This is a genomic window from Bacillus sp. AFS029533 (genome assembly GCF_002585125.1).
Taxonomy (GTDB): Bacteria; Bacillota; Bacilli; order Bacillales; family Bacillaceae_G; genus Gottfriedia; species Gottfriedia luciferensis_B.
In genome coordinates this window covers 1-178,717 of the sequence record NZ_NUQC01000006.1, presented here as the reverse complement: position 1 = coordinate 178,717, position 178,717 = coordinate 1, and the positions used below count along the sequence as shown (strand labels likewise).

Annotated in this window: 167 protein-coding genes, 1 tRNA gene, 1 other RNA gene, 1 pseudogene, 1 riboswitch and 2 other annotated features; of the genes and pseudogenes, 26 read left to right on the top strand and 144 right to left on the bottom strand. The window is 33.7% G+C overall.

Features of this window, described 5'->3' with window-relative positions; all coding sequences use genetic code 11:
* From COE53_RS03895 to COE53_RS23825, 3 genes are all read right to left on the bottom strand, one after another.
* Window positions 1-209, bottom strand: a 209-nt coding sequence (locus tag COE53_RS03895; protein ID WP_180242386.1) for a hypothetical protein, incomplete at its 3' end; no start/stop codon positions are given.
* A gap of 146 nt (window positions 210-355) precedes the next feature.
* Window positions 356-2,239, bottom strand: a complete 1,884-nt coding sequence (gene abc-f, locus COE53_RS03890) for a ribosomal protection-like ABC-F family protein (protein ID WP_098947484.1) — start codon at window positions 2,237-2,239, stop codon at window positions 356-358.
* Between the two features lie 117 nt (window positions 2,240-2,356).
* Window positions 2,357-2,518 (bottom strand): RAxF-45 family protein, encoded by a 162-nt coding sequence (locus COE53_RS23825; RefSeq protein WP_180242385.1) that lies wholly within the window; start codon window positions 2,516-2,518, stop codon window positions 2,357-2,359.
* A gap of 151 nt (window positions 2,519-2,669) precedes the next feature.
* Between COE53_RS23825 and COE53_RS03885 the strand changes: the two genes are divergently transcribed.
* Window positions 2,670-3,068: a VOC family protein gene (locus tag COE53_RS03885; protein WP_069034871.1), complete on the top strand. Its 399-nt coding sequence runs from the start codon at window positions 2,670-2,672 to the stop codon at window positions 3,066-3,068.
* A 50-nt stretch (window positions 3,069-3,118) separates the two neighbouring features.
* Here the strand turns inward: COE53_RS03885 and map are convergent, their stop codons facing one another.
* From map to COE53_RS03870, 3 genes are all read right to left on the bottom strand, one after another.
* Entirely contained in the window at window positions 3,119-3,865 is a 747-nt protein-coding gene (map, locus tag COE53_RS03880; RefSeq protein WP_025671231.1) for a type I methionyl aminopeptidase, read from the bottom strand.
* A gap of 160 nt (window positions 3,866-4,025) precedes the next feature.
* Complete coding sequence (locus tag COE53_RS03875; protein ID WP_098947483.1) at window positions 4,026-4,436, bottom strand: NUDIX hydrolase; 411 nt, start codon at window positions 4,434-4,436, stop codon at window positions 4,026-4,028.
* Between the two features lie 248 nt (window positions 4,437-4,684).
* A complete protein-coding gene (locus tag COE53_RS03870; protein WP_098947482.1) occupies window positions 4,685-5,698 on the bottom strand; it encodes a S66 family peptidase in 1,014 nt (337 codons plus the stop codon).
* Window positions 5,699-5,858: 160 nt separating this feature from the next.
* Between COE53_RS03870 and COE53_RS03865 the strand changes: the two genes are divergently transcribed.
* On the top strand, window positions 5,859-6,680 hold the full coding sequence (locus COE53_RS03865; RefSeq protein ID WP_069034874.1) for a COG4705 family protein: 822 nt from the start codon (window positions 5,859-5,861) through the stop codon (window positions 6,678-6,680).
* A gap of 63 nt (window positions 6,681-6,743) precedes the next feature.
* Here the strand turns inward: COE53_RS03865 and ytaF are convergent, their stop codons facing one another.
* The 12 genes from ytaF to COE53_RS03805 form a co-directional block, all read right to left on the bottom strand.
* Window positions 6,744-7,385, bottom strand: a complete 642-nt coding sequence (gene ytaF / locus COE53_RS03860) for a sporulation membrane protein YtaF (RefSeq protein ID WP_098947481.1) — start codon at window positions 7,383-7,385, stop codon at window positions 6,744-6,746.
* A 188-nt stretch (window positions 7,386-7,573) separates the two neighbouring features.
* Complete coding sequence (gene tatC, locus COE53_RS03855; protein ID WP_254664620.1) at window positions 7,574-8,284, bottom strand: twin-arginine translocase subunit TatC; 711 nt, start codon at window positions 8,282-8,284, stop codon at window positions 7,574-7,576.
* A gap of 262 nt (window positions 8,285-8,546) precedes the next feature.
* Window positions 8,547-9,374 (bottom strand): ABC transporter ATP-binding protein, encoded by an 828-nt coding sequence (locus COE53_RS03850; protein WP_098947480.1) that lies wholly within the window; start codon window positions 9,372-9,374, stop codon window positions 8,547-8,549.
* Window positions 9,375-9,467: 93 nt separating this feature from the next.
* Window positions 9,468-10,514 (bottom strand): FecCD family ABC transporter permease, encoded by a 1,047-nt coding sequence (locus COE53_RS03845; RefSeq protein ID WP_098947479.1) that lies wholly within the window; start codon window positions 10,512-10,514, stop codon window positions 9,468-9,470.
* 50 nt (window positions 10,515-10,564) lie between these two features.
* Window positions 10,565-11,626, bottom strand: a complete 1,062-nt coding sequence (locus COE53_RS03840) for a FecCD family ABC transporter permease (RefSeq protein ID WP_286162535.1) — start codon at window positions 11,624-11,626, stop codon at window positions 10,565-10,567.
* 13 nt (window positions 11,627-11,639) lie between these two features.
* On the bottom strand, window positions 11,640-12,635 hold the full coding sequence (locus tag COE53_RS03835) for an iron-siderophore ABC transporter substrate-binding protein (protein ID WP_069034880.1): 996 nt from the start codon (window positions 12,633-12,635) through the stop codon (window positions 11,640-11,642).
* A gap of 414 nt (window positions 12,636-13,049) precedes the next feature.
* Window positions 13,050-14,135, bottom strand: coding sequence for a toxic anion resistance protein (locus tag COE53_RS03830; protein ID WP_069034881.1), 1,086 nt, complete (start codon window positions 14,133-14,135; stop codon window positions 13,050-13,052).
* 14 nt (window positions 14,136-14,149) lie between these two features.
* Complete coding sequence (locus COE53_RS03825; RefSeq protein WP_098947477.1) at window positions 14,150-15,769, bottom strand: YceG family protein; 1,620 nt, start codon at window positions 15,767-15,769, stop codon at window positions 14,150-14,152.
* Window positions 15,770-15,792: 23 nt separating this feature from the next.
* The gene (locus COE53_RS03820) at window positions 15,793-15,999 is read right to left on the bottom strand and encodes a helix-turn-helix domain-containing protein (protein ID WP_254664621.1); all 207 of its coding nucleotides are present in this window, start codon (window positions 15,997-15,999) and stop codon (window positions 15,793-15,795) included.
* Between the two features lie 193 nt (window positions 16,000-16,192).
* Window positions 16,193-16,771 (bottom strand): TerD family protein, encoded by a 579-nt coding sequence (locus COE53_RS03815; protein WP_069034884.1) that lies wholly within the window; start codon window positions 16,769-16,771, stop codon window positions 16,193-16,195.
* 34 nt (window positions 16,772-16,805) lie between these two features.
* On the bottom strand, window positions 16,806-17,399 hold the full coding sequence (locus COE53_RS03810) for a TerD family protein (protein WP_069034885.1): 594 nt from the start codon (window positions 17,397-17,399) through the stop codon (window positions 16,806-16,808).
* Window positions 17,400-17,999: 600 nt separating this feature from the next.
* On the bottom strand, window positions 18,000-25,835 hold the full coding sequence (locus COE53_RS03805; RefSeq protein WP_098947476.1) for an Ig-like domain-containing protein: 7,836 nt from the start codon (window positions 25,833-25,835) through the stop codon (window positions 18,000-18,002).
* Between the two features lie 330 nt (window positions 25,836-26,165).
* Here COE53_RS03805 and COE53_RS03800 point away from each other — a divergent pair, with 330 nt between their 5' ends.
* The 6 genes from COE53_RS03800 to COE53_RS03775 all read left to right on the top strand — a co-directional run bounded on the left by COE53_RS03800 (window position 26,166) and on the right by COE53_RS03775 (window position 32,775).
* A complete protein-coding gene (locus tag COE53_RS03800; RefSeq protein WP_069034887.1) occupies window positions 26,166-27,386 on the top strand; it encodes a HupE/UreJ family protein in 1,221 nt (406 codons plus the stop codon).
* Window positions 27,387-27,404: 18 nt separating this feature from the next.
* Window positions 27,405-28,436, top strand: a complete 1,032-nt coding sequence (locus COE53_RS03795; RefSeq protein ID WP_254664622.1) for a permease — start codon at window positions 27,405-27,407, stop codon at window positions 28,434-28,436.
* A gap of 16 nt (window positions 28,437-28,452) precedes the next feature.
* A complete protein-coding gene (locus COE53_RS03790; RefSeq protein WP_069034888.1) occupies window positions 28,453-29,385 on the top strand; it encodes a TIGR03943 family putative permease subunit in 933 nt (310 codons plus the stop codon).
* Window positions 29,386-29,412: 27 nt separating this feature from the next.
* Window positions 29,413-30,264, top strand: a complete 852-nt coding sequence (locus COE53_RS03785) for a hypothetical protein (RefSeq protein WP_069034889.1) — start codon at window positions 29,413-29,415, stop codon at window positions 30,262-30,264.
* Window positions 30,265-30,471: 207 nt separating this feature from the next.
* Complete coding sequence (locus tag COE53_RS03780) at window positions 30,472-32,112, top strand: copper resistance CopC/CopD family protein (protein WP_069034890.1); 1,641 nt, start codon at window positions 30,472-30,474, stop codon at window positions 32,110-32,112.
* Window positions 32,113-32,142: 30 nt separating this feature from the next.
* A complete protein-coding gene (locus COE53_RS03775) occupies window positions 32,143-32,775 on the top strand; it encodes a YcnI family copper-binding membrane protein (RefSeq protein WP_069034891.1) in 633 nt (210 codons plus the stop codon).
* Window positions 32,776-33,358: 583 nt separating this feature from the next.
* Here the strand turns inward: COE53_RS03775 and COE53_RS03770 are convergent.
* The 20 genes from COE53_RS03770 to COE53_RS03675 form a co-directional block, all read right to left on the bottom strand.
* The gene (locus COE53_RS03770; RefSeq protein WP_025569244.1) at window positions 33,359-33,928 is read right to left on the bottom strand and encodes a manganese catalase family protein; all 570 of its coding nucleotides are present in this window, start codon (window positions 33,926-33,928) and stop codon (window positions 33,359-33,361) included.
* 15 nt (window positions 33,929-33,943) lie between these two features.
* Window positions 33,944-34,207 carry a spore coat protein CotJB gene (locus tag COE53_RS03765; protein WP_025569246.1) on the bottom strand — a complete coding sequence of 88 codons (264 nt, stop codon included), beginning with the start codon at window positions 34,205-34,207 and terminating at the stop codon, window positions 33,944-33,946.
* A gap of 2 nt (window positions 34,208-34,209) precedes the next feature.
* Entirely contained in the window at window positions 34,210-34,416 is a 207-nt protein-coding gene (locus COE53_RS03760) for a spore coat associated protein CotJA (RefSeq protein WP_098947485.1), read from the bottom strand.
* A gap of 109 nt (window positions 34,417-34,525) precedes the next feature.
* Complete coding sequence (locus tag COE53_RS03755; RefSeq protein WP_098947475.1) at window positions 34,526-36,007, bottom strand: flavin monoamine oxidase family protein; 1,482 nt, start codon at window positions 36,005-36,007, stop codon at window positions 34,526-34,528.
* Between the two features lie 170 nt (window positions 36,008-36,177).
* Complete coding sequence (locus tag COE53_RS03750) at window positions 36,178-37,155, bottom strand: ring-cleaving dioxygenase (protein ID WP_069034893.1); 978 nt, start codon at window positions 37,153-37,155, stop codon at window positions 36,178-36,180.
* Window positions 37,156-37,363: 208 nt separating this feature from the next.
* Window positions 37,364-39,097 (bottom strand): thiol reductant ABC exporter subunit CydC, encoded by a 1,734-nt coding sequence (gene cydC, locus COE53_RS03745; RefSeq protein WP_254664628.1) that lies wholly within the window; start codon window positions 39,095-39,097, stop codon window positions 37,364-37,366.
* Between the two features lie 14 nt (window positions 39,098-39,111).
* Window positions 39,112-40,815, bottom strand: coding sequence for a thiol reductant ABC exporter subunit CydD (gene cydD / locus COE53_RS03740; protein WP_098947474.1), 1,704 nt, complete (start codon window positions 40,813-40,815; stop codon window positions 39,112-39,114).
* Window positions 40,815-41,828 (bottom strand): cytochrome d ubiquinol oxidase subunit II, encoded by a 1,014-nt coding sequence (gene cydB / locus COE53_RS03735; protein WP_069034896.1) that lies wholly within the window; start codon window positions 41,826-41,828, stop codon window positions 40,815-40,817. Before cydB ends, cydD begins: the two co-directional genes overlap by 1 nt.
* Window positions 41,825-43,222 (bottom strand): cytochrome ubiquinol oxidase subunit I, encoded by a 1,398-nt coding sequence (locus tag COE53_RS03730; RefSeq protein ID WP_098947473.1) that lies wholly within the window; start codon window positions 43,220-43,222, stop codon window positions 41,825-41,827. Before COE53_RS03730 ends, cydB begins: the two co-directional genes overlap by 4 nt.
* A 374-nt stretch (window positions 43,223-43,596) precedes the next feature.
* Window positions 43,597-44,127: a chromate transporter gene (locus COE53_RS03725; protein ID WP_069034898.1), complete on the bottom strand. Its 531-nt coding sequence runs from the start codon at window positions 44,125-44,127 to the stop codon at window positions 43,597-43,599.
* A complete protein-coding gene (locus COE53_RS03720; protein WP_069034998.1) occupies window positions 44,124-44,687 on the bottom strand; it encodes a chromate transporter in 564 nt (187 codons plus the stop codon). The genes COE53_RS03725 and COE53_RS03720 overlap by 4 nt, the downstream gene beginning before the upstream one ends.
* A gap of 15 nt (window positions 44,688-44,702) precedes the next feature.
* The gene (gene ggt / locus COE53_RS03715; RefSeq protein ID WP_069034899.1) at window positions 44,703-46,313 is read right to left on the bottom strand and encodes a gamma-glutamyltransferase; all 1,611 of its coding nucleotides are present in this window, start codon (window positions 46,311-46,313) and stop codon (window positions 44,703-44,705) included.
* 14 nt (window positions 46,314-46,327) lie between these two features.
* Window positions 46,328-47,311 carry an ABC transporter ATP-binding protein gene (locus COE53_RS03710; protein WP_069034900.1) on the bottom strand — a complete coding sequence of 328 codons (984 nt, stop codon included), beginning with the start codon at window positions 47,309-47,311 and terminating at the stop codon, window positions 46,328-46,330.
* Window positions 47,308-48,285 (bottom strand): ABC transporter ATP-binding protein, encoded by a 978-nt coding sequence (locus COE53_RS03705; RefSeq protein ID WP_069034901.1) that lies wholly within the window; start codon window positions 48,283-48,285, stop codon window positions 47,308-47,310. The genes COE53_RS03710 and COE53_RS03705 overlap by 4 nt, the downstream gene beginning before the upstream one ends.
* Before the next feature lie 8 nt (window positions 48,286-48,293).
* On the bottom strand, window positions 48,294-49,814 hold the full coding sequence (locus tag COE53_RS03700) for a glutathione ABC transporter substrate-binding protein (protein WP_069034902.1): 1,521 nt from the start codon (window positions 49,812-49,814) through the stop codon (window positions 48,294-48,296).
* Between the two features lie 12 nt (window positions 49,815-49,826).
* Complete coding sequence (locus COE53_RS03695) at window positions 49,827-50,732, bottom strand: ABC transporter permease (RefSeq protein ID WP_254664623.1); 906 nt, start codon at window positions 50,730-50,732, stop codon at window positions 49,827-49,829.
* A 23-nt stretch (window positions 50,733-50,755) separates the two neighbouring features.
* Window positions 50,756-51,697, bottom strand: a complete 942-nt coding sequence (nikB, locus tag COE53_RS03690; protein WP_069034903.1) for a nickel ABC transporter permease — start codon at window positions 51,695-51,697, stop codon at window positions 50,756-50,758.
* A gap of 198 nt (window positions 51,698-51,895) precedes the next feature.
* On the bottom strand, window positions 51,896-52,345 hold the full coding sequence (locus COE53_RS03685) for an Lrp/AsnC family transcriptional regulator (RefSeq protein ID WP_069034904.1): 450 nt from the start codon (window positions 52,343-52,345) through the stop codon (window positions 51,896-51,898).
* A gap of 301 nt (window positions 52,346-52,646) precedes the next feature.
* Window positions 52,647-54,827, bottom strand: a complete 2,181-nt coding sequence (locus COE53_RS03680) for a YhgE/Pip domain-containing protein (RefSeq protein ID WP_084006985.1) — start codon at window positions 54,825-54,827, stop codon at window positions 52,647-52,649.
* 138 nt (window positions 54,828-54,965) lie between these two features.
* Window positions 54,966-55,556: a TetR/AcrR family transcriptional regulator gene (locus COE53_RS03675; protein ID WP_069034905.1), complete on the bottom strand. Its 591-nt coding sequence runs from the start codon at window positions 55,554-55,556 to the stop codon at window positions 54,966-54,968.
* Window positions 55,557-55,844: 288 nt separating this feature from the next.
* Between COE53_RS03675 and COE53_RS03670 the strand changes: the two genes are divergently transcribed.
* Window positions 55,845-57,281, top strand: a complete 1,437-nt coding sequence (locus COE53_RS03670; protein WP_069034906.1) for an alanine/glycine:cation symporter family protein — start codon at window positions 55,845-55,847, stop codon at window positions 57,279-57,281.
* A 130-nt stretch (window positions 57,282-57,411) separates the two neighbouring features.
* Here the strand turns inward: COE53_RS03670 and COE53_RS03665 are convergent, their stop codons facing one another.
* The 4 genes from COE53_RS03665 to COE53_RS03650 form a co-directional block, all read right to left on the bottom strand.
* Window positions 57,412-57,876 (bottom strand): VanZ family protein, encoded by a 465-nt coding sequence (locus tag COE53_RS03665; RefSeq protein WP_175403523.1) that lies wholly within the window; start codon window positions 57,874-57,876, stop codon window positions 57,412-57,414.
* A gap of 189 nt (window positions 57,877-58,065) precedes the next feature.
* Window positions 58,066-58,446, bottom strand: a complete 381-nt coding sequence (locus COE53_RS03660) for a hypothetical protein (protein ID WP_069034908.1) — start codon at window positions 58,444-58,446, stop codon at window positions 58,066-58,068.
* Between the two features lie 298 nt (window positions 58,447-58,744).
* The gene (locus COE53_RS03655; RefSeq protein WP_069034909.1) at window positions 58,745-59,503 is read right to left on the bottom strand and encodes an SDR family oxidoreductase; all 759 of its coding nucleotides are present in this window, start codon (window positions 59,501-59,503) and stop codon (window positions 58,745-58,747) included.
* A 30-nt stretch (window positions 59,504-59,533) separates the two neighbouring features.
* Window positions 59,534-60,976, bottom strand: a complete 1,443-nt coding sequence (locus COE53_RS03650; RefSeq protein WP_439097796.1) for a DHA2 family efflux MFS transporter permease subunit — start codon at window positions 60,974-60,976, stop codon at window positions 59,534-59,536.
* Window positions 60,977-61,248: 272 nt separating this feature from the next.
* Between COE53_RS03650 and COE53_RS03645 the strand changes: the two genes are divergently transcribed.
* The gene (locus COE53_RS03645) at window positions 61,249-61,830 is read left to right on the top strand and encodes a TetR/AcrR family transcriptional regulator (RefSeq protein ID WP_069034911.1); all 582 of its coding nucleotides are present in this window, start codon (window positions 61,249-61,251) and stop codon (window positions 61,828-61,830) included.
* 359 nt (window positions 61,831-62,189) lie between these two features.
* Entirely contained in the window at window positions 62,190-63,410 is a 1,221-nt protein-coding gene (locus COE53_RS03640) for a helix-turn-helix domain-containing protein (protein WP_069034912.1), read from the top strand.
* A 582-nt stretch (window positions 63,411-63,992) separates the two neighbouring features.
* Here COE53_RS03640 and ssrA read toward each other — a convergent pair.
* The 4 genes from ssrA to COE53_RS03620 form a co-directional block, all read right to left on the bottom strand.
* Window positions 63,993-64,350: a transfer-messenger RNA gene (gene ssrA, locus COE53_RS03635) on the bottom strand.
* Between the two features lie 213 nt (window positions 64,351-64,563).
* Window positions 64,564-65,031 carry an SsrA-binding protein SmpB gene (gene smpB / locus COE53_RS03630; protein ID WP_025569157.1) on the bottom strand — a complete coding sequence of 156 codons (468 nt, stop codon included), beginning with the start codon at window positions 65,029-65,031 and terminating at the stop codon, window positions 64,564-64,566.
* 91 nt (window positions 65,032-65,122) lie between these two features.
* Complete coding sequence (rnr, locus tag COE53_RS03625) at window positions 65,123-67,564, bottom strand: ribonuclease R (RefSeq protein WP_069034913.1); 2,442 nt, start codon at window positions 67,562-67,564, stop codon at window positions 65,123-65,125.
* A gap of 66 nt (window positions 67,565-67,630) precedes the next feature.
* Complete coding sequence (locus COE53_RS03620; RefSeq protein WP_056469924.1) at window positions 67,631-68,371, bottom strand: alpha/beta hydrolase; 741 nt, start codon at window positions 68,369-68,371, stop codon at window positions 67,631-67,633.
* A 275-nt stretch (window positions 68,372-68,646) separates the two neighbouring features.
* Between COE53_RS03620 and COE53_RS03615 the strand changes: the two genes are divergently transcribed.
* Window positions 68,647-69,138 (top strand): DinB family protein, encoded by a 492-nt coding sequence (locus tag COE53_RS03615; RefSeq protein WP_069034914.1) that lies wholly within the window; start codon window positions 68,647-68,649, stop codon window positions 69,136-69,138.
* A gap of 145 nt (window positions 69,139-69,283) precedes the next feature.
* On the opposite strand, the gene secG is transcribed toward COE53_RS03615, so the two are convergent.
* From secG to COE53_RS03600, 3 genes are all read right to left on the bottom strand, one after another.
* Entirely contained in the window at window positions 69,284-69,517 is a 234-nt protein-coding gene (gene secG, locus COE53_RS03610) for a preprotein translocase subunit SecG (RefSeq protein ID WP_025569105.1), read from the bottom strand.
* 85 nt (window positions 69,518-69,602) lie between these two features.
* On the bottom strand, window positions 69,603-70,532 hold the full coding sequence (locus COE53_RS03605) for an alpha/beta fold hydrolase (protein ID WP_069034915.1): 930 nt from the start codon (window positions 70,530-70,532) through the stop codon (window positions 69,603-69,605).
* A complete protein-coding gene (locus tag COE53_RS03600) occupies window positions 70,525-70,746 on the bottom strand; it encodes a hypothetical protein (protein WP_025569102.1) in 222 nt (73 codons plus the stop codon). The genes COE53_RS03605 and COE53_RS03600 overlap by 8 nt, the downstream gene beginning before the upstream one ends.
* Before the next feature lie 207 nt (window positions 70,747-70,953).
* On the opposite strand from COE53_RS03600, the gene COE53_RS03595 reads away from it, so the two are divergent.
* On the top strand, window positions 70,954-71,523 hold the full coding sequence (locus COE53_RS03595) for a DUF2238 domain-containing protein (RefSeq protein WP_025569101.1): 570 nt from the start codon (window positions 70,954-70,956) through the stop codon (window positions 71,521-71,523).
* A gap of 45 nt (window positions 71,524-71,568) precedes the next feature.
* Here the strand turns inward: COE53_RS03595 and COE53_RS03590 are convergent, their stop codons facing one another.
* The 11 genes from COE53_RS03590 to rpoN all read right to left on the bottom strand — a co-directional run bounded on the left by COE53_RS03590 (window position 71,569) and on the right by rpoN (window position 86,381).
* The gene (locus COE53_RS03590; RefSeq protein WP_069034916.1) at window positions 71,569-73,686 is read right to left on the bottom strand and encodes an RNA degradosome polyphosphate kinase; all 2,118 of its coding nucleotides are present in this window, start codon (window positions 73,684-73,686) and stop codon (window positions 71,569-71,571) included.
* Between the two features lie 184 nt (window positions 73,687-73,870).
* On the bottom strand, window positions 73,871-75,403 hold the full coding sequence (locus COE53_RS03585; protein WP_069034917.1) for a Ppx/GppA family phosphatase: 1,533 nt from the start codon (window positions 75,401-75,403) through the stop codon (window positions 73,871-73,873).
* 236 nt (window positions 75,404-75,639) lie between these two features.
* On the bottom strand, window positions 75,640-76,887 hold the full coding sequence (locus COE53_RS03580; RefSeq protein WP_069034918.1) for an MFS transporter: 1,248 nt from the start codon (window positions 76,885-76,887) through the stop codon (window positions 75,640-75,642).
* Window positions 76,888-77,405: 518 nt separating this feature from the next.
* Entirely contained in the window at window positions 77,406-78,701 is a 1,296-nt protein-coding gene (eno, locus tag COE53_RS03575) for a phosphopyruvate hydratase (RefSeq protein ID WP_069034919.1), read from the bottom strand.
* A 64-nt stretch (window positions 78,702-78,765) separates the two neighbouring features.
* Complete coding sequence (gpmI, locus tag COE53_RS03570) at window positions 78,766-80,298, bottom strand: 2,3-bisphosphoglycerate-independent phosphoglycerate mutase (RefSeq protein WP_069034920.1); 1,533 nt, start codon at window positions 80,296-80,298, stop codon at window positions 78,766-78,768.
* Window positions 80,298-81,053, bottom strand: coding sequence for a triose-phosphate isomerase (tpiA, locus tag COE53_RS03565; RefSeq protein ID WP_069034921.1), 756 nt, complete (start codon window positions 81,051-81,053; stop codon window positions 80,298-80,300). Before tpiA ends, gpmI begins: the two co-directional genes overlap by 1 nt.
* A 79-nt stretch (window positions 81,054-81,132) precedes the next feature.
* Window positions 81,133-82,314: a phosphoglycerate kinase gene (locus COE53_RS03560; protein WP_025569249.1), complete on the bottom strand. Its 1,182-nt coding sequence runs from the start codon at window positions 82,312-82,314 to the stop codon at window positions 81,133-81,135.
* A 241-nt stretch (window positions 82,315-82,555) separates the two neighbouring features.
* Entirely contained in the window at window positions 82,556-83,563 is a 1,008-nt protein-coding gene (gap, locus tag COE53_RS03555) for a type I glyceraldehyde-3-phosphate dehydrogenase (RefSeq protein WP_069034922.1), read from the bottom strand.
* 42 nt (window positions 83,564-83,605) lie between these two features.
* Entirely contained in the window at window positions 83,606-84,634 is a 1,029-nt protein-coding gene (locus tag COE53_RS03550; RefSeq protein WP_069034923.1) for a sugar-binding transcriptional regulator, read from the bottom strand.
* Between the two features lie 192 nt (window positions 84,635-84,826).
* The gene (locus COE53_RS03545) at window positions 84,827-85,066 is read right to left on the bottom strand and encodes a glutaredoxin family protein (protein WP_029715405.1); all 240 of its coding nucleotides are present in this window, start codon (window positions 85,064-85,066) and stop codon (window positions 84,827-84,829) included.
* 13 nt (window positions 85,067-85,079) lie between these two features.
* Window positions 85,080-86,381 (bottom strand): RNA polymerase factor sigma-54, encoded by a 1,302-nt coding sequence (gene rpoN, locus COE53_RS03540; protein ID WP_069034924.1) that lies wholly within the window; start codon window positions 86,379-86,381, stop codon window positions 85,080-85,082.
* A 148-nt stretch (window positions 86,382-86,529) separates the two neighbouring features.
* Between rpoN and COE53_RS03535 the strand changes: the two genes are divergently transcribed.
* Window positions 86,530-89,250, top strand: a complete 2,721-nt coding sequence (locus COE53_RS03535) for a sigma-54-dependent transcriptional regulator (protein WP_069034925.1) — start codon at window positions 86,530-86,532, stop codon at window positions 89,248-89,250.
* 539 nt (window positions 89,251-89,789) lie between these two features.
* On the opposite strand, the gene chbG is transcribed toward COE53_RS03535, so the two are convergent.
* The 11 genes from chbG to COE53_RS03485 all read right to left on the bottom strand — a co-directional run bounded on the left by chbG (window position 89,790) and on the right by COE53_RS03485 (window position 97,907).
* Window positions 89,790-90,506 (bottom strand): chitin disaccharide deacetylase, encoded by a 717-nt coding sequence (gene chbG, locus COE53_RS03530; protein WP_069034926.1) that lies wholly within the window; start codon window positions 90,504-90,506, stop codon window positions 89,790-89,792.
* A gap of 78 nt (window positions 90,507-90,584) precedes the next feature.
* Window positions 90,585-91,922, bottom strand: coding sequence for a 6-phospho-beta-glucosidase (locus COE53_RS03525; RefSeq protein ID WP_091023412.1), 1,338 nt, complete (start codon window positions 91,920-91,922; stop codon window positions 90,585-90,587).
* Window positions 91,923-91,994: 72 nt separating this feature from the next.
* A complete protein-coding gene (locus COE53_RS03520) occupies window positions 91,995-92,315 on the bottom strand; it encodes a PTS lactose/cellobiose transporter subunit IIA (RefSeq protein ID WP_029715362.1) in 321 nt (106 codons plus the stop codon).
* A gap of 22 nt (window positions 92,316-92,337) precedes the next feature.
* Window positions 92,338-93,693: a PTS sugar transporter subunit IIC gene (locus COE53_RS03515; protein WP_069034928.1), complete on the bottom strand. Its 1,356-nt coding sequence runs from the start codon at window positions 93,691-93,693 to the stop codon at window positions 92,338-92,340.
* Window positions 93,694-93,737: 44 nt separating this feature from the next.
* The gene (locus tag COE53_RS03510; RefSeq protein ID WP_025569051.1) at window positions 93,738-94,040 is read right to left on the bottom strand and encodes a PTS sugar transporter subunit IIB; all 303 of its coding nucleotides are present in this window, start codon (window positions 94,038-94,040) and stop codon (window positions 93,738-93,740) included.
* 442 nt (window positions 94,041-94,482) lie between these two features.
* The gene (locus tag COE53_RS03505; protein ID WP_069034929.1) at window positions 94,483-94,803 is read right to left on the bottom strand and encodes a PTS lactose/cellobiose transporter subunit IIA; all 321 of its coding nucleotides are present in this window, start codon (window positions 94,801-94,803) and stop codon (window positions 94,483-94,485) included.
* 24 nt (window positions 94,804-94,827) lie between these two features.
* Window positions 94,828-96,186, bottom strand: coding sequence for a PTS sugar transporter subunit IIC (locus tag COE53_RS03500; protein WP_025569049.1), 1,359 nt, complete (start codon window positions 96,184-96,186; stop codon window positions 94,828-94,830).
* 43 nt (window positions 96,187-96,229) lie between these two features.
* On the bottom strand, window positions 96,230-96,532 hold the full coding sequence (locus COE53_RS03495) for a PTS sugar transporter subunit IIB (protein WP_098947472.1): 303 nt from the start codon (window positions 96,530-96,532) through the stop codon (window positions 96,230-96,232).
* 333 nt (window positions 96,533-96,865) lie between these two features.
* A complete protein-coding gene (locus COE53_RS03490) occupies window positions 96,866-97,159 on the bottom strand; it encodes a DUF6509 family protein (protein WP_025569047.1) in 294 nt (97 codons plus the stop codon).
* A 313-nt stretch (window positions 97,160-97,472) separates the two neighbouring features.
* Window positions 97,473-97,628: a hypothetical protein gene (locus tag COE53_RS23820; RefSeq protein WP_175403524.1), complete on the bottom strand. Its 156-nt coding sequence runs from the start codon at window positions 97,626-97,628 to the stop codon at window positions 97,473-97,475.
* 206 nt (window positions 97,629-97,834) lie between these two features.
* Window positions 97,835-97,907 (bottom strand) — tRNA-Arg (locus tag COE53_RS03485).
* Window positions 97,908-99,015: 1,108 nt separating this feature from the next.
* On the opposite strand from COE53_RS03485, the gene clpP reads away from it, so the two are divergent.
* A complete protein-coding gene (gene clpP / locus COE53_RS03480; protein WP_025568718.1) occupies window positions 99,016-99,609 on the top strand; it encodes an ATP-dependent Clp endopeptidase proteolytic subunit ClpP in 594 nt (197 codons plus the stop codon).
* A gap of 81 nt (window positions 99,610-99,690) precedes the next feature.
* Here the strand turns inward: clpP and COE53_RS03475 are convergent, their stop codons facing one another.
* The 26 genes from COE53_RS03475 to COE53_RS03345 all read right to left on the bottom strand — a co-directional run bounded on the left by COE53_RS03475 (window position 99,691) and on the right by COE53_RS03345 (window position 124,103).
* On the bottom strand, window positions 99,691-99,948 hold the full coding sequence (locus COE53_RS03475) for an HPr family phosphocarrier protein (RefSeq protein ID WP_025568719.1): 258 nt from the start codon (window positions 99,946-99,948) through the stop codon (window positions 99,691-99,693).
* Between the two features lie 21 nt (window positions 99,949-99,969).
* Complete coding sequence (gene whiA, locus COE53_RS03470) at window positions 99,970-100,920, bottom strand: DNA-binding protein WhiA (protein WP_025568720.1); 951 nt, start codon at window positions 100,918-100,920, stop codon at window positions 99,970-99,972.
* 39 nt (window positions 100,921-100,959) lie between these two features.
* Window positions 100,960-101,928: a gluconeogenesis factor YvcK family protein gene (locus COE53_RS03465; protein ID WP_025568721.1), complete on the bottom strand. Its 969-nt coding sequence runs from the start codon at window positions 101,926-101,928 to the stop codon at window positions 100,960-100,962.
* Window positions 101,928-102,812, bottom strand: coding sequence for an RNase adapter RapZ (rapZ, locus tag COE53_RS03460; protein WP_025568722.1), 885 nt, complete (start codon window positions 102,810-102,812; stop codon window positions 101,928-101,930). The genes COE53_RS03465 and rapZ overlap by 1 nt, the downstream gene beginning before the upstream one ends.
* 27 nt (window positions 102,813-102,839) lie before the next feature.
* Window positions 102,840-103,298: an NUDIX hydrolase gene (locus COE53_RS03455; RefSeq protein WP_025568723.1), complete on the bottom strand. Its 459-nt coding sequence runs from the start codon at window positions 103,296-103,298 to the stop codon at window positions 102,840-102,842.
* 499 nt (window positions 103,299-103,797) lie between these two features.
* The gene (trxB, locus tag COE53_RS03450) at window positions 103,798-104,745 is read right to left on the bottom strand and encodes a thioredoxin-disulfide reductase (protein WP_025568724.1); all 948 of its coding nucleotides are present in this window, start codon (window positions 104,743-104,745) and stop codon (window positions 103,798-103,800) included.
* 214 nt (window positions 104,746-104,959) lie between these two features.
* Window positions 104,960-106,459: a tetratricopeptide repeat protein gene (locus tag COE53_RS03445; protein WP_098947471.1), complete on the bottom strand. Its 1,500-nt coding sequence runs from the start codon at window positions 106,457-106,459 to the stop codon at window positions 104,960-104,962.
* Between the two features lie 175 nt (window positions 106,460-106,634).
* Window positions 106,635-107,135: an acyltransferase gene (locus COE53_RS03440; protein WP_069034930.1), complete on the bottom strand. Its 501-nt coding sequence runs from the start codon at window positions 107,133-107,135 to the stop codon at window positions 106,635-106,637.
* Window positions 107,132-107,779 carry a pyrophosphatase PpaX gene (gene ppaX / locus COE53_RS03435; RefSeq protein WP_025568728.1) on the bottom strand — a complete coding sequence of 216 codons (648 nt, stop codon included), beginning with the start codon at window positions 107,777-107,779 and terminating at the stop codon, window positions 107,132-107,134. Before ppaX ends, COE53_RS03440 begins: the two co-directional genes overlap by 4 nt.
* Before the next feature lie 12 nt (window positions 107,780-107,791).
* The gene (locus COE53_RS03430; RefSeq protein WP_025568730.1) at window positions 107,792-108,733 is read right to left on the bottom strand and encodes a nucleoside recognition domain-containing protein; all 942 of its coding nucleotides are present in this window, start codon (window positions 108,731-108,733) and stop codon (window positions 107,792-107,794) included.
* 28 nt (window positions 108,734-108,761) lie between these two features.
* On the bottom strand, window positions 108,762-109,574 hold the full coding sequence (lgt, locus tag COE53_RS03425) for a prolipoprotein diacylglyceryl transferase (protein ID WP_025568731.1): 813 nt from the start codon (window positions 109,572-109,574) through the stop codon (window positions 108,762-108,764).
* A gap of 21 nt (window positions 109,575-109,595) precedes the next feature.
* On the bottom strand, window positions 109,596-110,537 hold the full coding sequence (gene hprK / locus COE53_RS03420) for an HPr(Ser) kinase/phosphatase (protein WP_069034931.1): 942 nt from the start codon (window positions 110,535-110,537) through the stop codon (window positions 109,596-109,598).
* Window positions 110,538-110,821: 284 nt separating this feature from the next.
* Window positions 110,822-111,196 (bottom strand): phage holin family protein, encoded by a 375-nt coding sequence (locus tag COE53_RS03415; protein ID WP_025568733.1) that lies wholly within the window; start codon window positions 111,194-111,196, stop codon window positions 110,822-110,824.
* Complete coding sequence (locus COE53_RS03410) at window positions 111,197-111,391, bottom strand: PspC domain-containing protein (RefSeq protein ID WP_025568734.1); 195 nt, start codon at window positions 111,389-111,391, stop codon at window positions 111,197-111,199.
* Between the two features lie 331 nt (window positions 111,392-111,722).
* Window positions 111,723-114,581, bottom strand: coding sequence for an excinuclease ABC subunit UvrA (uvrA, locus tag COE53_RS03405; RefSeq protein ID WP_029715322.1), 2,859 nt, complete (start codon window positions 114,579-114,581; stop codon window positions 111,723-111,725).
* A 14-nt stretch (window positions 114,582-114,595) separates the two neighbouring features.
* Entirely contained in the window at window positions 114,596-116,581 is a 1,986-nt protein-coding gene (gene uvrB, locus COE53_RS03400; RefSeq protein ID WP_025568737.1) for an excinuclease ABC subunit UvrB, read from the bottom strand.
* Between the two features lie 293 nt (window positions 116,582-116,874).
* A complete protein-coding gene (locus tag COE53_RS03395) occupies window positions 116,875-118,140 on the bottom strand; it encodes a hypothetical protein (protein ID WP_098947470.1) in 1,266 nt (421 codons plus the stop codon).
* Window positions 118,141-118,153: 13 nt separating this feature from the next.
* Window positions 118,154-118,996, bottom strand: coding sequence for a hypothetical protein (locus COE53_RS03390; protein WP_098947469.1), 843 nt, complete (start codon window positions 118,994-118,996; stop codon window positions 118,154-118,156).
* The gene (locus COE53_RS03385) at window positions 118,993-119,682 is read right to left on the bottom strand and encodes an ABC transporter ATP-binding protein (RefSeq protein ID WP_025568296.1); all 690 of its coding nucleotides are present in this window, start codon (window positions 119,680-119,682) and stop codon (window positions 118,993-118,995) included. The genes COE53_RS03390 and COE53_RS03385 overlap by 4 nt, the downstream gene beginning before the upstream one ends.
* On the bottom strand, window positions 119,683-120,075 hold the full coding sequence (locus tag COE53_RS03380; RefSeq protein ID WP_025568295.1) for a GntR family transcriptional regulator: 393 nt from the start codon (window positions 120,073-120,075) through the stop codon (window positions 119,683-119,685). It abuts the gene before it with no gap.
* A gap of 414 nt (window positions 120,076-120,489) precedes the next feature.
* Window positions 120,490-120,786 (bottom strand): DUF5345 family protein, encoded by a 297-nt coding sequence (locus COE53_RS03370; RefSeq protein WP_025568293.1) that lies wholly within the window; start codon window positions 120,784-120,786, stop codon window positions 120,490-120,492.
* Window positions 120,779-121,318, bottom strand: coding sequence for an RNA polymerase sigma factor SigY (gene sigY / locus COE53_RS03365; protein ID WP_025568292.1), 540 nt, complete (start codon window positions 121,316-121,318; stop codon window positions 120,779-120,781). The genes COE53_RS03370 and sigY overlap by 8 nt, the downstream gene beginning before the upstream one ends.
* Window positions 121,319-121,467: 149 nt before the next feature.
* Entirely contained in the window at window positions 121,468-122,073 is a 606-nt protein-coding gene (locus tag COE53_RS03360; RefSeq protein WP_025568291.1) for a flavin reductase family protein, read from the bottom strand.
* Between the two features lie 16 nt (window positions 122,074-122,089).
* Window positions 122,090-122,695 carry an alpha/beta hydrolase gene (locus COE53_RS03355; protein WP_025568290.1) on the bottom strand — a complete coding sequence of 202 codons (606 nt, stop codon included), beginning with the start codon at window positions 122,693-122,695 and terminating at the stop codon, window positions 122,090-122,092.
* A gap of 2 nt (window positions 122,696-122,697) precedes the next feature.
* Entirely contained in the window at window positions 122,698-123,639 is a 942-nt protein-coding gene (locus COE53_RS03350; RefSeq protein ID WP_025568289.1) for a ring-cleaving dioxygenase, read from the bottom strand.
* A gap of 20 nt (window positions 123,640-123,659) precedes the next feature.
* A complete protein-coding gene (locus COE53_RS03345; RefSeq protein ID WP_069034936.1) occupies window positions 123,660-124,103 on the bottom strand; it encodes a MarR family winged helix-turn-helix transcriptional regulator in 444 nt (147 codons plus the stop codon).
* Between the two features lie 258 nt (window positions 124,104-124,361).
* Between COE53_RS03345 and COE53_RS03340 the strand changes: the two genes are divergently transcribed.
* Window positions 124,362-125,072 (top strand): polysaccharide deacetylase family protein, encoded by a 711-nt coding sequence (locus COE53_RS03340; protein WP_091023406.1) that lies wholly within the window; start codon window positions 124,362-124,364, stop codon window positions 125,070-125,072.
* Between the two features lie 2 nt (window positions 125,073-125,074).
* Here the strand turns inward: COE53_RS03340 and COE53_RS03335 are convergent, their stop codons facing one another.
* Entirely contained in the window at window positions 125,075-125,656 is a 582-nt protein-coding gene (locus tag COE53_RS03335) for a VanZ family protein (protein ID WP_175495622.1), read from the bottom strand.
* Between the two features lie 268 nt (window positions 125,657-125,924).
* On the opposite strand from COE53_RS03335, the gene COE53_RS03330 reads away from it, so the two are divergent.
* A complete protein-coding gene (locus COE53_RS03330) occupies window positions 125,925-126,581 on the top strand; it encodes a glycosyltransferase (protein ID WP_069034939.1) in 657 nt (218 codons plus the stop codon).
* Window positions 126,582-126,647: 66 nt separating this feature from the next.
* Here the strand turns inward: COE53_RS03330 and COE53_RS03325 are convergent.
* The 3 genes and pseudogenes from COE53_RS03325 to COE53_RS03315 form a co-directional block, all read right to left on the bottom strand.
* Window positions 126,648-127,435, bottom strand: a pseudogene (locus tag COE53_RS03325) (EcsC family protein).
* 833 nt (window positions 127,436-128,268) lie between these two features.
* Window positions 128,269-129,153, bottom strand: a complete 885-nt coding sequence (sigJ, locus tag COE53_RS03320; protein WP_025568283.1) for an RNA polymerase sigma factor SigJ — start codon at window positions 129,151-129,153, stop codon at window positions 128,269-128,271.
* Between the two features lie 20 nt (window positions 129,154-129,173).
* The gene (locus COE53_RS03315; RefSeq protein ID WP_025568282.1) at window positions 129,174-130,478 is read right to left on the bottom strand and encodes an FAD-dependent oxidoreductase; all 1,305 of its coding nucleotides are present in this window, start codon (window positions 130,476-130,478) and stop codon (window positions 129,174-129,176) included.
* A gap of 238 nt (window positions 130,479-130,716) precedes the next feature.
* On the opposite strand from COE53_RS03315, the gene COE53_RS03310 reads away from it, so the two are divergent.
* The 3 genes from COE53_RS03310 to COE53_RS03300 are packed head-to-tail and all read left to right on the top strand — an operon-like array spanning window position 130,717 to window position 132,091.
* Window positions 130,717-131,043, top strand: coding sequence for a PadR family transcriptional regulator (locus COE53_RS03310; protein ID WP_025568281.1), 327 nt, complete (start codon window positions 130,717-130,719; stop codon window positions 131,041-131,043).
* Window positions 131,043-131,447: a permease prefix domain 1-containing protein gene (locus COE53_RS03305; RefSeq protein WP_025568280.1), complete on the top strand. Its 405-nt coding sequence runs from the start codon at window positions 131,043-131,045 to the stop codon at window positions 131,445-131,447. Before COE53_RS03310 ends, COE53_RS03305 begins: the two co-directional genes overlap by 1 nt.
* Window positions 131,448-131,458: 11 nt before the next feature.
* Entirely contained in the window at window positions 131,459-132,091 is a 633-nt protein-coding gene (locus tag COE53_RS03300) for a hypothetical protein (RefSeq protein WP_025568279.1), read from the top strand.
* Between the two features lie 84 nt (window positions 132,092-132,175).
* Here COE53_RS03300 and COE53_RS03295 read toward each other — a convergent pair whose 3' ends face one another.
* Together COE53_RS03295 and COE53_RS03290 are read right to left on the bottom strand one after the other, a co-directional pair.
* On the bottom strand, window positions 132,176-132,817 hold the full coding sequence (locus COE53_RS03295; RefSeq protein WP_025568278.1) for an NAD(P)-dependent oxidoreductase: 642 nt from the start codon (window positions 132,815-132,817) through the stop codon (window positions 132,176-132,178).
* Between the two features lie 140 nt (window positions 132,818-132,957).
* A complete protein-coding gene (locus COE53_RS03290) occupies window positions 132,958-133,386 on the bottom strand; it encodes an Rrf2 family transcriptional regulator (RefSeq protein ID WP_025568277.1) in 429 nt (142 codons plus the stop codon).
* 273 nt (window positions 133,387-133,659) lie between these two features.
* Here COE53_RS03290 and COE53_RS03285 point away from each other — a divergent pair, with 273 nt between their 5' ends.
* Window positions 133,660-133,908, top strand: a complete 249-nt coding sequence (locus tag COE53_RS03285) for a hypothetical protein (RefSeq protein WP_025568276.1) — start codon at window positions 133,660-133,662, stop codon at window positions 133,906-133,908.
* A gap of 69 nt (window positions 133,909-133,977) precedes the next feature.
* Here the strand turns inward: COE53_RS03285 and COE53_RS03280 are convergent, their stop codons facing one another.
* From COE53_RS03280 to COE53_RS03270, 3 genes are read right to left on the bottom strand one after another with little or no spacing between them, the layout of a single operon-like run.
* A complete protein-coding gene (locus COE53_RS03280) occupies window positions 133,978-134,574 on the bottom strand; it encodes a LysE family translocator (RefSeq protein WP_098947467.1) in 597 nt (198 codons plus the stop codon).
* Window positions 134,575-134,597: 23 nt separating this feature from the next.
* The gene (locus tag COE53_RS03275) at window positions 134,598-135,212 is read right to left on the bottom strand and encodes a LysE family translocator (RefSeq protein WP_025568983.1); all 615 of its coding nucleotides are present in this window, start codon (window positions 135,210-135,212) and stop codon (window positions 134,598-134,600) included.
* Between the two features lie 10 nt (window positions 135,213-135,222).
* Window positions 135,223-135,693 carry an Lrp/AsnC family transcriptional regulator gene (locus COE53_RS03270; RefSeq protein ID WP_025568984.1) on the bottom strand — a complete coding sequence of 157 codons (471 nt, stop codon included), beginning with the start codon at window positions 135,691-135,693 and terminating at the stop codon, window positions 135,223-135,225.
* Window positions 135,694-135,867: 174 nt separating this feature from the next.
* Between COE53_RS03270 and COE53_RS03265 the strand changes: the two genes are divergently transcribed.
* Window positions 135,868-136,305, top strand: coding sequence for a YmaF family protein (locus COE53_RS03265; protein ID WP_025568985.1), 438 nt, complete (start codon window positions 135,868-135,870; stop codon window positions 136,303-136,305).
* 155 nt (window positions 136,306-136,460) lie between these two features.
* On the opposite strand, the gene COE53_RS03260 is transcribed toward COE53_RS03265, so the two are convergent.
* The 10 genes from COE53_RS03260 to COE53_RS03215 form a co-directional block, all read right to left on the bottom strand.
* Window positions 136,461-136,862: a VOC family protein gene (locus COE53_RS03260; protein ID WP_025568986.1), complete on the bottom strand. Its 402-nt coding sequence runs from the start codon at window positions 136,860-136,862 to the stop codon at window positions 136,461-136,463.
* A gap of 17 nt (window positions 136,863-136,879) precedes the next feature.
* The gene (locus tag COE53_RS03255; protein WP_069034941.1) at window positions 136,880-137,428 is read right to left on the bottom strand and encodes an NADPH-dependent FMN reductase; all 549 of its coding nucleotides are present in this window, start codon (window positions 137,426-137,428) and stop codon (window positions 136,880-136,882) included.
* Between the two features lie 134 nt (window positions 137,429-137,562).
* Window positions 137,563-138,516, bottom strand: coding sequence for a ketopantoate reductase family protein (locus tag COE53_RS03250; RefSeq protein WP_098947465.1), 954 nt, complete (start codon window positions 138,514-138,516; stop codon window positions 137,563-137,565).
* A 49-nt stretch (window positions 138,517-138,565) separates the two neighbouring features.
* Complete coding sequence (locus COE53_RS03245) at window positions 138,566-139,213, bottom strand: response regulator (RefSeq protein ID WP_098947464.1); 648 nt, start codon at window positions 139,211-139,213, stop codon at window positions 138,566-138,568.
* 13 nt (window positions 139,214-139,226) lie between these two features.
* The gene (locus COE53_RS03240) at window positions 139,227-140,345 is read right to left on the bottom strand and encodes a GAF domain-containing sensor histidine kinase (RefSeq protein WP_025568990.1); all 1,119 of its coding nucleotides are present in this window, start codon (window positions 140,343-140,345) and stop codon (window positions 139,227-139,229) included.
* A gap of 2 nt (window positions 140,346-140,347) precedes the next feature.
* On the bottom strand, window positions 140,348-140,791 hold the full coding sequence (locus COE53_RS03235; RefSeq protein ID WP_091023392.1) for an SRPBCC family protein: 444 nt from the start codon (window positions 140,789-140,791) through the stop codon (window positions 140,348-140,350).
* A 25-nt stretch (window positions 140,792-140,816) separates the two neighbouring features.
* The gene (locus COE53_RS03230) at window positions 140,817-141,359 is read right to left on the bottom strand and encodes a GNAT family N-acetyltransferase (RefSeq protein ID WP_025568992.1); all 543 of its coding nucleotides are present in this window, start codon (window positions 141,357-141,359) and stop codon (window positions 140,817-140,819) included.
* Between the two features lie 42 nt (window positions 141,360-141,401).
* Window positions 141,402-142,388: a GNAT family N-acetyltransferase gene (locus tag COE53_RS03225; protein WP_098947462.1), complete on the bottom strand. Its 987-nt coding sequence runs from the start codon at window positions 142,386-142,388 to the stop codon at window positions 141,402-141,404.
* 277 nt (window positions 142,389-142,665) lie between these two features.
* Window positions 142,666-143,034, bottom strand: coding sequence for a VOC family protein (locus COE53_RS03220; protein ID WP_025568995.1), 369 nt, complete (start codon window positions 143,032-143,034; stop codon window positions 142,666-142,668).
* 112 nt (window positions 143,035-143,146) lie between these two features.
* Window positions 143,147-144,883, bottom strand: a complete 1,737-nt coding sequence (locus COE53_RS03215; RefSeq protein WP_025568996.1) for an aromatic amino acid hydroxylase — start codon at window positions 144,881-144,883, stop codon at window positions 143,147-143,149.
* Between the two features lie 474 nt (window positions 144,884-145,357).
* Window positions 145,358-145,589: a binding site (T-box leader), on the bottom strand.
* A 48-nt stretch (window positions 145,590-145,637) separates the two neighbouring features.
* Window positions 145,638-145,866, bottom strand: a binding site (T-box leader).
* 966 nt (window positions 145,867-146,832) lie between these two features.
* On the opposite strand from COE53_RS03215, the gene COE53_RS03210 reads away from it, so the two are divergent.
* On the top strand, window positions 146,833-147,399 hold the full coding sequence (locus tag COE53_RS03210) for a biotin transporter BioY (protein ID WP_069034947.1): 567 nt from the start codon (window positions 146,833-146,835) through the stop codon (window positions 147,397-147,399).
* A 56-nt stretch (window positions 147,400-147,455) separates the two neighbouring features.
* Here the strand turns inward: COE53_RS03210 and COE53_RS03205 are convergent, their stop codons facing one another.
* The 8 genes from COE53_RS03205 to COE53_RS03170 all read right to left on the bottom strand — a co-directional run bounded on the left by COE53_RS03205 (window position 147,456) and on the right by COE53_RS03170 (window position 155,440).
* The gene (locus COE53_RS03205; RefSeq protein WP_069034948.1) at window positions 147,456-147,959 is read right to left on the bottom strand and encodes a GDYXXLXY domain-containing protein; all 504 of its coding nucleotides are present in this window, start codon (window positions 147,957-147,959) and stop codon (window positions 147,456-147,458) included.
* On the bottom strand, window positions 147,949-149,211 hold the full coding sequence (locus tag COE53_RS03200) for a DUF2157 domain-containing protein (RefSeq protein ID WP_025568299.1): 1,263 nt from the start codon (window positions 149,209-149,211) through the stop codon (window positions 147,949-147,951). The genes COE53_RS03205 and COE53_RS03200 overlap by 11 nt, the downstream gene beginning before the upstream one ends.
* A gap of 263 nt (window positions 149,212-149,474) precedes the next feature.
* The gene (locus COE53_RS03195; protein WP_069034949.1) at window positions 149,475-151,004 is read right to left on the bottom strand and encodes an acyl-CoA carboxylase subunit beta; all 1,530 of its coding nucleotides are present in this window, start codon (window positions 151,002-151,004) and stop codon (window positions 149,475-149,477) included.
* A 4-nt stretch (window positions 151,005-151,008) separates the two neighbouring features.
* Complete coding sequence (locus COE53_RS03190) at window positions 151,009-151,785, bottom strand: enoyl-CoA hydratase-related protein (protein ID WP_025671249.1); 777 nt, start codon at window positions 151,783-151,785, stop codon at window positions 151,009-151,011.
* Window positions 151,786-152,697: a hydroxymethylglutaryl-CoA lyase gene (locus tag COE53_RS03185; RefSeq protein WP_025568302.1), complete on the bottom strand. Its 912-nt coding sequence runs from the start codon at window positions 152,695-152,697 to the stop codon at window positions 151,786-151,788.
* Between the two features lie 12 nt (window positions 152,698-152,709).
* Window positions 152,710-152,931: an acetyl-CoA carboxylase biotin carboxyl carrier protein subunit gene (locus tag COE53_RS03180; protein ID WP_025568303.1), complete on the bottom strand. Its 222-nt coding sequence runs from the start codon at window positions 152,929-152,931 to the stop codon at window positions 152,710-152,712.
* A gap of 11 nt (window positions 152,932-152,942) precedes the next feature.
* The gene (locus tag COE53_RS03175) at window positions 152,943-154,283 is read right to left on the bottom strand and encodes an acetyl-CoA carboxylase biotin carboxylase subunit (RefSeq protein ID WP_025568304.1); all 1,341 of its coding nucleotides are present in this window, start codon (window positions 154,281-154,283) and stop codon (window positions 152,943-152,945) included.
* Between the two features lie 11 nt (window positions 154,284-154,294).
* On the bottom strand, window positions 154,295-155,440 hold the full coding sequence (locus COE53_RS03170) for an acyl-CoA dehydrogenase family protein (protein ID WP_091023384.1): 1,146 nt from the start codon (window positions 155,438-155,440) through the stop codon (window positions 154,295-154,297).
* A gap of 255 nt (window positions 155,441-155,695) precedes the next feature.
* Between COE53_RS03170 and COE53_RS03165 the strand changes: the two genes are divergently transcribed.
* From COE53_RS03165 to COE53_RS03155, 3 genes are all read left to right on the top strand, one after another.
* Window positions 155,696-155,968, top strand: coding sequence for a hypothetical protein (locus COE53_RS03165; RefSeq protein WP_091023383.1), 273 nt, complete (start codon window positions 155,696-155,698; stop codon window positions 155,966-155,968).
* A 274-nt stretch (window positions 155,969-156,242) separates the two neighbouring features.
* Window positions 156,243-156,983 (top strand): YiiX/YebB-like N1pC/P60 family cysteine hydrolase, encoded by a 741-nt coding sequence (locus tag COE53_RS03160; protein ID WP_025568306.1) that lies wholly within the window; start codon window positions 156,243-156,245, stop codon window positions 156,981-156,983.
* Between the two features lie 97 nt (window positions 156,984-157,080).
* Window positions 157,081-158,277, top strand: coding sequence for a hypothetical protein (locus tag COE53_RS03155; RefSeq protein WP_098947461.1), 1,197 nt, complete (start codon window positions 157,081-157,083; stop codon window positions 158,275-158,277).
* 82 nt (window positions 158,278-158,359) lie between these two features.
* On the opposite strand, the gene COE53_RS03150 is transcribed toward COE53_RS03155, so the two are convergent.
* The 20 genes from COE53_RS03150 to COE53_RS03055 all read right to left on the bottom strand — a co-directional run bounded on the left by COE53_RS03150 (window position 158,360) and on the right by COE53_RS03055 (window position 178,183).
* Window positions 158,360-158,950: a TetR/AcrR family transcriptional regulator gene (locus tag COE53_RS03150; RefSeq protein ID WP_180242384.1), complete on the bottom strand. Its 591-nt coding sequence runs from the start codon at window positions 158,948-158,950 to the stop codon at window positions 158,360-158,362.
* A gap of 26 nt (window positions 158,951-158,976) precedes the next feature.
* Window positions 158,977-159,483, bottom strand: a complete 507-nt coding sequence (locus COE53_RS03145) for a GNAT family N-acetyltransferase (protein WP_098947458.1) — start codon at window positions 159,481-159,483, stop codon at window positions 158,977-158,979.
* 23 nt (window positions 159,484-159,506) lie between these two features.
* Complete coding sequence (locus COE53_RS03140) at window positions 159,507-160,121, bottom strand: VC0807 family protein (RefSeq protein ID WP_098947456.1); 615 nt, start codon at window positions 160,119-160,121, stop codon at window positions 159,507-159,509.
* Between the two features lie 321 nt (window positions 160,122-160,442).
* On the bottom strand, window positions 160,443-161,078 hold the full coding sequence (gene thiE, locus COE53_RS03135) for a thiamine phosphate synthase (RefSeq protein WP_098947455.1): 636 nt from the start codon (window positions 161,076-161,078) through the stop codon (window positions 160,443-160,445).
* The gene (gene thiM, locus COE53_RS03130; protein WP_098947453.1) at window positions 161,069-161,881 is read right to left on the bottom strand and encodes a hydroxyethylthiazole kinase; all 813 of its coding nucleotides are present in this window, start codon (window positions 161,879-161,881) and stop codon (window positions 161,069-161,071) included. Before thiM ends, thiE begins: the two co-directional genes overlap by 10 nt.
* Window positions 161,865-163,103: a putative hydroxymethylpyrimidine transporter CytX gene (gene cytX, locus COE53_RS03125; protein ID WP_098947451.1), complete on the bottom strand. Its 1,239-nt coding sequence runs from the start codon at window positions 163,101-163,103 to the stop codon at window positions 161,865-161,867. The genes thiM and cytX overlap by 17 nt, the downstream gene beginning before the upstream one ends.
* Window positions 163,096-163,902: a bifunctional hydroxymethylpyrimidine kinase/phosphomethylpyrimidine kinase gene (thiD, locus tag COE53_RS03120; RefSeq protein ID WP_025568314.1), complete on the bottom strand. Its 807-nt coding sequence runs from the start codon at window positions 163,900-163,902 to the stop codon at window positions 163,096-163,098. Before thiD ends, cytX begins: the two co-directional genes overlap by 8 nt.
* Window positions 163,903-164,037: 135 nt before the next feature.
* Window positions 164,038-164,148: riboswitch (TPP riboswitch) on the bottom strand.
* A gap of 105 nt (window positions 164,149-164,253) precedes the next feature.
* Window positions 164,254-164,406, bottom strand: coding sequence for a FeoB-associated Cys-rich membrane protein (locus tag COE53_RS03115; protein WP_025568315.1), 153 nt, complete (start codon window positions 164,404-164,406; stop codon window positions 164,254-164,256).
* Between the two features lie 18 nt (window positions 164,407-164,424).
* Window positions 164,425-166,425: a ferrous iron transport protein B gene (gene feoB / locus COE53_RS03110; protein ID WP_098947450.1), complete on the bottom strand. Its 2,001-nt coding sequence runs from the start codon at window positions 166,423-166,425 to the stop codon at window positions 164,425-164,427.
* Complete coding sequence (locus COE53_RS03105; protein ID WP_069034958.1) at window positions 166,419-166,649, bottom strand: FeoA family protein; 231 nt, start codon at window positions 166,647-166,649, stop codon at window positions 166,419-166,421. The genes feoB and COE53_RS03105 overlap by 7 nt, the downstream gene beginning before the upstream one ends.
* Before the next feature lie 223 nt (window positions 166,650-166,872).
* Entirely contained in the window at window positions 166,873-167,247 is a 375-nt protein-coding gene (locus tag COE53_RS03100; protein WP_098947448.1) for a hypothetical protein, read from the bottom strand.
* Entirely contained in the window at window positions 167,237-168,733 is a 1,497-nt protein-coding gene (locus tag COE53_RS03095; protein WP_091023371.1) for an FTR1 family iron permease, read from the bottom strand. The genes COE53_RS03100 and COE53_RS03095 overlap by 11 nt, the downstream gene beginning before the upstream one ends.
* Window positions 168,734-168,906: 173 nt before the next feature.
* Complete coding sequence (locus tag COE53_RS03090; protein WP_098947446.1) at window positions 168,907-170,151, bottom strand: type III PLP-dependent enzyme; 1,245 nt, start codon at window positions 170,149-170,151, stop codon at window positions 168,907-168,909.
* A gap of 27 nt (window positions 170,152-170,178) precedes the next feature.
* A complete protein-coding gene (locus COE53_RS03085; protein ID WP_091023367.1) occupies window positions 170,179-171,408 on the bottom strand; it encodes an MFS transporter in 1,230 nt (409 codons plus the stop codon).
* A gap of 17 nt (window positions 171,409-171,425) precedes the next feature.
* Window positions 171,426-173,519: an IucA/IucC family protein gene (locus COE53_RS03080; RefSeq protein ID WP_098947445.1), complete on the bottom strand. Its 2,094-nt coding sequence runs from the start codon at window positions 173,517-173,519 to the stop codon at window positions 171,426-171,428.
* Window positions 173,516-175,513 (bottom strand): IucA/IucC family protein, encoded by a 1,998-nt coding sequence (locus tag COE53_RS03075; protein WP_180242383.1) that lies wholly within the window; start codon window positions 175,511-175,513, stop codon window positions 173,516-173,518. Before COE53_RS03075 ends, COE53_RS03080 begins: the two co-directional genes overlap by 4 nt.
* 244 nt (window positions 175,514-175,757) lie before the next feature.
* Entirely contained in the window at window positions 175,758-176,477 is a 720-nt protein-coding gene (locus tag COE53_RS03070; protein WP_091023358.1) for a YjjG family noncanonical pyrimidine nucleotidase, read from the bottom strand.
* A 28-nt stretch (window positions 176,478-176,505) separates the two neighbouring features.
* Complete coding sequence (locus COE53_RS03065; RefSeq protein ID WP_069034964.1) at window positions 176,506-176,988, bottom strand: DMT family transporter; 483 nt, start codon at window positions 176,986-176,988, stop codon at window positions 176,506-176,508.
* A gap of 42 nt (window positions 176,989-177,030) precedes the next feature.
* Window positions 177,031-177,729, bottom strand: a complete 699-nt coding sequence (locus COE53_RS03060) for a Crp/Fnr family transcriptional regulator (RefSeq protein ID WP_091023356.1) — start codon at window positions 177,727-177,729, stop codon at window positions 177,031-177,033.
* Window positions 177,730-177,757: 28 nt separating this feature from the next.
* Window positions 177,758-178,183 carry a DMT family transporter gene (locus COE53_RS03055; RefSeq protein WP_069034966.1) on the bottom strand — a complete coding sequence of 142 codons (426 nt, stop codon included), beginning with the start codon at window positions 178,181-178,183 and terminating at the stop codon, window positions 177,758-177,760.
* Window positions 178,184-178,717: the final 534 nt, after the last annotated feature.

The following is a 178,717-nucleotide window of genomic DNA, read 5'->3' as shown; positions in this document are numbered from 1 at the left end:
GGTCCATGTCCTGGCACTTGACCGTGTCCTGGCACTTGACCGTGTCCTGGCATTTGACCGTGTCCCGGCATTTGGCCGTGTCCTGGCATTTGACCGTGTCCTGGCATTTGACCGTGCCCTTGACCTGGGCCATGTCCCTGTCCTTGGCCTTGGCCTGGTTGAGCATAACCCGGTCCAGGATATCGGCTATAAAGTTCATCAAATATCATGCACTCACCACCTAAATAGAATCATATCCCTATAGCTTATTAATTCTAATAATGGCATGAGCCAGTACTAAGACATTTAACTAATTTATTTTTTAAATTGATGGTTTTGCCTATAAGTTTAACCTATACTAAATACTTACCATAATTTAAGATTCAATATATTCCTCAAGCTCTTTATATAAAGCGGTACTTTTCAATTCTAATTCTTCAAGTTCTCGATGATAATTCTGTAAAATGTTTAAATCATTTTCAAGCAACATTTGTTTATTGATTTGACTGACTGCTTCTTCTAAAGAATAGATTTCATTTTCAATGTCTTCGATCGTTCGCATTTTTGTTTTTATTTTTATTGGTTTAGAATACGAATTTGTTTTAATCACTTTTTCTTTTTCTCTATTATTTCGATAGATCGTCATTTTTTCTTTTGCAATTTGGTAATCATCAATAAATTCGAAAATCCCACCATTGTCTAGCCAATAAATTTTTGAAAATAGCTTATTAATGAAATAACGGTCATGTGAGACAGAAAGAATCGTTCCGTTGAATTTCTCTAGAGCGTCTTCTAATACTTCTCTAGATTCAATATCTAAATGGTTAGTAGGCTCATCTACGATTAATAAATTAATGTCTTGATACATAAGTTGAGCCAATCTTAATCTCATTCTCTCTCCACCACTAAGTTGACTTACTTTTCGATAGACCATATAGCCATAAAATAAAAAGCCAGCTAATATATTACGTGCTTCACCTTCTGTAACATGTACTTCTTCTCTGAATTCCTGAAGTACGGTGTGATCCGAATGGACTGGTTCGTAATGTTGTGATAAATAACCGATTTTTACGTTACTACCAAGTTTAATTTTTCCTTCCTCGATTGATGATTGACCTAAAATCATCTTCAACAAAGTCGATTTACCCGTCCCGTTATCTCCTACAATAACTGCCCTTTCGCCATAGTATAAAGAAAAGTTAAGTTGATTAAATAAAACTTTGTCTACAAAGGATTTTGAAAGATTTTCTGCAACAATTACATCCTTGCCACTTCGACCAGATTCCTCTAATTGAAATGCCATTTTCTTTTTTTGTAATACCGGGCGTTTTAATCTCTCTATTCGTTCTAACGCTTTTTCCATACTTCTAGCTCTTCTGTGCAAACCAGCATTCGGTGGATTTGCTTGATTAGCCCATTCTCTTAAGCGTTTAATCGTTTCTTTCATTTTTTGTATTTTCTTTTGCTGCTCTTCATAAGCCTGGAATTCTTTTAGTAATTTATCTTCTTTTTGAATAACATATTGTGAATAGTTCGTATGGTAGACGTTAATTTCTCCATCTTCTAATTCTAAAATATGATTGACTACCTCATCTAAAAAATAACGATCATGCGAGATGACAATAATCGTTCCTTCATACTCCTTTAAGTATGAACCTAACCACTCAATAGCAGATAAATCTAAGTGATTCGTTGGTTCATCAAGTAATAGTAAATCAGGTTGTTGTAAAAGGACGATCCCTAATCCAATTTTTGTTTTTTCTCCACCACTTAAAGAAGCAAATTGCTTAGTAAGTAAGTCGGTGATTCCTAATCCATTAGCAATTTTCGCAAGTGAAGCTTCCATCTCATAACCACCGTTATTGCTAAACTTCTCTTGTAATGATCCATAACTGACTAGCAATTGTTCTAAATTACGTTCATCTACTGTATTAGACATTTTCATTTCTAATTGCTTCATCTCATTTTCTATTTTTCGTAATTCTTCAAAAACAGTTAATAGTACATCCCTACTAGTCATCTCATCTAGAAAAACAGGAATCTGAGCTAAGTATCCTGTTTTTAATCCTTTTTTAAAATGAATTGAACCAGTATCAGGTGATTCTATACCCGTTAAAAGTTTAAAAATACTAGTTTTACCACTTCCATTTGCTCCAACTAAACCTACACGGCTACCTTGATGTATTTGAAATGATAATTCCGTAAAAAGTGAATTTCCACCAAACATTTTTGAAATTTTTTCTATACTACATGCAATCATGTTTAATTCTCCTTCTATTTTCCGTACCAATCCATAGAAAAAAGCCATAGATTAATGAACCCATCCATGGCTTAAATAATGATTTAAATAGAAGTGTGTAATCACACAATTATTTTATCAATTGAAGTCGTAGGAAAGAGTACGTTTTCGTTTTATTTGAGTTGTTAAATTGTTAAAATTGGACAGACGTATCCCGTTAACAGCTAAAAACGCAAATTTTGCACGACAATAATATAAAAACTCAATCATTTGTGCGCAAACCATTTGAAAACGTAACATCTTTTCTACACCTCCTTTTCGAACTTAAATTTATTTAAATTATAAAATATTTTAACTTTTAGCACAATACCTATTCTATTTGGCTATACTTAAAACTGTGACTTATTGTTCGCAATTCATATTTAATTATTCAAAAGAAAGAGGAGAAAAAATGAAAAATATTTTACCTCATATTTACGTTGAAAACTGTAAAGAAGAACTAGAGTACTACAAACAAATCTTTGGTGGTGAAATAAAAAACACACAAACCGGCGATGGTATGGAAATGTTCAAAGGGCACGAAGGAAAATACATACACGCAGAATTACATATCAATGAAAACTGTGTAATTTATTTTGCAGATGCTTTTAGACCATTAATAAAAGGTGACAATGTTTGGACAACGCTAGACATGAGTTCTGAAGATGAAATTAATTCAATCTATGAAAAGTTATCAAAAGACGGAGAAATACATATGGAGCTTCAAGACACATTTTGGAATTCTAGATTTGCTGTTGTAAAAGATAAAAATGGATTTACTTGGGAGTTAAATTATTCTAAGCAAGTGTAACCGAAAAAAATAAAAGCGAAGAACTTAAATTCTTCGCTTTTTCTATCCTATTACAATTGGGTTAAAATGATTGGCTCGCCTTTTGTTACAACAATTGTATGTTCACATTGTGCAACTAAGCTCTTATCTGGCGTCACAAATGTCCAGCCATCTCCTGACTCGATAATGTGGTCTGCATTTGCAGAGATAAATGGCTCTACTGCTAATACAAGACCGTCCTTTAATAACGCTTTATCCATTGGATCGAAATAGCTTAATATATGTTGCGGGCTTTCGTGAAGGCTTTTTCCAATTCCGTGGCCAGTTAGGTTTTCAATTACATTTAAACCATTTTTCATTGCTTCATTATATACTGCTCTTCCAATTTGGTTTTGCTTTGAACCTGCTTTTGTTTTTTTCATTGCAGCCCAAAATGCATCTTCTGCAACTTTACAAAGTTTCTCTTTTAGTAAGTCACCTTTCCCAACTACAAAAGAGATTCCAGTGTCTGCATAGTATCCATCTAATGCTGCTGACACATCGACATTAACTAAATCGCCATCTTGAAGTACTCTGTCTCCCGGAATTCCATGAGCAACTTCTTCATTAACACTAATACATGTTGTACCAGGAAAATCATACTCTTTTTGTGGGGCTGAAGTTGCACCATGCTCCTCTAAAACTTGTCTTCCGATTTCATCTAATTCTTTTGTTGTCATTCCAACGACAGCTCTTGCCTTCATTTCTTCTCTCGCTAATGCTACGATACGACCGATCTTTCTTAAAGCTTCTAATTCTTGTTCATTATTGATAATCATTTTACTGCTCCTGATTCTTTTAATAATTTGACTTTCTTATATTATGCCATAATATTACTATGTTATAGTCTTTTAAGCACTTATACAAGACAAAAAAGGCAGGATTAATGGAAGAGGTTTAGGGGACGAGATCGATTTTAAGTGACTAAGGCACCTTTATTTAACCTTGAAACGTATAAGGAACCGATGACTCTAATAATTTTTCAATTCCCTCCTTATGATAGGGCATTAATTGATTTGCCGTTTGGAGATCCATCCATTTAATTTGTAAGATTTCCTCTTCACGTGAAATGACTAGATCTCCACCGATTATTTTTGCACTAAATGTAATCAAGATTGCATGATGTCCTCTTTCAGGAAAAAAGGCTTCATTAATCGCTACAATATTGCCTACTTCCACTTCTAATCCAGTTTCCTCAAACGCCTCTCGTACTGCTGCCTGTTTTAACGTTTCATTTTCTTCAACAGCACCACCAGGTAATGTCCATACTTCATTTTCATTTTGAACCATTAAAACACTATTAGTTACTTCATCATAGATAAGCGTATAGACCACGTTGACCTTTTTCATTTTGTCACCTCTACTAGAACCTTAATATGCTTCGCACGGAATGCCATTATAACATCAATATTCAAACTTTTCAGTAAATCAAAGTAGCAAGTATTAAGAAACCGAACTTTCTGATGGATATGTTCTTTACACAAAAGTGGTAATTGGTATTGCCACAGTGGCTGTTACGATAATGGCGCTTGTTTTCTTTTTTTAAATTTTAATAAAAAAAAGCGTTCTTCGATAAAAAACGCTTTGTGTATTTTGAATTATATAAAAGTCTGTACAATCTTACCCTTTCCACCACTTACGTCTACTTCTGCAAATGCGCCATTAATTAATGTAATTTGAGGCGGCACATGCCCACAATCAATATCGTAAATTATTGGAATTTCTAATTCTTCCTTTAACTCATTATAAACATCTTCTATTGTATAGTTATCTACAGCTTGATTTGCAGCGCTCCGTCCAAATAATATCCCAGCGCAATTTTCAAACCATCCTGCAAGTTTCATTTGTACTAAGGATCTTCTAATATCAGTTGTATTCATTTCACAATTCTCGAAATACCAAATGATTGGTTCCTCTTCAATGTATTTACTTCTAAATGAACGTACATCTCCATAAGGAGTTCCGACAAGATGTCTAATCACATCAATACATCCACCTAGCAATCTTCCTTTGATATTCTCATCTTTATTCGATGTAGTTTTCCACTTTGTTTTTTCGGACAAATGAAATACATATGGTGTTGGATTTTCATGTTGCCATTTTGCTTGGAATAATTCTGATGAAGTTTGAGTGATCGAGTCACCGGATTTAGTTGCTAATACCTTCTGCCACATAGCCGTTGTTTCATCTGAATATTCTCCTCTTAAATCGATTAAATTCGTTCCGTGTGCAGTAGCTACCCCTGTTGTTAAAGTTAATGCTAATAAAATAATACTCGTATCAGAATATCCTAAAATCCATTTTTCTTTGAAGCTTTCGAATGCCAATTGATCAAGAATTTCGATTGCAAGCTCTCCACCCCATGGAGGAAAAATGAAATCTATTTTCTCATCATTCATCATTACATTTAATTCATTTGCACGTTTGTTAGCGTTCGCTGATTTTGCTTTGTCCTGCGTCCAAACAACTTCTCCACATTCCACTTTATATCCACCTTTTTCCATGCGGTTAATGGACTGCTTCATCAATTCATGGAACTGTTCTTTTAAGCCTGATGATGGTGCGGTCACCCCTATCGTTGCACCACTTTTTAAAACTGGATACTTGATCATCTTACCACCCATTTTCTTTTAATTGATTCTAATAGAATACGAAGGGATATACAACCAAAATTTCTAAATTCTGGATTATTCATAATTCCTACCCGATTTTCATTTTACTTTCATAAAACTTGTTTACATTATATTTAAATCCAGTAAGGAGGATTATGTAATGGAATCAATTGAACAAAAGCAAACAAATAAGACAACAAGTGCACCAATACAAAATATATTTAAAAAAGTTCCAGAGGTAACAATCTTTTTCTGGCTTACTAAATTGGTAACGACTGGTATGGGCGAAGTTTTTTCCGATTATATTGTAAAAACTTTAACACCAGTAATAGGTGTTGCAGTAGCTTTAATCGTCCTAATTCTATCTTTATACTTACAATTTAAAGTCCGTAAATATGTACCTAGTATTTATTGGTTAGTTGTCGTAATGATTAGTGTATTTGGTACAGTAGCCGCAGACGTTGTACACGTTGGTCTTGGGGTTCCGTACGTGATATCAACCGTATTTTTTGCAGTCTCGTTGGCAATTATTTTTATGATTTGGTATAAGATGGAGAAAACTCTTTCTATCCACAGTATATACACACGACGCCGTGAGATTTTATATTGGTCGGTCGTTATGGGAACTTTCGCATTAGGAACTGCAGCTGGCGATATGACTGCCTCAACAATGCATTTAGGTTATTTTACATCAGGTTTATTGTTTGCAGCTTTATTGGCAATACCCGTTATTGGTAGAAAATTCTTCAAGCTAAATGAAATTTTCTCATTCTGGTTTGCTTACATTATGACTAGACCTGTTGGTGCGTCGTTTTCTGACTGGAGTTCTGTATCTCAAAAGCACGGTGGACTTGGATTTGGTGGTGGGCCAGTAAGTCTAGTATTATCAATTATCATCATTATCCTAGTTGGATATCTTTCTTTTTCAAAGAAGGATGTACAAAATGAAGATGATGTTGTCGCCCAATCTACAATCGCTTAATAATATATTAAAGAAAAGAGCTGATGTTGAAATATTGTCATCAGCTCTTTTCTAATTTTATTATTATATTAGATTGTGTATCGCAATCAACACTAATATTACTCCACTAATAATGGAACTAAATTGCCCAAGCGACCATCCACCAATTTTCACATTGGCGACTTTTTTTCCTAACAGGACTCCTAACCAAATTGCCAAAAAGCTAAAAATACTGGCCGCTATCGATATTGCAAATGGTGAAAGTCCAATTAATCCAACACCTAATCCGTTCGTAAGTGCATTCATTGAAACAGCAGTCCCTAATATGATTGCTTCAAAACTACTTATATCTCCTGAATGGTCAACATCGGCTTTCTCCGGTGAACTTAAATAATTTGTAACGATATTTGATACTGATTCGTCATCATTATTTATTATGGTCTGTTTATCTTTTCTTGGAAAAGTAAGTAGAACAATTCTAAGTCCAATTACCAGTAAAAAAAATGCACCGATTACATTCGAAAGTGTTCCTGGAAACACTTTTGAAATATATTGACCTGAAACAATACCTGCTTCACTGAAAATAAACGCTATGATGGAAATAATTAAATTCGCTAATAAACCAACCTTTATACCTCGAATTCCATAAGTTATTCCTACTCCAAAATTATCAATACTAGATGAAAAGGCAAGAAATAAAACAGTGATCCAAATTGAATAATGCATAGTATATGCTCCTTACTTCATCCTTTTTCCGACAAAAGTTATTTGCCTAGCTTTTTATAACCTATGAAGAATTTATGATTAGTCAACTTGTTCAAAGTTTAAAAATTTACTAATAAAAAGATTATGAGAGTATAGACTTTTTAATAAACCTTATAAAAATGCTGAAACAAAAAGAGGTAAATGAGCTTTTACTCATTTACCTCTTTTTTTCTATATACCGATTTAGATGTTAATATACTTAGTTCATATAATAAAATTAACGGAATCGAGACAGAAATATGTGAAATAAAGTCTGGTGGTGAAATACAACACGCGACGATTACTAAGATAAAATATGCATATTTTCTCACTTTCTGTAAATAACTAGGCTTCACAATGCCGATTTTTGTTAAGAACATGATCACGACTGGCATATCAAAAAATGCAGCAAATGGAACGACTAGATTAAAAAGAAAAGAGAAATACTTATCAACAGTGTAGTTTTGTTCAAGCATACCTTGTCCCATTATCGTTAGGAATCTAAGGATATTAGGAAAAACAAAATAATAGCCAATAACTAATCCAAAAACAAACAGAAAAAATAGCGCGGGGATATAAAATCCTATCCCTTTTTGTTCAGAAGGATGTAAACCCGGTTTAACAAATAACCAAGTTTGCCAAGTTGCAACCGGTATCGTAAAAACGGCCGCAAAAACGGCAGATATCGAAAAATAGACCCATAATATATCCCCAGGACTTAGCACGACTAGTTTATATGTTAAATCCTTTGTTAAGAATTTATAAATGGGTTCTACATAAACGAGCCCAATTATAAATAGAACAATAAAAGTAACTGCTGTAATGATAATTCTTTTACGCAGTTCCTCAAGATGATCGACTACTTCCATTTCTTTATTCATATGAATTCTCCGCTTTGTCATTTACTAGAACAATTGTATTAAATACTTTTTTATCCCACTATGATTATTTCAAACAAATACAATTAGTTCAAATTAAAATTTCTTAATAAAAAACATGATATAAAAACAGATACTAATGATAGTAAATTGATTTTTAAATATGAGTAAGTTAGATAGGAAAATTAACTCAACAAAAAATCACTAATAAAAAAATAAGNNCTTATTTTTTTATTAGTGATATTAAACTAAAATCACAAGTTAATTATCCCTTACCTAATGGAACGACTAGTGGTGTATTGGCAACTGGATCATCAATTATTATGCACTTTAAACCGAAGACTTCTTCGACTAGTTTTGCAGTGATAATCTCCCGTGGATCTCCTTGTGCAATCACTTGGCCATCCTTCATAGCGATAATATTATCTGCATATCTCGCAGCATGATTCAAATCATGTAAAACAGCAACTAATGTATTTCCTTGTTGATTTAGATCTTTAAATAACTCTAACAACTCAATTTGATGAGCAATATCAAGGTAAGTCGTTGGCTCATCAAGTAGCAGCATTGGTGTTTGTTGGGCAAGTACCATCGCGACCCAAACTCTTTGTCTTTGTCCTCCGGATAGTTCGTCTACGTATCGATGTGACAAATCGCTCGTATTTGTAAGCTCCATCGCAGATATTACTGCTGCTTCATCTTCATCAGTCCATTGTCTTATAAGACTCTGATATGGATATCGACCATGTGCGATCAAATTCGCCACCGTTATTCCGTCTGGAGCTGTTGAAGATTGAGGTAATAGACCTAGTTTACGAGCTACTTCCTTTGACTTATAAGATGTTATAACTTTTCCATCTAGTAAAATTTGCCCTTCAGATGGTTTTAACAAATTTGAAAGTGTTCGAAGTAAAGTTGATTTCCCACATCCATTAGGACCAACAATTACTGTAAATGATCCGTCTGGAATTTGTACTGAAAGGTTTCTGGATATTACCCGATTATCGTATTTGATTGTAATGTTTTCTGTCCAAAGTCTAGACTCTGTTTGTATTGTCTTTTGGCTTTGAATTTCTGCCGCTGTTAACTTCATAATTCATTTTCAACTTCTTTCAATCAGAATATCGTAATACTTGAAACCCCTTGTGAGAAAGGTCCTACTAAACCTTGTTCATTTTTATTTCGTTTAAGTTGCTGATCGAGCTTGACGAAATAATAGCCACACTAAATATATTCCACCTAATGATAAAGTTACCACACCTACCGGAAAAATTGTTCCTGGAATTACTCTTTGCGCGAGAACATCCGCTCCAAGCAAAAGAAACGCTCCCATCATTGCTGCTGGTAAAATACTCTCCTCTGATTTGGTGATACGTTTAGCGATTTGTGGTGCAACAAGCGCTACAAAACTAACTGGCCCAATAACCGCTGTCGGAGCAGCCGTCAATGCAACTGCAATAAGAATCAGTAATAGTTGGGATCGTTCAATTCGAACACCATGAGATTTCGCAGCATCCATGCCAAACTCCATTTCACGCAATGGTCTGTTCATGATCCCAGCACAAATAATGAGAATAATGACAGCAATGGCTGGAGTAACTACTTGCTTCCAATCAATCCCATTTAATGATCCAACTCCCCAAGCCGCTGCAGTTAACGCAACCTCTGCATCACTTTTAATAAGGAGCATCGAATTGATACTTCCTAAGATCGCCGAAACTGCTATTCCGACGATAATAAGGCGAAAGTTCTGCGTTCCTTTTCGAAAAGCAAGCAAATAGATAAGGAGAGCCGTTGCGAATCCACCAATCAAAGCCCCACCAGCTACACTAATGTTAGAAGTCGACTTAGAAACAAGAAGCACAATAAGTGCTCCAGTATAAGAGCCTGAGGTAAAACCAATGATATCAGGAGACCCTAATGGATTCCGAGTAATTGATTGAAAGATCATGCCACTTATTGCTAAACCTGCACCAAAAATAATCGCAGCCACCACCCGTGGTAACCGCCATTCGACCACAACTGTTCTCGTCATCCCTGTCGCTTGGCCAATTAAAGCAGAAAAAACTTCATGAACACTCAATTTCAGTGTGCCTACCATTAATGCAAACATTGCAATTGCAATCGTGGCTATAAGAAGGATTGTCGTAACAATCATGCTCCTCACATCAATTCGCGCCTTTACAGGCCATTTCAGTTGTAGATAGTGCCTGCCATAATTAATGGGGCGCATAATATTCACTCCTTCTTACATTCAAACCTTTGCCACAAATCATTTTCATTTTATAATCCACTCGCTTTTCGTCTACGAACAAGAATCAGTAGAATCGGTGCACCAACTAGTCCCGTGATGATTCCTACTGGAACTTCTGAAGGTAACAATACAACTCTACCAATAATATCTGAAAGGATGAGTATGATAGGTGCTGCTACTATTGAGTATAGAAAAATCCAGAATTGGTCTGGACCGACGAACCATCGCACACAATGTGGCACCATTAAACCTATAAAACCAATTGGTCCCGCTATCGCAGTTGCCCCGCCAGCTAATAGTGTAATTGCAATCAAACCTACTGCACGAGTCACACCAACATTTACTCCTAAAGAGGATGCACGATCATCTCCGAAGGCAATCGCGTTTAATGCAGGAGTAATGACAAAAGCTAATAATGCACCAACGATTAAAATGGGTAGAACAAGCCAAAGGTCATCAAGACTTCTCCTAGCTAATGTCCCAACACTCCAGTTCAACATTCGTGCAAATGCCTTACTATTTATTAATGTCAATGATGTAGTAATCCCACTTAAGGTGGCCCCAAGTGCTACTCCAGCAAGTGTAATTTGTACAGGTGTGGGAGCTTTTTTCCCAGCTCCTCCACTTATAACATACACAGCAATTGTCGCAATTAATGCACCAGTTAGTGCAAACCACATATAGGCAGACATCGATGTAACAGAAAATACACCAACTCCGATTGCAACTGCAAAGGCTGCCCCAGCATTTACACCGAGAATACCGGGGTCCGCTAGTGGATTTCTAGTCAGTACCTGAATTAATGCTCCAGCAAGTCCAAATGCAGGTCCAACGATTAGTGCAATAAGTGTTCGTGGTATCCTCGTATTATGAATGATTGTGTGGTCATAGCTATTGTTTGGTGAAAACAACGCATCCCATACTACTCCAAAAGGTATGGATTTAGCACCAATCATTAAACTTAAGAACACTACAGCTACCAAAAGTAATAGTGCTACGATGAAGCCCAAAAATCGTTGCAACCGCATTGAAGTAATTGTCTTTTTATTTTCCTCAACTACTTGAGTCGTTTTGTTTTTTGGTTGCTTCATCGCTGTCACTGTTTTACTCCCCGCCTTCTAATGCTTTTTTAAACTGTTGTGGTAAATTATCGATTGCCCATAATAATGCAGGAACCGTTCCTGTTGAAAATGCGTTTGATGAATTTGTATCAAGAATTATTGATCTTCCATCAGCTACAGAAGGAATCTTCTGATAAAGTTTATTATTTGTTATCTCTTTTGGATCAACAAAAATAGGTAAAACAATCGTAAGATCAGCATTTAATAAGTCTAACTTTTCGTCAGCAACTTTAATAAAGAAATTACCTTTAGCTAATTTTTCAATCTCTTCCTTGTTTTTGAATCCAAGTCGCGTTACAAAATCAACACGAGAATCGCCTTTTACGTATGCACCAAAACCTGAAGAATCGTAAGCACCAACAGCAACCGTTTTACCTGCAAATTCAGGATTTGCCTTAGCTGCTTTATCAAATGCCACATCTACATCCTTAAGTAGTTCTTCACCTTTATCTACTTTACCAAGGGCTTGTGCAATCATTCGCACCTGGTCTGTAGTAGTCGTTAAATAATTATCTCCACCCTTAGGAACCCCTACCGTTGGAGCGATCTCTGAAAGGCGTTTGTATCGTTCTTCATCACCTGAAGATTTTACATCAAGAATTAAATCTGGTTTAAGAGAAGCAATTTTCTCATAATCAAGTTCCATTGTTCCAAGAATCGTTGGTGATTTTTTATATGCACCTTTTAACCAAGGTCCTACACCGTCACCACCAAAAGCAAGCCAGTCACTTGCACCAATTGGTTCAACTCCAAGACTTAGTGCCGTCTCTGCATCTCCCCAACCTAGAGCAACAACACGTTTCGGCTGCCCTTTGATCTCCACTTTACCGAATTTAGTATCAACTGTGACAGCCGATTCATTTGAAGACTTTTTATCAGACTTTTTACTTGAATCTGACGAACAGCCAACTAGACCAATCAATAAAAATAAAGACATAAAAATCCCAAGCAATTTGGGCATTTTGATATTACTAATCATTTCGTTCTCTCCTTAATTAACATTGAAGTTGATAATCATTTTCAATCATTAATTATACTAAAGCGACTTTTAATGTCAATATATTCCCATCATTGTTACAGAACTTTCAGAATTATCCACTTATCAGCTTTAATTATTTAATTAAGTGCCACTATTCTTATCTTCCATTTATTTACAACACTATGTACTTTAGCATTAACTTTTTATTTCATCTCATTATATTATAATAACATTTTTTTAACATAAAAGAATCAAAATTTGCTAAAATGGACCTCCCCATTATAAATAAGAAGCATTAATTAATTAGTATTAAGTAAATAGTTAAGAGCCTTTCAGTTAAAACACAATAAAAACAAAAGTCAGTAGCTGAACGGCCACTGACTTTTAAAAACTATCGAAAAACCCTTAATATCTTTACTTTCCTTGCTTAAGCTTAATGTAGTTTTCTTGTAGCTGCTCTAAACGCAACTTACCTTGTTCACGTTGAATTTTATTTTCTTCTTCAATCGCTTTCGTTTCTTGCATACCTTTCATAATGATATTCCAAGTTTCTTCCATCGTCTCGATCTTAATGCTAGGAGCTCCTGATAATTTAGCAATATCTACACTTTGCTGTGAAATTGTATTGGCATTACGTAATAATAGTTCGTTTGTTCTCTTATCTAACTCATTCATTGATTGAGCTACTAAATTTTGTCTCTTAGCTGCTATTGCATTAATTAATGCAGTTTTAAATATTGGAATTGTTGTTACAAAGGCTGAGTTAATTTTACCAATCAGTTTCGTATTACCACGTTGTAATAAACGAATTTGCGGAGCTGATTGATAAGCAACTTGTTTTGCCATTTCTAAATCGTAAGTACGTTGTTCAAGTAACTCAATCGCATTTTTTAATGAATCCAACTCCATCATAGCAAGTTGATTACCTGATCCAGCTCGTTCAGTTAAAGCAGGAAGCTGTGTTTTTAACTCTTCTGCTTTCATTTCTGCAGCTACAATATATTTTTCTAAGTCTATATAATATGCTACGTTTTGCTCGTAAAGTTGTTCTAATGTATTTGTAGATGTTTTCATTTCGTGTTCATACTTTGTAATTTCTACATAGACTTTATCAATTTCAGTACCCATTGATTGATATTTATCAAATAATTTATCAATTAACTTTTGACCACGATTAAAAATTTTTGAAAGAAACCCTTTTTCTTCTGCAAAATCTTTCGCATCGAAGCGGTCCATAATTTTCCCTAATTGTTTTAATAGAACGCTAGATTCTTCCATACTTGAAGCCTTAATTGTATTTAATATTTTACCTGAGAAGGTTGAAATTTCAGTTGCTGGTTCTTTCCCGTACTCCAATAAAGCTATTTGGTTTTTATGATCTATTGAACTAGCTAAACGGTGTACCTCAGGTTCATTTCTTAATTGCAATTTCATATCATTTGCATTCGCTTGTAAAATTTCATCTTGCTTTTCTAAACTAGTAAGTGTATTTATCGACATTTTAAGTTCCCCTTTTATTTAACTATTTTTCTAAATAGATTTTTAATTAGTGACTGTCCTGATGCTCGCAACACTTGAAATTCAGTATCAAAAGTAACTTCATCTAGCCAATGGGAATCGAATAATTTGTCATCTACAAATAATTCGATATCATTCTGACCCGTAGGATTAAGTAATACTAGATCCACTCCAAACTCATTTAATAATAGCAGTAGTGCTGCGTCGTTTCTATTTAGTTCACCATCTCTTTCTGTATTATAAATAATTAATTTTGGAACTTGTTGGGTGTAATCAAACTGTTGTAGTAATCTTAATATTTCATTTGGTATATTCATAGATTGGCTAAACAAAAATAGTTGTGTCTGAGCCTTTGTTTCATTTGGTAATAACTTAATATTTGCTCGGTCAACATATCTAGATATAGCAGAAGCTAGACCAAACTGTAATCCGCTTGGAAGTTCTTTATATCTCCACCAGTTACTAGCCAACATCTTAAGGGGGTCAAGCAGCCCATCACGCCCTAAAGCATTTTGATAATGATATTGTTGGTTGCCTTTAACTAATTGGGTAAATGGAAATTTATCTATTTTAAGGGTTAAACTGCTTTCAGTTAGTTGGCCAACCTTTTCCCAATATTCACGGTGGTTTTTCGTCACACCTAAAATCTTCATAAAGAAAACCGGTATTTCAACACTATTGTCTTTTACTTGAAAATTAGGACGTAACATTGCTCTTTCTTTATGTAAAATGAAAAGTTCATCAAAGGTTGTTTTTAACGTAATTGATCTTGGAGCATAATTTCTAAATTGCCATGGTTTAAATAATAGTGAATCCTCAGTATGCAATAATTTCTCAATTTCCTTTGTTGCTCTATGAGCAACTGTACTCTTCCTAACTGGCTTTTCTAGTGGAAAAGGTACTAAAGATGTCGTTGAAGGTAGTATTTTAATTCCGTCGCTATTAGTGCCTAATAAATGCGCTAATAAATCTTTACCTTCAGGGTGAAATATAGCTACATCAAACCCTAAAAGGATTAGTAAGTAAAGGAAATAGCTTTCACTTAACGTTGTGTCACCATACCATAAGATCAGTGGAGAACGATTAGGAAAACCCTCAATCCATTCATTTACATGGTTATGCAACCATTTCACTAAATCAACTATGATCCTTCTAAAATTGCTATCAAGGAATCCATTTTTTTGTGAATCTTTAAAGGTAGATAATACAGATTTAATTTGCTCTCGAATATGTATATGTATGTTCTGATTTTCGTGCTTCGGAATTAATCGCTCACCTTCAAGGAATGCAATTAGTCTGTTCACTGACAATCCATTTTCAGCAGTATTTATTGTGACTATTCTTTGAACTGCTTGCAACATATCATTCGAAATTGTCTTGTTTAAATCATCGCTTAATAGAATGACATTTAAAGATTCGTCATGTGCTAGTTCATATAAGTTTTCAAAATACTCGTCTTCATCAATGTTTGTTCCTAAAATTCGCCATGCAATTTGATTAAACTGTATGGTTTCACCTTCTACTTGATAAGATTGTCTTAATTTCAAAGGTTGTTTCAAGATACTCAACCACTCATGTTGATTAATATCTATTGCTTTTGGGTTGATCGCAGACATATAGATACTCCTTTCCGATGTTATTATTTCATTTTTGGTTGTCCGAAAACTGCTAACATACCTTCACGAGTTACTACCCAAGAGGAACCAAATTTACGTATCGTACCTTCTGGAAAATCATTTATTCGTTTCCGTAATGTTGAGTCATTGATCCCCCATTCTTGACACGCTTGACGCGAACTAAGTAAACTTGGATCATTTAAATTTATCGTATTACTTTGTTTATTCAAAATCCCACCCCGAACTTCCAAATAATGCAACATTACATTAGAAAAACTTTTTAAACTTAAATTACAATCTAGTACATCTTTAGAAACTTTTTTTCTAACATCGCATTTTCTAAAGATGTACTAAACGATAATAAAGGGGAAATATAAACACTTTCCCCTTTTAACTATTAACCTACTTTTTTGTTAAGTAAAATTAAGCGTCTAAGCCGTAATCTCTAACTAGTGAAATTAAACCGCCTTGGTAGCCGCTACCAATCGCATTGAATTTCCATTCGCCGTTATGACGATATAATTCACCAACTACTACTGAAGTTTCTATTGAGAAATCTTCACCTAGGTCATAACGAATTAATTCTTCACCATTCGTTTCATTTAAAATACGAACATAAGAGTTGCTGACTTGTCCAAAATTTTGGTTACGTGCATCAGCTTCATGAATCGTAATAGCAAATGCGATTCTTTCTACTGAGGCAGGAACGCTTGTTAGATTAACTGTAACTTGCTCATCGTCACCATCGCCAGCACCAGTTCTGTTATCGCCGTGGTGTTCAACTGATCCATTTCCACCTACTGTATTGTTGTAAAATACGAAATCTTTTTCAGTAGCACATTTACTAGCTCCATTTAATAAAAATACTGATGAGTCTAAGTCAAAGTCATTGCCGCCACTGTATTTATTAGTGTCCCAACCTAATCCAACAACAATATTTGTTAAACCAGGATTTGTTTTCGTTAAATCTACCTTTTGTCCTTTTAATAAATTTACTGTCATTTTAAATGCACTCCTTTTCAATTATGTTTTTTATTTATTGAAAACGTTGAACAATTTTATCTAATGCTATATCTTTTGTTCCCTCACCAACTGCAGAGAACTTCCACTCCCCATTATGGCGATAAATCTCACCAGGGTATAAGGCAGTTAATCCTGAATAATTTTCAGTGATATTGTAGTTTACTAACTCTGTGTTTGCAGACTTGTCTACTACTCGAATAAATGCGTTTTTAATCATACCGAAATCTTGCTTACGTTGAACACAAGCATAGATATTTACAACAAATACAAGTTTATGTACATAAGATGGAACCTTATTTAAATTAACAAATACTTGCTCATCGTCACCGTTGCCATCACCTGTTAAATTATCTCCAGAATGAATTACGCTACCGCATAAACTTTTTTTGTTTCCAAAATAGATTACATCACTTGCACTTCTTAACTTGTCATTTTCATCTAACATTAAAACAGAAGCGTCACAGTCAATGTTTTCTTGTTTACCAAATCCGAAGAAACCACCACTTTTTTTCACCGGATCCCAACCTAAACCTACAATTAAAGAGGAAAGTCCCGCTCTTCCTTTTGTAAGGTCGACTTTTTGACCTTTTTGTAAAGAAATTGCCATATGCTATTAACACTCCTTATCATGTATTAATCACGCTTGCGTGATTTATAGTTTCATATTATCATATAAACTTTGGAAATACTATCAATAGCTTGGTGTTTTATGGAATATGTTACAATTTCTTGTCATGATGGTGAGCTTGTCTTGAGTAGTCTCGTAGATCTTCTATCCCTTAATAGAATACAAGTTCAATTGAGGTTGAGTGGCCCTACAAATAAGGAGCCTATATGTGCTTATAAACTGTGGACTGCAATTAAATTCTGAAAATCGCAATTAAAATTAAATATTACCCATACCAGTTAAGGTATTACTAGATAAATGGTAGCTACTTTTCAATGGAAACCTTGCAAATATATTCCAACTCTTACTAAATTCGAATAAAAGTCTGTTAATTTCCTATAAAAAGAGCAATCACCTCAACTACAATTGAAAATCTCAGCTAGGATACCCCCCACTAACGAAGCGCCCATATTATTTTTCGAATTAAAAAGGGGGCTGCCCCTTATGTCAGTTAACCCGACTTATGAGACAGCCCCATTCATTTACCCTATTAAAGTACAGCTGTAAAATCCACTTAAAAAGGTCTTTTTTGGGATTTACTTAACCCTTCTTTACTTTAATCGTAGTTGCATGACTTACGTTTCCACTCTTATCTATAGCAGTAATTGATAAAGTCGTACCTGTCTTTAAATAAGATTTAAGTTTAATCGTAAATTTACCACTACTACTAGCAGTTGCTTCCCCTATTTTAGTAGATCCCTTCTTAACAACAACTTTAGCACCTGGTTCAGCTTTTCCTGTAATATATTTCGTATTATTCGATACTTTATTAACAGTTGGAGCCTTTGGAGCTGTTTTGTCGATTACTTTTACTTGAACAGTTGCACTACTATTTCCTGCTTTATCAATTGATACAACTGATAATATTGTTCCGGCTTTTTGCTTTGATTTTAATAGAATGCTAAATTTCCCTTGTTTATCTACAGCACCTTGCCCAACAATTGTTTTTCCTACTGAAACCTTAATCGTTGATCCAACTTCACCTTTTCCAGTTACTCTCGTATCTGAATCTTTTACTGTATTGACAACTGGTTTCATTGGAGGTGTTTTATCGATTACGGTTACTTGAGCTGTTGCACTAGTGTTTCCTGCTTTATCAATCGATACAACCGTTAATACTGTTCCTGCCTTTTGCTTTGAACTTAATTGAATGCTGAATTTTCCTTGTTTGTCCACAACACCTTGGCCAACAATTGTTTTTCCTACTGAAACCTTAATCGTTGATCCTGCTTCAGCTGTTCCAGTAACTCTCGTATCTGAATCTTTTACTGCATTGACAACTGGTTTCATTGGAGGTGTTTTATCAATTACTGTTACTTGAGCTGTTGCACTTCTATTTCCTGCCGAATCAGTAGAAACAATTGTTAATACTGTTCCAGCCGATTGTTTTGCAATTACAACGTCAAAACTTCCAGTACTATTTGTCTTTACTGAACCAAGAGTTTTACTTCCTACAGAAACGATAATGGTCGAACCTGCTTCAGCTGTTCCAGTTACATGTGTATCAGAATCTTTTACTACATTAACAACTGGTTTGATAGGAGCTGTTTTATCTACTACAATTACGTCAGTCAATGAACTCTTATTACCTGCGTTGTCTGTTGAAACAACAGATAGTTTTGTTCCTGCACTTTGTTTTGAAGATAATAAAACAGTAAAGTCGCCATCTTGATTTGTAACTGCTTGACCTAGAATGACAATCCCTTTTGAAACTGTGATTGTTGTTCCAGGCTCTGCTTTTCCTGTTACATAAGTACTATTATCTTGTACCACATTTACAACAGGCGCGTTCGGTGCTGTTTTATCTACTACAATTACGTCAGTCAATGAACTTTTATTACCTGCTTCGTCTGTTGAAACAACAGATAATTTTGTTCCTGCGCTTTGTTTTGAAGATAGTAAAACGGCGAAGCTACCATCTTGATTTGTTACTGCTTGACCTAGAATGACAATCCCTTTTGAAACTGTGATTGTTGATCCTGGCTCTGCTTTTCCTATTACATAGGTACTATTATCTTGTACCTCATTTACAACAGGTGCGTTTGGCGCAGTTTTATCACTTACGATTACTTCTACTCCGTCGCTTTCATTGTTTGTTGAGTCAAGTGCTGTTACTACAATTTTCGTACCAGCTACTTGTTTTGTAATCTTTATTTCAAAGTTTCCAGTATTATCCGCTATTGCATTAGCAATTTCATTACCATTTACTTTTGCAATTACTTTTGCTCCCGCTTCAGTTGTACCGGTAATTTTCTCATCTTGATCAGAAATAGCATTCACTACTGGAGCTTTTGGAGCAGCAGTATGAGTTCCAACTAATTCTTTCGTATCCCTTACTCGTATACGATTTCCTTCTGAGAATTTACCTGCTAGACCAGTTGCTTCTAACGTATCCCCAATATTCAAGTTTGGTACAGGTCCGCTTTGGTTTACAACGTATCCATCTGTGAATACCAATGTTGGTCCTGAACCATCATCAATCACATAGGAATTATCGTCATACTTAGAAACGACTTTACCAGTTACTTTAACTAATTGACCTTGATTTTCTTCATTATTTGAATCTTTTGTACTGACAACCTTTGCTTCGACTGGGGTTCCTTTTCCTAGCTTTACAACGCTCTCTGTAAAACTACCAAACTCTAATTCGAAGTTATTTTCAAATATTTTTATATGACCATAAATGCGTATCTTATCGCCAACTTGTATACTTCCTGCTGGCACATCATTAAAGGCCATAATTCCACCAGTATCATCTTGAATATAAGCAGCGTCAAAGAATGAAATTGCTGTAACAGTTCCTTCAACAACTGCGTTCGTACCTTCTGTAAGCTTACGAGCATCACCAATTGACTTTACTTTGGTATCAAGATGCGCTAACCAGTTTACAACGTTTACTGCAAACGGGTCATTTCCTTTTGGATTATAAGTTTGATCCATTTGTTTATCATTAAAGATATTCATACCTGAAACGAATACTCGACCATTACCAACTTGTTCAGAAGCAATAATCGGAATACTAGATCCACCAGTAACTTGATCTAATGCTGGACCATTTTTCCCATTAGATGTCTGAACATTATATTTTACAGTATCTGATTTGATAGTAGATATATCTTGGAATGTAGACTCATTCCCTTGAGCTAGAACTGTAACAGTATCACTGTCAGTTAATGGCACTTTATTGCCCGAACCATCATTTTTAGCTAGACTTGATCCACTATAATACTCAATCGTTGGAACAAAATCTGTTAATGTTGTTTTTTGATTTGGTGTTGGGTGTAATCTAACTGCATAATTAGCAGTCAGTGGTGTTCCCCAGAAGTTACCATCATGTGTTTCATCAAAAATTCCATCATTGTTCACTAGAATACTTGATCCTACACCAGATAAAATGCTATTTATGTTTTGATTTGTAGCACCAAAGTTACTCTTTTCTGTCGTCAATAAAGAACCGCCATTTTTCACGAAATTATTAATATCAGAAATTTCACTAGCAGAATATGCTGTAGCTGGATGTGTAATTACTAATACGCTAACATTCTTTAATACTTGCTCTGTAAGCGGTGAAGAATTTTCTGCTACAGTATAGCCTTGTTGCTTCATTAACGTTGTAAATAATTTAAAGTTATCTTTATATGTGCCTGTGTCTTGTTTCGAGTTCTCATTATTGTGAGATCCATCAATCATAACAACTTTGTTTAATGGAGCTTTAATTGTAAATGATTGCTCGTATTTGTTATTACCAAGATCATGTCCATCAGCTGCTGATAAAACAACAATGATCTTATGTGTACCTGGAACTGGATCCGTCCATGTAACACTAGCACTTGCTGATGAATTTGATGGAAGCGAATCGATTGAAGCATCTGCAATAAAATGATTAGCATCTATACTATCATAATAGAAATGAGCAGTTACTTGTTTAACATCTAATGATCCTTGGTTACTTATTCCCGCTGTTAAATTAGCTGCAAGTCCACCAATAATCGCGCCATCTTTTGTCGTAACATCACTAACTTTTACTGCTAAGTCTTTTTGTTGTGACCAAATTGGTGAAGAGTAAATTTGGTCGCCATCCTTTTGTGTAACTTTAACAACGAACCATTGTTGTCCGCCAACTACAGTAAAGCTTGGCTTCCAATTAAATGAAGTTGAATCGTTTGTTGGAACATATTTGTCTACTACTGTTCCATGATTTGTAATTAATTCTACTTTAGCGATTGCATCGTTAGAAGCAGTTTTAATATAACTATAATCAGGATCACTAGCCTGTTCTAAAACTGGGTCTTTACCTGAAATATTAAAATCTAACGTATCAGTATCCACTGTTGATCCCATATAAAAGCCACTTGCAGATACATCTAATGAAAAGTTTGGATCCTCTGACATATAAACACGTCTGTTTTTCATTGCATCAAGTAGAGCATCTTGACTTAAATCTTTTGCTACGATTACAGTACGTTTTTTGGTTTGACCCCATGTTGCATCATGGTTATCTTCACCATAAGTTGGTGCAACATGCCAGCCGATATCAAGCGCACCATAGTAGCTATCTTCTGCGTTCGCATAAGAGTATTTTCCTGATCCATTCCCTACTTCAAGCATTGTAAATAGCTTGTCTAAATTTTTGTTATAAGGGATGAAGTTATCAAAGGCATTTGCAGACATTTTTGGATGGTTAAATTGAGCAACGATATTGTCATATGTTAATACCCATCCATAATACTTTTGTAAATTTTGATAAGCGCCACCATCTACAACACGATCAATGAAATTTTCAGTTCCGAATACATTTGAGTGACCCCATGTAGTTGATGTCATTTCAAAAGCTGGGAATACAACAAATTTACCATCTTTTGTATACTGTTTTGCTAAATCCTTTGTTAACTGCCAATCAGTGCCACCTGTTCTCTCTTTAAAACCTTTATGATCAACAGTATCTTTATTAACAAGATTTGCATCGATATCGTGAGAGTGATCCGAGAATGCAAAGAAATCATAATGATACTTTTCAGCAGCTTTTAATGCTTCTTCAGGAGTACCTGCTGCATCATGTGAAATATTCGTATGGTTATGTGTCGTTCCACGGTAATGATTCCCACCAGTAAATCTTTCTGTAACTGTGAATTTCCATGTAAAGGTAGAAGGATTATTTAATTTATCCTTTGCAGACACTGTTATTGTATGCTCACCTTCAGTTAATTCATTAGCAGTTGTAAGATTTAATTTAATTTCTGTATCAGTAATTGTTGCATTTGAAGTTTTATCTTGACCATCGATTGAAATAGTTGCTGACGAAAGATTGATTCCACTTGGATCATCCATTTTCACAACGATTTCAGGATGTCTTGAATCAGTTTTATCACCATTTGCAGGTAACTCATTAAAAAACTTAGGACCATCCTGATCATCTACTACATTCACTTCAAATGGTTTTGAAGAACTACCTACAGCTTGTTTGCCTTCTGCATTTTCCGCCTCAATATAATAGTAGAAATTTCCTTTTGGAACATCTGCTTCTAAAATTTTTCCATTGTAATTAATATGGTCTGCAGTGTCCATGATTACTGAATGATAAGAAGTCTCGTTTTCTCCTTTATAATAAAGCGTAACTGAATCTGCGTTCTTTGCAGTCGCATTAAACGAAGCGTCCATTCCTATATAAGCTTTTGTAATCGGAGTATGAGTTAACACTAATTGACCTTTTACATCATTTGCGTTTCTAGGTATAAGTAGATATCCACTAGTAAAAGGTGCAGCTTTTTTATACTGATTAACAATACCTGTAAAAGTGTAAGTCTGACCTTGTTCAATATTCCCTAGAGATCCTTTAATACGTACGATCGCTAAATTATCGCCTGATTCATCGCTTACTGTAATATCATAATTTGGACCATCTGATGGAATATTTGTTACTTTTCCAGTGAATGATACTAATTTGCCTTCAGTTTCTTCATTTAACCCACCGATTGTAATATTTGTAGTTGCCGGTAAATGATCATTTCCAACAAAATGAATAGCTGTTGGAATAAATTGTGTCATCCCCGCCGTAAATACTACTCGTCCTTCAATGCTATATTTATTTCCTGCTTGAATCGTAGTAGAAGGATTCAAATGATTAATAACATTGATTGCGCCTGCTGAATCTTGAATAAAGAAATTTGTATTCACATCGCCATTAGGGAGATTATCTGTAGTCGCTACTCCCTCAATTGTAGTTGAGTAACCATTGTTGATTGGAAATCCTTTTTCATCATTTTTTCTTAAATCACCAATTGAAGTAACTGTTGTTGACTTACCAGCCACATCTACTCTCGTGTAACCGCTTTCCTTTGGAGTAGGTTGTGCAGAATCCGTTTCCGTTAAGAAGATAGATGTCTGATCACTAGAGTCTTCAAAACTTAATGTAAAAGAGCCATCTGCAGCTGCTGTTACTTGTTGCCCGTTTGTTAATTTGCCTTCATTCTCAAAATAAGCTTTTACAGTAGATGAAGCAGGTACTGATTCAGCTTGACCTGTTACAGTTGCTGTACCATTAGATTTTGTAAAAGTTATTTTAGATCCATCTGGAGAAGACATAAATTTTGAGTTATGAACAGCCATTTCATCAGCATAGTTGGCACTTGATGGTTTATTCAGTACGAAATCTTTTGAAGGGTCTTTTGTAAACCAACCGTTTCCAATTCCGTATGCCGAACGTGGGTCTGTCCCAATATTTGTTTTACGTTGAATCGTTCCTCCACCAATTGTAGAGTCCGAAATTGGACTTCCCCAATATAAAGGATTTTTATAAACTGCTGTACCATTCGTAAATGCTAATAAATCAATTGCATCTTGATCATCAACACCTGTTACAGCTGTCGTTTTCTTTGCAAGTACTAAAGCGCCCCCAGTTGAACCACTTGGATTTAACGTAGTTGTTACATCTGGAGTCACAGGAAGCGCTTGTCCTGTCGTACCTGTACTACCTGCTACTAAGAAGTAACTATGTGCTTTAATTACACCGGATAGTGGTTGCCCTGCACCAAAGCTCATTGTTGATGCCGAAGTATAAGCAATTGACCAGCCTGTTAAATTAATATTTTTATCTGTATTATTATAAAGTTCAAAAAACTTTGTTTTGTAGAATGCTCCCCCATTACCACCATTTACATAGATTTGACTAAATACTACGTCACCTGGTGAAATACCTTTTGGGTTTTCAGTTGGACCAGAGTAGTTTACTGCAGTTCGATCACTAGGAGCTTTTTCAGCTTCCTGAGCAACTAGATTAATGACTGACTTCGATCCAGGATTTGCAAATGTTACGTTAAATGAACCATCTGCTGCAGCTGTTGTAGTTGCTACTACAGTATTGTCATCAAAATAAACATTTACAACCGCATTGCTAGCCACTGCTCCAGCAGTACCTGATACAGATGTATACGAATTATAAGAAATTTTTGTAGTAATCGGAGCAGCTGTTTTCTGAACGACAGAACCCGAGAAATTTACTGAAACTTTATCACTTTCAGCTTTTCCAGTTTCTTGTGCAGTAACATATACAACCGATTGTGAGTTTGTAATTGTAGCAGTAAATGAACCATCTGCTGCAGCTGTAGTAGTACCAGCAAGTTTATTATTATCACTATAAACCTTTACAACGGCATTACTTGTAACTGCTCCAGCATTTCCAGTTACTGTTGAGTTTGTAGAATAATTGATTTTTGTTGCGTCAGGTGTAGCGGTTTTTTCTAACGGTGTTGATCCTGTTGCGTCACCGTTAATAACGATATCAGCAATACGACTTGTACCTGTTGTCGTACTAAAATTAGTACCGTCATTTTTTGCAGCTAATGTTGAATTGACGATCCATCTTAAATAAACTAAGTTCTTATCGTTTACCTCACTTGGCAACGCTACATTATTTAGCTGTCCCCCACTTGCCCATGTAGCATTTCCAATTGAAACAGAACCATTAGTTACATCAGCCCATGTAGTTTCATCCAAACTATATTGAAGCTTGAAATCTTTTGGCCCCGTTGAAGAACTATATTGTTTAGATGAAAGAGTTATATTTTCGTAGTTTTTTGTTGATAATGAAACTTCCCAATATGAATTATTATTTGACCACGTATTTGCGTTAATAACTGTATTTCCAGATGGACCGGCATTATAACCAGTAACTTTGGAACCAGTGGTCGTTATATTACTATTCATATTTTCAGGTATTCCAGCTGATGGTGTAGTTACTTGTCCATTGCTAAAATCCCATTTCGCTAAAGTAGTTGTAGTGGCTGCTTTAGCCATTTGTGGACTAATTGTTGATAATAGCAATAGTATCGTTGCAAAAAGACCAAAATACCTTTTGTACTTATGCATTATTTTGTGCATGAAAATTTCCCCACTTTAATTTATTATTTCTAATTAACCAAAACCTTCTTTCAAAAACACAAGACTATTTTACCATCGAGTTATTTCTAAATAACCAAAACCTTTTCTCGCAAACACAGGACTATTTTACTACTGGGAAATAATTACAGAATTCTCTCCTCTCCTCACTTGAATTTTAGTTAACGCCAGTTAACTATATAATGTATATCATAGAAAATTCTACAATACTAGTCTAAATATACGAACTCTTTACAATTTAAATACAATTCTGTAACATTTACTTTGTACGATAACTATGTCTTTCTTACTTTTATTTCCCGGAGGAAACAAATGAATAATAGTATTTTTTACTTACCAAAAAATAGATTCAGTCGTGCTTTTCCCCTAGTTTTCTGCTTTCTCATTTTTTTTAGTACATCTTTTCGAACTGCAGAAGCTCATTCATTAAGCGCTAGTTACACTACACTAAATCTCTTAAAATCAAAAACTACAATGAACTTTGCATTAGATGAAGTCTCTGTCATGGAATTAACAGGCGGGGATGTTAATAAGAACGGAATGTTAGATCCAGATGAATTTGAGGCAATAAAGAATAAAATAGAATCTACGCTCCAGAGCAATCTAATTCTGAAAATGAATGGCGAAAAACAAAACTGGACAAAGGTAAATAAATTGGAGCTTAATCGTAAAGGTGATGCTACTCAGCTCATCCTTGAAGTTGATTATCCTGCAATCCAACCTTCACAATCTATTAGTCTTGCTGATCATTTGTATGAAAATGATAAAAATACTAGTACGACCTATGTTGATTTGTTGAAAGTGAACTACGGCAAAGAAAATAGTACTGCCGCTCTTTCAGATCAAAGCCGTGCTTGGTCTATGATTCTTAGTGACAGTGCTTATGAGGGATTAAGCAATCATCCAAATAATATTCAACCTGCACAACAACAGCAACAGGCCGTAATAAAAAAAGAATCCAATTCGGATTCTTCTACAAATACTTCATCTAAAGGATGGGTTACATTTTTAAAGCTTGGTATGAACCATATACTTACCGGTTATGATCATTTGCTATTTTTACTATCACTACTAATTGCAAGACAAAGCTTTAAGCAGTTTGCTAAAGTAATTACTGCATTTACAGTCGCACATAGTTTAACTTTAACACTCACTGTTTTAGGGATCATTTCAATTCCTTCTTATATTGTCGAACCTGCAATAGCACTTAGTATTTGTTACGTAGCAATTGAAAATATATTCCGTAAAAACATTGGTCATCGTTGGGTATTAACTTTTATTTTTGGATTAATTCATGGAATGGGTTTTGCAGATTTATTAACAGCTATGCATCTTTCAAAAAGCGAATTAGCAGCTGATTTAGTTAGCTTTAACCTTGGCATTGAAGTGGTCCAGCTTTCGATTGTACTATTATTATTACCACTATTAACTCAATTACATCGCTCAAAGTATTCGAGGAATGCAATTATTTCCACATCTACGATTGCTTTTATATTAGGTGGAATTTGGTTATTTGAACGCGTCATATCTTAAACAGAAAGAGTGAATCCTTTGCGAAGCATTGCTACTGAGAAACAATCGCCAGTCAATTCAAATCGACATTTTCTAATCATTATTTGCTTACTATTTGTATGCCTATTATATATTTCATCTACAACAGGATTAAGTTCAGTTTTTTCAACTACAAAACTACAAGTCTTTAAGATGATCTTTATTAGCATTATTATTGAAGCTCTGCCTTTTATTTTAATTGGTGTATTCGTTTCAGCGATCCTTCAGGTTTTCGTTACAGATCAAATGGTCCAACGATTTATACCAAAAAATCCTTTATTAGGTATAATCGCAGCAAGCGTGTTAGGCATCATCTTTCCAATATGTGAGTGTGGAATGGTACCTGCTATTCGTAAACTAATAAAAAAAGGAATGCCATTGTATGTTGCGGTCACTTTTATATTAGTAGGACCGATTTTAAATCCAATTGTATTTCTATCAACATTAACAGCTTTTCGTAATCAACCAACCGTTGCATATTATCGTATGGGACTTGCTTTTGTAGTTGCACTAATCGTAGGACTGATCGTTTTTCAATTTGTTAAGTCAAATCAGTTACGGGAACAGGTCGATCAAACGAAGCAAGATCACCACCATCATGACCATAAACACAATACTGCTTCAAATAATAAATTCATTGCAATCGTAGGCCATGCAGTAAATGAGTTTTTTGATATGGGAAAATACTTAGTTTTCGGTTCGATCATTGTTGCTCTACTTCAAATTATCATTTCTCAAAGCAGTTTAATTGAATTGGGAAAAAGTGGTCCATCAGCAAACTTCCTGATGATGGGATTAGGCTTTATTTTATCTCTTTGTTCTACATCAGACGCCTTTGTAGCTCAATCACTTCAAACAATTTTTACAAAGAGCTCTTTAGTTGGATTCATGGTTTTTGGGCCAATGATCAATATTAAAGGGATCCTGATGATGCTAGCTGTTTTCCGATCTCGATTTGTTTTATTACTTAGTACACTAGTTTTCATTTTTGTTTTTATTGGAACGCTTGTTTTACAGTCTATTAATTTATAAAAGGCAGTGATCTATTTTGAAAAATAAAATCAATTCGACTTCGATTCATCATTTTACAAAAGCTGTTATACTCTTAGGACTTGCTGTCTATATTTTTCAATTAACACTTACAGACGAGATCCTGCAATTTATCGTACCGGAGCTTGTCATTTATGTAAAAATTGCAACCGTTATTCTTTTGGGTGTCTCAATCGTTCAAATCTATATAGCTGTTCTCTCATTAAAAAGACATGTCATTATTTGTGATTGTGGTCATGATCACAGTCACGACCAAGTTTTTAGTCATGAGCATCATCATTTTTTAAAAAAGTCAGTCGTAAAAGACGTTTTTATTTACAGCCTATTTTTATTCCCTCTATTACTCGGATATATTTTGCCAAACCATGCGAGTTCTAGTTCGCTTGCTAATAACAAAGAAATGAATTTTAAAGGACTAGCTGTTCAGGCTTCTTCGAATGGTCAGGCTGTTGAAGTGAAAGGTCATGAAGACCCTGCTTTAAAAAAAATGTTCAAAACAAATGTGTATGATCAAGATTACGCTAAACTTGGAATGTTACTGTACAAACAGAGTACAATCGAGATGAAGGACAAGTGGTTTATTGAAAAACTACAATCAATGAATACATTTGTCGACAATTTCCAAAATAAACAAATTAAAATTAAAGGTTTTATCTATAGAGACCCTAAGTTAGCAGGTAATCAATTTATTATTGCAAGAATGGGTATGACTCATTGTATAGCCGATATTTCACCATTTGGTATTATTGCAGAATCAACCGATTCACAGCAATTTATGAATGATTCTTGGGTAACAATTACTGGAACAATCGGCAAAACAAACTTTAATGGTCAAACAGTTATTAAAATAAACGTTCAACAATCAGAGCCAGCTAAATCTCCAAGTGTTCAATACGTGTATCCAGATTGGAACTTTGGATCAAAGCTGTAGCTTTAAAATTAATTTAGAGGTGTTTATATGGTATTAAAGTATGGAAGTCTTTTCTTAGTACTCCTTCTTACGTATTATAGCTTTAATCATTTTTATCGAAATAAAGGGAAATTTCCTACTACTTTAAAATCAGTTATCTCTTTATTAGTCGGTGTATCTTCAGCTACAATTAGTTTCTTAATCATGTTAAATACAAATTATAATGTACTACTATCGATCATTCTCAATCTATTACTAGTTTTATTATTTTTGTTTTTATCGAAAAAACTATTTAATAATGGCATTACTGAAATGTTAGCGTCCTTGCTCGGTGCATTTGTAGGGACTATCATCGGATATATGACATTTAGTTCAAGCATAAGCGTCGTTATTGTGGATATTCTGTTTATAGTTTTCATTTATCTATTATTATTTTTCGTTGATCGAAAGCTAGTTTCAAATTTAAATCAAAAAAATAAGATTAAGAGAGATCATGCAAAATCATCAAACAGTACTGTAGTATTAACTTCAATCCTACTTATTTTGGTCATCATATTTACTGTTAATATGAATAAAGTAAAAGTTGGTGTAATTGGGCAACCACAAAAGCAAGCTGCAAAACAAGATGATCAAAATGACCTACAATACGCAACAATTCACGTAACGCCATCAGGTTTTAGTCCGAAAAATACAATCTTTAAACCTGCGACAATGACTAAAATTATTGTTGAAGTTGATCAAGATGCCGGTGCCAATGCAAGATTAGCCTCTACTGACTTAGGTATAAACATTCCGTTGAAAACTGGAAAAAATATTCTCTTATTAAATAATCCATTAAAAGGAGAATATAGCATCTCTTTGGAGCCTTCTAACTCTGTTGGTAAGTTGGTTGTTAAATAAATAATTAATTAAGAAAAATCCACAAGTAATTGGTTTTACTTGTGGATTATTTTTTTGTATAAAGCCTAATACACCGTTGAATAATCTTACTATCTAATCCAAATAAAATTTTAAAATTTATCACATTTCTATCACAATTTTACTTTAGAATTTAGAAGTTGTTTTATTTTCTAATTCACTCTAATAGATATGAGGTGACATAAAAAAATGAAAATCCGAGTTATAGGGTTTTCTTTCTTACTATTATTGATTGCTGCTACTTTATTTCCATCCTTAGCATCAGCACATGCTTATATCATCAAATCTACGCCTTCAGAGAACCAAGTTTTTATGAATTCTCCTCAACGTATTCAAATACAGTTTGATGAATCAGTACAGTCTGCATTTCATTCTTTACAAGTTTTAGATGAATTAGGTAATCGAGTTGATTTGCAAAATGGAAAAATAAATAAGGAAAATCATTCAATTTTAGAGGGGAACTTAAAACCTAATTTACCAGATGGAAATTATCATATTGCATGGAAAGTGATATCCAGTGACGGACATTCAGTAAACGGTGTAATTCCATTCAGAGTTGGAAAGGTTGATGGTTCATCAACGATTTCCAATAAAGCAAGCCAATCCTTACCAAACACAGACGTAATGGGAACCTACTGGATTGAATATATGAGTTTACTTTTATTTGTTGGACTCTTATTTTTTTGTTTATTCGTTTTCAAAAGCGATCAGAAAAATAGAATGATTGCCTTTAAAAATTCTAAAGCTTTATTGTTAATCTTCTATTTTGGAATTTTATTTAGTATTCTGTTCAGCCTTTTGGTTGAAACAAAAAACTATGCAAATGGTTCATGGCAAAGTATTTTCCACAAAGATTTGTTATTGGAAACAGTAAAGAGTACGAAATTCGGAAATGTATGGGTAATCCAACTTCTTCTGCTTATTGTTTTAGCTAATTCGTTATATATGGCATGGAAAAGTGAGCAAAAATCTTCATTTTATTGGTGGTTAAGTGCTTTATTGGTTAGCTTTTTCTTACTAATCTCAAAACCTTTCATCGGTCACGCATCAATGCAAAATGATTTTTTACCAATTTTGCTTGATTGCATTCATTTACTCGCGGTTTCGATTTGGCTAGGAGGATTAATTGGAATCAGTTATTTACTTCCTAAAATTCAAAAGAAACATGAGGGAAATGAGAATTATTGGAAAACCATTCAAAGATATTCTATTTGGGCGACTATATCTGTAACTTTACTTATAGGAACAGGAATTTATGCAAGCTTAAAGTATGTACCTAACTTTTATGCTTTATTACATACAACCTATGGCAAAGTTTTATGTGGAAAAGTTATCTTATTTGTTATCATGCTAATTTTAGGGTTTATTCATTTTATCAAAGGAAAACGTAGCAAAAATAAACTAGGAAAGTCAGTATGGCTTGAAATAAGTATAGGAATCATCGTTCTAATCCTAACGTCCTTATTAACAAACCTACCTACAGCAATGGAATCCCCTGGTCCTTTTAATGATACAAAGCAAAATAAAGGATATTCAATTTCATTGCATGCCACTCCGAACATAGTAGGTAAAAACACATTTAAAATAAATATACGTGACAAAAACAATAAACCTGTGTCTTCTATCCAACAAGTCACGCTTACCTTTAAAAACACGGACATGAATATGGGAACTAACACAACTCAAGTTAAAGAAACTTCGTCAGGTGTTTATGAAACGCAAGGATTTTTTACAGATATGGCAGGTCATTGGAATGTAAAAGTCCATATTTTAACGAATTCCCTCGATTCAGTAGATGCAGATTTTAAATATATAGTAGGAAGTAAATAGTTAATCACATTCAAAGGAGACTAACAAAAAATGAAAAAATTCATTTCAAAAACGGCTAAAATTATCGCTTCAGCGTTCGCAATGACAATGTTCTTTACTGGAATTGCGAGTGCGCATGTTGTAGTAAATCCTAAAATTTCAACCCCTGGTGCTTGGGAAACATACACAATGAAAGTACCATCTGAAAAAGAAATAGCTACAACAAAAGTTACACTTAAAATCCCTTCAAAATTTGAATTTGTTTCATATCAACCAATCCCAGGATGGAAGTTTAGCGAAACAAAAGATGCAAACGGTGTTGTTACGTCCGTTACTTGGAGTGCACAAAATGAAGGTATTTTAGCGGGGCAATTTCAACAATTCGTATTTATGGCAAAAAATCCAGACGCTGAAGTAAATGGAGCTTGGGACGCATACCAATATTATAAAGATGGCAGTATCGTTGAATGGACTGGTGACGAAAAATCAGAAGCACCACACTCGATTACGAATATTGTAAAAGATACAACTGTTAAAGGTGAAACTGTTAAAACAACGAAAGATGAAACGGTTGAGGAAAAAACTGAGAAATCAAATTCTAGTAATACTTCTTTGGTAATGTCAATTGGGGCAGCCGTCCTTTCATTAATTGCTTTATTGGTTGCGATTCTTAAGAAGAAATAAGATAAAATGAGGGTGTCCCAGAGACCCCTCATTTTTTTAATGCTTATGATGTAGCGAGCTGAGGCTCAGCTACAATTAAGTTTGTTAGAATAGCAAATAAATGAAGATATGCTGCAAATAAACAGTGGACTGCAAATAAAATCTGAAAATCACAATTAAAATTGACAAAAGTGCAATTAAATTTTGATAATCGCAAATAAATTTGGCAGAACTGCAATTAAGCTCAGATGAATCGCAAATAAACTCTACAATTACCCACACTAGTAGAGGTATTATGACCTTGAATACACTAAAAAAGAAGTTCATTTCAAATGGAAAACTAGCAAATATGCTCTGTAGAATAAAAACTTGATAAAAATCGGCTAATTATCTTTAAAAAAGAACAATATTATCAACATAAAATAATAAGCACTAGTGAAATACCTTGCACTTTAGCTATATTACTATAAAAAGATCGCTTATGTGGTAGTAAACTGACTTATGAGACCTCCCTTTTTATCAACCTTTCCAAAATTCTTATAAAAAATTAAAACCTGTTCCCGATAAGGATCAGGAACAGGTTTTGTATTATATATTAACCAATTTAAAAAATCTTCCGCTGTTGTCGATCATCTTTCAAAATTTCCACAGCTTCTCTAAATCTCTGTGAATGAACAATTTCACGTTCTCTTAAAAATCTTAAACTATCATTTAAATCCGGGTCATCAGAAAGATCAATGATCCATTGATACGTAGCCCTAGCCTTTTCTTCAGCTGCAATATCTTCATACAAATCCGCAATTGGATCACCTTTTGCTTGAATATAAGCAGTAGTAAACGGAACACCATCTGAATTATGGTAGAACAATGCACTATCATGAGATGCATAATGGGTATCTAATCCGGCAGCTTTCATTTGGTCTGGAGTTGCGTCTTTTGTTAGCTTATAGATCATCGTAGCAATCATTTCTAAATGTGCAAATTCCTCTGTTCCGATATCTGTTAAAAGTCCAATAACTTTATCTGGAATTGAATATCTCTGATTTAAGTACCTTAAGGCAGCTGCTAACTCACCATCTGCTCCACCGTATTGTTCAACTAAAAACTTGGCAAGCATAGGGTTACAGGTACTTACTTTAACTGGATATTGTAATTTTTTTTGATAAACCCACATAAATATTCCCTCCTTCTATACCTGCCATGGCCATGGGCCTTTATGCCAGTTCCAGTTTTGATCTGAATAACTGCCACCAAATTGATATAATGGTCCATATTTTGATTCGAAATTAGCTTCGATTTGTTTTTTATATTGGACGTATTGATTAAATTGGTTAATTGCATTTTGATCACCTGGATGAGTATCTAAATATAAGGTTAGTTCTACAAGTACAAAATCAACAGCTTGCAGTTCCTCTAAATCCTGATAATACTCTGGAGGAAGTTGCTCAGTCATTTTTAATCCCTCCTAGGTTTATATGGATTTTCATAAAAGTCATAAAACACTTTCCATAAAGTACCTTTTTCCAATGCCTCTTTGTATGAAAATTGCTCTAGTCCTGGTGGCTGAAATCCTAAATATAAGTGTGGAGGTGTAGAGTAATATTTTGTACCAATTGGTGGACACGGGTCATTTGGTCCATGAAAAACATTCCATGATTTCACAGGGGTAAATTGTAGTCCTTGATTACTTTCGTTCAAACTGATCACTCCCTCAAATAAAAAGACATCCACTATTTTCACTATATTCAACAGAATTATAAAAAATGAATTTTTATCGTTCAACGAAAGATCGGCTATTTACTTCAAAAGCGGACCGAATGCCTGATTCGATTGCCCCTTCTATCCATGCAGGCGCAGAAGATGTATGTTCACCAGCAAAATGAACTCTCCCCTCAGGAGTGGAAATATAAGGCGTTAGCTCTCTATTTTGTTCTGGCTTGAACATAGAAAACGCTCCCCCAGAGTATGGATAAAGAGCCCAACTATGCGTGTAACCTGTAATAAATTCTGTATAAACTTGATTACCATGGATCGTGGCCAAATTACTTAAAGCATTCATTATCCGATCATTTTCTGACATACTATCCCATATCAGTGCATCATCTTCCCATGTATAACTAGCTAATACGATTCCCGATCCATTTTTACCATTATGATTACTTGGATAATATGCAAATCGGATAGGTAAATCTGTGGTTAATTTTCCACCTAATGTCCCATTTTTTTCCCAGAATCTACTTTTAAACTGAAGTCCAATTTTAGTAGACGGAACATAGTGCAATTCTCGTATTGCTTTCCATTTATCATAAGAAAATGAATTTCTTGGAACCACTTCTATGAAGTTTAATAACGAAAAGGGGATAGTAATAATGGCATAGTCAGCAGTAGTTTGATAAGGCAGATGGCTTGTATAATGATCTGAGTGAATCGTTACTTGATTATTTTCTTGCACGATCTTATTCATTTTTTGTCCAAAGAATAGATTATCCTTCAATTGTGTTAAAAACTTTTTAGGTAGTTGATCATTTCCACCTGTAATCTCATAAAACTTAATTTCCTTTGAAAATAATACAATGAACTCTCTTAAAATAGCCGTAAAGGCAAGCTCAGGAAAACCTTCCATACCTTGAAGTACCTTTACTTTCTCTACAGCACCAAGCGACAAGGGTGTTCCGATTGGATTATATCTTAAAAATGAATCCATCGAATGCTGATCATAATTTTCAATAATAGTTTTCCAATTTTCATCTGGGTTTTGTTTAATAAAGTCCATTGCAGACTTTAGCGATCTTTCAATTAACTGGTCAACATTTACCCCTTTTTCATTGGCTGCTACACGATAACCTAAAATATCAGGATATTGTTCATATTGCTTCTGAGTTGTTTTTATCCCGTTAACGAAGATAATATCCTCTGACTTCCCATTTACAAATTCATTTACGTTTAAGTTGAATTTTTTTATATATTCAAGTACAAGCTTGTGATTAGAAGCAATACGCATTGCACCCAATTCTAAGTATTGATCATTAATAAAAGGTGCTCTCTTCGTATAAATCCGACCACCTACTCGACCATTTGCTTCTAAAATCGTTACTTCATGTCCTGCTTCCTTTAATAAAGAACCTGCTACTAATCCTGAAATTCCCGCTCCTACTATAACAATCTTTTTCGGATTATTTGTCCGCTCTAGTCCATTTGGTATTAAAGTAACCATTTCATCCTTCGATAAACGCCTACCTGATGTACTATTCATGTTCCCTCTCCTAAAAAAATTATTTTAGTTCATAAGATTTTTATTCGTTGAAATATTTCATTAGAATAACAAATCGTTTTATGCATGAATTTTTTAGGAAAATTTTTACAGTTAAGATTAGGAAATTTTACTAAAAAAACACTCACTTCAAAAGTGAGTGTTTTCTGACATTATTCTTTCACAAATTCCTTCGTACTTCTTACAGTATCAATCTGACGTACCATTCCTTCAATTTCATCACGTTTTGGTTCTAAGAATGGAGGTAATGATAACTTTTCTCCAAGTGTTTCGTAAGGCTCGTCACCCATAAATCCTGGTCCATCTGTTGCAAATTCGAATAAGATTTGTGGAGCAACCCTTGCGTATAATGACTCGAAGAAGTGACGATCTACATAGCCAGAGTTTGGTAAACGGAATGAGTCAAGACGTTTAATCCACTCTTTTAATACGGATGTATCTTCTACGCGGAAAGCTACATGGTGAACAGTACCGAAGCCTTGGAAAGCTTGTGGTAATATTTCATTATGCTCTGCGATAATTTGTGCCCCGTTTCCACCTTCACCGACTTCGAATAAATGGAATGAACCTTCTTTATTAATCTCTTTGAATAAAAGTACTTTTTCAACTACTTCTTTAAAGAATGCGAAATTAGCTACACGAATAAAAATTGGACCAAGTCCTGTGATTGCATATTCTAATGGGATTGGCCCTTTTTGCCATGGTGTACCTGAAGCAATCCCTTTATTGTGTTCATCTGAAATTAATTGATATTGCTGGTCGTCGAAATCAACAAATGATAATGTTTTCTTACCAAATTGTGTTTTTATTCCTGAGTGCTTTACTTCTAATCTGTCAAAACGCTTTACCCAATAATCTAATGCTGCATCAGTTGGAACTCGGAAAGATGTTTTTGAAATCTCATTAGTTCCATGTACTCCTTTTTGAATTCCAGGGAAATCGAAAAATGTCATGTCCGTTCCGGCACTTCCCTTATCGTCTGCAAAGAATAAATGGTAAGTTTGAATATCATCTTGGTTGACCGTTTTCTTTACTAAACGCATCCCTAGAACATATGTGAAAAATTCATAGTTTTTTTCTGCACTACTAGTTATAGCAGTTACATGATGGATCCCTTTTAAGCCGTTCATACTTATTCCTCCAGATAATTTATTTATATAAGCTTTTTTATTTTGTGAATCTATTGATGAAGAATACTGAAAAAATTTATTAAAATTTATTTTGAATTCAATATATCTCGAATTCGAGATAAATATATCATGTAAATCATTTACCGTCAAATTGTTTTTAATATGTAAAAAAACTCTGGCAATTTTGCCAGAGTCTCCAGATTAACATCTATTCAATTACTCTAAATGGTCGATCTAGCTCAAAAAGGTTGCGATATCGTTTCTCAGTTTTGAAAAGTTCTCCATGTGAGCCTTTCATAGCGATGTTGCCTTTGTCTAAGAAGAGAATTTGATCAGCCATTTCTGCACCGATTAAATGGTGTGTGATCCATAATACTGTCTTTCCTTCTAATACTTTAAAGATCGTATGAAGTAGTTTTCGTTCTGTTATTGAATCTAAACCGACAGTTGGTTCATCCAAAATAACAATTGGTGTATTTTGAAGAAGTATTCTGGCCAAGGCAATTCTTTGACGTTCTCCACCTGAGAATCTTACACCGGTTTCATGCATAGGTGTATCATAGCCTTCTGGAAGTGATGCTATATAATCATGCAGTTCAACCATCTTCGTAACTTCTATTACCTCTTCATCACTTGCTGTCAGATTTCCTAAACGAATATTATTAATAACTGAAGTATCAAATAAATAAGGCTTTTGATTAAGTACTGATACAACTTTCGAAATATTATCTCCAAAAGCAATACTTTCAATCTCATTTATTTTAACACTTCCATCTGTAGGAGTTTCAACTCCTTCAATTAGCTTTAGAATAGTCGATTTTCCTGAACCACTCGGACCTAATAAAGCTGTTTTTTTGTTTTCCTCAATTGTAAAAGAAACATTATTTAAGATCGTTTCGTTTTCCGAGTAATGAAAAGATACATCCTTAAAATCGATTTTTCGATAATCATCGATATTACCTTCTATACTAGTTAAATTCTGATCACGATTCGCTTCTTTAATCTCTTCTAAACGACTAATAGAATCAGCATATAAAGGAACACTTCCAAGAGAATTTGATAGTGGAATAAAAGCTTCTGTTAAAGGAAATAAAACTAAAACAAATGCGGCTATAAAAGTTCTTGGAATTTCTCCAGCTAAACTTTCATTCCCCGCCCAATAAAGCATCATTAAAACTAAAATTGCTACAATACATTGAGCTATTAAATCGCGTCGTCTTCTAAATCCTTTTTCCTTGTTTTGGATGTTTCTTAACGATGCATCCATTTCTCTATAATTATTAATAAAGCTACTTTGTTTACCACTAAAAAGCCAATCACTAATACCCATAACTGCATCAGTTAAATTTTCATATAAATGACTCTTTTCCTTTTTTATTTGGTAAGTTCGTGCTTTTTCAACTAATAATGAAAAATACGGTAGGACACCTACTAAAACAAAGGCAATGACTGCTGCTAATATTGCAAATGGAATAGAGAAGAATCCAAGTGCTACTACGGATATAAAATAGATAAACAATGAAGCAATTCCAGGGAAAATAGTTTTTAAATAAATATCCTGTAAATATTCAATGTCATTTGCTAAAAGACCTAAAATATCTCCTGTTTTAAACTTCGAATTGATTGTAAGTGCATATGGTTCCAGATTACTAAATAATCTTGTTCTCATTCTAGATAAGATTTTCAAAATTGTATTGTGTCCGACTAATCTTTCAACATACTTAGAAGCCGACCTTAAAATACCAAAAGTACGTACAGCAACGATTGGTACATATATCATTAAAATATTTTCAGGTCTAGTTGCTGCTTTAGAGATTAAATAGCCGGAAGTGTACATAAGAGATGCCGCTGCAAATATAGTCAGTGCACTTAAGAAAATCACACCTATAAATAAACGACGATTTTCTTTTATATATGGTAAAATCCATCCATTTTTATTCAACATATATTAACCTTCTAACTATGAATTAATCGATAATAATGACCCTTTTTCATTAATAGTTCTTCATGGGTACCTACTTCAATGATGCTACCTTCATTCATCACAATAATTTGATCCATTTCTTTCATCCAATGTAAGCGATGTGTAGCCAAAAACACTAATTTACCAGAGAATAACTGCAGCATTGTTTGTTTTAATTCAAACTCAGTTTCAATATCAAGATGACTAGTAGGTTCGTCTAACAAAAGGATCGGACGATTTTCTAGATAAGCTCTAGCGAGCGCGACGCGTTGACTTTGCCCCCCGCTTAACGCTCTTCCACCTTCACCTATTTTTTCTTCTAATCCTTTTGGTAATTCTTCTATTAAAGATGTTAATCCAGCTTGAACAGCTGCATTTTCAATTTCTTCTGTAGTAGCATTAGGTTTATAGAAGCTTATATTATCATTTAATGATTTTGAGAAAATATAAGGACTTTGTGGAATATAGATTAACTGTTTATGCCAATCTTGTATTTGCAGATGTGAAACCTCTTCACCAGAAATATGGATAGTCCCGTTTGCTGGCTCTAAAAATCCACCTATTAAATCAATAAGCGTCGACTTACCAGAACCACTTTCTCCAACAATCCCGATTTTATGAAACCCTTTAATACTCATATCTATTTTCTTTAAGATCGTTTGACCATCTTTTTCGGGTTTTACTGATATATCATTAAACTTAATTTCGCTAGCATGATTCCAATCTGAGATCGGGGCAATTTCTTGAACCTTAAATTCTTGCTCATCTAAAATATCCTGCATTGCTTTACCAGCTTCTTGACCATTTAATGTAGCATGATAATCTGCTCCAACCTCTCGAACAGGTAAGAAATATTCAGGAGCTAAAATTAAAATTGTTAGAGCTGGGCCTAATAAAATTACTCCGTCAATCAAACGAAGTCCTAAAAAAACTGCAACTGTAGCGATTGATAGCATTGTGAATAAATCTAGTGCAAAGGATGATAAAAAAGCTACTTTTAATGTGCCCATCGTTGCTTCTCTGTATCTTTCACTTACACTTTCTATCTTTTTAATATGTTTTCTACTTAATCCTAAAAATTTTAATGTTTCCAGACCACGTAATGAATCAGTAAAATGGTTCGATAATATACGGTAAGCCTTCCATTGTTTATTTGATTTCTTTTTAGCTGCCAAACCGAGTAAAATCATAAAAATAATAATGATTGGAAATGTTACGATTAGTATTAGTGCAGAAACCTTATCAACAAAGAAAATATAGATTACGATTACTGGTGAGACAATTGCTAAGTTAATCATTTTCATTGGAACAATTTCTAGGTAATTTCTTAGTTGTGTAGTTCCTTCCATAATAAGCGTTACAATATTACCTGTACCTGATTTCCTTGCAAATCTAGGTCCAAGTTTAAAAAGCTTTTCTAAAACTTTCATTTTCATTTCGGATGAAGCAATATCTGCAAAATGCTCTGAACATTTCTGCTTTATAGTCGAAATAATATAACGACAGATAAATGCAAGGATGAAGAAAATAGTAGCGTATAAAATATCGCTACTATTTTTTCCATTGAACAATCTGACAATAGCTTGTGAAAGCATATATGCCTGAATAATAATTGCCGTTACTTGTATAATTGTTAAAAAAGATAGGATCATTAATAAACGATTTATCCCTTTATATTTAATAAGATCTTTTCCCATTAATAAGTCAAATCCTTCTCATCCACTCTTTTTCTAAACACATAATAACTCCAAATTTGGTAACCTAATACGAATGGTAATAATGTACATGCAACTATTGTCATTACTTTTAACGAATAAGGACCAGATGAAGCATTATAAACAGTTAAATCATACGTACTTTTGATAGAACTAATCATGACTCTTGGGAACAGAGATGTAAACATTGTCCCGACTGTTAGTACAATCCCAAGTCCTGTCATCGTAAATGACCAGCCATCTCTTTTCTTAAAAATGAATATTGTAGCAAGAATATAACTTACTACGATTAATAAAATTAGCGGAACTGTTATTTGTGCTTTTACTTTAAACATATCCGTTTCAAAAAATGCCATGCCAGTAAATGCAACTAAGAAAAGGAATACTGGTATGATCACCATACGTGCTAGAGAACGTGCACGGTTTCTTAATTCTCCAACCGTTTTTAAAGTTAAAAACATTAATCCGTGTAACAGGCATAGTAATGTTACCGTTACACCGCCTACTACTGTGAATAAATTTACATAATCTGTAAAACCAGCAGAGATATTCATATTTTTATCGATTGGCATTCCTCTAAGGATACTTGAGAATAAGACTCCGAATAAAAATGGTGGTAATAAACTACCGAAGAAAATTACCCAATCCCAAGCTTTTGCCCATTTGGAACTTTCAACTTTTCCTCTAAATTCAAATGCAACACCACGTCCGATTAATGCCATTAGTACAAATACAAACGGAATATAGTATCCACTAAACATCGTTGCATACCAATTTGGGAATGCTGCAAATATTGCTCCACCTGCCGTTAATAACCATACTTCATTTGCGTCCCAAAACGGTCCAATTGTATTTATTAAAATTCTTCTTTCAGTATCATTTTTGGCTAGTAGCTTTGTAGATATACCTACACCAAAATCGAAGCCTTCTAAGAAGAAAAACCCAATAAATAAAACTGCTACAAGTAAAAACCATAATTCATTTAACTCAATCATACAATGGTAGCCTCCCTTTCAAACGGATCGACCGTAGGAACTTTTTCAGTTTCAACATCATGGTGTGTTCCTTTTTTAATTTCTTTCACAAACAAGTAAACTAAAACAGCTGCTAAAATTGCATACATTGTTGTAAAAGTTGTGATTGAAAAAATTAGTGATCCTTTTGAAACATTTGGTGATACAGATGCAGCAGTAGTCATTAAACCAAATACAGTCCATGGTTGGCGTCCTATTTCCGTCATAACCCATCCAGCTGTATTTGCAATGAACGGTAAAGAAATTAATAAAATTGATGCCTTTAAAAATAGATTTTTTGATTCTAATTTTTTACGATAGCTAAAATATAAACCTAGCATCGACATTAAAATCATAACCATTCCTGCTCCTGCCATAATTCTAAAGCTCCAGAAGGTTGTATTAACTGGTGGAATATAATTTCCAGGACCATATAATTTCTCGTATTGCTTTTGTAACGTATTCATACCAGGTACTTTACCTTCAAACTTCTCATAAGCTAGATAACTTAATAAATATGGTACTTCTACCTCGTATTTATTTTCTTTCTTTTTTGAATCAATTAGACCAAAGACCATCCAACTTGCAGGGTCACCGCTGTCTTTCCATAGACCTTCACTTGCAGCCATTTTCATCGGCTGTGTTTTCATTAAATGCTTCGCTTGAGAATGTCCACTAAATGCAACACCAATTCCTGCAATTAGTGCGAACACCATTGCAAGATTAAACGCTTTTTTAAATAATTCCGTTTCCTGTTTTTTTAAGATTTTATACGCACTTACACCAGCAACAAATAATGCTCCAGTTGCTAATGCCCCAGCAATTGTGTGAGGAAACTCAACTTTAAGCTGTGGATTTGTTATGATTGCTAAGAAGTCGGTCATTTCTGCACGACCATTTTTAATCGCAAAGCCTACTGGCTCCTGCATGAAAGAATTGGCTGCTAAAATCCAAAACGCAGACATTACAGTTCCGAAAGCAACTAACCAAATGCACATTAAATGAATTTTTTTATTAAGTTTTTCCCAACCAAATATCCAAATTCCTAAAAATGTAGACTCCATAAAAAATGCTAAAAGTGCTTCAATTGCAAGTGGTGCTCCAAATACATCCCCTACAAAACGGGAATATTCAGACCAGTTCATACCGAACTGAAACTCCTGGATAATACCTGTCACAACACCAACCGCAAAATTAATTAAAAATAAGTGCCCAAAGAATTTTGTTAACTTTTTATAAGCCTCGTTATTTCGAAAAACATACAATGTTTCCATAATTGCAACCATAAATACTAAACCTATTGAAAGTGGCACAAATAAAAAATGGAAAATTGTAGTCGAACCAAATTGTATTCTTGCAAGCTCTAATCCACTCACAGTACATCCCCCTTAGGATAAAAATCATTTCAAAAAAATTTTCATTAAGTCCGAGCAAAACTTTGAACATTTTTTCACAAATAATTCATTAAGTAAATTTTAGAGAACCACTCAATGGTACTCCTGTTACTTATAGTTTACTTTTCCAAAGGGGTTTTTGACTTAATCTTATTTGTCTAAATCGTGTCTATAAATTGTCTATTTTGTGACATGATTCACAATTACTGTTTAAGTTAATTTTTTATGATAAAATAATCGTCACTTTTTTATTCCTTAGCTTTGAGGTGATTAAACGAAAAAAACATTATTGAAAACAACACCATATTGGCATTTTTTCAATAATGTTCTGGTTAAACAAAAAGGCAGTTCATTAATTAAGATAAAAATACTGCACCATAAACAAGTGCCCCTCCAATTACATATGCAGGGTGAATTTTCCAACGTTCTAAAAATAACAGGGAAAGTACGCTAATAATAATTGTTTGTGTTACACCTACCCCATTATATGAATCGTTAAAAAAGTCAAAGGCCATAATGCCAAGTAAAACGGCGATTAAAGGCCTAACTAGTGAAGTCATCTTTTTGACTTTTGGTGAATTTTTATGCTTCATTAATATACTTAATAAAGCAATCATCAAGATTAGAGAGGGTGCGATTGATGCGAATAATCCGACAAAGGAGCCAAATACGCCTCCCTCAACATATCCGATATATCCAGCCATCTTTGTAGCAATCGGTCCTGGGAGGGCATTGCCCAGTGCAAGTACGTTACTAAATTCAACTGAAGTTAACCATCCATACTTATCAACAACTTCATTTTCAATAAGAGGGATCGAAGCTGGTCCTCCTCCGTATCCGAATATACCTGGTAAGAAAAATGCTAAAAATATTTTCCAATAAATCATGATGCCTTCACCTTCTTCTTCTTTTCATTTTTGCTTTTAGAGAAAAAGGCATATCCAACTAAACATCCAATTAAGATAGCAGGATGTACATTTAAAAAGTATAAAAGGATAAAACTAGCAACCACGATCAAACTAGTGATTTTCCAGCCAAGAGATTCTTTCGATTTCTCAATAAATTCCCATGTTAAAGTTGCTAACATTACTCCCACTACTGGAACAACTGCATTCGACATGCCTTGTACCCAGGCAACACCTTTAAAGTGATTTAGTGTTGATAATAGTAGCATAAGTAGGAAAACAGTCGGTAGAGTTGTTGCGATGATGGCATTTAACATACCTACTACGCCACCTGTTCTCCAACCTACATATCCTGCAAGCTTTGTTGCGATTGGTCCTGGAAGAGCATTTGCGATTGCTAGTACATCTGAAAAGTCATCTTTATTTAGCCATTTATACTTGTCGACAACCTCAGTGTGGATTAGTGGTATAGAAGAAGGACCTCCTCCGTAACCTAGCATTCCTACTCTAAAAAAAGCTAAAAAAAGTTTCCATTGATTTATCATTGAATCATTCCTTTACCAAACTGCAATTGCGCCATCTGTTCTAGATTCTGTTCCCCCCATTAGCACCCCAGTCTTAGGATTGCGCCAAATAATTTGACCCCTTCCGAAACTACTACAATCTGTAGCCACTTGAATTTGATGGCCTTTTCTTGCGAGTGCCTGGGCAAGGTGATTTGGAAAATGCGGTTCTACGACCACTTTTTTTCCTTCCATCCACTGCCATCTAGGTGCATCTAATGTACTTTGAGGATTTAAGTGGAAATCCACAGTATTCATCACAACCTGTGCATGACCTTGTGGCTGCATATATCCTCCCATTACGCCAAATGGTCCTACCGCTTCACCATCTTTTGTTAAAAATCCTGGAATTATTGTGTGATATGTTCTTTTACCAGGCTTAAGTGCATTAGAATGCTCCGGATTTAAAGTAAAATCATGACCTCTATTTTGAAGAGCAATTCCTGTATCAGGAATTACGATCCCTGAACCAAATCCCATATAGTTACTTTGAATAAAGGAAACCATATTCCCCTCGCCATCAGCAGTCGCTAAATAAACTGTGCCACCTTTTGGAGGAGTATAGTTTTCTGGCTCTATTGCTTTTTCACAAATTAATTCTCGTCGTGACCCTGCATATTCTTCTGATAATAGCTCATCTATATTAATGTCCATATGCTCAGAATCTGTAATAAACGATTTTCCATCAGTAAAAGCTAGTTTCATAGCCTCTATTTGCTTATGATATGTATCGACATCATCTTTTGTAGAAAAGTTAAAACCTTTTGCAATGTTTAATGTCATTAAAGCTACCAAACCTTGCCCATTCGGCGGAATTTCCCAAACATCGTATCCACGATAATTTGTCGAGATTGGGTTCACCCATTCTACTTTATATTCACTTAAGTCCTCTGAACTAAGGTATCCGTTATGTTCTTTCATAAAGGAAACGATTTTTTCTGCCAAGTTACCGCGATAAAAACTCTCAGCATTGGTTGCACCGATTTCACGTAATGTTTCTGCATGTGCTTTTGATGACCACAGTTCGCCAATCTCTGGTGCACGATCATTTGGAGCGAATGTTTTGAACCACTCATCAAATTCAGGTGAAGTAAATTGCTTTTTAAACTTTTCGTATGCTATATTCCAAAACTTCCCTAAAATCGGCGAAAGTGGGAAGCCTTCTTCTGCAAGCGTAATAGCCGGTTGTAAAACCTCTTCTAATGGTAATTTACCAAAACGTTTTGATAATGCAGCCCATGCAGCAGGTACTCCAGGCACTGTAACTGGAATAACCCCATGAGTTGGCATCTTTTCAAGTCCTTGTTCTTTTAGCTTTTCAATCGAAATTGATTTTGGAGCAGGACCACTACCGTTTAACCCATGTAGTTCCCCATTTACCCAAACTAGTGCAAAGGCGTCTCCACCAATACCATTTGAAGTTGGTTCAACTACCGTTAAAGCAGCAGCTGTGGCGATTGCAGCATCGATTGCGTTACCACCTTTTTTTAAAATATCTAACCCCGCTTGCGCCGCTAAAGGTTGTGAAGTAGCTACCATTCCATTTTTTCCAAATGTCGTATGGCGTTGTGCTGAATATGGGTTATTTAAATGATCAAACTGCATCTGTATCTTCTCCTTTAAGCATCTACATGGTGACATGCAACAAAATGATTTTCTTCAATTTCCTTCCACTCTGGTTTTACTTGCCCACAAAGCTCTGTTGCTAGTGGACAACGAGTACGGAATGTACAACCTGAAGGTGGGTTTGCTGGATTTGGAATTTCTCCTGTCAAACGAATTTTCTCAGATCTTTTTCCTACCTTTGGACGTGGAATCGCAGATAGTAACGCCTTTGTATAAGGATGTAGTGGGTTATTATATAGCTTGTCAGCAGGAGCAAGCTCAACTGTATTTCCTAAGTACATTACTAAAACTCGATCACAGAAATATCGTACAACTCCTAAATCATGCGAGATAAATAAATAAGTTAGATTATATTTTGCTTGTAATGATTTTAATAGTTTTAATACTTGTGCTTGTACAGACACATCAAGTGCTGAAACTGCCTCGTCACAAATAATTAACGATGGGTTAAGCGCAATCGCTCGTGCAATTCCTATTCGTTGACGCTGTCCACCACTAAATTCATGAGGATATCGATCATAATGATCTTCATTTAAACCTACCTCACGAAGTAAACCGATTACTTTCTCTTTTCGTTCTTGTTTTGATAGATTCGTATGGATGACAAATACCTCTTCCAAGGCATCTCCAATTCTCTGTCTTGGATTTAATGAAGCATATGGATCCTGGAAAATCATTTGCATTTCTTTCTTAAAATCATTTCGACTCTTATTGGATAAATGTTGGATTTCTGTATCTTTAAAAAATACTTTTCCGTCAGTAATTTCTTCAAGTCCTAAAATCGTTTTTCCCAATGTAGATTTACCGCAACCTGATTCACCTACAACACCTAAACTTTCACCTTCTAATAATGTTAAACTTACTTCTTCAACTGCTTTGACGTGACCTTGAACTTTTTTTAATAAGCCTCCACGAATCGGATAATATTTTTTAACATTTCGTAGCTCTAATAAAGATTTACTTTTTGTTAGAGTCATATCGCATCCTCCTCACTAAGCCAACATTTAACTGTGTGTCCATCCTTTATTTTAAATTCTTTAGGGACTTCAACTTTGCAACGTGCTAATGCATGTTCACAACGTGGATGAAAACGGCAGCCAGTTATTTGTTCATTTAGGCTCGGTGTCGAACCTGGGATTGCTTCTAATTCAAAATCGGGATCATCTACATTTGGTACAGAGCTTAATAATCCCCTAGTATATGGATGACTTGGATGATTAAAAATCTCTTCAACTGGACCTTCTTCTATCTTTTCTCCTGCATACATAACCATCACTTTATCAGCAATTTCAGCTACGACTCCCATATCATGTGTAACCATGATGACACCCATTCCGAGTTGTTCTTGTAGCTCATGGATTAAATCTAATATTTGAGATTGAATCGTAACATCAAGTGCAGTCGTTGGCTCATCTGCAATTAAGAGTCCAGGTGTACAAGCTAATGAAATAGCAATCATAACCCTTTGCCTCATCCCACCACTTAACTCATGGGGATATTGAGTCATTCTTTTTTCAGGATATGGAATCCCGACTTGCTTTAAGAGTTCAATTCCCTTTTGATTTGCTTCTTGTTTAGAAAGCTTTTGGTGGATCATAAGTGGCTCGCGTAGCTGATAACCAATTGTGATTACCGGGTTTAATGCAGTCATCGGCTCTTGAAAAATCATCGATATTTTATTGCCTCTTATTTTTCTTAATTCATCAGTTGTTAACTTAGTTAAATCAGTTCCTTCTAATTGAATTGAACCGCTTTTTATTGATCCATTACTTGGCAATAATCCCATAATAGATAATGAAGTAATACTTTTTCCGCAACCTGATTCGCCAACTATACATAAGGTTTCACTTTTATTAACTGAAAAGGATATGTTTCGAACAGCCGGGATTTCTCCATCAGCTGTTCGAAACGTTGTTACTAAATTATTTACAGATAGAAGCTCTGTTGACATACTATTACCTACTCTCTGTGTACGTTGTATAATGACCATTGGCCAGTAGGATCAATTTCAATACCTTTCACCGATTGATCAACGGCAGATGTTACTACACCTTGATTCATAACGATTACAGGAGCATCTTTTACTAATAATTCATTTGCTTCTTTTAATTTTTCTTTTCGTGCATTTTGGTCAATCGTTTGACGAGATTCATTAACTAACTGATCAAATTGCTTATTACTATATGAAATTCGGTTTGATGATCCAACGTTGTCTGAGTGGAAGTTTGGATATAATAATTCACTACCATCCGCTGTACTATTTGCCCATCCTAAGAACGTTACATCGTATTGACCTTTCGTTGCTGCATCTAAGAAAGTTCCCCATTCCATCGTTTCAAGCTTAACTTTCAGACCAATTTCCGTCATTTGAGATTGAGCAATTTCAGCCATTTTCATATACATATCTCGATTTGGTACTAGCATCTTTACTTCTTTTCCTTCAAATCCATTATCTTTAATCAGCTTTTTAGCTTTTTCTAAATCATAAGAATAGCCCACTTTTTCTTCAGATTGATCATATCCGAAAACTTTTGGTCCAATTACACTATTACCTTCTACACCTAATCCATTTAGCTGATTAATATATGCTTTACGATCTAATCCATAAGCTACTGCTTGACGGAATGCTAAATTATTCATTGGTGCTTTTTTCATGTTAAATCCTAAATAATAAACAGGTGTTCCTTCTGCTTTTGTCACTTTTACATTTTTAATTGATTCTAGACGCTTAATTTGTTCAGATGGAAGAGCATCAATAAATTGTACTTTTCCTGTTTGTAGCATTGAAATTGCTGTGGAAACTTCAGGTACTACTTTAAAAGTAACCTTTTTCAATTTAGGTGCACCATTCCAATAATCTTTGTTTGCCTCAAGAACGATTTGGTCACCAGGTGTCCAGCTAACAAACTTAAATGGCCCAGTTCCTACAGGTGTTTTCATTAAATCACTATTTTTATCTGCCTCAGGGCTTACGATTGAAGCAGCAGTATGAGCAAGTGCAGCTAATAGTGGTCCATATGGATATTTCGTTTTAATTTCTACTTTATAATCATCAATTACATTAACTGATTGAATTGGTTCTAATAATGAAGCACGAGGAGCAGCAGTTTTTGGATCACGGAATTTATCAAATGTGTATTTTACTGCTTCTGCGTTAAAATCTGTTCCGTCTTGAAACTTAACCCCTTTTTTTAATGTAATTTCCCAAGTTTTATCATCTGGATTCGTATAAGATTCTGCTAATAAAGGTTCGATTTCCATTGTTTTTGGATTTCTTTTAAATAAAGTTTCATAAACTTGCATGATGACATTAGCTGATACAGAATCATTTGTTAAGATTGGTGACAAACCTACTACATCTGATGTTGAAGCATATGTAAGTTCTTGCGAAACATTAGCGCTATTTGATCCAGTTGTTTTACTAGAACATCCAGCAAGAAGTAGAATTGCACTAATTATGATAACCATCCATTTTTTCATTTACCCATCTCCTCAGTCATTAATATTCATATTTGGATCTAAAGCATCTCTTAATCCATCACCTACGACATTAAAAGAGAAAACGATCAGCATAATTGCGATCCCTGGTACGATTGTCATATGTGGGGAAGAAAACATATAATCTTGCCCCCCGGAGATCATTGATCCCCATTCGGCTGTTGGTGGTTGTGCACCAAGACCTAAATAACTTAATGATGCCGTTGATAAAATAGCAGTAGCCATTCTCATTGTGGCAAAAACTATGATTGGTGCCATACAGTTTGGTAAAATATGCTTCACCATAATTCTTAAATTACTTGCACCTAAAGTCTTCATTGCTTGTATGTATTCTTGCTTCTTAATAGATAAAACCGAACCACGAACAATTCTTGCACATGAAGGAATGGACCAAATACTAATCGCAACTGCTACATTTACTAGACTTGTCCCAAGAATTGCGATAATTAGCATGGCTAGTAAAATTCCAGGAAAAGCAAATAATAAATCTACTATTCTCATAAGCAAGCCATCTAGTTTTGAAAAATAGCCAGCTAGCATGCCTATTGTAATACCACCAATTAAACCAAGAATCACTGCACTGAATCCAACAACGAGTGATACTCTTGATCCGAATACAATTCGGCTCCACATATCTCGACCATAATTATCTGTACCTAACCAATGTCCACTTGAGAATAATGGCAGTTCTGTTGATGCTAAATTTTGTTTAATCGGATCGTGGATCGTAATTAGTGGTGCAAATAATGCCATTAAAATTTGTAAAATAATAATGATTAATCCAAAAACAGCTAATCTATTTTTGATTAAACGTTTAAACGTTTGGATAATAAATTTTTCTTTCTTTTTTGTACTAGCTTGCTTTGCACTTATATTATTAATGACAACTTCTGTAGACAAAATCCTTCCTCCCTTCTAGCCGATTAATCGTAGCTAATTCTCGGATCGATAAATACATATAAAATATCAACAAGTAAATTCACGATTACAAACAAAGATGCTACAAGTAATACTGCCCCTTGAACCATTGGAAAATCTCTAGCTGCAATTGCATCGATCATAAGTCTGCCGACACCGTTAATCGCAAATACTTGTTCTGTAATGATTGTTCCTCCAAGAAGAAATCCGAAGTTTAAACCAATAACAGTTATGACTGGAATCATCGAGTTTTTTAAAGCATGAATCCAAACAATTGATTTTTCTTTTACACCTTTCGCTCTTGCAGTTCGTATGTAATCAGCTCGAATTACCTCTAACATAGATGAACGACTCATTCTTGCAATCATTGCAGCCGAGGCAGTTCCAAGTGCAATGGAAGGTAAAATGATTTGCTTAAATCCTTCTACCGTCCAAATTGGTGAATCGAGTCCTCCAACGGGAAGAATTTGTAGATTAACTCCGAAAATAAGAATAAGGATGGCACCTAGCCAAAAATTAGGTACTGAAATACCTGCAAGGGCTATTATTGTACTTGATACATCCATCCACGAGTTTTGCTTAAGTGCAGAGACAATTCCAGTTATTACCCCGATTATTACTGCTACTACCATGCTCGCGATTGCTAAACTTAAAGTATTAGGAAAACGGATTGAAATTGCCTCTGCAACCGACTGTTTCGTTTGAAAGGAATATCCTAAATCCCCATGTAATACGCCTGATAAATAATGCCAATATTGGACAAAAAACGAGTCGTTCAGTCCCAAACTTTCTCGGATGGCATTTAAATCAGCTTTTGTTGCTGTAGGTCCGCCAATGATTGCAGCTGGGTCACCAGGTGCTAAATGCATAGAAGCAAAGACTAAAAAGGAGATACCTAGCAATAATAAAAACAATTGAAACAACCTTCTTAATATGAGTGACGCCATCTTTCCACCTACTCCACTTGTAAGTATATTAACTAAAATTACATACGTTTGTTAACCTTAATCACCGTATAACCTAACAATGTAAATTTTAATTATTTCCGATTATACCCCCGGTAGACAGAATATTCTATAATTTTATGAATTTTTACAAAAAATAGTAAAAAAAGACGAGGGATTACCAATCCCTCGCCATGACAACTATAATTTTAAGCCATTTCTACTCTTAAATCTTCGTAATAAAATATGACTTTCTACCCTTGTTATTCCTTCTAAAGCATATAATTCATTATTTATAAATTGTTCTAAGCTGACAAAGTCATCAACTAATACATGCATATGTAAAGTGCTTGGACCTGTCATTTGATAACAACTCGCTACAACAGGATTATCTGCAAGTGCTTCGGCTACGACTACTAAATAAGCTGGTTCACAATCTACTTCAAAGAATGCAGATACACCTTTACCTATTTTTTCTGAATTAATAACTACTGAGAATCTCTCAATAACCCCGTTTTTTATTAATTGGTTCACACGTTCACGGATCGAAACTCTTGATAAATTAAGTTCTTTTCCAATATCGGCGTATGACATTCGACCATTTTTTGTGAGCATCTCTAGAATTTTTTTATCGATGTCAGTTAGTTTCATTTATTCACCACTTTTCTATTAAATGAAAACGCTTCCTTATTTTTTTATATTTTATAGTAAAATAGAAAGTATTAAGCGCTCATGATGTACGAATATCAGATTAACCACGTTAAAATTTTAACGATAATTCCCTTACAATGTAAAGGGATTCTATACATTTCCCTTCATTATTCCCATATTCCATTACTAATTTTACAATAAAAGATTGACCTAAAGATACTGGATTTTTATTTCACTAATAGTAAAAAAGGATTGAAATCTTTTTTTATTAGACTTCAATCCTTTTTATTATTTTATCGCTTTAAACCTCAATTTCACTTAATTGTTTTTTCTTTGATAATTTAACACGAACTGCAAAAGTTACATTTGTTAGGATAATGAATAACGCTGCAAATCCACATAAATAGTAGACTTGATCCCATACAAACCCTTTGCTAACAGAACTAGAGATTAATTCTCTGAATCCTTTTATCGCATAAGTCATAGGTAAATATGGATGAATCGTTTGGAAAAATGTTGGTGTTAATGAAATTGGGAAAGTACCTGAAGTTCCACCAATTTGTAATAACATCATAACAAATACTAAATATTGCCCTATATTTCCTAATGTAACAGTTAAGAATTGTATTAATGAATAGAAAGTCAAGCTAGTGATAATTGTAAACACTACGAATAACCACACGTTTTTCACGTCAAGCCCCATACCGTAAATTAAAACCAGATCTGCTACGATTGATTGCATGATTCCCACGAAGATTAAAACACTATATTTACTAAAGAACCAAGCTAAACCAGTAGTCGGAGCAATAGAATTCTTTCTCATTGGATAAACTGAAGTGAACATTAACCCACCAGCAAATAGTCCAATAGATAATATATAAGGTGTTAATCCTACACCATATTCTTTTACATTATTCAATTTATGAGAAACTAGCTCTGTTGGTTCTGCAAAGAATTTATCAGTTTCATCACTTGTTTTAACTTTATTTACTTCATCTCCACCATCTTTCAGGGATTTATGAAGTTCAGTTGTTCCTTTTGTTAAATCTGTTGCTCCTTTTAATAAGTCTCCAGAACCATCATATAACTTATTCGTTCCATCAGATAGTTGTTTAGAACCATCATTTAATTGATTGATCCCTTGGACTAATTGGTCCCCACCTGTATTTAATTTACCTAGGCCAAATGAAAGTAACGAACTTCCTTCACTTAATTCCTTTGTACCATTGTATAAATCATTACTTCCTTGAGCTAATTGATTTGCTCCATTAGATGCTTCTTGCAATTTACTATTAAATAAACTTAAATTTGTATTTAATTCTTTTTGTCCAGCAACTAGATTATTCGAACCTTCATATAATTGACCTTGTGCTGCTGCAATTTGATCAACACCAGTTTTAATTTGATTACTTCCTTTTGAAAGTTGATCTAAGCTATTTGAGATTGCTTTTAATTTCTGTAAATCTTCTTTACTTAAAGAACCATCCTGCAATCCATTAACAATTGATTTAAGAGCATCATTAGTAGCGCCAAGATTCTCATTAAATCCTGCTTCATTTTTTTGCAATTTGGTTGCACCAGCATAAGATTGTTTTAGTCCAGCATTTAATTGGTTACTTCCAGCTTCTAGCTTAGAAGACCCAGCTTCGATTTTATTACCACCTTCAGCTAGTTGCGAAAGTCCATTATTTAAATCACTTGAACCAGCTTTTAATGTACCAGTTCCTTCTAGAAGAGCATTTAAACCAGTATTTAATTTATTAGCACCATCTTTGGATTGTTTAATACCATCTGATAATTGTGTCGCTCCACTTTTCAGTTTTGTACTTCCATTCTCAAATGTGATCATGCTGTCATTTAATTTTTTTAAATTTTTATTTAAAACATCAGTTCCATCTGTTATTTTTGCTGCACCATCATTGATTTTACCAGCACCATCAGATGCTTTTGTCATGCCATCTCCAATATCTTTGAAATTATCAAAAACTGTTTTAGCATATTGTTCTGTAATTTCCTTTGAGATAGAAGCATTTACTTCTTTCATTGCATTTGTACCAATTTGCGCGCCTACATAGTTTTTACCCGCATTCGTGTAATAATTTAATTTCATTTTCTTCGGTTTTTCGTCTAATAACGTAGCGGCATTTTTAGAGAAATCAGAAGGCAATTCGATGACTAAATAATATTTTTCATCATTTAATCCTTCCATTGCTTGTTTTTTACTAGTAACTTTCCATTTGAATGAGTTATTATCTTTCAAACCATCTACAAAATCTTTCCCTACATTAAGCTTTTTATCATTAAACTCAGTACCCTTGTCATTGTTAACAACTGCCACCGATAGCTTTTCTGTTTTATTATAAGGATTCCAATAAGCTGATAAGAAAATTAATGAATACAGCATTGGTACAAGACCAATTGCAATGATTGTTGCAATTGTCATTGGCTTCTTTAAAATATTTTTCCATTCTTGTTTAAACACATTCTCACTCCCCTTTTAGACCAATTGACCAAATATGTATTTTGGTCAATTTATTACATTTAAATAGTTTAATACTCCCTTTTATAAAAAAATAAAAGGTCATACTAAACCATCCTCCCATTAAACTCATTTTCATGTTTATTCGGGATTTTTATTTCCTATTAATCCAAATAAAATTAATTGCACCATTTTATTTATAGCGTCATCTGTAATATGCATTGGATCTTTATCTAGAACACTTTTTTGTAGATTTAGAATCGCTATAATTGTCGTAATCATACTTAAACTTAGTATCGGAATTTCTAAATGAAAATTCGTTTCTTTTGCAAGCATTCTTGACTCTATTTCTTCTTCAATTGGTGTTTTACGATAAATCTGTTGAAAGAAAATTTCTGATAACTCCGGATGTCGTAAAGTTTCACTGATCAAGATCTCAATTTGATTTCGATTCATTTCCACCCATTTAATCCTTTTCTCAACATATAATCTAAGCAATTCTTCAATCGAGAGTTTACTAAAATCTTCTTCCATCCATACGTCTTGTATATCAGGCTTCACACAAGTAATCAATACATCCAGTTTGCTTTTAAAATACTTATAAATCGTCGCTTCGGAAATTTTACTTTCCTTTGCAATTTGATTAATTGTCGTACCATCATAACCATTTTTCGCAAAAAGTTGGATAGACTTCTCTAAGATATGATGTTTTGTTCTTTCTCCCTTATTCACTACTTACCTCCTTAAAAACCGTTTTTAAAAAGGAAACCAATTACTTCGTTTTAGCATAATACAAAAAAGTAAGTGTTTATTTACTTTTCTAGTATATTAACCGAAATGGATTTCGTCAACAAAAAGTAAGTGAACACTTACTTTTTTAATCTTTTTTTAATATTAACTTTTTTTAATCAACAAAAACTAAAAAATTGTTGCCTTTGTTAACAGAATAATTTATCATTACACTTTGTAGTCGAAATTATCGAATAATTTCGCGAATATTCTTACAAAGGAGTTGGATTCATGACGGAATTGGTTTCAGTACTCAACGACTATCTATGGGCTAAATTAATTGTTATTTTATTAGTAGCAATCGGCCTATTTTTAACGGTTTATTTAGGATTTATTCAGTTTAAATTCTTTCCTGAAATGATTCGATTATTATTTGTTGATGGTCGAAACAGAGACAAAAGCAAAAAAACTGTTTCATCATTACAAGCATTTATGATCGGAATGGCTGCTCGTATAGGTACGGGGAATATTGCCGGTGTTGCAACAGCAGTAGCATTAGGTGGACCTGGTGCAGTTTTTTGGATGTGGTTAATGGCTTTAATTGGTTCAGCTTCAGCATTTGTAGAAAGTACATTAGCTCAGCTATATAAAGTGAGAGATGGTTCTTCATGGCGTGGCGGACCTGCTTATTATATGGAAAAAGCTTTAGGTAATCGAAAGCTTGGAGTTATTTTTAGTATTTTAATAACTTTATCTTTTGGTCTTATTTTTAACGCAGTACAAGCAAACACGATTGCTGCTTCTATCAATAATGAATTTGGTGTAAATACAAAAACAACTGCGATTGTACTAGCTGTTATTACAGCACTAATTATTTTTGGTGGCGTACATCGAGTTGCAAAATTCTCAACTGTTTTAGTACCAATTAAAGCTGGGGTTTATATTATTTTAGCTTTATGGGTTATGATTTCAAATTTCGATATTTTACCAAATGTTTTTGGTGCAATTTTCTCTGATGGTATTTTTACGTTTAAACAAATGTTTGGCGGTGTAATGGGTGCTGCAGTACTTCACGGAATTCGTCGTGGATTATTCTCTAACGAAGCTGGTATGGGTTCTGCTCCAAACGCGGCTGCAACGGCTGACGTAACTCACCCAGTAAAACAAGGTTTTATTCAAGCATTAGGTGTAATTGTTGATACATTTATCATCTGTTCGTCTACAGCAATGATCGTATTAGTTTCAGGCGTTTATAAAACATCTAAGCTATCTGGTATTCCTTTAACACAGGAATCTTTACGTGTAAGTATTGGAGACTTCGCTGCAACATTCGTTGCAATCTCAGTATTCTTATTTGCATTAAGTACAATTATGGGTAACTATTACTACGGTGAATCAAATATTAGCTTCATGAAGCATTCGAAAACATCAATTTATGTATACCGTTTTTCAGTGATTGGAATGGTTTTATTCGGTGCATTATATAGCGCTGAATTAATTTGGTCTTTAGCAGATATCTTCATGGGATTAATGGTACTAGTTAATCTTTACGCTATTACGCGTTTAGCAAAAATTGTAAAGGCTTTATTAAAAGATTATGTTTCACAAAAGAAACAAGGTTTGGATCCAGTTTTCTCTGCTGATAAAATCGATAACTTACCGGGTCGTGATCAGTTAGAGGCTTGGGTTGATGAGAAGGACGTTAAGAAAGACGTTGACGTTGGATAATATATTTTGACCGAATACCCTTCATCTTTTAAAGATGAGGGGTTATTTTTATAATTTTTTTATTTAAGTTCAAAAAAAAGCCACCAACAAAGTGGAGTTAATTCATAAACAATAACTTTTATTAAGCTTTCTACCATTTTTCAAAATAATTTTTAGATTTTTTGTCCCCTGCTCCTACTAAAATTTTTATCCCTAAATAAACCCCAAGTGAATTTAATAGTATATCATCAATATCAAAACTTCCTACAATATACTTTTTTTGTAGGTATTCTATAAGTATTACAAATAAAATTAAAATAAAAATACAAATAGAAACTTTTATCTTTCTATAAAAATAATAATAAACTATACATCCTAGAGGGATAAAAATTATAATATTCCCCACGATATTCGAGAAGATGTAAATAAAGTCAGCTTTGCCGAATATATATCCAAATATCGTTTTAAAAGGTACATAATTGCTTGTATAATTATTCCCTAATGAGTTTCTTGAAAAAAGAACTGAAACTAACAAAACTATATAAGAAAGTGAAAATACTCCAAAACCAAATTTACTAATATAGATTTTTTTGTTTTTCGCATAATATAAAATCATATTTACCATCGTATTAAAAATTAATACTAGACACACAAATAAGCTATATCCAAATATTACGTTTGCATATGGAATAAGTCTTGAAATAAATTCTCCTAGAAATGCTCTCATTACATATAATACGAATAATGTGGATAGTAATAGTGTAGATAGATTATATAGAATTTTTTTCATAAAAGCTAAGTTCCTTTACCAAAATTCACCTCTAACACCTACATACGATTTATCCGCTCCTTTAATAACTTCAAATGAAAGTTTATACTGACCATTACTAACTACTTTTTGATTTGTTAATGAAGTATCTCCTTTAATTGTTTGTGAAGCACTAAATACAGGTGAGTATATTCCTATTATATTTTTCTTTAATGGTGTTATTTTTATTGATTTCCCCTTTGCGCTATATTGATTGTGTTTTACATGTAACCACCCTTTTGAAGTACTGAATGCATTTTTGGATTCTAAATAACCTGTTAGTTTCCCATCATACTTCTGAGTCGCTGATGCTGATTCTACAGATTTTGCGAAAATTGGAAGAGCCAAACAGATTAAACAAATAATTTTCTTTTTCATACACAACACTCCTTGTTCATATTTTTTGTTATATTAATTTAGTATTAGTTTCAATTTAAAATCGAAATTAATAAAATATTAATATATTTTTAATGTAACATCTAAAGTAGGACATTAACTCAAAATAATCCGAAAAATTTATGTACATTCCATATTTTTCATAATTCAGTCACAATAAAGAAGTAATCCCCTCCACTATCAAATATCTCCCTAATAAAACCCTATAAATTATTTCAAAAAATCAAAAGACCGTCCAAAATATCAGACGGTCTTTCCTATTTTTATAAAATTCTTAATCTTAATAAGCAGTCCAACCAGCATCACCCGTAATCACAGTACCATTAACAAAGCTAGATTCATCTGAAGCAAGGAATAAAGCTATATCTGCAATCTCTTCAGGTTTACCTACACGTGGATTAACTCCTAAACCTGCTTGAATACGTCCCATACCAAAATGATTGATATTTGTCATGGAAGAACCAATATTTGTTTCGACTCCACCTGGGGCAATCGCGTTGCAACGGATTCCATTCGTTGCGTACATGAATCCAGTATTCTTAGTAAAACCAACAACGGCATGTTTAGAAGCTGTGTAAGCAGCTCCTGCTCTAGCTCCTTGTAGGCCACCTGCTGAAGCCACATTGATAATCACTCCATGTTGTTTCTCTAAAAAGATTGGTAAGACTTTGCGAGTTGAGCGCATCACACTTGTTGTGTTTACCGCAAAAACTCTTTCCCACTTATCATCTTCAATATCACCAGCAGGTTCAAAATTATCCATAATTCCTGCATTATTAACTAGAATATCTACTGTGTCAAAAGTATCTACGGCAGTATCGATTAAGTTTTGAATATCATTTTCGTGCGCAACATTTGCCATAACAGCTATAGCTTCCCCGCCGTTTGATTTTATTTCTTCAACGGTACTATTTGCAGCATCTACATTAATATCAGATACAACCACTTTTGCACCTTCCTTAGCATAAAGTGCAGCAATGGCTTTCCACATTCCCGAACCAGCTCCAGTTACTACTGCTACTTTGTTTTGAAGTCTCATGAAAATATTCCTCCAATAAATTATGATGTATTAAGCTTTAACTGTTACTTTTTTTAAGTTAACTGTTGCCTCTTCTGAAGCCCCTTGTTTAACCTTTTTAATAAAGAAAGAAAGTAGTAAGCCAAGAATCCCTATTCCGACAATCACAAGATAGGCGTCGTTAATTCCATTTATTGAAGCTTCTTTTATAAGTTGAGCTTGAGTTAAACCTTTAGAAGCTGCAGTAGGAATTAATTCTTGTATATGTGTTTTTGTACGATCTGTCATAACTGTAACTAGAAGTGATGTACCAACTGCTCCAGCAACTTGGCGAATTGTATTCGTAATTGCTGTACCGTGTGCATTTAATTGCTTTGGTAGTTGATTTAAACCAGCAGTCTGTATTGGCATCATCATTAATGCCATACCGATTCGGCGTCCTGTGGACATTAGAACTAGAAAAGTGTAACTCGTCGAGTCCGTTAGGTTTGTAAAGCCAAGCGTTGTTGCGATTGTAATAATCATTCCTACTATTGCTAGCCATTTAGCACCGACACGGTCGAATAATCTACCTGTAACTGGCATAAGGAATCCCATTACTAATGCACCTGGTAATAGTAGAAGACCAGACTCAACTGGTGTGTACCCTCGAGCATTTTGTAAATATAGAGGAAGTAACATCATATCTGCATACATTACCATCGTAACTGCAACATTAATAACTGTTGTTAATGAGAACATACTAAACTTGAATGCACGCAAATCAAGTAAAGGATTTTGCGAAACCAATTGTCTCCATGCGAAGAGTACTAGTGACAATACGCCAATAACAATCGTACTAATCACTTCTGAATTTGACCAACCTAAACCTCCAGCACGGCTGAATCCATAAAGCATTGCACCGAAACCAATTGTAGATAGTGTAACGCTAAGAAGATCAAATTTTGTTTTGATACGATCAGATACATTTCGTAAATAAATGAAACCCAGTACGATAACAATAATCGCAAATGGAATCATCCCGTAAAACATCGTCTCCCATTTGTAATTCTCCATAATATAGCCTGCAAGCGTAGGACCGATCGCCGGTGCGAAAATAATCGCTAAACCTACCATCCCCATTGCTCCTCCACGTTTTTCTGGTGGAAATAGTGTCAAAATAACGTTTGTTAGCAATGGCATAATAATACCCGCACCTGCTGCCTGTATTAAGCGTCCCGTTAACAATACTGGAAAATCAGTCGCTAGTGCAGAAACAATGGTCCCTGCTAAAAAAATAATCATAGATGCTTGAAATAGTTCACGTGTAGTAAATCTTAGCATCAAATAAGCAGTTATCGGGATTAACACACCATTTACTAGCATGTATCCCGTTGTTAACCATTGCGCTGTTGCTGCCTTTATATGAAAATCAACCATTAACTCAGGAATTGCAACACTCATAAGCGTTTGGTTTAAGGTTGCAATGAAGGCACCTAAAATCAAAATGAACATAATAGGACCTTTTTTTATCGAATTTGTGTCTGAAACAGAATTTTTACTCAATCCCCCATCAATCCTTTCTCTCTTTATCATGGACATAATTTACAAAGTGTTTAATAATTAACATGATATAAATTACATTATAATTCGTTAGTTCATTCTTACAACCGACAATAATTGAAGAAATGTATTGTAGTTATCACACTTATTAGTTCTGTAGTTAAAACCAAACATAATAAACACATTTAAAAAAATTGTAAATTTCATGGAAAAGGTGATTTGATTTGAAGGATAAAACAAAAGTAGATCCTAGGATCATTCGTACGCGCCAATTAATTAAAGACGCTTTTATCGAACTACTTCAAGAGATGGATCTAAACAAAATTACAGTTAATCGAATAGCCGATCGTGCAACAGTTAATCGAGTAACATTTTATCTTCATTATCGTGACATACAGGATATGATGGAGAATATGGCTTTGGAAATGGGTGAGAGGCTTGGACTTATTATGAGGGGTTCAACGACCCTTAAGTCTATAGATGAAACTGACTCAGTGCGACTTCTAAATCTACTTGAACATATAGCGGAGAATGCAAAGTTTTATAAAGTAGTTCTTGCTTCTACTAAAACGCCAATCTTCACAGAGCAATTATTAAAAATCATTACTGAAACAATCACAAAAAGAAGAGAAATTGATTCTTTACACATTAAGACGGATATTCAAAAGGATATTATTATTTGGTACGGGTCATCAGCACTGATTGGTACAATTGTATCTTGGTTAAGAAATGACATGCCTTATACTCCTCAATATTTAGCTAAGCAGTTATCTTTGCTTTTTAGAATTGGTAATAAGATCGAATAAAAAACTGTAAGCCAATTTGCTTACAGTTTTTTGTATGGACCATCCTCCTCCTACCTTTAACTCGAAAATCGACAAATTTCCTACTATTATAGAAACCTTTTGAAATAATACAATTTTGCACACATGGTCTTCCTAATAAATGTAATTAATTGAAGAATAGATAAATATTGTGTAATCAGCCCTATTTCACTCTTCATTTTCTCTTAAATTTATCGTAATTTTATTTTTCCTTAACATATCTTTAAGTATTACTTCACATACTATACGGCTTTTCTAAATATACTATTTTTGTTGTTAAATGTAGAATTTTAGTATTAGGCACTATTTTTAACATCCTGGAATGGGAGGAGGACTTAGTTATGTATGAAGGAAAAATCATTAAATTTTATCGAGAAAAGTACAAACTAACACAAGAACAATTAGGAAAAAACATTTGCTCCGTTACCCATATTAGTAAAATAGAATGTGCACAGACAAAGTACGCACCTGAAATTATAAATTTATTATCCAAAAGACTTGGAATTGATATGGAATTAGAAGTAGCTAATTTTATGAATATAAAACAACGATTACTTCACTGGCATGATGTAATTATTATGCAATTATTTGAAGAGATGGATCAAATTTACTATGAATTTGAAATGGAAGAATTAATTCAAATCTCGGAATATAATGATATGTATCAGTTACTAAGAGCGAAATATTTTCTTGCACATAGTAAATGCAATGAAGCATTTAAAATCATAAAAAAGCTACAAAAAAAAGAAGACAAATTAGCTCCTTATGAAAGAAACTTATTGAAGCATATTTTAGGAATCTATTCATTGGCGAAGCAAGAATATGGTAAAGTAATCCAAATTTTAAAGTCCATCGATAATACAGTATATAAAAACCCTGAATTTTATTACCATTTAGCATCCGCTTACCATACATTAAACGCTCCTGTGTTAGCCTATTATTATGCTGAAAAATCTCATCAATTTTTTAAACAGATCAATAACTATCTTAGAGTTATTGATGCTGAAATGTTAATGATTATTCAAATTCAAGGTGACACTTTAGATGAAGAGATTATCAGTCGTTTTAAAAATTTGATTAGAAGCTGCGAACTATGTAATGCACCTGATCGAAAAGCAAAAGTCTTGCATAATTTAGCCTATGAATTTTACAGAGGTAAAAATTATAAGGAAGCAAGAAAGTATTATAAAGACTCTATGTTACTGAAAAATTCAGAATCTTTATCCTATTTATTATCATTAGAGGGTTATATCCGAAGCTCTTTTGAAGACGGTTATTCTAACCTAGACGAATTAATAAATGATGCTGAAACTGGATTGTTCATAGCGAAAAAGAATAATTATATTTTATATATCCATTTATTCAAACTTTTACTTTATCTATTAAAATCTAAAGAAAAAGAGTACTATAATTATTTAAATAATAAAGCGTTACCAATGTTTATTAAAAATGGTTTTACTTTTTTAGTGGAGCGTTCTAAGAAGGAATTATTTAATTATTATAAAAAGATGAATTTAAATGAACAGGCAATGGAAATTGCGCAGTTAATCGTAAATGCATAAGAACTTATATATATAATTTTAATAGGCTACTATTTACAGATAAATGCTGGTCCTCACACTGAGGACCAGCTTATGATTTTTTCCAGGAGTTGCGAAAATGAACTTTAAATGAAAAAAAAGACAAGAATACTTATTTTGTATGCTTGTCTTTTTTTATTTTTAAGGGAAAGATTGAAATTTGAAAAAATTAGTCATTTTTTAAGTAGGGAGTATTTAGAAATTCTTACCAGCAAAATACTTTTAACATTATATTTATACGGATAAACAATGAAAAAGAAACCTTTTATGTCTAACTCCCAAAAATTCTATTCATTTCTCTAGCTTGACTTATCCGAAACAATCTTATAAATTCACGATTGATAAATCGCCATAGCTTACTATCTAATTGTTCTAATTAAAATTTAAAATAGGTTATTTTTATCTATAAATGAACGTACTAAAAATGAACCATATTTAATAAAACTATATTTAACTGCAGTTACTCCTAAATAGAAAAACCTCTTAAAACACTGATATATCAACGTTTTAAGAGGTTTAGAATTTATAATTTTAAGCATAAAAAAACCACCAAACAGTATGTATTGGTGGAGACGGTGGGAGTCGAACCCACGTCCAAGAATATCGGCACTTAAGCTTCTACGAGCGTAGTCACTGTATTAGAATTTCGCATACCATTTGGCCCAATGACAGGCTTCCTGATAGCTAGTCTGATTAATCTCTTCCATTCCCCTCAGACGGCGAGGTCCGGCGTAGCCCACTAATGAGTGAACCCCTCTAAGCTATGCACATGGGCGATACATAGGAGGAGCCTTTAGTGCAATTAAGCAGCTAAAGAGAAATTGTTGTTTTTGCCAGTTATTGGCTTTTGCGTTTTAACGAGGCCGACCCCTCGACTCGCAACTTAAGCTCGAACTACCCCTGTCGAATCCGTAACGTCCCCATATAAAATGCTCCCAGAACTTATTCAGATCTGTTCGCTATGAGTGACTTACGAAGCATAAAGCAAAGGCTTCATAATTTATAAAAACTGAACATCGTTCAATTTGTGTTGCTGATTAACTTACAAACTTATTATAGCATATCCTACTCAAGTTGCAATTAACAATTGTTTCTAAAAGAAATACAGAATTCCAATGCTTCAACATTTATCCAATTAGATTCGCTGACGATCTCTGAATGCACGCTCTACTTCACGTTTTGCTTCTTTTTTCTTTAAATCATCACGCTTATCATATTGTTTCTTACCTTTACCTAATCCAAGTAATAGCTTAGCATAGCCATTTTTTAAATAGATTTTTAAAGGTACTAATGTATAACCTGTTTCCTTTGTATAACCGATTAACTTCACGATTTCTTTATTATGTAGTAGTAATTTTCTAGTACGTAATGGCTCGTGATTGTAACGGTTTCCTTGTTCATATGGACTAATATGCATATTATGAAGCCATACTTCTCCGCCTTGAACACGTGCAAAGGAATCCTTTAAATTAGCTTTTCCAGCACGTAATGATTTTATTTCAGTACCTTGCAAAACGATACCTGTTTCATACGTTTCTTCGATAAAGTAATCATGATACGCTTTTTTATTTTGAGCAATTACTTTCCCTTCACCTTTTGGCATAAATAACACCTCTCTATCTTTACTTATTTTACCATAAATTATGTTTGTATACATAAAGCAGTGGACAATTTTGTCCACTGCTTTTTACTTACTATCGTTTTTTATTACCTTTTGCTACTTTTTCGTAGAAAGGTTTGTTCTTTTTACTCTTGCTTTTGCTTTTCGTAGGATTAAAACGATCATCGCGTTTATTTCTCGATGATTTTCCGCCACGTCCGCTTTCTTTCTCTTCATTTCGAGGTGAAGAACTATCTCCACCTCTTCCACGAGAACGGCCACTGCGAGAGCTATCTCCATTTCGATCAGAAGAACCTCTGCCGCGTCCACCTCGTCCTCTACCGCCACCAGAGCCGCCGCCAAGATTAACTGGGCCTTTACCGCCGCTTCTACGAGGTTTGTTCGATTTCATGCCAACAATTTCAAAATCGATTGCTCGTTCTTCTTTATTAACGTTAACTACTCGAACAGATACTTCATCACCAATTCTGAAGATTTTCCCTGTTCTTTCACCAATCATAGCGTACGTACGCTCGTCATAGTTATAGTAGTCATCTGATAAATCAGCAACTCGAACTAATCCTTCAATTGTATTTGGTAGTTCAATAAACATACCGAAATTTGTTACAGAGCTAATAATACCTTCATACTCTTCACCAATTTTATCAAGCATGTACTCTGCTTTTTTCAAATCATCGGTTTCTCTTTCTGCTTCAACTGAGCGACGCTCCATATTGGATGCATGCTCTGCGATTGCAGGTAATTTATCATCCCACTCACGCTTTGTCTCATTATCCATTTTTCCTTCGATTAAATATTTACGAATTAATCGATGAACAATTAAATCCGGATATCGACGGATCGGCGATGTGAAATGAGTATAATACTCCGCTGCTAATCCAAAATGGCCAAGATTATCCGCCTCATATTTCGCTTGTTTCATTGAACGAAGCATAACTGTTGAAATGACTGTCTCCTCTGGTTGCCCATGAACCATATCTAGAACTTGTTGCAACGCTCTCGGGTGAATATCATTTCCAGCACCTTTTACTGTATATCCAAAAGATGCAATAAATTCAAAGAATCGTTGTAATTTTTCTTCTTTTGGATCCTCATGAACACGATACATGAACGGTACATTTAGCCAATGGAAATGCTCAGCAACTGTTTCATTAGCTACTAGCATAAATTCTTCAATTAGTTTTTCAGCAGTTGAACGCTCGCGAATGACGACATCAGTTGGATGACCATCTTCATCGACTAATACTTTTGATTCTTTAAAATCAAAATCGATTGCTCCACGAGTCATTCGTCTATTACGTAAGATTTTCGCTAACTTGGCCATTTCCTCAAACATTGGGATTAACGGTTCGTAACGTTCATGTAATTCAGCATCTTGCTCATCTAATATTTTATTTACATCGCTATATGTCATTCGTTCAGTTGTTTTAATGATACTTTCAAAAATTTCATGCTTAACAACTTCACCTTTTTGGTCAATTTCCATTTCACATGAAAGTGTAAATCGATTAACTTTTGGATTTAATGAACAAATTCCATTAGACAAACGATGTGGGATCATTGGTATAACTCGGTCAACCAAGTAAATACTTGTTCCACGATCATGAGCTTCTTGATCAATCGGTGAGTTATCAGTCACATAGTATGAAACGTCTGCAATATGTACCCCTAACTTGTAATGACCATTTTCAAGCGTTGTTACTGTAACAGCATCATCTAAGTCCTTTGCATCCGCTCCATCTATCGTTACAATCTGTTCATCTCGAAGATCGCGGCGAGTACCTATCGCTGATTCATCAATCTCATCAGGTACAGCATTTGCTTGATCCATTACTTCCTTAGGGAATTCTTGCGGTAAATCAAACTTATGAATAACCGATAGAATATCAACACCAGGATCATTTTTATGTCCTAGAACTTGAACTACAATACCCTCTGCATTTTTCCCATTCTCAGGAAACTGAGTAAGCTCTACAACAACTTTGTGACCTTCCACTGCGCCTTGAGAATTACTCTTTGTTATAAAAATATCGCTTCCGAATCGCTTATCATCAGGAATAACGAAACCGAAACTTTTCTGAGCCTGGTATGTACCTACCATTTTCGTTTGACCACGTTCAACAATTTTTACAATTGTCCCTTCTCTACGTGCATCACTTTTTTCTTTTGTAATACGAGCTAAAACGATGTCTCCATGTAAAGCACCATTTAAATCTGATGGTGAAATAAATACATCCTCTGCCCCTACTTCTTCTGGAATGACAAACGCAAAGCCTTTCGCATGGCCAGTTAATTTACCTCTAACTAAATTAGATTGATCAGGTAAACTGTATTTATTATTTCGAGAACGTACAATATACCCCTCATCTTCTAACATAACGAGCGTTTTTACTACTTCTCGGAAATCACTTGCATCAGTTAACTCCATAGCCTCTTCAATTCCTTGAATATTTAAAGGCTTATAATCTTCACTTTTCATCAATTCCAATAATTTTTCTTTCCATTGTTGATTCATTCTTTTCCCTCCTTTTTCTTACTGTTAAAGGGTATTTAATTTAAGTTTGTCCAGAAAGATTTCATTCTACCATTCCAATTCATTAAGAAATGCTAGTACATCTTCATGTAACATGTCCTTTTCCTGTCCAAGCGTAATAACATGTGTTGAATTTTCGTACCACTTTAATTTTTTCTGATCAGATTGCACTTCATTATAAATAATATTTGCGCTGTCCGTATTAATCATCTCGTCTACAGTAGATTGAACGACAAACGTTGGTGCATATACAGTATCAACATTTTCACGCACTTCTTTTATTAATCCTTGAAGAGCTTTTAATGTATTCATCGGAGTTTTTTTAAACTCTTCCATTTCTACTTCAATTTGTTCAGGAGATTTCCCTTCACGTTTTTTAAACTCTCTTGTGTAAGCTAAGACACCTTCATACATAATTTCTTCACTTTTTATGTACATTGGCGAACACATTGTGACAATTCCATTCAAAGGAACAGTATAACCTAGCTTTAGTGCAAATACTCCTCCTAAAGATAGACCTACCGCTGCAATTTTTTGATGTCCTTTATCTTTTAAAAATTGATACGCTTCCATTACATCCTTCCACCAGTCCTCTGGTCCAGTATGAACAAGCTCATCTGGTGGTACACCATGTCCTTTATAGTGCGGTGCATGACAAGTATATCCTTGTTTTTCTAAAAAACGACCAAGCATACGAACATCAGCAGAATGCCCTGTAAACCCATGTAATAATAAAACTGCTCGATCTCCACCTTCAAACGTAAATGGCTTCGGCATTGTTACTCTCATATATACTCACTCCAAAACTTTTCTATCCATTTTTCTTTCGTTACTTTTATATTATCTATAAATGATTTTGTTTATTTAAATTAATAATCGACATCTTCAATATAAATAATGAATAATAATTTTTAACTAATTTTACGTAAAGAAATTGTTCTTTTATTTTACCTTTCAATTCAATAATTTACCAATAAACAGTTTTTTTAATTAACTAGTTATGATTTAATGAAAGGTGTGGTAATAATAATGTTGGTCATTAACCAACAAAGGGAGGATACGTTATGTTTAATAATGTTGAAGAATTTATTACTGAATGGAAAATGGAAGAAGCAAACACCATCAAATTACTAAATGCTATGACAGATGAATCACTAGATCAATCAATAGGTGAAGCTTTTAGTTCATTAGGAGAATTAGCTTGGCATATAACAACAGCAATTAAAGCGATTATTTCACAATCAGGATTACAATTCGAAGCATCTATGAGCAAAGAAGAAATGCCTGCAACTGCAAAAGAAATTACTGAAAAATACGCAGAAGCTAGTAAAGCTATGGTTGAAGCTGCACAAAAAGAATGGAAAGAAAAAGATTTAAATCAAATCATTAACGCTTTTGGATTCCTTGAAATGCCTATCCATGCATTACTACGCATGGCAATTTCGCATCAAACACATCATCGTGGCCAAATGACTGTATTAATGCGACAAGCTGGGCTAGCTATTCCTGGAATGTACGGTCCAAGTAAAGAAGAATGGGCTGCAATGAAAGGTTAATATTCAAAGGCAACCTAAAATACTTAGTCTACATACTCAGACGACCTAAATTTAGGTTGTCTTTTTTATTTTCTCACAAACTTAATACAGCATTTTTTTATAATTTTAACAAAATAAAAAGCCACCCTTTTAGGCAGCTTGTTTATTACAGTTTAAAATATGTTACAGCAATCGTTAGAATGAAGAATAAAACTGCTACAACAACTGTTATTCTTTGTAAAACTAGTTCAAAACCACGAGCTTTTTGCTTGCCAAACAGTTGCTCAGCACCACCAGATATCGCACCTGATAGGCCGTTACTTTTACTAGATTGAAGTAGAACTAAAACAATCATAAGTACTGAAACAATAATTAAAAGTACAGATAAAAACGTATGCATTTCTTCACCTCCACAGTAAAAAGACTGTTACTTCCTATTCTACTATGAAGAATACTATACTTCAATATGAGAGTACAACACTTATTTAATGATTTAGTATAGTTTCTTCTATCCAAGTTTTTACATCTTGATGAACTTCATCTTTATTGGTTTCATGAAGCATCTCATGGCGACCTTCTTCATATAATTTCAACTTTACATTTGTACATCCAATCTCTTTATATAACTCATAAACTTTCTTTACACCGTCACCATTTTGACCAACTGGATCTTTATCTCCAGAAAAAATAAAAATTGGCAATGAAGTTGGTGTCTTCTGTATTTCCTCTTTACGATGTATAATTCCAATCCCTTTCAACAGTTCGCGATAATAACTTGCAGAACAAATATAACCACAAAATGGATCTTTTATATAACGATCAATCTCTGCTTCGTCTCTTGTTAACCAATCATATTTTGTTTTAGGAAACTTAAAATGATTATTGAAGTTTCCAAAAGTTAAAAAGTCTAAAATTTTACTTCTCTTATTGGCACCAATTAAAAATGCCTCTGCGCTTGAAATAAAGACCCCTAATTTTCTTAGTATTCCTGGATCGTATCCAGTTCCAGAAATAATTAGTCCATCGTATAGTCCTCCATTTAATTGAACTACTCGTCTGCTCAAATAAGATCCCATACTATGTCCAAATAGTATTAAAGGGATATCCTTTACTTCTTTTCTAATCATCTTACTTATAAAAATGATATCTTTAGCAACTTCATCCCAACCGATTTCTTCACCAAAAAATCCTAGATCATCTTCAATCGCCGCCGTTTTCCCATGACCTCTTTGATCATGAATAAAGACTGCAAACTGATTATGAACTAAATATTCAATAAATTTATCATAAGCTCCACCATGCTCTGCCATTCCATGTACAATTTGAATCACAGCAATTGGTTCAGCAGGAATATATTTTCGCAAATAGATTTTTGTTCGATCTTTCGCCGAAATTAATCCTTCCCAATTAATCATTTTTATGCCCCTTCATCTCATATGTTGTAAAAGAAACTAATAAGAAAAAACAAATGAAATAGATTATTTCTAATCGTATGTATTTAAATGTAAATTCATCACCTAATAATCTCCAAAAAACAATTACTATTGAAACAATTACAATAATAAATGGAAGTAAATATGTTTTTATAGTATACCAAATAAAATCTTTTAAGTATGCGAAAAAGTTCATAATTCTCCTCCCAACTAATTGCCATTCATATCCTTAATTCAATACTAATCCAAATTTCCTAATTCTATAGGTTAATTTTTAACATTTTTTCATCTATTTGATGAACTTTTTATGTCAAAGTTAAGCTCATTTTTGGGATTTTTAACTAATCAAGTTTTTTATTGATGTTTGATTTGAGATAAAAACAGGATGAATGGGGGATTCGAAATGAAAAGAGGCATACAAACAATTTTAAGTCTTGTCCTTGCAATTGTGATGCTTGTCTTATTTGTCATTTTTTTTATAAGAGACGATTCTTATCGATATCCAATCGCACTAGGTGGCTTCATTTGTGCACTAATGCCACTAATTTTAGATAAGTTTTTTAAAATTCGATTTGCATTTCCGTTTATACTCTCTTATTTTGCTTTTTTAATAGGGTCCCTATGTCTTGGTTCAATGCTTAGATTTTATAGTTTAGGCTGGTGGGATACGTTTTTACATTTTCTAAGTGGCACGCTAGTCGCGTTTTTAGCAATTGATTTAATGGGAAAATTAACAACCAAACAGTCTCGGAGTGAGATGTCAGCTGGCTTCGTATTTTTATTTGTTTTTGCATTTGGAGTATTCTGTGGAGCATTATGGGAAATTTGGGAATTCAATAGCGACCAATTTTTTGGAACTAATACTCAAGGCGGAGGTAACTTTGATACAATGACAGATATAATCGCAGACTCAATTGGAGCACTCATTATTGCATTTTGGTTTGCTAGAAGGTCGAAAAAAAATAAAAATTAGCATGAAATATAAAAAAGAGAAGGACAAAACCTTCTCTTTTCTTTATTATTCTTCACCATCCCACACATTATATGCCAAATTAAACAATTCACTCTGACTATTATATTTCTCTTTCCCAATGCTTTTCACATAATGATAAATACCATTTTCATCTTGCTCACGTGCCTTTGCTGTATCAAAGAGCATCATAAGTAGAATATTCATAATTCGCTTTTTTAAATGATCAGCGAAGATTGGAAAAAAGATTTCAACTCGTTTTTCCATATTACGTGTCATTAAATCCGCAGAAGATAAAAAGATTTTCTGTTCTCCGTTATGATAAAAATAATAGATTCGACTATGCTCTAGAAATCGACCAACGATACTAATGACACGAATATTTTCGCTGACACCTTTTATTTGAGGACGCAAACAACAAGTTCCGCGAACAATTAAGTCAATCTTTACCCCAGCTTTAGATGCTTCATATATCTTCATAATAATTTGCTTATCAGTTAAAGAATTCATTTTAGCAATTATTCGTCCATTTCCATACTGTTTATGAAATGCAATTTCCTCATCGATCATTCGAATAAAATCATGACGAATACTATACGGAGCGACCGATAAATGCCTAAAGTCAGGCTTCTCCATAAATCCACTTAAGAAGTTAAAAAAATTTGTAGCATCTATTCCGATTTGTCGATTAGCAGTCATTAGTCCCATATCTGTATAAATTTTTGCAGTTGCATCGTTATAGTTACCAGTACCCAAATGGACAAACCGCTCGATTCTTCCATTCTTTTTACGAACAACAAGTGTGATTTTACTATGCGTTTTTAAATGAGTCATTCCATAAATAACATGACAGCCCGCTTTTTCTAATTCCTTTGCCCAATGTACATTGTTTTCTTCGTCAAAACGAGCTTTCAACTCTACAAGAACAGTTACTTGTTTACCATTTTCCGCTGCACGTTTTAATCCTTCGATAATTGGAGAATCGCCACTTACTCGATACAAAGTTTGTTTAATCGCTAAGACGTCTGGATCATTCGCTGCATCTAATACAAAATCCAATACTGGTTCAAATGATTCGTATGGATGATGAAGCAATATATCTTGTTCCATTATTTTGCTAAATATATCCCCATCGGATTCAAAATCATGTGGAGGCTGTGGGATTAATGTTTCATACACTAGATCCTCTCTATACTTTTCTAGTTCCTTATAAAAACTAAATAAAAATGTTAAATCTAAAGGACCATCAAGCTCATATATATCTTTTCCATGTACGTCGAGCTTTTCTAATAAGTAATTTAGAATATATTCGCTTGCGCCTGGTGGTCCAATTTCAAGTCGAATCGCGGAACCCCATTTACGTTTTTTCAACTCTTTTTCTATTTCAAGAAGTAAGTCTCTAGCCCCTTCTTCATGAATTGTCAAATCAGCATTTCTAGTAATTCGAAACTGCGCTACTTCTCGTACTTTAAAACCAAGAAACAAAAGATGTATGTATGCAGTAATCGCATCTTCCAATAAAATATAACAATGCTTTCCATCAAGTGTAGGTATTGATATAAATCTTTTTAATAAAGAAGGTACTTGTACAATCGCAAATTTATTACGCTTTTCTTCTTCCTCTGCCAGATCTTCTAAATAAACAGCTAAATTTAAACTTTTATTTAATAACATTGGAAAAGGTCTATAAGCATCGATTGCCATTGGTGTTAGAACAGGAAGTACTTGCTCTTCAAAATATTTTTCTAAATAATTTTTTTGTCGATCACTAAGTTCATGATATTTTACAAGATGAACATTCTCTTGTTTTAACTTTGGTATTAATGTTTCTCGGAAAGTTTTATATTGCAAATTTACTAGTTCATGACCAGCTGTTGATATTTGTGAAAGCTGCTGTTTTGGTGTTAAACCAGCCTTATTTTCTGGCTTATTAAAACCAGCTTTTACTTGATCCTTTAACCCCGCAACGCGTACCATAAAAAACTCATCTAAATTCGAGCTAAATATAGCCAAAAATTTCAAGCGTTCAAGCAGGGGATTAGTTTCGTCCAATGCCTCTTCTAAAACACGTTCATTAAACGCTAGCCAACTTAATTCTCGATTATTATAATATTGTGGATCTGCTAACTCTATATTTCTACCACTATACTCTTTTGTCGCTATCATCATTTACACCCTTTTTGAACATATTCTAGAAATACGATCTCTTTATTTTTTAATTAATATCTACACAATAATCCTACAATAATAAAATTTACCTATTATTAACGCTATGTTAATAAATTGTAAAGATATGAAAAAAATGTTAATTACTGGCAATTTTTAATTAAAATAAAAAAGCACAATCTGATTACTCAGATTTGTGCTTTTCAAAATAGATATATGCCGATTTATTAAATAATTTTTCTAATTGTTTCTTATGCTTCTCAGATTCAATTTCTTCAACTGTTGCATCCTCAATACAGTTAAGCTTTATAATCAGATCACCATCGTTCATTTTAAACTCAATATTCTTCACTACTTCTCTTTTTGATGCGTTTAGACTATTAGCGTATTTTAAAAGAATCCCTAAAAAGCGTAGTTTTTTTAGTTCATCCGCTGTAAACCATTCAAGAAACGGTTTAACATATTGCTTAAAACTATTTTTATTTTTATATGAAGCTATTAAGGCAATTTTTATGCGATCTTTATGGCTCAATCCTTCAATTGTACGATTAGATAATATATAGAATGTATGCTGACTACTTGATTCTTCGTCTATGTATTGTCCAATATTATATACCCGTGCTGCTAGATTTAGATCTAATATATTTCCAGACTTTATTTGATTTAAATTGTATAAATTAATTTGCTCGACTAATTGGTTTACTAAAAACTTTATATGATTTACGTGATCTATATTTACTTCATAGTCTTTCTCTAAATCAGTAAAACTTTTTTCTACTACACTAGGAAGTAACTTTTCTCCGTTTAAGATAAACTCTTCCATAAAGATTCCATCTCTCAAACCTTTATTACTTAATACAAAGCTCTTCGCATTAACAATTGAATAAAGCTCTTTAAAGACCTCAATTGCAGGGAGAATGATATCAGCGCGATCTTTTGATAGACCTTCAGTTCTTAAAATATGATCAAATTCTAATGAAGAGAGATATTTTTTTATAAAGTTTATTTCTTCAAAATTCATCTCATATTGATGAATACCTGTAATAGGGTAATTAACCAAACTTTGATGCATTTGCACTACATTCCGGGCACTTCCTCCTATTGCGACAATCGGAACTTGCTTTTCTCTGAGCCAATCTAAAGAAGCAAATTGCTTTTGTATAAATTGAGTAAGTTGTTTCATTTCTTCAGTTGTTGGAATATTACTTGATACAAAGTCGTGTTTTAAAGATAATGCTCCAAAGGGGAAACTATGAAAATGGATCATTTCACGGTTTCTAAAATATGTTACCTCTGTACTACCTCCACCAATATCAATTGTAATTCCCTCTTGTATTGGAGTAGAATTTACAACAGCAAGAAATCCATAGTATGCCTCTTCATATCCAGATAAAACGCGTATTGTAAAATCAGTATTTTCAGTAACTAGTTGAATTATTTCATCTTGATTAACAGCTTGCCTAATTGTCGCAGTTGCTACACATTTTATTTCACTAATTTTATGATAACGAGTGATTTCCTGAAACATTAAAAGGGTATTAAGTAGTACTTCCTTCCCCTCAGTATCCAAGAATTCTTCATCAGTTAAATACTTCCGTAACCGGGCGACAGTTTTAATATTCTCAACTTCTTTTATTCGACCACTTTTACTTTGTTCATATATAACAAGTCTTATTGTATTTGAACCAATGTCAATGATGCCGTATTTCTCCTTCATGTTTCTCACCCTTTATCTCAATAATTAGTAGACTATTTGGTTCTTCCATTATATCAATATATAGGTAAGTAATAACCTTCTCTTTATGAAAAGGTACTTTTGGCACATTTAACAAATGAAATTTTTACACAAAGAGGCCTTCTTCAGATTTCCGCTCTAAGATGCTTTTTACATTAAACAAAAAACCTGACTATCTTTAACAGAGTAATCAGGTTTTATTTTAAAATGACTTAGTTTTATGATTTTGCTTCAACTGCTACATTTTTCATCTTAAACATCGGAACCATAATCAATATTCCAATGATGAATAGTACCGCTGAAAGTTGATAAATAGTAAATAAAGAGAATTGTTCTTTTAAAACGCCTGATAAGCTCATTGTAATGACCATAGAGCCCATAAATAATGGAGTTAATATACCGTTCACTCTACCTACAAACTTTTCATCCGTATTTTTTAAGATAATTGTATTAATTCCAATATGAAGTGCAGGCATAAATAGCCCTATAAAGAACTCGGCTAATAGCGTAAGCCAGAATAATTGAGACCAACCTATTACAAAAATTCCGATAGCATTGACAGCCATACCGATTAATAATAAAACATGCGGTGCCAGTTTATTAGAAATTACCATAATCAGGCCACCCCCAATAATCATAGCCGCACCATTTGCTGCGAACAACCATTGTAAATAATCTTTATCTAGTCCTAATCGTTCAGTAACTAGAAAAATTGCTAATGGATGAATAAAACCGATACCTAGTCCTGCTGCTGCAAAAACCCCGCCTAAAAGGACTAAAATTTTTCTTGTCCAAACATATTGAAATCCTAGTTTCATCTCTTCCCATAAAGATGAAGCATGATCAACTTTTTCCTCTTCCTGATCTTTAGGTAACTTTGTTAATACTAGAGCTGATAAAAGAAAAGCAATACCTACTATACCCATCGATACAAACATTCCAGCTTGTTGAAATACAAATGTTCCTAATACAGGACCTAATATCATAAAGATCGCCATCATTGTTTGAAATAAGGACATACCAGCTTGCATTTGCTCCATTGGTACATGAACCTTAAATAACTTCATATTAGATGGCTGTGAAAACTGTGACAAAATTGCAGAAACCAATGTTGCAAAAAATACGAACTTCCAAGTCCCATACGTTAGCGCTAGAAGTATAACAAAAATTGAAGCCGCACTTAAAAGATCGCACCAAATCATTGTACGCTTTGGTTTCCAACGATCTGCAAAAGTACCACCGATAAATGAAAAGATAAAAATAGGTGCAAACTCAGCAACTGAAATAAGTGACACAGCTGTAGCATCGCCATTCGTCTTTTCAACAACAAATAATAAAATTGCAAAATTACGAATCCAAATTCCGACTTGGATAAACAAACCTGCCGTAAGAATCGTCTGAATAAAGCGATTTTTTAGCAAGGAAGCCATTGAAGGATTTGAAGGTGTTGAAGTAGTTATCGTCATTTTTTCCTCCTCTTTTTTCAATTACTTGAAAACAAAAATTGTATAAAAAATTTACAGTTAACCGCCAAGACAGGAACGTACATTCTTAGTTATCTAGAACATATATTCTTATATTAACATTAAAATCCTTTAATAATCAATCTATTTTTTTTATTTATCTACAGTTAAAAAATGTAATTGAAACTGATCATTGCATATTTTTCAACTAAATTTGTTCACATATCAACTAGTTATTCCTAAAAAAACTCTGCAAGATATAGTCAGAATATCTATGATTAATACTATTTACTACATAAATTAGGAGCAACCAATGAAATTTGCTCTTTCAAACGATTTAATCAGATATTTCAAGTATATTCATTGCTATTATTAGAACATGTAGAATTTGGTATTTAATTAAAAAGAAAAGATTTTAAACTGTGTTTTTAATGCAAAAAAAAGAGAAGGTGACGATCCTTCTCTTTTTAACGTGTCTATAATGGATTATTTTTTTGTTAATGCACTTAGTTTTGATAAAATTATTTTCTTAAGTTGTAGAAAGATTTTAATCCTTGGTATACTGCGCTGTCGCCTAACTCGTCTTGAATACGTAATAATTGGTTGTATTTAGCAATACGGTCTGTACGAGAAGCAGAACCTGTTTTAATTTGACCAGCGTTTGTAGCAACTGCGATATCAGCGATTGTGCTATCTTCAGTTTCACCAGAACGGTGAGAAACTACTGCTGTGTAACCTGCACGTTTAGCCATTTCGATTGCATCGAAAGTTTCAGTTAATGTACCGATTTGGTTAACTTTGATTAGGATTGAGTTTGCGATACCTTTTTCAATACCTTCAGCTAATTTTTTAGTGTTTGTAACGAATAAATCGTCACCTACTAATTGTACTCGGTTACCTAAACGTTCTGTTAATAATTTGTGACCATCCCAGTCATTTTCATCTAAACCATCTTCAATTGAAAGGATTGGGAAATCATTGCAAAGTTGCTCGTAGAAATCAACCATTTCTGCTGAAGATACGCCAGTGCGTCCTTCACCAGCAAGATCGTATTTACCAGTTTCTTTGTTAAAGAATTCAGAAGAAGCAACGTCCATTCCTAAGAATACTTGCTCTCCAGCTTTGTAACCAGATTTATCAATTGCTTCCATGATTACTTCTAAAGCTTCACGGTTTGAACCAAGGTTTGGAGCGAATCCACCTTCGTCACCTACAGCTGTGTTTAAACCTTTGTCATGTAGTACAGCTTTTAGGTTGTGGAAAATTTCAGTACCCATACGAATTGCTTCTTTAAAGCTTTCAGCACCTACAGGTAAGATCATGAATTCTTGAAAGTCTACGTTATTATCAGCATGAGAACCACCGTTGATGATGTTCATCATTGGAACTGGTAATTGCTTCGCATTAAATCCACCAAGGTATTGGTATAATGGTAAACCTAATTCATCAGCTGCTGCACGAGCTACTGCCATAGATACACCTAGGATTGCGTTAGCGCCTAATTTACCTTTGTTTTCAGTACCATCTAGCTCAATCATACGACGGTCGATTGAAACTTGATCAGTTACTTCGAATCCTACGATTTCTTCAGCTAAAATATCATTAACGTTAGCTACAGCTTTCTCAACACCTTTACCAAGGTAACGAGATTTGTCTCCATCACGTAATTCAACAGCTTCATATTCACCAGTTGAAGCACCACTTGGTACTAGTGCACGGCCAAAGCCACCATCTTCTGTATAAACTTCTACTTCAACAGTAGGGTTACCACGAGAATCTAATACTTCGCGAGCATAAACATCAATAATCATTGACATAATAAAATCTCTCCTTTTGTTGCGTTATACGCATAATTAAAAACTTTTTATATTAACTGATCACTTATTTAATAAGTGATTTACCAGTCATTTCTTTTGGAAGTTCTACTTTTAATAAATCAAGAACAGTTGGAGCTAAATCACCTAAAATACCATCTTCACGTAACGTAATACCTTCTTCAGTAACAATAACTGGTACAGGGTTAGTCGTGTGAGCTGTCATAGGTTCACCCTCTGGTGTAATTTCCTCATCAGCATTTCCATGGTCAGCTGTAATGATTGCTTTTCCGCCTTTAGCTAGAATTGCATCAACTACTTCTCCTAAACATTCATCAACCGCTTCAATTGCTTTAATTGTCGGCTCAAGTTTTCCTGAATGTCCTACCATATCTGGATTTGCAAAGTTTAAGATGATTACATCATGCTTGTCTGCGGCAATTTCTTTAAGTAATGCATCTTTTACTTCATAAGCACTCATTTCAGGTTTCAAATCGTAAGTCGCAACTTTTGGCGAGTTAATTAAAATACGTTCTTCACCTGGGAACTCTGCTTCACGGCCTCCACTAAAGAAAAATGTAACGTGTGGATACTTTTCCGTTTCAGCAATTCGTAATTGTTTTAAGTTATTTTGAGCCAGAACTTCACCTAAAGTGTTATCTAGGTTTGTTGGTTTAAATGCTACATAACCTTGTACTGTTTCGCTAAAATGTGTTAAACAAACGAAATGAACATTTTTCGGGAACTTACTTCCACGATCAAAGTCACGGAAATCATCGTTTGTAAATACATTTGAAATTTGAATTGCACGGTCAGGTCGGAAGTTGTAGAAGATGATTGAATCTTCATCACTTATTGTTGCAACTGGAGTACCATCTTCTTTTAACATTACAGAAGGTAATACGAATTCATCATGGATACCGTTCGCATACGAATCTTCAATTAATTCATACGGGCTTGTATAAGTTGGTCCTTCTCCATAAACCATTGCACAATAGCATTTTTCTACACGATCCCAACGTTTGTCACGGTCCATGGAATAATAACGGCCAGAAATTGTTGCAAATTCTCCGACACCATATTCTTTAAACTTTGCTTCCGTTTGATCGATATATTTTTTAGCTGTAGTTGGACCAACATCACGTCCATCAAGGAATGCATGTACATATACCTTTTTCATTCCTTCTTCAGCAGCTAATTTTAATAAAGCAAACATGTGATTAATATGGCTGTGAATACCACCATCAGACAGTAGACCAAAAATATGTAATGCTTTATCTTTTTCTTTTGCACTTTTAATTGCATCGATGAATGTATCATTTTTTTCGAATTCGCCTTCACGAATTGCCTTATTTACACGCGTTAAGCTTTGATAAACAATACGTCCCGCGCCAATATTTAAATGACCTACTTCAGAATTACCCATTTGTCCTTCAGGTAGACCTACTGCTTCACCGCTAGCAGTTAATTGTGCGTGAGGATATTTATTCCAATATCTATCATAATTTGGTTTCTTCGCTTGTGCAACAGCATTTCCAAATGTTTCATCACGCAAACCAAATCCATCTAGGATAATTAACGCTACTGGTTGTTTACTCATTACTTAACAGCCTCCAATAATGCAAGGAAAGAAGCTGGTTCTAAGCTTGCTCCACCTACTAACGCACCGTCAATATCAGGTTGAGCCATATATTCTTTAATGTTTTCAGGTTTTACACTGCCGCCATATTGTACACGTACAGCTTCTGCAACAGTTTCATTATAAAGGCTTTCTACAACATCACGAACAAATTTACATGAATCTTGTGCATCTTTTTCTGTAGCAGATTTTCCTGTTCCAATTGCCCAAATTGGTTCATATGCAATGACTAAATTCTTTACTTGCTCATCTGTAAGACCTGCAAGATCAGCTGTTAATTGAGTACGGATAACTTCCTCAAATTTGCCACCTTCACGTTCTTCAAGCGTTTCGCCACAGCAAAGAATTGGTGTAAGTCCATGTTCAAAAGCTTTTTTTGTTTTACTATTAATAAACTCATCTGTTTCGCCATAATATTCACGTCGTTCTGAATGTCCAATAATAGCATAAGTTACACCTAAATCTTTAAGTGCTACTGGGCTAATTTCTCCAGTATAAGCTCCACTATCTTGATTACTTACATTTTGAGAACCAATTTTTAATTCAGTTCCTTTTACACCATATAACATAGGTGCGATAAATAATGCAGGAGCACAAACTGCTGAATCTACTTTATCAGATGATGGAATGCTATTTTTTACTTCTTCAACGAATGTCATCGCTTCGTTAAGCGTCTTATTCATTTTCCAGTTACCTGCGATAATTGGTTTACGCATGAGAAACACCTTCCTAACAATTGGTAAGACATAACATCTTACTCTATTTCAATTACTAAATATTGTAAAGCTATTCGAATTATTTATCGTTTAATAATGCAACTCCAGGAAGTTCTTTACCTTCCATAAATTCTAATGAAGCACCGCCACCAGTAGAAATATGGCTCATTTTATCTGCTAAGCCGAATTTTTCAGCAGCAGCAGCTGAGTCTCCGCCACCGATAATTGAGTATGCGTCAGAATCTGCTAATGCTTGTGCCACACCTTTAGTTCCCTGTGCAAATTTATCGATTTCAAATACACCCATAGGTCCATTCCAAATGACTAATTTAGAGCTATTAATGACATCTGCATACAGAGCAGTTGTTTTTGGTCCAATATCAAGGGCTTGCCAATCTGCTGGAATGCTATCAATATCAACCTGTTGTGTATTAGCATCTTCACCGAATTTGTCAGCAATAATTGCATCAATTGGCATATAGAATTTAACGCCTTTAGCTTCGGCTTTTTGCATAAATTCATTTGCTAAATCAATTTTATCTTCTTCTAAAAGAGATTGACCAATTTCATAGCCTTTAGCTTTTAAGAATGTATAAGCTAGACCGCCACCAATAATTAAGTTATCTACTTTATCTAATAAGTTTTCAATTACACTAATTTTATCTCGAACTTTCGCTCCACCGATAATAGCTGTAAATGGGCGCTCTGGATTAGAAAGTGCTTTACCTAAAACGCTTATTTCTTTTTCCATTAAGAAGCCAGCTACCGCAGGAATAAATTTAGCAATACCAGCAGTTGTAGCATGTGCACGGTGTGCAGCACCAAAAGCATCATTTACATATACATCAGCTAAAGAAGCAAATTCTTTTGCTAGAGCTTCATCATTTTTCTCTTCGCCTGGGTAGAAACGAACGTTTTCTAATAATAAAACATCGCCTTCGCTCATTTTGCTAATTTCTTCTTGAACTTTTGGTCCGTATGCTTCATCAGTTTTAATAACGTTTTTACCTAATTTTTCACTTAAACGTGTAGCAACAGCATTTAAACGCATATCTTCATTTACTTGTCCTTTTGGGCGTCCTAAGTGAGATGCTAAAATAACTTTTGCTCCATTTTCTATTAAATACTGAATCGTAGGAAGAGCAGCACGAATACGAGTATCATCTGTTACTTCACCATTTGCCATTGGTACGTTGAAATCTACACGGCAAAATACGCGTTTCCCTTTTACATCGATGTCATGTAATGACTTTTTGTTCATAGTAGGTGCCTCCAGTACTGTTTTTATTCATCCATTCAATTTCACTGGTCGATCCGTCTCATACAAAGTCGTATCTATTCTGTGATATTGTCACCGCAATTTTAACAGATTATGTACATCAATTGGAATTTATTTCTAGAGTATTTTTTAATATTGTGTTGGATTAGTGACAAAAGAGGATTTTTATCAAACAAAAGAGGGGAGGAAAATCCCCTCGCCCTCATATTAATTTTTATTAAAATTATAGACCTTTTGAAGCGATGTGAGCTACTAAGTCAACTACACGAGTTGAGTAACCAGTTTCATTATCGTACCAAGAAAGGATTTTAACCATATTGCCTTCCATAGTCATTGTAGATAATGCATCGATTGTAGATGAGTTTGAGCAACCGTTATAGTCGATTGATACTAATGGCTCTTCAGAATATCCTAAGATACCTTTTAATTCTCCTTCAGAAGCAGCTTTAAATGCAGCATTTACTTCTTCAGCAGTAACTTCAGCATTTAATTCTACTACTAAGTCAACTAAAGATACGTTAGCAGTTGGTACACGTACAGCACCACCATTTAATTTACCTTTTAATTGAGGTAATACTAATGAAACTGCTTTAGCAGCACCAGTAGTTGTTGGGATCATGCTCATTGCAGCAGCACGTGCACGACGTAAATCTTTGTGTGGTAAATCTAGAATTTGTTGGTCATTTGTGTAAGAGTGAACAGTTGTCATCATACCACGTTTGATACCGAATTTTTCGTCTAATACTTTAGCAAATGGAGCTAAACAGTTAGTTGTACAAGAAGCATTAGAAATTACATTGTGGCTAGCAGCATCGTATTTGTCATCATTTACACCCATTACGATCGTGATATCTTCATTAGAAGCTGGTGCAGAGATGATAACTTTTTTAACTGATCCACCTAAGTGTTTTTCAGCATCTTTTTTATCTGTGAAACGACCAGTAGATTCTACTACAACTTCTACTCCGTAATCGCTCCAAGGTAAAGCTGCTGGGTCACGCTCAGCAATTACTTTAATTTCGCTTCCGTTTACAACGATTGAATCGCCATTAACTGCTACTTCAGCGTTTACTGAACCGTGAACTGAATCATATTTTAATAAGTGAGCTAATGTTTTAGCATCTGTTAAGTCATTAATTGCTACAACCTCTACATTTGGGTTGTTTAAAGCTGCGCGGAAAACCATACGTCCGATACGTCCAAATCCATTAATACCAATTTTAGTTGCCATTTTTAATTTCCTCCTTTTAATAGGTAGAAGCTTTTTTTTATTTTAAAGGGTACATCCTTTAATTAACTCTCTTGCTGCTCCTTCGTCTGTGACGAGGATGTTTACATGACCTTTCTTTAAGAAAGAAGCCATTGCTTTTGCTTTAGAAGATCCACCAGCTACTCCTAGAACATAAGGTATATTCTCCAATTCATTAAGTTGTAAACCGATTGTTCTTACTCTGTAAACAACTTCACCATTTTCATTAAAGTAATATCCAAATGCCTCTCCTACAGCTTCAGATTCAGTTAAGATTTCTAACTGTTCTGATGAAGATTGTCTTCGTTTAGCCATCGTAAATGCATCTCCAATGCCGTGTACGACAATAGAAGAAGATCGAATTAAATTTAGAACCTCTTTTACTCTTGGTTCTTCCATCATAGTTATATAGGCCTCTTCACTAAGTTCATCTGGCAAGTGAAGTAATCGATAATTACCTTTTGCCATTTCAGCCATTTTTGCACAAATCGTATTTGCTTGATTTCTTACTTCTTCACCTAAACCGCCTCGCGCTGGAACAAATAAGGTATTTAGATCTTTAGAATCATCATTCATCATTTCAGCTACGGCAGCTAAAGTGGAACCACCAGTAACAGCAACAATATTATTTGTTTCTATCCTTTGGTTTATACAGCCAACAGCCGCTCGACCCATCTCCTTTTTTACCCAGTCCAGCTCGTCACTATCGCCTGAAACAACGATTACTTCCTTAAGATTAAATGTTTCCTTAAGCAAGTCTTCGATATTTTTCAAACCGAATAGTTCACGCATTGGTTCTTCTAGGTCTAGAAGTAAGCTTAGTCCTTCATCCGTTAATGTCATTCCAGAAGATGCGACATTAATCAGTCTTTGCTCTTTTAATAAAGCAACTTCTGATCTAAGTACTCTTTCTGTCAATCCTACGCTAGCAGACAAATTCCTTCGACCGATCGGCTGCATAATTCGTATATATTGTAGGATTTGAAATCTTTTTTGGATAACGGGTATTAGATCAGGTAATAATTTTTGTTGTAGCTTTAAAATATGGTTCATTTTCATCTCCTCTTTCACAGAGTATTCACTTGGGTCTAAATGTGTCCCACTATGACATATTATGTCCCGCTTGTTTTAAAAAAATTACAGCGTTTTGCAACGTTGTTTTTTTGAACAAGACTTACTCCAGAAGTGAAATAACCCTGCTACATTTATATTGTAACAGGGTCATTCATTTCTTTCAACTGATAACTACCCATTTATGGCATTTAATATGTCAATCTTATGAATTTTTCCGTATGCAACAGTTTCCCCATTAATTTGAATAACAGGAATCATTAGTTGATACTCCTCTAATAATGCATCATCAGAATAAATATCAATTTCATTTACATCGATTTCATATTCAGATTGAACCAAGCGAATTGCATCTTTTGCTTCTTCGCATAATCCACAATTCTCTTTTGTAAATAAAGTTAACTTAATCGACATCCCATTCTCCTTTTTAACTAAAGCGCTTTCGTTTTGATGAACCAGGAATTCTCAGTATATCTCTATATTTAGCTACTGTTCTTCTTGAGATTTCTACTCCGTGTTTTTCAGCTAATAATTTTACTAGCTTTTGATCTGAAAATGGTTTTTCTTTGTTTTCTTCATCAACTAGTTGCTTGATGAATACCTGTACACTCGTTGATGCAAGCTCCTCACCATCTACACTTACACCTTGATGGAAGAATTTTTTCATTTCATATAAACCAAACGGTGTCTGTACATATTTGTTTTTACATGTACGGCTAATCGTCGATTCATGTAATGAAAGTTCTTCCGCTATCTCTTTTAAAGTAAGAGTTTTTAAATTTGCGGGACCTTTTTCAAAAAAAGCAATTTGCTTTCGAAGAATACAATTCATTACTGCTAACATAGTTGATTTTCGTTCTTCCAAGCTTTTCATTAACCAGTTAACTTGCGTATTTTTGTCCTTTAAATAAGTTGAAACTTCCTTCTCATGTTGACCATTTAAAATTGAAGAATATTCATTAAGTACTTTTAAACGAGGCATAATTTTATCATTAATCAGTACAACGAATTCCCCACCTATTTTTTCAACTGATAAATCAGGTGCTACATAATTTACTTGGTCTTGGAAATAATTTAAACCTGGTCTTGGCTGAAGGGTTAAAATTAAGTCAATTTGCTTTTGTAAATCGGGTAAGCTAATCTTAAGTTTCTTCGCTATTTCTTTCCAGTTTTTATTAACAAATAGATCAAAATAATCTTTAATGACCTGTTTTGCAATTGTTGTGTCAACTTCAAGGCCATTTAGTTGAATTAATAAGCACTCTTTAACGGATCTTGCACCAACTCCTGAGGGTTCAAAACGTTGAAGTGTATCAATGCAGATTTGTAATTGAACGAATGAAATATTTAATTCGTGTATAAGCTCTTCATCTGATTCCATTAAAAATCCATTTTTATCTAAGTTATAAATTAAATATTTTATAATTTTATATTCCTCATTATCAATTTTCAACTCATTTAACTGACTAACAAGTTCTTCTTGTAATGTTTCTGTTCTTCGAGTATATAACTCCATTCCTTGTCCGCTGGAAGTAGTTTGTTGTTTGATTTTTGAAGAAGTGTAATCGTTATAAGGAGTTTCGACTTCAATTAAGGGATTTTCTAATGATTGCTCAAATAAAAAATCTGTAAGTTCTTGGGCATTAAATTGAAGCATTGTAATGGCTTGTCGTAGTTCCTGAGTCATTGCAAGTTTCAATGATTGTTTTTGCATTAAATTCATTTCCATACTACTTCACTCCCTTATTACTATTTTACTCGATATTTAACTTTTTCATAGTACTTGACGAATTGTTGTACTAATTTAAATATAGTGAAAACGTTTACTTTTTCCTGTATAGTAAAAGTATACAACTCTTTATGATGGGTGGGCCATTATGAACAGAAAAAATCAGATTTATGAAGTTTTTCTTCAAAGTAAGGAGCAAGGCTTTACTGCTAATAATATTGCTCAAAAGCTCGGTTTAGATAGAGCAAACGTTAGCAGTGATTTAAATAAATTAGTTAAAGAAGAATTATTAATTAAAACAAATTCTAGACCTGTCGTATTTAAGCTCCTATCTCATACATTACAACAAACGAACCAATCTCAAATTAAGATCGCAAGTTCAGACTATAAATATGGATATTTTTATGAAGAAAATATTAGTTTAAGACCTGCCATCGAAAAAGCAAGATCAGCTATTCTCTATCCACCAAATGGTATGCATACATTAATACTCGGTGAGACTGGTGTTGGTAAATCTGCTTTTGCTAAAAGAATGCATGATTACGCAATCCGTTCAAATGTTTTAGAAAAGGATTCTCCATTCATTATTTTTAATTGCGCAGACTATGCAAATAATCCACAACTATTATTAGGCCAGCTTTTCGGTGTTAGAAAAGGTGCTTATACAGGTGCAACAGAACAAAAAGGTCTACTCGAGAAAGCAAATAACGGAATATTATTTTTAGATGAGGTTCATCGACTTACTCCTGAAGGTCAAGAAATGTTATTTACGTTCATTGATTATAAGTTGTATAGAAGACTAGGTGAGACAGAAAACGAGCGAACATCGAATGTATTAATCATTTCAGCAACAACAGAGGATCCCGAGTCCACTTTATTATCTACATTTACGCGACGGATCCCTATGGTCATTACCTTGCCAGCTCTTCGTGATCGTACATATGAAGAGAGACTGACACTGATTAAACGTTTTTTCACGGAAGAAAGTGTTCGGCTAGGAAAAGAGATCGTTGTAAGTGCAAATACTATTCGCTCATTTCTATTTTATCCGTGTCAAAACAATATCGGACAACTTAAAGCCGACATTCAATTAGCTTGTGCAAAGGCTTACGCAGATTTTATTACTCATAAACATGACAAAATACGAATTTACAGCACTGATTTGAACTGGTATGTGAAGGAAGGCTTATTCATTGAAAAAAAAGTGAAGCATGCGGTTACACTTTTAAACGAGCATTTTGAATTTTCACCAACAAAAGGTATAACCAGTAACCACCAATTGGATCATTCTGCAGATACAATTTATGACCGAATTGATACGAAGTATGAAGAACTGAAACAACGTGGCGTAGCTCAGGACGAGTTATCCTTACTAATGGAAAACGATATTGAAAGCTATTTTACGCATTATTTAACTTCTATTAATCGTAAACTATCTAGTAAAGAAAATGTCTCAAAAATAATCAAGCCTGAAATCGTTACATTAAGTGAAAAGGTACTAAAACTAGCAGAAGAAAAATTAAACAAGAGATTTAATGAAAAAATACTCGTTGCACTTAGCCTACACATTCAAACCTTATTACAACGTATACAGTCAAACAAGAAAATTTATCATCCAAATATAACGCAAATCCGAGAGCAATATAAGAATGAGTTTTCCGTTTCAATTGAATGTGTAAAAATGATTGAAGATTTCTCAAATGTTTCAATCCCATTTGATGAAGTAGCATTTATAACGATGTTTTTTGTATATGGAAACGAAGATTTTAAAGTGACTAGCTCCAATGTAAAAGTAATTGTATTAGCTCATGGTAACGGTATTGCTAAAGAAATGGCGAATGTAACAAATGAACTGTTAGAAAACGAGGAAGTTATTGGAATCGATATGCCATTAAGTGAACCACCACAAGATTTTTTAATTCGAGTAAAAGATTATATTAAATCTTTAGGTAAATTAAATGGAATTCTACTTTGTATTGATATGGGATCACTATCTTATATCGGCGACATAATTGAAGCTGAATTTTCAATTCCTGTACGCGTGATTCAAATGGTAAGTACTGCACATGTAATCGAAGCTTCTAGAAAAGCAACACTAGGTTATAATTTAGACGAGCTTTATCAGGATGTAAGAAACTTAACTACTTTCTTCATCAATTCTCATTCAAATAAAACGAAACAACCTGAATTTAATCGTTCTGTCATTTTAACTGCATGTCTGACTGGTCAGGGAAGTGCAATAGCCATTAAAAATATACTAGCGAATAACTTGGTCTATGATAAAGAGATGCTAGAAATTGTGCCAATTAGCCTTTTAAATAAAGACGAATTACAAAAAATGTTAAATGATATATCTAAAGAACGAAGTATCGTTTGTATTGTTTCAAATTTTGATATAAATGTTCCATTTAATACGTTTCATTTACAGGATGTATTAAATATGAAAGCAACAAAGACAATACAAGAATTGATAACTTATGAAGAAACGTATTTAAAAATGGCTGAAACACTACAAGAGACTATTTCTTTAAAGGATGCTAAAAAAGTAATTAGTGTGATTAGACGTGCCTTAAATGATATACAAGTCCAAACAGACAAATTTTTCAAAAATGAGGATCTAATGGGAATTGTTATTCATATGAGTTGCATGATTGATCGGATTCAAAACTCACAGCCTCTAATCCCATTTAAAGATAAAGAAGATAAAATAAATAGTGACTATATGCTATATTTAAAAATTAAAAAAATAATGCAACAAATTGAGGATGCTTGTGACATTATCATACCTGATGATGAAATATGTTATTTAATGGAATTTTATTCTAGAAACGATATAAGTAGGTTAGATGAAGACTTTTATATAAAATAAGTAAAAAGCCAGTTACTTCGATGAAGGAACTGGCTTTACTCTGTTGAAAAACATCCCTGTCAATTAAATTACCAAATTTTCGTAAAAGGAGTAGAGTGATGTTGATTTCCANNTCTTTAGCCTTCCCGCTAATCCCATAGGAGTCGAGCACTCCTCCGCTCCAATCAACTTATTCATCGAAAAAAGTCTCCAATAAAATCATAATCAAATAGCCTTTACTTAGAATAATCTAACTGTTGTGTATTAATCAGTTTGTAGGTCAACTAATATCGAACTTTAATTAAACTAATCAACTGAATTTGTTTTTCTAAAAATTAGCTCATAATATTTTTAACCTCTGAAAAAAATCATTACTAGTGATTATTGAAATCGTGAAATTGCTCAATATTAACATTTATAACCATTAATAAATCATCCAAAAAATGATCATTTCATCATAAATAAGTTCAATTTAATGTCTGTTTCCCTATTGACCATTTTATATTTCAATACTCTAATGCCAGTTACTTCGATGAAAGGAACTGGCTTTTTATTCTATATTAATACTTTACTAGCTCTACTCCCTCAGGAAGTTTTGAGTTCGTTAAAATGTCTAGTTCTGTTAATCTCTCAAAGCAATAGGATGTACCATTTTTTAAATGATTATCGACTAATGCTGGATGTACCATAACCTCTACTGACTCAACATTTTTATTTATTCTGTCTTCTATTGTCTCAAAATAGTTTAATGGAATATCACTACCATAAAAATCAGTTAATAATTGATCCGTGAAAGGTGTGATTCCGTCTATTTGACTCTTTGGAGAAATACGGACTGGAAGATCATACTTTTGAGATAATTTTGCAATTACTGGATGTAGAATTGGAATCATGTGTACATGGTGATGACTATCTAGATGTGAAGGATTCAATCCATAAGAAAGAAACTTTTGAATTTGAGCATCCCATTCCTTTTCAACTTCTTCAACATTAATAACGGGATTGTCATACCAGTAACTATTTTTAAGGAAATCCCCATTTTGATCTACAATTGTTTGTAGATCTGTTAATAAAGGTTTGCCCGCAGTTAATACAAGATGTACACCTAATCCTAATGTAGGATGTAATTTTGCTATTTCAATTCCATGCTCTACCGCATACATATTCATCATCATAGTCGCGGAGTTCACTATTCCATTCAAATGTGCTTCAATAATGCCATAATTTACACCTTTTGAGTACCCGAAATCATCTGCATTTACAATTAGCTTCTTCATCATTCATTCTCCTTTTTCTTTTAGGATGATAAAAAGGGATGCACTCTTTCAATCGAGCTACATCCCTCTTTTTAATCGTTAATTCGCTGCTACTTTTTCGTTTTTAAAGAATTGAGGTAAATGCTCTTTGTGAGCCTCTAACATTTCATCTAGAATTTGTTTTGCTAAATTATCAGATCCAACTAGAGGGTTAATACACATAGCAAGTAATGCTGTTTTATAATCCCCTGTTACTCCAGCTTCCGCAGCAACACGTTCGAATGATTTAATTTGTTGAACTAAACCGCGTACTGCAACCGGTAAGTCACCCATCGTAAGCGGTTTTGGACCATCTTTTGTAATAACAGCACTTACTTCAACAGCACAATCATCTGGAATTGATGCAATTGCACCATTATTCATTGTGTTAACAGGTTGGATATCACCTTTATTGTTATATAAAGATGAAATTAATCGACATGCAGCATCACTATAATAAGCTCCGCCACGTTTTTCTAATTGTGGTGGCTTAATATTTAAATTAGGATCTTTATATAATTCGAATAATGATTCTTCTAATTTTTTCACAACCTCAGCACGCGTTCCATCTTTTTTCGCTGCTTCCAGTTCTTCCTCTAGCATTACTTTCGTTTGATAGTAGTAACGATGATACGGACATGGAATCGCTCCAAGTGCTTCAATAAAATCAGGATTCCAATCCATTGCCTTAATATTTTGCATCGTCATACTTTCAGCAGGGCGTGCAAACTCACTTACAACACGACTTGTTACATCTTCACCATCTAATAATACTTTCGTTCCGTAAACCATATGATTTAATCCCATAAAATCAATGTGCACACGCTCAGCTTCTACCCCTAGACCTTTTGCAATGTTCATGTGAATATGAATTGGTACATTACATAAACCTACTACTTTACGGAAATCTGTGTATCTTAAAATCGCTTCTGTTAAAATACCTGTAGGATTCGTAAAGTTTACTAGCCAAGCATTTGGACAAAGCTCTTCAATATCCTTAACGATATCTAAAATAACCGGAATTGTACGAAGTGCTTTAAATAGACCACCTGGACCATTAGTTTCTTGTCCAATTACCCCATATTTTAAAGGAATACGCTCATCCTTCATACGAGCTTCAAGTAAACCTACACGAAATTGTGTTGTGACAAAATCAGCATCTTTAAGAGCAGCACGTCGATCAAGTGTTAAATGAATTTCCATCGGTACTCCTGCTTTTTCTACCATTCTTTTCGCAAGGTTTCCAACGATTTCAAGTTTTTCTCTACCTTCTTCAATGTCCACTAACCATAACTCTCTTACAGGTAGTTCATCATAACGTTTAATAAATCCTTCAACTAATTCTGGAGTATAACTTGAACCGCCACCAATTGTTGCTATTTTAATACCGTTTCTCATTTTCTTCACTCCTTCTATATGATAGGAGAAAAGTAGCCCGATGATACTAGGAAACTACTTTTCTATTTTCTCTTATTTATTTAATTTCTCATGTAGGAAAATTATTTCTGTTACTAAATCTCTCATCGTTAATGCATTCATTAAATGATCTTGAGCATGAATTAATAAAATACTTAATTCAACATTCTCTCCACGTGCTTCACCTTGAATTAATGAAGTTTGTGCCTGATGCGCAAGATTTAATTCTTTCTTTGCTTCTTCAATCTTACTATTTGCTTCTTCTAAATTACCTGCTCGAGCAGCCTGCATACCTTCCATTAATGAGCTTTTTGCGTTTCCTGCGTGTAAGATTAATTGGAATGCTGTTTGCTCAATTGTCGTTAATGTACTCATTTCGTATCCTCCTCAAACTGCATTACATAGCAGCACTTTGATTATTTGCTGCTTCTCTAGTTTTTTTAGATTCCATTCGTCTTTGTAGTGCAACGAAAGGTAAATAGATGACAACCGAGATAACTAGGTTAAATGCTGCTAAGGCTGCACCTGTCCAATGTCCCCCTGTAATCAGCCATCCACCTAAAATTGGTGGAGTTACCCATGGAATATTCGTAGTTACTGGGTGAACCATACCTAAAGAAATTGCTAAATATGAAATAACTGTTAAGATAATTGGTGTGCCAATGAATGGAATTAACCACATTGGATTTAACACAATCGGTAATCCGAAAAGAACTGGTTCATTAATTTGGAATAAACCTGGTGCTCCACCTAATCCAATCATTTGTTTATTACGTTTTCGATTTATTAAGATCATTGAAATGATTAACCCTAAAGTAGCACCTGATCCACCTAAGAATACAAATGCATCAAAGAACTGACCAGCCATTACATTATATTCACTCCACTTTGTAACACCTTTTGCTGCTAAATCAATATTTTCATTTCCTAAAGCTGTAAATAATGGTGTCGTAATTCCACCTAGTATATTCGGTCCATGTAAGCCAAGCATCCAGAAGAAATGAATAAAGAATGCGATACCGATTGCAAACGGTAAAGAGTCTGCAGCATTTGTTAATGGCTTAACAAGAACTGAGCTTAACCAATCATTAAAATAGACTCCATCTGATAAATATAGTCTAAATAGTAATCCAACAATCGCAATCACAAAGATTGTTAGCATACCTGGTAATAGCTTTGCAAATGCTTTTGAAACTGCTGGTGGTACACCATCTGGCAATTTAATAACTAATTGTTTTACTCTTGATAAGCGAACAAAAATTTCTGTTGCGATAATGGCAACGATTATTCCGGTAAAAAGTGCAGTTGAATTAGTATAAGTAGAGTTCACTAATCCCCAAACACTACCAGTAGCTGTTTTTCCATTTTCTAATGTAACTGTTACTGCATTTAATGATTGAGGCACTAGTACAAAATATGATGCTAATGCGACAAGCATTGCTTCAAATCCCTCATCACCATAAGAACGAGCCAATTTATAAGCAATCCCTACAACTGCAAAAACAGTCATAAATGCGAATGTTCCCCACCAGATGTCTCCACCTAATGTCTTCCAGTTTACTCCAAAAAGAGCTTCCATCATTTTGTCGTAACCTTTGATTGCTCCACCTAAATTATTAAATAATACTGCAAAAGAACCGACCATTGTAATGGCAATCATCCCGATTAACGCATCGCGTATTGCTAATAAATGACGTTGGTTACCGAACTTTGCTGCAGCTGGCATTATATATCTATCTACAAAATTCATCATTGTTTAGGACTCCTTTTTGTTTAAAATGTATGCAACGATCATGACTATTTTTTTAAACTAAGTGCTAATTCTAAAACCGCTTCACCATTCATAAGTCCATAATGCACTGGATTGATTACATCAACTGGTATCCCTTTTGGCTCGGCAACTTTTTTCATTTCAGAAGCTAAATAACGTACTTGTGGTCCTAATAAAAGAACGTCAGCTTTATCTAAATTTTCTTTTGCAGCATCACCTGAAACTGCCCAAATCTTTACGTCAATTCCTTTTGCTTTTGCTGCTTCCTCCATTTTAGTTACTAGTAAACTAGTAGACATTCCTGCTGAACAAGCTAATAAAATATTCATTGTGATTCCTCCAGTATTAGAATTAGTGTAGCGCTTACAGGTTTGTTTGAAGTAAGAAACAAATCCTTGAAGTAACTACAAATTAATTTATTTTGTACACTTTTTATATAGCAAATGGCGTGCCAACTTTTTCTGGTATATTGAAAAATATATAATTTACTCATTGAAACCTTGTCCTATAAGGAATCATCTTCATGAAATCTTTTTTCTTTACTTAAAAAGGAAAGTAACCAAAAACATCTAGTGTGTTAAATATAGTTCCTCAATCTTCTTAAATTGTTTTAGTGTGTTATTATCCTGTTAGTGTGTCGTGATTTATATAAACTATATTGTAGTGTTTTAAAACACTTTTACGATCCTTACTTAAATTATACATTTTGTTCTATGTAATCTATCAAAAAAGTGATGTAGAATTAGTCTACACCACTTTTTTTATCAATTATTAAAGTGAAATTTTTTCATGTAAGTAAATAATTTCCTCTACTAAATCTCTTGTTGTAAGAGTGTTCATTAAATGATCCTGTGCATGTACTAAAAGAATATTAATTTTGTATTGTTGCCCACCCGCTTCACTTTGAATAAGTGAAGTTTGTGAATGATGAGCTCGCTTAAGTTCCGCATTCGCTTCGTTTACTTTACTACGGGCTTCCTCGAACTTCCCATCACGAGCTTTATACATTGCTTCCATTAATAAACTCTTAGCATTACCGGAATGTAATATAAGTTGAAATGCAATTTGTTCATTATTTGTGTCGGTAGGCATTTTCACTCTTCTCCTTCACATTCTTTATACATTTAATGAATTACTACTTGTTGTTGTTTCTGTCGACTTTCTAGCTTCCATTCTTTCTGCTACTACAACGAACGGTAAGTAAATAACGATTGAAATTACTACGTTAACAAGCGATAAAACTGCACCGCTCCAGTGACCACCAGTTGCTAAATAGCCACCTATAACTGGTGGAGTTACCCAAGGGATTGTAGAAACAACCGGGAAAACAATATGTGATTGAACAGCTAAATAAGAAATAATGGTTAAAACAATTGGAGTACAGATAAACGGTATTAACCATACTGGGTTTAACACGATTGGTAAACCGAAAATAATTGGTTCATTAATATTAAATAATCCTGGAGGTGTTCCTAAAGCAATCATCTGTTTATGACGTTTACGGTTAACTAAGAACATTGCAATAAGTAAACCGATTGTAGTACCTGATCCACCCATATATACAAATGCGTCTAAGAATGGACCTGCTAAGACAGAATACTTATCTAAATCAGTCACACCTTTTGCATATAAATCGATGTTATGGTTACCTAGAGTTGTTAATAAAGGAGTTGTAATCCCTCCTAAAATATTTGGACCATGTAATCCAAGCGCCCAGAAAAAATGTACAAAAAATGCAATTGCAACTGCAAATCCTAATGAATCTGCTGCATCAGTTAATGGTTTTACAAGAACTGAATTTAACCAATCATTAAAGAATACGCCATTCGAAATGTATAATCTGAACAATAAGCCAATTAATGCAACGATAAAGATTGTTAACATACCTGGTAATAACTTTGCAAATGCTTTTGATACTGCTGGTGGAACGCCATCTGGTAATTTAATAACTAATTGTTTCACTCTAGCTAAACGTACAAAAATTTCAGTCGCAATAATCGCAACGATAATTCCTGTAAATAAAGCCGTTGAGTTTAATGAATTCCAACTAATAAATCCCCAAGTTCCACCTGTAGCTGTCTTACCACCATTTAATGTAACTGATACCGCAGCTAATGATTGTGGAACTAGTACGAAGTAACACGCTAATGCAACCAGCATTGCTTCAAAACCTTCATCACCATAAGAACGAGCTAATCTATGCGCGATCCCTACTACAGCAAATACTGTCATAAATGCAAATGTTCCCCACCAAATATCACTGCCTAGTGTTTTCCAGTTTGCACCAAAGACTGTTACCATCATTTTGTCGTAGCCGTGGATTGCGCCACCTAAATTATTAATAAGTACAGCAAAAGCTCCAATCATCGTAATGGCAATCATGCCAATTAACGCATCACGAATCGCTAACAAATGACGTTGATTACCAAACTTCGCTGCAGCAGGCATTATATACTTTTCAGCAAAACGCATCATTCAAATACACCTTCTTTTCTCTCTAGATTTTTAATTCCCCGTTTTACTTTTTCAAATTTAAAGCCATTTCCAGTACAGCTTCACCATTCATCAGTCCATAATGCACTGGATTAATTGTATCTACTGGTATCCCTTTAGGTTCAGCTAATTTTTTCATTTCTGAGACTAAATAACGAAACTGTGGACCAAGTAGTAATACATCCGCTTTAGCTAAATTTTCTTTCGCCTCATCACCAGCAACAGCCCATATTGTTGCCTGAATTCCTTTTGCTTTAGCTGCTTGTTCCATTTTTGTAACTAGTAGACTAGTCGACATTCCCGCAGAACATACCAATAAGATCTTCATCCTACACCTCCTCAATTATTCTCGCCGATGAAACGCTTACAATTTTACAAATAATGACAAAAGAATTACGCGTTACAAAGACAAGTTGTGTAATCAATTTAAATATTGCAAATACTGTGCCAATATTCTAAAAAATCTATCTTTTTAAAAATACAACAAAAAAACCTTGATAAATCAAGGTTTTCAAAACGTAACATTTATTTAAAATATTAGTGTTTTATAAGTGTGTAGGCACAATTGATACTGTGTTTGCAATTACACAATAGTGTGTTGAGAAATTCTCTAAATAGGATATCTCCTAGCCGAAGTGTGTCATTCGACAACACATTAAGATTATTCTTCAACTGTTAAATGAGTTTTACAAAATTCAAATACTTCTTTTTCCTCATCTTCTTCCAAATCAAAATCTAAATACTGATTTGACTCAGCTTCATATAAATCATATTTAATTAATTTCGACTCGTCACCATTTACTCCAAAAAGTACTTTTATATATATACCTTTTTCATTAAATAATTCATCATCCTCTGGTACATTGATATAAAGAATAAACTCATATCGATCACCTTCAATGATACCAAATGGATCTTTTATTTCTTCTACAGTGTATTCTGCAATCGTTAACACAAAAACATTCCCTTCAATTTTAATATGTACTATTATACACAAAGGAATGGACAAAAAGAAAGACGCCTGCCGCAGCAGACGTCTTGATGCGTTTGAGGCGAGAGACCGGGCGGCCACATCCGCGCGTTTAGCTTGCGCATATCTCTCGTCTTACTCAAATTAGCTCATCGCAAAGAGTAATATATCATATATTTAGGAAAAAGGATAGAGGAAATAAATAGAAGCAGCAAACAGAACCGAATAATTTTTATAAATACAAAGTCACTCAGCTCTTTTTTTAGTAAATTTAAGATGATAATAAACATTCTCTAATTTAAATACAGAATTTAATGATTTTTAGGTCGATGCAGTATTTTTTCTTTTTAGAAGTTGAATACAGTTTATAAGTTTCTTTAAATTTTAATTCTCTTTCTATTTCATCTTTATTGATTTGTGCCATTTCTTCAAGAAACCAAGAATTCATATCCATTTGAATAACCTCCCTTTATATACTTTTAATATATGAATTAAAGTACAGGGAACCCATTCTTCATTGGATGGAGTTTTAATACATCTTTAGTTGTAAGGTAAAGGTAGGATTTAAGGCTGAGATTCAGGGTTTAAAGGAGGAAAAATAAAAACCGAACGATAATATCTGATAATTAACAGATTTTATCGCTCGGTTTATTCTTTTAGCGCGCTCGACAGGATTCGAACCTGCGACACACGGTACCGGAAACCGATGCTCTATCCACTGAGCTACGAACGCATTATATAATATCTAATTAAAATAAGTATAGTGTATCTGTCGCCCCAATCTCAGCAGGTAGTTGCAAGGAGCAGCTCGATTGGTGCGCTGTAGTTTCGCTTTGTAGCTTATTCGAACGTGCTCTATCCACTGAGCTACGAACGCATTTTTAATATAAAGTTAAAATATGTATTGTGTAGCTGTCGCCCCAATCTAAGTAAGTTTATGCAAGTAGCGGCTCGATTGGTGCGCTGATGTTTCGCTTTGTAGCTTATTCGTAAGTTTATAAGAAAATCTTATGTTTTATTATATCGTTAGAATGTTCTGACCGCAATAATTTAGGTTTCTTTTTGAGTAGGAAAAAGAAGAAGATACACTTTGGAATGGTTTGTGTGCATTTTCTTTTATAAATTTAGTTTTGATGGCTTGTAAAAGCGTTAAAAACTCATCGTCTTCTATATACAGGCGACGCGATGAATTTATATTTAATATACCAACAAAAATATAGAAATTGTTTATTAAGAAGTTAAAAATATTTAGAGCAAATTTTAGATAAATAATTTCAAATGATTAGTTTATAAGTTCATGGTCGATCTTAATTGAAATACAAACTGATTAATAAACTGTTATTTTACGCTAAGTAAAGGATATTAAATTAGCCTTTTATCGTAAGCTTTTTTAATGAGCAACTTGATTGGAACGGAGGGGTGCTCGACTCCTATGGGATATGCGGGAAGCCTGAGACCCCACAGGAACGAACGTGACGAGGAGGCTCTGGTCTCGCCCCATGGAAAGCGAGCACACTGTAGTGGAAATCAACATCACTCAACTCCCTTTACGAAAATTTGGTAGTTTAACAAGGCTCTATATTTCAAACAAGAATATGCTCCAATCATTTTGTTACTAGTTTTTTAACTTATCAAAAGAAAAACTACATAAAGTTACGTTTAATAATAGGAAAAGTCGTTAATGATGTTGAAGTATTAGATAAATAAATATGTTATAAAAGGTCAAGAATTTTAAGTTTGAATAATACATTAAATATAGCATCTGTTTTATTTGACCTTTTCTGACCTTAAAGGTATTATTGTATTAATCATTCATTTGTTTTAAACAAGGAGGAGAAAAAATGAATTTAATTCCTACAGTTATTGAACAAACAAGTCGTGGTGAGCGTGCGTATGATATATACTCTCGTCTATTAAAAGACCGCATCATCATGTTAGGTAGCGCAATCGATGATAACGTAGCTAACTCAATTGTTTCACAACTTTTATTTTTAGCAGCAGAAGATCCAGATAAGGATATTTCATTATACATAAATAGTCCAGGAGGAAGTATTACTGCTGGTATGGCTATCTATGATACGATGAACTTTATTAAGCCTCAAGTATCTACAATTTGTATTGGTATGGCGGCTTCAATGGGTGCGTTCTTATTATCTGCTGGGGAAAAAGGAAAGAGATATGCTCTTCCAAATGCAGAAGTTATGATTCACCAACCATTAGGTGGTGCTCAAGGTCAAGCTACTGAAATCGAAATTGCAGCTAAGCGAATCTTGTTCTTACGTGATAAATTAAACAAAATTCTTGCAGATCGTACTGGTCAACCATTAGATACAATCGAGCGTGATACAGAGCGCGATAACTTTATGACTGCAGACCGTGCATTAGAATACGGATTAATTGATAAAGTAATTTCTAATACTGCAGCTATTAAATAGTAAGAATAAACTAGCCGAAATTTTTCGGCTAGTTTTTTTGTAAAAAAAATTGGACATCCAACTTGTGAATGTCCAATTACATTAAATTTCTTCTCCGATAAAGTCCATTACGGCTTCCATTGCTTCAACTTCATCGTCACCAGTAACAGTAATTACGATTTCTTCTCCATGGGGTACAGCAAGGCTCATAACACCCATGATACTCTTTACGTTTACTTGTTTACCTTTGTAAGCTAATAATACTTCTGAACGAAATCTCGTAGCAACTTGAACAAATTGTGCTGCTGGACGAGCCTGTATTCCAGTTTCTAATAGTACTCTCCCTTTTTTCTCAATCATTTTTTTCTTCCCTCTTAACTTTTATTTTATTTTTATTGGTTCTCCCGCTCTTAGTTTATCAGCTATTTCATCTATTTTACGTAGGCGATGATTGATTCCTGATTTACTAATTGCTCCGCTAGATACCATTTCACCTAACTCTTTTAATGTAACATCCTCATACGCTACTCGAAGTTCTGCAATTTCACGTAGCTTTGGCGGTAATATATCTAAACCAACTGAGTTTTGGATATAACGTATATTTTCAATTTGCCTGAAGGCTGCACTGATCGTTTTATTTAAGTTCGCAGTTTCACAATTTACTAGACGATTAACACTGTTTCTCATATCTCTTACAATTCGGATATCTTCAAACCTTAATAAAGCTGAATGTGCACCAACAACGTTTAAAAACTCAGTAATTTTTTCTGCTTCTTTTAAGTACGTAATATAACCTTTACGTCTCTCCAGTGTTTTAGCATTTAATCCGAACTCATTCATTAGACGACAAATTTCTTCCGTATGCTCTTTATATAGTGAAAAAATTTCTAAATGATATGAAGATGTCTCTGGATTATTTACCGAACCACCAGCTAGAAAAGCACCTCTTAAATAGGAGCGTTTACAACATTTCTTCGTAATTAGCTCTTTCGCTATTTCATTCGTAAAGGTAAATCCTTCACCAGTTATATAAAGATCATTTAAAATATGTTTCGCTTCTTCTTTTATTCGAACAATATATACATTGTTCTTTTTAAGACGCATTTTTTTACGAACGAGCAATTCAACGTCCACATCATAAACACGTTTAATTAATACATATATTCTTCTCGCAATTGCTGCATTTTCAGTAACTACATCTACTATAAATTGGCGATTCGCAATTGATAATGAACCATTCATTCGAATTAAAGAGGATAGCTCAGATTTTGAACAACAATCTTTGATCTCAATCGTTGTTAATTCTTTTTTCGTTTCTGATGCAAAGGACATTTGAATCACCCCCTCCTTCTAGCTCTAAATATTTTTTCATTATTCTTTTATTTTTGTCGGGATTAGATCACATAAAATTTCTGCTAACTTTACTGTATCATGCCTAATCACATTATCATCATATTTAACGATCGACTTATGAACAATTTCTAGATTTAAAGATTCAAGCTCATTTATATCTAGTTTTACTTGTTGAGCATGTTCTTCCTTATAAAGTTCTAAAATATTTTTAGGCATCGTGCCTTCATTTACGATAATTGTATCGATAAAACTTGAGTCTAAATGCTGGTACAGAGCCCTTACATGATCACTAGCTGTATAATGTAAAGTTTCACCCGCTTGAGTCATCACATTACATACATATACTTTTCTAGCTTTTGAATTTACAACAGCCTTCCCAATTTTAGTAACTAATAGATTAGGAAGGATACTCGTATATAAACTACCTGGTCCAATTACGATTAAGTCAGCACGATTAATTTCATCAAGCGCCTCTTTTAAAGGTTCAACATTTCCTGGTGCTAAAAATACTCTTTTAATCTTTTTACCAGAATAAGGAATTTTCGACTCACCTGAAACAATTGTCCCATCTTCTAATTCAGCTTTTAATACGACACTTTGATTAGCTGCTGGTATAACTTTCCCTCTAACATTTAATACCCTTCGCATTTCAATGATTGCACGGTAAAAATCACCTGTAATCGCAGTCATTGCGCTTAGCATTAAATTACCAAGAGAATGCCCAGAAAGGTCTCCAGATGTTGCAAATCGATGTTGGAATAATTCTTCCAACATCGGTTCCACATCTGATAACGCAGCAAGTACATTTCGTACATCACCAGGTGGTGGAATTTTTAACTCGTCACGTAATCGTCCAGAGCTACCACCATCATCTGCGACTGTTACAATTGCGGTAATATCAACGGGATGTTTTTTCAATCCACGTACTAAAACAGATAGTCCCGTTCCGCCTCCAATTATTACTATTTTTGAACGTTGACTAACCATTACTTATGACTCCTTTTTTCAACGTCCCGATGACTAACATTCGTATCATATTGATCCTTATAGTAGTTAGCTAAATACTCTGCTAAAGTAACAGAGCGATGCTGTCCACCCGTACATCCGATCGCAATGATTAGTTGTCGTTTACCTTCTCTTTTATATTGAGGTAACATAAAACTAATTAAATCAATTAATTTCAGCATAAATTCCGTTGTCTCATTAAATTTAAGAACGTAAGAGGAAACTTCCTCATCTAAGCCAGTTAAGGGACGCATTGATTCAATATAAAATGGATTTGGTAAAAATCGTACGTCAAATACTAAATCCGCATCAATCGGTATTCCGTACTTAAAACCGAATGACTGAATATTTACTGAAAAACCTTCTTGTTCATTTTCTCTAAATTGTTCAATTATTTTTTCTCGTAATATTTTAGGTTTTAAATCTGAAGTATCATAAATTAATTGTGCACGCCCTTTTACCTCGGCTAAAAGAGTACGTTCCAACTCAATTCCTTTTAATGGAGAACCCGTTGGAGAAAGTGGATGTGAACGACGAGTTTCTTTGTAGCGAGTAACGAGTGCAGCATTCGTTGCGTCTAAAAATAAAATTTGAGGGATAATTGACGGAGTAGACATTAATTGATCTAACGAACTCCCTAACTGATCAAAAAATTCTCTTCCTCGTAAATCCATAACAAGAGCAACTTTATCTGTTGTATTGTGATCCGGGTCCTTTAATAGCTCTACAAATTTTGGAAGTAGAGCAGGAGGAAGATTATCAACACAGAAGTAACCGATATCTTCTAACGCTTGAACAACGACAGTCTTTCCAGCACCCGACATTCCAGTTATAATAACCATTTTTACATGTGATCTTGTAGGCATTTAACTCAACCCTTTCTATAATTTAAGTTAACTCGGATTTAAGCGATACCTTAATAATTCAAAGTCCGGTGTATAGACAAAGGTACCATGTAAAATTTCTTTACCCTTCAGTAAATAATCAATAATATGATAGTCACCTGCTGCCATAGGAAGGTTTTTCACTTCATCTATCGCATGCCAGCGAAGAATTCCTTCTTCACACTCATCTTGATTTTCACCGTCAAACTCGGTAGCTAAAAATGAAAACATCATCCATTCATTCACTACCTTAGCATCTTCTTCTATAATAATTGTAAAAACACCTTTTAATTTTGGGTTTTTTAAGTATATACCTGTTTCTTCACGATATTCACGAACAACTGCTTCTCTAATGTTTTCACCTGGCTCCATCTTGCCGCCGGGTGCAACCCACCAGTTTCTTCTAGGTTTTTGTAGCAAGAGGATATTATTTTCATTTACCAAAACACAATGTGTAACTCTTTGCATTTCTTATACCTCACTTACAATTTGGACTTGCAGTTGGTTGAAACTGCCCAATCTATATTATACCGTTAAACTAGTCAGACAACAACTTGTTAAGAGTGGGAATTAGGGTTGACAGGTACAGGCTAAAGGAAAAGATTTTGTGGGTTCGAACTACGGTCGAGGAACAGAACCGATCATTTTCGGAGACAAATAAAGAAAACTCACCGATTGCCGAGCTTTAAAGACTAAAGGCGTAGTTGCACTTATACTTAATTGCTAAAAATTTGCAACTACGTCAGTTCCTCATTCGTCGCTGCAAATTTAAACTTTAAAGCACAAAAAAAGGGAACATGGACAAGCGCATATCCATGTTCCTATATATATTAGGGGGCTCTCTGGTTATTGTCTATATTACAGTAACTATATTTCAAGAGAGTTACACCCTAATTACATATAAGTTTCAGAATATTACAATTTTGTTCACAATTCTAAAACTTAATTTTATCGTTTTTAATCAAGATTAGTTAGTTTTAGATAATTCTTCTTTTAATTCTTCAATATAATGTTGTACTGCTTGAGCAGCAATACTTCCGTCTCCAGTAGCTGTTACAACTTGACGTAAAGTTTTTTCACGAACATCACCAGCAGCAAAAATACCTGGTACTCTTGTTTCCATTACATCATTTGTTTCAATATAACCATTTTCATTTGTAATACCTAAACTTAAGAATGGTTTTGTTAATGGCAGCATGCCAATATAGATAAATACGCCATCAGTTTTAAATTCAGATTCTTCACCATTTTGAGTATCTACAAGCGTTACGCTACTTACTTTACCATCAGTTCCGTTTACTTCTTTAATTGTTGAATTCCAAATAAATGAAATCTTTTCATTTGCAAATGCACGGTCTTGAAGAATTTTTTGAGCACGTAATTGATCTCTACGGTGAACGATTGTAACTTTAGAAGCATATCGAGTTAAATATACGCCTTCTTCTACCGCTGAATCTCCGCCACCTATAACTACTAATTCTTTATCCTTAAAGAATGCTCCATCACAAACAGCACAGTAAGATACACCACGTCCTCCAAGCTCTTGCTCACCTGGAACACCAATTTTTTTGTATTCTGCACCAGTTGAAATAATAATTGCGCGTGTTTTGTATTCTTTTTTACCAGCAATGATTGTTTTATATTCTTTACCGTCGATAATTTCTTTAATGTCTCCATAAGCGTATTCAGCACCAAATTTTTTCGCATGATCAAACATTTTATTTGATAAATCCGGGCCTAAAATACTATCAAAACCTGGGTAGTTTTCAATTTCTTCAGTATTTGCCATCTGTCCACCTGGAATACCACGTTCCATCATTAATGTAGAAAGATTTGCACGAGATGTATATACAGCTGCAGTCATCCCTGCAGGACCAGCTCCAATGATAATAACATCATAAATTTTTTCTTCCATTTCTTAATCACTCCTTGTACTTAAATGGCTAATTGCCCTACTTCATTAACTAACACTATCCTAATACGCGATGACATAAAACAACAAATCATATGCTCATGATAAAGAAAACTCTTCGACTGACGAGCCTTCACCTTCGAGTACAAATCCTTGCTGCCAATTTATACTCACCTTAATGAGAAATAAAGAAAGCTTGCATTAACACCATCTGGTATTAAAACAAGCTTCGAATGGCGCTAATGCCTTTATTTAATAAATAGGTAGAGATATTATAGTTTGCTGCAATTTTCTTTTGTGATACACGATTTACTTCATTTTCAACAAGATAATGTGTAGCAGCTAATAAAACCTCTTCACTTACAGGTAATTCTTTATATTTTACTGTAAGTTCACAAATAGCGAAAAACCATAATTGAAGATGATTACGTAGTATTATATAATCTTCTTCCCAAGTTGTCTGTACTTTCTTTGCGCCGTTAATCGCAATATTCAATGACGGATGAGGCTCTAGATAACACATATTATTTAGTAGAACTTGTTCTAATTGTTCATCGAGACCAATATTTTCTAATGGATTCAAATCTTGAAGGATTGAACTAAATTTTTGTTCATAATAATATTCCTTCATAAAATAGATTAATCCCCATCTCTCACTATTCGAATTGGAGTGTTTTGCTTGGTATTCTGTTTCAACCATTAATTGTTCAATTTCATTTGATGAATGCTTTTTTTCAGCCCATGGAGTCAATTCCTCATGATCATCAAATTCACTTGTCATTTCAAAATTCCAAATACGTTCCGCCGTTTCAATTCTTCCAGATTGATATGCTGCATCACAGAACATATAATAAAACTGTATTTCACGATCTGGTCGTTCCATGTACAGTAAATTAAATAACTTATAAGCTTCTTCATACTTCTTGAACTGATAGAAAAGTACGCCAAGCTTGTGGCGGTGCTCTTCAGAAATTGGAACAATATTTGATAAGCCTTCAAGATATTGTAGAGCAATTTCTTGTTCGTTTAATATTCTTTTTAACATTGTTAAATGAATTAAAGCTGATAAATTACCTGGATTTTGTTCTAAAACATATTGTAATACTCTTTCAGCTTCTTCAGGATTTCCTAAATGAAGCTCTACTAAAGCTAAGTTATTATAAGCTGGCCAAAATTCTTGATACTTATCAACAATATTAAGTAAAGTTGTTTTAGCAGATTTCCAATCATGATTTGCCAAATAGCTTGTAACTCGCTCTTGAAGTACTAATAAATCATCATTAATACTTAAATCATCATCTTCTTCACTATGAATAATATCTAAATAGTCTTCTAGTTCTTCTAATTGCTCTTCATCCGTGCCAATTTCTAAATACTTTTGAGCATACAAATTGGCTTTTTGGAATAATCCTAATTCAAAAAATGCAAATGCTAATAAATAATATACATCCTCATTTGTTGGATATTTATCTAAAATATATTCTAAAATAGTTATTGTAGTTTGATATTGATGTAATGATAAAAGTTTTCTAGAAATATCTATAAGAACTGTTTGATTTTCTTCATTTTCAGCAGCTTTTTTCAAATAATAAATCGCTTGCTCAGAATCGTTACTATTATAAGCTTTCATCCCTTTTTCGTAGAAATAATCTTTCGGTAACGAGAACGAAACGACATTATGAAGTTGATTTGTTTGATTCCCCAAATTTTCAGACATTCGATCCTCCAGTTTTTCAAGCTTATCACAGTATATCACATAAAAAGAGGAAATAGTCGCCGTCCAAATTATAAGAATTTTAAACGAACGTACAATTTCCACATTATCTAAATAAGTTGTCAAAGTATTATTTTAACCGAAACAAAAAATATTGAAAACCACTTTTTTTAAGAGTTTAAATAGTAGTTTCAGATTGAGGTAATGAAATAATAACCATAGGATTACCTCCAACAAATGCACCAGCTGGAACGTCCTTGTTGACAAGTGTTGCAGCTGAAACTTTCGCACCATCACCTATTGTGACCCCCGGCAGAACTGTCGTGTTTGCACCAACTAACACATTATTACCAATAATGACTTCTCCTAATCGATATTCATTAATTAAATATTCATGCGCCAAGATTGTTGTATTATAGCCGATAATCGAATTCCTACCAACTGAGATTAATTCTGGAAACATTAAATCAGGCGTTACTTTAAACGCAAAGGATGTATACTCTCCTACTTTCATTCCAATGAGATTCCGATACAACCAGTTTTTCAATCTAAAGAAAGGGATATAACGGGCTATTTCAATGACAATAGTATTTCGAAATGTTTTCCAAAATGAAACAGTCTTGTACACTTGCCAAAGTGAATTTTCACCTTCAATTAGGTACCGTTTCGTTTTCCTCAATTCTCATCAATCCCTAAAATTGGTAAGAGATCACTCATCTTTTCAAGCATATAATCAGGTTTAAAAGTAGCTAAAAATTCTCTTCCTTTTAGTGACCAAGCAACCCCTGCTGTTTTCGTTCCAGCATTTTGACCACCTTCAATATCATGGTAATTATCGCCAACCATTATACTCTCTTCAGGAATAGAATTTAATTTTTTAAGAGCTAATTGAATAGGTTCTGGATGTGGCTTTGCATTTTGTACGTCATCTATTGTGATAACAATATCAAAGAATTGCTTTAATCGACTAAAACTTAAACCCATTTCAACAACATTTCGTGCCTTTGTTGTTACAATCCCTATTTTATAGCCTAATTTGTGTAAAGTTTCGATCGTTTCATAAACCGTTTCATATTCCTCAACAAACTCATCATGCATCTTCATGTTAAAACGACGATATTCCGAGATGAACTCTTCAACTCTTTCTTCATCTACCGTAGAGAATGATTCAGTTAAAGTTGGCCCCATAAAGGGTATAACATGTTCACGTTTATATTGTTCAGGATAATATTTATTCAAAGTATGCAAGAATGAAGCAATAATTAATTCATTTGTATTGATTAAAGTACCATCTAAATCAAAAAGTATCGTATTTATTTTCATAAGATTTCCTTTCTATTTCATTTCAGCTTTTAAACTAGATTCTGTTTTTCTACCAACTCTACCTACAATTCTTGCTACGATACAAGTAACAACTAATGCGACAAAAAAACGAATTAAAAATAAGTATAAAACTGGAATCCCTAAAGGAATAAAGAGAAGTGTATCTTCTACTACAGCATGGCATGCTACTAAAAATAAGAAAACGAGGTATAAATCTCGTTTCGAAACACCATCTTCTTTAACAGCTTGAATCATAACACCTGCTCCAAAAGCTAATCCAAAAAACAATCCCGCAGCTAATGTAACTCCAGCTTTTGCTTCAACACCGATTAATTTAGTAAATGGAGATAATGCTTTCGTTATATAATTCATCCACCCAAAATCTTTTGCAATTTGAATAACTAGCATTAAGGGGAAAACAATTTTAATAAGATTAAAAATACCCATTAATGACGAAATGATAGCATTATAAACGATATCCCATCCCGACTGGTTAACGCTTTCTGCAACAGCAATGCCTTTATGAACAATTTCTGTTCCACCAGACCAAAAGAAATGGATACAAATAGCAGAAATAATTGCAAATCCAATCCTTACTAAAACAACAAAGGATGCTCGAACTCCTACAGCAGTAGCTACTGTCGTTTCAACAAATAGATTATGAGAAAAACTTAACATAACTGCTAGGATTAATGCCTCCTTAACAGTTAAATCCATCGGTAGCATTGCTCCAAGGGCCGCATATAAATTTAAAACATTTCCTAAAACTAATACTAATGCTGCATCTCCCTTTAAACCGATAAAACTCATTAATGGTTCAAGAATATTCACAAACCAGTCCATTAGTGCAGTTTCTTTAATAATCGTTAAAATGAAAGAAATAGGGAAAATTATTTTCCCTATTTTCCAAGAAGTTTGTAAACCAACTAGTAACCCTCTCTTTAAAGTTTCCAACGTGCTCCCCACTCCTGTTTTTACAAACTTATGCGTCTAAATAACGCTCCTTCGATAATCCTTTAACTCTTCGATAAACAAGAATGAAAATAGATAATATGATAATGACGACTGATATAAATTGAGCCATTCTAATTGTACTTGTTAACATTAAACTATCTGTTCTTAGTCCTTCAATAAAGAAACGACCAACAGAATACCAAATTAAATAAGTTAAAAACATTTCACCACGTCTTAGATTCACTCTTCTTAAAATTAGTAAGAAGATAATCCCTAATAAACTCCATAATGATTCATATAAAAATGTTGGATGATAATACGTTCCATCAATATACATTTGATTAATGATCCAAGTAGGTAAATGAAGACTTTCTAAAAATGATCTAGTTACTGGACCACCATGAGCCTCTTGGTTCATGAAGTTTCCCCAACGTCCAAGCATTTGGCCTACTAAAATACTTGGTGCTGCGATATCGGCAAGCTTCCAAAATGAAATGCCTCTTTTCTTTGCAAAGAAATAACTAGCTATAAATGCTCCAATTAAACCACCGTGAATAGCTAATCCACCATGCCAAATGGCCGGTATTTCACTAACATGCTTAGAATAGTAGCTCCACTCAAAGAGTACATAATAAATTCTAGCCCCTATAATCGCAGAAGGTAGAGCTACTAAAATAAGATCCAAAAATGTATCATCAGGTATTCCACGTCGTTTACTTTCACGAATTGCTAACCATAAACCTAATACAACACCTAATCCGATCAATACCCCATACCATTTTATTGAAAGAGGACCTAAGTGTAAAAATACTTTATCTAATGGCTGAATATTTGACTCCATTCCAATTTCCCCACTTTTCCATTAAATTAAATCACTAACATTATTACCGCCTTGAATTACTTTTTCTAAACGATCTGCAAATTGCTGAGCTGCATTTACACCCATATTTTTCAAACGGAAATTCATCGCTGCTACTTCAATAATAACAGCTAAATTTCGACCAGGTCGAACAGGCAATGTGATTTTCGAGATATCAGTATCTAATATTTTAAGTTTTTCATCGTCTAAACCAACTCGATCGTAAACCTTTTGGGAGTCCCAAGTCTCCAAATCAATGTTCAACGTAATACGCTTGTAATTACGTACAGATCCTGCTCCAAAAAGAGTCATTACATTGATAATTCCTAATCCACGAATTTCCAATAAATGCTCAATTAATTCTGGCGATGAACCAATTAGCGTATCCTCATCCGTTTGACGAATCTCTACAGAATCATCTGCTACCAATCTATGACCACGTTTTACTAACTCTAGGGCCGTTTCACTTTTACCAACTCCACTTTTTCCAGTAATTAATACACCGACACCGTAAATATCAACTAGTACACCATGTAACGCTGTAGTTGGAGCAAGTTTAGCCTCTAAATAACTCGTAAGTCTACTATACGCTTTAGTTGTCTTACTGTTTGATAGTAAAATAGGTACGCCAGTTTCTTCCCCAGCTTCAATTAATTCGGGTGGAATGTCTAAACCTCGCGTCACGATAATACAAGGCGTATCATCTGCACAAAGCTTTCTTAATCGACCGTGTTTTTCTTCGTCAGTTAAGTTATGATAAAAAGTTAATTCTGTTTTCCCTAATATTTGTACTCGATCAGATGGATAGTATGTAAAAAATCCTGCCACCTCTATACCTGGACGAGATAAATCAGTCGTGTTAATCGAACGATTCAAACCTGCACTTCCACTAATGACCTCTAATTTAAAATACTCAACTAAATTCTTTGTACGTAATTTAGCCATACAAGCCTCCTAAGGATTAATAATTATGTATTATCTCTCATATTGTACCATTTTTAAACTTTGTGGGAAAATGTCGACAAGTCACTAACCGCGCTAGAACGATTAAAAATCATTAATGTAAATGTGAATTTATCACGATATTTAGTAATTTCAATAGCTTTAGCATTTAATGATACCAAGTTATATAACAACAGAGTTCACATAATGTTCAAAAATCCCATTAATCTAAAAAACAAAAAAAAGAGACTCTCAAAAGTACTTTAACTTAAGAGACTCCTCTTTTTCTACCGTTGACTATTCTTTTTTTTATCCTTTGAACCAAATACAAAATATTGAATTAACATACTGAATGTACTAATTAGAATCGATGCAATAATAGCTGTTCCAAAACCATTTACTCTTAAGGCATCTCCTAATAAATAATCAGTAATTTCAAGCGTAAATGCATTAATAATAAACAGGAATAATCCCATTGTAAAAATGGTTACAGGTAAAGTTATTAATATTAAGATTGGGCGGATAATTGTATTTAAGATCGATAACACCAACGCAGCAATGATAGCCGTTGGAATATTTTTCACATAAAAATCTGGTTGCAGAAATCCTGCTACTACAATAAAAACTAAGCTATTAATAGCTAATGAAAATAACCATCTCATTTATTTCACGTCACCCTCTTCTGGTACAACAAATATCCATATTAAATATACAAATAGTAGTGCTCCAAATCCTACGAAGAATAATATAACAAACAGTAAACGGATCAATGTACTGTCCAAATTAAAATACTTACCTAACCCACCACATACACCCGCAAGCATAGAATCTTTAGAAGATCGATATAGTTTTTTCACAAAAATCTCCTCTCTATCGATACGCCCTCATTTTTTTATCATTACTAATTTTTTTATTTTCATTATTTATTCTATGTTAAAACATTAAAGAAATGTGGACTACTTTTCAAGTAAAAGGAACTATGAATGACACTAAGTCCTAAATACAAACAATTATATACTTTGACCGTTTCAACACTCTGACATAGAAAAAGAAGAATAGTTGATTTCCGTTCCAGATTACTCGCTATCCAGCTAATTTAACTGGAGTTGAGCACTCTTTTCGTTCTAATCAACTACTCTACCTCATCAATATTTTCAATAACTATAACTTATTAAAAAAGAGATTTTTTTAAGATTCCATCAATGCCAATCTTTTTTCCATTCTAGCTTTGTCACGTTCTAATACAGCTTTTAAATACTTACCAGTATGGGACGCTTCGACTTTACATAGCTTCTCTGGTGTACCGGTTGCTACAATCGTACCACCTTTGTCTCCACCTTCTGGTCCTAAATCAATTAGATGGTCGGCCGCTTTAATGACATCTAGATTATGTTCAATTACAAGTACAGTATCTCCATTATCTACTAGTCTTTGTAATACAACTAATAATCGTGCAATATCATCAACATGAAGTCCTGTAGTAGGTTCATCTAAAATATATAACGTTCTTCCATTCGTACGTTTATGAAGCTCGGAAGCAAGTTTTACACGTTGTGCTTCTCCGCCAGATAAAGTCGTAGCAGGTTGACCTAATGTAATATATCCTAAACCTACATCATTTAACGTTTGAAGTTTACGTTTAATCTTAGGAATATTTTCAAAGAATGAAACTGCATCCTCAACTGTCATATCTAAAACTTCAGAGATCGATTTATCTTTATACTTAACTTCTAAAGTTTCTCGATTATATCGTTTACCATGACAAACCTCACATGGTACGTAAACATCAGGTAAGAAATGCATTTCAATTTTAATGATTCCATCGCCTCGACATGCTTCACATCTACCGCCTTTAACGTTGAAGCTAAAACGACCTTTCTTATAACCGCGAACCTTTGACTCATTCGTAGCGGCATATACATCTCGAATATCATCAAATACACCAGTGTAGGTAGCCGGATTTGAACGAGGAGTACGACCAATTGGTGATTGATCAATATCAATAACCTTCTCCAATTGTTCAATCCCTTTTATTTCTTTATGCTCCCCTGGACGTACTTTCGATCCATTTAATTTTTGAGCTAATGATTTATATAAAATCTCATTAATTAATGTACTTTTCCCTGATCCTGATACACCTGTTACTGCAACGAACGTACCTAATGGGAATGAAGTTGAGACATTTTTTAAATTATTTTCTTTTGCTCCAACAATTTTAATTTCACGTCCATCGCCTTTTCTACGTTCAAGCGGTACAGGAATAAACTTCTCACCTGATAAGTACTTCCCTGTTAATGAATTTTGATCATTCATTACTTCACTTGGTGTTCCTTGTGAAATGACCTGTCCACCGTGAATACCAGCTCCCGGTCCGATATCAATTAAATAATCTGCTGCTAGCATCGTATCTTCATCATGTTCTACAACTATTAATGTATTTCCGATGTCTCTCATATTTAACAATGTTGAGATTAAACGATCATTATCACGTTGGTGTAATCCAATTGATGGCTCATCCAAAATATATAATACACCAGTTAGTCTTGAACCAATTTGAGTCGCCAAACGAATCCTTTGAGCTTCTCCACCAGATAATGTACCTGCAGCTCGGTTCAATGTTAAATAATCTAAACCTACATTTACTAAAAAGCCTAAACGCTCTCTAATTTCTCGAAGGATTAGATTTGCAATTTTTTCTTGTTTTGGCGTTAAATCAAGCGATCCAAAGAAATCAAATGCTTCTTTAACTGACATTTTTGTTACTTCACCGACATGCAAGCCACCAATAAAAACAGCAAGTGCCTCTTTTCTTAGACGATGCCCTTTACAAGTTGGACAATGTTGTTGAGCCATATATTTTTCCATTTGCTCACGAATAAAATCTGAAGATGTTTCTTTAAAACGTCTTTCTACATTCGAAATAACACCTTCAAATTCAATCATTGCTTCACGTACATGACCTTGCTCGTTATCATATTTAAAATAGATTTGTTCGCCATTACTACCATAAAGAATTTTATCTTGCAGATCTTTTGGTATGTCTTTAAATGGAATATTCATATCAATGCCGTAATGATTACAAACACTCTCTAGTAATTGAGGATAATACATTGAGCTAATTGATTCCCACGGTGCTATAGCATTTTCTTTAAGAGTTAATTCATCATTTGGGATAACTAAGTTTAAATCCACTTCTAATTTCGTTCCTAATCCATCACATGAATGACAAGCTCCAAACGGGCTGTTAAACGAAAACATACGTGGTTCTAATTCCCCAATTGAAAATCCACACAGAGGACATGCATGATGTTCACTAAAAAGTAATTCTTCTTCACCTATAACATCAATGATCACTCGACCTTCTCCTAGTTTTAATGCTGTTTCAAGAGAATCAGCTAATCGAGATGCTACACCATCTTTTACAACAATACGGTCAATTACAACTTCGATTGAATGCTTCTTATTTTTCTCTAATTCTATTTCATCAGATACATCAAATAGCTCACCATCAACACGAACGCGAACGAACCCTTGTTTTTTAATTTCTTCAAATACTTTGACATGTGTCCCTTTACGACCAGATACCACTGGAGCAAGCACTTGAATTTTTGTTCGTTCAGGGTACTCCATTACACGATCTACCATTTGTTCGACTGTTTGAGAAGTAATTTCAATACCGTGATTTGGACAAATCGGAGTCCCAATTCGAGCATATAAAAGTCTTAAATAGTCGTAAATCTCTGTTACAGTACCAACTGTCGAACGAGGATTTCGGCTAGTCGTTTTTTGATCAATTGAAATCGCCGGTGAAAGTCCTTCGATTGAATCTACATCAGGTTTATCCATTTGACCTAAAAATTGACGAGCATACGCAGATAGTGATTCTACATATCTGCGTTGACCTTCTGCATAAATCGTATCAAATGCTAGAGATGACTTACCTGATCCAGATAAACCTGTCACAACTACTAATTGATTACGAGGAATCGTAACATCGATATTTTTTAAGTTATGCGCTCTGGCCCCTTTAATAATTATTTCATTCATACTTTTCAAGTTCTTCACCTCTCAGACTTCAATTCTAATATCAAGTCACGAAGTTCTGTTGCTCGTTCAAAATCAAGCGCCTTCGCTGCGTCCTTCATTTCCATTTCAATTGATTGAATAAATAAATGACGTTCTTTTTTGTTCATCTTCTTATATTTAGCACTAATGCCGTTTTCATAAACTTCTTCTTCTTCAGCAACAGAAGTAGCTCGAATAACATCACGTACTTGCTTAATAATTGTTTTAGGTGTGATTCCATGTTTTATGTTATATTCTTCCTGAATCTCACGACGACGTTTTGTTTCATTAATAGCAATATTCATCGAATTCGTCATTTTATCAGCATACATAATAACATGACCATTTGAATTCCTTGCAGCTCGACCAATTGTTTGGATTAATGAACGTTCAGATCGTAAAAATCCTTCTTTATCTGCATCTAAAATTACAACTAATGAAACTTCAGGAATATCGATCCCTTCACGTAAAAGGTTAATACCAATTAAAACGTCATATTTACCTAAACGAAGATCACGAATAATTTCAATTCGTTCAAGCGTTTTTATTTCAGAATGTAAATAGTTAACCTTAATACCGATTTCTTTCAAATAATCCGTTAAATCTTCAGACATTTTCTTCGTTAATGTAGTAATTAGTACTCTCTCATTTTTAGCAATGCGATTACGAACTTCATCAATCAAATCGTCAATTTGACCTTCAATTGGACGAACATCTATCGTCGGATCTAGTAGACCTGTTGGACGAATAATTTGCTCTACTTTCTCAGGACACAACTCTAGCTCATATGGCCCAGGTGTCGCAGTTACGTAAATAGTTTGTTGAACCTTTTCCACAAACTCTGCAAACTTTAAAGGTCGATTATCCAATGCTGAAGGCAGACGGAATCCATGATCTACTAATACTTGCTTTCGAGCTTGGTCACCGTTAAACATTCCTCGGATTTGCGGAACTGTAACATGTGACTCGTCAATTACCATTAAGAAATCTTCTGGAAAATAGTCTAATAATGTATAAGGCGTAGAACCTGGTGGTCTCAGCGTCAGATGACGGGAATAGTTTTCAATTCCTGAACAAAACCCCATCTCGTTCATCATTTCCAAATCATATCTAGTTCGCTGCTCAAGCCTTTGTGCTTCTAGTAACTTACCGTTATCTCTCATTTCCTTTAATCGTTCTTCTAACTCAACTTCAATATTTTTAATGGCAATTTTCATCTTTTCTTCACGTGTAACGAAGTGGGAAGCCGGGAAAATTGCAACATGTTCACGGTCACCTAAAATTTCACCTGTTAAAGCATCCACTTCTCTAATTCGCTCAATTTCATCACCAAAAAATTCCACACGAATACAGTGCTCATCACGTGATGCCGGGAATATTTCAACAACATCTCCACGAACTCGGAATGTACCACGTGAGAAGTCAATATCATTACGCGCATACTGAATATCTACTAGTTTATGTAATAGTTCATCTCTACTAATTTCCATTCCAATACGAAGAGAACAAACTAATTCACGATATTCTTCAGGAGAACCTAAACCGTAAATACAAGACACACTCGCTACAATAATGACATCCTTACGTTCAAAAAGGGAGGAAGTCGCAGAGTGACGTAATTTATCAATTTCATCATTAATACTTGAATCTTTTTCAATATAAGTATCCGTTTGAGGTACATAAGCTTCTGGCTGAAAATAATCATAGTAACTAACGAAATACTCAACTGCATTATTAGGAAAGAACTCTTTTAATTCACTATATAATTGCCCTGCTAATGTTTTATTGTGAGCAAATACTAATGTTGGTTTTCCTACTTCTTTAATTACATTTGAAATGGTAAACGTTTTTCCCGTACCTGTAGCACCTAATAAAACTTGATGCTCTTTACCATTTTTAACCCCATCAACAAGCTGCTTAATCGCATTTGGTTGATCGCCTTGAGGTGAATAATTAGAAACTACCTCGAATTCCTGCTCCATCTTCCCCGCCTCCATTTCCAAAACATACCTATCCTTCTATTTTACCACAAAATTTCAAAAATCAATCAAAAACAGAACAAACGTACTTTAAAATTTAATTATCTTTACATATTATCGATGTTTATGGACGAATTCAAGTAATTAAACTAGAACGTATATTCTTTTAGTAAACAAGAAAGTAGTAAAGCAAAGAAAAAAGAACAGGAATAAAGAAATAAGAAGGAGTAGGAAAAGATTTATAAGTTTATAAAATCTTTTCCTATAACCAATCTCTTATCTTTTTCCTGCCCTACTTATTCAACCTGAAAATCATATACTTGTAATTTCTTTAATGCTTTACTAGATTTTCCTTTAAAATTCTTCACTTCAATCTTGCCTTCGAAAACACTTTGTCCATTTGTTAAATCAACAATAATGAAATCTTTACTGATTTCCCCTGGATTTTCAATATTCGTAATTGCATATAGTTTTCCATCAATGATTTTATAATTTGAAAGATTATTACCATTAATTTTAGAAGCAAGTACTGGTACACCTTCAACTTTTTTATTGTTAAGGTTATACTTTAATACTGAAAGATCTTTATCACCGTTCGTTATAAAATACAAGTTATCTTTATCAATGATTACATTACTTTGCTTCAATTGTTCTTTTTGTTCATTCGATAAATTTAAAGGTTCTTCTTTATCAGTTTCTAAATTAAATACGAATACTTCATTACTAATTTCTTCAGTTGTTGTTTCTCCATTCGTTTGAACCGTATCCTTTAGTTTTGCCTTTTTGTAAACACTGAATTTAGAAGGAATAGTTTGATCTGATTCTGATATCGTATTTTGTAATTCAGTATGAGTCTGTGTTTTTTGGTCATTGGATGATTTATTAATCACTTTACGATCAACAATTTTCTTTTGGTTTACATTAATTCGATACATAACTAGTTCAGTTTGCTCGACATTCACATCAGGATTTGTATTATTATCTGTCATTTTATTTTGATAAGTAGTGACAACTAAATCTTTACCGATTAATTGTACATCCTCTACATTTATATATGAGTAGTTTTCTTCACCTGGGATATCTATTTTAAATTTATAACGGTCTTTATTTTGAAGATCGAGACCATCTATATACATTTTAAAATGATTATTTTGATGCTCATACGTACCATCAAGTTTTCCACCTTTTACCTCGGCGTGCCATGCAAAATCTTTATCGATATAAAATTGAGAAGAAGAAATTTTTCCGCGCATAAAGTTTCTTTCTTTCTTTTTTAAATCATTTAATTTTTTTAAGGCATAGTATTCACTATCAAGTTCACTAAGAATTGAATTATTGTCTTTATATTCACTTCCGTCAGTTGTGATACTTAAACTTCTAGCACCTTCTTGACCATATCCAGCGCTAATCGTTAAATCTTTAACGTATTTTGTATCTCCATTTTCAGTCTTTAAGTAAAATTTAGGCAACTTGCTTTCTGACATAGCTACTTTCGTAAAAAACGTACCTAAACTGATTGTCGTGACAACGGCTATTACTGCCAAATTACGATATCGCTTCATTCTAAACTCCTCCTTACACCGATACTTTGTTTTTTAATAAATATTTACTAAATAAGATTGAACCTGTAATAATGATTGCAATAAGACCTATTTCCATATAAACGACTTCGCTTGGATAAAATGAGAAATCATTTCCAAAAACGTAAGATTGAATAATCTCTGGTATAAGAATTAAAACTACAATCGCCATAGCGTATAAAATCCCAAATAATATACCTTTCCAGCGATAACTACGTTCTAATAGTATGAATGTGAAAAGAGTAAACACTAAGCCCATTCCAATAAGATATCTAAAAATAAAATCCACAAAATTACTTGGTAAAATCATTTGAAAAATATTAGGGCCCATAACAAGTTCAACTGTATTCATTTTCCCTAAAAGTTCACCTGGAACTATTTGTTGAAATACGTTAATTTCAATTGGTAAAAGTATTAGTTGAAATGCCAGTAAACTCAACACCATAATTAAGATTGTAGTCGCTTTAGCAAAATAAATGGTCATTCTTGAAGTTGGTAACATAAATAAACGGTAAATAAACGTATTTTTTCCGAAATAATCTCTGTACCAAATGATAAAAACATAGAACATCATTAAAGCGACACTGATCACAATTGGCCCAATAAATAATGGATGATTAGCAACATGATTAAAGTTTAGCAATCCATTCGATGTAATAAATTCCTCCATTGCTTTCAAAGAACTCGCGTAATTTGCTTCATTCGCTTGGCTCATATACGAGGACTTTACTACAAATAAACTTACAAACTGTGAAATAGCAACTACTATTAATAACCCTATATATAATTTAAAAAATCGATTAACTTCAAAATTAACTAGTTTTAAATATCGATTCACGATTCATACACCTCTCTCATTACGTCCATAACTGACTTACCTTCTTCTAATCGAATTTCTTCTGTATAAAACTCTTTCAGAATTTCGCCGTTATCTAATAAAACGACCTTATCAATTAAATGCTCAATATCACTAATTTCGTGAGTAGTTATGATCACGCCTCGATCTTCTATTAAGTGACTCGTAAACACTTTTGCAATTTGCTCTCTACTAAACATATCGATACCAGAAAAAGGTTCATCCATCAGAACATAATCAACATCTAACCCTAAACCAAAAAGTAAATTTGCTTTTGCAGCATTCCCTTTTGAAAGCTCACCTAGTTTTTCATCTTCCTTTAAACGGAAAAAACCAAGTAATTCTTTAGCACGCTCTGGATTCCAATTTACATAAAAATCCTTCATAAACTGCATTGCTTCTCCAACTGTAAAACTAGGTAGCATTGTAAGCGTATCTGGAATAAATGTGATATTTTCGTACATTGTATGGTTCATTTTCTTATCATCTATTACTATTTCACCGCGATCGATTGGTGTAATCCCCATTATCGCCTTCATTGTTGTAGACTTACCAACACCGTTAATACCAATTAAACAAGTGATTTCTCCTTTATTTGCTGTGAAAGATATATCACGTAAAACATTTTTCCGACCATATTTTTTTGAAACATTCTTTACTTGTATCATTTAAGCCTCTCCTTTCCCTTCTTCTTTTATCTTTTGTTCATAGTTTTGTTTCACCATCGTAAGTAACTCTTCAACCGGAACATTTATTACTTTAATTGAATCAACAAATTCATTTACTGCTTCCATAATCAATTCATTTCGTACACCATTTAACACTTTTATATCAGTCGTAATCTTACTAGGGAAATTTCGTTCAGTCGTAATCAACCCTTGTTCCTCCATTTCCTTGTATGCTTTTTGTACAGTATTTGGATTTATATTAAATTGAACAGCTAATTCTCTTCTTGATGGTATTTCTTGACCAGCTTCTAATAGTCTTTTGGCAATTTGTTGTTTAAAATGCCTAACGACCTGTAGATAAACCGGTTCACGGTTATTCACTATAAATTCCATCAATCCACCTCCTCGTTCTTAATACAATTTAATTAGTATATGTGTGTACTACTTAGTTCATACACTTAATACACAACTATGCGTATCACTCGATTAATACACCTTATACGTGTACTATACAGGTAGTACACTAATATTGTCAATCATAAATTTAAAAATACTAGACTTAATTGAACCGATCCAATTAGTCTAGTATTTCTACACGATCCTTAATTTAGTTTTTTTCGATCTTTTCGAACAACTAAAAAGTAAAAGAAGACACTAGGCCAAGGGAATTGAATCATTCCTAACAGCCCCCATAACCAGGCTGAACGATTTCTCTTTTTAGCGTTTGTAAAAAGTGTGATACTTTGAGTTATTAAAATTATAAAGACTAAAACTAAAATGATAATATTTTCTGTTGTCCATTCCACTTTAGATCAACTCACTTTCAATTTTCTTTTTATCTCGTTTAAAAATAATCGGTAGTGCAATAAAGCCTAAAGCTTGAATAATAACAATGCTTACTGGTGCCTCTAAAGTAATTAGAAGTGCCCCGATGAATAGACTGCATGCTACACAAATGAATACGATTAGTTCTTTAAGAAAAATGGTTTTCTTTTTTTCCTGATGAACATTAAGTTTTTCCGTAATCGCACTGATTGAAGGTTCATGTACATTCGTTAATTCATCAAACTGCTTAAATGCTGAAACAATCTCTTCTTTATCCATCTTGCATTAACTCCTTTCTTAATTCCTTCATTCCATTATGAATTCTTGATTTAACCGTTCCTTCTCGAATTCCCATCATATTTCCAATTTCTTCGTTCGTATAGCCGTAGTAATGCTTTAATAATATAGCAGTTCTCACATCTGATTTAAGCTTTTCAAAGCCCTCCATAATATCACTCCACTCAAACCCTTTATAGGCTAACTGCCAATTTAAGGAGCGCGATAACTTTTCAGACTCATTTTTTTGCCAAAACCATTCGCGCTTTTTCCTTCTTTGTTGATCTAAATAAAGTCTAGTTGCGATTGTAATTAGCCAAGTTGAAAATTTGGATTGACCGTTGTATTTCTTAATATTGTCATAACCTTTCAACATCGTATCCTGCACTAAATCTTCTGCAGTTTGTTGATTTAGGGTCATTTTTAAAACGTATTTATATAAAAAGGAATAATGGATTTGAAAAAGTTTAGCAAATGCATCTTGGTCACCTTGCTGAGCATACTTTATAATTTCTAGTTCATCTAAATCCGCCATATCTTCCTCCCTTCTTGCTAATTCTATACAATTTTTATTTGGTTTCATTTGTTATACGAATAAGTTCTGCATATCGTTCATTTTTCTTTTAATTTTTTTCAAAAAAAAGTGAAGGGGAAATTCTACTTTCCCCTTCACTCTTATTAACCTTATTTAGGACGATCAATCGTAAACATTTCTCCAACCTTAGCATAGTCATTCCCTGCTAAACGGCTAACTGCTTTTAAGCCATCTGCATCTATACGTCCATTTTCATAAATTTCATCTTCTATATGAAAATAAACAACCTTGCCTATTAATAAGTCGCAAGCCTCATTATCTTTTCCTAATGGAATTGCCTGTTCTAAAATACATTCCATTCGAATTTTTGACTCTTTCACTCCTGGAACTGAAACCTTTACACTTTCTACAGGTGTTAATCCTGCTAACTCAATTTCACTTTCAGTAGATGGCAAAGCAGCAGCTGTTTTATTGATCGCTTCAACATTCGATTCATCAACGATATGAACGACGAACTCTTTTTTCTCAATCGCATTTCTAGCTGTATCTTTTTGTTTACCATTTTGTCGCTGAACAGATACAGATATCATAGGTGGATTAGCCGTTACGATGTTAAAATAGCTAAATGGTGCTCCATTTAAGACATTCTCATTTGATTCAGTTGTCACAAAAGCAATTGGTCTTGGAATTATACCGCCAATTAAGAACTTATAATTATCACGATCACTTAAATCTGCTGGAGAAAAAGATTTCATCATTATTGCATGCTCCTTAAAAGTTATTTTCGTACCAATCAGTTGCTGCTTCAATTTCCGATCTAGTTAAGCTATGCCCCATGTTTTCCCAATGAGTAACGACTTTTGCACCGGCACCTTCTAACAATGTTGCTAATTCTTCTGTTTCTTGTGGTAAACAGATTGGATCATTTTTTCCTGCCCCAATGAAGACTGACACATCCTTCATATTTGGCAATTCTAAATCACGAATCGGTACCATTGGATGCAATAGCATTGCGCCTTTAAATACATTTTCGTAATGGAACAGTAGACTACCAGCAATGTTTGCACCGTTTGAATAACCAATAGCAATCATATTATTTGGATCAAATCCATGTTCTGCGGACGCCGTTTCAATAAACTCTTTTAATTCTTTTGTACGGAAAACTAAATCATCCATATCAAATACACCTTCAGCTAATCGCTTAAAAAAACGTGGCATTCCATTTTCACTTACATTTCCTCTTACTGATAATACAGAAGCTTCATCATCGATCATCCCTGCAATTGGTAATAGATCAAGTTCATTCCCACCTGTACCATGTAATAATAAAAATGTTGGCTTCGATGGATTACTACCTCTATTAAATACGTGTTTCATCGTCATTCTCCTTTCACTTCTCTAACAACAATTGGTTGCAAGTGATTTTCTATTATTTCACGATTTGGTTCCTGCCACTTTGGTAGCATTAACTGTTCTCCTAAATGGTCTATATTCTCATCAATCGTAAATCCTGGTGGATCAGTTGCAATTTCAAATAATAACCCACCATTTTCACGAAAATAAATTGCATTAAAGTAATTTCGATCTTTTACTTCAGTAACTCCATAATGATTATCATATAATTTATGTTGCCATTTTACATGTTCTTCATCATTACTTGCTCTCCAAGCAATATGGTGGACAGTTCCCACTCCCATAACGCCTCTTCCTACTGCTGCTAATTCAATATCGATAATATTTCCGATGTCACTAGCAGCTTTGAAACGTAAATAGTTACCTTCTTGACCTAAGCATTCTAATTCCATTACGTTTTCCAACAGTTCAGCTGTTTTATTTGGTGCTCCAGAATATAAAACTGCACCACCAAACCCTTTAATTGCTACATCCTTTGTAACACCATTAAATTCCCAAGTATTTTCCTCGCCAGCTTCCCTTTCTACTAATTCAAGCTGTAAGCCGTGGAAGTCTTCAAATTGAAGAAATGTTTCTCCAAATCGACTTACTTTTTTTGTTTGAATTTTAAAAGATGTTAAACGGTTTTCCCAAAATTCCATTGAGTTAGCTGGGATTAAGAATGTTGTGATTCCTACTTGCCCACTTCCTACTTTTCCTCTGTATGCATTTGCCCAAGGGAAGAAAGTCATGATCGTCCCTGGTTTTGCAGTTTCGTCTCCAAAATAAAAGTGATACGTACCTGGATCATCAAAATTAATTGTTTTTTTCACAAAGCGTAAACCTAAAATCCCAGCGTAAAAATCCATATTTTCTTGTGGATCACCAACTATCGCAGTGATATGATGTATGCCTTTCATTTTCTCCATAAACTTTCCTCCGTTCTAATTCACTTTTTATTTAATTTCCTTAATAAAGTAAGTAATTGAAATTGCTCTTCTTCGGTTAATTTGCTGAATTGAGCTTGTTGAAACTCATCTTGTGAAGGTACGATTTCTTCATACATTTTTTGACCTATCTCTGTTAAAGAGAGATATTTGTTTTTCCATTCCACTTCTCTTTTAATCCACTGAAGCTCTTCCATTTTCTTTAATAGATGAGTCACATTTCCTTTTGTAACAACTAATTTATCGGCTAATTCTTGCTGAGTAAGACGCTTATTTCTCCCAACATGGACAATTACATCAAATTGAGCAGTCGTCAGTCCCCATTTTTTCAATTGATTATTTGATTCTCTAACATTTTTAAGATAAAAACGAGCTAATCGAAACCAAAGTAATACTGCTAAATTTTTTGATTTGTTTGTAGAAGCTTCATTATGACTATTTAACATTTTTGCACCTCTTTGATCGATCTTGTTATCAGTTTAATACTAAACTGATAACTTTGCAAGTAGATTGTTTGAACTAAATAAAAACCTTTTAAAAAAAAAGAAAAACTGTTGATTTCCGCTTCAGGACGTAATCTTCACTCTTTCACTATTTCTTTCTACAGTCTTAAATTCCCTTTAATTTCCTTCTTTTATTCTTTTTTTAATTAGTGATGATATAATGATGTTTAATTTCAATAACTAGAAAGACAGGTAAAATAGATGAAAATAAGACTACTGAAAATAAGTGCAAGTATTCTAATTTTATTTCTAATCTTATTTGGATTATACAAACTAATGAATGCGAGATCTTTTCAGCTTTTTGGAGGATTAACAAATGAAGTAAACACTAACCAAAAAGTAGTTGCTTTAACATTTGATGACGGTCCAACTAAAAATGTTGATGCCATTCTACCACTTTTAGATCAATACAATGCAAAGGCTACTTTTTTTCTAATCGGTAATGAAATTGAAAAGAATCCAGAAGAAGCTAAAAAAATTGTAGATGCGGGACAACAGATTGGAAACCATACATATTCTCATGACAGAATGGTGCTAAAATCACCTTCATTTATCAAGAACGAAATTGAAAAGACAGATAAACTAATACGAAAAGCTGGCTATAAAGGGGAAATTCAGTTCCGTCCCCCAAATGGAAAAAAACTATTTGGCTTACCGTATTACATGCATAAACATAACCGAGAAACGATCACATGGAATTTAGAACCAGATACTTTTTATACAAATCCTCAAGACAAAATAAACTATGTAAAGAAAAATATTAAACCGGGTTCAATTATTTTAATTCATCCGATGTATGATAAAACTGGCAAAGAATTAGAGACAATTAAGGGAATTTTGGATTTATTATCGAAAGATGGATATAAATTCGTGACAGTGAAAGAGCTTCAGAAGTTACAAAAAGACAAGTAGCATTATGCTCCTTGTCTTTTTGTATATTGATTATCGTTTTTTTTCTCTATAGAGAATTTAGTGCTTAAACTAAAGACTATAACTCCTAACACAGAGCCAAATGTATTTAATAATAAATCATCAATGTCACACGATCGATAATTATATCCAAGAATAAAACCAGTAGCTCCTTGTATTATTTCAATCCCTAAACTTACAGTAAAACCAACTAATATCACTTTATACTTCGAAATCATTGGATATAGAACTGGCAAAGCAAACCCTAACGGCATAAATAATAAAATATTTCCACCAACTTGCTTTAGAGCAATTGAAAATGATCCATATCTTATTGAATCTACAACTACTTTAAAGGGGACAAAATTATTTGTATTTCCCAAGTGATCCTCAATCATGACTTGAATTAGATATTTTTGATAAGGAAATGGGAACAAAGTAAAATCGACAAGACATGTAATATAGATGCCAAAGATAATCCAATATAAATATTTTACTAGAGTAATATAACCTTTAAAGAATCTATAACCAAAAAATAAAATGATTAAAGTCATGATAATGATACTAGGATATAAAAAATTTAACATTGCTGTCCTCCTCTTCACCTTCCAAGGAAAAAGGGTAAAACACTTGAAGCGTTTTATATCCACTTTCCATTTTTTACCATAATTCATTATTATACTATATCAAAATTACTATTTATTATATAGTCTTATATTCTCCACATTAGTGGCATTTTCTTTAGAAAAATTACTTTCATAAATGAAATGAATGTAAAAACTTTGAATATTACTTTTAAAAAAAATCCAAAATAATACTGGTATATTTTGAAAACATCTCAAAGGAGACATCTAGATGAAAAAACAATTACTAAAATTCACATCTCTATTTTTATGTTTTGCACTAATTTTATCCCCTATTAAATCCAGTGCCCAGCATGTTGATAATCGAGTTCAAGGAAGATGCATAAGTAACTCAGCATGTAATTTCAAAGCAGATATGAGAAAGCTTTGGATGGATCATTTAATATGGACTAGTAAGTATATTGTTAGTGCTGTTGCTGGAATGCCAGATAAGGACGTAGTACTAGCAAGACTCTTAAGAAATCAACAAGATATTGGGAATGCAATTAAACCATATTATGGTGCTGCCGCTGGAGATCAGCTTGCTAAATTACTAACCGACCATATTGTAATCGCCGGTAAAATTATTGATGCTGCGAAAGCAAATGATATGGCAACATTAAAAACATTGAACGACACATGGTTTAAAAATGCAGATGAGATTGCTGCATTCTTAAGTAAAGCAAATCCAAATTGGACAAATCAAGCTTTAAAAGACTTACTATATACACATTTAAAAATGGTAACAAATGAAGCTGTAACTAGAATAAAAATGGACTGGGATGGAAATATAAAAGCATTTGATGCTGGTCTTCAACATATGATCCCTATAGCTGATACAATTTCTTCAGGCATTATTAAGCAATTCCCAAATAAATTTAAATCTTAAACAAACGTTTGATTAAAAAACAAAAAAGATGAATTTAGCTCTAAACTAAATTCATCTTTTTTCTGCTTATTTTAAATCATGCAATCTTTCCATGATCCGTCTTTTTTTATAAAGCATTCTACCAGCTTCACCAAGATCTTCAATTGCTTGTTTATTTACATATGCACCAAATATTAAGCCTGCAATTGGAATCATTTGAAACAGCTTCTTCCATCCCATGTTGTCACGATATGTATAAAATACTTCTCTCCAACCCTCAATTTGAGAAAAGGCTTTTTTTCCTTCAATATTTGTTAACTCTTCTAATATCGCTTTTTTACCAACATATCAGCAGATGTAAATTGTAAGCACTTAATAATGAATACTCTCTCCATTTGATCATTTGGATCATAACCATAAGAAATCGCTATTTCTTGAAGTGTCTTTAATGTAAGTCCTAATAAGATTGGAATATCGATCGCAATTGTAAACATTCCACCAAAACCTGTGGTCGCTCCTTGGACTTTTGCAAATTGTTTACGACTAGCAATAAAATCATTCGAAACGCGATCCATTTGCTCAAGACTAAGTTGATTGACCATTTCAATTTCGGTTAGTTCCTGAATAGAAAGCTCCTTACTCATCCTATTTAAAGTTGAAGGAACACTAACTAAATATTGACCACCAGCATTCACATACTTAGATAGCTCATCTAAAATAACTCCAATCTTATCGTGAATGAACTTAGGTGTAATTTTATCCAAGATCATAAATGGAATTCTACCGATTTTCTCCCAAAAAAATACGCTTTTTTGATCTTTTTCCCATTTTTCAATTTCATTAAGCTGCGTAATTAGATACTCTTTCGTTTCCATAAACACTCCTATAATTTTTAATCTAAACATAGTAACTACTAAAACTATAAAGCTTTTTGTGAAAAAAACCAAAAATAAAAAAGGGCTGTTCTTAGACTTACACCCTTTTACTCTTTTGAGTAGTATGTTTCTTATTTTTGCTATTTTTACTTACTCATGAGTACCTTATAAGTTACTAAATTTCTTATTTTTGCTTTCGTACTTACTCATGAACCCTTTATGAGTTACTAAATTCCTCATGTTCTCTTTTTTACTTACTCATGAACCTTCTATGAGCTACTAAATTGCCCATTTTCAAATTTTTACTTACTCATGAACCCTCTATGAGTTACTAAATTTCTCATTTTCACATTTTTACTTACTCATGGACCCTTTATGAGTACTAAATTCCTCATGTTCTCTTTTTTACTTACTCATGAACTCTCAATGAGTTACTAAATATCTTATTTTCGCTATTTTACTTACTCATGAACCCTCTATGAGTTACTAAACTTCTTATTTTCACTTTTTTACTTACTCATGAACCCTCTATGAGTTACTATTTTTCTTATTTCTGCTTTCGTACTTACTCATAACCCCTCTATGAGTTACTTTTTTTCTTATTTCTGCTTTCATACTTACTCATAAACCCTCTTTGAGTTACTATTTTTCTTATTTCTGCTTTCGTACTTACTCATGAACCCTCTTTGAGTTACTATTTTTCTTATTTCTGCTTTCATACATACTCATGAACCCTCTATGAGTAAGATGCTTTCGTTTTCTTACATCTAAAAAACAAGGTACCCCATAAAAAGTGGGACACCCTGTTCTAATGTTTAAAATGCTCTTGATCATCACCCTAAAAATCTTATTTTTTCAGGATTTCGAAGCATATAAATACTTCGATAACGGTCTCCTTCTATTTCAAAACAAATTACGGTTGGTTCTTCGCCTTCACTTTTAACAATTAAGCCAATTTGATTATTAATCAAAACAATTTCAGTTTCAGATAAAGAATTAACTTTCTTCCTTACACCAAGAAGGAAGGCAATAACATTTTTCTGTAGATTGATTGGGCGAAGAGCAGCTTTCGTTTTGCCACCAGCGTCTGTAATTAGTACGATATCTTCCGTTAAAAGTGAGATTAGCATATCTAAATTACCTGTTTCTGCAGCTTCAATAAATCGTTTTGCAATGTCTAGCTCTTGATTTAGATTTCGTTTTTCAACTACATCCTTACTTTGGACTTTGCGCTTAAGTCTACTGAATATTTTACGGCAATTCAATTCGGTCTTATTTAAAATATTTGCGATTGTTCGAAAGTCAAACTGAAAGGCTTCCCGTAATACAAATACTGCTCTTTCGGTAGGGTTTAACTGTTCAAGTAAAACTAAAAATGCATAGGTGATCGTTTCATCTAAAATCATCTTTTCCATCGGATCATCATTTAAATCTTCCGGTAATTTTTGAATAATCGGTTCTGGAAGCCATGGTCCTATATAAACTTCACGTTTATTTTTTGAGGATTTTAATAAATCTAAGCAACGGTTTGTCATTATTTTACATAAGTATGCTTTTATATTATTTGGCTCTTCTTTTGAGGTGGATTGATTCATCTGTTGAACTGTGAGAAAAGTATCCTGCACCAAATCCTCCGAATCCTCAACCGATCCTAACATACTATATCCGATTGAAAATAAAAGTGGCTTATATTGAGAATATAGATAGTCTACTTCCATGAAGTATCTTCTCCTCTATTTTAAATTAGTTGAAGTTCAAGCTTCTCATTTATTAGTTTAGTAGCATTTTTAGCACTCGTTAAAGATGCATTCAATAGAAGTTCTGTCTCCCCCACCCAGTCTCCTGCAATATAAATACCTTCTAAGCCAATATCACTATTTGATAAATGATTGTCTAATTTATGAAATGGCTTTTTTATGTCGTTAGAAACGATAAGCTTAGGAAGATAGCGACGTGAAATTACATAGTCTCTCCAACCTGGTTGAAGCAAATCAAGTAAGCTTTCTAGTTCTACCTCATCTTTTTCAGAATCTGTTTCGTTGACCGAGTTTAAATATTTCATTAGATGAACTACAATTTCGCCTTCTTTATTCGATAATTTCGCGACTGATGAATGATTTGAAAAATACCACGGTTGGTCAACTCCTAAAGCAAAGTTGAGTTTTGGATTTGGTAAACCATTCATTACAAGGTCAAGGCATGCAGCTTTTACAGGAATCGTTTGATTACATTTTTGTAAAAATGAATCTGAGATTGGCTCATCTATTAACTTAACAAAATCAATTGGATTAATTGTCGATAACAAACAGCTCGTGTTGATCCTAGTATCATTTTTCAAAATAAGATTTATGTTTGGATAAGTTCCAGTGATTTTAGACACTACTGTACTATTTTGAATCGTAACACCAAGTTGATTCGCCTTTTTAATTAGGTCATTAACAATTGATTGCCATCCTTCGTTTATATACATAACTTTCGCGCTACGAAGCTGACCAATTGCCACTCCTGCACTTATTAATTCAGAATTACTTGTAAAAGTAGATACACGTATAAAAGCTAAAATTAAATTCTTTACACGACGACTTGTTATTTTTCGATTTAAATATTCTTCTAAACTAATATGATTGATTTCCTCTAAATCCATTTTACGAATATGTCGGTAAAATCGAATAAATTCCATTTTTTCTTTCCATTTTAAATGATTACCCAAAAATAAATTAAATGCTTCGATTATTTTCATTTGACTAAATTGATCACCAAGAATAAATGCACCACTCAATTTTGGAACCCTGCCAGAAACAGTAACACCAACCTCATTTAAAATTTCGATACAGTTTATATATAATGCGTGTGCTCCAAGATTTAAATATGCATCGCCAATTGTATTCGAAATACCTCTCCCACCTAATTTAGATGCTTTATCCAATAGAAGTACTTTTTTACCTGCTTGAGCTAAGTAGATCGATGCAGTTAATCCAGCAATACCACCACCTAATACAGTAACATCCCATTTTTGATGACCATCTATTTGATTTAGTTTCATAATATTATCTCTCCCTTTCCTTTTCTTCACTAATTAAGACGAATGAAATACAAAAAATGTGACATATAGTAGAGCAGGAATAGGAAAAATAATTTATTTAGGCTTCGGACGGGCCTATTTCATTTCCTACGAATAGTCAAAAATAGAATCACATAAAATTACTTTGACAGATAGAGTAATTATTGTTAACATTACTCTATCAGATAGAATAATCTTATAGAAGGTGAATAGGTGAATTATGGTAAGAAGTGACATCATACGCGGGCATCTTGACTCAATCATATTAAAACTTATTTCTGAGAAAGACCGCTATGGATATGAGATTTCTCAAGAAATTGGATTACGGACAGACAATCGGTTTCAAATAAAAGAAGCAACATTATACGCTGTATTTCAGCGCTTAGAAAAAAAGGAATTAGTGGAAGCTTATTTTGGCGATATTACACACGGTGGAAAAAGAAAATATTACAAAATCACTTCATTAGGTAAAGCATATTTAAGTGAATTAGTAAAAGAATGGCAAGAAGTAAAAGAAATTATTGATCTATTCATGGAGGAGAAATAATGAAAAAAATTAGAAATCATATTGAAGAACTATTTAAAGATGTTCCTAAAACTGAACAATCAGAAATAGTTAAACAAGAGATTATTCAGAACTTAGAAGAAAAAGTCATGTTTTTAATGGAAAATGGTAAGGACGAAGAAGATGCTATAAACAAAGCGATTGTAGAATTTGGGGACATTGAGGAATTAAAGAGAGAACTTGGTGTTAAAAAACCAGATAGCAAGAAAGCAAATTTTGCAAAACTAAATTTATCCTATTCAATTTGGGGTAGTGGATTACTAATTGCTTTATTCTTATTTATTAATTTTTACTACACTCCACAGACTATATGGTTTGTGTACCCAACGTTTGGTCTATTATGGTGGCCTCTTTCAATGTATTTCTACTGGCAACGTAAAAAGTGAGGTGAAGCACAGTGAAAAATTATATCGGTTTTGCAACTGCAGGCTGTATTATGACAATGGTCTTTTTTATGCTCGTTAATTTTATTACATCTCCTAGCACGATTTGGTTCATTTACCCATGTTTTTTCATTTTATTTTGGCCAATTAGTTTATATTTCATTGGAAAAAGATCGACGAAACAATTCTCAATCTTTAGTAGTATCGTACTCCTTGCTTTCTTGTTAACGGAAAACTTAATTCACTCTCCTGATTATCTTTGGTTTTTCTATGCTGCCTTTCCAATTATTAGTTGGCCAATTCTCATGCATTTAGGTAAGAATGCTAGAACATTACCGATTGCACTCCTTGGCAGTATCATTACAATCGCATACTATGGGCTTTTGAATTTTATCTCATCTCCAGATTATCTTTGGGTCATTTATCCGGCATTTGCAATTATTTGGTGGCCTTTATCCATTTATCATGCGAATAGAAAATCGTTTGTAGCATTTTCGTTTACAGCTAGCATACTAATTAGTCTTTTCTTTATCATTGTAAATATCATTTCATCCCCAGATACAATTTGGGCTGTATATCCAATTTTTGCAGTTATTTGGTGGCCTTTAAGTATGTATTTTTATAGTTATAAAAAGAAACAAATATAGGCACTAATTGGTGGACTTCATACAATGAGGTCCATTTTTTATAAATAAGAAAAAGCGATTCTCATAAAGAATCGCTTCACGGACTTATTCTGCTTCAGAAACCAAAGTAAATCGTTCGTTAATATGCTGTGGATTTTCAATCTCGTCTAATAATGCAATTGCATAGTCAGCATAACTTACGTAGCTATTACCTTTTTTATTAACAATAAAATTGTCTTTTCCTTTTTGATAAGCCCCAGTTCGTTTACCATTCGGATCAAAAAATGCTGCTGGACTAATAAATGTCCAATTAATATCAGTTGTTTTTTGTAAGTCGTGAAGACCTTTTGTCATATTTGATGCAGTAGCATAATATTCTTTTGGAAATTCAGGTGTGTCAACTAATTGAATCGTTTTTTCTTCATCAACATACAAGCTTCCAGCTCCACCAACTACGATTAATCTAGTATCGTTAACACCTTTTAAAGCATTTATTAAAACATTCCCAGCTTCAATATAAAGATTCTCTTGGCCTTCAGCTGCTTTAAATGCATTTACAACAACATCAAATTGCTTTAAGTCAGCTGAATTTAGATCTAATAAATCCTTTTCCAATACTGATACTTCTTTATTTGTTAATTTAGAAGCATTTCTTACGATTGCTGTTACCTCATGTCCTCTTTCTACTGCTTCTTTTAAAATAAGGTTACCTGCTTTTCCTGTTGCTCCAATAATACCAATTTTCATCTTTTTTCTTCCTCCTTAATTCTTTAAAAATTGTTTTGAACTCAAAGTCGTAACTAAAATAGTTACAACTAGTTTAAAAAAATATAATATATAGATGTAACAACACCAGTTACATCATTTATAAAAAAAATTGAATGATACTATCCAATTTTTTTGCTTAATACTGTAACTAATTCTTCCATAGTAACTTCATCCAGTATTTTTTCCATTGCATCTTGTGCTCGATTTAAGATTAGTTCTAGCACTGCTTGGATATTTGCACCTACTGGACATTTAGGATTCGGTTTCTCATGAAATTGAAAAAGTTCTCCTTCTTCTACAACTTCAACTGCTCTATAAACATCTAAAAGAGTAATTTCATTTAACGGCTTACGAAGTGAAGCTCCACCGGTTCCTCGACGGACTTGAATTAAGCCAGCATTCTTAAGTTTTCCCATTACTCTTCTAATTACGACTGGATTTGTATTTACACTTCCTGCAATCCATTCGGAAGTACAAAGCGCACTATTCTCAATCGTGACCAAAGATAAAATATGAACAGCAACGGTAAAACGACTACTGATTTTCATAGGATTCAACCTCCGATGTAACTATTATAGTTACAACATTTATTAATTGTCAATAATATTTATTTTACACAAATTTATGATCGATACTATATTTTTTTATTTAATAAAGCAAGTTAAACAGCAGAAAATCGTTTATGGCTACTATTAGAAGTAAACTCAGACCAGTATCTTAATGGTTAAATTTAACTTATAGATGGAAAAAAATGGTTAAACAGCAATGATAGGTAATTTATCCTTAAATTATAAGAAAGATTCATAAAAAGGGCGAAGAAAATGAATGGAAATGATATTGCTTATCTAATTTACTTTACGATAATAGGCTTGTTTTTGCTGGTCTTTGGAATTATGTATAAAAAAGAAGCACATGCAGATTTAAAAAATAGTGGAGTTGGAGGAAATGGTGTAAGTGGAATAGGTGCTATATTGTTCTTTTTGCCTCATTGGGTGTATAAAGCAATATTTATTGCATTAGGCGCATTCCTAACGATTGGAATTTGGTATGTTATGTTTTTTTACAATTAATAAAAGACTTTCTATTCAATTCTAGGAAACAGCAAAAAAAAAGAAGCTATTAGTATATAGCTTCCTTCTTTACTTAATAAATGAAATAATTCCTAAAACAACAATCATTAAACCAGCCATTTTATTTACTAAACCTAAGTGAGTTATAATTTTATTTCGAAACAAACTAACTACGCTACTTAAAATAAACCACCAAGAAACTGCACCTAAAAAAACACCTATAATTAATGAAACTGTTGATTCTATAGATGTGGAACTTTGATCAAAACCCACCCCTGCAAACATTGCTACAAAGTTTAAAATTGTTACAGGATTTGTGATCATTAATAAAAATGTAGAGATAAACATGCTAACCATGCTTTCACCCTTCAAATTCGAGGCAGTTTTAGCAGGTCTTTTTAGAAAGGTTTTAATTCCTAAATACAATAAAAATATTGCACCTACGATTCGAAGAACAAATTCCTGCTCAATTAAAAATGATGAAACAATAGAAAAACCAAACGCGGCAATACTAACGTAAAATAAGTTAGCTGAAGATGCGCCTAATCCTGTCATAAATCCAGCTGTTTTTCCTTTAGATAAAATTCTTTGTATGCACAATAAACCAACCGGGCCTATAGGTGCTGAAACTGATAAACCTAAAATAAAACTTTTTATTAATAACATCTAAATACCCTCTTACGCTTACTTTACATTAATCCATATAAAGCTATACAACCAAAAATAATAATAATAATACCTGATAAACGGTTAATTAATGTTAAAGAACGATCATTGATTCGAGTTCTAAATAGTCCCACACCACTGCTTAATATTACCCACCATAAACTTGAACCACAAAATACACCTAATACTAAAATAACGGAAGAAACAATATTGCTATTTGAATTTGAGATTCCTAATCCCGCAAAAATGGCGATAAATGATAGAATTGTCATTGGGTTTGTTAGCGTTAAAAATAAAACTGATAAAAACGCATTCATTATATTTTTCTTCTGCGTATCAGATTGAGTATAACTGGCTTTTGAAATAAGTGTTTTTACACCTAAATAACAGAGGAAGAAACCACCGATTAACTGAATCCAAAAATGCTGACCAATCAAAAAATTCATAATTACAGTTAATCCAAAGCCTGCAACTAAGCCATAAATACCATCAGCAGTAGCAGCCCCAAGACCAGAAACTAAACCAACCATTCTTCCATACGCTAGAGTTCTACGAATACACAGTACCCCAATTGGGCCAACAGGTGCAGCAATTGATAGGCCAATTATTAATCCTTTAATGTAAAATTCAAAATTCATGTTGCCCTCCCTACTCTATAGAAAATTTATTTTTTTGTAATGGCAGTCGAAAGGTTTCTTTCGTTGTATCCATTACAATTGTTGTTTTTGTTCTTATTACACCCTTTAACCCTTTTATTTCATGGCTAATTACTCGATCCAAGTCTTTTGTATTTCTACTTCTTATTTTTAGTAAATAATCATCTTCACCCGCAATATGGTGACATTCCTGCACTTCCTCTAATTGATTAACAAGCTCTAAAAATGGAGCTCGATTTTCAGGTCGCTCAAGCGAGACAGCTACAAAGGCAGTTAATTCACTTCCAACTTTTTCTGAATCAACTAGCACACCAAATCCTTTAATTACACCTTGTTCAACTAATCGGTTAACTCGTTCAGCAGTAGCCGGAGCTGACAAGCCAACTTCACTAGCTAAATCCGCCCACTTTATTCTTGAATTATCCATTAAATGATTAATAATTTTTAAATCGAAAGCATCCATCTACTCAAACCTTCTTTTTGTAAGTATTTATTCCATTTTACTTATTTTATGAAAGTATTTCAATGTTTCTGAGTAAAAATACAATCTAATATGCACGTTTAATAAACATATTTATTTACAAGTACTAATAAGATAAAAAAGGAAGACAATCTTTATCGAAGGGGGCGTCATTTTGTGAAAAGAGACCCGTTTGAATATCGAAAAAGACTAAGGGAAAGAGAAAAAGAAAGAGAAAGAGAGTTAAATGAAGAAAATGAAAGAGAGTCTAATGAAGAGAAAGAAGTAAAACCAAAAGAAGAAAAACCTCAAACACATGTACATGAATTTGTAGCTAGCACTAAATTGGCAGAAGAAGATGACGATCGACATAATCATCGCTTTGCTGGAGTTACAAGTGAAGTCATTCCCAAAGGAAGACATAGTCATGTACACCGAATTGTAGTAAATACAGATTTTCTAGATCATCATCACGAGGTTATTATTGAAACTGGTCCTCCTATTCCGGTAGGAAACGGTAAGCATGTTCACTTTGTCAAAGGAATGACAACGATCAATGATGATCATGAACACGATCTGGAATTCGCTACTTTAATTGATAGACCATTAGTTTAAGGCAATTGTAAATTTCAATTTATGTATATTTTATTAAGCATAATATACATAATTTATATCCTAATAAATTAAAGACCTCAGACTACACAATATTAAAACACGATGAAGAACCTTCCATAAAAGGCTCTCCATCGTGTTTTTTCGAATATGAAATCTTAAGTATTCTTCAATCCTTCAGTATTCATTAACACAACCCTCCATCTATCTGGGTCTTCGAATGTAATACCTTTTCCGCGCCAATAAGGATTCTCAGGTTCAACTGCAAAATACCCCATATTATTTAATCGATTTTTGACCAAATCTATTTCAGCTTTATTAGGTATATAAAATACTAAAAGATTATCCTTTGTTGGAGCAGGACATGGACTTCCATCAATATGTTGAGTAAATTCTAAATGGTATTCAACATCAGGTAATCCGAACATGATTCCATCATACCCATTATGATTTTGAAAACTGCCCACGGTTTTTAATCTAAGTCCTTCACCATAGAATTTACTTATTTCAGCTAATTGGTTTGTAGGTCTTGCAATTCTAAACTGAACCCAGTTTTTCAATGTTATCACCTTATCCTTTAATAATTTGATGCAACCCATTCTTCATTTAGCTTTTTTGAAATTTGAGTATAGAGCTTCAATTCTTGAAATATGCTATCTACTGAATAAGATGTATTTTCTTCTAACGTAGTACCTTCTGACATAAAGTCTGATGGGTCAATCACAACTTGTTTCGATAAAACATTTGCATATAATGCTCTTAAAACAATTCTCATATTGTTAAGTGCATTAATTCCACCCTTTCCTCCACCGGCTACAGCCAAAATTGCAACTGGCTTATCTTTAAAATGCTTACTTCCTAAAAAGTCAAAAGCGTTTTTTAATGCTCCGCTCATTCCACCATGATATTCCGGTGTTGCAATGATCATAGCATCAGCATTTTCTAGCTGTGATCTTAGTTTTTGGATAGTAGCAATTTCATTTTGCTCCTCTTGACCATTATAAATTGGTAACACTAGTTCACTTAAATCAATTGTTTTTACATTGTATTTTTTCGAGATGATTGTCGCTAATTTACCTGTACGACCTTCTTTTCTTGGACTACCATTAATCATTAAAATATTCATATTTTCCACTCCTTTAATTCGTACCTTTAGTATAGTCAATTCATAATGTCCGAACTTCGGTCATTTGATAGAACTTTTCTACACGTTTAGGAGTATATAAAAATAAAAAAAATCTACAACTAAAGTTGTAGATTTCAAACTGAAAGACGTTCGGTTTCTTGATTACTATGATCTTGATTCATTTTTTGATAAACTTTAATATTTTGATAAACTAATTCAAGTAATTTAGCAATTATATCCTTTTTCTTTGCAAGTTCTAGTAAATGCCCTTGCAAATGGTCCCCTTCTACTAACGAATTTTTTTCCATATCCCTCTGCAAAGATGATTTCATATCATATCCAAGAGCATCGATTGATTTCATATGCTCATCCACAATATTTTCAGAAATTGGCGCACCATGGGACCTCATAATATTAGCGCATTCTTCAAATAATTCACTGATAATAGCTCTTCCACCTTCACTTTCTCTAATTGGGCCAATAGGAGCACGCATAAGAGACGTTACGCCAGACATTACAGTAATAAACAAATATTTGTGCCACATATCTCGTTCAATCTGCTTACTATGGACAAAGTCAGCTTTTGAACCGCTAAATGCATCAGCAATTTTTTTAATACGGTCAGTTTCTTTACTTAAGAATTCACCAAATACAAGTCTAGCAGCTTTACTTGTTTGAGCAACTTCCCCTGCTTCATTTAAAGTAGTTTCGATAAAACATAAACCGCCTATAACCTTTTCTTCACCAAATGCCTGCTTTAAGGGATTTAGATGAGCAATACCATTCAAAAGTGGTAAAATAACAGTTTGATCGCCTACGAATGGTTTTACATCCAGAATGGCATTGCTTAAATGATATGACTTAGTTGAGAAAAGTACGATGTCAAAAATCTCGGCAGGACTCTTTGCAGTAATTAGATTCGGTTGAAATGAAAAATCACCATTCACACTCCGAATGACTAAACCATTTTCCTCTAGCTGTTTTTTCCGATTAGCTCGTACTAGAAATGTAACATCTTCTCCCTTTTCTACTAAGCGTCCTCCAAAATAGCCGCCAATTCCTCCAGCTCCTAATACAAGAATTCGCATTACACTCTTCCTTTCTATTAAAAAGTAAAAATCTGTAACTTACTAATGTCTATTTCAAAATCCCATTTCGTACTGCATATAGTGCCAATTGAGTTCGATCTTGAAGCTGAGTCTTGGCTAAAATATTCGAAACATGGGTTTTTACAGTTTTTTCTGTAATAAATAATGATGCTGCTATTTCTTTATTACTCTTACCCCTCGTAATTTCCTTCAATACATCCATTTCTCGCTTAGTTAATTTGTCTTGAAATGACTCATCGTTCTTCGTTTCTATCTTCCCAGTTAAAGCAGAAACTAATTGCGTCGTAACCTTCGAATGAAACTGTTTTTCCCCATCGTATATCTTTCGGATCGCGGAAACGAGTTCATCTGGATCACTATCCTTTAAATAATATCCCGCTGCACCCGCTTCAATTGCAGGTAAAATATGATCTTGATCATAAAAACTAGTTAAAATCATTACTTTAACTGCTAAGCCTTCTATTTTTATTCTTTTGGTAGCTTCAATTCCATCTAGAACTGGCATTGATAAATCCATGATGACAATATCAGGTCTTAACTCTTTTACTAAGCTTAATGCCTCTTCTCCGTTCGATGCATCTCCAATAACTTCGATATCATCTTGCGTATTTAAGAAAAAAATAAGTCCTCTCCTAACTACATGATGATCATCAGCAATTAATATTTTAATAGACATAAAACTCTCCTTCTTAAAAAGGGATATTCGTCGTAATTTTTGTTCCTTTATTCAAATCACTTTCAACTAAAAACGACCCTTTTATCGATTCGACTCTTTCCTTCATGCTTTTCAAACCTAATGTTGGAATTTGTACATCCTTTGGGCAGATAAAACCTACACCTTGATCTCGAATCGTCATTTTAACTTTCTTTGTACTGATTGATAACTGTAAATATACCGTATTTTGTCCTGAATGTTTTCTACAATTATTAAACGCTTCCTGACCTACGCGCCATAATGTTTCTTCTATTTTAGAAGGTAATATCGTTGTTCCTTTTACATTACTAATTACTTTTAATCCTAGCATTTCACCATAGTTAATTAATGCACTAACTATTCCTTTTTCAATCCCTTGTGGTCTAAGCTGCCATATTAATGCTTTCATTTCTGCTTGTGCTTCTTGGGCAATTTGTTGAATATGATTAAATGTATCCTTTAACTTCGGACTGTCGGATACATTTGCCCCTGCTTTAGCAGTTACATTAATCGAAAACAATAATTGACTAACTGAGTCGTGTAGGTCCTTTGCAAGGCGATTTCTTTCTTGAATCAGCTCAAACTCTTTTACCTTTTCTGTTAATTGAATTCGTTTAATTGCTGTTCCAATTTGTAATGCAACTGCACCTAGTAAATTTAATTCTTCCTGATCAAATTTTAATTTATTAGAGGCAGCTACATTTAATAAACCAAAAGATTCTTCACCTGCTTGCAATGGTACAGTCGCATGATGGGTGACACCATTTGTTTCTCCCCACTTATGAATAATTGAGTCTTCTAATCTTTTACATTCCATAATGTTTGATGCCTTGTTAAGTCTTCCGGTATTATATTTATCTACACACCAACAATCTCCATTGCACATTGGCTTAGCCTCTTCGTTCATAAGAGCTGGAGGTAATTTATGTGAAGCAACTAATTCAAAGTCCCCATTTTTATCAATTAAAAAGATCCATCCTGTATCTAAACCCGTAACTTGAACTAACTTGGCTAAGGCACAATTGAGGGTACTGTATAGATCAGTACCCTCGTTTAATATTTCGGCAATTTCTTTTAATACTTGTAGCTCTAAAAGAAATGATTCTTTTTTCATACTTAGGCTAATTCCTTCATTCGACGATCAAGTTGTTCAAGCACCATCGGCCACGCTTGTTCGTGTTGGTCTCTTGATAATTCATCTGGGAATCCTGCATGAGTCAATCTAATAACTGTCGCTCCACTTTCATTTGTTGAAAACTCTACAGTGACTACCGTCTCCGTTTTAGATCCAGAAGTGAACCAAGTAATCTCAACAAGTTGATTATGCTCAAGTTTTAAAAAGCGACCATAATGAGGATGGCGTTTATCTTCAAAATGGGTCTCAAAGAAAAATACAGAATTAACCTCTGCCTTCATAATTACCGAACCTGGCGCAGCAAACCAATCACCGAATCTTTTTGTCCAAGCTTCATACAAAACATCGATAGTATTTTCCATTACTCGTTCCACAGTGAGACTATGTGGTCTACTCGATAAATCTGGATAACTAATAATATTCATATTAATCCCTCCAAAAGGTATATAGTTATTCATTTTCATTAATAATAGCTAGCATTTGGTGATCTTCCCATTTCCCATTTATACGTACATTTTTCTTGGCAATTCCCTCTTTATGGAAACCCGCCTTTTCTAATACTCTTATTGAACCAATGTTATGCGGCATTACACCCGCTTCAAGGCGATGCAATTTTAATTCATTAAAGGCATATTCTACAACTAACTTTGCAGCTTCAGTTGTATATCCTTTACCATTATGTTGTTCATCTAAAGAATAACCAACAAAACAACTTTGTAAATCTCCTCTTAAAACCTCTGCTAGCATCGTAAAACCTATAAAAGCATCTGTTTCCTTTAAAAAGATACCAAAGCCATAATACAGATCATTGTCGCTTTTCTCTTTATATGACTTAATACGATCTTGCTGAGCTTCCAAAGTATAGAAACTTTCGTCTTTTATATATGTAAAAGGTTTAAAAAACTCTCTATTTCGAACTTCGTAAGATAAAAAATCTTCTGCATCTGCAACTTCTAAATGTCTTAAATATATATTATTACCAACTAATTTCATCTTTTTCCTACACTCCCTAATTTCCCTGCTTTTCCTAACCCATTAAACGCCTGTTGCCCATATAATTCTAGGATCGATTTTACGGACTAGACGGTACGCTATCGGTTTAAAACCATTTTTTGGCCAGAATCTCGAGGATTGTAAATTCGTTATTCTCCAATCTGTTTCGCAAAGTTTATAGCCTTCTTTTTCAGCAAAAGTAAGTCCATGCTGTAATAAGGCCTTACTAACACCTATTCCGCGAGAAGATTCGACCGTTGCTCCTATTACTAAACTAATGCAAGATTCAGGTGTTAATAAATTCTCATCAGATGCTGTAGCTGATTCAAATACTTGAAGACCTACAATCTCATTTTGATAGAGCGCTAACCATAATGTTGCCGCTTCATCATTAATAATTTCTGCGTAACCTTCCTGATAGTCATCTCTTTCTTCAATAAACCCTGGTGCAAATACAGGTGACTTCGCTTGGTGTTCCATGATTACGGTTGCTAATTCACGGATTCTTTTTTCATCTTCACTAGTTGCCAATCGAATTTGAATATCTTCAAATACTTTATCCGACGAAACTGACAAATCACGTAAACCATGAACCTGTTCATAGGCAAATCCTAAACGAAGCCAAGCATCTAAAGTTGACTTATTTCCACTTGGTACCATTACGTAATGATTAAACGAACCAAGCACTACCATTTTCTTGGCAAACTCTGCATATAATTCACGATATAATTCTACATATTCACTTTCAGCTATAGCCATACCTGCATACTTAATCCATGTATGACGTTCTCGATTTTTATCTGTTTGAATTGACCCAATCATATAGCCAACTAACTCGGAATCTTTCACCGCTGCAATACCAAAACTATCCTTTTCATTAAAAAGTGCCTCAATAGCTTTCTTAGCATACGTAGCCTCTTCAAATTTAGATGGTAATTCAGGGTTGTTACTTCGGTCATACATATGACGGATAGCCAAAAGACTAGCCGCTTCTTCTAAGTGTATATTTTCGAATGCGATAAATTTCATAACAAACCTCCTTGCAACTTATACAAGTGCAACCGCTTGATAATCCAGACTATTCTAATTGTATTGATATTCACTCATTACTAGTTCCATAAAAAGAGCATTACTTCCTGCTTATAGCTGAATAATGCTCTCTCATCTAGTAAAATTCAACAACCTTCTTTTGTATTTGTTAATTAAATCATATCAATTTTCTTAAAATTAACAATTTAATTCTAACTAAGCATTCAATTAAAAATAAAAAACCACTGTTTATATACAGTGGTTTATCAAATAATCTTTAATGAAATTCTAAAAACTCGACTCTATTCCCAAATGGATCATTAACAAAAAAGCGAGTACGACCTTCTATTGGTGGTTCCTCTTTTATTTCAAAGTTGAGTTGAAGGAGTTGCTCTCTTAATGCCTCTATGTTTGTAACAATTAAACCAGGATGAGCTTTTTTAGGTGCTATAAAATCTTCTTGAATACTAATATGAATTTCTTGATTACCGCAAATAAACCAGCATCCACCTCTGCCTTTTAAATTTTCCGGCTTTGGCAATTCCTTCATTCCTAGAATTCCATTATAAAATTTTCTCGCTTCGTCCTCTCCACCTTTTGGACAAACTAATTGAATATGATCAATTCCTTTTACTTCAAATGCCATTGACTAGCACCTCTCTCATTATGAAAAGTTTATATCTTTAGATTACCAGAAGTAAAAAATAAGAAAAGCATTACCTCTATAGAAGTAACGCTTTTCCCAATATTCCAACTTATCAAACTAGCTTTAAGCCATTTGTAATTAGATTCTTTAAAGAATCTTCTTTTCTTAATGCTTCCAATTCCGCTTTTAATGGTTCAACAATTTGCGCTAATTTAGCATTAACTGTAGCTATTTCAAGTAATTCTAAACGTAATAACCAATCACTTTGGTGTTCACGTTTAAGCTCATTATGCACAGCAATTAATTTAGAAATACAGTCATCACAGAATGTATTCTTTTCTCTAATTACTCTAACTTCTTTATATAATTTTTCTAATTCAGTTAATGGAGCTGGTGTTTCCATTACGAACTCTACTTCTTTAATTGAATCACTAAAGTAAGATGTTGGGTCAGCTGCACCAGGGTATGCTGATTCAACTCGAGAACCAACTGCCATATCAAAAGTTCCCCACTCTTTTTTGAATAATTCTTTTCCTTCGTAAGTAACAGTGCAGTCTTCAAATGAGATTAATGCAACTTTGTCTTCATTTTTAATGATATTTACAATTCTACCGGAAGCGCTTACATTGCTTGAGAATTCTAAATCAACAAAGTTTCCTACGACAATACCTAAATTTTTAAGTGCAGCATCGTCACATTCTTCTAATTCAATATTACCTTTTAGAAGTCCAATTGGTGTTCCAAATCCTTTAGCATGGTAGTCTTTTCCGTGACCTTCTAATTGCTTATTGTTTATTGAAAGTGCAGTTTCGCCAGTTGTATTGACGTAAATTGCTTCACCGTTTTCGTCTTTTATGATTGCATGAACAATACCAGTTACACTTAATCCAGAATTTAATTCAAATGTAGCAACGCTTTTCGATTTAAGAGCTTTATCTAAGCTTTCTGTACCACCTACACGGAATGCCATAGTGCTTGCTAATTCTTCAGCGCCTTGCATTAATTCATCGAAATCTTTGCATACAAATAATTGTGCTTGCATTTCAGTTATATTTTTCGGTTGTAATGTAGAAGCTTCAATAGAGAAAGGTAGTCTTTCAACTGCATCTGTAAAGCAATGTGTGCTTTCACCTACTGATGATAATAAACCAGCACCGTAAATTTTTGGATTATCTAGTTCACCTATTAGACCATATTCAACTGTTCTCCAGAATACGCGTGAAATTTTTTCAGCTTCTGAAATTCCAACAATTGCTTTTTGTCTTTCTTCAACTAATCTTTGTGCAGCAGCTTTTTCTTCAGCTGTCGATTTTGGATCTTCCATTACAATCGTTAAATTTCTAACTGCTTCAAATAGTTCTTGTTTTTCTTTTGTAGCAAATGCCTTTGCACCAATTGATCCAATTTTTTGTACGTACTCTCTAAATACAGGATCAAATAATATTGGCGCGTGTCCTGCAGCCTCATGAATAATATCTGGAGCAGGTGTATATTCTATATTCGTAATTTGTCTAATTTCAGTTGCGATTGGTAAAATACCATTTGCTAATAGTTCAAAAAATGCAGCGCCTGGAATTAATCCATTAACGATTCCTGCGCCCCAACCGATTTTTGAAAGGCACTCGTTCATTTCAGCTACATTTGGAATTTTTTCCGTTTCAATTCCTGACATCTTAAGTCCATCGACAAATGCAGAATGTGCTCTATCTTTTAATGCGTGATGATTTTGTCTCATTACATAGCGCCATACAGCATGATCAATTGGCGTGTAAAGATCATAATTTTGCTCCGATAAGTATTGTTTCAAATGAGGTGGTATTATTTTTGTTTCAAAAGCTGCTTCTTTCATGTCATCAATTCCCCTTTTTAAAAATTATTTCACTTAAAAATCTATTACTCTACTTTCTTAAAAATACCCGTTCTATCTATATCTTGCTAAAAGCTTTTTTTTGAGCATTTTTAAGCAAGTTTCCATCATTTAACCATTTCTACTTTTTCCAAATTACTCCTTCTTTCTACAAAATCTTTTTTTATTCGGTATTTATAGTCATAATCAACCAAACACATCACTCCTTTCAAACATGAAATGTGGAAGGCGTTTGCTCAGCCCCGACAAGCATAAGACAAAGGCTGATAAAGGTTGGTTTTTACTTTTATTGGACTTTGGCTTATGACCTCGAGGGGCTAACGCCTGGAACTAGACAACTCAAAACAAGACAAGCTTGTTTTTCCTCTAAGCTCTTACCACTCTTGTAGCTTATTCCGTTACATCTATACATGCATCCAAGATTTTTGCACATAAAAAAATCCCTACTGTTTGCACAGTAGGGACGAACTTTAAATTCGCGGTACCACCCTAGTTATTAGCTGTTTTACTAAAACTTACTAATATCTTCATTTCATAACGGCTCTTCACCGTCTTCCCCTCACTATTCGTTTCGAAGAAGATGCTCATGGACTGTAATTCATGTCGTTTTATGTACTGATTTGCACCAACCATCAGCTCTCTGTCACAGGGAAAACTTCACTACTTTCGTTCCACTCATTGCTTATTATTTAATTAAATTATTTTCTTAAAATAAAAAAGTCCCTACTGTTTGCACAGTAGGGACGAAATAGTCTATTCGCGGTACCACCCTAAATTATTAGTATTAAAAACAATACTAATATCTTCATTTCATAACGGCTCTTCACCGTCTTCCCCTCACTATTTGTTTCGAGGAAGATGCTCTAGGATCGTAATTCATGTGTTCTATGTACTGGTTTGCAGCAACCACCAGCTCTCTGTTACAGGGAAAACTCCACTACTAAAATTCCTATCATTGCTTTTCGCGATTCAATTAATACATACTTTATTCCTATTTTTCGTAAATGTCAACACTTTTTATCTTTTGTTTTTTTTGAGGTTTTTATTATTTCAATATAATCAAAACCCTTACCTATAGAAATACCTAATTAGAAATATATACTTTAGACTCACAAACTAAATATTAATTACGCATCTCGTTTTATAGTAGTACCACACTTTTTCTGTCTAGCCTAAACAAGGATTTGTCAATCAATAAAACGATAAGTCTATTATATAGGTTATTTACTAGTACCATAATCTTATTCATGCCAAATATTTTCGCCCTTTAATATTTACTTAATTTCCCGTTGAAAATTCACACTTATTTTATCAGCTTCATCTTTTTGAAAGAAAAGAAAAGATATTATATTAACAAAGTTTTTCCCCGACACATTTACTAACTTCACTAATAAATGTATAGATACCTTTTATTGAGTTAACTAACATTTGGTATCGGTGTTTGAGCAAACATACTGCAAGCTAAAATTACAAGCTCATAATTGGTCGATTAGTTTACAGAGTTTTTACAGATTAATAATTAATAAGTTTCTTTCGAATATTGAACCGTTTGGAAATATTTGGTATTGTATACTTAATTACTTAGGATTATTTATCCAATTATTTATTTTAGGAGAACTTATGTTAGGAATGGTTGTAGTTTTACCAGTTGCAATTTTAATGATTGCTGGAATTATTTATGGTGTAATCAAATTAATTAAAAGAACTCGCTATTAATTAAATTATTCGGGAAAAAAATTATAGTTTTGAAAGGAGAGTAATCGAATTCGAATTACTCTTTTTTTATTTAATTGGGGATTAGACATTTTCCTAAAGCAATACTCTCTTTAAATTTGAACATATTGACAATCTTTTTATATAAAATATAATTAATTTATAATATGTTAACTAACAAATTAAATAAGTTAACATAAAGAGAGGGAGATTTTGTAATGCAACAAGAAAGATTAAAAATGCTTATTAATTCAGCTTTATTTGCAGCAATTATTGGTATTCTATCTCAAGTATCTATTCCTTTGCCCTTTTCTCCTGTTCCAATCACAGGTCAAACTTTAGCAATCGGCTTAGCAGCTACAATTTTAGGTAAAAAATACGGAACAATCTCGTTACTTCTTTATTTAGCACTTGGTGCGATCGGAATTCCGGTTTTCGCAGGTGGTGCTGCGGGGTTTGGCGTACTAGTGGGTTCAACGGGTGGTTATTTAATTGGATTTATTCCAACTATTTTCATCATCGCTTACTATATTGAAAAAACTAAGTTCACAGTTTTAAATGCAATGATTGCAAACACAATTGGAATGTTTGTAACGTTAATTTTTGGTACTGTGTGGTTAAAAATTGCAGCTTCTCTAAGCTGGCACGATGCAATGGCTTTCGGATTTTATCCATTCATTATTCTTGGATTAGTTAAAGCCTATGTAGCATCTGCATTAGGTGTTATTATTGGAAAACGTTTAGCAAAAGCTAATTTATTAAAACGTGATGAAATTTCAGCGTAATACAAAAAGAGCTCACTCTTATGATGTGAGCTCTTTTTTATATTAAAAGGTTATTTTCATTGAACATCAACAGCTTTAACGACTGATCGATCTCCTTTTTGTTGGACTGTAACAATATACTTAGTTCCGCCTTGATTGTATTTGTCCATTTGGCTTTCAGGAATATAAAAGCGACCTAGATTATGGTTGATTACAATTTCTTCCTCTTCAGCAATATATGTGTATTGAATAGTTGCTTTAATGTATTTTGAATGTTTTGGACGATGATCGGTTACATAATCAAATTGATAAATATCGTTTTGTCCCTTTTGAAAGACAATATAAACTTTTTCCCCTTCTTTTGGTTTAGCTTCACCTTTCCAATTCTTCATTGTTATTGAGTCAAAATCATAAGATAGAGCCGCATAATGCCCTAATAAAGGTTCTACTGGATCCAAACTTTCTGACTTTATTTTAAACGTATCTGCTGACTGCTTAAAGTACATAATGTTGCCAAGTAAAGCTAGTAATAAAACAAATTGAATTATTGAAAGTAAAAGTAATTTCTTCTTATTTTGCATGTTCATCACCTCTTGCTTTTTTCGATTGGGTATAGACAAAATATAGAACCACTGCAAGGATGATAAACACAATTGACTTACTTATAAATGAAACGGCAAATCCTGTATAAATTCCAATAACGAGTGAGGCAAATGTAATAAAACCTATAATGATGCTTCCTTTTTCCTGACCTGAAACACCTTTAAATAAACGGATACATGAATAAGCAAATAATATTAGTACGCCTACGATCATATTAGCTAATTTATCTTGAACCCCTAGTATCGGTAATAAGAATATGAATAAGAAGATCCAAAGATAATTATTAAACGGTTCATGGTCCTTCCACTTCTTGTACACAGTATAGATTGCTAGTAAAAGGATTAATAGAATAATCGTATTAAACAGTGGCACTGCAATTGGCTTTAAAAATCCATGAGAAAATTCCTTTTGTAACTCGTGAACTGCATCATATGATCCTCCGAATAATGAGGTGAAAAATGTGAATAGCCATATGAATATAGTAAATACAGGTAGTAGTATATAATCAATAATTCCACGTTCATTTAAATACCAAAGAATAAACACTACTAGAATAATTGGCATCATATATTGGCGATCTGAAAATGTCTGGAAAAACATAATGATAATATAGCCTAGAAATGTGTAATTAAAGCTGGTATTCCATCGATTCTGCATTAATCTCAAGAAATAAATTGAACAAAGTAACAATGGAAATTGAAGTAGATAAACATGTGCCGTTTCTATTCCAGCACTATAGCTCAAACTAAAAAATCCGATTCCTAAGAAAAGATAATAGAACATATTATGCTTTAATACATAATAGTAAAGAAACGCGAGCAACGTCCAAGTAATTAGAAATACTGGACTATCACTAGAAAATTGATACATTTGTACAATTAAAACGAAAGCACATGCGTATCCAATTACATTAATAAAGTTTAAACAATGCCCAAACAACTCTTTACCCTTTTGATAGCTTATAAATGCAACTGTATGGAAAACCAATAGTGTTACAAAAATAATGACTAATCTCATAGTTTGGCTAAAGTCGTTCCAGTTACTGCCCACAAGCGCTAAAATTGCAAATGCTACAAGTAATGCAATTAAAAATGGCACAATATCCCCTAAAAACGATTGCTTTTCAGCTTTCGTTCGGTGCCTTTCATATTCTAGTATTCGATTTAAAGAGTCTTCATCTAGTAAGTTCTGTTTGTGCCATTCTTTTAGCTTTTGATCTAATTTACTCATTTAACTTCCCCCCTTTTAGTAACAGCTTAATAAACTACTTCCATTATTATTATAATTTCTTAATAATATATAAATTACCTCTAAATCTAAAATTTTATTGAATATATCTATTAATCTACAAGGAAATGATGAATCAAACGTTTGTTTAATTCATTTATTCCCCCTTTAGGCTTTGACAGATTGAACTAAGTGACGACAGTAGATTACCTTCATTTAATATCAATAAAAAAACAGCCCTATGTTTTGGGCTGTTTCTCTATAACTTATACCGGATAAACACCATGCTTTTTCGTAGCAGGAGTTTCATATGATTCTGAGTAATAAGCAAAACGTTTAATTAGCTCTGTACGTAGCTCTTCTGGTTGAATAACTACATCTACTACTAATTCAGATGCTAAGCGGTAAATATCGATATCTTCAGCATACTCTTTACGTTTTTCTTGGATAAAGGCAGCTTGTTCTTCTTTTGGTAAGCTTGCAATTTTCTTTGCATACACTGCGTTTACTGCTGCTTCAGGACCCATTACAGCGATCTGAGCAGATGGGAATGCAATGACACAGTCTGTTTCAAATGCAGGGCCAGCCATTGCGTATAGTCCAGCACCATAAGCTTTACGAACGATAACTGAGATTTTTGGAACAGATGCATTACTCATGCTATAAAGCATTTTTGCACCATGGCGGATAATTCCTGCACGCTCTACTTTAGTACCAATCATGAAACCAGGTACATCCATTAAGAATAATAAAGGAATATGGTAAGCATCACATAAATTAATGAATTTAGCTGCTTTATCCGCTGAATCATGGAATAATACGCCACCTTTAACTCTCGGTTGGTTAGCAATAATTCCTACACTACGTCCATCTAATCTAGCAAAACCAGTCACTAGTTCAGGTGCAAATAGCTTTTTAATTTCAAAGAATGAATCTTCATCAACTACTCGGTCGATAAATTCATAAATAGAAAATGGTACGTTTTGATTGCTTGGTATAATTTCTGCTAAAGACTTTTCCTTTTGAACAGGATTTTTAGCCTCAACAATAGGAGCCCCTTGCTTGAAATTAGTTGGTAAGTAAGATAAATAATCTTTTAACTTCGCAATTGCTTCTTCTTCTGACTCACACAATACATCTCCGCAGCCTGAAACTGAACAGTGCATTCTAGCTCCACCCATTTCTTCGAGTGTAACTTTTTCACCAATTACCATTTCAGCCATACGAGGTGATCCTAAGTACATTGAAGAATTACCTTCAACCATAAATACTGAATCACAGAATGCAGGAATATAAGCTCCCCCTGCAGCAGAAGGTCCAAATAATAAGCAGATTTGAGGTACTTGACCTGATAGCTTAATTTGGTTGTGGAATATACGTCCAGCACCACGTCTACCAGGGAACATGAATACTTGATCCGTAATACGTGCTCCTGCAGAATCCACTAAATAAATTAGTGGTACTAGCATTTTTAAACATGTTTCTTGAATGCGGATGATTTTTTCTACTGTTTTTTCGCCCCATGAACCTGCTTTTACAGTTGAATCATTCGCCATTACACATACAGTACGGCCATCAATTTTACCAATACCTGTTACGATGCCATCTGCTGGAAATTCGTCATTCATACAGTTCGCAAAGAAACCATCTTCCACGAAACTGTCTTTATCTAAAAGTTGATTAATTCTTTCTCTTGCAAAGAGCTTACCAATTTTGGCATTGCTCTCATGATATTTTTCTTTCCCACCAGAAAGTATTTGTTCTTTTCGAGCTTGATATGTTGCTTCGTTTGACATGCAATTACTCTCCTTTATATTGCGGCTTACGCTTTTCTTGAAATGCTACTAAACCTTCCATACGGTCGTTTGTATGCAGTAAAGTTTCATATTCATAAGTTTCTAATCTTAGTCCTAAATCTAATGGAAGATCGAAACCGCGTTGAATTGCCTTTTTTGCTGCACGGATTGCAAGAGGACCTTTACTTGCGATTGTTTCGCATATTTCAAGCGCCTTATTTTGTAATTCATCTATTTCAACAACATGTTCTAGAATGCCGTAGCCTTCAGCCTCATGTGCATTTAAACGTTTGCCAGTAAAGATTAGTTCTTTCGCTCTCCCAAGTCCAATTAAACGTGGAAGTCTTTGTGTACCACCAGCACCCGGAATAATCGCTAAAGATGTCTCCGGTAAACCGACAATTGCTTCTTTATGAGCAATTCTTAAATCACACGCTAAAGCAAGTTCAAGTCCTCCACCTAGGGCAACTCCATTGATTGCTGCTATTGTTGGCATAGGTAATCTTTCCACTTTTTCAAAAAGTGTCCCGATTTTTTCTACAGTTTCTCGAGCCTCACTCTCAGTCATGCCTCTTCTTTCTTTTAAATCAGCACCACTGCAGAAGTAAGATGATCCACTACCAGTAAATATGACAGCACGCACAGAAGATTTCTTTAACTCATCCATTTGTCCATGAAGAGCATCTAGTAACTCACGTGATAATGAATTAGCTGCATTTGTACGATTTAAAGTAAGAATTCTAATATGACCGATATCACTTACTAATAAACTTGATTCCATTTAAATACTCTCCTTTGAACCATTCCATACGGAAAATAGCTTACTAACTGGTTTTAAGTTCATTTGTTCAGAGATATATGAAGTAGCTTGATGAAGTTTCTTTTCATCCACATTAGTTGTAATACCTAAATTATGAAGTAATGAAACAACATCTTCCGTAGCTACATTACCACTAGCTCCTGGTGCATATGGACAACCACCTAGTCCACCATTTGATGAATCAAATTTTTCAATTCCAAATAGTAAAGAAGTATATAGGTTTGCAATAGCACGACCATATGTATCATGGAAATGCATTGCAATTCGATTAACTGGTACTTCTTTAACTAGATTTTCTAAAAATTGATTTACCTGAAGCGGATTAGCAATTCCAATTGTATCGCCTAAGGAAATTTCATCTACTCCACAATCTAGTAATTGGTTTGCCAGATTGATCACCTTCATTTGGTCTACAGCACCCTCATATGGGCAACCAAATACAGTTGAAATATATGCTCTAGTAGTCTTTTTATTATTTTTACATTCTGTAATCATTGAGCGAATATCGCTCATTGAATGCTCGATACTCGCGTTTTTATTTTTTAAATTATGTGTTTCGCTAGCAGAAACAAAAAAATTAATTTCATCTGCATCTACTTCAAATGCACTCATTAACCCTCTTTTATTAGGAACAAGAGCTGCATAAGTAACCCCATCTTTTTTCTTAAGTCTCGTAAATAGATCTACCGAGTCACTTAATTGAGGAATCCAGTCTGGTCTCACAAACGATGAAACTTCTATATAAGACAAACCACTCTCTACTAATAAATTGATCCACTCAAGCTTCTTTTCAGTGGAAACAAACTGTTTTTCATTTTGCAAACCATCACGTGGACCTACTTCTCTTATAAAAGCCGATTGAGGTAGCTTCATCACTAATAACTCCTAACCTAGTTTTTCAACTTGAATTAAAGAGTCGCCCTCGTTTACAAAATCGCCTTCGTTAACGAACACATTTACGACTTTACATTTATAAGGAGCAGCATGCGGAATTTCCATTTTCATAGATTCTAAGATTACATAATCTTGATCACTACTAATTTCGTCTCCTACAGATACAAGACATTTCCATACGCTTCCAGCCATCATTGCAGTTAAGTTTTCCATTTTTAATTACCTCATTTCACTTTTTGATATTCGCTAATAAAACTTGTTGTATAGTCGCCTTCTTGGAATGCATTCGTTGAAAGAATATCAATCAAAAACGGCAGATTTGTTTTAATACCTTCAATTTCTACCTTTTTAAGATAATTGTGCAGTTGAACTACTGCTTCTTTTCTTGTATTAGCCGTAACAATTACTTTCGCTAATAGTGGATCATAAAATGGTGATACAACCCATCCATCATAAAGATGTGTATCAATACGTACACCAATCTCCTCTGGGAAGTTACAGTGATGAACTGTTCCTGGCGATGGGAAGAAAGTTTTAGGATCCTCAGCATACACCCTTACTTCGATAGAGTGACCATTCATTTCTACATGAGTTGGGCGAATTGGAAGTGTTTCACCAAATGTGATACGGAACTGCCATTCAACTAGATCAATTCCTGTAATTCCTTCTGTTACACCGTGCTCAACTTGTAATCTAGTATTCATTTCTAAGAAGTAAATATTTTCTTTTTCATCAACTAAAAATTCAATTGTTCCCACGTTTACATATTTCATTTGATTAGCAATTGTGAGGGCATATTCTTCAAGTTTCTTTCTACCTTGTGGAGAAAGGAATGGCGATGGTGCTTCCTCAACAACTTTTTGGTTTCTTCTTTGAATTGAACAATCTCTTTCAAATAAGAAAACAGCGTTGCCATGAGTATCAGCAGCGATTTGTGCTTCAATATGTCTCGGTTTAATAATCGCTTTTTCAATGAATACATCATCATTTGCAAAAAATTGAAGAGCTCTCGTTTGTGTTGTTAAAAATTCTTTTTCTAGTTGTGCTTCGTTTTCGATTAACTTCATACCAATTCCGCCGCCACCACTAGAAGCTTTTAACATAACAGGATAGCCAATTTGTTCTGCTATTTCTCTTGCTTCTTCAACTGATTGAATTGGGTGAGAATTTCCTTTAATTAATGGAATGTTTAATTGTTCCATTATTTGTCTAGCTCTAATTTTTTCGCCCATCATCTCTAGATGCTCTGGCTTAGGACCAACAAATAAAATGCCGGCTTCTTTACATTTTCTAGCAAAATCGCTATTTTCTGATAAGAAGCCATATCCTGGATGAATGGCTGTTACATTATTTTCTTTTGCAATTTTTATAATTAAATCAGCGTTTAAATACGTATCTTTTGTATGATTCCCTTTTAAAGAAAAAGCTTCATCACTTAACTTAACATGCAAACTTTCTTTATCAGCATCTGAGTAAACTGCCACAGTTTGATAACGAAGCTTTTTACATGTTTCGATAATTCTACATGCGATTTCCCCGCGGTTTGCAATAAGTATTTTGATCATATTCTCTCTCCTTATCGGCATCCTAATTGACGTGCAATTACCATACGTTGAATTTCTGATGTACCTTCACCAATTTCAAGTAACTTAGCATCACGCACTAAACGTTCAATGCCATACTCTTTCATGTAGCCATATCCACCATGAATTTGTAATGATTCATTCGCAATTTTGGAAGCGATTTCAGATGCGTATAACTTAGCGAATGCCGCTTCTTTCGTAAACGGTTTTCCATTGTCTTTTAACCATGCAGCTTTGTGTACCATATTTCTTGCTAACTCAATTCCCATAGCCATATCAGCTAATTTAAATTGAATAGCTTGGAAACTAGATAAAGGTTGTTTAAATTGTTTACGTTCTTTTGCATATACTAATGCTTTATCAAAAGCCTTTTGTGCAATTCCTACAGCAAGTGCTGCAATTGAAATTCTACCACCATCTAATGTATATAAGAATTGGCCAAAACCTTTATCAGGATTGCCAAGAATATTTTCTTTTGGAACACGTACGCCATCTAATACAATTTGTGTCGTATTAGAAGCACGGACACCCATCTTGTCGTAAGGATCTGTAATTGTTAATCCTTCTGAATCAGTTGGTACGATAAACGCACAAATATTTTTCTTTCCTTTTTCATCAATAGAAGTATAAGCAGTTACGATAATTGTGTTAGAATACTGAGCATTTGTAATCCAGCATTTTTCACCAGTAATCACATACTCATCACCGTCTAATACTGCTTTTGTTTGTGTCCCACCAGCATCAGAACCCGCATTTGGCTCAGTTAAACCGAAAGCTCCAAGCGTTTTTCCTTGTGCCATTGGAACTAAGTATTTTTGCTTTTGTTCCTCTGTACCAAAATAGTAAATTGGAGAAGCACCTAATGAACAAGTTGCAGCAAAACTTAAACCTGTTCCTCCACATGCACGTCCTATTTCCTCTACAGCTAACGCATAACTAATTGTATCGCCACCGCTACCGCCATACTCTTCAGGGAACGGAATTCCTAATAAACCTAATTCACCCATTTTTTTGAACGTTTCAATTGGGAATTTGCTATCACGATCAAGTTCCTCTGCAAAAGGCTCAATTTCCTTCGCTGCGAAATCTCGTACCATTTCTTGAATCATTTGCTGTTCTTTAGATAATAAAAAATCCATGTGTTAGTCACTCTCCTTTTAATATTTAGGTACGTTTTAAAAAACGTAAGAATGTCTCCAACTGCAGCACATAGCAGTGGAGTCTCATATTTCGTGTATAAGAAATAAATATTTTAGTCTTACAATTGATAATATTCGATATTTTCTACCATTTTCCTTTAATCTATGTTCGACAAATTGAGACAAGAAAGGAAATGTTAGGAAAAGTGGGAGGATTGTGGGGATGTAGTCTGAATTTCTATTGAACGGTGGGCTGTGAATAAGTCTTGGGGGAGTGCAAATAAGAAGACAGTTAGTGCAAATAAATCTCAGAGAGCTGCAAATAAGCAGTTCATCAGTGCAAATAAAAGGAGAGCTGCAAATAAAAATGTCAAATCTGCAATTAAAATAACGATATCTGCAATTAAACACACCAAAACTACAATTAAATTCGTTAAAACTGCAATTAAGATGAAAAGTTACCCATACCAGTTAAGGTATTACACACTAAAAATGGCACAACTGTTGATTTTTCAAATGGAAAAATAGCAAGTTGCTCTAATATTGTTTAAATCAATTAAAAAAACTGATACGAATCTATTAAAAACGGTTTATTTTTACTATAAATGAAAAGTATCTTTCATTTACTACTACTTTTTAACCAATTCTTAATACATAATAGCGAAAATTAAAAATGGTAAAATATTACTTTATTAGAATAAAATGGTAGTTTTATTAAAAAATACTAATTATAATAGAAAATGTTCTTAATGAGAATGACCCCTTGTTCTTAATTAAGAAACAACATCTACGAGGTGATAGAATGAAAATGAAGAATGTTTTAGGAATATCAATTGGAGCGTTACTAGCTTTAGGTGTTCAAAATCCTACTTTTGCAGCAGCAATAAAACTTTCAAAAACAGATGCTTTAGTTTCAGAAGTTTCTAAATTTGAAAAAGGCTTAACTACTACTCAAATTTTGAAAGATGCAAAAGAGGTTGCTAGAACTCAACATATGTCAGTAGACGATGTACTAGCACAAATGAAAAAAGAATTATCCGCTGATAAAGCAAAAGCTAGTAAGGAGCGATCAAATGTTATTAAACCACTAGGAGGTTCCGGTGGTACGGTTATAATTGGCTCAAGTACTAAAGGAAATTTCTATTATACAGATTCACAAACGGCATACTTAAATCATGGTCATGTTGGAATGTACTATACAACTACTACAATTGTAGAGTCTATTCCAGACAAAGGAGTACGTACGATTTCATCTAGTTCTAGAAAGGTAGATACAGGAGCTGTTATTAAGTCAGTTAATACTACACAGGCTAAAAGAGATGCTGCAGCTAACTGGGCATACGGTGAATTAGGAGAAGATTATTCTTACAATTTTGCTACAAACCGTCAAACAAGCACTAGTGGAGCAAAAAACTGCTCTAAATTAGTTTGGTCTGCTTTTAAAGAAAAAGCAGGTTTAGACCTTGACGTAGATAAAGGACTTGGAGTATATCCGAGAGATGTACGTGATGCAAAGGATACTACTAAAGTTAAAACATTATAAGATATTATACATAGGATAAAAAGGTGTAAGTATGGGAATAGCGAATATTTAACATATTCGCTATTCCCATTTATTACTAATATCTGTTGGAGGAATTATGAAATTAAAAATTATACTATCAACCCTAATAGTGGCACTCATTTTAAGTGGAGGATATAGTTTTTATGTGTACGCATGGGACCCAAGTGAAAAGGTTTCAGTAAAAGAAGATGAAATGACAAATATTGATTTCTTAAAAGATAAACGAGCTGTAATTTACTTTTCAACTACTGCTGATCAAGATTCAAATGATGATGGTATGAGTTATGCGATGTTCGTTGATGAGAAAGGGCAAGCGAACAGTATTAAAATGGAAGGTTTAGAGTTAGGGAATATCACTAAAAGTACGAATCAAGTCTTTATAGAGGATAAAAATCGAATACAACTTTTAGGTGGGAAGTATGAGGATTTTCATTTAAAGAAAAGTCAGTATACGGGAGAGCGCTCCGGTTATTTACCAGGTAAAGATTTATTCTTTAGCATTTATAATACGGGATTTAATAAAAAAGGCGGATATGATTCTGATGTTCGCTATGGAAATGAAAATGGATTTAAAACAGGTACCATACCTAATTACCTTGTGTCTTCTGGCGTTGTAGGAGACAATGTATACGTTTTGGCGAACGATCAAACTAAGCCAAAAGTGTTTGTGTTAAAAGAAGTAACCCTCGATAATAAATTTGATGTAAAGGATCTAGCTAAGATTGAAACTCCTAATGAAGTAGCTGCAGAATCGGAAGTGTTAGCTGATCAAAATTATTTTTATTTTATTATGGGCGCTACAACAGATGACCATAATAAAGACGACCTTTTAATAAGGGTACATAAACAAACAAAAAAACAAGATATCTTTCCACTTGTACATTATGCGGGAGTGGACGACATAATTGAAACGATCGTATTTAATGTTAGGCAATCTGCATACCTCTACAAGGATGAGTTATATTTCGTTGATGGTCTAGGTGATGTTTATACATTTAATACAAAAACAGAACAAATTCAAAAAAAATTCTCATTTGTTGATGCTGATAAAACTAAAGTTGGTTATAACGAGCAAGTTTACTTCCAAGATGATCATGTTTATTATTTTAGATTTAATCCAAAAAGCGAAAAGTACACAATAGATGTATACAGTCTTCTAACAGGGAAACAAGAATCCCAACAAGAAATCACTGGTATAAAAGAGGTTATGAACCAAGTGCAAAAGAGAGGAAAATCTATTTACTCCTATGGTTTCATGATGTTAAGTAAATAATGAAAAACAAAAGGGCCTACGTTGGTCCCTTTTTTAATTCTAGCTTAAACCCAATAATTTAGGACACTATTTACATTATTGGCTACTGCAAAGAACGGAACATAACTTGATATATATCCCCCATATTTAAATTAGAACTGTCCTTATTTACAGTACTTTGAACACGCAAACCATACATAAATGTCAGAAATATAGAAGCCATTTTTTCTGCATTAACTACTAAAGGAATTGCACCTTCCTCTTGCCCTACTTCGATCCATTTTGTTGATATCGCTAAACTATGTGAATATACATCTTTTAAGATTTCTTCAACCTTTTGATTATCCATGCGACCTAGTAAGTAAATGAAAATTTTATTCGTTACATCTTGCTCTGTCGAATGTTTCGCTACGCCGTTTGCAATTACATTGAGTGGGTCATTAATCCCTACTGTTTCTTCTTTCGAAACAATTTCAAAAAACTTTGTATTTATTTGTTCAGTGCGGGCTTTCAATATCAATCCAAACAGTTCATCTTTTCCAGTAACATAATGATAAATGGCCCCTTTAGAAAGTCCTGTTCGATCAATAATATCTTGCATTGTTGTTTGTCTACAGCCCTTTTCCTCGATGAGCTGTTCTGTAGCTGATAATATCAATTGAAAACTTGAATTTAGCTGTGGATTTTCTTTCATGTTTACCTCCTGTGGTAAATCCATTGTTATCTATTTAATTGCTTTTCCATACAGTAGTAGGGGTATTTGCGTAAAGGAAATTCGATTTCTCCCTTTTTGACGTAACCATATTTGGTATACATCCCTACTGCCCCTTCATTAGCAGAATAAACATCTAATCTAATGCTTGTATAGCCTCTTTGTATTGCCAAATGTTCCACATAATTTAATAGTAATTTTCCAATTCCTCTTCCTTGGTAATCGGGACTTACAGCAAGTCTCTGTATACAGACAGGGTTTCCATTTTTGTCATTCCAATCTATTTGTTTATACTTTTCACTCTGGTTTTCGTCGAGTACTACAGCTCCAATAATGACGTGATTTTCTACTATACCGTATAAATTATGATTACTTAAATCACTTTGAATAACGAATACATTCGGATAAAGTAAATTCCACTGATCATTATTCATACTAAGCAAATGCTTCGTGACAGTTTTATAAAGGCTTAAGACACTTTTTTGATGTGCCTTTTGAATAGGAATAATTTCCATCTCTACTGCACTCCTTTTATAGATTACTTTGTTAACTGTGATTTAATTTCTTGAAGCCTTGTTGCTGACTTTCTTCGATAAATAATATTCCATAAAATTGCAGCACCAATAAATCCATAAAGAACATAATTTGAGAAAAATAGATATCTTTCAGTTGATAGATTATAAACCATAATTACTCGAACGATTGCTTCTGCTAGTAGCGTAATTCCCCAGACAAAAGTCATTAATCGCATAACAAAACGAAAATATCTTATACTCCAGTTTTCTGCGAAACGATTGTTTTGAATAAATCGCATTCCTAAGTAGAATATTAAAGGGCGTTTAAATAAGAGCGAAACTAAAAAGATTATTCCGACTGAAGCAGTTATTAATGATTCTCTTACAAGTAAAATCTTTTCACTACCACCTAGGAAAACTAATAAAAGTGTCAGAACAATGGTAAAAAGCATTAATCCACCAAAAACATCAAGTTTCTTATACTTCCACAGATGAACTGCATTATCTACTAATGGAAGTAGCATTGCGATCGAGAGAGCTAAAAGCCTGCTCATATAGTCTGATAACACTACATAAATAACCCAAGGTAAAATACCGTTAATTACTAATGTGAAAATGACATACATACTTTTAGACATATAATCATCCCTTTGATTTATTTTTTAAATAGAGAGTTTGTTTGAGTGAGATTAGAGGAGTGACAAATATAAAGGTGACAAATACCTACGTAATAGCAAACTTCGATACCTCCATTCTAAATGAGCTATCTGAATTTAAAGACCGACTGACGGTTTGTGTTTCTATAAAATTATATTATGTACCGACTGTCGGTATGTTAATGAAAATAAGTCTTTTTTTGAAAATAGGCTATGGACACATTTAATTTTTATAAATATGGATAAATAAAAAAGGGCGCCTATCCATCAAATAACGATGTAATAGACAACCCCAGTAATTTATTATTTATTAACCAGCATACTCAAATGTTCAGCCGCCGATCTAATATCTTCTTTCCCTAAAATTGCAGAAACAATTGCAACCCCATCAATATTTGTTTCCATTAATTCTGAAACATTTTTTTCATTAATACCGCCGATCCCCACGATTGGAATTTTTATTGCCTCACGTATTCTTCGCAACTCATCTGGCGCTAAATATTTTGCATCTAGTTTTGTACTCGTCGGATACACTGAACCAATTCCAACATAATCCGCACCTTGTTCCTGTGCAATCATTGCTTCTTCTAATGTTGATGCAGATACACCAATAATCATATCTTCTCCAACAATCTTTCTAGCCACAGTTAAAGGTAAGTCTTCTTGACCGATATGCAATCCATCAGCCTTTATCGCCAAAGCGATATCTAAACGGTCATTAATAATCAATGGTACATTATATTTTGAAGTTACTTCTTTTACTTGCATAGCAATTTTGTAAAAATCTAGACTACTACAATTTTTTTCTCTTATTTGTACAATTGTTGTTCCACCTTTAATTGCTTCCTCAACAGATTGAACTAAATCCCTTGATCCTAATACATCTCGATCCGTTACTAAATAAAGCTTATAATCTATTTTACTTTTTGTTATAGCCATTCGATTTTTCCTCCTGTTAGAAGTGTATCAACAGAAGCTTTGGATACCTCATCAAATAAGTTCACTTTAAATGTACCAATTCCTTGCCCTTCAGATAGGCGAGCTTTAGCAAGCTCTCCACATAGGCCCATTGTAGTAATACCGGAAACAGCTGCTAGGAAATAATCAGTCGTTGCACCAGCATAAGTTCCAATTAATGATGTACTCATACATCCAGTTCCAGTTACATCAGCTAGCATTTTATCTCCATTTGAAATGGTACATACTCGGTCTTGTTCTGCAATAATATCTACCGCACCTGTAATTGCAACTACTGAGCCTAATTTCGCTGAAAGAGATTTTGCTATTTCAACACCGTCTTCTTCACCAGCTACAGAATCAACACCTTTAATTTGTACATTTAAGCCAGCAATCATTTTAATTTCTGACATATTTCCACGAACTACGGCAAAACGTACTTCTTTCAATAATTTAGCAGTCGTTTCTGTACGTAGAGTTGTTGCCCCTACTCCAACGGGATCTAATATAACTGGTACGCCTAATTGATTAGCTTTTTTACCAGCTTTAATCATTGATTGAATTGTTCTTTCATTTAGTGTTCCAATATTAATAACAAGAGCTGATGCAAAAGATACCATTTCTTCTACTTCGGCTAAATCATCTGCCATTACTGGTGATCCACCTAGAGCTAACACCATATTTGCACAGTCATTTACAGTTACATAATTTGTAATGTGATGAACTAAAGGCTTTTTCTCTTTTACGCTTTCAAGAATTTGACTTATTTCATTCATAGTTAACATTTTTTTCTCCCCCGATTTGCTTTCGAACAAGCTTATTAATAACAAATTGAACAACAATATAAATGACACAAATTAAAATCATACTTGGAACAGTAGCTCCAAGGAAGAAGTCTAATTGTACGAATTTACGATAAATAAAAACGCCTAAAATCCATGTAATAAACGCGATCCAATCAATCTTCAACGATTTACTTATACTTGTTCTTTTTAGAATAAAATAGTCCGTTAATAAAATTGCATATAACGGCGCAAAAAATGAACCAATTGTATATAAAAATCCTTCATACTTCTCAATAGGGAAAATAACGGCCAATAACGTTCCAATAGCTGTAACGATAAGGGCAATATGTTTTCCATTTAGCTTTGGAAAAATGGTTGTAACTGATATTCCTGCAGAGTAAGCATCCATGAAAGTCGTTGTAACAGTCGCTAAGACGACAATACCAACTGCAAATAATCCTAGATTTGCACTCATTAAAACAGCAACCGGGTCTACTTGATTAAATGCTAATGCTGCGCCAAGCCCAATAATATACATCCAAGAGCTACCAAACATATAGCCTATAAAACTACCGATTGCACCATCCTTTGTTGTCTTTGCAAATCGAGTATAATCACTAATTAATGGAATCCACGATAATGGCATAATCACTGATAATTCAACGGCTTCACCAAAAGATAATCCAGAAGTGCTTGGTTGTGTTAAGATTTTATCGCTTTTAAAAATGACAAAACAAAGTACAATTGTTAAAACAAACAATAAACAAACAGCTAAACTATTTAGTTTTTTTGAAGCATTTTGTCCAAAGTACAACCAGATTGCTATTAATACTCCGATTACTAAACACCAAACCCATAGGTGGTCAAACCCGTAATCTTTTATTGTAACTAAATTGATTGAGCGAGCTCCTGTTAAAATCATAATTGCTGTCCAGCCTAGTAACTGTAAAACATTTAAAAGCGAAAACAAATAGCTACCATAACTACCAAATGAAATTTTTGTAGATTCCATGGCCGATAATCTTTGCTGAGAACCAATGACCCCACCTAAGATAAGCAATAATGTTCCAAGTAAATGCCCTACTAAAATGGCCGTCATACCTTTTTTAAAACCTAGTGGTGCTACTAGTGCACCCGTCATAATTTCTGCTACAGAAACTGCTGCTCCAAACCAAAGTGTTGTAAAGTTCCACTTCGTCATTTTTGCATTTTGATTAGACATGTTGTACTCCTGCCTTTTCATACAATGAGTAGAAATGATGTACAGGACCTACACCTTTTCCGATCGAAAAAGAATGTTGGATTGCTAATGTTATATAGTTTTTCGCCTCTCTAATTGCCTCATTTAATTCAAGTTCATTTGCTAAATTAGATGTAATAGCTGAAGATAAAGTACAACCTGTACCGTGAGTATTAATTGTATTAATTCTAGCGCTATTAAAGCTTGTAAACTCCTCACCATTAAAACAAATATCAGTAGCTTCACCTTCTAGATGACCACCCTTTACAAGGACGTTTTTAGCACCTAATGAATGAATTTGAGCAGCAGCTTCTTTCATCTCTTCAATGGTTGTAATTTTTCTTCCAGTAATAACTTCTGCTTCAGGAAGATTTGGCGTAATAACCGTTGCTAACGGAATCAATTCTTTAATTAAAGCTTCCTTTGCATCAGGACTTAATAAGTCAAATCCGCTTTTTGAAACCATAACTGGATCAACCACGACTTGCTTTGGTTTATATTGCTTTAATTTCTCAGCAATGACTTTAATCGTCTCTATTTGAGATACCATTCCAATTTTTACAGCATCTACTTCAATATCAGTAAAAATTGCATCTAACTGACTAGCAATAATCTCTGGTGTCATATCTTGTACTGCAAACACTCCTTGCGTATTTTGAGCAGTTACTGCTGTAATTACACTCATTCCAAAAACACGATGAGCTGAAAATGTCTTTAAATCAGCTTGAATACCTGCACCACCACTTGAATCAGAACCTGCTATCGTTAATACTTTCTTCAATTCTCTTCCCCCTATTTCATGAATAGAACTCTTTGATCTTACAGATAGAAGATGAAACTTGATTTTAAATACAAAAAAGCACAAATCCCATAAGGACTTGTGCTCGAACAAATCAATGTTATGAATACAAAATATGTATTCTACCGTTCACTTTCCTACGCTGGCATTATCCAGATCAGGTTAAAGGGTCAAAGACTTATGTGTCTTAATCTCAGCCGAACATTTACGGCACCCCTAGTACTATTCAATTATTAAAGTTAATTACTTTATCATCTTAATTAATCCTTCTACTTTATTCAAGTATTTAGACAGATTACTTTAAATTTTATCTTTTTAGTTAACGTTATACTTCTATTTTGAATAATTTGTATCACAATTTGAACTACAAGTTTTTGCGATTGAACAAGAACCACATTTACCTTTTTTTGTTTTCTTTATATATCGTAAAAGTGTCCAACCTGCATATCCAAAAATAAGAGCTCCTATTATAATATTGACAATCATAAGTAGATACCCCTTTCTTTAGTAGCCTAATAGACTTCCAACCTGATAGATAATTAGCGCTAAGATATACGCAATCACTAGTGCATATCCAACTGAGAAATACGTCCATTTAGCTGAACCTGTTTCTTTACGAATTGTCGCAACAGTTGCAAGACATGGTACATACAATAAGACAAATACCATAAAGCTAAATGCTGAAAGCGCAGAAAACTGTGTCGACAATATTCCTTGTAAAGAATTTGCATTTGGCACGTGATAGATAATATTCATGGCAGATACAACTACCTCTTTAGCCAAAAATCCTGTCAGTAAAGAAGCTCCTGCTTGCCATGTCCCGAACCCTAACGGTGCAAGTATTGGTGTAAGTATTCCGCCAATCATTGCTAAAAAGCTATCATCCATTGAAACACCTAAACCACTTGGTCCCATATAAGATAATAACCAGATTACTACAGAACCACCAAAAATAAACGTACCTGCTTTTCGAATAAATCCTTTACCTTTATCCCATGTGCTTCTAAACAAAGCTTTACCTTGTGGCATACGGTATGGTGGGAGTTCTACAACAAATAATGAAAACTCACCTTTTAATATAGTAGATGAAAAGACCTTAGCTAGTATTAATGCAACTACTATTCCGAGTATATACAGTGAAAAAACAACTATTGCTTGATTTTTCGCAAAAAAAGCGCCAACGAATAGTGCATATACCGGCAAACGCGCCGAACAAGACATTAATGGTGTTAACAAAATCGTGAGTAGTCTCTCTCTAGGCTGTTCAATCGTTCTAGCTGCCATAACTCCAGGTACATTACAACCAAATCCAATAATCATTGGAATAAATGCCTTTCCGGTTAAACCAACCATTTCCATCGAACGATCCATTACTAAAGCCGCTCGCGACATATATCCAAAATCTTCAAGGAATGATATTAGTAAAAACAAAATAAAAATTTGTGGAACAAAGACTAAAACTCCACCAACACCGGCAACAATACCATCAAGAACAACTGCTTTTATAAAACCAGATGCATGTATTGCATTTAAGCCGTTTGTTAGCCAGTCTGTTATAGGTCCAGATAAAAACCCATCTAATGCGTCAGATAAGGGTAAGCCCAACCAATCAAAAGTAAGCTTAAACATTAAAAACATTGTCACTAGGAAAATAGGAATACCCAAAATTGGGTGTGTCACAAATCGATCAATTCGATCAGTTAACGTAACTGCTTCATTAGATTCTTTCTCCACGGATCTACCAATTAAATTTGAAATGACTTCTTTTCTTACAGAATAAATCCATTTTGAAGGTGAGACACCTTGTTCACTGTTTAATTGTTCCTCTGTTGTTTTAATTACTTGGTCAATTTTACTAAAATCGTAGGATGAAGCTATAAATTCTATTACCTCTTTATTGCCCTCTAAGATTTGTATTGCAGTCCATCTTTTAGGAATAGATAAATTTGAAGGTAATAGAGTCATAATATTTTTAATACCTTCTTCAATAATTAATCCATAATCAATTTCAAACTCAACTTCAGATTGAGGAATTGTCTCTAATAATTCATTTACCTCGTTTGTTCCCTTACCCGATCTAGCATCAATTGGAATAACTGGTACTTGTAATATCTTTGAGATACTAGAAGGATCAACTGAAATTCCTCTCCTTTTAGCAACATCGACCATATTTAGACCAATAATCATTGATTTATTAAACTCTAGAAGTTGAAGTGTAAGCATTAAATTTCTCTCTAATTGAGCAGCGTCAACAATATTAATCATTCCATCAAATGTTTCATTTACAAAAAAATGTGAAACAACGGCCTCATCTTTTGAAAGAGGGCTTAGAGAATAGATACCTGGTAAATCAATTAAATTTCCAAGTTTATTTTTAATAGTCCCTACCTTTTTTTCAACGGTAACCCCACTCCAATTTCCTACGTATTGGTATGTACCTGTTAAATTATTAAATAGAGAAGTTTTTCCTGTATTTGGATTTCCAATAAGCGCTATATTTAACATATTTTTTCTACCTTTATCCCCGATGCATCTAGAAATCGAATACCAAGTGATTGTCCACAATTTTCTATCATACAAGGTCCCTTAAATGGCATTGTACATTGTAGGCAGACCATAGACCCTTCACTTATCCCTAAATCTAAAAGACGTCTCTTCACTGCATCAGCTAGTGATGACAAATCTGTTATTTTTGCTTTTTCGCCTTTTTTTAATTCTGAAAGTAGCATAAGTGATTCCCCCGGATCAAAACTTATTATATATAAACAATCAATAATGATAATCTTTATCAATATCTTTATCTTAAGTCAATACTAGTTAATTGTCTACCTGCTTTTATGAAAAGGTTTACCTAAGAAAAAAATTCCAAAACCGAGCAAAAAAAACAAGAAAAAACCCACAAAGAAAATTCTATGTAGGCTTTTTTGAAAACAATGATTAATTAATTCTTTATTATTTTAAGTCTTTAACTTCTTTTAATACGCTTTCTAATTCGTCACCAGCTTGGTTAAGTGTATCTGCATTCAATGGAGATACCTTTACTCCTGCTTCAATAATATGAAGTGGCGTTTCAACTTTTTCATAAAGTGATTTGTCTTTATCTTTTACTGAGTCTTCGAATTTTTCCCATGATTTTTCAAGGGCTTCTCCGCTATCTTTTGCCTTTGCTTCATCATTATTTGAAATTTGTGTTTTTAATTCTGAAATCGTTTTGATCATATCATCAGAACCAGTTTCAATTGCATCGTCTGTTTTCGTTCCACATGCAGATAAAGTTAAAGATAGTCCTAATGCCATTGCTGCGACTAGTTTTTTATTAGATAACATTTTTAGTTCCCCCTGAGTTTTTACTACTTTTTTTATTGTTTTTATTTGAGAATCTATTATATATTACGGCAATACAAGCTATTAATAACAAGATCATTTGAGGTATAAAGCTCTCCCAAGTTGAATAGATCGCAAAGAAATCAATTGTTGGAATAGGAGCTTGGGTCGCTGGAAGTAATCCAGAAAGTTGTAAACCATGAATACCCATGCCGGCAAATTTAAAGCATAAATAGAACATTAATATACTTGAGACAAGGAAAAACGGTCTCATTGGAATTTTCAGTCCAACCTTTAAGATTAAGAAGCTTAGTATTGCTAAAATTGCGAAGCCTAAACCAATTCCTATTAATAATGAAGACAGTTTAATTGATGATGCCATTCCAATAAAGAATAATACAGTTTCAGTTCCTTCACGAAAAACTGCTAAAAACGCAAGAATTGATAACGATAATAAGCTACCAGTATTTAATGCTCGATCACTCTTAGTTTTAATATACTGTTGCCATTGCTTTGTATTAGATTTGCTATGTAACCAATAACTCATATATAAAAGCATGACAGCAGCAAATACTCCAGTCCAGCCAGCGATTAAGAAGTTGTTACTTCCAAAAGTACCTGCTGAAAATAAAATATTTACAATGACACCTAGTATGATGCTGACGCCTAATCCAGCACCAACGCCAAACCAGATCCACTTACTTTTCTTTTCTTGTCCAGACTTTTTAATAAATCCTAGTAATGCAACTACTACTAGTAATGCTTCTAAACCTTCTCTAAGTAAGATTGTAATAGCATCAATCATTGTATAACTAGTTTTAGATGCTAACGGTAATAAATAATCACGCATATCAGTAATTGTTTTTGTAGCCGCTTTTACATCTGGTGTTTTAGCAGTAAGCATTGCATAGGACGTAACCATATCTCTTTCAGCATCCGTGTAAACTGTTTGAGATTGTGTTAATACAACACCTTCAATATTGATCCAAGATTTTCTAAATTGATCAATCTCCGAAGTTGCTTCTGATACATTATTATCTTTTAAATCTGCTAATGCTTTGTTTAATATTTCAATTAAATCTTCTACACTACCTGTACTTTTTGAATTTAATTTTGAACTAGCAAACTGATGAGAAATAAACTTTTCATTTACCTCTTCTAATTCTTTAAGTGCAGTTACTAGTGCATTTTGATTCACTGTTTTTTGTGCTAGGTTATACTGAACCATTCCCATAGCTTCCTCGATTTTGCCATATGCTTCAATCGATTTATTTTTTATTCCATCCTCTTTATCAAGCCACTCGTCGTTGAATTTTTTATATTCCTGCTCAGCAGATTTAAAATCTCCTTTTTGTGCAGATTGAATTGCACTTTCTACAAAAGAATTTGCATGTGTTAAATCCTCTTCAGGGCTTGCAGCAAAGGTTTTAAACGGTAAAACTAATAATAGTAAAGCTGTTAAAGTTATTTTAATAAGAGCCTGCTTCATCGTTGAATTTCCCCTTAAATATAAATGATAATCATTATCACCTCTTGATAATAAGGGTATTTCAAGTAATAGTCAATTATATTTTTATTAATTATTTCTAATGTGTATATCAACATTCGACTAAATAAAAAAAACTGAGGAAAAGTTCCCCAGTTCAGTCGATAATCAATTTTTTAAGTTTTCGCCTCAAAAGACATTCCTTCATTTACAAAGCCATACTGTTTAATTAAAGAATCACGGTCTAAATAAATTCGTTCTGGATGTGGATGACTTAGAAAATTATGATGTGAGATCGCCCAGCCATACGCTCCCGCATAGCTAAATAACAAAATGTCTCCTACCCGTAATTTAGAAATGATGACTTCTCTAGCTAATACGTCATTTGGTGTACAAAGTTCTCCTGCTACTGTAATCTTTTCATCGATAACTTCAGGTCTTTCAAAAGAATATGGCCACTTTTCTACTGGGATGACGGTAAATGGATGGCTTTGCTTCCAAGCTGCAGGAAGTCTTAAATGATGACTTCCACCTCGTAGAATACAAAAATACTCACCGTGATTTTGTTTAATGTCTAGAACTTCCGCTGCGTAATAGCCACAGGAAGAAGTAATATACCGACCGCACTCAAATAAAGTATTCCAACTTTTGTCATTATGTTTTTCAAGTACTTTTTCCAATTGTTCCGTAAAATCTTCCCAATCAAATTGCTTATCTAACTGTAAGTAATTAATACCAATTCCTCCACCAACATTTACGTATTTAATGTCTAACTCCCACTTGCTACTCCACTTTTTTGTCAATTCATAGCAATGATCTACAAAAGAAGCATGCGATTTTGAATCAGTATTATTCGACATGGCATGGAAATGGAAACCTTGTAATTCTAAGTTGGGTAATCCTTCTATTAAGGAAATTGCCATATCTATTTCTGTCTCATCAATACCAAATTGTGTTGGCACTCCAGCCATTTTTAATTTAGCTGACGGTACAGAGTGACGTAAATTAACTCGTAATAATATTGAAACGGAGACTTTTTTTTGCATTGCTATATAATTAACGAGTTTTATTTCATGTAAGCTTTCAACATGAAGCAAGGTTACTCCATACTCTATTGCCATTTCAATTTCATGATGTGTTTTACCAGGGCCGCCAAATAGAATTGGTATAGTACGATCAATATTTCTTACCTTTTCAATTTCTCCTAACGAGGCTACTTCAAAACCATTCACAATTGGTGCCAATGCTTTAAGAATCATTTCATCTGAATTTGCTTTTATTGCATAAAATAATCGACAGCTTGAAGGAAGAGTTGTCATTAATGAATTTACATGATTTCGTAATTTTGTTAGGTCATATAGATATGCACAAAATGGACGATCTTGCTCCTGACTTTGTGTTTGCACAATTTTTGCGATCATTTTCATACACTCCTAAGAATAATAAAGTTATACTTTTAAGATTTCTCTTCTTTTCAACACAATCATTAAAGTGGTTAAGATGCAGCCAAGCCCCATTACACTTCCCGCCCAAAGAATTCCCAAACTTGATGCCATTGCTCCAATTAATAGTGCACCTAGTGGAATAAATCCTCGATCCATTAAAGCTATACTCATAATTCTTCCCCGGAGATGATCTGGAACTTGCTTTTGTAGAGTAATTCGACTTAACGTTCTATATGTTTGACTCGTTAAACCAACTAGGAACATTGCCAAACCTGCAACTAGATAATTATTTGTGCCAATAAATAATAGCAGTGATAGACCGAATCCAATAATTGAATAAATTAGCCATTTACCCGTTTCAATAATCTCTTTTCCAACGGATAACCAGCTTGTCCCAATTATTGCACCAATGGAAGAAATCGATAATAAAACACCAAATCCTTCAGGACCGAGATGCAATAACTCTTTAGCAAACAGTGGCGTCATTGTCGTATATGGGAAACCAAATACCATTGGAACAATTGCTAATATAAGCAAGGACTGAACTGATGGCTTCTTCTTTACGAAATCGACAGCTTCTTTTATTGTTATTTTTGCATCTTTATCTTTATCTTTATATTTAATCGATTGGTAGTCTGCCCGAATAATAGCTAAAGAGATTAAGACAGCAAATGTACCCCATGCATTTATATAAAATAAATTTGCTATATTTGTAATTCCTAACAAGATACCAGCAATTGCAGGCCCAATAATTCGCGATAGATTAATAATCATTGTATTAACCGCAAGAGCGCTCGCCATTGAACTTTCTGGTACAAGGTTTGGTATTAGCGCATTTCGAATTGGTGGATCCATAGCTGCAAGCATCGACCGTATCGTCACAATTAGTGCAAACAGCCAAAATGCTGGACCTTTTGCAACAAGAAATCCTATCACAAATGTTAACAGCATCATTCCTACTTGAAGCCATATTAACAATTTACGACGATCTAACCTATCAGCCATGATTCCCGCTGGAACACTTAATAAAAATGTTGGAACTAATCTACAAGCGTTCATAATGCCTAAATGAATTGGAGAATTTGTAAATTGCAAGACAGCCCAATTTAATGCAACTAAATCCATCCAATCTCCAACTCTTGAAATTAAGCTTCCCGCCATAAAAGTATTGAAGGACTTTGATTGAAAAGCAAAACGCGAATTCTTTTTATTCTGTACTTCAATTTGTGCCATTTGAAATTCGTTCCCTTTTACTTAAATTCATGAAGAGGATTTGGTACTATTGCGTAAGAATATCCTTTCTTTGTAGGATCTAGTCGCATTTTTGTAAGTGCCTTGTGCTCAACCTTCATTTGATAAAGAGCTTCGCGGTCACATGCCACATTTTCTGTCAACGTCGGGTCTGCCTTTAATTTGTCAAAAACTCGATTACAGATTTGATGAATTTCTTGCCAAAGGTCACTCTCATTAAGACCGAACTCCTTACAAACTTGTAAAATTAACTCTCCTAAATGGTTTTGAAATACTGTATAAAACAATTTATTGTGCACTTCTTTCAAATCATCTGTCGCCGTTATCGAACCGGGATAAAGCTCTACATGTAAATTGTTTTTCTTAAGCCTTTCTTTATAAATTCGTAGACCACCCCAATCACGGAATAGCATTCGGACAGGTTGACCGTTCTTAAATACCATCACACTATTTTGCAAATGTCCCTCTAAACCGATGCCATATTTAACTAATAGTGTCAAAAATCCAGGTAACGCAATATTTGCATATTCTGAAACAAATTGATAAGCAGCCTGTCTAATTGAGGATTCATTTGTAGCTTTAGCATATTGGTCAATTAATTCCGAGACGATGGTCTTTTCTGAAATTGGTGATTCTGAAAATAGTGAACTTCCGACAATTGCAACTTCATCATTGTAAGTAAATGACTCAATATTTTCGCGTAATACTGCAGATAAATTACTATTTTTTTGCTTATCATTTTCTTTTTTGAAATTGTAACCAGCAACCTCATAAACTGGTACAAACTGTTTTCTTAACACTTGTTCATTTTCCATAATGGACTTTATTAATCTAGTAAAAATTGTAGAATTATTTGTTGTATTTGCAGAAATTGTACGAACAGTTGAGGTCATTTGACTATTAACCGCAACTTTAATTGCATAGTTCATGCACTCCTGGCTCCCAAGTGGTACAACAGTTCGGAAAGAAGATGTTGATCCACAAGGAACGTGAAATGATCGGATTGGAACAATAGTCTGTTCATTCAATTCTTGCTTATAAACTACAGGAATAGCGTTTTCTAGTTGCCATGGATGCACTGGAACGATGACATATTCTTCTATACGATGGCCTTGTAGCTGAAATTGTTGCTCAACTACTTTTCTTAATTCAGGGTAAACCTTAAATAGTAGTTTATTTGCATCCTCTTCAAATTCATCTTTCACACACCATTCAACACGATCTTTTAAAATGCCGACAAATTGAATTGTAGCCACTCCACCAAACTCAGGTGCATATTGAAAAACATCTTCAGCTTTCATATCGACTTTCGTCTTTGTACCTGGATGAAGATTATGCCCTTCAACCGAAAGCTGTTCAAAAAATAAGCTACTGTCAAATGCTGAATCTAATTTTTTCTGTAACAGTACCCAGTCTAAAACATTCGTAATCTTAAATTCTGAAGCTCTCTTTTGAAGCTCTTTTTTCTTTTGATCCCAATACGCATAGGATAATGCAAGATTTGCACTCCCATTAATTAGTTCCTTAGCAAGCTGCTCCCAAGCAAACTTTTCACCTTCGTATTGGAACTCATTTTTGTGATGAACAATTTCCAACAGTTCAACCGAGTGATTTATTGGTCTTACTTCCTTCTCAGTAACAAATAATATTTCACCGTCGACCTCAATTCGATTAAACGCATAAGTACGACTTACCGGAATAACCAAACATTCATGCTCATTAAGAGTATATAGTTTATAAGTTTTGCCTGATTGTAGGTTATAAGATTGTACCTGTTGAATAACCATTCTCCAAAAGCTTGTGATAGCTGGTACATTTAATGCATAGATCGAATCAATAACATATAAATCATGTGAGTTTGTAGAAAAATTAAGTATGTTTTCTCTTAACATTGAACCGACGAGCCGGTTTAAAATACCACGTCTTCCTTTTTCCAGGTTTACCATATAATTTGGAATTAGATTTGGCGTATGACCTACTAAAAAAGTAAGATTCTCTGCTTCATCTGCCAAAAGTTCTCCGTTACGTAGTTTTTCAAATGATTCATATAAAAAACCTTTTTCTAATAATACTTTGGTTAGACTTGTACTCATTCTCCGACTTCTCCTTTCCAGTACTTCATTGGATTTGGAACTTTCATAAATGAATAAGCAGTACTATCTCCTTGTAGTCGCATCGTTGCTAAAGCCTTTAGGTTAATCAATGGTTGAAAAAATGCTTTTTCATCCGAAGCTGCTTGTACATTAATCGAGGGGTCCTTTTTTAATTCCTTGAATATCTCTCTACTAACGTTAACAATTTCTTCCCATAGCTCTACTTCATCGAATTCTAATGTACGAACTATACAAGTTATTAACTCAGCAAAATGATTCTGCATAACTGAATACGATATGATATTATGTAACTGGCTTTCCTCATCAGTAACAATTGATGAACCAGGATAAAATTCTGCTTCAAATCCTTGTTTCCACATTCTTGACGGAAGTATTCGAATTCCACCAAAATCTCTCACTAAAATGCGTACTAGCTCACCTTCTCTAAAGACCGTAACACTATTTTGCATATGACCTTCCAAGCTAATTCCATAACGTACCATCATTGTTAAAAAGCCAGGTAACGACGTTCTTGCATATTTACGAATAAATAGTTTAGCAGCCTCGTTCAGATCATCTAAATGATTTACAATAGCTAATTTTTCAATTAACTCGATCACAATTGGCTTTTTACTTATTGGAGATTTTGAAATTAATGATGCTGCAGCCATTGGAATTTCATCCTCAAATAGAACATAGTTTTCGGGATTTTCTCTTAAAATAGATGCTAAATTTGCTTGAAGTTTCCATTGCTCTTCCTCAGAAATATTTATACTTTCGGGCTTAAAATGAATTCCCGCTCGTTCTTCTAGCACAATAAATCTCCCATCAAATCCATATTCCTTTTCTTGGATTGCTTTAAATATTTTTGAAAGTATCGGACCATTTACGACAGAATTAGGTGATACAGTACGAATAGCACTTGTTGTTTGCACGTTAACTGCCGTTTTTATATGATGTTTTTTCTCTCCTAAATTTTGAATCGGAGCTAAAGATCGAAATGACACTAATGATTGAGTTGGAATAACAAAATCACTGATTGGAATTATTTTTCCTTGCATAATCTCTTTTTCATAAAATGCATTTAATGTATTTTCAAATTGCCATGGATGTACCGGTATCAATTCAAAATCACTAAGCTGTAAGCCTTTATTATGTAAAACCGCTTCAACAACAGGTTGTAAATTTTCATACTCTTTAAATAACCAATTTGTAATTGTAGTTTCATCAATGGATGTCGTTCGACAAAAGTCTTTTGATACTGCAATAACGACTACTTCTGGTTTGCCACCCCATTCCGGTGAGTATTGAATTACCTCTTCGACACTAAGGCCAAACTTTGTTTTTGCTCCAGGATGTAAAGGATGCCCTTCAACTACACATTGTTCAAAAAATGCAAGTGGACTAAATTTTTTGTCCTGTTTCTTTTGATGTAGAGCCCATTCTATTGAAGAATCTATCGAAAATTGTTTTGCCTTTTCCGCTAATTCTTGATGATTGATTGTAGCACCCGTTAGAGCCAACGTTAGATTAGCTACACCATTTTGAATTTCGTGCTTAAATCGTTCATACTGCTCTGTAGTTGCTTTCTCCAACATACCTTCATTCTTTAATAACTCAATCAGTTCAACAGGATGCATTAGTTCGTTAGATAATGAATTGTCAATTACACTTACATCACCAGTTAGATCGAATCTTCCAAGTGAGTGTAATTTGCCAACAGAAACTTGCAGAAGTCTTCCACTAGGTAGATTTACGTTAATTTTTGACACTTCACCATTTATCCAATTAATTCTTTCTTCTGGTATCAACTTTTCTCTTATAAACGCTTGTAAAAGACGTTGAAAAATTCCTCTTCTTCCGGCTTTCACATTAGAAAGATAACCTACCAATAATTCAGGTTTTTCACTTTTAAGATAGTTCAAAGTTTTTAACTCTTCCTGATCTAAATGATCATAATTTGTTAGTTCATCTTTGTTCTGAATATTAATCATTTCTACACATCCTCTAATGATTTTCATTTAAATTCAAGAAAATGATAATGATAATTATTATCAACACAAAACACATTATCATATTAAGTGATAATGATTATCAGTGTCAATATTTTTTATTCCAATATTTTCTAATTTATAAAAAATAAAAAAGCAAAAAGTATATAACTTTTCGCTTTTAGTGTGTAGAAAACGTTCAAAAATCAACTATACAATTGAGTGAAAACTTTGTTTTTAAGAGGTATTAGTTAGAAGATGTAACTAATACCTTCTCTTCAATATTTAATATCTTATAAAGTTCATCTAGTTTTTGGATTTCATAAGTTGGAACTACATCTGAGTCATTTGAATGCATTTTTGGATTGACCCAGCAAGTATCGATTCCTGACCCTGCCCCACCAATTATATCCGCGCTAAATGAGTCTCCAATAATCAATGTCTTTTCTAATTCAATATTTGGAATTCGATCAAATACATATTGAAAGTATTCTTTCATTGGTTTTTGATAACCAGTATCCTCAGAAACGAAAATGTCTTTAAAGAAAGGATAAATACCCGCCGCATTCAAACGTTTATATTGTGTCTTTGAAACTCCGTTCGTGACAATATATAACTCGAATTCATGCTGAAGACTTGTAAGTAATTCATACGCACCTTCAACTAATTGATTTCCCTCTCCTAAATAACTTTGGTAAGACTGTTCCAGCAGAAAACCGTCAACTTCAATACCAAACTCTTTAAATAAGGTTGAAAAACGTGTGTTCACCACATCATCTCGACTTATTTTACATTCTTCAAATGACTTCCAAAGTCCATGGTTTATTTCTTTGTACCTTGACTTAACTTCATCCGTTAATGGTAATTTTTGATCTTTAAATAGAGACTGTAATGCTACTTTTTCTGCTGCACCAAAATCTAATAATGTATCGTCTACATCTAATAATAATGTTTTGTATGTTTTCATAACATTTCCCCATCTCTATTTATTTAATTCATATTTTACTAGATTGATTTTTAACTAGCTTAATACGTTTCATACTTATTCCGCTTAATTTAAAAATTAATATACCACTTATAATAAGCAAAACACCAATTAGATGCTTAGAAGAAAACGGAACTTTCTCAAGACCTAGCCATCCCATAGAATCAAATAACATTGCAAACAATAATTGAGATGTGAGAACAATTGATATCGCATAAGTTGGTCCAAGAATTTTAGTACTATTCGTTAAGCAGAAAACAACACCTACACCGACTATTCCGCTAATCCAATACCAATTTTTCATATTATGCAAAACAAATAATTCCTTACCTTCAAATAAAAGCCCCATTCCGAAAGAGGCTAAAAAGCCCATTCCTAATACAAATGTAGTTGTCACCCATATTCCTGCCCGTTCATTAACTTTACTATTGAATATGTTTTGTAAACCAATTAGTGATCCTGCTATTAAAGATAATATTAATCCATAAAGCATAAATTACACCTCCAAAAAAATTCTGTATGAGTCCTAAAATTATCATTCGTATATATTATTCCTTGCAAGAATACTCAAACCGGCTCGATCTTTAATAAGGATACTCCCATTTTTTCGCTCTACTAGGTCATCTTTACAGAACTGTTGAATAACTCGATTAACATGTCGATAACTCGTTCCGATTAGATTTGCTGCGTCTTTAAGATTGATCGGATTTATATTATCGTTTTGTAAAGAATTCGCTTCATGGTATGAAACCGATAATAAGTAACTTGCTAGTCGAACTTCTACTGGATACATTAAATTAAAGCTCATTGAATTCGACTTAATAAGAAACTTTTCCGTTATGATTTCTAATAAAAATTGAAGAAACGGTGCATAGTCTTTACCAATTTTTTTTAACCAACGATAATCTACAGCAATCATCTCAACCGCAGATATGGCTTGAACCGTATTTATATAGTTAGAGCCTCTTACATATTCAATATCTCCAATTATTTCAAGAGGCGTTTTAAATGATAGAATTAACGTTTTACCCTCCGCTGAAGAAGTATAAACTTTGATTTTCCCTTTTACTAAAATAAACAAAGTTTTTGGTGAGTCTCCTTGAGAACAAATAAGTTCTCCTTGCATGAATCGTTTAAGAGTTAAATGAGCTTTTAAATCCTCATTAAAGACTGCTTCAATATTATGTTCAGCTAAAAAACGATTAATTTGTTCAATATCACTAGTGATTTTCAAGTTAACTTCACCTCCTGTAAATTTACTTTTAAGACCCTAACACAATCACACCGATTATCATCATACCGATTCCAATAAATTGTGACGGACTAATAGTAAGCTTTTTGACTCCGAACCAGCCTCTACTATCAATGATAAATGTTAAACTTAGCTGTGCGATTAAAAGTACAGAAATTGAAAATGTCACACCAATAATATGAATTGAGGTCACATTACAAAATATAACAAATGCTCCAAGTGCCCCACTTAATAAATAAATTGGATTCACTTTCTTAACTTCAGCTAATTTTTTATCTTTTATTAATAGTAGTACGAATAAAGCTACAATAAAACCTGTAAACTGTGTAATTGTAGCTGCTTGCCAAGTACCTATATCACTACTTATTTGAGAATTGGCAACTCCCTGTAGTGTAATGAATGCTCCGCCGATAATTGCTAATAAAATTCCTTTCATATTTTTCACTCCTGACATATTGATTTCTTCATTATTAAACGATATTGGAAGGTTGTTTGGGAAGGACATATGTCCTAAAGGAAAATTGAACGATCTTTGCAATTGTGAAAAACTTTTTAGATTATATAAATTTCTGTGGATAGTTTGTAGATATAGTTTTGGGAGTGTGAGATTTCTGTGGATATTCTGCTATTATGTGGAAAACCTCATATAAAAATGTGGAGAATTGTAACTATTAGTGGATAAATTGATGATGCATTTTTTGGGAAATCTTCTAGTTTTGTGGATATTTTGTTACTAAATAGATGAAGTCGGATACTATAAGAAGAAATTAAAATCTGATATAGTGAAAAAACTGCAAATAAAGTATATTGATTCGCAATTAAATCCCCTTAGTCTGCAATTATTTGAGGAACTGCAAATATTTTTCGATAATCGCAATTAAAATGATCAAATCTGCAATTATATTTCTGGAATCGCAAATAAAAATAGCACATCTGCAAATAAAATTAAGAATGCATGTAGACTAAAAAA

Bases quoted from the DNA above. Each gene is read 5' to 3' on its own strand.
- COE53_RS03875 (WP_098947483.1), bottom strand. From the start codon at position 4,436: ATGAAAAAGGTCAACGTGGTCTATACGCTTATCTATGATGAAGTAACT.
- COE53_RS03550 (WP_069034923.1), bottom strand. From the start codon at position 84,634: ATGAACCATATTTTAAAGCTACAACAAAAATTATTACCTGATCTAATA.
- COE53_RS03305 (WP_025568280.1), top strand. From the start codon at position 131,043: ATGAAAAAAATTAGAAATCATATTGAAGAACTATTTAAAGATGTTCCT.
- COE53_RS03595 (WP_025569101.1), top strand. From the start codon at position 70,954: ATGAAAAGAGGCATACAAACAATTTTAAGTCTTGTCCTTGCAATTGTG.
- COE53_RS03590 (WP_069034916.1), bottom strand. From the start codon at position 73,686: ATGATAGCGACAAAAGAGTATAGTGGTAGAAATATAGAGTTAGCAGAT.
- COE53_RS03640 (WP_069034912.1), top strand. From the start codon at position 62,190: ATGTATGAAGGAAAAATCATTAAATTTTATCGAGAAAAGTACAAACTA.
- COE53_RS03785 (WP_069034889.1), top strand. From the start codon at position 29,413: ATGGTATTAAAGTATGGAAGTCTTTTCTTAGTACTCCTTCTTACGTAT.
- COE53_RS03600 (WP_025569102.1), bottom strand. From the start codon at position 70,746: ATGAACTTTTTCGCATACTTAAAAGATTTTATTTGGTATACTATAAAA.
- tpiA (WP_069034921.1), bottom strand. From the start codon at position 81,053: ATGCGTAAACCAATTATCGCAGGTAACTGGAAAATGAATAAGACGCTT.
- COE53_RS03145 (WP_098947458.1), bottom strand. From the start codon at position 159,483: ATGGAAATTATTCCTATTCAAAAGGCACATCAAAAAAGTGTCTTAAGC.
- COE53_RS03660 (WP_069034908.1), bottom strand. From the start codon at position 58,446: ATGAAAAAGAAAATTATTTGTTTAATCTGTTTGGCTCTTCCAATTTTC.
- COE53_RS03235 (WP_091023392.1), bottom strand. From the start codon at position 140,791: ATGAATATTATTAGTTATCCAGATTTATCGAGTAGACCACATAGTCTC.
- COE53_RS03070 (WP_091023358.1), bottom strand. From the start codon at position 176,477: ATGAAAACATACAAAACATTATTATTAGATGTAGACGATACATTATTA.
- COE53_RS03685 (WP_069034904.1), bottom strand. From the start codon at position 52,345: ATGAAACTAACTGACATCGATAAAAAAATTCTAGAGATGCTCACAAAA.
- COE53_RS03815 (WP_069034884.1), bottom strand. From the start codon at position 16,771: ATGACAGTAAATTTATTAAAAGGACAAAAGGTAGATTTAACGAAAACA.
- COE53_RS03770 (WP_025569244.1), bottom strand. From the start codon at position 33,928: ATGTGGGTTTATCAAAAAAAATTACAATATCCAGTTAAAGTAAGTACC.
- COE53_RS03870 (WP_098947482.1), bottom strand. From the start codon at position 5,698: ATGATCAAGTATCCAGTTTTAAAAAGTGGTGCAACGATAGGGGTGACC.
- COE53_RS03465 (WP_025568721.1), bottom strand. From the start codon at position 101,928: ATGGTTAGTCAACGTTCAAAAATAGTAATAATTGGAGGCGGAACGGGA.
- COE53_RS03700 (WP_069034902.1), bottom strand. From the start codon at position 49,814: ATGAAAAAATGGATGGTTATCATAATTAGTGCAATTCTACTTCTTGCT.
- COE53_RS03330 (WP_069034939.1), top strand. From the start codon at position 125,925: ATGAAAAAACAATTACTAAAATTCACATCTCTATTTTTATGTTTTGCA.
- COE53_RS03055 (WP_069034966.1), bottom strand. From the start codon at position 178,183: ATGAAAGGAATTTTATTAGCAATTATCGGCGGAGCATTCATTACACTA.
- COE53_RS03190 (WP_025671249.1), bottom strand. From the start codon at position 151,785: ATGGAATCAAGTTTATTAGTAAGTGATATCGGTCATATTAGAATTCTT.
- COE53_RS03665 (WP_175403523.1), bottom strand. From the start codon at position 57,876: ATGATTTTATATTATGCGAAAAACAAAAAAATCTATATTAGTAAATTT.
- COE53_RS03160 (WP_025568306.1), top strand. From the start codon at position 156,243: ATGAAAATGAAGAATGTTTTAGGAATATCAATTGGAGCGTTACTAGCT.
- COE53_RS03370 (WP_025568293.1), bottom strand. From the start codon at position 120,786: ATGGATAAAGAAGAGATTGTTTCAGCATTTAAGCAGTTTGATGAATTA.
- COE53_RS03510 (WP_025569051.1), bottom strand. From the start codon at position 94,040: ATGAATATTTTATTAGCTTGTTCAGCAGGAATGTCTACTAGTTTACTA.
- tatC (WP_254664620.1), bottom strand. From the start codon at position 8,284: ATGAATAAAGAAATGGAAGTAGTCGATCATCTTGAGGAACTGCGTAAA.
- cydD (WP_098947474.1), bottom strand. From the start codon at position 40,815: ATGGGAAAAGATCTTATTAAATATAAAGGGATAAATCGTTTATTAATG.
- COE53_RS03520 (WP_029715362.1), bottom strand. From the start codon at position 92,315: ATGAGTACATTAACGACAATTGAGCAAACAGCATTCCAATTAATCTTA.
- COE53_RS03310 (WP_025568281.1), top strand. From the start codon at position 130,717: ATGGTAAGAAGTGACATCATACGCGGGCATCTTGACTCAATCATATTA.
- COE53_RS03840 (WP_286162535.1), bottom strand. From the start codon at position 11,626: ATGAAGCAACCAAAAAACAAAACGACTCAAGTAGTTGAGGAAAATAAA.
- rapZ (WP_025568722.1), bottom strand. From the start codon at position 102,812: ATGCCTACAAGATCACATGTAAAAATGGTTATTATAACTGGAATGTCG.
- COE53_RS03295 (WP_025568278.1), bottom strand. From the start codon at position 132,817: ATGAAAATTGGTATTATTGGAGCAACAGGAAAAGCAGGTAACCTTATT.
- cydB (WP_069034896.1), bottom strand. From the start codon at position 41,828: ATGATTGAGTTAAATGAATTATGGTTTTTACTTGTAGCAGTTTTATTT.
- COE53_RS03360 (WP_025568291.1), bottom strand. From the start codon at position 122,073: ATGAAATCTTTTTCTCCAGCAGATTTAAGTGATCGTGATAATTATAAG.
- COE53_RS03250 (WP_098947465.1), bottom strand. From the start codon at position 138,516: ATGCGAATTCTTGTATTAGGAGCTGGAGGAATTGGCGGCTATTTTGGA.
- COE53_RS03455 (WP_025568723.1), bottom strand. From the start codon at position 103,298: ATGCAAAGAGTTACACATTGTGTTTTGGTAAATGAAAATAATATCCTC.
- COE53_RS03285 (WP_025568276.1), top strand. From the start codon at position 133,660: ATGAATGGAAATGATATTGCTTATCTAATTTACTTTACGATAATAGGC.
- lgt (WP_025568731.1), bottom strand. From the start codon at position 109,574: ATGGAGTCAAATATTCAGCCATTAGATAAAGTATTTTTACACTTAGGT.
- ytaF (WP_098947481.1), bottom strand. From the start codon at position 7,385: ATGCATTATTCAATTTGGATCACTGTTTTATTTCTTGCCTTTTCATCT.
- sigY (WP_025568292.1), bottom strand. From the start codon at position 121,318: ATGGCGGATTTAGATGAACTAGAAATTATAAAGTATGCTCAGCAAGGT.
- COE53_RS03270 (WP_025568984.1), bottom strand. From the start codon at position 135,693: ATGGATGCTTTCGATTTAAAAATTATTAATCATTTAATGGATAATTCA.
- COE53_RS03095 (WP_091023371.1), bottom strand. From the start codon at position 168,733: ATGAAGCAGGCTCTTATTAAAATAACTTTAACAGCTTTACTATTATTA.
- COE53_RS03275 (WP_025568983.1), bottom strand. From the start codon at position 135,212: ATGAATTTTGAATTTTACATTAAAGGATTAATAATTGGCCTATCAATT.
- COE53_RS03825 (WP_098947477.1), bottom strand. From the start codon at position 15,769: ATGTCTGCGATCAACCCAAAAGCAATAGATATTAATCAACATGAGTGG.
- COE53_RS03255 (WP_069034941.1), bottom strand. From the start codon at position 137,428: ATGAATATTTTAATGATTAATGGTAGTCCAAGAAAAGAAGGTCGTACA.
- COE53_RS03075 (WP_180242383.1), bottom strand. From the start codon at position 175,513: ATGATTAATATTCAGAACAAAGATGAACTAACAAATTATGATCATTTA.
- COE53_RS03505 (WP_069034929.1), bottom strand. From the start codon at position 94,803: ATGCCTACCGACACAAATAATGAACAAATTGCATTTCAACTTATATTA.
- COE53_RS03615 (WP_069034914.1), top strand. From the start codon at position 68,647: ATGTTTAATAATGTTGAAGAATTTATTACTGAATGGAAAATGGAAGAA.
- COE53_RS03885 (WP_069034871.1), top strand. From the start codon at position 2,670: ATGAAAAATATTTTACCTCATATTTACGTTGAAAACTGTAAAGAAGAA.
- COE53_RS03200 (WP_025568299.1), bottom strand. From the start codon at position 149,211: ATGAGTAAATTAGATCAAAAGCTAAAAGAATGGCACAAACAGAACTTA.
- nikB (WP_069034903.1), bottom strand. From the start codon at position 51,697: ATGGCGTCACTCATATTAAGAAGGTTGTTTCAATTGTTTTTATTATTG.
- COE53_RS03280 (WP_098947467.1), bottom strand. From the start codon at position 134,574: ATGTTATTAATAAAAAGTTTTATTTTAGGTTTATCAGTTTCAGCACCT.
- clpP (WP_025568718.1), top strand. From the start codon at position 99,016: ATGAATTTAATTCCTACAGTTATTGAACAAACAAGTCGTGGTGAGCGT.
- COE53_RS03580 (WP_069034918.1), bottom strand. From the start codon at position 76,887: ATGACGATAACTACTTCAACACCTTCAAATCCTTCAATGGCTTCCTTG.
- COE53_RS03245 (WP_098947464.1), bottom strand. From the start codon at position 139,213: ATGTCTATTAAAATATTAATTGCTGATGATCATCATGTAGTTAGGAGA.
- thiM (WP_098947453.1), bottom strand. From the start codon at position 161,881: ATGTTAACTATGAATGAAATAAGTCAAATTCTTGAAAGCGTAAAAGAG.
- COE53_RS03210 (WP_069034947.1), top strand. From the start codon at position 146,833: ATGCAACAAGAAAGATTAAAAATGCTTATTAATTCAGCTTTATTTGCA.
- COE53_RS03545 (WP_029715405.1), bottom strand. From the start codon at position 85,066: ATGTCGATTAAGTTAACTTTATTTACAAAAGAGAATTGTGGATTATGC.
- COE53_RS03335 (WP_175495622.1), bottom strand. From the start codon at position 125,656: ATGTTAAATTTTTTATATCCTAGTATCATTATCATGACTTTAATCATT.
- COE53_RS03620 (WP_056469924.1), bottom strand. From the start codon at position 68,371: ATGAGAGTAACAATGCCGAAGCCATTTACGTTTGAAGGTGGAGATCGA.
- rpoN (WP_069034924.1), bottom strand. From the start codon at position 86,381: ATGGAAATGAATTTAATGCAAAAACAATCATTGAAACTTGCAATGACT.
- COE53_RS03670 (WP_069034906.1), top strand. From the start codon at position 55,845: ATGACGGAATTGGTTTCAGTACTCAACGACTATCTATGGGCTAAATTA.
- COE53_RS03560 (WP_025569249.1), bottom strand. From the start codon at position 82,314: ATGAACAAAAAGTCATTACATGACATCGATGTAAAAGGGAAACGCGTA.
- COE53_RS03175 (WP_025568304.1), bottom strand. From the start codon at position 154,283: ATGATCAAAATACTTATTGCAAACCGCGGGGAAATCGCATGTAGAATT.
- COE53_RS03765 (WP_025569246.1), bottom strand. From the start codon at position 34,207: ATGACTGAGCAACTTCCTCCAGAGTATTATCAGGATTTAGAGGAACTG.
- COE53_RS03290 (WP_025568277.1), bottom strand. From the start codon at position 133,386: ATGAAAATCAGTAGTCGTTTTACCGTTGCTGTTCATATTTTATCTTTG.
- COE53_RS03830 (WP_069034881.1), bottom strand. From the start codon at position 14,135: ATGTCGATAAATACACTTACTAGTTTAGAAAAGCAAGATGAAATTTTA.
- COE53_RS03355 (WP_025568290.1), bottom strand. From the start codon at position 122,695: ATGAAACACGTATTTAATAGAGGTAGTAATCCATCGAAGCCAACATTT.
- COE53_RS03710 (WP_069034900.1), bottom strand. From the start codon at position 47,311: ATGACTCTAACAAAAAGTAAATCTTTATTAGAGCTACGAAATGTTAAA.
- COE53_RS03220 (WP_025568995.1), bottom strand. From the start codon at position 143,034: ATGGCATTTGAAGTAAAAGGAATTGATCATATTCAATTAGTTTGTCCA.
- COE53_RS03415 (WP_025568733.1), bottom strand. From the start codon at position 111,196: ATGAGATGGTTATTTTCATTAGCTATTAATAGCTTAGTTTTTATTGTA.
- COE53_RS03780 (WP_069034890.1), top strand. From the start codon at position 30,472: ATGAAAATCCGAGTTATAGGGTTTTCTTTCTTACTATTATTGATTGCT.
- uvrA (WP_029715322.1), bottom strand. From the start codon at position 114,581: ATGAATGAAATAATTATTAAAGGGGCCAGAGCGCATAACTTAAAAAAT.
- COE53_RS03350 (WP_025568289.1), bottom strand. From the start codon at position 123,639: ATGGAGAAAATGAAAGGCATACATCATATCACTGCGATAGTTGGTGAT.
- COE53_RS03775 (WP_069034891.1), top strand. From the start codon at position 32,143: ATGAAAAAATTCATTTCAAAAACGGCTAAAATTATCGCTTCAGCGTTC.
- COE53_RS03150 (WP_180242384.1), bottom strand. From the start codon at position 158,950: ATGAAAGAAAATCCACAGCTAAATTCAAGTTTTCAATTGATATTATCA.
- secG (WP_025569105.1), bottom strand. From the start codon at position 69,517: ATGCATACGTTTTTATCTGTACTTTTAATTATTGTTTCAGTACTTATG.
- COE53_RS03445 (WP_098947471.1), bottom strand. From the start codon at position 106,459: ATGTCTGAAAATTTGGGGAATCAAACAAATCAACTTCATAATGTCGTT.
- COE53_RS03835 (WP_069034880.1), bottom strand. From the start codon at position 12,635: ATGATTAGTAATATCAAAATGCCCAAATTGCTTGGGATTTTTATGTCT.
- abc-f (WP_098947484.1), bottom strand. From the start codon at position 2,239: ATGATTGCATGTAGTATAGAAAAAATTTCAAAAATGTTTGGTGGAAAT.
- chbG (WP_069034926.1), bottom strand. From the start codon at position 90,506: ATGAAGAAGCTAATTGTAAATGCAGATGATTTCGGGTACTCAAAAGGT.
- COE53_RS03585 (WP_069034917.1), bottom strand. From the start codon at position 75,403: ATGAAGGAGAAATACGGCATCATTGACATTGGTTCAAATACAATAAGA.
- sigJ (WP_025568283.1), bottom strand. From the start codon at position 129,153: ATGGAAGTAGACTATCTATATTCTCAATATAAGCCACTTTTATTTTCA.
- COE53_RS03085 (WP_091023367.1), bottom strand. From the start codon at position 171,408: ATGGCACAAATTGAAGTACAGAATAAAAAGAATTCGCGTTTTGCTTTT.
- rnr (WP_069034913.1), bottom strand. From the start codon at position 67,564: ATGAATCAACAATGGAAAGAAAAATTATTGGAATTGATGAAAAGTGAA.
- COE53_RS03180 (WP_025568303.1), bottom strand. From the start codon at position 152,931: ATGGAAAACTTAACTGCAATGATGGCTGGAAGCGTATGGAAATGTCTT.
- eno (WP_069034919.1), bottom strand. From the start codon at position 78,701: ATGTCAATGATTATTGATGTTTATGCTCGCGAAGTATTAGATTCTCGT.
- whiA (WP_025568720.1), bottom strand. From the start codon at position 100,920: ATGTCCTTTGCATCAGAAACGAAAAAAGAATTAACAACGATTGAGATC.
- COE53_RS03750 (WP_069034893.1), bottom strand. From the start codon at position 37,155: ATGAACGGCTTAAAAGGGATCCATCATGTAACTGCTATAACTAGTAGT.
- trxB (WP_025568724.1), bottom strand. From the start codon at position 104,745: ATGGAAGAAAAAATTTATGATGTTATTATCATTGGAGCTGGTCCTGCA.
- COE53_RS03315 (WP_025568282.1), bottom strand. From the start codon at position 130,478: ATGAAACTAAATCAAATAGATGGTCATCAAAAATGGGATGTTACTGTA.
- COE53_RS03865 (WP_069034874.1), top strand. From the start codon at position 5,859: ATGGAATCAATTGAACAAAAGCAAACAAATAAGACAACAAGTGCACCA.
- thiE (WP_098947455.1), bottom strand. From the start codon at position 161,078: ATGGCTATAACAAAAAGTAAAATAGATTATAAGCTTTATTTAGTAACG.
- feoB (WP_098947450.1), bottom strand. From the start codon at position 166,425: ATGTTAAATATAGCGCTTATTGGAAATCCAAATACAGGAAAAACTTCT.
- hprK (WP_069034931.1), bottom strand. From the start codon at position 110,537: ATGGCTAAATTACGTACAAAGAATTTAGTTGAGTATTTTAAATTAGAG.
- COE53_RS03385 (WP_025568296.1), bottom strand. From the start codon at position 119,682: ATGATACAAGTAAAGAATGTTTCAAAAAAATATGGTCGGAAAAATGTT.
- COE53_RS03345 (WP_069034936.1), bottom strand. From the start codon at position 124,103: ATGTTAAATAGTCATAATGAAGCTTCTACAAACAAATCAAAAAATTTA.
- COE53_RS03805 (WP_098947476.1), bottom strand. From the start codon at position 25,835: ATGCACAAAATAATGCATAAGTACAAAAGGTATTTTGGTCTTTTTGCA.
- gap (WP_069034922.1), bottom strand. From the start codon at position 83,563: ATGGCAACTAAAATTGGTATTAATGGATTTGGACGTATCGGACGTATG.
- gpmI (WP_069034920.1), bottom strand. From the start codon at position 80,298: ATGAGTAAACAACCAGTAGCGTTAATTATCCTAGATGGATTTGGTTTG.
- COE53_RS03845 (WP_098947479.1), bottom strand. From the start codon at position 10,514: ATGCGCCCCATTAATTATGGCAGGCACTATCTACAACTGAAATGGCCT.
- COE53_RS03185 (WP_025568302.1), bottom strand. From the start codon at position 152,697: ATGAAGCTACCTCAATCGGCTTTTATAAGAGAAGTAGGTCCACGTGAT.
- COE53_RS03525 (WP_091023412.1), bottom strand. From the start codon at position 91,922: ATGAGAAACGGTATTAAAATAGCAACAATTGGTGGCGGTTCAAGTTAT.
- COE53_RS03340 (WP_091023406.1), top strand. From the start codon at position 124,362: ATGAAAATAAGACTACTGAAAATAAGTGCAAGTATTCTAATTTTATTT.
- COE53_RS03395 (WP_098947470.1), bottom strand. From the start codon at position 118,140: ATGAAGCGATATCGTAATTTGGCAGTAATAGCCGTTGTCACGACAATC.
- COE53_RS03605 (WP_069034915.1), bottom strand. From the start codon at position 70,532: ATGATTAATTGGGAAGGATTAATTTCGGCGAAAGATCGAACAAAAATC.
- COE53_RS03105 (WP_069034958.1), bottom strand. From the start codon at position 166,649: ATGCTACTTTCAGAATTAAAAAAAGGCGAAAAAGCAAAAATAACAGAT.
- COE53_RS23825 (WP_180242385.1), bottom strand. From the start codon at position 2,518: ATGTTACGTTTTCAAATGGTTTGCGCACAAATGATTGAGTTTTTATAT.
- COE53_RS03655 (WP_069034909.1), bottom strand. From the start codon at position 59,503: ATGAGACTTCAAAACAAAGTAGCAGTAGTAACTGGAGCTGGTTCGGGA.
- COE53_RS03380 (WP_025568295.1), bottom strand. From the start codon at position 120,075: ATGGAATTTATAGTGAATAACCGTGAACCGGTTTATCTACAGGTCGTT.
- COE53_RS03755 (WP_098947475.1), bottom strand. From the start codon at position 36,007: ATGAATAGTACATCAGGTAGGCGTTTATCGAAGGATGAAATGGTTACT.
- COE53_RS03170 (WP_091023384.1), bottom strand. From the start codon at position 155,440: ATGGATTTTTTATTATCTAAAGAACAGCAAATGATTCAAGAAATGGTA.
- smpB (WP_025569157.1), bottom strand. From the start codon at position 65,031: ATGCCAAAAGGTGAAGGGAAAGTAATTGCTCAAAATAAAAAAGCGTAT.
- COE53_RS03850 (WP_098947480.1), bottom strand. From the start codon at position 9,374: ATGAAGTTAACAGCGGCAGAAATTCAAAGCCAAAAGACAATACAAACA.
- COE53_RS03205 (WP_069034948.1), bottom strand. From the start codon at position 147,959: ATGCAAAATAAGAAGAAATTACTTTTACTTTCAATAATTCAATTTGTT.
- COE53_RS03115 (WP_025568315.1), bottom strand. From the start codon at position 164,406: ATGATTGTCAATATTATAATAGGAGCTCTTATTTTTGGATATGCAGGT.
- COE53_RS03140 (WP_098947456.1), bottom strand. From the start codon at position 160,121: ATGTCTAAAAGTATGTATGTCATTTTCACATTAGTAATTAACGGTATT.
- COE53_RS03500 (WP_025569049.1), bottom strand. From the start codon at position 96,186: ATGATGCGTTTTGCTGAAAAGTATATAATGCCTGCTGCAGCGAAGTTT.
- COE53_RS03800 (WP_069034887.1), top strand. From the start codon at position 26,166: ATGAATAATAGTATTTTTTACTTACCAAAAAATAGATTCAGTCGTGCT.
- COE53_RS03475 (WP_025568719.1), bottom strand. From the start codon at position 99,948: ATGATTGAGAAAAAAGGGAGAGTACTATTAGAAACTGGAATACAGGCT.
- COE53_RS03155 (WP_098947461.1), top strand. From the start codon at position 157,081: ATGAAATTAAAAATTATACTATCAACCCTAATAGTGGCACTCATTTTA.
- ppaX (WP_025568728.1), bottom strand. From the start codon at position 107,779: ATGAAAATAAATACGATACTTTTTGATTTAGATGGTACTTTAATCAAT.
- COE53_RS03705 (WP_069034901.1), bottom strand. From the start codon at position 48,285: ATGTCAACAGAGCTTCTATCTGTAAATAATTTAGTAACAACGTTTCGA.
- uvrB (WP_025568737.1), bottom strand. From the start codon at position 116,581: ATGGAGCAGGAATTCGAGGTAGTTTCTAATTATTCACCTCAAGGCGAT.
- COE53_RS03725 (WP_069034898.1), bottom strand. From the start codon at position 44,127: ATGATTTATTGGAAAATATTTTTAGCATTTTTCTTACCAGGTATATTC.
- COE53_RS03230 (WP_025568992.1), bottom strand. From the start codon at position 141,359: ATGAAATTAGTTGGTAATAATATATATTTAAGACATTTAGAAGTTGCA.
- COE53_RS03650 (WP_439097796.1), bottom strand. From the start codon at position 60,976: ATGTTCATTTTGATTTTAGGTGCCTTCATTGCAACCTTAAACCAAACG.
- COE53_RS03090 (WP_098947446.1), bottom strand. From the start codon at position 170,151: ATGATCGCAAAAATTGTGCAAACACAAAGTCAGGAGCAAGATCGTCCA.
- COE53_RS03240 (WP_025568990.1), bottom strand. From the start codon at position 140,345: ATGAAAAAAGAATCATTTCTTTTAGAGCTACAAGTATTAAAAGAAATT.
- COE53_RS03515 (WP_069034928.1), bottom strand. From the start codon at position 93,693: ATGATGAATTTTGTAGATAGATATATAATGCCAGCTGCAGCAAAGTTC.
- COE53_RS03195 (WP_069034949.1), bottom strand. From the start codon at position 151,004: ATGTCAAACGAAGCAACATATCAAGCTCGAAAAGAACAAATACTTTCT.
- COE53_RS03225 (WP_098947462.1), bottom strand. From the start codon at position 142,388: ATGAAATTTATCGCATTCGAAAATATACACTTAGAAGAAGCGGCTAGT.
- COE53_RS03080 (WP_098947445.1), bottom strand. From the start codon at position 173,519: ATGAGTACAAGTCTAACCAAAGTATTATTAGAAAAAGGTTTTTTATAT.
- COE53_RS03535 (WP_069034925.1), top strand. From the start codon at position 86,530: ATGAACAGAAAAAATCAGATTTATGAAGTTTTTCTTCAAAGTAAGGAG.
- COE53_RS03495 (WP_098947472.1), bottom strand. From the start codon at position 96,532: ATGAAGATCTTATTGGTATGTTCTGCGGGAATGTCGACTAGTCTACTA.
- cytX (WP_098947451.1), bottom strand. From the start codon at position 163,103: ATGTCTAATCAAAATGCAAAAATGACGAAGTGGAACTTTACAACACTT.
- COE53_RS03215 (WP_025568996.1), bottom strand. From the start codon at position 144,883: ATGAAAGAAGCAGCTTTTGAAACAAAAATAATACCACCTCATTTGAAA.
- COE53_RS03100 (WP_098947448.1), bottom strand. From the start codon at position 167,247: ATGTTATCTAATAAAAAACTAGTCGCAGCAATGGCATTAGGACTATCT.
- ggt (WP_069034899.1), bottom strand. From the start codon at position 46,313: ATGCAGTTTGATCATTTAAATAACCCATATTCAGCACAACGCCATACG.
- COE53_RS03810 (WP_069034885.1), bottom strand. From the start codon at position 17,399: ATGGCAATTTCTTTACAAAAAGGTCAAAAAGTCGACCTTACAAAAGGA.
- map (WP_025671231.1), bottom strand. From the start codon at position 3,865: ATGATTATCAATAATGAACAAGAATTAGAAGCTTTAAGAAAGATCGGT.
- COE53_RS23820 (WP_175403524.1), bottom strand. From the start codon at position 97,628: ATGGATATGAATTCTTGGTTTCTTGAAGAAATGGCACAAATCAATAAA.
- COE53_RS03065 (WP_069034964.1), bottom strand. From the start codon at position 176,988: ATGCTTTATGGATTAATATTATCTTTAATAGCAGGATCACTAATTGGT.